The sequence below is a fragment of the Desulfonatronum thiodismutans genome, assembly GCF_000717475.1.
GTDB classification, from domain to species: domain Bacteria; phylum Desulfobacterota; class Desulfovibrionia; order Desulfovibrionales; family Desulfonatronaceae; genus Desulfonatronum; species Desulfonatronum thiodismutans.
In genome coordinates, this window is sequence record NZ_JPIK01000020.1 from 1 (window position 1) to 226087 (window position 226087).

Here is a 226087-nt window from a genome sequence, read left to right on the forward strand (position 1 = left end):
CCAAAGCCTGGGGCTGGCTGACCGTATGACCGGCGAAACCAAGTTGTTGGTAATGGACTGCGGTCTTGAGGATCAGGAAATGCTGGCCAATCTGCACGATCGCCCGAACACGGACTTCATCCTCAAGCACAACAGGCGCAGGGAATCCAGCACGAAGTGGTTGGAGTTGGCCAAGGAAAAAGGCGTGCTGATCCGGGAGGATGCCAAAAAAGGATTTCGGGTGTACCGCGGAAGCACTTGTCGTCGCCTCAAGGATCGGGAGGAAGAGATTCGTCTGGTCTTCGACGTCAAGGAGACCTACAAGGAAAAAGGCCAGCTGTTGTTCTTGCCAAAAGTCGAGATCTTCAGCGTCTGGACGAGCCTTAGAGACTTCAGCGACAAAGAGGTCCTGCATCTCTACAGGATGCGGGGCACCAGCGAACAGTTCCATGCCGAGTTCAAGACCGAGATGGACATGGAGCGGTTGCCTTCGGGCAAGTTCAAGGTGAACAAGGCCTTCTTGCGCATGGGCATGCTGGCGCACAACATGCTCAAGGTCATATCTCAAGACATGGTCATGGAAAGGGCTTTGGGGTTGAAAAAGGCGACACGGCGCAGGATCAAAACGGTGATGAACAGCGTGATCTTCATGTCCTGCCGTTTGATCAGTCATGCCCGGACTTTGGTGATGCAACTGGGATGTTCCAAGGAGTGGCATATTTGGTTTGGCAGGTTGTTTCAACGCCTCAAGCCAGCGTAGCACCTGTAAAAGCTGGGAGAAGAAAAAGATACAGGTGTATTGCGCCAAAAATCTGGTAAAAAGTGGTGATCTGAATGATTTCAAGCTGAGATAGCTCATTTTTAGTTTCCAGTATCTTGGCAGCCTAAATGGTACGCTGAAAAATCGTTCCCAAAATGTCACTGAGAGGTTCTAATCAAGCAAAGTCACGGATTCAGGTTCCAACCCCAAACAACGGAGGTAGTCATGGCCAGTGTTGGAGAAATCTACAAGTGCGAACTGTGCGGAAACGTGGTGGAAGTCAAGGAGGCCGGCGGAGGAGAGCTGTCTTGCTGTGACCAGCCGATGGTCAAGCAGTAACCTCGAATCTTCGGGATTTCTTATTCCGATACGTGAAAACAGCGGTGCGTGGAACCGGTTTTGCCTTTCACACCGCTGTTTTTGTTCCGGGATAACCTACCGAAATCTTCAACAGGCGAGTGCGATGCCGCGTAATGGTGGAGGCGGATTGGTCCTGAAAGACGACGAAACAGGGAGAAACTCATGATAGAAGTTGGCGGAATTTTCAGCTTGATTCTACTGATCGCCTGTGTTTGGGCCATTGTTCAGGTTTTTCAAAGCCGCGCGAGCACCGGGTCGAAGGTGTTCTGGGTCGTCCTGATTCTCATTCTGCCCTTGATCGGATTGATAATCTGGTTCCTGGCCGGACCACGCGGCTCCGGATATCGACTTCGCTGAAACACCTCTCTCGCGGGGCCATCCCATCACAGTTAAAGGAGGTCTCTACCCGGAACCATTCCTTGGCCATGGCGGGCAATGTCGGCGCGAAGGTCCTATGTTTGTTGGATATATTTCGGACCTTTGTCGACAGTGCTCAACTATCCCGTACACCGAAAGGAGGGTATCGTGGAAACCCAGGATGTGAAAAACTATTTGGCCGGGTTATGCTTGGCCGCTTTGCTTACCGGCGGTGCGCTTGCCGTACCCGGACCGGCATTTGGCAGCGGTTCGGGTTGCTCCACCAATGGGACGAAAGTTGAAACCAGTGGTGATGGGCCGGATGACGACGAAGCGGAACCGGACGAAGAGATTGAAGAAGAGCCGGAAGGCAACGGGGCCTGAGAAGGCCGAGGCAGCTGATAAGGCTGCTCTGGGAACAGGTTGTTCCCGTTCACTCATTCATCCATCAGCGCCGGTCGGTGGCCGGCGCTGGTGGAACAATAGCCATCAACAACCATGACCAACACCGCATCAGCAGTATCGAACATTTTTCCCGCCTGCCATGCCTTTATCGATCCACGAACGTGGTCTGAACTGCTCCGCGGAATGCCGCAAGATACAGATTTGGAGAGCTTTCCGGGCGTTGTCGCCTCCCTGGTCCAGGCGCTGGACCTGCCTGCATATCTGCCTGAATTGGCCCTGTTGGAGTATGCCGTGCACGAATGCGGCCTTGGAAGCAGCCGGATTCCGGGGCAGGTGGCGAAGAAGACACTCAATCCCAGTCTGCGAATTCTCGATCTGAACTGGTCCGGCTTGACGCGGGCCCTTGGCAAGGAATCCCAAAAGGAGGTCAAGATCATTCCGGGACGTCAGGCGGTCCTGGTCTGGTTTGATCCCCACACAAACAAAACCAGGGCGCAACCAGCCGACGACGGGATACTGGTCGGGTTGAAAATCGTCAGTGAAGAATCGGCCATCGGCATGGCAGCCTTGGAATACGGGGTCCCCGTGGCCCAGTTGCATCGTGCGGTGGACCAAGCCGTGCTCAAAGGCCTGGTGCTGGCTCCGAAGTCACTTTTACGCAGACATCCCGAACGGTTTTGCGCCAAGGAAAAGCATTCAGAGCGCTTCCTGGTTTCCAGGGTCTTTACCTTGCAATGGCATGTTACCCAAGCCTGCGATCTGCATTGCAGGCATTGCTACGACCGCACGGAACGAGTTCCGCTGTCACTGGATCGAGCCATGCTTGTCCTGGACGAACTGGAAGCATTTTGCCTGGAGCGCAACGTCAGGGCCAAGGTCACGTTTACCGGCGGCAATCCATTGCTCTATCCGGACTTTGACGCCTTGTACCTGGAAGCCGTGAAACGCGGTTTTCCGGTCAGCATCCTGGGCAACCCGGCCTCTCGTGAGCGTCTGGAGCGCCTGCTACGGATTCAATGCCCCACGCTCTACCAGATCAGCCTGGAAGGTCTGCGCGAGCACAATGACCACATTCGCCAACCGGGGTACTTCGACCGGGTGATGGCTTTTCTCCCCTTACTCCGGGAACTGGGCATCCCCTCCCAGGTCATGCTGACCCTGACCAGGGACAACATGGACCAGGTCCTGCCTCTGGCCGAGGAACTGCGGGGCAAGACCGACCTGTTCACGTTCAACCGGTTGTCCGCCGTAGGGCAGGGGGCGAGTTTGCGCATGCCTGATCCCCAGGCATACCAGGCTTTTTTACGCGACTATCTTGAATCTTGTCCGGAAACCCCCGTTCTGGGCCTCAAGGACAACCTGATCAACATCATCCGGGATGAAAACGAGCAGAAGCCCTTTGGCGGCTGCACGGGGTTCGGCTGCGGGGCCGCGTTCAATTTCCTGACCCTGCTTTCGGATGGAGAGGTTCATGCCTGCCGGAAGTTTCCGTCTCCGCTGGGCAACATTTTCGAGCAAGGCCTGTCAGGATGCTACGATTCCGAAGCGGGTCAAGGCTATCGCTCCGGGAGCGAGGGCTGCCGGGGATGCAAGCTCCTGCCGGTTTGCGGCGGGTGCCAAGCCGTGGTCTCCAGCCTTGGACTCGATCCTTCGAAAGATCGCGATCCGTATTGTTTTATGGATTTTTCCAATGATAGCAATATGGAAGGCACTTCTTTGAGATAAAAAGCCCTGGGTCAGAGAGCCAGGAGAAGGCCTCGGAGCCGAGGAGGGCGTCTCGAAGCGTTGGGTCGCTCTTTTTCGCTACGGGAAACCCAACAAGTCGTGACGGGCAAGCCGTTCGCGATCTTGAAATTCAGTGGGGTGGCTGCTTTTGAAAAGGTGGGCGAGAGCCACCTCGTCCACCGGAGGGGTGACTCCGGGCAGTTCATTGGAAATCAAGCCGATGATATCCTCGTCATGGCCGTCGGAGTTGTATAAGGGAATGAGGTTGTGCGCTTGTAAAGAGTGCTCGTAGAGGGCATGGTCCGCCGACAGAAACTTGGTGGGGGATGCGACGGCATGATTGCGGAGAATGTTGATGGACCGCATTTCCATTCCGTCGCACCAACCAAGAATGTGTTCCAGTTCCGGCGTTGGGTCCGGCTGGTACCGAAAGGCATGCGCGACGAAAAGAAACGTGTTGTCGCGCTCCGGGGCAACCAGTCGGTTAAGGTCGGAGAGGGAGAGGAGCGGCACGTGACGATCCAGAAACCGCGTCCCAAAGGCCACGATATGGTACCCCTCGGTCAGTGCGATCTCGATGCCGGAGTAGAGTTTCAATTTCGGGTAGTTGGATTGCAATGCGTCCAGGCGGTCCTGGTCCCAGTAGACGCCGTGTTCCGTGAAAAGCAGGGCGTCCAGACCCCTGGAGATGGCGATTTCACATGCTTTTTGCGGGCTGACGAAAGAGCAGCAGGAGTGCAGGCTGGTATGAAAGTGGCAGTCAATGCGCATAGAGAAGCAATACGTTCATTGGTTGGTGGAGTTGGCGGAGTCCTTGGGGAGGAGAAAATCCGGCAAAGTCGGCGACATGAAGCAATCACCCAAGGTGAACGCACTCAATGAAGCCGACCAGAGAATCCAGGGCAGGCTACGCCTATGTGCTTTTGGCCGCAACTCTCTGGGGGATGATCGGCCCTTTGGCCTTGCTGGCTTTTCAGCAAGGCTTGGAGCCGCTGGAGGTGGCCTTTTGGCGGGCGACGCTGGGAGCGCTGCTGTTCATGGTCCATGTCTCGATTTGCGGGCAATGGCGCATCCAGCGTCCTGACCTGCCGGCTTTTTTCTTTTTCGGCTTGGTCTGCGTGGGAGTGTTTTACGGTGCGTTTCAGAAGACGGTCGAACTGGGCGGCGCTTCCGTCGCCGCGGTCCTGCTTTATACCGCACCGGTCTGGGTGGCCTTGCTGGCCCGGATATTTCTCGGGGAGGCCCTGGGGCGTTTGAAACTGCTGGCCGTGGGCATGACCTTGCTGGGTGTTCTGGGGGTCAGCCTCGGTCCGGACGGCCTGACCGCTCTGCGTGACGGCCTCTGGAGTCCGGCGGCGGTGGGGTATGGGTTGCTTTCGGGACTGACCTACGCTCTCTACTATATTTTTGGAAAGCGATATCTGGGCAAGTATTCCGCGGCCTCGGTGATGGTCATCGCCTTGCCCGTCGGAGCCTTGGCCCTGTATCCGTTCGTGGATTTTCATGAAAAGACGCTCGTCGCCTGGATAGCCCTGGCCGCCTTGGCCCTTGTTTCCACCTACGGCGCCTTCCTGGCCTATTGTGCGGGGCTGCGTCGCCTGGAAGCCACCCGGGCCTCGGTGGTGGCCACGTTTGAACCCGTGGTGGCCGCGCTGGTCGCCTTTGTTTGGTGGGACGAGCGAATGGGCTACCTTGGCATTCTGGGAGCGACGCTGATCATCATCTCCGTCCTGCTCATGGTCCGGGCCGGGAACGAAAGCCGGCCCGGCTGTGTCTCTCGTTGATTCTCGAGCCCTGTGAAGCCAGGCGCTTTCGCCGCCCTTGACCAAGCCCAAGAACTTACAGTAATTATCCTCGCTTTGCGCCAGTAGCTCAGTTGGATAGAGCATCGGCCTTCTAAGCCGAGGGTCGGGGGTTCGATCCCTCCCTGGCGCGCCAAAAAATTAAGGGTTTACGATGAAAATCGTAAACCTTTTTTTTCTTGGTGCGCCCGGCAGGGCGTACTCACTTGGAGGTGTGCCAGTCCGTTGAAAAACTCCCAATTGCTGCGTCGCTAAAAAAAGTTCAAACTCTCACGTATGAATAAATACGCTTCGACCTTGAACTTTTTTTGCTCCTTGCACTTGGGGTTTTTGGACGGACTGTGGATAAGGACTTTTTCAACACTCAGGTAAGTCCTCTACGGACCAAAGGTTCACTGGCCGTGGCTCAAGGAAGAATCGCGGCGGGCAGGTGCTAACAGTCAAGGGTCAGCCAGTCCAGCAGTTCTTTTGGGGATCGCAGGACCGCGCGTGCGCCGGCGGCCAGAAGTTCTTCAGTGCCGCGGAAGCCCCAAGCCGCGCCAAGCGAGGTCATGCCTGCGGCGTTAGCGGTATGCATGTCCACGTCGGAGTCGCCGAGAAAGAGGATGGCTTCAGGGGGGAGTCCCAGGTGCATGCTCGTTTCCAGGGCAGTGGTCGGGTCGGGCTTGCGGGGCTTGTCCGGGCGTGCGCCCATGACCAGTTGAAACAGGTTCGTCGGGAAAAAGTGGTCGACCATGGCCGCGGTGGCGTCATGAGGCTTGTTGGACAGTATGGTCATCGGGACGCCACGCTCTCGCAAGGCATTCAAGAGAGGATCGATCCCCGGGTACGGTTTGGTTTTGTTGGCCCACCCGCGGGCATAAACCTCCCGCATTTCCGAAACGATTTCCGCGACCCGTCGTTCTTCACGGCGTTCATCCTCGGGCATGGCCCGTCGAATCAGCGTGGTCACGCCGTTGCCGACAAAACGCCGATAGGCGTCCAGCGGATGCGTGGGCCAGTGGTGGTTGGTCAGGACCGTGTTCACGGCGTCGGCCAAGTCCTCCAGCGTGTCAAGCAGGGTTCCGTCAAGATCGAAGATAATGCCTTGGAATGGAGCGGGGAACGTCATTGCATCTCCGGGGGATAGTTTAGGAGTTGTTAAGGGCGCTTTGCTGAGCACAACCATGGTGATGTCATGGCCCGTTATTCCTGCATCAGTTCAGGCAAAAATCTCAGATATGCTAAATAGTCGTTATACAAGACCTCAGCTCGTGAACCAGCCACTGGGTGGAGATAGTCCGGAATACTGAAGGCCACGATGTCGTCGCCGGCAAATTGTTTGGCTTGACGCAACTGCCCCGCGATTCTTTCCATGGACGCCGGGACAAAGCCGAGGCCGTCTTCCGCGGGAGCGAAGGTTTCCACGATGACGCGGAGGCGTGCGCCGGTCCGCGGTATGGATGTCGCCAAGGCCTCAAGGTAGGCCGCCGACTCGGTGGGGAGGAGACGTTCGGTGCCCAGGCCGTCCTGGTACAGCACCTCGGTGATGTTTCCGGAGCTGGCCAAAGCGGCCATGAGCGCGGCGAACCCGATCGGGTCGTTGCGGCCGGTGGCAAAGCACGAGACACTAATTTCCACTTCCGGGGAGAGTTCGCGCAACCCATCAGTGAGGCGGGCCAGATGATTCGTCAGCCGGTTCAGGCGTTGAGCGTCAATCCAGGTGGCGTCGTCGATTTCCTGCGGAATATAGAATCCAGCGAAAACCAAATCCTCGCCGTATCGTTCCACCAAAGTCCGGGCCAGGGAAAGTTGGTCCTGGAGCAGGCGATTCAGAAAAACCTCCACCAGTCCGGCTTCATTCTTTATTTTTTCCCACCATGCCGGGTCTTCGGTCAGGCCGAATCGGACTGATAGCCCATGCCGCCGGGCTGCTTCGACGATCAGGTCCACGACGGGAGCGGGGTCAACGAGGTCGTCAGGTACCTCCATGCGTCGATCCGGGGTCAGTCGCCAGAAAAAAGCCGGTTCGGTGATCAGCGACCATTGGAGGATGATTTCCTGAATACCCATTGCCTTCAGATCAGCGCAGAGAGTGTCCCATGTCTGCTCGGGCCAGTCGGCATGACGGTCCCATAGCTGGATGAACGTAGAGGAAAAAGCCGGGGGAGTCTCGGCCCGGACTGGAGATGCGCCCCAGGCCAGGGCCAAGCACGTCAGGAGCGCCCACCACGCGGCCCGAAGCCTAGAACCGGAAGAGCAGTGTCGCGAAAAAGGCGTCAATTTGGTCGTCCTTGATGTTGTCCGTATTGAATATTCGACCTACCTTGTAGGTCATGAGAAGTTCCACGCTTTTCCGGGGCAAGGAGTACTTGTCCTCGTCGTACAGGTAGCGGGTGGAAAGGCCGAGGCCGCCCTCGTAAAAGGAGACGTCGTCGGCCCGTGATTCGGACCACCACTTGGCGTCGGCCACCAGAAACGGCGTCAGGATCAGGTTGTCGCGCACCTTCCAGTTGAAGCCCTGACGACCCTCCACATAGGCCGCCAATCGGGACGGAGACTCCAGATAGGCGTCGACTTCTCCGAACAGAAAAGAGTAATTCCAAAACGTTTCGTTGGGACGGACCCGGTCCGAGTCATCGAACAGGGAAAGCATGGCCCGGGCGACCCAGTTGTCCTCCCCGTCTCCGGAAAGAGAAAACAGCCGCTCCAAGCCCAGATTCAGGTTGTAGGGTTTCAAGGGCTTGTAGCGAAGGCCCAGGGCCGCTTCCCAGGAGTTGTCCAGCACGCGGAAACTGTCCGGTTCCATGCTCCAGCCCAGTCGTCCGATGAGCTTGAAGATCCGATGGTCCTGGAAGCCCCATTCCGGCGGAATCCAGCCCAGTTCTATCCCCGACGACGTGCGCAACACGTCCCGGCCCGGCGCGGCCAATCCACCGAGGGTTCCGGTTTTGCCCGAGGTGTAGGTCAGCCAGAAGTCCAGATCCACGGCATTGCGCAGGGCCCGTATTTCGCCGCGCATCCTTCGGACATCCTCAGCGACGGCCTGGGCCTGTTCTTCATCTTCCGCGGGGCGAAGCGGGGCGTTGTCAATGGCATCCATGAAGTGCGCTACGGCTTCTTCGTTGTCGCCCTGCTGCATGGCGATGTAGCCCAAGTCCTGATGCACCGCGAGGAAGTCCGGTTCATGCAGGGCCGCTTCGCTCAAAGGAATTCGGGCATCGTCGATGCGCTCCAGTTTCAGGAATTCGTAGCCGGAGGCCATCAGCATCGCCGGTGTTCCATGCAGGCTCGTTGCTTGAGCGAAGGCTTCCGCCGCGGCCTCATGGTCTTCCTTGCGGCGATATATTCCGCCCAACTCAAACCAAAGCTCAGCGAGTCGCTCTTCTCCGTGCCCTTGGTTCTCAGCCTGAACCAGGGCGGCATGGTAAAGACACTCCGATTCGTCCAGGCGATCGAGAGCACCGGCGATTCGGGCCAACAAAACGACTCCCGGGGGCTGGTCGTGTTCCGGAAGGTCGGCTTGATCCACAACTTGGAGGATGTCGTCGGCGCGCAGCGCATCTCCGCTGGACAGCAATGCTCTTGCCAGACGAAAGCGTGTTTCCGGGGAGTCTTGCAGTGCCAATGCCTTTTCGTACCAGACGACGGCCAGATCATGGCGGGCAAGTTCCTCGTTCAGATAGCCCAGAAGCATCAACACGGGATACTGCTCATCCTGCGGCAGCAGGCTCGGCTTGGAGTCGAAAACCGTTTGACCACGCATGAACAGGGCTTGGTTGAGAGCGTGCAGGGCCAAACCGGGCTGGTCGAGGCGTTGGTAGGATCTGGCCAAGCCGACCCAGGCCATGTCTCCCGCGCCAAGCTCGGCCGCCCGGGCAAAAGCGTCTCGAGCGCGGTGGTGGAGGTCCATCGCGGCCAGGGCATAACCAAATTGGAGCATGCGACCGGGCTGTTCGCCTCCTCGAATCACGGCGCGTTCCATGGCTTGCAGCGCCCGGATACGGTCGCCTTGGCTGATGAGGATTTCCGCGGAAGATTCCGCGATTTGCGCGGCTTTTTCCGGTGGGAGACCGAGTTGATCCTCGGCTTGTTCAAGGAAGACCACGGTTCGTTCCTGCCAATCGGGCAGGGCACGTGTTTGTTCCAATCGGGCCAGGCGCAGCAGAACGTCGGCTCGATCCGGTCCCCTGGCCGTATCTTCCAGCAGAGTGACCAGAACGTCGCCTGCCTGTTCAGGGCTGTCGCCCTCCAAGAACAGCCTCTCCGCACGCCCCAGGAGGTCCGTTCGTTTTTCCGCGTCCACGGCAGGCAAGGCCGCGGCGCGGAGCAGGGTTCTTGCCGCGGCATCCGGGCTGCCAGCCTGCCGCTGCAGATGCGCCGCGGACTCCATTGCCCGAAGTCGGTCTTTCGGGGCGGCGTCGGTGTTGTCGGCCAATTTCAGGGAGGTGGCGATGGCTTGGTCGATCCGTCCGGTTTTGGTCCAGAACCCGACGATCATTTCCGCCATGGCGGCATCCTTCATTCCGCTGGCTTCCCATGCTTTTTCGTATTCCTGGGCAGCGATGTCAAAGCGTTCCTGTTTCACGGCCAGCGCACCCAGGGTGGTCCAGGATGCCGGAGAGAGGTCGTCTTGCGCGGCTTGTTCAAACGCCAGGCTTGCTCCTCGGAAATCGCCGCGTCGCTCTCGAATGACGCCGAGCATGACCAGGGCCCGCTTGCGCTTATCCGGGTCGGTGGTCTGCGCCAGGATTTCAGCATGATGCTCGGCTTCATGGAGTTGGCCGAGATCGAAAAGCAGCTGCGCGAGATGTCCGCGGGCCTGCTCGTTGCCTGCTTCCACGGCTCGGCGATAATGCTCCGCGGCTTCCGTGGAAAGACCGGCGCGTAGAGCCAGCTCGGCCAGTCGCGGCTCCAATTCGCGTGGCGTTTCCTGGGCCTGGGTGGTTTGCGTAAGCAATGCTCTTGCCTGGGCGTATTGCCCGAGCTGAATGGCTTCCTCGGTGGCGGCCGATAGGGCCTGGTTGCGAAATTCCCTGGATTTCGCCTGAAGAGCGGCTGTTTCAAACGCTTCCAGGGCCAGGGTATGTTCGCCGAGAGCGGAAAGGGCGAATCCACGGACTAGGTTCGGTGACCAGGAGAATTCTTCCTGGACGGATTCGTCGAGTAGCGTCAGAACCTGATGGAAGTCCTCCCGGGCCATGGCCCGGTTGACCAGGGTCAAAAGGATGTCGCTGTGTTGTTCCTTGGAGATATCCGGCAAATCCAGGACTCGCTGAAAATCGGCTTGGGCTTCGTCCCAGCGTTCCAGGCGATCCAGAGCCCAGGCGCGATAAAGACGCGGGAGCAGGGCGTTTGGTCGGTTTTCCAGGATTCGACTGGCGTGTTCGACGATTTCGGTATCCTCTCCAAGCTGCTCCAGCAGGATGATCAGTTGAAGCCGTACGTTGACCTCAATCGGGTCGATGGCCAGGAACGCCTGAAGCTCGTTGGCCGCGCCCCGGATGTCGTCCTTGGCCTGAAGGCGAAACGCCATGTCCTGGTGCGGATAAGTCCGGTTTCTGCGCAGCTCGCGGGCGATGACGCCTTCGTCTGTTCGATGGATTTCAAACGGCTGAGCAGCTGGCTCGGCAAGGATGTCTTCCGGGAAGGAAAAAAGGAAAAGGCCGAGAAGCAGGACGGCGCGTGCAAGGAAGAGGGTCATGCGTCGGGTCCGGAGATACGGGTTGAAACGGATTCCAGTGTCGCCTGATCGATCACGTCCATGTCGATTAAAATGGTTTCCAGCCGTCTGGTATTTCTGTTTTGCAATTGCAGGGCTTCATCCAGTTGGGCTTGGGTTATGACGCCTTGCTCCAGGAGACAGGTTCCCATCGGGGCGATATCCCGCCTGTTTTCGACGCAGGATTTGAGTTCAACGAGACTGGACCTGTCCAAATGTCCGAGAGCCGTGAAGACTTCTCCGAGGTTCCGATACCCCTTCCTTTGTCTCGTTCGGGCTTCATCGAGCTGCTCTGGAGTAATAAGTTTCTGAGTCAAAAGTTCCGCCGCAAGTTTCTCTTCAAGCGATTCTCGTGCCAATCTTTCATAGCCAAAGCGTATCGCGAAGGATAAATCGCCGCGGGTGGTCAGACGTAATACGATGGGACGACCGAGCTCACTTTCCAGTTGTCTGATTTCGTTTGTGTCGCTGATGGAGTCAACAGCTAGGATCAGGCCCCCTTCCGGAGTGAGGCCCACCGGAAAGAGACGCTGTCGCCGGGCCATGCCCGCGGGAACCATGGCGATCACTTCCTTGTCCACGGCGTACGGATCAACGACGGTGGTCTGGACTCCGAGCTGAACACCCAGCGTCTGTAAAAGCTTGTCCTCCTCAAGGACGCCCATGTCTTCCAGGATTGCGCCCAGGGGCTGCCCGGTGGCCCTTTGACGGTCCAAGGCCGTGTCCAGCTGTGCCACGGTCACGAATCGACGATCCAGCAGCAAATCGCCCAAGCGACGCCGGTAGCGGACCAGCTCTTCCTCGCTGGGGTAAGAGTGGTCGGTCTTGTCCCAGGCCACGGGGGTCCCGGTAAGCAGGTGCCGGGTATACAGCCTGATTGCCCGGATCGTGGCGAAAAAATTGATGACGTTGGCCCAGATCAACCGAAAGGGACTTAAGGCGGCTTGGCCGATGCCGTTGGTTCGGGCCACGTACCAGCCTCGGATGCCGAGCTGCCAGAGCAGCAGGCCCAGGTTGGCCAGCATCAAATAGAAGAGCGTCGTTCCGGCGGTGACCACGGGAGGATAGCGATAGGCGTCGGGAAAAACATACACGTAGCCCCAGACGGTCAGATAGACAGGTACGAGGATGTTGGCCAGCATGTTCACCTGGTTGGTGATCAATCCTACCCTGTCCCTGGCCAGCATGTACCTGGTCCAGAATCCGCCCACCCAGCCGATGGTTTCCCAGGCCTGCAAGGTGATGCCCAATATCCAGCGTGATTTTTGGCGGACCGCGGTGCCAAAGGTGCGGGGGAAATATTCCCGGACCCCGATATAATCCCGCTTGCGGACAGTCCTTTCCCGTCCGGTCAGGCGGCTTTTTTTGCGCACGGTGCGCTCAAAGGCCACCCGTGAGAATATCTGGCGTACTCCGGTGACTTGGGCCAGACGGATGCCGAAATCGTAGTCTTCAGTCACTGAACCGATGGTGAAAAGGCGATTCTGGTTTTCTTGTGCCAGGGTGAGCAGCAATTTTCTGGAAAAGGCCGTCCCGACACCGGCGGAAGGGAGGTTGCCGGTGAGCAGTTCCCGGACGACCATGTCTCGGGAGTGGTTCGTGGCGAACTCGTCCAGGTAGGTGCCCATGGTGAACTGCCACCATTTGGGTTCCATGGGCAGAACCGGAACCTGGACCATGTCCATGCGGGGTATGAGGTAATTGAAGAGCTTCAGAAGCATGGGGTGCAGGACGTCCTCGGAGTCCTCCATGACAATGATTTCGAATTCAGTGCCATGGCTTTTCTCGTAATGCCGGATGCCCTCGAATATCCAGTTCAGACAGTCGGCTTTGGATGTCGGGCCGTCCTTGGGGCAAACGATGCGTTCCACGTTTCCGTAGCGCTCCCGGACAAGGTCCACTTCCCGCTGCGTGGCTGGATCGTTGGGGTACGTGCCGACGAAAATGACGTAGTTGGAATAGTTGAGCACCTTGATGGAGTTTTCCAGCATGCGGCTGATGACCGCGGATTCATCCCAGCAGGGAATCATTACGGCGATGAACTGTTCGGGGCGGCCCGTCAGGTCTTCTTCGGCAAGGGGCTTGGCTCTTCGGAAACCGAAAACGAATACTCGCCGCCAGACTTCATTGCCGATGCGGACCAAGTCGATAAATAGGTCGCTGAGTCCGTTCAGAAAAAAGACCAGTCCGAAAATCCACAAACCGGCTTTCAGAAAGATGAGCAGAACGGGTAGGATATCCTGAACCATGTGCCTATCCCTCGGAGCAGGTTCCGAAGAAGGTCTCTTCCGGGAGCAACAAGGGGCGTTCCGCGCGGAGAAAGCGCCTGGAGGCCGAGACAATGCGTTGGGCTGCCCGTCCGTCGCCGAAGGGGTTGCCGTTTCGGCGCATGATCCGGGAAACCCCGGATCGCTTGGCGAGCACTTCGCCCGCGGCCTGGGTCACGGTTTGCGGGTCCGTGCCCACCAGCCGGGCAAAGCCGCAGTTCACGGCATCGGCGCGTTCGGTGACGTCGCGGGTAACCAGGACCGGTATGCCGAAAGAAGGGGCTTCTTCCTGAACGCCTCCGGAATCGGTCAGGATCAGTTCGGCCTGGTGCATCAAACGAACGAATTCCAGGTACGGAACGGACGGAAGCAGCACGATCCGGTCATGGTGCCCAAGGATTTGACGTGCGGTTTGCTGGACAAGCGGGTTGGCGTGAACCGGAAACACCGCGACCACGTCCGGATGGTCCTGGACAATGCGTTCCACGGCCCGGCAAATGTTTTCCAAGCCCTGGCCCCACGACTCCCGGCGGTGGGCCGTGACCAGGATCAAGCGCCGTCCCTGGAGGAGGTTTTGGACATCCGGAGCCAGGGGGCCGAGTTTGTCCTCGAAATGCAACAAGGCGTCCACTACGGTATTGCCCGTGACGGCGATGTTCTCCGGAGGGATGCCCTCGGCCCGCAATTCGTCGGCAGCCGCATCAGTTGGCGCGAAGTGCAGCCCGGTGACAATGGAGACCAGGCGGCGGTTGGCTTCCTCGGGGAAAGGATTTTGGAGGTCATGGCTCCGCAGGCCTGCCTCCACGTGTCCTACGGGCACATGGTGATAAAACGCCGCCAGGGCCGCGGCCAGGACCGTGGTGGTGTCACCCTGGACCAGGAGCAGATCAGGTCGGCGGCTTTTGATTTCCCGGTCCATGACGCGGATCACGTCCGCGGTCGTTTCGGCTAGAGAACTCCCCGGACGCATGACTTCAAGGTCGCGGTCGGGTCGTAGGTCAAAGGAATCCAGGATCTGCGTGAGCATCTCCTTGTGCTGCCCGGTGCTCAACACCCGGACCGAAAAATCTTCGGGAAATTCATGAAAAGCGGCGATGACCGGGGCCATTTTGACGGCTTCGGGCCGTGTGCCGAGGACGATGTCGATGGTATGGGGCATGGGTAGGTTTGGTTGAGGAGAAACGAATAGATGAAGCGCTTGCCGCGTCATCTATTCGTTTCGGATTTAAAACACCAGAGGGGGCGAGGATGAGGAAGGAGGCAAGTACCATTTTTTGAGTTATTTTTTTCTGAATTCTTTGTCGATGTCTATGGATTATTCATTGTTTTTGCTGTACGGCTTTTCTCTCAGCTCGCAGGTTGGTTCACATTCCCGTCATGTTTTCTTTTTTCGGGCCTGTTGGGATGTCCCGGTTTGGAGGTGCGGCCATGTCTCAAGCTTCCATGGAGAATTTGCGGAAATTTGTGGCCCCGGAGTTTGTTTTCGGGGTGGGGGCACGTCGGCTTGTCGGGCAGTTCGCCCGGAATTTCTCGGTGCGTCGGGTTTTGGTTGTGGTGGACGAGGTGGTCCGCGGGCTGCCGTGGGCCACGGACGTCCTCGGCAGTCTGGATCAGGCAAATCTGGAGTATCGGCTTTTTTCGGACCTTTCCCCCAACCCGCGGGCGGAGGAGGTCATGCGGGGGGCGAGATATTATCTTCAGGAGGATTGCCAGGCCATCGTCGCTCTGGGTGGCGGCAGCGTCCTGGACTGCGCCAAGGGGATCGGCATCGTCTGCGTCAACAACCGTCCGATCCTGGACTTCGAGGGCGTGGACAACGTTCCGGTGCCCGGCCCCCCCTTGATCTGCATTCCCACCACCGCGGGCAGTTCCGCCGACGTTTCGCAGTTCGCGATCATCACGGATCAGGCGCGCAAGGTGAAAATCGCCATCGTGAGCAAGGCCATGGTTCCGGATATCGCCTTGATCGATCCGGAAACCACCACCAGCATGTCGCCGCATCTTACGGCCTGTACCGGGTACGACGCTTTGACTCACGCGGTGGAGGCCTATGCGTCCAACGCCAGCTCCCCCATTACGGATCTGCATGCCCTGGAGGCCGTCCGTCTGACCGGCAGGCACCTGCCGCAAGCAGTGGAAGCCCCGCTGGACATGGAAGCCCGATCCGGAATGATGCTGGCCTCGTTGTATGCCGGGCTGGCTTTCTCCAACGCCAGCCTGGGCGCGACCCACGCCATGGCTCACAGTCTCGGCGGATTGCTGGACCTGCCTCATGGCGAGTGCAACGCCATTCTGCTCAGCCGGGTGGTGGATTTCAATTTCCACGCCATCCCTGATCGCTATCTGCGGGTGGCTGAAGCCTTGGGGGTGGGCTGTCGGGGACTGGAGGCCGACGGTCAGCGTCAGGCGCTGGTGGAGGGGCTTGTGGCGTTGCGCAGGCAGGTCGGGCTGACCAGGGACCTGGGAGATCTGGGCGTCAGTCCATCGGATATTCTGGAATTGTCCCGTCAGGCCGTGTGCGATCCTTGCATGGTCACCAATCCCGTCCACCCTGCTGTGGAGGACATCGAACGCATATATGCCTGAAACCATGAATAGGTCCATCCCACTCGAAGGCTTGGTTCCCGAAAACGACGCTGACGTCGACCTCCAGGGGGCGACGATCAACCGCGACGCCTTGCGTCGTCGGATCATCGGCCTGGGCGAAGATTCCATCCACAAAAGCTATTACCCGCAGTTGCAGCAGCGCTTGCGGGAGTTGCATCGCTTCAAGACCCTGCTGGACGGCAGCAATGAAGGGATTTTTCTGATTCGGTTGCCGGATTCACGCCAACCGGATTCCGACATGCCGGATGTCGCCATGGTGGACGTGAATGAATCAGCCTGCGTCCAGCTTGGCTACTCTTGTCAGGAAATTCTGGAGCTTTCCTTTTTCGATCTTTTCCCCACCAAGGATCATCGTCGGCTGGAGTCCTTTCTCTCCACTCTGGAGCAGTCCGAGCACGGGCGGTCCATTATCACGGAATTCATCCGTTCCAATGGGGAATGTTTTCCCGTGGAAGTCTCTTCGCGGTTGGTTCGGTTCGACCTAGCCCCTTACGCCGTGGTCGTGGTCCGGGACATATCCGAACGGTTGCGCATGGAGGAGGAACTGCAACGGACCGGAAACCTGGAGGCTCTTGGCGTACTGGCCGGTGGCATCGCGCACGATTTCAATAATTTTTTGACGGCGATCATGAACCAGATATCCTTGGCCAAGCTGCACCTGGATCAGACGGATCTTATTCTGGAAAAATTGACCTATGCTGAAAACGCCTGCCTGCAGGCCAAAGGATTGACTCAGCAACTGTTGACCTTTGCCAAGGGCGGGGAGCCGGTGCGCAGAGTCGCTTCCATGGCGGCTTTAGTCGGTGATGCCTTGCGGTTGGTTCTGGCCGGAACCAACGTCAAACCCATGCTGACCATTCCCGATGATTTATGGCTGGTGGACATTGATCCGGGACAGATTTCGCAGGTTTTGAACAACTTGTTGATCAACGCCGTTCAGGCCATGCCCGAGGGTGGGATGCTGCGCGTGTCCGTGCGCAACGTGATGATGCACGCCGAGGATGCTCTGGAATCGACGTTGGAAGAGCACTTGCCCCATGGCGACCATCTTTGCGTGACCATCCAGGATAGTGGCCCGGGAATCCCCGAAGAGATATTGCCCAAAATATTCGATCCTTATTTTACCACCAAAGCCCAGGGCAGCGGACTCGGATTAGCCACTTCCTACTCGATCGTCCGGAAGCACGGAGGAACGCTGACCGTAAAGTCCAAGCTGGGTCAGGGGGCTACGTTCACGTTTTGCCTGCCAGCCACGCGGTCCGAGACGGATACGGCTCAGAGGCAACCCAGTGAGCCTCTCCCTTCGACTGAGGTCGCCCATCGTATTCTCTTCATGGACGACGACGACATGATCCGTGAATCCATGGGAGAGATTCTGGAGGGCATCGGCTATACCGTAACCCTGGTCCGTGACGGACGAGAGGCCTTGGAGGCCCTGCACCGGGCGCGAGAGGACAACCAGGCTTTCGACGTGGCCATCATGGACTTGACCATTCCCGGCGGCATTGGCGGAGTGGAGGCGGTCGGGCGGCTGAAGGCCGTGGACCCGCTTCTCAAGGCCGTTGTTTCCAGCGGCTACAGCACGGCTCCGGCCATGGCCCACTATCGGGAGTACGGTTTCGACGCCGTGGTGGCCAAGCCTTATACGGTGAGCGAGTTGCGACATGTTTTGGATCGATTGATGAGTGGAGACGAGGAAGAAGGATGAATGCCAGAAAACTTTTTTTGAATAGATATGCGATTCAGGAGTCGGCGAATATACTCATGCAAACGAGTTTGTTGTTGAAATGGACCCAAAAGGCTGGGCGGTTGTTCGTGTTTTCGCTTCTGATTCTGTTTTTGGCGATTCCAGTTTCTGCCTCGGATAATGAGCCGGAGCCGATTCGGGTGGGCATGTCCGGAGCATTCAGCGGGCCGATCAAAGCTTTGGGCATTGAGGTCTATCGCGGGGCCATGGCGTATTTCGAGCATGTCAATCGCCAGGGAGGAATCAACGGTCGGCCTGTTACCTTTTTGGCTTATGACGATGCGTATGATCCGGTCTTGGCCCTGGAAAACGCGGTCCGGCTGTTGGAGCAGGATCGGGTGGACGCCTTGTTCAGCTTCGTGGGCACGCCCACCGTGACCCGTGTTCTGCCCCTGCTCAAAGTTTACGAAGACAGGGGCGTTTCGCTTTTTTTTCCGGTAACCGGCGCGGAACCTCAGCGCCAGCCGCCCTATGGCGGCTACGTCTTCAATCTGCGCGCTTCCTATGCTCAGGAAGTGGACGCCCTGGTCCGGGAGTTCATTCGCTTGGGAAAAAAGCGATTCGCGATTCTCTACCAGGCTGATTCCTACGGCCGCAGCGGCTGGGAAGGGCTGCGCAACGCCCTGCATCGTCACGATCTGTCAATTGTCGAGGAAGCCACCTATGCCCGCGGGTTTCAGTTCCAGCGAGACATGGGCAAGCAGGTGGACATTTTGCGCGAGGCGGCCCCGGACGTGGTCATCAGCATCGCCTCCTACGCAGCGGCCGCCGCCTTTATCCGCGACGCCCGCGATCAGGGCTGGGACGTGCCTATAGCCAACGTCTCCTTCGTGGCCAGCGAAAGCATGCTGGAATTGCTGCTGGAGCAGGAGCGGCTTACAGGGCGGAGCTACACCCGGAACTTGGTCAATTCCCAGGTGGTGCCCAGCTACCAGGACTATTCGCACTGGGGAGTGATGGAGTATCGCTGGCTCATGGACCAGTGCTCCTGCGAACTGCCGCCGCAACTCACGCCGCAGCCGTATGACCCTTTGCCGTACAGTTTCGCCAGCTTCGAGGGCATGCTCAACGCCAAGGTGTTCACGGAACTTGCGCGAAGAATCCCGTTGGATGAGTTGGCCGAGGAGACTGAGGACTCGGAGTCCGTTCCCCTGCTGATCAACCTGGGCATCGGCGAGCCTGTTTTTCTCGGGGCGGGACGTCGCCAGGGAATGGACGTCGTCTATTTCTCCACAGTCCGGGACGGTCGGTTCGTTCCGTTGCACTGTTGGGACGATTGGTCCAAGGAGGGGCAGCAATGAAGCCTTCCAAACTGTTTCGGAAGACTCTTCTGGCCATGGTTGTCATTTTCGGGGCCATGGCCACGGTTTCCTCCCTGTACTCCGGATGGACCCTGCATCGACAGTTGATGCTGGAAAACGAAAGCAAGGCCATGGCTATTGCCAGAAGCATCGCCAACTCCAGCACGGAGCTGCTTTTGAGTAGGGACGCGGCCACCGTGCAGGCGGTTATAGATCAGTATCTGGAAATCAAGAACGTGGCCTACGTCTACGTCCAGGACCGCGCCGGGGATGTGATCTCCCACACGTTTACGCCCAGGGTGCCCGAGGAGTTGCTGCGTCTTCGCTCGTCCTCGGCCACCGATCGAATGCCGTACCATGAAGTCAGTGTGCGGAAAATCAAGGTTCCGGCCCTGGGCATGGTGTTGGACATCGCGCACCCCATTCTCGGCGGGCTGGCCGGGACCGTGCATGTGGGCATGGATATGGACAGCATCAACTCCTTCATCTGGCGGGAGATTCTGTTCCAGCACGGGATGTTCATCTTCTTTTTCGTTGTGGGCATCGGCGTGGCCTTCATCCTGATGAACCGAATCTCCATGCCTTTGACCCAACTTTCGGACTATGCCAGGCGCGTGGCCGATCATGAATTTGACGCTCCGCTGAATGTCAGTTCCAAGGATGAGATCGGCGACCTGGCCGTGACCATGCAACGGATGGCCCGGCACCTGGATGAAATGATCTCCGGACTGCATGGACGGATTCAGGTCGCCACGCGAGAACTCCAGGACAACCTGATTTTTTTCAACGCCATCTACATGAACATGGCCAACGGCATGATGGTCTATGACTTGCGGGGCAATCTTCTGCAGTTCAATCCCGCGGCCCGGACCATGCTGGACTACTCTGAGCAGGAGTTCGCCACCAAAAGCATGGAGGATTTGTTCGGCAACGACGTTGCGCGGCGGGTGTTCGAGGAAATGCGGCAACTGGCCGAGCGATCCGAGGATTCTCCGGATATTGCGGCGGGCCCCGACGGCAAGCGACGCTATCAGGTGTTGGTTCCAAACAAGGGCGGCAAAAAGCTGGACATCGAAATCGTGGCCACGATTCTGCGTCTGGGTAACGAGGCTTTCGTGATTTTACTGGTGCGCAACGTCACCTCGACGAAGCGCGCGCAACGCGCCTTGAAGCATTCCCATTTGGTGCTTGACCGCCGGGTCAAGGAGCGGACCAGCGAATTGCACGCAGCGGTAGAGCAGCTCAGCCAGGAGATGATGGAACGGATGAAGGCCGAGGAGGAGCTGCGCCGGGCCAGGGACGCGGCGGAGGCGGCCAACCGGGCTAAGAGCGAATTCGTGGCCAACATGAGTCACGAAATCCGCACTCCGATGAACGGGGTCGTGGGCATGACCGAACTGCTGGCCCGTACCGACCTGAGCGACCAGCAGCGTCACTACACCATGACCGTCAAGAGATCCGCGGAGGCGCTACTGGGAATCATCAACGACATTCTGGACTTCTCCAAGCTGGAAGCCGGGAAGCTGAGCATTGAATCAATTCCGTTCAACCTGCGTGTCGTCGTTGAAGAAATGGCCCACTTGCTGGCGGCCCGGGCCGAGGAAAAAGGACTGGAACTGATCGTCCGTTATCCTCCGTCCTGTCCGGACCGCTACGTGGGCGATCCGGGACGGATTCGTCAGGTGCTGACCAACCTGCTGGGCAACGCCATAAAGTTCACGGAAAAGGGGCATGTCTATCTGGGTGTGGACTGCCTGGATCTGGGGCAGGAGAGACACGAGTTGCGGATCGCCGTAGAGGACACCGGAATAGGTATTTCCCAAGAGATGATTGAACGGGTTTTCGAGTCTTTCACCCAGGCCGATCAGTCCACTACCCGCGTCTATGGCGGCACTGGGCTGGGGTTGTCCATTTCCCGTCAGATCGTGGAATTGATGGGCGGCAAAATTCAAGTCCAAAGTCGGCTTGGACAAGGCTCGATTTTTACGATGGTCTTGGAGTTGCATCAGGCCGAGCAAGTCGAAGTGGACATTCATCAGACCGTGGACATGGAGTCGTTGCGGGTGCTGGCGGTGGACGACAATCCGGTCAACCTGGAAATTATGGAGGAACTGCTCCAAGGATGGAAGATTCAGGCCGGTTTGGCCGACTCAGGGGCACGGGCCTTGGAACTGCTGCGACAAGGAGTTTCCAAACGCGTGCCCTACCAAATCGCGATTCTGGATTTCCATATGCCGGGAATGGACGGGGAAGAACTAGCTCGCAGGATTAAGGCTGATCCGGATCTGAACGCTACGAAACTCGTTTTGCTCAGCTCCATGGGCAAGCGGGGCGACGCCAAGCGAATGGAGCAAGTAGGCTTTGCCGCATACCTCCTTAAGCCGGTGTTGCAGTCGCATCTGTACGACACCTTGACTCTGTTGGCCAGCCTGAAAGGGCGGGATCCGGACGGCCTGATTACCCGGCACCGCATTGTTGAGGCCCGGGCGGCCCAAGAGGGACGAGAATCCGGTGGGCGGGGGCTGGGAGGTAAAATCCTGCTGGTGGAGGATAATCTGGTCAATCAGGAAGTCGCCAAGGGGCTGCTCAAGGAGATGGGGGCCGCCGTGGACGTGGTCGGCAACGGACGCGAGGCCGTGGAGGCCGTGCGGACCGGGAAGTACGACTTGGTGTTCATGGACTGCCAGATGCCGATCATGGACGGGTTCGAAGCCACCAGACGCATTCGAGAAAGCGAGTCCGGCGGTCGGCGAACGCCTATCGTAGCCATGACCGCTCATGCCATGGAAAAGGACCGGGAGAGATGTCTGGCTGTTGGAATGGATGATTATCTTTCCAAGCCCGTGAAAACCGGCGACTTAGTCCGCATCCTTGAAAAATATTCACCAGGCCGATCCAATGCGCTCGGTGCCCGGGGGCCTTCGCTTGTCCGAAGTGCATCCGGACTGAAAGGCAGGGAAGAGCAGGGCTTCGGGCATGGCGAGATCATTAATAGAGCCGTGGCGCTGTTTATCAAGCATACTCCGGAAATACTGGCCCAGCTTCTCGCTGCGGAAGGGAAGCGGGATGTGGCCAATGCCCGGGTGTGCGCGCACACCCTGAAGGGCAGTGCGGCCAACCTGCGTCTGGAGGATATTCGCGAGGCGGCCGAAGACCTGGAGGCGGCCCTGGAGCATGAAGATTGGACGCAAGCCAGGCCGCTGATTGCCACGATCCAGGCACGGGTGGTGGCGATGATCGCGGCACGAGCGCCAAACGTTCAAGAAGGTGATTTGGAAAAAATCGAAGAGGGACAGGCCGTTCGGGCTTTTGTCCTGGCCGTTCGGGACGATCCGACCGTAGCGACTCACTGGAAGGATCTCCGCAAGACCTTGAAGTCCAGAAACATTCAGCGTATCGCGGCTCTTGGCGAAGAACTGACGACAATGCTTGAAGCCAGGGGACTTCCGGAGGCCGCGGTTTTGCCTCGCTCTCTCCACGGTCACGCCCGAAACATGGACATGGCCGCCTTGCGCGGCGCCTACGCGCAGTTGACTCGGATCGAGGAGTTGAAAGAACCATGAAGACGGTTTTGATTGCGGATGATTCACCGAGCAACCTGCATTTGTTGCACGATATTTTGACAAAATCCGGTTACGAAGTTTTAGTGGCGGAAAATGGGGAGGAAGTCCTGGATATCCTCGACGAGGAGGCCCCGGACATTTTTCTGCTGGACATCATGATGCCCGGCATGGACGGTCTGGAACTGTGTCGCAGGATCAAATCCATGAGCCGGTTCACGGCCACGCCCATCGTCTTCATCACGGCCAAGAATTCCTCGGAGGATATTGTCCAGGGGTTTTCCGCCGGAGCGGTGGACTATATCCCCAAGCCGTTCAACGAGGCGGAAATTCTGGCCCGGGTCCAGACCCACATTCGTCTGCATGACGTGTTGATGGAATTGGAGCGGTTGCGCCAACTAGCCCTGGACGCCAACCCCCTGACCCAGTTGCCCGGCAACAATTCCATCCTCAAGGCCATTGCCGAGGCCCTGAATGATGAACGGCCCTTGAGCGTGGTCTACGCGGACATCGATAACTTCAAGGCCTTCAACGACAAATATGGGTTCGCGGCCGGAGATCAGGTTCTGCGCTTCACGGCGAACCGGATCGTCGCGGCGGTGGAGGCGGCTTGCGGCAAGGGGCGGATGGTGGGCCATGTGGGCGGCGACGATTTCGTATTCATCGCTCCGACGGAATGTACCCGGATCGCCGTGGATCGGCTGATCCGGGACTTTGACGAGGGGATTCGCTCCTTCTACTCCGAAGAAGACCTGGAGAAAGGCGAAATACGGGTCAAGGACCGCAATGGAAAGTTACGGTCTTTTCCGTTGATGACCATCAGTCTGGGAGTGGTGGAAGTGGATGCAAAATCCTTCAGCCATCACTTGGAGGTCTCCGCCATGTGCGCGGAGGTGAAGAAAGTCGCCAAGAGCATTTCAGGGAGCTCTTTTTTTATCAATCGCCGGGGCGGATTCGGTGATTGAAAAGGGTGGCTTACTCCGGAACGTCAGAGCGAAATGCTTCCCAGGGCCGTCTCCAGGCCTTCCTTGCTCAACGGTTTGGTCAGATAGCAGGTGGCCATACCCTGAAAAAAGGCCTGGCAGACGTTTTTTTGGTCTTCAAGACAGGAGACCATGATCACTTTGACCTCGCCTCCAGGGGGGACGCCGCGGTCCTTTTCCAGCTTGCGAATGGCTTTCAACGCCTCTTGGCCGTCCATGACCGGCATCATGATGTCCATGAGAATCAAGGAGTATGGATTCTGTTCGTCCAGGGCCATGACGAACGCCTGGACGGCTTCCTCTCCATTGGCGGCCATGTTGATGTGGGACGCCTTTTCGCGCATGAACGACTGCATCACCACGCGATTCGCCAAGTCGTCATCGACGATAAGAACCTTCATAAGCTCGCTCCTTCGCAAATTGGGAAAACGATATGATCGGTCCAAGAGCCGGGTTTGCTTCGCCGAGGCCGTGAAGTCGCCATGTTACGCCTCAGTGTCGTTTTTGGGGAGATACTTGAGCAAAACCTTCTCCAATTGCTGGTATGTGGCGGGTTTGGCGAGATAGTCGTCCATGCCGGAGGTCAAAATTTTTTCCTTGTCTCCCGGCATGGCGTACGCGGTAAGGGCGATGATGGGGGTTTTAGGGTTGTACCGGGAGCCGTCATGGGCCCGGATGACCTCTGTGGCCTCCACTCCGTTCATGACCGGCAATTGGACGTCCATCAGAATGCAGTCCACGGTTTCCTGCTCCATCAATTCCAGAGCCCTCCGTCCGTCTTCTGCCTCATGAACGGTGTAGCCTCCTTTTTCCAAAAGCTTTTTGAGCGCGAATCTGTTGAGTTGTTCGTCCTCAACCACGAGAATTCGTGCGGACATGACACGCTACCTTGTTTGTGCTCACACTCCGACCAAGGCTTGGCCATGGGACTGAGGTGGACGAGTTATTTGGGTAGATCGCTTTGCTCCGGCCTCTGTTCAGGCTTTGAGGGGCCGTTGGACCGTTTCTTGCTTGATAAATTGCCAGATCAATGCTGGAGTCGCGAAAAGTTAAGTATAAAATGACTTCAAGATTTCATAAATGCAATCACCGTAAAACGCAAACCCGAGCAACGAGAATTCGCCTGGGAAATACCCTTGCCGTCGACCGATTGATCGTATCCGTCTTGCTATGAACGCATCTTCCGATGACAGAAACGAAGCGCATTCGCCCCTGATTGTTCGTGACCAGCGGCTTATCACCTCCTGCGCCATGGACATCATCGCCGCGGTGGAGCGAACTCGGGGAATCCCCTTGCAGCCTCGAGACCGGATGGCTTTGAAGCTGTTGACGCCCAAGAATTCGGCGCTGTTGGTTCGGGAAAAACAGCGGCATTTGGGCTGTCGGCAGATTAGTTTCGACATTAAGACCGACGACCTCGGCCTGGGCTCCCACCAGCTCGTTCCCTCCGGGGTTCATGTTTTGAATCGCGAGGGCGTTTGGTGGAGCGACATTTACGGAATCGGGCGATTTCTTTGGAATCTTTATTCTGGAGAGAACCCCCAGGCCGGAATGATGCGAGTCTTGGAACGGTTGTTCAAGTTCGAGATCTCCGGATTATTCGGTCCTCGGGCGAATTTTTCGGTCCGGGAAAAAACAGGAACCATCGAGGGCAATGTCCTCCCTGATTTGCGGCTGTACATCCACCGCCGCGAAGGAAGCGTGGAGACATCCTTGCGGAAACTGATCAAAGCCCGAGCCATTTTCCGTCCCAAAGACCTGGGGCTACAGTTCGACGGCAGCGAGAACGGGCGAATCGCCCTCCTGTTCGGCAAATCCAAGCGCTACGCCGTCAGCTTCACCATGCAGAAAATCTAGAACACACGGCGACCGAAAAACTGTCCGGGTCAAGAAACCGTCGCTTGTCATTATGTTTATATTAGCATATGGAAGTGCCCATGCAAAAAAATATGCCTCCGTCCATGCGCCTGCACCTTTGGCTGGAAAACGACCGAGGCGCGTTGATCGGCCTGGGACGGGCCATGCTCCTGGTCAGGATCAGGGAGTGTGGTTCATTGCGTCGGGCCGCGGATAAATTGGGTATTTCCTACCGGGCGGCCTGGGGCAAGATTCGCCAGGCCCAGGAGTATCTGGGAAAGGATCTGGTGCGCAAGGAGGGCAAGGGCTATGTGCTCACCGACTTTGGCGAGCATTTGGCCGACGGCTTTTTGAAATGGCACGACGAGGTGGAGCGTAATGCCCTGACCTTGGCCCAGGAGCATTTTCCCTGGCCGGTCCTGCCGTATCGTTCTTCGCCCGGCTTACCAGAAAAGTGTGCGTCCGATTCCGTTTCAACGACAAGAGATTTCGCTGACAAGGAGCATTTATGACCGCTGAAGAGATCGGAAAAGAGGCCCTTGAAGACCAGTCCGTGTACGTCGGTTCCCGGTCGTTCGAAGATTTTGTTTTGCTGGTTCGTGATTTTCACGGTTCCGCCGCGCCGGGGCTGGTGCTTGGGGGCTTCATGGTCGAGGAGGCTCGACGGTGCCTGCCCGAGGACACGCTTTTCGACGCCATCTCCGAAACCACTCACTGCCTGCCGGACGCCGTGCAGCTGCTTACTCCCTGCACCATCGGCAACGGTTGGCTGCGGGTGATCAATCTTGGCCGGTACGCCCTGACCTTGTTCGACAAATATTCCGGCAGCGGCGTGCGGATCTACCTGGACCCGGAAAAAGTCGCCGACTGGTCGGCCATTCGGACCTGGTACATGAAGCTTCTGCCCAAGAAAGAGCAGGACAGCGCGGCCCTGTTCGCGGAGATCAAGGCCGCCGGCGCGAGCGTGTGCAGCCTGGAGACGATCCAGGTGGCCCCGCACCTGCTGCAACGCAAAGGACGGGGCGGCATCGTGGTCTGTCCGGTCTGCAAGGAAGCCTATCCTCAGCTGGACGGCCGGATCTGCCGGGCCTGCCAGGGGGAAGCCCCTTATGTGGAGAGTATGGCCGCCTCGGTAGCACCCTTGCCCCGGGCCGTGCCCGTGGACCAGGCCGTGGGGCGTAAGGTTTTGCACGACATGACCCGGATCGAGCCCGGCAAGACCAAGGACGCGGTGTTCGTCAAGGGGCAGGAGATCAACGTGGGCGATATCTGCCGGTTGCAGCAGATGGGCCGGATGCGGGTCTATGTCCAGGAATCAGAGGCGGAATCCGGCGAAGGGGCGGATTGGGTGCACGAGAACGAGGCCGCCGAGGCTTTTGCCCGGGCCATGGCCGGGGAAGGAGTGGAACTGCGTCTGCCTCCCCGGGAAGGCAAAGTGGACTTGCTGGCCGTTCGGGACGGGCTGCTCAACGTGGAACGGGATCGGCTGGAAGCCTTCAACCTTGTTCCGGAGGTGATGTGCGCTTCAAGGCACGATGCCGTGTTGGTCAAGCAGGGCATGACCATTGCCGGAACCAGGGCCATTCCGCTGTATCTGTCCCGGCATCTGTTTTTGCGGGCCATGAGCGTCCTGGGGGCAGAGCCTCTTTTTTCCGTGTCGCCGCTCCGCAAGGCCAAAGTCGGCGTGTTGGTCACGGGCACGGAAGTGTTTCAGGGACTGGTGGAGGACAAATTCGTGCCCATTGTCGGTTCCAAGGTCCAGGCTTTGGGGAGTGAGGTTCTGGCCAGCCGGATCGTCCCGGACAGCCGGGAAGCCATTGTCGCGGCTGTCCGAGAGCTTCTGGATTTGGGCGCGGATATGCTGATCACCACTGCCGGATTGTCCGTGGACCCGGACGATGTGACCCGCCAAGCCCTGCAGGAAGCCGGAGCCGAGGATCTGCTCTACGGTGCGCCCATTCTGCCCGGAACCATGACCCTTTTCGGGCGCATCGGCTCGGTCCAGGTCCTGGGTATTCCCGCCTGCGCATTGTTTTTCAAGACCACCAGCCTGGATCTTTTCCTGCCCAGGCTCCTGGCGGGGCGAAGCGTCAGCCGGGGCGAGCTGGCCCGGATGGGGGCCGGCTCACTGTGTATGCAGTGCAGAACGTGTTCTTTCCCCAAATGTCCTTTCGGTAAATAGCCTTTGCTTTGGGGATAGAGTCGTTATGCTGGAACTGACCGTTTTTCTCTGTGGGGCCGTGGTGATGATCCTGGAGCTGACCGGCTCGCGGATTATGGCCCCGTTTCTGGGTACGTCCCTGGTGGTCTGGACCGGGCTGATCGGCGTGGTTTTGGCCGCCTTGAGCATCGGCTACTGGTGGGGCGGTCAGCTGGCGGACAAAGGGCCGACGAGGTCCGGTCTGGCATGGATCGTCTTCTGGGCCGGGGTGCTGATCGCCTTGACGGCGGTGCTTCAGGCCCCGGTTTTGCGGCTGATCCAGGGCCATGTTCCCGGGCTGCATCTTGGGGTGCTTCTGGCCACCGTGAGCCTGTTTGGTCCGGCCAGCATCCTTCTGGGGATGATCGCTCCCTATGCCGTGAAGATGAAGCTGGCCTCCCTGGAGCATTCCGGTGCCGTGGTCGGGCGGATGTACGCCCTGTCCACCATCGGCAGCATCGTGGGAACGTTTCTGGCCGGATTCGTACTCCTGTCCTTTTTCGGCAGTCTGCCTATTTTGCTGGTCTTGGGCGCGGTCATGGCCCTGTTGGCCATGGCCTTGTCCCCGCGCTCCGGCATGGTGGTGAAAAGCGCGTTTCTGGCTTCGTTAATCGTAGGCGGATTCCTGCACGTCCAGTATCGCCAAGCCTTGGCGGCCCAGGGCTACTTTGATCTGGACACGGCTTACAACCGGATCATCGTGGCTGAGGCTGAAGAGGAAAGCTCGGGCCGCCGAATGCGGATCATGTCCACCGGCCCGGGCTGGCTTCAGTCCGCCATGTACCTGGATGATCCCGTGGAGCTGGCCCTCCCGTACACGCGCTTTTTCCGGCTCGCCGAGCTGTATGTTCCTGATTATCGACGGGTGCTGATGGTCGGCGGGGGCGGGTACTCGTTTCCCAAGCATCTGATGCGGACCCGGGCGGACCTGGATCTGGACGTTGTGGAGATCGACCCGGTCTTCACGAGATTAGCCAGGAATCATTTCGGGTTTGATCCGAGCGGGACGACGGGGCAGCGGATTGAACTCCATCACCAGGACGCCCGTCGCTTTCTGAACCGGACCCATGCGCCCTACGACGTGATCATTTTGGACGCCTTCAGTTCCCATTACTCCGTCCCTTTCCAGCTGACCACCGTTGAGGCCATGGAACGCATTTCCGCCAACCTGACCGATCGCGGGGTGGTCGTGGCCAATCTGATCTCCGCCGTGTCCGGTCTGGAAGGGCGGATGTTGCGGGCCCTGCTGGCGACCATGGACGCCGTGTTCACCCAGGTGGAGACATTCTTGGTGGCCGATCCCGCCGACCCCGAGCGGGTCCAGAATATTGTTCTGATCGCGGGAAACAGCCCGTTGCGCGATGTGGGGTCAGGGCACGGACCTCCCGAGTTGATTGCCAAGCTCGACCATCGTTGGCCGCACTCTATTCCTCGCGATCTCCCCGTGCTCACCGACGCCCTGGCCCCGGTGGAGCGGTATTTGCCCTAATGGGCTCATTTGGTTGCGATAACTTTACCGTCAGTTGTCGCTTGGGAGAGAGCCGGAGTGGTGGGGCCGGAATCCCGGAAAACGCTTAAAACCGTTTCAACTCGAAGAGCTTTTTGGTCTGCGTGGAGACAATGTGGAAGTACCTGTCCTGAGGAATGAAGATGTAGGGGACGTCTTCCAGGCGACGATAGAGGAAGTACGAGAGGATCATGCGGTTCACGGCCTGATGGCCGATGATTACGATATGTTCAGCCCTGCCGCTGAGGTACAAGGCCTTTTTGATGCCGAGCTGGATTCTGGATTGCAGCGTAACATAGCCTTCTCCGCCGGGGTAAATGTAGTGGTATTTGTCCATGCTCCGGGCAACGTGGATTTCCGGATGGCGCTCTCGAATCTCATCATAGGTCAGTGAGTCGCAGATTCCGGAGCGGATTTCGTCGAATTCGCGCAAGGCAACGTGGGTGCATTCCGCCTGGGCGGCAATGATCGGCTGGGCCATCTGGATCGTTCTGCGCTTTTTGCTGGTAAAAATGAATGGAATCCGGGTCGTCCTAAAATGCTCACCCAGCAATCCAGCTTGGTCCACTCCCTTTTCGGTGAGTGGCGAGTCCCCTCCGATGCGTCGTTCCTGGTTGAAAAAAGTTTCCCCGTGGCGGATCAAGTAGAGATTCTGGATCATATCCGAGACCAGGATGTCTCGAATGCGGGGATAGTGCGGAATGTTGTCGGTCGTCTTTTCCCGAACCACCCTGTTTTGTAGCGAGTTGAGCACCACGTAGTTGCTTTCCCTGTCCAGGGGCTCATACCGGCTGGCGTAGAACTGGATGCGATCCTTGAAGTTCCTGATCGCCTCGGGCAACGACATGTGTCCGAACTCGGAAATTTTTGTCTTGTGGGTAATGCTGGTGGTCAGCAATTCTTCGTCGTCGTTGACGCACTCGATGAACAGTACGGGGACTTGCTCCATGTCCCGACGGATGGTGTCTCGTCGTTCCCGACTGATATTCGTGGCGTCAAGAATGGCGATACATCCTCCCTGGTCGAGGAATTGTCTGGCGGACTGCAAATTCTGGCGTGCGATCCATTCCCGCAAGCGGACGCCTTCCAGATTGTCCGGGCTGAAGAAATCGGCGGAGGCCGTGTTCTCGGGAAGTATCCTTCGGCGGACCTCTCCGTTGTTGAAGATTTCGACCTTGAAGTTTTCCGTTTCCAGACTCTCCCGGAGACGGCAGGCAATGGTGGACTTGCCGCGAGCCGGAAGGCCGACCATGACGATGCAGAGTTTTTTGTGATTCATGGGCTTGCGTTCCTTTTTGGGGAGAGGAGCTGTGATCGGCGACGGCCTGGAGAAGGGGATGGCAAGTCGTCTTGACAAGCAAGTTGGTGGGCGAGTGAGCAAACAAAAAGAGCGGGACGCTGGTCCCGCTCTTTTTGTTTGGATATCTTGATCTCCCGACTTCAGGCTGAAGTTGCTCAGTTATCTTGTAACAGCCGTAAAAACGGGCTGGAGGGCGTCAGGATGACCTGGGTGTTTGCACCTATGGTCTTTTTATAGGCTTCCAGGGTCCGAAGATACTCGTAGAAATCAGGAGCCTGATTCAGGGCTTCCCCGAAGATCTTGATGGCTTGCGCGTCGCCTTCACCGCGAAGATGTTGGGACGTACGGTTGGCCTGAGCAATAAGGATTACTCGCTCCCGGTCGGCCAGGGAGCGGATGTTGGCCGCGGTTTCCTCGCCCTCGGCGCGGTAGGTCTTGGCTTCACGCTCCCGTTCGGCGATCATCCGGTTGAACACCGCTCGTTGGGTTTCCGCCGGCAAGTCCGTGCGCTTGATCCGCACGTCGATGACTTCGATGCCGTATTCCTGGATCAGCTCGTTGCTCTTGAGGGTCAGCTCTTCCATGATCTGGGACCGTTTGGTGGTGACCACCTCGGTCAGGGTGTGCTGACCGAGCAGGACGCGCAGTTCGGCGTAGACGACGTCATCCAGCCGAGCCTGGCCCATGGGCAGAGTGCGCAGGGTGGTGTAGAAGCGCAAGGGGTCGATGATCCGCCATTTTGTATAATTGTCCACCATCATGTTCTTCTTGTCCCTGGTCAGAATTTCCGCCGGACGGGAATCATAATCCAGGATTCGGGAGTCGAAGAAAAGGACGTTTTGGACAAAGGGCAGCTTGAAGTGCAGACCAGGGGCTTTGGTTTCACCAACAGGTTTCCCAAGTTGAAGCACAATGGCGCGTTCAGTTTCATCCACGATGTACGCGCTTTGCGTGACCACCAGGAAGCCGATGAACAAGGCGACCAATATCATCGGGAGGGTCAGGGTAGGGGTTTTCATTGTGCTCGACCTCCTCGTACGGATGGCGCGGTACTGGCGGGGGCCGGCTGTCTGGCTTGCTGCGTGGCGGCCTCCGAAGCGTCAGGCCGCTGCGCCTTGGGGGTGATGGCGCCGAGGGGTAAATACGGGAGCACTTGGCTCAGCGCGTTGTCCGAGATGAAGGTCTTCATAAGTTCGGGATTGCTTAAAACCTCTTCCATGGTTTCGAGATAGAGTCGGGTCCTGGTGACGTCCGGGGCTTGGTTGTATTCCGCAAGCATGGACAGGAAGCGTTGGGCCTCACCCTCCGCCCGTCGAACTACGGCTTCCTTGTGAGCTTCGGCCTGGTTGATGATCACGGCGGCTTCACCTCGGGCACGAGGGACGATGTCGTTGCGGTAGGCTTCGGCCTGGTTCTGGATGCGGACCGCGTCCTCCCTGGCGCGGACAACGTCGCGGAAGGAATCGATGACCGGTTCCGGCGGTTGGACGTCCTGGAGCTGGACGGCCAATATCTGGATTCCGGACTCGTATCGGTCCATGATATTTTGCATCAAAGCCCGAGTTTCATCCTGAATGGCCGGTTTGCCGTCAGTCAGGGCAGCATCCAGTTTATTATAGCCGATGACCTCGCGCATGGCCGCCTCCGCGGCGCTTTTTACCGATGCGTCGGGCATCTGGATATTAAACAAAAATTTGACCGGGTCATTGAGTTGATATTGGACGATGAATTGAACGTCCACGATGTTTTCATCGCCGGTGAGCATGTGCGACTCTTCCGGTACGATCCGGTACTGAGGCTCCCCGCCCATTGCCGAAGGAGCCTGAATGGTGCGGTAGCCGATTTCAAAACGCCGAACCTGCGTCACCTTGGGAGTCTGCGCGGACTCAAAGGGGAAGGGGATGCGGAAGTGCGGCCCTGGGTCGGTTATGCGGTTATAGGCGCCGAATCGTTGGACGACACCCACTTCGTCGGGATTGACGATGTAGATCCCCGAGGCAAGCCACAGCAGAAGAAGCACTAAAACTACGATCTTGCCGCCGCCGGGCAGCTTGATGTTTTTCAGCTTGTTCAACTGCTCGTTGAGTTGCGCGAGATCCGGAGCCCCAGGGGGGCCGTTCCTTTTCCGTTTGTCTTGGAGTTTGTCCCAGTCCCAGTTCATGTTTGTCAAACTAAAGCAACCCTGATTTGAGGTCAAGGCGAGATGATTTTTGATTCCTTGCCGACCTGTGAATCAGGCATTCGGGCTTGGCTTGCGGCGCAAATCCGCTTAAAGGTTCTTCCTTCGACGTTTGGCTCTGAACCGTAAACACCAAAATCGGTGACTATTCCGAGGAGCTGGAAATATGCTGATCAAACCGGAAATATTTCGAGCCTACGATATCCGTGGGGTTGTGGATCGTGATTTCGACGAAGCATGGGTGGAAGTGCTTGGCAAGGCATGCGGAACGTTTTTTCTCAAGAGAGGCCAGCGCCAGGCTGTTGTTGGTCACGATTGCCGACACAGCTCTCCCGGTTATCAAACCGCGATGATCAAAGGACTCCTTGCCACGGGGGTGGACGTGCTGTTTATCAACATGGTCCCCACGCCGCTCTTTTATTATGCTGTAAAAAAGTTCAACCGCCAAGCCGGGGTGATGATCACGGCCAGCCATAATCCTCCGGAATTCAACGGGTTCAAAGTCTGGTCCGGAGCTGGCACGATTCATTCCGAGGATGTCCGGGAAGTCTACGAGATCATGGCCCGCGGCGAGTTCCGCGTTGGGCAGGGGATCGCTTCCGAGCATGATGTGGTCCCGGCGTACCTGGAGGAACTTTCCGCCCAGGTCCAGCTCCCTGCCCCGGTCCGGGTCGTCGTGGACGGAGGCAACGGGGCTGGTGGGAAGATTTGCGCCGAACTGTTGCGCCGGATCGGCGCGAACGTCGTGGAGCTGTACTGCGAGCCGAACGGGGATTTCCCAAATCATCATCCGGACCCGACCCGTGACGAGAACAACGATGATCTCAGAACCAAAGTCCTGGAGGTCGGGGCCCAGTTGGGCATCGGACTGGACGGCGACGCGGATCGTATCGGCGCTTTGGACGAACGGGGCCGGATGATCTATGGGGATCGCCTTTTGGCCGTCTTTGCCCGCCAAGTGCTTCAGGAGCAGCGAGGGGCTACCGTGATCGGCGAGGTGAAATGCTCGCATTTGATGTTTCAGGACATCACCGACCATGGCGGCAAGCCAATCATGGGCCAGACCGGCCATTCCCTGATCAAGGCCAAAATGCAGGAGACTGGAGCGGCTTTGGCCGGAGAAATGAGCGGGCATATGTTTTTCGCGGATCGGTATTATGGATTCGACGACGCATTGTACGCGGCGATGCGCCTGGTGGAGATCATCGGCCAAAATCCGGCCAAGCCGCTGAGCACCTATCTCGATGAATGGCCGCCTATCTTCTCCACTCCGGAAATCCGCTTGGACTGCCCCGAGGAAATTAAATTTAAAATCGTGGAGCGGGCTCAGGCCTTTTTTCGGGAACGGTTCGACGTGGTGGACGTTGACGGCGTGCGCATCGTTTTTCCCGACGGTTGGGGGCTGCTGCGCGCCTCCAATACCCAGCCTATATTGGTCTTGCGTTTTGAGGCCGAATCCGAGGCTCGCTTGAAGGAAATTCGTGCCTTGGTGGAAGAGCCTCTGGGGCGATGGATAGCCGAACTGGGCGGGTGAGGGGAGCGTGGGCGGCCTGGGTTCGCTCCTCCTTGAACTTCAAATTTCAGCCACGAGGTCTTAGATGCCGTTCGGAGTAAGACGAGATGCCGCTCCCTGGGAGGGGCTGTTGCGGGCTTTGGGCATGGTCTTCGTGTTCATGGGCGTGATCTGGCTGTTCTGGAAGCACAATCAGCGCACCATTGAAATGCTGGATTCGCATCAGGTTGTCGTGGATCGCGGCGGCATGCTGACTGATGCGCAGAAGCAATCCATCCGTGATTTGTCTCGGGCCTTGAAATCATCATTCGGGCTGGATTTGCGGCTGGTGGTGGCCGATGACGGGTTGGCACGGCCACTTGTGGATGCCAAGACCATCCACATTGGTATTGATCCCGAATCCAAGATGTTTCATGTGGTCTTGCCGCCCATCGTGGAACGGGCATTGGGGCAAGGTTTTACCAGATATTTACGCGAAGAGCATTTCACTCCGTATTGGGCGAGCGGGAATTGGCAACGGGGGCTGGGAGAAGCGTTGAGCTTGATTTGGAATGCCCTGAACAATCCGGAGGACGAATTTCGGGAATATCATCATGATGCGGACGATCGCCCTCCGGGGAGCGGCTCTTATCGGGGCATCGTGCGCGACGAAGGACCCTTCAATGAGTGAGGACAGAGTGACGAAAATCTATACCGACGGCGCGTGCTTGGGAAACCCCGGACCGGGAGGCTGGGGCGCGGTGGTGCTTGATGACCGGGAACGCCGGGAGTTGTCGGGCGGCTACGGATTGACCACCAACAACCGGATGGAGATGTTGGCCGTGGTCGAGGCCTTGAGCTTGCTGCCGGACCGTTCGGTGGTGGAGCTCTATACGGATTCTAAATACATTCATGACGCCGTTGAAAAAGGGTGGCTGGCCAAGTGGAAACGCAACGGCTGGCGGACCGCGGACAAGAAGGCGGTCAAGAACCAAGACCTTTGGCTGCGCATGGATGCCTTGCTTCAGACGCATGACGTAAGCTTCTACTGGGTTCGCGGCCATTCGGGAAACCCGGAAAACGAGTGTTGCGATAGGCTGGCCAGTGCCGCCGCTCAAGGAAATAATCTGTTGAAGGACGCCGGGTACGTACGGTAGCGTCTCGGTGTTGGGCAACAAAAAAGGCGTCCCGAAGCGGGACGCCTTTTTTTGCGTGACTCGGTTCGGAAAACTATTTCAATCCGAGCTGTTCCTTGATGTAGGGGATGTCCACGTTGTTACTGACCACCTGGGCGCCTTGCTGGATCTTGACCAAGTCGCGTAGTTTCAGGCGGGACATGATGGCGTCCATTTTTTTGGCCATGGTGAAGGTGTCGTCGCGGACGATGATGATCGGGATTTCCTTGACCTCGGCCCGGGTCAGGATGATGTCGTTGGGGTAGATATTGCCGGTCAGGATCAGGCAGGGGCATTCGCCTTCCAGGGCCACCAACTGAACGTCGGAGCGGTCGCCGCCCATGATGATGGCGGTATTTTTGTTCTTGCGGAAGTGGGTCATGAAGTTTTCGACCTGCATACTGCCGATCAGGAAATTTTCCACGACGCGGTCGGCCTTGTCCTTGGCCGTGACCACTCGTCCGCCGAGTCGTTGGGCCAGCTCGCCCACCTGGACCGCGCCGAGCAGCGGATCTCGGGGCAAAATGCCGAGGACCTTTACACCGCTACGCTCCAGGAAGGGGGCTAGTCGGTTTTTGACCTCGTCCATGTAGTCCGCGGGAATGTCGTTGAGAATCGTGCCGATAAATTGATCGCCCAGGGCGTCCTTGAGCACGACCAGGTAGTCGTAGTTCAGTTCTTTGGAGCAGCGGTCGATGACGATGGATTTGATGCCCAAGGTGCGTACGACTTCCACGGCGTCCACGTTGCAGTACTTGCCGGAATACATACTCCCGGAGCCGGCGACGATGGTTACGTCTCTGCCCTTGCTGAGGGTTTCGTAGCTGCGTTTGATGTCGCCCATCAGGTCATGGGTCAGGCCGCCGAAGGCCTTGGTTTTAAACTCCTCGGTGACCAGTACGGGAGTGACTAGTTCAGGATCTTCCTTCAGTCCCAGCACATCTTGAACAAAGAACGCGTCTTCGTCTCCCATTTTGCCGTCTTTTTCCACGGGTACGGCGCCCACTGGCTTGATGTAGCCGACGTTCAGGCCGTCTTTTTGGAATTTGAGACCAAGCCCCATGGCTACCAGGTTTTTTCCTGAATAGCCTGACGTCGAGCCCACATAAATACCGACCATAGGATGCCTCCTTGCGTACGTTCGTAATCGTGTAGGAAGATGATGCCTAGCGCGAAATGCCGAAAGATGTTTTTTAGTTGTCCGGCGAAGCAGGCGTACATTACGCCTGCCCACGAACAATCGCAATATTTTTCGAGAAAGTCTCCTTCAACCTAGATAAAAGGCGCGTTCTTCTCGATGAAAGGTTTTGAAGTGCTCAATGAGCGGGCTTGAGGTGAAAGGAGACGTCACGGCTCGAAGCTTGACCGGGCATTTTTTTCCTTGATAGCCAGGAGCCAGGAGCCAGGAGCCAGGAGGCGTGAGGCGTGAGGCGTGAGGCAGGCCTGGAGCTGAACGCTGGAAGCGGAGGGCAGAGGAGGTCGGCTCGGGTGCTTGATGAAGAGAAAAGATTGGGATTTGGAAATGTTTCATTCACGACTGAGAGGTGAAAATGGACGATATTGAGCAGGTGCAGGTGCGCATTCAATATGCTTTTGGTGATGTCAAATTATTGAATGAGGCCCTGACGCACAGTTCTTATGCAAACGAGTCGCCCGGAAGAGGCCAGAGCAACGAGCGCCTGGAGTTTCTGGGGGATGCGGTTCTGGAGTTGTGCATTACCGAGGAACTGTTTGTTCGCTATCCGGAAGCCAACGAGGGTCAGTTGACAACGTTTCGGGCCATGCTGGTGAATGAAGGAGTTTTAGCGGGGCTGAGCCGGAAGTTGAAGATCGACCACGTCCTTTTGCTGGGGCGTGGCGAAGAGAATCAGGGAGGGCGGCAGCGTCAATCGCTGCTCAGCGACGCTTTCGAGGCGCTTCTTGGAGCGATTTTTCTGGATGGGGGATACGCGGTGGCCAAGCAGTGGGTTCTGGAGCGGTTCGCCGGATTGTGGCCCAGGCAGATGGAACTGTCCGTGGAAAAGGACCACAAGACCAAACTCCAGGAGCTGACCCAACAACATTGCCGGGATCGTCCGGTGTATTATTTGGAGGGAAGTTCAGGACCGGAGCACGAGCGGACGTTTCATGTCCTGCTTAAATTACCCACTGGCGAGGAGTTTCGGGACTCGGGCAGCAGCGTCAAAAAGGCCGAGCAGAATGCCGCCCGTCAAGCCATGGTATTCCTCAAGCAAAGTTGACCCCCCGTCCAGGATCGTTTTCAGCCCCCGAGACGTGCGTCTCGGGGGCTGAAGTTTTTCAGGAGGTCAGCCGATGTCAAGGAGACTCCAATTCGTGCCGCTGATGCGGCTCAAGCGGTTGCTCGTGATTAGCCGCTGATGAGCTGCATGGCCATCCGAGGCAGGGAATTAGCCTGGGCCAGCATGGCCACCGCTGCCTGGGTGATAATCTGGTTGCGGACGAACTCGGTCATTTCCAAGGCCACGTCCGCGTCGGAAATTCGCGACTCCGCGGCCTGTAGGTTTTCGGCCTGGATGGACAGGTTGGTGATGGTGTTGGCCAAGCGATTCTGCAAGGCACCGAGGCTGGCGCGGATGTTGTCCTTGGAGAGAATGGCGTTTTCCAGAGCGTCGAGGGCGAGCTGAGCTCCCTCTTGGGTGGAGATGGAAAAACCTGCTCTTCCTTCAAGGTGAGAGGCGCTTCGATAGTCTCGGTTTGCCGCATTGCCGACCCCGAGAGCTGATGCCGTGGAGTTACCGATGGCAATGTAGTAGTAGTCCTCGGCGCTGTTGTTGGATGGCCCGAAGTGAATTTTCAAAGGACCACTGGAGATAAGGCCGGCGCCGTTATGATCTCCACCCCAATCCGCTGGGTTTCCAGAGCCTGTGGAAAGATTGCCGTTCAGCAGGTAAATTCCATTGAACTTCGTGGCATTGGCGATTCGGGTGATTTCCGAGGCCATGGCTTGATATTCCGAGTCAATGATCAAACGCTGATCGGAGTTGTAGGTGCCGGTGGCCGCCTGGGTGGCCAGTTCCTTCATCCTGATCAGCTTCTCGTCAATGACGGCCAGGGCGCCGTCCGCGGTCTGGATCATGGAAATGGCGTCGTTGGCGTTGCGAATGCCTTGTCGCATGGAGGAAATCTCCGCTCGCATCAGTTCGCGGATGGCTAACCCGGCGGCGTCGTCCGCGGCGCTGTTGATGCGTAATCCCGAAGAAAGCCGCTCCGTGGACGTCCCGAGTCTGCCATAGGCGGCGGACAGGTTTCGAGCGGCGTTCTGTGCCATTAAATTGTTGTTGATTGTCAGAGCCATAGCTGAACCTCCTAAAAGGGTGACATCGTGATGCCCAGCTTTAAGCAAGGAGGGTGCCAACAGTGTTTAGTTGTTTTTTTCCATGGTGTTACTTTTTTATGTGGTGCGCTAAGACCTGTTTTGGAGACGTATATGCGCTAACAAGGTGATTCTCTTGTCAGTACTCATTGGCGGAATGGTGGTGTCGAATTTTATTGTTTAATTCTAAATTTTTATGGTGTCATTGTGCTTTTGGCGATCATCACTTCCGGAGAGGCTTCCCGTGTCATTGTCATGACAATGGGCTGAAAATATTGCACGCCGGGAAGAAAATATTTGTTTTGAACGTTGCTTTTGAGGATTGTCGGGAGTCCCGCTAAAGATTTTCGGGCAATGGCCGATAAGAATGTTAAAGCGCAGATAGTGTTTTGGCGTCCCTGTTGGTTGGACAGCCCTTCCCCGACATTTGATGAAGTAGTGAGGATACAGCCATGCGTGTGGAAAATACTCTTGAGACCCGCTCATATGTGTCGGGCGACCTTGGGGTTGCTCATGTTTTGAACGTGCCCGAAGGCGACAAACTCGGCATCCTCAACCATGAAAAGGGTCGCGATGAACATAAGGGCGATGATCCTCGCCAGAGAGGAAAAAGCGCCTTGATGGAGGCTATGGACGTGGCTGAGGAGCACTTGAGGGGAACTGGATTGAATATTCGCCTGAAAGTCACGGACAAGAGCGAGCGGCTTCAAGTGGAGGTGTTTGATCCGAAAACCAAGGAAGTCCTGCGGCGTTTTCCCCCGGATGAAATCATCCGGCTGGCTGAGTCCATTGAGGAAATGGCGGGCTTGATCGTGGACAGATCGCTTTAGGGCGTCCATTTGAGACTTGGTGCCGGTGAAGGCTCGAGCGTCGGTGACTTTTCGTGCTGGAATGTTCTTCCTTGTAGGGACACCGGGAATAGGATAGGGAAGCATTCATGCCCGGAATAGACCTGCATACCCATTCAACGGCCTCGGACGGCACCCTGTCGCCCACGGAATTGATCCAGGCGGCGAAGAACGCTGAACTGGAAGCTATTGCGCTTACCGACCACGACACCACCAGCGGTCTCAAGGAGGCCGCCGCCGCGGCTGATGCCATGGGAGTGGATTTTATTCCCGGCTGCGAGTTGAGCGTGGTTTCCCAGAACGGCAACATGCATATTCTGGGTTACTGGATACCCACCGGCCCCAGCAAGCTGAGCGAGACGCTGCGCTTTTTGCGGGACCGTCGGCACGAGCGCAACCATCTGATCATGGCCAAGCTCAAGGCTCTGGGCATGGATATTTCTTACGACGACGTCCTGGCAGTATCCGGCGGGGATGCCGTGGGCCGTCCGCACATCGCCCAGGTGATGCATGCCAAGGGCTACGTTCGTGAGCTGAGTGAAGCATTCAAGGACTACCTCGGCTCTGAGGGCAAAGCCTATGTTCCCAAGGAAAAACTTGGACCCCGACAAGCCATCGAACTCCTGAAGTCCGTGGGCGCGACAGTGGTGTTGGCCCATCCGTTCCTGCTCGGGCTGATGGGGGGGGATTTACGCGGCGTGTTGAAGCAGCTCAAGGAATTTGGATTGGATGGCATTGAAGCCATCTATACGCTGCACCGGCCGGATCAGACACGACTTTATCTCGACATTGCACGGGAAATGGATTTTCTGGTCACCGGCGGTTCCGACTTCCACGGCGCGGTCAAGCCGAACGTTCGGCTGGGCTCGGGTTTCGGCGAGCTGTTCGTCCCCGCTTCCTTGCTGGCGACCATGAAAGAACACCGAGCCAAGCTCGGTCTGCCCGTTTAGCGGTCGTTCAGTCCCTGTCCATCGTCTGGTCGTCATCCAGCCTGCATTTGGGCACGGAAAGTTTTTCCGGTATATTTCTTTCGACTTTCTGACACCTCTTTCTCCTCGCCTTCATGTCGTCATCCCCGTTCCGTCCGGAACTGTTGGCCCCCGCTGGGAACCTTGTCAAACTGAAGGTCGCGCTGCGTTACGGCGCGGACGCCGTTTACCTTGGTGGATCGGCTCTGAATCTCAGGGCCGGGGCCGGAGGTTTTGATCGGGACGCCTTGCGTCACGCGGTGGCCCTGGCCCGGTCCGTGAACGTTCGCGTCTATTATTGTCTGAATGCCTTTCCCCTGGAAACCGACCTGGATGCTGTTCGCGAAGTCCTTACGATGCTTGGTGAATTTCCCCAGGACACGCGGGTCGATGGCCTGATCGCGGCCGACCCCGGGGTATTCTCCCTGGCTCGGAAGTTTTTGCCGGACATGCCTCTGCACGTCAGCACCCAGGCCAATACCGGCAACAGCGCGGCAGTGGAGTTCTGGCGGGACTTGGGGGCAAGGCGCGTCAACCTGGCCAGGGAATTGACCTTGAAGGATATTCGCGGCCTCCGACGGGCTGTGTCGGAGAGAGCACCGGGCATGGAACTGGAGATGTTCGTGCACGGGGCCATGTGTCTGGCCCTGTCCGGACGCTGTTCCCTGAGCGTCCACCTTAACGCCCGCTCGGCGAACAAGGGCGGCTGCACCCAGCCCTGTCGCTTCGCCTACAAGCCTCGGGCCCTGGCCCTGACCGTGGAGGAGCAGCTCCGCCCCGGAGACGTTTTGTGGGAGGTACTGGAAGGGGAGGACTTTACGGCTTTTTTCAGCCCTCGGGATCTGTGCCTGGTCAAGTATCTGCCCTGGCTCCAGCGCAACGGCGTCGACGCCTTGAAGATCGAGGGCCGGATGCGTTCCGCCGCGTATGTCGCGCTGACCTGCGACGTGTACCGTACGGCTTTGGACGAGTTGGGCCGAGGGAAATTCAGGCCGGACCGTTACCTGCGTGAACTCGGGACCGCATTGCACCGGCCCATGGATTCGGGTTTTTTCCTGCCCGGCGCTCCGGCCGTGAGGGCCAAGCGTTGGGAGTGCGGCGGCGACATGACCATGGTCGGGCATCTGTTGCGGCAGGATGGACCTGGTCGCTGGACGGCCCAGGTTCTGGATCGCTGGGAAGCGACCGGCTCCGTGGAACTGGTCCTGCCTGGCCTGCGTCGGCCGATGCTGCGGCCCGGAGAGTACGGCCTGGAAAACGAGCGGGGGGAAACGATGCGTTTGGTTCATCCCGGACAACGGGTGGTGCTGCGCTGCGAGCATCCGGAATGCTCGCCGGATATCTTCCTGCGCCAAACCCAGGACCTTTCCAGGAAACAGCCGCGATGACCACCCAGACCACCCTGACCCGTCTGTCGCCCTTGGCCACGATATCAGGGCATGTTCGCTTTCAGGCCATTGGCCGACGCATGCTGGAGCAAAAGGCCGTGGACGCGACTCGAAACCCCCGGCTGCGGGAAATGCACATCCTGCATGAAGGCGACCACGACCCCCTGCACCGGATGCTCAACGCGCTGCAACCCGGAACCTACGCCAGACCCCACCGTCATCTTGATCCGCCCAAGTCCGAAGGATTCGTGATCCTACGCGGCGCGGCGGGCATTGTGCTGTTCGAGGAACGCGGCGCGGAAATATTGGAAGAGTATATTTTGCTGAGTCAAGCGCGGGGCGAGCTGATAGCCGACGTCCGGCCCGGCGTCTGGCATACGATCCTGGCCCTGGAACCGGACACCGTACTGTACGAGGTCAAACCCGGTCCGTACTCTCCGGTGACGGACAAGGATTTCGCGCCTTGGACCCCGGATGCGGGCAGCGATGGGGCTGCAGACTATATCCGCGGCCTGGAACGTCGGTTTAGGATTGCTTGCGGATTGAATGGGGGAGCTGGTCGCTGATCATCCCGCGGCCATCTGCTCAAGGCTCGCCTTGTCCAGCAACCTGATGGTCCGCCCCTGAACCTCGATCACCTCATTGTCCGTCATTTTTTTCAGCGTCCGGGAGAGTGTTTCCGGCGTGGTGCCCAGCAGGGTGGCCAACTGGCCTTTGGTCACGTCCAACTCGATCCGGTCCGCGTGGGTCAGCTCTTCGCTGGCATGCAGCAGATAGGCGGCCAGTCTGGCCGGACTTTCCTTAAGGGACAGGCTTTCCACCAGCTTGGTCAACTGACGCAACCGCCTGGACAGATCGGCCAGCATGATCATGGCCAGGTTCGGGTCGTTGGCCAGGAGGCGGCGAATGGCCCGTCTGGGGAAAAAAAGCGTGCGGGTTTCCCGCAGGGCATCCGCGTTGGCCGGGTAGGCTCCGCCGGAATAGACCGGCACCTCGGCAAAAATTTCACCCGGACCGACAAAATGGAGCACCTGTTCCTTGCCCTCGAAGGACAGTTTGTAGATCTTCACCTGCCCTGAAATCACTAAAAAAAAGCCCGCCGCATCATCGCCTTCCGAAAAGATCAGATCCCCGGGGCGATAGGTTATGGGCTCGGCAATTCTGGCCAAAGCCTGAATCTGGCTTTCGGGCAGTCCCTGGAAAACCGGGCTTTGGTTGAGCAATGAAGCGGTCTCGTCATCCATGGAGTTTCCCTCCTTGATTGATCATCAAACCGACTGTTCCGCGCCGACGAAGCGGATGCCGTATTTTTTTAGAAAGCAGATCGGATTGTAGGAGAGCTTGGCTTTGCGCAGCCCCTCGTCGTCCAGGTCCTGCTCCCGGTTGACGTATTTGAATCCGCTTGCCGCGTCGGCCAGGAACAGGTTGTTGATGGCCTGGTAGACGCCCTTGACCCCGGTATTGCCTTTTTCGAAGTGGATGACCACGGTGTCGGCGGTCAGCGCTTCGGCTACGGTATAGGCGACGATTTCGCCTTCGACCTCCAAAGCCCCGCCCATCAATCCAGGGATGGAATCCCATTCTTGGAGCACGCGTTCGATGGCCGTGTTTTCAGCCTCCAAGGCGTGGGAGTCCGCGCATTCCTTCCAGGTGCACCAGTTGGACTGCATCTCCAGTACGCGTTCCACGCAATCCATGTCCAGGGCGTGGTACACGGCGCGGTAGTTGCGTTGAAACTGGCGGAGCAGGTTTTTCTTCTTGTGAAAACGGTTGCCCTTGAGTTCGATCAGCTCCGGGACTGAATAGATGTAGTCCCACTGCCCCGGGGCCTCGGTCCGGATCATTCGCTCCCCGAACGCTTCGTGCCATATTTCCGTCAGTTTCTCGGGAACGCGATGGAATGCGGCGTTGTACAGCCAGGGCCGAAATGCGGTCCAATCCACACCCTCCCAATCCCCCACGGGAGCCCAGAGCAACGGCTCCGGGCGCCGTTGCCGCAGCCAGACCAGATTCTCTTCAAAACACCACTCCAGGCCATATTCCACGGCCCAGCCGAAAATGTTGGCGAAGCTGTAGTCCGACGTAATTTGGGGGCAACGGGCCAGGAAGGTCAGGTAACGCTCCTGATCTTTCAATGTGATCTGCTGGAACTCAAGCGGCATGGTGGCGGATGTGGTTTTTTGTCTCATCATGGGCATGTTGACGGTCATGGTTTGGAGTGGTCGGTTGATAAAGCGGGATCACGTCGACGTCGGGCGCGTTGCGGTTATGTGCGTCAGGGAGTCCATTCCGTGGACCGGAGGTCCGTGCTTAAGTTGGCGATCAGAGCGGCGACCACCAAGCGATGGATTTTTCGGGCCGCTTCTGGGGTGATATTCTCCAACTCCATAAAAGCCTTCGGGGTAAGTAGAGCGATTTGTACAGCGGACTCAGCTTGGTAGCCGTGGGAGGAACGCCAGGGGCCGTAGGCCGCGGGTTCGCTGAAAAAAGTGCCTGGCCCCAAGGTCCGCAACGTGCTGCTGCCTCCCGAGGCATCGGTAACTCGTTCCAGAACCGCGCCTTGGCGTACGAACATCATTCCCGGACCAAGGTCGCCTTGGCCGAGGAGCGTTTGGCTCGGTGAGAAGCTTCGAGGCTCGAGATAGGGCCAGATTGTGTCCAGCAGGCTCTCGATTCGTTCCTGACGGTCCAATTCAGACAATAGATCGTCCGCCACGGTGTCGAAGAGTTTGTCCCGGTCGCGCTTGGCTTGATTCGATTGTTCGGTCATGGCGGCGTGAGCGAAGTGGATAATGTCGTCCTCGCACCATTCCAAGGCCGCGTTGACGTCAGGAAAGATTTTGCATGATCGGGCCAATTCCTCCCCGCCGATCTGCCTGAGCAGGTCCGTGAACAGGTCCGGCGGCCCGGCCAGAAGAAACGCGACGTTTCGGGAGGACATTCGCTGAGCCAGCCGGACGAAGTTGTTGACCGCGGAGACGTCGAATCCGGAAACATTCTGAAAATCGACGAGAATGTAGCGCGTGGAGTCGTCATGCAGCGCCTCCATGACGGACGTGGTCAAGGAGTTCACGGAACCGAAAAAGAGAAAGCCGTTGAGCTTGAAAAGACGCGCGCTGCGTCCATGGACGGTCAGCAAATGCTGGTGAGGAATCGGACGGGATTTGCGACTGCGGGTCCGGGAAATGTTGGAGACGGCCTCGATCGCGGGGATGCGGCTGATTTTGGCCGTGAACAGGGCCACCGTGGCCAAAAGGCCCAACAGGACGCCATGGGGATAGCCGAAGATACCGATGGTCGCGAAGACGGCGAGCACCACTGCGTAGTCCGGGCGGGGCATACGTTTTCGGGTATCCACGATCCAGTCGGAAATAAAGAACAACCCGATCAGGAGCAGGAAGCCGCCCAAAAGGGCCTTGGGAAAAATGGAAAGAACCTGTCCGCCGAAAAGGAGCGTCCCGGCCAGGACCAGCGCGGCGGTCAGTCCGACGATGCGCGTGTCCGCGCCGGTTTTGAAACCAAGCATGGACAGGCTCAACGCACTGTACCCGGCATGGGATCCGGTCAGGGCGGCCAGGGCGTTGCCCCCGCTGTTGACCAGCAGCTCCCGGTTCAGGTCCAGATCGCGACGGGCGGCCAGTTCGATGCCTCCGGTGTTCAACAACAGACCGAGCAAGGCGATGAACGGGATGACGGCCAAGGTGGGGACTTCTCGTGCAAGCGCGGCCCACTGGACGTGTTGCAGATCCATTGGAGTGAATGGAGGCCAGATGTTGGCCGAGGAGAAGGAGGAAAAAAACAGGCCGAGCTCCCGGGCTTGGGCCATGTCCAGGCCGAGAAGCGGAAGGGCCGCATGGTATAGAACCAAGGCTACGACCATGGAGCCGGGGAGGATCAGGAAATGGGACCAGCGGCGCAGGCCCAAAAAAAGCAGCCCCGCGTAAACGACTCCAGGCGTCCAGAACGGGAGGATTTCCCGGGACAACAAGGATGGCAGGGCGTCCCACGACAGGGACACCCCGGTCATCACCTCCAGGCTCCCCTTGGTCAGCAGCCATCCGGTCCCGGCCAGAAATCCGGCCACCACCGGATAGGGCATGAAACGGATGTAATCGGCTAACCTCTTTTTCGCGGCCAGGAAGAAAAAGGCGGCCGTGGCCAGGGTGGAAAGCATCAGGGCCGCCACCACGGTGATGAAGGCCTCTTCCGTGTGGCCCGTGCCCAAGGTGGCGGCGATTCCCGCCGCCGCTCCGGTAAAAATGGCCACCGGCGCATCTTGGGGCAGGTTGACGGTGGGACGAAAACCGCTGAACAGGGCCGTCACCGCGAGCAGCACCGCGCCTCCGGCCAAGGTCAACCCCATGCCGCGCTGGGCGTGGAATTCCAGTGGGCCGGAAAAGATCATCGCGGCGAAGGAAATTTGGATCACGATCGCCATTAGACTGACGACCAGCCCGATGCTGATGCCGGCCATGGCCTTGGGCGATCCCAGGTCTGTCAGGATATCACTTGGAAATAAGGAGGTTTTGGGCATTGGATACGAGGAGAGTGGTTTGGGCTGAAGAAAGCGGTCTCTGGCTTGATCAATTCGTTAAAACCGCATGGCGTGTAATTAGGCCCGAATCAGGGATTGCGCAAGGATGCCTCCCGTGGATCGGCATGGTTCGTTTGTGATTTCCTTACGCCCTCTTGCCAAACCCAGAACGATCATTATAGTAGAGTTTCCCTTTCGGGGGCGCCCTGGTTTCGACGGGGATGATGAAACCACGGCTGCAGGCCGAGGTGCTGCGAGGCCTCGTAAAACACGCAGCAGGCATTCAACTGCCAACGATCACGAATACGCCCTGGCTGCTTAAGACAGCCAGCGTTTCTCCGGCCCATCGCCTGGTAAGCCGATAGAAGCGACGACACTTCAGGCTGGCGTTGATTCCTTTGTTCGTCGGGAGTCAAAGCGAGACACAGACGAACTGGCCGCGGGGCCGCCCGGACAGGGGCACTCCCCAAGGCGAGAACTTAAACCTGTCCTAAGCCTGTAGACGTCGCTGGCGGACCGTTCTCGGACGGGGGTTCGATTCCCCCCGCCTCCACCACTTCACTAAAAGCCAACCCATCACTTCGCGTCATTCGCGGGGGGGTGGGTTTTCTTTTTTTCCTGGATTATCAGCCGATTTGTCTCAAATCGGCAAAGATTGTTCGCTTAGGATGTACCAAAGAACTACACCCCGATGGAGAGCTGCTACCAGCAGGGCAAGACGGCAGAGGGCGACCCGCTTTTCGACGCTAAAAAGGCCAGAAATTGCTGCGTCGCTACCCTAAAGCCCATGCGAGTCCGTCATGGCTTCGAGCTCAAGAAGACGTTTTGCCAGTATCACGGCCTCTTCCCTGGTCGTAATCTCTCCGGCATCCTGGGCTTCTTGCAGATGCCTGAGGGTCCGGCCCAGGAGCGGGCCGGGGGACAGGCCTTGGGCCAGGAGGTCGTGGCCGTTGATCAGGGGGGCGACATTGAAGGTCGTCCTGGTCTGCTCCAGGTATTCCCGGATCAGGGCGACGCCTCGTGCTTCCTGGGCTTGGTGCTCCTGAAGCGAGCTGCCCGGACCGAGGGTGGCGCGGACGTCGGCGAGGCAGAGCAGGATTGCCGGGATCAGGTCCGGGCCGAGGCGGCGCATCCAGCGCAACCGGGCCTTGAGCTTTGCTTCCGGTCGCAGCAGAACGCCTACGTGGAGGTGCTCGCGGATCAAGCCGATGACATATTTACTCTCCGCGGATGACAGCCGCAGCCGGGAGGCGATGGATTCGGCCATGGTCGCTCCCAGGGCGTCATGGCCGTAAAAGGTAATCCGCTCCGTGCTCTCTTTGGTGGACCGGCGTCCTTTTGTTCCGGGCTTGCCGATGTCGTGCAGCAACACGGCCAGTTTCAGCCAGGGCAGCCGCCAGCCATGCAATGCGGCGAGGATTGGCTCTTCAAGCTCGCCAAATACGGCGCTAAGCTCCGCGAGCAGGGCTTCACATTGACCCACCGCGGCCAGGGAGTGCTCGAACACGTCCAGATGGTGGAAGTGGTTCTGGCCGCATCCGCGCATCTCCCGCAACTCCGGAAACAGAACGCCCAGCACTCCGGCCCGGTCCATCTCCGCTAACAACCGCCCGCCCCCCGGACATTCCAGAATTAGTTGCAGCTCGGATCGAATCCGTTCTCCGGATATCCTGGCCAGGGCCTGGGCGTGTCGCGTCATGTCGTCCAGAGTGGCCGGTTCGATGGTCCAGCCCAGTTGCGCGCGCAGCCGGAATCCGCGCAGGATACGCAGCGGATCTTCGACCAGGCTTCGCGGCCCCGTGCGGCGGATCAGTCCTTGGAAAGCATCCAGTCGGCCCGAATGCGGATCAAGCAATTGCCGTTGCCAGGCGGTGCTTTCGGGAACCTCGCTCATCGGGGAAGCCAGAGCATTTGGAAGCAGGCCGAGGGGCAGGGCCATGGCGTTGACCGTGAAGTCCCGCCGCCCCAGGTCTTCCAGAATGTTCCGCCCGTGGATTTCCGTGACGTCCAGAAAGACCGAGCCGGGCTGGGTTCCGGTTTGGTCGGCATCTCGCGGGACCACTCGAAAACTCGGCGGATCGTGGTTTCGGCCCAGAGGCACGAAGCAGGCGTTCAGAGCCTTGGACAGCCCAAGTGCGACGGTTTGGGCGTCGCGGCATGCAAGGTCCAGATCCTTCAGGGAACGACCCAGCAGCAGGTCGCGGACCCCGCCGCCCACGAGAAATATATCGTCCGAGGGCAACGAGGCGTGTTGCAGGCCGCTCAGGAGGTTTTGGAGCGACGGATGGGGAGTAGGGGGAGAAGCTGTTCGGGACATGGCGGCGTTATCGCTACCACGTCCCGGAATGGGCGGTAAAGCTGAAACCCGGCTTTGCGCTGTTTAGAGCTTCTGACAACTGTGTTTGATGTTCTCGCCCTTGTCGATGAAAATGACGTTTTCCGAAATGTTCACGGCTAGGTCGGCCACGCGTTCGAAGCAGTGGGAGGCCAGCATGGCGTGCACCGAGCTTTCCGCGGAAGGAGTGTCGCTGATCATGTTGTCGATGAGTTTGCGCAGGATCAGCACGTCCAGTTCGTCCACTTCTTCATCCGAAACGCAGACATAGCGGGCCATTTTTTCATCATGGCCGCGAAAGGCCTTGATGGCGCTCTTGTACATGTCCAGGCTGACCTCGGCGATGCGGAGGAGCATTTCCGCGCTGGGCAGCGGCGGGCGGTTGGTCAGGAGAATGGCCCGCTCCGCGATGTTCACGGCCTGATCGCCGACCCGTTCGACGTTTCTGGCGATCCAGTTGCCGCCGATGATGAAGCGCAGGTCCCTGGCCACGGGCTGGGAAAGGGCGAGCATCTGGAGCGCCATCTCGTTGATTTGGCACTCCAGTTGGTTGATTTTCTTGTCCTCGTCGATCACTTCCTCGGCAATTTCAATATCACGCTCGGTGAGCGCTTTGATGGCCTTTTCCAGGCTTTCCTGGGTCGCGGCGGCCATGACCAGAATGTGGTCGTGCATTCGTTGCAATTCTTGATGGAAAGGGAGTCGGGTTTGCATATGTGTGGTCTCCGGGGATAGCTGGGATCGTCGCGATTCAGCGCTGGCAGCCGGCCTTGATGTTGACGCCCTGGGTGATGAAGATGACGGACTCGGCGATGTTCGTGGACAGGTCGGCGATGCGCTCCAGGGAACGGGCGATGAAGATGGAGTGGACGCAGCGTTCGATGGCCGGGGCTTCGTGGACCATGTAGTCGATCAGGGCCTTGATGGCTTTGACGCCGTCGGTGGAGGCCTTTTCGTTCATCCGGCAGATTTCCAGGGCCAGGTCGGGATTGTCGTTCAGATAGGCGGAAATGGCTCCGGAAAGCATCTCCATGGCCGTGCGTCCGAGGTTTTCCATGGCCGGAAAATAGGGCAGAGGAGGGCGACTGCTTAAAAAGAGCGAGCGCCTGGCAATGTTATAGGATTCGTCCCCGACCCGTTCCAGGTCGAGCCCGATGTTCAAGGTCCCGACGATGTACCGCAGGTCCTTGGCCATGGGGTGGTCCAGGGCCAGCAGTCTCAGGGCGCTCTGGTCCACTTCCAGTTCCAACATGTTGATCTGTTCGTCCCCGGCCATTATTTCCTTGGCCAGGGCGGTGTCGCGTTCGAAATACCCGCGCTGAGCCTTTTCCAGGGCCTTTTCGCAAAGGGCTGCCATGTTAGTGGCCGAAGTCTTGAGTTCATCAAGGCGCTTGAGAAAAAAACTGGTCATGAATGTCTCCGAAATACGGTTTATCGCTGAAAGCGGTAGCCAACGCCGCGAATGGTTTCTACCCACTCGGCATAGGGACCGAGTTTTTGCCGCAGTCGGCGAATGTGGGTGTCCACGGTTCTGGAATAGCCGCTGAACTGGTAGCCCCAGACATTGTTCAGGAGTTGATCGCGGTTGAGCACCTTGCCTTCGTTGTGGATCAGTTCCGCGAGCAATTTAAATTCCGTGGCCGTGAGATCCGTGTCCATGCCGTCCACGTACACGCGGTGTCCGTCTTCTTCGATGCGCAAGCCTTCGCGTTCCCAAAAGCTTTCATTCGGCGCGTCGTCGTGTCTGCCTCGCCGCAGTACGGCTTTGACCCGTAGGACGAGTTCCCTGGGGCTGAACGGTTTGGTGACGTAATCATCGGCCCCTAGTTCCAGCCCCACGACTTTATCCACTTCCTCTCCCTTGGCCGTGAGCATGATCACGGCCACCTCGCTGGTGGTCCGGTCCCGCTTCAGTTCCCGGCAGACCTCGAAGCCGTCCAGGCCTGGCAACATCAAGTCGAGCAAAACCAAGTCCGGCTGGTGGTGGCGGACCATTTGCAAGGCCTCCATGCCGCTGGTCGTGGAGAAAACCTCATACCCCGCGGATCGGAGATGGTATTCCAACAGGTTGAGGATATCCGCTTCATCTTCGACAATGAGGATTTTTTCCTGGCTCATGCGCTTGGTCCTTGACTTCGGGCGATGGTGAATTGAGAGATTCTAACGGGCCTCGGTGACGAGAGTGTTGAGGTTTTGTTACAATTGGGTGAAGTATGCAGTCATGCCGGACCCTTTTTTATTTCTGACGTGTTCGGAGAAAGGAGTCAACTTGCAACCTGCTATTTATGATTTGGTCACGGAAGGTGAAAGCATGAGAAATTGTTGCGAAATGCTTCGACGAGAGGTAGTGTTGCAATAGCAGGTTGTCTGGGGTTTCTATTTGCAATCAGTTGCTTCGGGGCTAAAGAAGGGATCGCTCGGGAATGTCGTCCGCGCAGTCCAATGGACTCATCCGCTATAACGCTGAATATGACTGGAGGGCAGGCTTCATGAAACGTCTTTGTGCTCTCATCTCCCTGGTGATGTTGCTCCTGGCGGCTGCCATGGTTGGCGCGACGGAAAGTCTTTCTCCGGAAGAGGAAGCGTATTTGCGCGGTTTCAGTCAGGACTACTTCAAGATCACCAGTTCGATATTCGTTTCTTTCACTTCGCAAACCGGCGTCACCCAGGGAGGGTTTGTTTTTGACGGCGAAGCCGGGGACGACTTCAAGATGGATGTGGTCAAGGTGCCGCTGAGGTACTACTTTGCTCCCCCGGAAAGCCGGACCCGACCATTTTTGAAATTCTCCTACGGCTACGCACGAACTTCCATTTCCTATCAATCTTCGGCTCTTTTTCCCGAAGACCGGGACGTCAAGGATCGAGATCGCAGCCGGACCCACAGCATCAGCCTGACTCCGGGCGTGAAATGGGAATACCTGCCCGGTTTTTTCATCGAACCCACTCTCGGTTTCGCGTACAGCCACATCCAATACAAATACGACTACAATACCCGCTTTATGCGGGAACTGGTGGCGCAATATCCCTCTCTGGACCGTGACCTTTTCAACACAACCGTTGATCTGTACTCCATCAGCCCCGGTCTCCGACACGAAATCGATTATCCGTTGGGGCCGGGGATTTTGGGTTTTGATCTTCAGTATGCCTATGTGTACGCCAAGCCCTGGCGCTCGAAAAGCAAGTATGCCGACTTTACCGTCCACAGCGGCTTTCTGGGAACCACTCTCGATTATGAGCTTCCCACCGGCCTGACCCTCTGGGACAAGGATTTGGCGATCAAGCCCTTTCTGACCCGGACGGATTTGTTCGCTGATTTCAGTGAAGGGATGGAGATGCACCACTTCTACGAATTCGGCCTGGGGTTCATTCTCAACGTGGGCGATTTCGGCAATCTGTTTTCCCGCATATCACTGGGCGGGTCGTACATCACCGGAGAAGGCATGCGCGGCTGGAAGTTTGGAATCAATTTTATCTGATCCAGCGGGTCTGCTGTCCCGGATGGCAGAGGCTAATCCTCGAAGAGCGCTCGGTTGCTCATCAAGTGGACTTTTGCTATTCTTATCAACTTTTAGTTTGTCTAATCTTACGGCACGCCAAGGAGATGATCATGGCCCGCAAACCCGCTGTTGAGCCGCAAGACGCCCGCCGGGAGGCGTTGCAGACCGCGCTGACGACGATCGAACGCAAATACGGCCAGGGCTCGGTGATGCGCCTGTCCGACGACGCGCATCAGGCCATTGAGGCCATTCCCTCGGGCTCCATCGGCCTGGATCTGGCCTTGGGCATCGGCGGGATTCCACGCGGTCGGGTGACTGAAATTTACGGACCGGAGTCTTCGGGTAAAACCACTCTGGCCCTGCACATGATCGCCGAAGCCCAGAAGCTGGGCGGGGTGTGCGCGTTCATCGACGCGGAGCACGCCCTGGACGTGACCTATGCCCGTCGTTTGGGCGTCAAGACCGACGAACTGCTGATCTCCCAGCCGGACTACGGCGAACAGGCCCTGGACATCGCGGACATGCTGGTCCGCTCCGGCGGAGTGGATTTGATCGTCATCGACTCCGTGGCGGCGTTGATTCCTCAGTCCGAATTGGAAGGCAACATGGGCGAGACCCAGGTCGGCTCCCAGGCTCGGCTGATGTCCCACGCCCTGCGCAAGCTCACCGCGACCATCCACAAGTCCAAGACCTCGGTTCTGTTCATCAACCAGATCCGGATGAAGATCGGGGTGGTGGGCTACGGCAGTCCGGAAACCACTCCCGGCGGCAACGCCTTGAAGTTTTACGCCTCGATCCGCCTGGATATCCGCCGCATCCAGACCATCAAGGACAAGGACGAGTCCGTCGGCATCAAGGCCCGGGTCAAGGTGGTCAAGAACAAGGTGGCTCCTCCGTTTCGGGAGGCCGTGTTCGACATCATGTACGGTACTGGCATTTCCCGGGAAGGGGAGATTCTGGAATTGGGCGTGGAGCACAAGATCGTTGACAAGAGCGGGTCCTGGTTCTCCTTCGGCTCCGAGCGCCTGGGACAGGGCTACGAGAACGTCCGGGCCTTCCTGCAAGAAAATCAGGATTTGCGCCAATCCATTGAAGACCAGCTTTTGCGTCATCTGGGCATGACCGAGGAGGCCGGCGCGCCGGATTCGCCGGCGGAGCAGAACGCCCCGGAAGCCCCATAAACATTCCATCCCCCGGCATCACCATCTCAGGAGCACCCAAACGTGATCACCGCTGAATCCATCCGTCAACGCTTTTTGGACTTTTTTTCCCGCAACGGCCATGAGATCGTGGCCAGTTCCTCCTTGGTGCCCCGGGAAGACCCTTCGCTGCTGTTCACCAACGCGGGCATGGTCCAGTTCAAGAAGGCCTTTCTGGGCCAGGAGAAGCGCGATTCCCTTCGGGCGGTCAGTTCCCAAAAATGCCTGCGCGTGGGCGGCAAGCATAACGACCTGGAAAACGTCGGGCGCACGGCTCGGCACCATACGTTTTTCGAAATGCTCGGCAATTTTTCCTTTGGCGACTACTTCAAGACCGAAGCCGTGGACTTTGCCTGGCGGTTTTTGACCGAGGAACTGGGACTGCCCAAGAAACGGCTGTACGTCACGGTGTTCCGAGAGGACGACGAGGCCGAGGAGATCTGGAAACGGGTGGCGAAGGTGCCCGGAGAGCGGATTTTCCGGCTGGATGAGAAGGACAACTTTTGGTCCATGGGCGACACCGGGCCGTGCGGTCCGTGTTCCGAAATTCTCATCGACCAGGGCGAGGCCATGTCCTGCGGACCGGACTGCGGCATCGGCAAATGCGACTGCGACCGGTATCTGGAGATCTGGAATCTGGTTTTCATGCAGTACGAGCGCGACGCCTCCGGGACCATGCACCCTTTGCCCAAGCCGAGCATCGACACCGGCATGGGCCTGGAGCGGATCAGCGCGGTCTGTCAGGGTGTGTACTCCAACTTCGATTCCGACCTGTTCACCCCGCTGATCGCCCAGATTTCCGAACTGTCCGGAAAGAACTACGGCGCAACGGAGGATGGGGACACGGCCATGCGCGTGATCGCGGACCATGGCCGGTCCGTGGCCTTCCTGGTGGCCGACGGGATCGTGCCTTCCAATGAAGGGCGCGGCTATGTCCTGCGCCGCCTGATTCGCCGGGCCTTCCGCTTCGGGCGGCTGCTGGGTCTGGAGGGACCGTTTCTGCACAAGGTCTGCGACCATGTCTGCGCCATGATGGGCGGAACCTTCCCCGAGCTTCTGGAAAACCGGACCTTCATGGGTCGGGTGGTAAGGCAGGAAGAGGAGCGGTTCGGGCAGACCCTGGACAAGGGGCTGAAGCTGCTGGCCGAGGAACTGGAAGCCCTGACGGGCCGGGGCGAGCGCCGGGTTTGCGGAGAGACCATCTTCAAGCTGTACGACACCTTCGGCTTTCCCCTGGACATTGTCCACGACGTTGCCGGGAAGCAAGGCTACGACGTGGACGAGGCTGGGTTCCGGGAGTGCATGGCCGAGCAGAAACAGCGGGCCAAAAAGGCCTGGAAAGGCAGCGGGGAGAACGACCCGACCGTGCTGTTCGGTCACCTGTTGGAAGCCGGCCTGACTACCCGGTTCGTGGGCTACGACGATGTCGCGGCCCGAAGTCGGATCACGGCCCTGACCGACATTGGCGGCGAGAGCGTGGAGAAGCTGACGGACGGTGCTGAGGGGTGGCTGGTGACCGCGGCGACGCCCTTTTACGCGGCTTCCGGCGGTCAGGTGGGGGATCATGGCCACGTGCGTTCGGCAAGCGGCATGGCCGAGGTCACGGACGTCGTCAAGCTCGGCCAGGATTTGGCCGTCCAGCGGATCGCCGTGCGCGAAGGCGAGCTTTATCTGGACCAGGAAGTTGACCTTTTGGTCACTGAAGCGACCCGCCTGGACACCGCCCGACACCACACCTGCACCCATTTGCTCCAGGCCGCTCTGCGCAAGGTCCTGGGCGAGCATGTCCGCCAGGCCGGTTCTTTCGTTTCCCCGGAAGTGCTGCGGTTCGACTTCACCCATACCATGGCCCTGACCCCCGAGGAATTGCGGGCCGTGGAGGACGAGGTGAACCGGGCCATCCTGGACGACATTCCTCTGGACGTGGTCGTGACCACGCCGGAGGAAGCCCAGCAGCGCGGGGCGTTGGCCTTTTTTGGTGAAAAGTACGGCAAGGAGGTCCGGGTGGTCAGCGTGCCCGGAATTTCCACGGAACTGTGCGGCGGAACCCATCTGCGCTCCACGGGCCAGGCCGGCAGCTTCGTGATCCTCTCCGAATCCGGGATCGCCGCCGGGGTGCGTCGAATTGAAGCCTTGGCCGGGACCAAGGCTCTGGAACACTGGCGCGGCCAGTCCGCATTGCTTCGGGAAGCCGCGGGGCTGCTCAAGGCCGTTCCGGCGGACTTGTCCGGAAAGATTCAGAACCTGTTGGCCCAACACCGGGATTTGGTCAAACAGAAGGAAGCCCTGGAAGGGCAACTACGTTCCGGCCAGGGCGCGGACCTGGCGGCCCAGGTCGAAGACGTGGCCGGGGTCGCGCTTTTGGCCACGGCCGTGGAAGTCAAGGACGTTAAGGCGATGCGGGAGATAATGGACGATTTGCGCTCCAAGATCGCTTCCGGGGTGATTGTCCTGACGGCCCAGGCCGACGGCAAGGCCATGCTCATCGTGGCGGTGAGCAAGGACCTGCACTCCCGGTTCACGGCCTCCAGTCTGGTCAAGGAATTGGCGCCCCTGGTGGGCGGCAGCGGTGGGGGGCGGCCGGACATGGCTCAGGCCGGCGGCAACGATCCTGGTGGCATTCCTCAAGTTTTAGAACGCGTCCGACACTTGATCGCCGGTTGATCTGGGCATCTCAATGAGCAACATCCTTTCTGTCCGCGTCACCTCCGGAAATCGCCTGCTTCAGTTCCGCTCCGAGCCCTATGTGGTCTCTCAGGGCGATCATGTCCTGGTCCAAGTGCAGGGCGAGCTGCATATGGGCAAGGTTGAACGGATTACGCCCCTGGTTGGGAGCGAAGACGGGCCGGAACGGCTCGCGCCGGAGGATGTCGAGGCCCGCGAGAATTTGAGCGACCAAAATGATGAAGTGGGCGGCGAGGTTGAAGCTGACGTGGAAAGTGCCTCGGAAGGGGTTTCGGACACTGCTGCCGACAGTATTTTGGGCGGTGCTTCAGATAAGGAAGCCGAATGCGACCGGGTTGCGGGTTCCACCGAAAACAGCGGCATGCCGTCCATTTTTCGTCCGGCCACGGAAGAGGATCTGATCCGGGATCGGGAAAACCGGGAATTGGCTCGCAATGCCTTTGCCTACTGCCGGGAGTGCATCGGGGAGCGCGGCCTGGACATGAAGCTGGTGGACGTGGAAGTGCTGTTCGACGGCAGCAAGATGGTCTTCTACTTCACAGCGCCCAACCGGATCGATTTTCGGGAACTGGTCAAAGACTTGGTCCGCTCCTATCGCACCCGGATCGAATTGCGCCAGATCGGGGCTCGCCATGAAACCCAGATGCTCGGCGGCCTGGGCAATTGCGGACAGTTGGTCTGCTGTCAGCGCTTTTTGCGGCAGTTCGCCCCCTCGACCATCAAAATGGCCAAGGAACAGAATTTGTTCCTGAATCCGGCCAAGATTTCCGGGGTTTGCAACCGCCTGTTGTGCTGTCTGAGCTACGAGCAGCCCAATTACGACGAATTTTTGAATCAATGTCCGAAGGTGGGCAAACGCTTCCCTACCTCCTTGGGAACGGCCAAGGTGATCCGGGCCAATTATTTCCGCCGTACCGTGTCTGTTTTCATGGAGCCCGGTGGAGAAAGGGAAGTGGATCTGGAGGAATGGAAACGTCTCATTTCCCCGCCCAGGGAGAGAGGGGAGCCGGAGCGCCGCGAGTCTGGGCCTCGGACCGAGAGGCCGGAAGGGGCCGGCGTTGAACCGCCGCGAGTGGTGTCCCGGCCCGTTGCGGCTTCTGAACCCGTAACGGCGGATGCCACCGCTCACCAGGTCGAAGCTCCCCAGGCGAGTCCGGAAGTGAACCGTCCATCCCCTGGGCCGTCCCGAAAAAAGAACAAACGCTCCGGGCGCAAGGGAAAGTCTCGACCGGATGCGTCGCGGCCTTCCGATTCAAAGCCCGCAAAAAAAGAGCCTGCCGTGGCTGATTCTCCCAAGGGCGAGACCATCCCCGCCACGCCGGGCAAGTCCAAACGCCGTTCACGCTCGTCGCGACGCAAGCCCAAGAAACAATCCGGTCCCCCCAAGGAGCAGAGCTGAGGCCGCCGCATCAACCGCGAGAAAGTTTCGCGTCCTTGGAGACGCTCCTGGCTTCTGATTCCTGGCTCCTGAATACTGACTCCTGACATCCGCCTTCGGAGGTATCCCCTTGCAACCCTTTTTTCTTTCAACGCCCATTTATTACGTCAACGCCAAGCCCCATCTGGGGCACGCCTATACCACGGCCGTGGCCGACTCCATGATCCGCTTCCAGAAATTAATGGGACGCAGGACGTTTTTTCTGACCGGCACGGACGAGCACGGGGATAAGATCGTCCGGGCCGCGGAGGCACGGGGTGTGTCCCCCCGGGAGTACGTGGACACGGTCAGTGCCCAGTTTCAAGGTCTGTGGGACGCTTTGGGCTACGGCTACGACGATTTCATCCGGACCACCCAGCCCCGGCATGTTGAGCGGGTGCAGCGTTTTTTGCAGCGCATTTACGACCAGGGAGACATTTATCACGGTGAATATGGCGGGCATTATTGCTTCGGCTGCGAACGATTCTATACGGAGAAGGAACTGCGTGATGGGCTTTGTCCGGATCACCTCACCGCGCCGGAATACATTCAGGAAAAGAATTATTTCTTTCGGATGTCCAAGTACCTCGGACCGCTACGCGAACATATCGAAGCCAATCCGGACTTCATCCGGCCGGAACGCTACCGCAACGAAGTCCTGGGGCTGCTTCGGGAGGATCTGGGCGACCTGTGCATCTCCCGGCCCAAGAGTCGCCTGTCCTGGGGCATCGAGCTGCCCTTTGACCCGGAATACGTGACCTACGTCTGGTTCGACGCCCTGCTGAACTACATTACGGCGCTGGAATGGCCGGACGGGGAGCGATTCGCCGCTTTTTGGCCCCAGGCCCAGCATTTGGTGGCCAAGGACATCCTCAAGCCCCATGCCGTGTTCTGGCCCTGCATGCTGCTGTCCGCGGGCCTGCCGCTGTATCGTCATTTGAACGTTCACGGCTACTGGCTGGTCCAGGACACCAAGATGAGCAAGAGCCTGGGCAACGTGGTGGAACCGTTGGATTTCGCGGAAAAGTACGGACGCGGTCCGTTTCGCTATTTCCTGCTCCGGGAGATGCAGTTCGGCCAGGACGCCAATGTTTCGGAAGATGCGTTGCGCACGCGCTTCAACGCGGACCTGGCCAACGACCTGGGCAATCTGTTCAGCCGGGTCCTGAGCATGACCCACAAATACTTTCAGGGCCGGATTCCCGCGCCCGGAAAGATCCGCCCGGAAGAGGAGGATCTGCACGTTTTGGCCTCGGAATGCCTGGAGAATTTCCAGGCCCAGTTTCACCGCTTCCAGTTTTCCACGGGGCTGGAGTCCCTGTGGGTCCTGGTCCGGGCGTTGAACAAGTACGTGGACGCCTCCCAGCCCTGGGCCCTGTTTAAGCAGGAGCAGACCGACCTGTTGGGCACGGTGATGTATACCCTGCTGGAAGGCATGCGCAAGGTTGCCGTGCATTTGTGGCCGGTGATGCCTGAGGAAAGCGAGGCCATGCTGGCCCAGCTCGGCCAGCATGTGGACGCGGAACGCTGGCCGCACCTGGCCGACGAGACCTTGCGGTGGGGCGGTCTGGAACCAGGAACCGAAGTGGCCGCGTCCTCCAGCCTTTTTCCCCGCCTGGAAACATCGAAGGCCGAGAAGTCTGAAGACAAGCAGGCCAAGCCCGCTCCACGGGGCCAAGCAGAAAAAATGGATCGCGGGAAGAAGGAAGCGAAAACAGATCAGCAGCAAGGCGACGCAGGTGAACTGCTGGAATTCGCCGATTTTCAGCGTCTGGATCTGCGGGTGGGCACGGTGGTCTCGGCCGAACCGGTGCAGGGGGCGGACAAGCTGCTCCATTTGTACGTGGATATCGGGGAAGACGAGCCGCGGAGCATCGTGGCCGGTATCGCCCAGCACTGGTCCCCGGACAACCTTGTCGGCCGTCAGGTCGTGGTGGTGGCCAACCTCAAACCCCGCAAACTGCGGGGTGCCCTGTCCCAGGGCATGGTCCTGGCCGTCCACGCCCCCGAGGGGCTGCGCCTGCTGGCCCCATCGGACGCCGTACCGCCGGGCAGCAAGGTTTCGTAGGCTGTTGGTTTCCGAGAACTGATCAGAAGAAAGACCGCAATTGCTCAATAAGCCCGAGCAGCTTCGTCTGGACCCCGGCCTGCGCCGGGGTGACTTTACGAGGAGGCTCTACCTGCATTCAGTCATTCCGGCGAAGGCCGGAATCCAGGTCTTTTTGGCTTTTCGATTGTCCAGGCACATTGTCCGATTACGAAAGACGTCATCACGCGAAGGGTATCCGGAATTCCGGATGCCCTGTTAACGCATTTTCGGCAGAAACCGCAGGCCGAAGCGTTTGCGGATGCGGTGGATGATTTCCGGGCAGGCCTGGTGAGGGTTTTCGGGGATTTCCGGGCGAGGCGGCGAGGCGGTGAAAAACGGGGTTTCCCGGAGCTTGGCCTCGTAGGCGTGGGCCAGCAGGACCGGCATGGAGAGCACGTCCGCCGCGTTATAGGCCAGCAGGGTTTCCAGTGCCCGTTCATCGCCGGTGGCTTGGTATTCGTCCCAAAGCAGCACGGCAAAGTATCCGTCCAGTCCCTCCAGATCGTTCCGATCCAAGCCCATCTGTTTTTCGCAGGATTTCAGCCCGCCTTTCATTCCCAGGGAGCGCAACACGAAACGCAGGTCTACGTGAGCCTCGGGCAGCGGAGTCCGGAGTTCGCGCTGGATGATCGGGGCGTCGAAGCAGCGGCCGTTGAAGGTCACCAGCAGGGAGTATTCCCGGATATCGTCGCAAAACGCTTCCAGGTTACGGCCGTGGACGTAGGTTAGCAGGCGTTTGCCGTCGAACAGGGCGATGGTGGTGATGTGCACCTGCCCCGGTCCGCTGGTGGTCTCGATGTCCACGAAGGCCGCGCGGTCTTTGAAATGCGAGCACAGCCGCCAGGTTTCATTCCGTGGCAGACGTTGGGCAAACCAGTCCGATTCCCCGTTGCCCAGCCGGTCCTCTGATTCCGCCAAGGTCTCCAACGCGACCTTGGAGAACAGTTTCGGATGTCGTCCGCCATTGGTCCGGGCTTCTTCCCAGGACGGGATGCCGGCATCCCATATTTTTCGTTCCGTGACATTGCCGATGCGGGGGAGGTGGCAGAAGGTGTTGGTAAGCATACGGGCCTTTGCGTTGCCGTGAGGGGGGAGGGGGAGAGCAAAGCAAGGCCGTCATTCCACGCGCGAATGACGGCCTTGCTTTTGAGTAGGTTTCTGCCAGGCTTTCGTGACAGGGTTTACTGGAAGCTCGATTTTTTCAGAGCGGCGATGCGATCATCCAGCGGCGGGTGGGTCATGAACAGCAGCTTCAAGCCGTGGCCTTCGGGCTTGCCGTTGATGCCGAAGGCGGACATCTGCTCAGGAAGCGGTTCCTGAGCACCCCGTTTCAGCTTTTCCAGGGCCGCGATCATTTTTTCCCGTCCGGCCAGCTTGGCCCCGCCTGCATCGGCCCGGTATTCCCGCTCACGGCTGAAATAGAGCACCACGACGCTGGCCAGGATGCCGAAAACAATCTGGGCCACGATGCTGGTAATGAAAAAGCCCAGCCCCAGGCCTTCCTCGTTCTTGAGGATCACCCGGTCCACGAAGTAGCCCACCACACGGGAGATGAAGATGACGAAGGTGTTCACCACGCCCTGAATCAGGGTCAGGGTGACCATGTCTCCGTTGGCCACGTGGCTGACTTCGTGGGCCAGAACCGCCTCCACCTCGTCCTGGGTCATGGAACGCATCAGGCCGGTGCTCACGGCCACCAGGGCGTTGTTCTTGCTCATGCCCGTGGCAAAGGCATTGGGGGCGTCGGAGTCGTAAACGGCCACTTCGGGCATGCCGATTCCGGCACGAGCCGCCTGATTTTTCACGGTTTCCACGAGCCAGGCCTCGGCCTGGTTGCGCGGCGAGGTGATGACCTTGGCCCCGGTCAGGCGTTTGGCCATCCATTTGGATATGGCCAGGGAGATGAACGAACCTCCGAAGCCGAAAACAGCGGCAAAGACCAGCAAGCTTCCATAGTCCAGACCCCTGCCCGTTTCATCAAGAATACCCGTGAAGCCGAGCAGGGAAAGGACGATGCTCAAGACCACGAGAATGGCGATGTTGGTGATTAAAAACAATGCAATCCGTTTCATTTTCCGATAAACCTCCTGTGTGAAGAAGATATGTGTTTCAAGCCGAGGCTGCCGTATGCCTTAATCAATATCTATAATCAATCTTGTCCCACGAGGCAAGATTGACCGGCATGCAATTGTCCGCTGAAATCTCCCGGATCGGTGGTTGAACAAGGATGAGCTGGCAATGGGGAAGGCTATGGAGATGGTTTCCGGTTTGATTGCGGACAGTGGCAAGGAATCGAATCGCGGCGTCCCGGCGTTTATTCATCGGCCGGACCTGGTTCGCAAGGTGGCCATCCTGGCCGAGTCGGCCCGCTACGACGTGTCCTGTTCCTCCAGTGGGTCCAAGGCTGTTCGCCAGGGTGCCACCTTGGGTGCTCCGGCCCATTCCGGAATCTGTCACAGTTGGGCCGCGGATGGGCGGTGCATTTCCCTGCTCAAGATTCTGTATACCAACGTCTGCGAGTACAATTGCGCGTACTGCGTCAATCGCGGGGACAACGACCTGCCCCGGACCACGTTCACGGTCGGCCAACTCGTGGACCTGACCCTGAACTTTTATCGGCGAAATTACATCGAGGGCTTGTTTTTGAGTTCAGCGGTCTGCCGTAATCCGGACTGGACCATGGAGCGGATGGTCCGGGTGGCCGAAGATCTGCGTCGCGTGCATGGCTTTGGCGGGTACATCCATCTGAAGGTCATCCCCGGCTCGGCGCCGGAACTGATCCAGCGGGCCGGTCTGGCCGCGGACAGGCTGAGCGTGAACATTGAGCTGCCCTCCGAAGCCTCCCTGCGCAGCCTGGCGCCTCAAAAGACCCGGGACGGAGTGCTGCTGCCCATGCTCCGGATCAGCGAAATGATCGGCGAAGCAACGCAAGACCGGCGCAGGCTTCCGGCCCGGACCGCGAACGGCCCGGTGTTCGCCCCGGCCGGGCAAACCACGCAGCTTATCGTGGGAGCCAGTCCGGAACCGGACCGGCAGATTTTGCGGCTTGCCGAGGCCCTGTACGGACGGTTCGGGCTGAAAAGGGTCTATTATAGCGGCTACGTTCCGGTCAGCCGGGACAACCGCCTGCCGGCTCTGAGCGGTCCGCCGTTGCTCCGCGAGCACCGTCTGTACCAGGCGGACTGGCTGCTGCGCTACTACGGTTTCCAGAGCGCGGAACTGTTCGACGACCAGCATGAATGGCTGGACGAGCAGCTCGACCCCAAGGCCGCCTGGGCCCTGCGCCATCCGGACCTGTTTCCCGTGGAGGTCAACCGGGCCCCCCTGGAGCAGCTCCTGCGCATCCCCGGCATCGGGGTCCGTTCGGCCCGCAGAATCATCGCGGCCCGCCGCTTCGGCCCCCTGCATCCCGAGGATCTGAAAAAGCTCGGCGTGGTCATGAAACGAGCCCGCTTCTTCGTCACGGCCGGCGGCAAATTCTGGCAAAGCGAAACCTGGAACCCGGCCCGGGCCGAAACCGTGCTCCGGGGCCTGGAAAAGCGCGGAGCGCCGAGGATGAAGCAGTTGTCGTTTTGGTAAGAAGGATCGTTTGTAATGCACCAAACTTCACGCATCTTCTCCTACGACAACAGCCTTGACGGGCTCTTGTGCGCCTTTGCCGCGGCGGATGGGGAAGGGCTGGAGCGGTGCGGTTTTCAGGTCGATGGTGGGGGGCGGCCTGGGTTGTGGCCGCCGACGTCGGTTTCGGCCCATCCCGAGACGGCCGCTCAATTCCTGGAGCGTTTGCGCCAGGCCGGTGGAGAGGGGACGGTTCAACACGTGATGTACGTGTTTTTGGCCGAGGTTCAGGGCGCCGAACAACCGTTGTACGAGTTTGCGCGCCTGACGCTGCAAGCCGGGAGAAACGTCCTGGGAATGCGGACCAACGCCGCCGTGCGCCGGGTGATGGACTGGAAGGCCAAGGTCGGCAAGGAGGCGCACCGCGTCACCGGCCTGCTGCGGTTCATGGAATTGCGGGACGGGACCCTGTACGCCCGCTTTGAGCCGGACCACAATGTTTTGCCCCTCGTGACGCCCCATTTCCAGCATCGCTTTCCCCGTGAGAACTGGGTGATCCACGACCTGCGCCGCGGGCTGGCCGCGGCCTGGGACGGTCAGGCCCTGCATCCGGTGGTCGGGGTTCCGGACAATATCGACGCTCTGCTCAGCCAACGGGAAGCCGCGTTCCAGGATCTCTGGCGGGAATACGTTCAGGCCCTGGCCGTGCCAGAACGCCGCAACCCGGCCTTGCAACGTCGCTTCATGCCTCGGCGGTATTGGAAGCATCTGGTGGAGCGGCCAGGTTGAATGCTTGATGTGTCGTGAGTGAATTGACCGATTGTATACTCCGCACGGGTAGGCTTTCAGAGACATCGTCAAGAGACATGAACCGCCAAGAATGGAGGTGAGGAATAGTGACCATGCTTTTTTACGCCCATTCGACGCTGAGTCCGGACAAGTCGGACTGGCAGTTTCTTGATGATCATCTGGAGAATGTGGCCCGACTTGCCGCGGAATTCGCCGCGGCTTTCAGCGCTTCCGACTGGGGGCGGACCGCCGGTTTGCTGCACGACGCGGGCAAGGCGACAGCGGAGTTCATCGCGAGATTGGAGGGGCGGCCAATCCGGGTCAACCACTCCATTTTCGGGTCCCGCCTGGGCGCTGAGCAATGCGGACGGCTTGGGCTTTTGCTGTCCTACGTCGTGGCCGGCCATCACGGCGGCTTGCCGGATGGCGGAATGCAGGAGGGCCAGCTTCACTTTCGTCTGAAGCAGGAGCGGATTCCGGATCACATTGAGGTGTCGCCCGTTGTCGCCTGTCCAGCCGACCTGAAGCCGCCGTTCACCTTGCCTCGCGACCAGGCGGGCTTCACCTTGTCCTTCTTTACCCGGATGCTCTTTTCCTGCCTCACGGACGCGGACTTCCTGGACACGGAAGCCTTTTGCTCGCCGGAAAAGGCCGGATTGCGCAATGCAGTGGCGAACTCGAATAATCAGGCTCAAGCCGATCAGCTTCCGGCCTTGCAAACCGACCTGGACAGGCATCTGGATGGCCTGCTGCGCAAGGCTGATCCCACCCCGGTGAACATCCTGCGTCGCGACATCCTGGAAGACTGCCGACGCATGTCCGCGTCGCCGCCGGGATTCTTCTCCCTGACCGTGCCCACGGGCGGCGGGAAGACTTTGTCTTCTTTGGCCTTTGCCCTGGATCACGCCGTGGCTCATGGGCTGCGTCGGATCATCTACGCCATTCCGTTCACGTCCATCATCGAACAGAACGCCAAGGTGTTCAGCGACATTCTCGGCCGGACCAAAGTGCTGGAGCATCATTGCAACTATCGGGACAAGGACGATCCGGAGGACCGGGAATACGACATCCGGCGCGGTCTGGCCGCGGAGAACTGGGACGCTCCGGTGGTGGTCACCACCAACGTGCAGTTCTTCGAGTCCTTGTTCAGCAACAAGCCTTCGCGCTGCCGCAAGCTGCACAACATCGCCCGGAGCGTGATCATTCTGGACGAGGCCCAGGCCATTCCCACGGAGTACCTGGAACCCTGTCTGGCGGCCTTGCGCGAACTGGTGGATCGTTACGGCTGCTCCGTGGTGCTGTGTACCGCCACCCAACCTGCCTTGGACGACCCCGACCTGCGCACCGCCTTGCGCGACGTGCGGGAAATCATATCCCGTCCGGACCGCCTCTACGCTAAACTCAAGCGCACCCATGTCCGGTTCGTCGGCAAGCTCTCCAATGCGGAACTGGCCGCGCGATTGGACGAACATGAGCAGGTGCTGTGCATCACGAGCACGAAGCCCCAGGCCAAGGCGGTCTTTGAACACCTGGCCAACCGGGATGGCGCGTTGCATCTCTCCACCAACATGACCCCGGTCCACCGTCGCCGCGTATTGGCCGTGATCCGCCGGCGTCTCAAGGAAAACCTCCCCTGCCGGGTGATTTCCACATCCCTCATTGAGGCCGGCGTGGACGTCGATTTTCCCGCGGTCTACCGGGCCATGGCCGGACTGGATTCCATTGCCCAGGCCGCCGGGCGGTGCAACCGGGAAGGCAGGCTGCCCGTTGGACGGGGGGGCGGCGGTCACGTCTTTGTCTATGAGCCGGAGCAGCCGCCCAGAATGCCCTGGCTGCAACGCTGCGCTTCCCGGGCCGCCGAGACCTTGCGCACCATGCCGGACGCCGACCCGTTGGGGCTGGAAGTCATGCGCCGGTATTTCGAGCTGCTCTATGATGTTCAGGATCTGGACGGCAAACAGATCCTGAAACGCCTGAACGCTCCCCTCGGCAAGGAGCTGATCCTCCCGTTCAAGGAGGTGGCCCGGGATTTCCGCATCATTGAGGACGAAGGCACGGCCCTGATCATTCCTTTGGAGCCGGATGGGAATGGTCCGGAACTCGTGGAATCCCTGGAGGCCCAACGGCTGATCCGGGAGCTGCGGCATACCGACTTCCCTCGCTCCACGCTGCGCAAGCTGCAACAATATTCCGTGACCGTCCGCTCCAGGGATTTGGCTCGACTGCAAGCTTCCGGGGCCGTGGAAATGATCCATGATCAGTATCCTGTACTTTGCAACGAGGCGGCCTACGACAGGGACGTTGGTTTGCGCGTGGATGAGGGGGATGTCTGGGATCCGTCGTCATTGATCGTTTAACCATTCAATTTCAAGAAATGTTATTCTTGCCAAGAAATCCATCCTCAAGATATGGGGCTGAGAAAATTGAAGGAGGTTAGCCAGCCGTCGACCATCATTTGGTCCGTGGATTGAAACGAAGTTAAACGTTTGTGTTCGTAAGCATTTTGGCCGCGAGGACCATGCCTCGCGGCCAAAACACAGGAGGACGCCATGTCATTCGGCATCAAGCTGCGGGTCTGGGGCGACTATGCCTGCTGGACCAGACCAGAGATGAAGGTGGAACGCGTTTCCTACGACGTGATGACCCCCTCCGCTGCCCGGGGCATCCTGGAGGCCATTCACTGGAAACCGGCCATCCGCTGGGTGGTGGACAGAATTCACGTGCTCAAGCCCATCATTTTCGACAATGTCCGCCGCAACGAAGTCAGTTCCAAGATCCCCAAACCCAATCCGGTCACGGCCATGCGGGACAAAAAACCGCTGTATTTTCTCGTGGACGAGGGCAACAACCGCCAGCAACGCGCCGCCACGCTCCTGCGGCATGTGGACTACGTCATCGAAGCCCATTTCGTGCTCACGGACAAGGCCGGACCGGAAGACAACGAGGGCAAGCACCTGGACATTTTCAACCGCCGGGCCAAGTCCGGCCGGTTCTTCCACCAACCATGCCTGGGCTGCCGGGAGTTCCCGGCCTCTTTTGAGCTGGTCGAAGGCGAGGTGCCGGTGTCTTTCTATGACGGCCAGATCAAGGAGCTGGGCTACATGCTCCTGGACATCGACTTTTCCCAGGGCATGACGCCGCTGTTTTTCAAAGCCGAAATGAAGGACGGCGTCATCGAGCCGCCCCCGCCCTGGTCAGCGGAGGTGCGAGCATGATTCTGCAAGCATTGCATGGCTACTACGAAAGGATGATCGCCGATCCCGACTCGGGCATGCCACCGTACGGCACAAGCATGGAGAACATCTCCTTTGCTCTGGTCCTGGATGAGGAGGGCAACCTTCGAGGGGTAGAGGATCTCCGGGTTGAGGACGGCAAAAAACGCTTTCCCCGCAAAATGGCCGTCCCGGCGGCAGTGACCAGAACCTCCGGAGTCAAGGCGAACTTTCTCTGGGACAAGGCCGCCTACGTACTGGGCGCGGACAAAAGCGGAACCAAGGGACACGCTCCAAAGCTCGCCGCTTTCAAGGAACTGCTTGCCGAGGTCGGCGCGGACGTGGACGATCCGGGCCTTGTCGCGGTTCGGCGCTTCGTGGACAACTGGGAGCCGGGGGACGCCGAGACGATCATCAGTGCCCACCACCCCTGGGAGGAAGTAGCTGGCACCAATCTCGTCTTTCGCCTTGAGGGCAGCAAAGGCTTCATTCATGCCCGACCTTCGGTTCAGCGGGGATGGAGCGCCTTCCAGACCTTGTCTGATGACGCCCCCAAGGTCCAGTGCCTGATCACCGGTGAAGACAACATGCCCCTGGCCCGAGTGCATACGCCCATCAAAGGCGTCGTAGGTGGGCAGACTTCCGGCGGGTACATCGTTTCCTTCAATGCTTCGGCCTTCGTCTCCTACGGGCGGGACAAGGCCGACGTGGGCGAAACATCCGCTTTTGCCTACACCACGGCCCTCAATGCCCTGCTGGCCAGAGGCAGTCGCCAGAAAGTCACCATCGGCGACATGACCATCGTGTTCTGGGCCGAACGCTCCAATCCGGCGGAGGATTTTCTGGCGGATCTGTTTGACCCCGCCCCGGTGGAGTCATCGCCCCAATCCCAAATTGATCATCAGACCACGGTTAAGATTCATGATCTGCTCCAGGCCATCCGGTCCGGAGGGCGGGCCGTGGACATCGTACCGGACCTGGACGAATCCGTGCGGTTCTATCTGTTGGCTCTGGCGCCCAATGCATCCCGGTTGTCCATTCGATTTTGGGCGAGCAACACCGTGGGGGACTTGTTGCGCAAGGTGGGCAGGCATTTTCAGCAACTGGAAATCGTCCGGCAGTTCGACTCCGATCCGGAGTTTCCACCGCTCTGGCGATTGCTTCGCCAGACCGCGCCGCTGGGTAAAAGCGAAAACATCTCGCCGGTCCTGGCAGGCGGCATGGCCAAGGCCATGCTCACCGGCTCGCCCTATCCGCAAAGCCTGCTGCCCACCGTGCTCGGCCGCATCCGGGCCGAGCATCAGGTCACGTATTTTCGGGCCGCCTTGATCAAGGCGTTTTTGATCCGCAACAAGCAAAGGGAGGTACCCGTGTCACTCGATTCCGCTCGAACCGATCGTCCGTATTTGCTGGGCAGGCTGTTCGCCGTGCTGGAAAAGGCCCAGGAAGATGCGGTCCCTGGGGCCAACGCCACCCTCAAGGACCGCTACCTCGGCTCGTCCTCGGCTAATCCCGGACAGGTCTTTCACATCCTGCTCAAAAACACGGCCAACCACACAGCCAAGCTGCGCAAGGATCCGGAGAAAAAAGGCCTGGCTTTCAACCATGAAAAAATGATCCAGGAGATCATGGACGCTTTCGACGATTTTCCGGCCACCATGACGTCCGAGGAACAGGGGCTGTTCATGATCGGCTACTACCATCAGCGCAAAGATCTTTTCACCAAGAAAACCAAGGAGGCTTAGTCATGACCGCCATCGCCAACCGCCATGAATTCGTCCTGCTCTTCGACGTGATCAATGGAAATCCCAACGGCGATCCGGACGCCGGAAACATGCCCCGCATCGACCCGGAAACCGGACACGGGCTGGTCACGGACGTCTGCCTGAAGCGCAAGATCCGCAACCATGTGGCCCTGGCCAAAGAGGGGGGAGAGGGCTTCAAGATCTACATTCAGGAAAAGGCCGTGCTGAACAGGACCCACGAGCAGGCCTACGTTGCTCACGATCTCAAGTACGAAGCCAAGAAGCTGCCCAAAAAGATCGAGGACGCTCTGAAGGTCACGGGCTGGATGTGCGCCAACTTCTACGACATTCGAACCTTTGGCGCGGTTATGACCACGGATATCAACTGCGGCCAAGTTCGGGGGCCGGTGCAACTGGCCTTTGCCAAGAGCGTGGAGCCCATCGTTCCCCAGGAAATCAGCATCACCCGGATGGCCGTAACCAATGAAAAAGACCTGGAAAAAGAGCGGACCATGGGCCGCAAGCACATCGTGCCCTACGGATTGTATGTGGCCCACGGCTTCGTCTCCGCCCCTCTGGCCGAAAAGACCGGCTTTTCCGATGCGGACCTGGACCTGCTTTGGGATGCCCTGATCAACATGTTCGAGCACGACCGTTCGGCCGCGCGCGGCCTGATGAGCAGCCGCAAGCTCTTTGTCTTCAAGCACCAGAACAAGCTCGGCAACGCGCCGGCTCACAAACTCTTTGACCTGATCCAAGTGAAGCGCCAGGATGACTCCACCGGTCCGGCCCGGTCTTTCACGAACTTTTCAGTTTCCGTAGGCCAGCCTCCGGCGGGGGTGGAGATGATGGAACTGCTCTGATGGACAAAAAGCTCGAACAGCAATTCCGGCAACGGGCGGTGGATCTCGGCAATTCCGGTGATCCGGCCGCCTTGCCGGAACTTGCGAATCTGGCTCGTTCGCCCGTGGCCAATGTGCGCCGCCTAGCCGCGTCGGCCATGGGCAAGCTGGCCGGGTTGGCCGATGCGGATGAGGCCGTTGCCGCGCTGCATCCCTTGCTGTCCGACACGCATCCCCAGGTCCGCCAGTATGCCGTCCGGGCGCTCAAGCTGTACGGCGTCGCAGCCAGGCCGGCCTTGCCGGACCTTCGCGACATGGCCGCGAGCCCGGTGGAAAAAGATTACAACCAGCGCGACGCGGCCCTGGCCGTGGAGTACATCACCGAGGCCGTGCGTATCGCCGAGGAACAGGTTGTTCATCTGTGCAAGCGGTGTGGCGTGCGCTTGGCTCCGGATGAGTACGTGCGCAGCCGCAAGGCCTTCCAGCGCCCGTTTTGCGACCATTGCTTCGACGAGGTTTTTCTGGAGCGCCGCAACTACGAGATCAAGGTGGAGCTGCAAAAGAACATCAGGGCCAAGGACGGCACCTGGGTGCAGTCCGACGGCGAGCGACTCATCTGCGAGGCCCTGAAGGCGGAAGGCATCCGCTATCGTTACGACGAGCGGTTCCGCATCCTGGACGGGTACGCCATCCGCCCGGATTTCTATCTGCCGGAATTCGACGTGTACATCGAATACTGGGGTATGGAGACGGCGGACTACAAAATCGGCATGCTCAAGAAACAGCAACTCTACCAACAGCAGGGAAAGCGCCTCATTTCCCTGTATCCAGCAGACAAGCAGGTCATGCGCACTCGTCTGCTGGAAAAATTGCGCCAGTATCGCTGACTTGCTCTTCTGACGAGTCGCGACGTCGCACAGCGTAAGCGAAGTCAGTCACATGTACACAGAAGCCGACCTCCTCCCCCTTTCCGCATTGCAGCATCTGGTATTTTGCCCCAGGCAGTGCGCGTTGATCCGCATTGAGCAGGTCTGGACGGAAAACCGCTTCACGACCGAAGGGCGGATCATGCATGAGCGGGTGGATTCCCGGCAGCGGGAAACACGGGGCGGGGTGCGGATCGAGACGGGCGTGCCGTTGCGGTCTTTGGCCTTGGGTCTTTCAGGCAGGGCCGACGTGGTGGAATATCACCTCAAGGAAAATGAGTGGGCGCCGTTTCCCGTGGAATACAAGCGGGGCCGCCCCAAGAAGGACAACTGCGACGAGGTGCAGCTTTGCGCCCAGGCCTGTGTCTGGAAGAAATGCTCGGCCGCGACGTGCTCGGGGGGGCCTTGTTTTACGGCCAAAACCGCAGACGCAAGGACGTGGCTTTTGATGCGAAACTGCGCCGGGAAACCACGGAGACGGCGATGAGGCTGCATGCGTTGATCCGCTCCGGATCAACCCCGTCGGCTCGGTATGCGAAAAAATGCGACAGCTGCTCTTTGTTGGAAATCTGCCTGCCCAAGACGGTCGGCGTGAACAAGAACGTCAGCCGCTATCTCAAGCGCATCCTTACGGAACCAGAATGAAAAAACTCTTGAACACCCTCTATGTGACGACCCAGGGCGCGTATCTGTCTCGTGAGGGCGAGACCGTGTTGGTGCGCGTGGAAAAGGAGACACGGCTTCAGGTACCCATCCATACCTTGGCCGGCATCGTCTGTTTCGGGCAGGTTTCGTGCAGTCCGTTTCTGTTGGGGCTGTGCGCGGAGCGGGGCGTAGGGGTCAGCTTTCTGACCGAATATGGGCGCTTTTTGGCCCGGGTCCAGGGACCGGTTTCCGGCAATGTCCTGCTGCGCCGGGAACAGTATCGCTGGGCGGACGACCCGGACCGATCCGCCGGCATGGCTCGCTCAATTCTGGCTGGCAAAATTGCCAACAGCCGCACGGTCCTGCGCAGGGCGCTTCGTGATCACGGGAACAAGCCCGAAAATAAGCCCGGAACCGAGGCCTTGGAAAACGCGGCAAAGCGATTGCGATACTCGCTGGATCAGCTTCAGGTTCCCGCTTCACTGGACGTCTTGCGCGGCATTGAAGGCGATGCGGCGGGAACGTACTTCAGCGTATTCGATCACCTGATCACCGCGCGGAAAGATGCTTTTCAATTCCGGGACCGCAGCCGCCGTCCGCCCCTGGACAATGTCAACTGCCTGCTTTCCTTCGCGTACACCCTGCTGATGCACGACGTGCGCAGCGCCCTGGAATCCGTCGGCCTGGACCCGGCGGTGGGCTTTCTGCATCGGGACCGTCCGGGCCGGGCCGGACTCGCTCTGGACATCATGGAGGAGTTTCGACCGGTCATCGCGGATCGGCTGGTGCTCTCCCAGATCAACCTTGGGGCCGTCAAGGAATCCGGATTTATCCGGGCTGAAACAGGCGGCGTGTTGATGAAGGACGACGCCCGCAAGGAGTTCCTCGTGGCCTATCAAAAACGCAAGCAGGAGGTGATCAACCATCCGTTCCTGAACGAAAAAGTGGAAATCGGTCTCCTGCCGTTCACCCAGGCCTTGCTTCTGGCCCGGCATATTCGCGGTGACCTGGACGGCTACCCGCCGCTTATCTGGAGGTGATGCAATCCCATGTTCGTCCTTGTCAGCTACGACGTCTCCACGTCCGACCCCGGCGGTCCGGGACGCTTGCGACGAGTGGCCAAGATTTGCAAGAATTTCGGGCAGCGTGTTCAATTCTCGGTGTTCGAGTGCATTGTCGATCCGGCCCAATGGACCAAGCTGAAACAACAACTGCTCGACGAAATCGACCCGGAAAAGGATAGCCTGAGATTTTATTTTTTGGGTTCAAACTGGCGGAGGCGGGTGGAACATGCCGGAGCAAAAGAACCCATTGATCAGGAGGGCCCGTTGGTCATTTGACCGAGTCGCGAACCAGGAGCGTCCGTAGAAAATACGGTAGGTTCGCGCTAACCTTAACAGCTTGTTTTTATTGTTGTTTTTGCGAAAAGCGTTTCTTGGTGTCCTTGGGACTCCTCCCAAATCAAGAGTTCGCGAAAAATCGGCTCCGCGAGCTTCGTGTATCAAGCCTCGTAAGCCGACAGTCGCCCCCCGCGCGGGGGGCGTGGATTGAAACTCGTCAAGACTTACGACGGGCTGAACAAGCTGATGTCGCCCCCCGCGCGGGGGGCGTGGATTGAAACAGTGAATACGCCGCGAAGTTGAAGGCGATACAACGTCGCCCCCCGCGCGGGGGGCGTGGATTGAAACGGCGTAACCGCTGATATTTCCAATCCAGTCGGCGCGGTCGCCCCCCGCGCGGGGGGCGTGGATTGAAACCCGCACCTTTTGCGCCGCCCGCTTGTACGGGTAGGGTCGCCCCCCGCGCGGGGGGCGTGGATTGAAACTGCATAACGGCGAAGGTGGTCAGGACGGGGACGCGTCGCCCCCCGCGCGGGGGGCGTGGATTGAAACTTGTAACCTTCTCCACGAAGAGCACCTGTCTGTAGTCGCCCCCCGCGCGGGGGGCGTGGATTGAAACTTGCCAGATACGCGGTTTCAATCCAGACATAAATGTCGCCCCCCGCGCGGGGGGCGTGGATTGAAACCAGGAGTTCTTTGACGCAATGATCAAGCATGCGTCGTCGCCCCCCGCGCGGGGGGCGTGGATTGAAACCTCGTCCTTCAGCCAGTCGATTTCAGCGGCGCGTTGTCGCCCCCCGCGTGGGGGGCGTGGATTGAAACTGGATCGTGTTGCTACTGCTATCGGGGTGCGCGAGTCGCCCCCCCGCGTGGGGGGCGTGGATTGAAACACGCTGGGCAAGTCCGGCTCCATGCAGACCCTGGTCGCCCCCCGCGTGGGGGGCGTGGATTGAAACGCTCCGCCATCGATCCTGATCCCGGCCACGGCCTGTCGCCCCCCGCGTGGGGGGCGTGGATTGAAACACCTACCTACGAGCGAGGCCCACAATGGCAGACCGTCGCCCCCCGCGCGGGGGGCGTGGATTGAAACACGTAAAATTGAGGAGCGAGTAGGAGGATAACGTACCTGATGAAGCAACTAGGAGGGGCTTGCTGTATTGCGAAGGGTTGCAACGTCGCTTCATGCCCCGGCGGTATTGGAAGTATTTGGTGGAGCGGCCGATCTGAACATTCGGATTGAGCGGCTGAATAAAGCGGTTGAACCGACCGATTCAGCACGTGAAGCTTTTGATTTCTCTCACCCGGTCGGCTAATGATGCCGAAGACGCTGCGTTGCTTCGCCGACGGACGTCGATTCTTCGCTCCCCATTATTTTCGCTATTTTAAGACGGAGGACATCGTGTCAAAGTGCATCCCATCCTGCGGTCTCGCTTCCAGCCGACCAATTTGCGAAGAGCGCGACGCCTGCGCGATTATCGCCTTCGTGGACAAGCGCGGCCGCGTGACCCATGCCAATATCGTCCGGACCATCGAGGCCCTGAAGAAAATGGCCCATCGTTCCGGGGACATCAACGACGAGGGCGACGGGTGCGGGATTATGACCGACGTGCCGCGGGAACTGTGGAGCCGTCGGTTGCGGGAAGCCGGTTTGTCGCCCCATCTGGCGGAGTCCAGCGGTTTTTTCGTGGGTCATCTGCTTCTGCCTCGCCGGATCCGCGAACGGGCCGACGATATTCTGGACACGGTCCGCAAGACCTTTGCCCTGCGCGGGCTGGACATCCTCCTGGAGTTGCAAGGCCGGACCAACGACGACGAACTGGGCCCCATGGCCCGGGCCGAGACACCGCTGTTCTGGCAGGTGGCCGGGCTGGTCCGCCGGGACGTGCGCATTGATTCCGGTCGGCTGCTGTTCAAGGTCCTGGTGGAGCTGGAGGACCTGGAGCCGGATCTCCATGTGGCCTCCCTGTCTCAGGACAGCGTGGTCTACAAGGTCCGGGGCGGGCCGGAACTTTTACAGCGGGTTTATCCGGAGCTGCGCGATCCGGCCACCCGGTCCAAGATCTGCCTGGGCCACAGTCGCTATTCCACCAACACTTTGCCCACGGTGGAGCGCACCCAACCCTTCTCCATCCTGGCCCACAACGGCGAAATCAACACCATCGAGCGGCTGCGCGGCGCGGCACGCAATCTGGGCATCGAACCGGTGCCCGGGGGCAGCGATTCCCAGGATCTGAACCGGGCCGTCGAGGGTTTGATCCACCGCTACGGCCTGGAACTCACCGAGGCCTTTGCCATGGTCTTCCCTGCCGTGCACAGCGAGGTGGAGCATTATCCCGAGGATTTGCGCGAGGTTTATCAAACCTACCGCTGGTTCTTTCCGCCCTCGGCCCAGGGGCCGGCCGCGGTCATCGCCCGGCACGGCGACGTGTGCATCGGCAGCGTGGACGCCCTGGGGCTGCGTCCGTTGTGGTTCGGCGAGAGCGACTACAATTACTATCTGTCCTCGGAAAAAGGCGTGGTGGACCTCGAGGACACGGCCTCGGACCCCGTGCCTCTGGCCCCTGGGGAAAAAATGGCCATTTTTACCCTGACCGGTCGGCGGGCCGTGGTGTTCAACTACCGGGCCTATCAACGCCAACTGGTCCGGCTGATGCGGGGCCGGGACGGGCTGCGTGAGCGGATTGGGACCTTGTATCAAGCTGTTCCGGATAAGCCGGAGAATGCTTTTGGCCTGGAAAACCTGCTTGACGACGGCCGGTCGCGGATGTCGCCGGGCGAGATGGTTCGGGAGAACGTGCTGGCCGCTCTGGGCTGGCACAAGTACGACGTGGAGATGCGCAAGAAAACGGCCACCGTCGGCGGGGCGGTGATCGGCTCCATGGGCTATCAGGGCCCCCTGGCCTGTCTGACCCCGGAAGGGCTGGCCAACATCTCCGAGTTTTTCAAGGAAAATGTTGCCGTGGTCACCAATCCGGCCATCGACCGGGAGCGGGAGCCCGACCATTTCACCACACGCTGCATTCTCGGCGACCGGCCGGAGATCGACAACCGGGAGCGGGCCGGGGCCGTGGGGCTGGAGTTGCGCACTCCGTTGCTCCTGGGCGGCTGCCTGGACGGTCGGGTCTGCGGAGCGGCCCTGTCCCAATTGGCCGCGGAGTTCGGCACCCAGACCATGGACTCCGTGCTTTCTTTTTTTACCGGACAGGGGCGGGATCCGGCCCGGGTTGCTGTTCTGGATGCGGTTTTCGAAGCGAAAACCGACGATCCAGACAGCGGGCCTGGCAACGGCCAAGGCTGCCTGGAGCGGCGTCTTGCCGATTTGTGTCTGGAGGCCGGGGCCGCCATCGACGCCGGGGCCGTGCTGCTGGTTCTGGACGACTCGCGCACCTTCTCCGACGGGCGGGTGTATGTCGATCCGGGCCTGGCCCTGGCCGTGATCGGCAATTTCCTGGAGGAGCACCGTTTGCGGCGGCGCTGTTCCCTGGTGGTGCGCAGCGCCGCGGTGCGCAACCTGCACGACGTAATGTTCCTGCTCGGGCTGGGCGCGGATGCCATCAATCCGTACATGATCTGGCGCATGGCCCGGGAGCACGCCACGGAGAGCCGACCGGCCGAGACCGTGATCCGGACCACCATGGACGTGCTCCAGAAGGGCATGGAAAAGGTCATGTCCACCATGGGCATCCATGAGTTGTGCGGTTATGGCCGGATTTTCTCCTCCATCGGCCTGGCCGAGGATCTGGCGAGGATCTTCAAATGCGCCAACTTTTGTCAGTCGCCGGATATCGGTCTGTCCCTGGCCCGGCTGGAGGAGATTGCCCGCGTCCGTCTGGGCAGGGCCGTTCGGGAGACGTCGGCCCAGCTCTGGAGTACCCCGGCGCGGAACACCAAGGTCGGCCGGGTGCTGCGCCGGGCCGCCACCGGAGTGGCCGGGTTCCGGGAAATGGCCCAGGAGTTGGCCGCCCTGGAGCGGGAAAATCCGGTGGCCCTGCGCCATGTTCTCGGCTTCTCCCGGCCCAGCCAAGCCGCGCCCCTGGCCATGAGTGAGGTGGACATCACCATCGGCGGCCATGCCATGCCTCTGATCATTCCGGCCATGAGCTTCGGTTCCCAGGGGGAGAACTCCTTTCGGAGCTATGCCGAGGCCGCCCGGCTTTTGAACATCGTGTGCATGAACGGGGAGGGCGGGGAGATTCCGGACATGCTCGGCAAGTACCGCCACAACCGGGGCCAGCAGATCGCCTCGGGCCGCTTCGGCGTGCACATGGCCTTTCTCAATTCCGTGGACTTTCTGGAAATCAAGATCGGCCAGGGGGCCAAGCCCGGGGAGGGCGGTCATCTGCCGGGCCAGAAGGTCACGCCCATGGTGGCCCAGGCCCGGCATTGCATGCCGGGCATCGCCCTGATCTCCCCCTCCAATCATCACGACATCTATTCCATCGAGGATTTGGCCCAGATCATCACCGAGCTGAAGACCGCCAATCCCATGGCCCGGGTTTCGGTGAAGATTCCCGTGACCAGCGGGGTGGGAACCATTGCCGTGGGCGTGGCCAAAGCCGGGGCGGATATCGTCACGGTTTCCGGGTTTGACGGCGGCACGGGCGCGGCCCGGGAGCACAGCAAAAAATATGTCGGCCTGCCCGCGGAGATCGGGGTCAGCCAGGCCCACCGGGCCCTGGTGGAGTCCGGTCTGCGGGATCAGGTGGAGCTGTGGGCCGACGGCGGGCTGCGCAGCGGCGCGGACGCCCTGAAGATGATCTTTCTCGGCGCGGACCGGGTGGGCATGGGCACCGCGGCCCTGATGGGCGTGGGCTGCATCAGTTGCCAACGTTGCCACCTGGACACCTGTCCCCGGGGCATCTCCACTCAGCTGCGGACCAAGGCCGAGGCGGAGCTGCGCGGCGTCAAGGGCTTCACCCCGCTGCAAGCGGCCGCGGAAACCGGCAATCTGGTGCGGTTGTTCACCTGTATCGGCGAGGAAATGCGGGCCATTCTGGCGGACCTGGGCGTCAGCCGGGTCCGGGACGTGGTCGGACGCACGGAGTTTCTGGCCCAGATATCCCATCAAGACGTGGTGGCCCTGACGGACATCCTGGCCCGTCCGGCCATGGACGGCTCCGCCGGACCGGCCGGGGCCCTGCGCATGGTCCGCAAGCCGTTGAACGTCCTGACCAAGCTGGTGGCGGACATCTCCCTGGCCGAGTTCGCCGACGAACAGACTCGGGAAGTTCGGTACACGGATCAGTACGTGCGCAGCGTGGACCGGGCCATGGGCACCTACCTGGCCGGGGCCGTGGTCCGCCAATTCGGGGATTCCGGGGAGCGCCGGGCCAAGTTGCGCCTGGACTCCTCGGTGCCCGGCAACGGTCTGTGCGCCTTCAATATCCCGGGCATCGACGTGATGGTGGACGGCGGGGCCCAGGACGGCACGGCCAAGAGCAGCCTCGGCGGGGCCTGCGGCGTGTTCAAGGGCGCGAATCTGATGGGCCGCAGGGTGGACGGGTCCACGGGCAAGAGCTTCGCCTACGGCGCCATCGGGGGGACGCTCATGGTCCAGAACTACGCGGACTCCCGGGCCTGCATCCGGATGTCCGGCGCGGACGCGGTGTTCGGGGCCCGGATCACGTCCCGGGTCCGGGACGAGGAAAGCAACCTGGCCGTGCGCGCCCACCTCAAGGGCTTTGCCTTCGAGTACATGACCGGGGGGCGGGCCGTGGTTCTGGGCGATCCCGGCCCCTGGATTTGCTCCGGGATGACCGGCGGAGTGGTCTACCTGTGCCAGTACCCGGAATATGGGTTCGACAAGGCCGCCATCCGCCGCCGTCTGGCCAGCGGCGCGGACGTGGCCGTCCGGGACGTGACCGAGCAAGGCCTCGCGGATATCCGCGAGCTGCTCACCCGCTACGTGGCCGAGCTGCGGGCCTCCTTCCAGGGGGAAGAGGCCTTGGCCGTGGAACAACTGATGGCCGAAGCTGAAACCCGCTTCGTAATGATCGTCCCGGCGGACAAGAATCCGCCCAAGGCGGAGTGAAAGGGAGGATTCAGGAGTCAGAATTCAGGACTCAAGAATCGGATAACAGGGGGCAGAGGGATCTTTCGAGCTCTATGATTCTGTTATGCGGTGATCGAAATGGCAATTGAAGCTGTAATCCAGCGCCGTAAGGTCTTCGTTGAAAATCAATTCGACCGTCATCACAACAAACCATGCCATCCAAGGAGGAAGACAATGATCAAGCATATCGTGATGTGGACGTTGAAGGAGCAGGCAGAGGGAGCCGGGGCCGGGGAGAACGGGAAGAAGATGAAGCAGATGCTGGAGGCGCTGAACGGCAAGATTCCGGGCTTGCTGCATCTGGAGGTCGGGTTGGATGTCTTTCAGGCTTCTCCGGCCTGGCAGGTTGTTCTGTACTCTGAACTGGAATCTCGTGACGCCCTTCAAGTTTATCAACAGCATCCGGAGCATCAGCGCTGCGTGGAATTCGTGAAGAAGGTGGTCGTTGATCGGGGCGTGGTGGATTACGAGATATAGGAGGACGCCGTGTTCGGGTTTTTGAGTCCCGCTCTGCTGATCGTGGACATGCAGAACGATTTCGTTTTGCCCGACGCCCCGGCCGCCGTGGCCGGGGCCAGGGAGACCATTCCAGTCATCGCCACGCTGGCGGAGCATGCCCGGAAGCGATCCTGGCCGGTGATCCACGTGGTCCGGGAACACCGGCCCGACGGCAGCGACGTGGAATATACCCGGCAAGAGCTGTTTCAGAACGGCGCGGGCATCTGCGTGGCCGGGACGCCCGGGGCGCGGATCGTGGCGGAGCTGATGCCGCGCTCCGGCGATTACGTGTTGACCAAACAGCGCTTCAGCGCGTTTTTGGGCACGGAGCTGGATTTGCTGTTGCGTCGCCTGCGAGCGGAGACGCTGATCGTAGCCGGAACCCAGTATCCCAATTGCATCCGGGCCACGGCCGTGGACGCCCTGGGTCGGGACTACCGGGTGATCGTGGTCACGGACGCCTGTTCCGCCCAGACCGAACGGATCGCGGCGAACAATATCGAGGACATGCGCAATATGGGCATGCTGTGCATTCCATTTCAGGAAATGATCAATCTTTCAGAGGAGAAACCACTGTGACCAAGTTTTGGGCCGCTTTGGCGGCGTGCATCGTGCTGATTCTTCCCGGATGGGCCGGGGCCGCGGGGTTCGAGGCGGCGGTTGGCGTTTGGCATCAGTCCCCCTCCGGGGACGTGACCTACAAGGGCCAGACGGGCGATGACCGGCTTGATCTGGAAAGCAGCCTGGGACTGGACGACGAGACCGGCCTGCTCTTCCGCGCTCGGCTGGAAACCCCGCTGATCCTCCCCAATATCGGATTCATGGCCACGCCGGTGACCTTTTCGGGCAAGGGGACGGCCAAGGGGAGCTTCACCTTTGGAAACCAGACTTTTTCAGCGGATGCGCCCATCGACGGCAAGCTGCGGCTGAATCAGTACGACGTGAGCCTGTTCTACGGAATTCCGGGGCTGAAGGCGGCGACCCTGGGCATGTTCAACGTGGATTTGGGGCTGAATCTGCGGCTGATGGACGTGGATATCGAGGTCCGCCAGGAGCAGGCCGGGCTTTCCGAGTCCGAGAGCCTGTTTTTGCCCGTACCCACGCTCTATGCCGGAGCCAGCTTTCGCCCCCTGGACTTCTTCGCCCTGGAAGCCGAGGCCCGCGGAGTGACCTACGCCGGAAACCACTTCTACAGCCTCATCGGCCGGGTACGCTTCGATCCGCTGGACCACCTCTTTCTTGCCGGCGGGTACCGCTACGACTCCGTCTCCATCGACGAAAAAGGTCTCAAGGCCGACGTGGACATCAGCGGCCCGTTCGCGGAGATCGGGATCAGCTTTTGAGCCCGTTGCGCCTTCAGCAGTTATCGAGGGAAGAGGGCTTGACAGATCTTCTTCAGATCGAACATGTGGTCATTTCCTCCATGGGAATTTTGTCCGCGAGTTGCCGTCCATCGAAGTGAAATGGAGCTTGGCGGGGATTGGTATCTGGTGTCGTCCGGTAAGAGTTTTTGGAGTTGACACGTTTGGGCAAAAGCAATATCAGTTTCTCCAGCGCCGAGTTGATCTCAGCTTGCGGGGCGCTTAACAAATACCAGCTAAAGCGAGATACCCCTATCCCGCCTTGGCTTTAAGCTGAGCGGGCTTTTTTTTGTCCGTGGTTCGATCGTCGCCGATTTAATCTACAACTTGCAGGGCGACTCAGAAATACTGCTAAAGCGTTGGCCCGCCGATTTCGCTCCCAGTGGCCGCCAAACGCGCAGCCCATTCACCAAGGAGCGAAGGAGGTGCGCCCTCATGCCATCCGTTTCTTCCACACGTTCCCACCTGTTCACGTCCGAATCCGTATCCGAAGGACACCCTGACAAGCTCGCCGATCGGATTTCCGATCGTATCCTGGACGAATTCCTGTCCCGTGACCCTCATGCCAGGGTTGCTTGCGAGACGTTACTGGCCGACCAGTGCGTTGTCGTTGCTGGTGAATTCAAAGCCACTTCCGAAGTATTTCAGCAAGTCCAGGCCATGACTGAATCACTGGTGCGCCAGGTTGTCCGGGATACGGGGTATCGCGACTCAAATACCGGCATTGATCCCGAAGCCTGCGAAATCCAGGTCCGCTTTAACGGTCAGTCCCGAGACATCAACCAGGGGGTCGACCGAGAGGACGGAGTGCTCGGAGCCGGAGACCAGGGCATGATGTTCGGCTATGCCTGCGACGAGACGCCTGAATTGATGCCTGCTCCAATAATCTTTGCGCATCGATTGGTCCAACGGCAGGCCGAACTCCGAAAAAGCGGCACCATTGCCTGGCTGGGACCAGACGCAAAGTCGCAGGTTTCCTTTCGCTACGTCGACGGCAAGCCCGTTCATGTCGAGACCGTGGTCCTGTCGACCCAGCATGATGACAACATCAGCATGGATGAGCTTCGGGCATCCGTTCTGGAACGGATCATCAAGCCCGTCATCCCCGAGAGCCACCGCTCACCGGATTTTAAGTGCCTTATCAATCCTACCGGGCGGTTCGTGACCGGTGGCCCCAAGGGCGATACCGGATTAACTGGTCGTAAGATCATTGTGGACACCTACGGAGGTGCGGCACCGCATGGCGGCGGTGCATTCTCCGGGAAAGATCCTAGCAAGGTGGATCGTTCCGCTGCGTATATGGCCCGCTTTCTGTCCAAGACCGTCGTATCCAGGGGCTGGGCCAAAAAATGCCTGACCCAGATTTCCTATGCCATTGGTGTGGCCAAACCAGTTAGCTGCCTGGTCAAAACCTCCGGCGCCGGGGAGCTGCCGGATCAAGAAATTGAGCGAATGCTTCAGGAAGAATTCGATTTGACGCCTGCCGGAATCATCGACAAGCTCAAATTGTTGCGTCCCCTCTATTATCCAACGGCGGCCTATGGACATTTTGGACGTGACGACCTGGACCTGCCGTGGGAAAAGGTGAGCTGATCGAGCCGATCCTTGTGAAAGTCGCCATGAAAGCAAAAGATCGGACGTTCATTTACTGAGGCAAGTGGACGAAAAACACTCATGCAGCATGATCAAATGATTCCGAAGGACTGAAGGGTATGCCTGTTTACCGTTATGTAATTTTCCCTGTATTGCTTTCATTCCTGCTTCTTTTTCCAGAAAAACATGGTATGATCGTTTTGGCCCAGACGCAGATGGAAAAGAATGGCAACCCGTTTTGAACCATCCTGAAAGAAAGGAAAACCTTGTCATGCAGCTTTTTGACGTGGTCTCACTGGCCTTTCCTTCGAATACCAAACTGATCCCGGTTGTCGGGGCCGCGGTCCGGGAGTATGCCCTGCAGTCCGGGTTTTCCGCAACGGACTCCCAGCGCATCTGTCTGGCCTTTGAAGAGGCCTCAACCTACTCCATTTCCCTCGGCTTCGGCAGAGAGGACGACCTGCTGCGGGTCCGATTGTCCCGCACCACGCTTGGCCTGCATATCGTCCTTCGCTCCAGGGGCCTGCCCCTGGAGGACGAGGCGCTCCCGGCCTTTGATGCGCAACGGTTCGCGTCCGCGGAGGACGTCACCGGGCTGCAAACCTTTCTTGCCCGACACATGGTTGACGAAGTGACGTTTTCCTTGCTGGAGGGTGGAGAGCGGGTGATCTGCCTCGTCAAACATGGGCCCGGCAACCAAGGAGAACAGGACAAGGAACAGGAAAAGAGGGCGGCCCCGCGGAAGTCTTCCGCTGGTTCCTCCAAGCCCCGGATAATGACCAGCCATGCCGTTCGCCTGGGACAACCCGATGATGCCGAAGGCATCGCCAGGTTGGCATTGCGGGCGCATGGCGCGGTGTTCTTCAATGAATCGATCTACTATCCAGCCAGGGTTCGCGAGATGCTTGAACAGGGAGAGATGGTCTCGGTGGTGGCTGAAACGGCAAGTGGAGAACTCATGGGCCATTGCGCCCTGGTGGCCGACACCCCGGGAGCGCGCGTGAGGGAACTGACCTATTTCATCCTGGATACCCGCTTCAAAAGCCCCGGCGTGCACGAGGACGTGTACGCCTTGCTCAGCGAGAGCGCCCGAACGCTTGGTCTCCGCGCGATGAGCGCCCTGGCGGTCACGAATCATATCCATTCCCAGCGCAACCTTCTGCTGCAAGGATTCAAGGAATGCGCAATGCTTTTGGCGGCAGGCCCGGCCTCCCGGATCTGGCGGGAAAAGGACGGGCAGGATCCGGGGCGCATCGCCAGCGTCGTGTTCCTCAACTATCTGCATGGAGACGACGGGACGCTGCTCCACGTTCCGGACAGGCACCGCCCGATGGTCAGCCGAATATTCCAGCATCTGGGGAGAAACTATCGATTTTCAGATGTTTCGGGGCGCGGTCTGCCTGAGGGCCTCGCGCGGATTTATTCGGAATCCGACTTGAAGGAAGGGTGGACGTGGATCAGCGTCGCTCAGTACGGGCACGACATCCTGAAACACGTGGGCGACCAACTGGCATTGTCCTGCGGGCAGGGAATCCCCGTGGCGCACCTCGCGCTGCCCTTGGCGGACCCGGCTACCGGCGTGGTGGCCGATCTTGTTGAAAAGATGGGGTTCTTCTTTGCCGGAGTCGGCCTGGACGACGATGGCGCGGAGGTTCTCCTGGTCCAGTACATACATGGCGTGGACCCAGGATACGACTCCATCCACCTCGCATCGCCCTTTGGCCGCGGGCTTTTGGAGTATGCGCGAGCCGCGGATCCCGGCACATGGTCTGATCCGCGGCCCTGATCAGACTTGGACACCAAAAAACAGGGGAAGTTGTCAGGCGCCGAAATGTGTCAACGGTATCAACGTATTGGTTCCGTTGAAAGCGATACGCTCACGAAACTGTTTTCGATCTTTCCTTCCAATGACTCCCGCATGGACCGGATGACCTGCTGGACTTCGCCCACGCGCTGGTCAGGGTCAAATTCCAGAAAGATTTCAATGAGCACCCGTCCTCCGGTTCTCCGCGAGCGGACACCGTGAAAATGGGCATACTCATGATAATGGTTCGCCAGTTCACGGGTGATGATGAGTTGGTATTTTTCCTCGAGGGTTCTGTCCAGGAGGTCGAAGAGAGAACTTTTAATCAGCCCGTAGAAGGAATAGATGATGACCCCGCCTAATGCCAGGGATATGACGGGGTCGATATGGAGCGACCATGCGTATTCCCGCAGAAGAATCATGGCCAGCAGGCTGAACAGTATCCCTCCGGCGATGACCGTGTCGGACATGGGCACCCGCCATTGAATGTCCGTGACCGGAGAAGGGATCCTTTTGTGAATCCGATAGTTGCGAACCCAGAGATAGCCGCTTGACATCATGGATGCCAACATGATCACGGCTCCCATGGCCAGGTGGCCGGGATCAAGGGCAACGGGCGAAACAAGCCGCCCGATGGACGTGTAAATGATGTACCCAACGGATAGCACGACGAACCAGGCGCCGACCACGCCAATGAGGTTTTCGATTTTCCCCGCTCCGTAGTCAAAATTCGCGCCCATCCCCTTTCTCATTTTGTGGAGAATGAACAAGAGCATGGCATTGGCGAAAAAAACATTGAAATCGCCGAGCAGATCCGCGTAGAGCGTCATGGAATTCGCGAGAACGGCAATAACGAAGGTCGGGCCGATAAAGGCCAGATCGATGATGACTGAAATAAGAGCCGTACGTTCCTTCGTCGCGTCGGCGCTGGTGCTGGCTGGCGTGTTCATGTGTGGTTTCAGGAAACAAGAGAAAATGCGATGAATGGCAAAGAGTGCTTATGTCACGGTTGACGGGAACGCAAACCATTGCCGCGCCTCTCGATGATCGCTACGATCATCCCCATGTCTCACGAAAATGCTGACACGTTGCGACAGGTTCCTCTGTCCAAGGACTTGGCCCTGATTTCCGGCGTTGCCAAAGGTCTGAATGTCGAACTGCCGCTGTATTTGTCGCCTGTGACGGCGGGCTTTCCGTCTCCAGCCGATGATTTCCTGGAAAAGCGGCTGGACCTGAATGAGACTACCTGGTGAAGAACCCGGCGGCCACGTATCTGGTCCGGGCCACCGGCGATTCCATGCAAGGCGTGGGCATCCATGACGGGGACGTGCTGGTCGTGGACAAGTCCGCCGAAGTCACGGACGGGAAGGTGGTCATCGCCATTGTCTACGGTGAATTCACGGTCAAGACGTTGAAGCGGCGGAACGGGCACGCCTTTCTGGTCCCCGCCAATGCCGAATATCCCGAGATCGAACTCACGCCCGAGATGGACTGCGAGGTCTGGGGCGTCGTGACGAGCGTGATCCGCAAGATGCCCTGAATACGAGCCATGAAACAACTCAAGGTCATGCCGGCCTCGAGCATCTTCGCCCTGCTGGACTGCAACAACTTCTACGCATCCTGCGAGCGGGCATTCAATCCCAAGCTGCGAGGCAAGCCCATCGTTGTGCTGTCCAACAACGACGGCTGCGTGATTGCCCGCTCCAACGAGGCCAAGGCCCTGGACATTCCCATGGGCGCACCGGCGTTCAAGTTTCAGCCTCTGTTTCGAAAGCACGGGGTCCACGTCTTTTCCTCCAATTTCGCCCTCTACGGTGACATGTCCCGCCGAGTGATGGACACGGTTTCCCGGTTCACCCCGGACATGGAAATCTACTCCATCGACGAGGCGTTCCTGCGCTTGGACCGGATGCACGACCACCCCCTGGACTTATGTTTCTACTTATTGAAATTGTCCCTCCCGTGTCGTGGCATCTATCTTAGTAGACTGTCCATTTTTTTGTGGCCACTTCATATCGGCCTATGTAATAGGATGCAATCCTGTCCATGACATTCAGTTCAAGGTTGAAAAAGAAGAAACTATAATCATAGTTGTGATACCAGCCCGGCAGCAAATTGTACGGCGCATTGAGATTTTGGTAATTTCCTGGTTTCGGCAGGGCGGTCGGGTCAATTACTAACGCGCCCTGATTGTTTTGTGCGCCTGTGAAGTTAGCGATCACTACGGCATCAACATCGACGCCCCCGATTAAATATTTTTTCCAGGTAGGCCAAACCTGGCCTTCTGCAAGTCGTCCGCCCGGAGGAGGTCCCAGTTGGGGATTAACGGGCGGCTGAAATTTATAGAAGAGAGCTCCGAGATTTTCTGTTGCGGGAACGGCAGTGGTCTCCATTTCATTCGGACCGCTTGCAGCCCAGGTTAGCGGATTAACGCTGTAAGCATTCGCTTGCACGATTCCGGTCGGCGAAGGACCGGTTTGTGAAAAATCACCTGGATTTTGCTGCGTGTTGTAAGTGATGATGCATCCTGTCTGTACCCTGCTGCTGCAGATGCCGAGTTGCGACAGAGCGGGGTAGTTTGATATATCATCGGCCGTGATAGACCAGCCGATTACGTAAGCGGCAACGAGTCTTTCGCGAAGTGTGGCATCTGAGAACCGCCTCTGTAAAAGCATAAGCAACAGGTTCGAACCTTGGCTGTGGCCTGCGAGAATAAATGGGCGAGGGTTATTATTATTATCGTCTTTGCTGTAATGCGACAGGAAATAGTCGAATGCGTTTTCAACATCTTTGTATGCGATTTCCAATGCCAGGTTCGCAGCCGCTCTGTTTGCTTCATTTGTTTTCCACAGCAGCGCCTCCAGAACGTATAAACCTGCCGCTTGCTGAAAATAAGGAACATAAAGATTTGTGCCTGCTTTGTTGAAAACGCTTGATTTGGAAGCGACTTGAGTGCTAATGCTCGGATCGGCTTGGGCCTGCCTGATGGTCTGGTTCCAAATCGGAGAATATGCAGAACTATTGCTTTTTATATCCGGGAAGTAGGTTGTTGGATACAGGAAGAAGACGTCCACAGCATGTGACGCATTTGCCGGTAGAGTCTGCCAGTTTGTCGAAATAGAATACTTATTGACGCCTGTTTCATTCGAAGATGCGTTCAAGGCAATAAGTGGATTCAGCACTACCAGCATAATAATCGTTTTAATCCAAATCTTCATGATTTTCATTGTTGTTTCTCCCCTGGGTTAACTACCTGAAGCTCAAGGATGAGGACAAGAGTCTCCTGCCCCTGGTGGCCATCTACTTTTACGCACCTCCGGTTTGATTTGAGGCTTTTGCCCATGCCTGATTTCGCCGTGATCTTTCACGGCCATGGTCCCGCGTGGTTGTCGTCTGGATAGAGTGCCTTCCATTCAGAATGATTGTTCCGCAGATTCCAGCCGATACAACCCTCGATGTGCTTGCGCAGCTTGGCGTCCACCTCGGTTTCGGCAAAGAATGCCGATTGACATCTTGCCGAAAGAACACTTTACACCGCACGGCCTCACTCACGAATGCAGCCCCAGCCGGAAACGGGGTCGTATACCTTTCCTGTTTTTACCAAGGTCTCGAAAGGCTGGTCGCCGATATAACCGCGCAGCCCTATCGGGTCTTTCGGGTCAATGAGCATATACATCTTGTGTAGAAAAACGAAATGATGCATGCAACGATGATTTCCAATTTCATGGTTAGGTCCGATGCAAACGCATTTTGCTACATCATTAGCATGTGACGGAGTACTGAACGAAACCAGTACGAGAGCGGCAAGGAAAAGCATTTTTATCATGATGTCTCCTTATGTGATGTTGTCGCGGTTGGAAATGTGGTGAGTGGTATTGGTTGATTTTTTTCAGTCTCAAACCCCTCAAGCCTTGGCACTTCTTGGGAGAGTGGGCAATCCACTATTGAGTAACCATAGGGGTTGTCAATGCCTAAACCGGAGATTGATCGTGGAAGCCCTGTCATATTTGTTATCGTTCAAGCAAAAACATCAAGATCGTACCAGTACGTGGCATAGCCGTTGACGACCCACCGGATGCGCCAGGTTCAGATTTTTTTTTTGCAAATTCCTCTTTCGTCATCCCGGCCTTCTTCCAGGGTCTGGCCGCGGCGTAATGCTTGAGGGTGATCCCGAAGATGACCCGGGGTTTTTCGTGGGGGGATTCGGGATTGGGCATGGGTTTTGGTAGTGGGCTTGCCGTCCCTGCGATTATCTCGCTGCGGTTATGCCATTTTATTGGAGATCGCCCGCTCCAGCACCTTCGCCAAGTCCTTCATTTTCACCGGCTTGGCTAGGTAGTCGTCCATTCCGGCAGCCAGAAACTTCTCCCGGTCCCCGAGCATGGCGTAGGCGGTCAGGGCGATGATCGGCGTTCGACGATGGGAGGGCTGAGGGATGAGACCTGAAACCTGAGGGCCAGACGTCCGATCTCCGACGCCCGATTTCTGACCACTGACTTCTGACTCCTGACTCCTGATCCTTTTCGTCGCCTCCACCCCGTTCAGCACCGGCATCTGCACGTCCATCAGGATCACGTCGAAGTCCTGTGCCGCGAGCAAGTCCAGAACCTGTTGCCCGTCCTCGGCCAGGGTCACAGTGTGTCCGGCCCTTTCCAGGAGTTTTGTCGTGGGAAAAGAGCTTGACTCTTCATCCTCGGCCAGGAGGATGCGCAGGCTTTGTTTGGCTTCGGTCCGCCGCCTTGGTCCTTGCTCGGTGGGAATGCTCACTCCCTCGGGAAGTTTGAAGGGCAGGAGCACCTGCACCGTGGTCCCTTTACCGAGAGTGCTGGCCAGGGAAATACTCCCACCCATCAGGTCCACCAGTCGCTTGACAATCGCCAGCCCCAGCCCGGCGCCCTGATAGGATCGGGTGTAGGAGCCGTCCACCTGGACAAACGGCTTGAACAAGTCATCCTGCTTGTCCTCGGGAATCCCGATGCCGGTATCGGACACCGTCAGCTGGATGCGGCATTCGCTCGGCCTTTCGGAGGACATGGAGGTCATTTCTACCTTGACGCTGCCCTTGTTCGTGAATTTCAAGGCATTGCCCGTCAGGTTGAAGAGAATCTGCCGGACCCGCGCCTCGTCGCCGATAAGTCGGGAGGGGATGTCCGGATCAATGAAACATTCGAGATGGATGCCCTTGTCCCTGGTCGCAACCTGGAACAGGTCGGATACGGAATCAGCCAGTTCCTGGACCACGAACTCGGCCTCATGGATCGTCATCTGGCCCGCCTCGACCCGAGAAAGGTCCAAAATGTCGGTGAGCAGTCTGGTCAATCGGTTGGCCGAACTCGTGGCCATCCGCACATACTTCCGTTGATTCCCGTCCAGAGATGTCGTCTCCAAAAGCTGCATCATGCCCATGATCCCGTTAATGGGCGTACGGATTTCATGGCTCATGTTGGCCAGAAACTCGGACTTGGCTTTGTTGGCGGCCTCGGCCTGTTCCTTGGCCAGAAGCAGCGCTTGTTCAGCATGGTATCGCGAGGTGATATCCTGGTTGACGACAATGGCTGCTTCAACGTTGCCGTCTTCGTCCATCACCGGGGCGGTATAATTCAGGATAATCTTTTTTTTGCCGTTAAATGCTTCGATTTCCAGGAGTTCGTCGACTACGGTCTCCCCCTTGTTCACGGTATGCGCCAGTGCCCAATCATCCGGCGCGATTTCCTCTCCAGAGGGCAAACGTTTGGCCTTGAACACCCCGTACTCTTTCTGATCGACATTAGGCTCTCCCCCCCAAATTGCCACTCCTGCCGGATTGCCCTGCATGAGCTTTCCGTTCTTGTCCGCGATCCACAAGCCGATGGGCAGGATTTCAAATACCCTCCTGATCATGTTTTCGCTTCTGCGCAAGGCCTCTTCGGTCTGCTTGCGGTACGTGACATCCCAGACAGTCGACACCATCAGATTGCTCTCGGGCAAGGGGATGTTCTGTGCTGTAATATAAAAAAGCTCCTGGCCTGGTCGAAACACCGGAACATCTTTCCAGCACATCCTGGCAGGGTCACCGCTGGCACAATCCTCAAGAACTCTGGATTTTATCTGTTCCCTGAATTCAGGCTCCTGATAGACAACTTCCCAGAAATCGTTCGGCGCGGCCAACGCCTCTCGTGTCGTCCGGTAGAATTTGGCGAAATTGTCGTTCATGTAAGAGAACTGCACCCTTGGATCGACCGAGTTCACGGCAACCCCCACCGGAAGATTGTCCAAGGTCGTCTGGATAAAGGCTTCCCGTTCCCGCAACGCCTCAACGGCCCGTGTCCGCTCCGTGATGTCCTCGAACGTCGCATACGCCTGAAAGGGTTTTGCTTCTCCTGGCTGGAACAAGGGAATGGCCGTAATAGATAACCAGACATGCGCGTTCTTTTCAGGATGAAACACCCCCCGGACAACAGGCCCGACAGTCTCTCCGGTGCGCAAGGAGATCATGGCTGGATGGCCCTTTCCTGGAACCGCTGTCCCGTCTTCCTCGATCATTTTCCAACGAGGGTCCATGGACGTCTTGCCCTGCATCTGGCCGAAGGTAAGGCCAAGAATCCTCTCCGCTGCTGGATTCGCTGAAATGATGGTGCCGTCAGCTGCTTGATAAATCACTCCCTGGGCCATGGTCTCGAAGAGGCGGCGGTGCTTTTCCTCACTTTCCCGCAGCGCCTTTTCTGCCTGCTTTTGCGCGGAGATGTCGCGAATCAACTCCACCGTATATTCGACCTCTCCATCTTCATTGAAGATCGGATTGGCCCGGCAACTCAGGTGCATATCTAGTTCAGGAGCGAATTTTTCCAACTCCACTTGCTTTTTTGATCTTGTCGCTTCAAGGGTTGCGCAGGGTTGGCAAGGCGTATTCCGGCCAATGAGTTCATAGCACTTTTTGCCCTCAGTGTGCCCCTGCTGAAACTTGTTCAGAAATGCGTATCCAGCCTTGTTGTATCGCACTACGCTCAGGTCAGGGCGCTTGACGCTCATGATGTCCGGGGTGTTGTCTAGAACGGCTTCAAGCAGTGCTGTCTTTTCCTTGAGCTCATGTTCGGCCCTTTTTCGCTGCGTGATATCGCTGGCAATGGTGGCAAATTGGTTTTTCTTTGGAGATACCGTGCTTATCTCGAAGTATTTCTCCATGGGTTCGAAATAGGTTGTGAAGCTGCAAGGTTCGTCACCCAACACCACTTTTTCATACTCGCTGAGGTAGGGCGCTGTTTCCGTTTCGTATACATCGGTTGCCAGTTTCCCAACGGCATCTTCACGCCTGATGCCGGTTACCTCAGTAAACGCGAGATTGCAGTCGATTATTTTGTAGTTCGTAGCCTTCCCATATTCATCAAAAACAATTTCGTGAAGCACAACCATTTCCGACATGGAATGGAATAGAGAATGGTATTTGTCTTCACTTTCCCGCAGGGCTTCCTCGGCCAGTGCAGCTCTGGTAACGTCTCGGCTGATGGAAAGGACGGATTGAATGCCCTGATTGCTTTTTTCAGGAATGAGGCGCCAATTGAAGATAATCCTACGGTCATCAACGTGGTGCTCAAATTCAGTTTCTAATTCTTCTCCATGCTCAAACACGTTACCGATCATTTCTTCCCAGTAAGAGCACATATGTTCGGCAAAACCGAGCTCTCTATGCGTCTTCCCGATAAACTCCATTGAAGGTATGCCTGTCACAGACTCCACATTCGGAGAAGCAAACAAGTGCCGACCCATACGGTCAAAACGTAAAATGATATCCGGCAGCCCCTTGATGAGCGTGCGAAAATTCTGCTCGCTTTCCTGCAGAGCCTCCTCGAAGCGTTTCTTCTCGGTAACATCCTGGAAGATACAATGCGTTCTTTGAAACCGGCCCTGGTCGTCGCGTTGGATTTTGCCGTTGAAGAAAACAAGAATTGTTGACCCGTCCTTCTTGACCATCTCGAATTCAACGCCCAGAATTTCGCCCACCGCCTTAAATTTGGGGAAATTCTCCTTGAAATGATCCTTCCAGTCCGGATGCAGAATGTCGCCAAAATTTTTGCCGATAAGTTCCTCTCGGCTGTAGCCGAGCACATCCAGAAATGTCTGGTTGATGTCCAAGAAATTGCCCTGTTCATCCAGGGATTGATAGGGCATTGGGGCGTTAGTGAACATCAATCGAAAACGATCTTCGCTCTCCTTCTTGGCCTGCTCAGCGGTTCTCCTCGCGGAAATGTCCGTGACAAATCCATGAAGGCGCGTGATGTTTCCTTTTTTATCTCGAACCAAGTGGATTGATTCCGAGGTCCAGAACGTTGAGCCGTCCTTGCGCAGATGAAGGGCTTCAAAATCCTTCGCCGTCTCACTGGCATCGAAGTATTCGAACAGCCGACGTCGATCCTCCGGGTCGGCGTATATCTTCGTAGTGACATCCGTGACAGACTCGATCATTTCCTGCGCTGACCCGTACCCGTACATATCCACCATGGCTTGATTGACTGAAAGAAATCTGCCTTCCGGCGTGGACGTAAAGATGCCGATAGGCGCGTCCATCAGGATGTCGTGGGGGGACTCAAAGATTGCTTGGATGGGTCCTGTTTTCGAGTGTTGCTTCTCGGCCATGCGGGCTCCTGGGGCAGTGCGGCGGGGCGAAGAGGTGGTGTTTTTCAAGCAGGAAAGGTCAAGTTGGCGCACTAACGCATATTAACGACTGAGCGTGCGGACATTGTTCATTCTACGACAAATCTTTTTCTTTCTTCCTTATCCTTGGCAACAAGGTCAAGCCTGAATTTCGTACAAGACTAAACCCGAAGAAGCCTTCAAGACGCCGATGAGGTCAACGAGTGAAGCTCCGATGTCGGTCCGTAGGGAGGACTTGGGCTGTTTAAAAATTTGGACGATGCTTCCCATGGGCTTAGGAGCGAGGGGTTGATCGTCGACGTTCCCGTAGGCTGGTTCGCCAAGTGGCTTCGCCTCGTGTTCCCGAAACGTACATAGTGGTGACATGGAGAAATCCAAAACAAAAAGGGCTTACAGTTTTCACTGTAAGCCCTAGATTTTCGTGGTGCCGGGGGTCGGAATCGAACCGACACGGAGTTGCCCCCGCTGGATTTTGAGTCCAGTGCGTCTACCAGTTTCACCACCCCGGCGTAAAGGGAGGCATCTAGCTTGGGAGGGGTATGCCTGTCAAGCTTGAAGTCGTTCGTTTCCCCATTGGCTCTCGTTTGGCGGCTATGCGTATTTCGCTTGAATGATTGAGACGAGGTGTTCCGGGGTGAAGCCGTATTTTTTGGCCAGGGCGCTTGCTGGGGCGGAGTCGCCGAAGTGGTCCAGGCCCAGGACGATTCCGTTGAGGCCGACGTATTTGTACCAGGGATCGGAGCGGCCGGCTTCGACGGCGACGCGTTTTTGAATCCGGGGCGGCAGGATTTCGTCCTTGTAGGCCTGGGGTTGTTCCTCGAACAGTTCCAGACAGGGGGCGCTGACCACCCGGATTTTCTGGTCCGGAAGCATCTTGGCCGCTTCCAGGGCGAGGTGCACTTCGGAGCCGGTGGCAATGATCAGCATTTCCGGGGAGCCGTCGGCGGGGTCGTGCAGGACGTAGGCTCCGCGGCGAGCGCCTTCGGCTGTTTGGGGGAATGCCTCCGGAGCCAGGACCGGGAGATCCTGGCGGGTGAAGAGCAGGGCGGAAGGGCGCTTGTCCTGGGTCAGGGCGACTTCCATCATGATCCGGCTTTCCACGACGTCCGCGGGGCGCATCACCAGGAGATTGGGAATCAGGCGCAGGGACCAGGCGTGCTCCACGGGTTGGTGCGTCGGGCCGTCTTCCCCGACGTAAAAGGAGTCGTGGGTGTAGACGTGCAGGACCGGGAGGTTCTGGATGGCGGACATGCGCACGGCATTGCGCTGGTAGTCGGAAAAGACCAGGAAGGTCGCGCCGAAACCCACCAGGCCGCCATGCAGGGCGATGCCGTTGAGGATGGCGCCCATGGGGAATTCCCGCACGCCGAAGCTGAGGTTGCGCCCGGTGGGGTTGTCCGAACCGAAGATGCCGGTGGTGTCCCGGAACTTGGTCGTCTGGTTGGAGGGGTCCAGGTCCGCCGAGCCGCCCACCAGATTCGGCAACTGGGCGATCAGTTCGTTCAGGCATTGGCCAAAGGCTTTGCGCGTTGATACCTTTTTCGTGACGTCCAATTCCGGCCATGTGAAGGAACGATGGGAGGGCGGGGCGACGTGTTGATCCCAGGTCCGGGCAAAAGCGGCGTCCGTGGTCTTCTTTTCCTGGACATGCCGTTTCCAGGCGTCGACTTCCTTGGCCAGTTCCGGAAAGCGGGCCCGGAAGTGGTCCAGGGCGTCCTGGGGAAGGTGAAAGGTTTCCTCCTCCGGTAGACCGAGCTTGCGCTTGGTGGCCTTGATTTCGTCCGGGCTGAGCGGCGCGCCGTGGGTTTCGAAGTCCCCTTCCATGGAGGCCGTGCCCTTGGCGATGACCGTGTGGCCGATGATCAGTGTGGGGCGGGCGGTTTCGGCCTTGGCCCGGCGGATGGCTTCGCGGATCTGGTCGTGATCGTGGCCATCCACTTCCTGAACGTCCCAGCAAAACGCCTCAAAGAGCTTGCGGTAGTCCGTGCAGTCGGATCGGTTGGTGGGTCCGGAGAGCTGAATCTGGTTGCTGTCGTAGAACACGATCAGTTTGCCCAGCCCCCAGTGTCCGGCCAGACTGGCCGCGCCCAGGGCCACCGGTTCCTGCATGTCGCCGTCCGAAGCCAGAACATAGGTGGAGTGGTCCACCACGTCCGTGCCGAGACGGGCGGCCAGCATCCGCTCCGCTACGGCCATGCCCACGCCCATGGCCAGGCCCTGGCCCAGGGGGCCGGTGGTGGCTTCCACACCGGGGGTCATGTGTTCTTCGGGGTGGCCCGGAGTTCGGCTGCCCAGCTGGCGGAAATCTTGAAGATCCTGGATGTTCAGGTGCCCGACCAGGGCCAGCAGGCCGTAGAGCAGCATGGACTCGTGCCCGGCGGAAAGCACGAAGCGATCCCGATTGAACCAGGCCGGGTCCCGGGGATCGTGGCGCAGGAACTCATGGAACAGGACATAGGCCATGTCCGCGGACGACATGGGCCCCCCGGGATGGCCGGAATTGGCCTTGCGGGTGGCGTCCATAACCAGTCCCTTGATGACGTTGACGGCGCGTTGATTCGGTTCGCTGGTGTTCATGGTGGTGATCCTTTCTTATGAATTGGCGTTCAGGGTTTCGATCTGCTCGATGCGGCGCTGATGGCGCTCGCCTTCAAAATTCGCGGCCAAAAACACGTTGACGATGCTTTTGGCCAACTCGTCGCCCAGAACCCGCGAGCCCAGGCAGAGAACATTGGCGTTGTTGTGCGCCCGGGTCATCCGGGCGAGGTATTCATTGGTGCACAGGGCCGCGCGGATGCCGGGAAAGCGGTTGGCGGCCATGCTCATGCCCATGCCCGTGCCGCAGATCAGGATGCCGAGATGTCCCGAGGACAGGACTTCCCGGCAGACGTCGCCGGCCACGAGAGGGTAGTCGCAGGACTCCTTGGAGCGTGCTCCCAGGTCCTTGATCTCGAAGCCCGCTTCTTGCAGATGGCGTGTGACGGCGGTTTTGAGATCAAATCCGGCATGGTCGGAACCGATGACGACCGTAGATGACGACATATGCTTCTCCTTGCTCAGTTGAGGTCATGAAGTGGTTGATGAGTCGGCGGGCAGTTTCCATTTTTGGACGCGGCGTTGGACGTATTCGATTCGCTCTTCCTTCAACCGTGCCTTCAGAAATTCGATCTCATCCAGTAGAAACGCGACCTGTTTGATGGCCAGTTCCTTTTCGTCGAAGATGTTCAACTCCTGGTCGTTCTTGGCCACCTCCAGACCGGCTCCGGCGGCTTCGATCATGCCCAGGGCATGGTATTCCTGGCGCAACCGTTTGCGCAGTTGCGCGATTTCCCAGTTACGCAGGGTAAGCAGGAACAGCCAGGTCAGTTCGCTGCCAAGAACTTTCAGGCCCAGCCAGAACGAACGGTGCAAGGGAATGTTCGTGGCGTCGGGGGAGGTCGTGGTCGTCATGGTGCTCTCCATTGTGAGCGGTTTCGGTCTGCTTTTGTATTCCTCGCGGGTCATGAGGCGAACGAAGGTCGCGGTTTGGCTCAATCCGTTGAGCTCAATCGGGGACGGTCCATACGGTGGAACCGGGGGGCACGTCCAGTCGCAGGTCTTCGGCCCGCCACGGCTCGACGTTGGTTTCCAGACGCTGGACGCGGATCACCGCGGACTGATCTCCCTGGATCAGGCTGATGCGGCGGGGCCTGGAAGGGGGGTCGCTTTCCCACTGATCCACGGACACGGTCCAACCGCCGTGTTCCGGACCGCGTACGGACACTGGCCGTCCGTCAAAGGCCAGGGTCAGGGTCAGGGGCATGGAATGCCCGGCCACATCAAATTCCAGCGTATCGTCAGCCAGGCGGACGGCCTCGTATTCCAAAGGGATCAGAGCTTGCCAACATCCGAGCAAGAGCTGAGCCAGGGCAGCCAGGCGCACCGGCATGAACAGCCCCGTGGTCCTCGCGCCTTCCAGGACCGTTTCCGCGACGTAAGCCTCCCCGGATGAGGGAAGATACCCAAGCCATTCGCCGTGATCCTCCCGCCAGTGTGCCAGCATGGCGCCCACGCCGGCCTGAACGTCCAAGCGGATAGGAAAGTCCGTCCGACCCCACATGGAAACAATGAGTCGGGAGTGCCGGTCCGGAGCGGAGAAGTTGACGCTGGCCCGTAGGGAGAAATCTTCGGGGTGGCAGCTCTGAACGAATGAAGCCTGGAACAACGACCAGACGATCGAGACACGATCCGGATCGTCATATCCGGGGAGAGGCGGCTTTGGTCCGCAAGCGCTCAGCAGGGCAAAAGCGGTCAAAGTCAGAAGTAGTCGATGCCTAATTCCTGAAACGACGCGGAAGACACAAATCATGAGGGGCGGCCCTCTTGGCGCGGATCGACTTTCAAAGCGCGTTCAACTTTTGTTGTATCGCGTCAGGGTTTTCGGGTTGAAAGCGCAGGGCGTTGCGGTAGCCCTTGCGGGCTTCGGCGGCTTTCCCAAGGGTCGCGGCGATGTCGCCGTAGTGTTCCCAGATGACCGGATCGTCGCCCATGATTTCCACCGCGGACTGGATGTGCCGCCAGGCCAGGTCCAGGTTGCCCAGCTTGAAATGCACCCAGGCCAGGGAGTCGATGATATGGCCGCTACCGGGCTTGAGTTGCAGGGAGCGTTCGATAAGCACCAGGGCACGTTCCAGGTCGCGCCCTTCCTCGGCCAGGGTGTAGCCGATGAAGTTCAGGGCTTCGGCATGGTCCGGATCCAGGACGATGATTTCTTCCATGGTTCCCAGGGCGTCTTCGCGTCGGTCCATTTGTTCCTGAAGAAACCCCAGGCGGTAGAGCACGTCGGTGTCTCCGGGCCACTTTTGGCGGGCGATTTCCAACAGACTCGAGGCCTGGGAAGTCTCGTCCTCGCCCAGCAGAATTTCAGCCTCCAGCAGCAGAAAGTCACTCATGTTCGGAAACAGGTTTTGGCCTTCCCGGGCCAGCTGACGAGCGTCCTCGTGGCGATCCAGCTGCAGCAGCAGATAGCCCTGAAAACTCAGGGCTCGGGCGTAGTGCGGATGGTCCACCGGAATCCTGCCCAGGTAAAACAGGGCTTGTTCCGGATCATTATCCCCGTCGTAGGCGACCAAGGCGCGGTAAAAGTCGGCCTCCGGCAAGCCGTCCTCATCGGGCAGGGTGTCGAGCACGGCGTCGGCTTCCTGAAACAGGTTTTCGCGGATGAAGAGCAATGCGACTTCCAGGATGAAGCTTTCGCGCCCCTCCTGCCCCAGGGCGAAGGAAAGCGCCTTGTCCGGTTGGTTCAGCTTGATGTTGACCTGAACCATGCGCAGCAGGATTTCGTCCGCATCCGGGCGGAGATCGAGAATGTGGCGGTACGTCTCCTCGGCTTGAACCAGATCGCCTTCGCTTTCATACAAAAAAGCCAGTTCGGCCATGGCCTCCAGGAAATTCGGGTCTTGTTCCAGTGCTTGCTTGAGAAACTCTTCCGTCTGGCGGACCAACCCGAGGCCTGAGTTGCTTCTGGCCAGCAGCAGCAATACCTCGGCCGTCCGTTCTGATTCAGGGATGACCTGAAGCACGTCCGCGGCTTGAGAAAAACGGGAATACTGCAAAAGCAAGGCGGCCATGCTCCGGCGCATGGCCCAATCCCGAGGGTGGCTTCGCAGGTAGTCGTCCATGGTCGCGATGGCCTCCTCCACCATGTCGTCGGCAAGGTAGGTGTTGACCAGAGCGGAGGGCAGGGTTTGATTCTCGGGGAACGACTCCATGGAGCGGCGTAAAACCGTCCTGGCTTCAGCGTTCCGGCCTTCCCGCCAGTAGGAGTTGGCCAGTTCCATTGCCAAAAAGGGCGAAGGGTCCAGGTCCAGGGCCAGGGCCAGGGCTTCTCGGGCGCTTTGCTGGTCGTCCGTGCGGGCCAGGTCTTGGGCTTTCAGGTAGGCCAGCACGGCCTGAGCCGAGGGGGTCAGTTCCTCTTCCGGGTCGGCGATGGTCGCGGCCGGAAACGGTTCCGGAATGAATGCAACCTTCGGGGCGCATGCGGTCATGGAAAAGGCGAAGGCCAGGCCGAACAGCAAAAAAAGACACTTCAGCGGCGAATGGTCGGTCACGGAGATAAATCCTTAGTTACGGAGCAAATTGACGAAGCGGATCGGAATGCGATGGGTCATGAAGGGCGCACTTGATCCGAATGGGCGCGCTGATCAGTTCGTCGCGGACATGGCTTGGTCCTGGGATGGGCATTGCCGTTGTAAAAGCGTGTACAGTCGATTGCCGAGATGGAGGCCCATTTCGATGAATTCCGGGCCGAACGTCTTTCCAACTTCAGTGCGGAAGGTGTTCGCTATGGACCGGATGCGTTCGACGCCCTCCGGAAATTTTGCCAGGATCTCCCGCAGACACCATTCCTCGTAGTCGCAGATCTCCCAGAGCGTGGTGCCGAAGTTGTCCGGTCCCCACCGAAATTTGTCCGCGTCGTACAAGCAGGACGCCAGTAGTTCTTCCAGATGATCGAAAGAGGTTTCCATGGGGCGGAAGGCCTCATGGTTGCGGATGGCGAAGGCGATCATGGCCTTGTCCCTGTCCGTCAAGGGGAAATCGGCCAGAATTTGAAAGGAGAGTTCGGCTCCCCGGAGCGCGTGTTCCGGTTCCAGGCGGCAGATGTCGTGCTGCAGTCCGCTCAACTGCGCCAAAAGACACAGATGCCTGGCCTGATCCATGCCCCAGGCCCGGGCCTCGGCCAAGACAATGGCCCCGGACTCCACGGCGACCTTTTTGGCATGATCGATTCCGTGGCCGTAGTCGTCGGCGAGAAACGGCAGAACGTCTTCGCAACATCGGATAACCAAGGGGTGATCAAAAAACAATTCCTTGGAAAAGGCCAACTCCGGCGCGAAGCGGTCGTAAAAACGCGGCGGAGGTTGAACGCCGGCCAGACTTTTGGCCTCTTGCTTCACCAACTCAAGTTCTTTCAACATGGTCTTCCGTTCCTTTATTGGTCGCGGTTGCCAGGTTCCGTGAGAAATTTTCCCTGATTTTTTCGATCAAACGGGCCTCGATCTGCCGGACCCGTTCCCTGGTGATATTGTATTTTTCTCCGATCTCTCGAAGTGTCACGGGCTCCTCGTTCATCAAGCGCTGTTCCAGGACGTCCCGCTCCTTGTCGTTGAGTTCGGGCATCATTTTCTTGATTTGCTTTTTGAGCAGGACGACCATTTGCTCTTCGGCCAGGAGGTCCTCCACGGGCGTGCTCAGCGCGGGCAGCATGTCCATGCGGGTCATGCTGGTGTCTTCGGAAAACGGAGCGTCCAGGGACATGTCCGAACTGCCCAGCCGCTGGTCCATCTCCGTGATGTCCTGTTCGCTGACGTTGAGGCTTTTGGACAGGGAAGCCGTGCTGGCGTCAAAGCCCTGATTGAGCAGGCGTTGTCGTTCCTTGCCGAGGTTGTAGAAGAGCTTGCGCTGGGTCTGGGTCGTGCCGACCTTGACCATGCGCCAATTGTCCATGATGAACTTGAGAATGTAGGCTTTGATCCAGAATGAAGCGTAGTAGGAAAACTTGATGCCCCGTTCCGGGTCGAACTTCTGCACGGCCTTCATCAGGCCGACGTTGCCTTCCTGGATCAGGTCCAGGATATTTTGCATCCAGCTGCGTTGAAAGTCCATGGCGATGCGGACCACGAGACGCAGGTGGGAAGAGATCAGCCGAAACGCGGCTTTAGTGTCTTTTTGCTCCCGGTATTGGCGGATCAGGGTGAACTCTTCATCCGGCTTGAGCATTGGAAAACGGTTCACTTCCCGCAGGTAAAGCTGCATTGAGTCCCGGATCGCCGGGGAGGAGGGCGTCAGGGAAAGGTCGATGGGCCCGGGAGCCCCAGTGATCTCGGGATCGTCGTCAAGAGCGGCATCGGAGTCGTTTTCCGACTTTGCCTTAGGGGTTGGCTCGGGTCGAATTTCGGATTCAATATCCAGTTCGACTTCGGGGTCAACCGCGTCGTGCGACACGTCTTCAGACGCGTTGGTCGCCAAGTCGTCCGCCACGTCATCCGATAGTTCGGCGTGGTGAAAACCCTGCTTCCGTTGGGCTGAGCCCCTGGAAGCAGTCGCGGTCGTGGTGACTCGAGTCTTTTGCTTCATGCGGGAAGTGTCCGGTTGCTCGGTCCGTTCTGGTGGGAGCGCATCGGGTGCGGTTGGTCCGCGGCGGGTGAAACGAAGGGTTCCGGTGGCTTGGGTCCCACGGTCATGATCTGTAATCCTATATTTTTTATTTGTCCTTTTCAATGTTTTTCAGTAAGCGTTCCTTTTTCGGGGTAACGTCTCGATAATGCGAGGCTTCGCCGGCTCTGGGGATAACCTCCGCAGCCTCGACATCGCGCTTATCTTTTATAGAGTTATTGAAATCGGAGCAAAACCATAATGAGTCAAAAGGTCAGGGAGCTGATTCAATCCGGAAAAATACTTCTGTTCGACGGGGCCATGGGAACGCAACTTCAGGCCCGTGGGCTGCAACCCGGGCAATCGCCGGAAGAGTTCGGGGACCGTAATCCGGAGGTGATCGCTCGGATTCATGAGGATTATCTGAACGCCGGGGCGATGTTTTTGACCACGAATACCTTCGGCGGGACCCGGTTCAAGCTGCCTCCTGATCTCGACCCGCGCTCCTTCAACCGCAAGATGGCCGAAACGGCCCGGAGTTCCGCCAAAGACAAGGGCTTCGTGGCCGGCAGCGTCGGTCCCACCGGAGAGCTGCTGGCGCCGTTGGGCAAGGTCGGTTTTTCGGAGCTGGTGGACGCCTTCGCGGAACAGATCGCCGGGCTGGCCCAAGGCGGCGCGGACCTGATCCAGATCGAGACCCAGTTCGACCTGGGCGAGATCCGGGCGGCCGTGGTGGCGGCCCGCCAGGTTTGCGACCTTCCCGTGGCCGTTTCCATGACCTTTGAGTCCGGTTCCAGCTTGACCGGCACCTCGCCGCTGACCTTTCTGGACACCATGCAGAATCTTGGGGTGGACCTGATCGGAACCAATTGCAGCCTCGGTCCTGAAGGCCTGGAGGAAATCATCCGAGCCATGCTGCCCCGGGCGACCACGCCGCTTTTGGTTCAGCCCAACGCCGGGCTGCCGATCCTGGAGAACGGAAAGACGGTGTTTCCGCTGCAACCCCACCCCTTTGCCGAGCGAATGCTCCGTTTTCCGGCTTTGGGCGTTCAGGGCGTCGGAGGCTGTTGCGGCACCAGTCCGGACCATATTCGAGCCATGGCTCTGGCTTTGCGAGACGTGGACGTCGCTTCGCTCAAGGCCCGTGATGTGACCGAGGGACCGGATCTTATCCTGACCTCCAGGGCCGTTTCGGTTTGCATCGGGCCGAGAGAGCCGTTGGTGATCATCGGCGAGCGGATCAATCCCACGGGCAAAAAGCAGTTGACGGCCCAGTTTCAGGCCGGGGAACACGGTCTGGCCCTGGACATGGCCGGTCAGCAGATCGCCCAGGGGGCCGGGGTGCTGGACGTCAACGTCGGTGCGCCCATGGTGGACGAGACCGTCCTGCTGCCGGACCTCGTCTCCACCCTGACCGCCCGTTTCCCCACGCCCTTGAGCATCGATTCCAGCAAGCCGGAAGCCATCGAAGCGGCCTTGCGCCGGTATCCGGGGTCGCCCCTGGTAAATTCCATCAGCGGAGAGAGCGGCCGGATGGAAGCATTGGGGCCGCTTTGCCGGACCTATGGCGCGCCGTTCATCCTCTTGCCCCTGGCCGGCAGCGATCTGCCTGAAACCGCGTCCCAACGGCTGAAGATCATCGAGAATCTACTGCAACGGGCCGAGGACCTCGGGATTCCCCGGCGTCTGATCATGGTGGACGCCCTGGCCCTGACCGTCTCCTCCAAGCCGGAGTCCGCCAGGCACTGTCTGCGGACCATTCGGGCTTGTCGGGAAAAGTGGAACCTGCCCACGGTGATCGGCCTGTCCAATATTTCCTTCGGCCTACCGGCCCGGGAGCTGCTGAACAGCACGTTTTTGACCATGGCCATGGCCCATGGCCTCTGCGCGGTCATTGCCCATCCAGGGGCGCGGCGTGTACAAGAAGCTTTGGCCGCCGGGGAAGTGCTGCTGGCCCGGGACGCTCAGGCCAAGACCTTTGTCGGAGGCTACGCCGACTGGAGCGCCGGGGGAGGGGCGGCCGCGGGTTCCGGGGCCGCGGTAAAAGGCGGCCTTGCGGCAAAGCCCGCTTTGACCCTTGGGGAAGCGGTGATCCAGGGCGACAAGGACCGGATTCTGGACCTCCTGGAAGCGGCCTTGCAGGACGGAGCCCGGCCTGGAACATTGTTGGACGAGGAGTTGATCCCGGCGATCATGGAAGTGGGGCGGCGGTATGAAACCCGCGAATTTTTTCTGCCCCAATTGATCCTTTCCGCGGAGACCATGCAACGGGCCTTTGATCGGCTGACGCCCTTGCTCCAGGAGGACGCGGGCGACGCGCAACGGGCTCGGATCGTCATGGCCACGGTGGAAGGGGATATTCACGACATCGGCAAGAACATCGTCTGTCTGATGCTGCGCAACATGGGATTCGAGGTACACGATCTGGGCAAGGACGTACCTGCCGAGACCATCGTCCGGGCCGCCCAGGACAAACAGGCCGGTCTGATCGGCTTGTCCGCGCTGATGACCACGACCATGGTCCGCATGGAAGATACGGTCCGGATGGTCAAGGAACTCGGCCTCTCCACCAAGGTCATGGTGGGCGGGGCCGTGGTCACGGAGCACTTCGCGCAATCCATCGGCGCGGACGGGTACGCCCCGGACGCCGTGGCCGCGGTTCGTCTGGCCGCCAAATTGCTTGGAGAGCACGGTCGGAACCGGGCCGAGGTTTCTTGATCGCCGCTGTTCGTTGTTCCGGCATAAGGGATAAGGGAAATGGACATGAAAACACTGCTTCTTCCCACGCTCCTGTTGTTGGCTTTGGTTGCCCTGATTCCGTATCGGGTCTGCTGGGCCAGTGGGAGCACTGATATGCCGGTGATGGACGTTCAGGGGTTTGGCGACTTTTTGCTTGAGCAGAGAGGCAAGGTGGTGGTCGTGGATTTCTGGGCCACCTGGTGCGGACCATGCCGCAAAAAATTACCGGCGCTGATGGCATGCCGGGACAGGTTTTCCGAGGAAGAGGTGGCCATGCTCGGTATTTCCCTGGACTTTAACCCGGAAACGTTGCGCAGTTTTCTGAAGGTCAATCAGTTGAACTACCCAATTTCCCTTGCCGAGGACGGTTTTGGCGCCGAGTTGGGCGTACAGGCCATTCCTTTGCTGCATGTCTACGACGCGGCCGGAGAACTGGTTATCGTCGAGGAAGGCCTGACATCACCCGAAACACTGTGCCAGGAAGTTGGCCGTTTGATCGCCCCATGACCGAACTTTCCGCGATTTACATCCGCAAGGCCCGGATTCAGGATGTCCGCACCATCCATGGATTGCTGATGGACTGTTCCAAGCAGGGCCTGCTGTTGCCGCGCTCCTATAATCAACTTTACAGCCATCTGCGGGACTTTTTCGTCCTGGCCCCGAGCCAGGGCGGGGCGATTCTCGGGTGCTGCGCCTTGAGCATCGCCTGGGAGGATTTGGCCGAGGTCCGTTCCCTGGCCGTGGTCTCGGAGTGCCGAGGCCAGGGTTGGGGGAGACGATTGGTGGAAGCGTGTCTGAGCGACGCCATCACCCTGGGCATTTACCGGGTTTTCACCTTGACCTATCAGGCGACGTTCTTCGAGCGGATCGGATTTCAGGTGGTCAGCAAGGACAACCTGCCCCAGAAGGTCTGGGCCGATTGTCTGCACTGCCCCAAGTTCCCGGACTGCGACGAAATCGCCATGGCCATTGACATGTAGTTTTCGTAACTGCTCAACTCATCGGAGGAAAAGCAGACTGGATACCGGCATGCGCCGGTATGGCTGAATCGGAAACGACTTGGAACGAGACGTCATTCCGGCGAAGGCCGGAATCCAGTGCTGGAGAAAGACAATATATCCTATGTGCTAATGTAGGTCCTAGTTTTCAACGTTTTCAAAAGAAAATTTTTTCCGAGCACTCCATGACCACATCCATGCAACTGATCATTGACGCCGAGGCCATTGCCAAGCGAGTCCGGGAACTTGGAGCAAACATTTCCGAACATTACGGCGAGGAGCCGCTGGTCATGGTCTGCGTGCTCAAGGGAGCGTTCATCTTTTTCGCCGACCTGGTGCGGGCCATGCCCATCGAACCGGAAGTGGATTTTGTCCGCTTGGCCAGTTACGGTGCGCAGACTTCACGCAAGGAGCGGATTCTGTTCACCAAGGACATGGAGCTCCCCGTGCAGGACAAGCATGTCCTGGTGGTGGACGACATCGTGGATACCGGCCATTCCGCCTTGTATCTGCTGAACGTGTTGCGGATGCGCGGCGCGAAAAGTCTGCGCGTCTGCGCATTGATCGACAAACGGGAGCGGCGGGAAGTCGACGTGACCGTGGATTTTCCGGGCTTCGTGCTTTCCGAGGGCTTTGTGATCGGCTATGGACTGGACTACGCGGAACGCTACCGTCATCTCCCGGCGGTCTATACCTTGAATGCGGACGTTTGTTAGGGGGCACACTCCCACTGGTCCCTATTGTGCATGTGAACCGACGCGTGAAAAACTCGGGATGATCAGAGGAATACGAGGGGAAAAACGATGTTGATCCAATGTCCTAACTGCGACACCAAATACAACCTGAACGAATCCGTTATTGGTCCGGATGGGTCGAAGGTTCGGTGCATCCGCTGTGACCATGTCTTTTTCGTCGCCCAGCCGGGTGCGGAGTTCGACGTCACGTCCGAACAGACCCAGGGACAGGCCCAGGAGCATGACCTGGATCAGGCTCAGAAGGACGACTTCGACTGGTTGGACGAGGTAGAGCCCGAGGAGGACGGCAAGGGGCGGAGCAAGGGCGGCGAGGACGGCTATTCCGTGGAGATTCAGCCCTCGGAAGAGCCGAAGAACAAGACTGTGACCTATGTCGTGGCCGGTCTTGTTGTCGCGATCATCGCCTTGGCGGCGTTTCTGTATTCCCAGGGGGCCGTGGATACTTTTTCGTCCTGGTTCGGTTCCTCCGAACCCGAGCAGGTCGAGGAGCCGAAAACGCTCGGCCCGGAAGACGTGCACTTGGTTTCATTGCAGAACGTGCGCCAGTATTTTGTCACCAACGAGAAAATCGGCCAGTTGTTCGTCATCGAAGGCAAGGCCCGCAACGATTTTCCGACTCCCATGGAACTGTTCCGCATTGAGGCCAGTTTGTTCGATGCCGCCGGACAGGTCGTGGAACGCCGGGAGTTTTTAGCCGGCAACACCGTCTCCCTGTTTCAGCTCCAGATCCTTTCGGAGCAGGAATTGGATGCGGCCTTGAACGCACGGGTCGGCATCCTGACCAACAATACCAACGTTCGTCCCGGAATGGACGTTCAGTTCATGGTTGTTTTTCCCAATCCTCCGGATTCCGTTCAGGAATACGGATTGAAAGTCATCGGCGCCCAGCACCCGCCGAGGTAGATCTTCGTTTTGTTTTTTTACGGATAATGCTCCCCGTAGGGGCACGGCGCGCCGTGCCCCTACGTAACCCGCCTCCCCCTTCCCGATGAAAACTCCCCCCGGCCTCCACATCTGCACCGACTGCGGGGCCCGGTCCCCCAGATGGCAGGGCCAGTGTCCACAGTGTAAGGCGTGGAACACGCTCCAGGAAGCTCCGAAAGCCTCCCCCGCCCGCCGTGACATCCGCCCCGTTTCCTCTCCCGTCAGTCTGACCGACGGCGGCGACGCTCCGGTTGCGGCGTGGACAACCGGGCTTTCCGGGCTGGACGAGGTTTTGGGCGGCGGATTGATGCCCGGGGCATCCATGCTGGTGGGGGGGGAGCCGGGGATCGGCAAGTCTACGCTGCTCCTACAGTTGGCCGCCCAGGCGGCTGGGGGCGGCAGACGGGTGGTCTATGTCTCCGGCGAGGAATCGTTGGGCCAGATCAAGGCCCGGGCACAGCGATTGGAAGCCCTGGTCCCCGGTCTGGACGCCCTGAGCACCAACCGGCTTGAAGACGTGCTGGCCATGCTCGGTGCAGGGAAGCCGCCGGCTCTCATGATCGTGGATTCGATCCAGACCGTGTCCTCGGAAGAATCCGACGGCCTGCCCGGCAGCGTCAGCCAGGTCCGCACCGTGGCCACCCGTTTGGTAGAAAGCTGCAAGCAGCTGAACTGCTGTCTGATTCTGGTTGGGCACGTGACCAAGGACGGGGCCATCGCCGGCCCCAAGCTTCTGGAGCACATGGTGGACACGGTGCTCTCTCTGGAGGGTGATCGTCAGCATATGTTCCGGCTGCTGCGGGTGCAGAAGAACCGCTTCGGCCCCAGCAACGAACTGCTGGTGTTTCAGATGGAGCAGCGCGGCCTGACCGTGGTTCCGGACCCTTCCACATATTTTCTGGGCGACCGGGACCCGAGCTTGAGCGGCACGGCCCTGGTCATGGCCCTGGACGGCTACCGGCCCTTTGCCGTGGAGGTCCAGGCCCTGGCCACTAAGAGTTTTCTGGCCATGCCCCGCCGGACCGTCCTGGGCTTTGACGCCAACCGCCTGCACCTGCTTCTCGCCGTGCTGGAAAAGCGCCTGCGCCTGCCCCTGGGCCAGTTCGACATTTACACCAAGATCGGCGGCGGCCTGCGCCTCCAGGATCCCGGCCTGGACCTGGGCGTGGTGGCCGCCGTGTTGTCGTCCTTCCTGGACAAGCCCTTGCCCGAACGGGCCGTGCTCTGGGGCGAGGTGGACCTCAACGGTCAGATCCGTCCGGTCCTGGGTCAGGACGTCCGCGACCGCCAGGCCAAACGCCTGGGCTACACCCCCATCCTCACTCCCCGGAGCGCAGACGCCCCCCAGGGCGTGGCCAATGTCGGCGAACTGGCCAAGCTCCTGTTCGGAAACGCCGGTCCTGCCAATCACAAGCCCGAAGCTCGTCAGGACCGGGCGAATACGGTTTTCTGAGGCTGCGCTTCAAAGGTATGGCCTTCCCAACTTCCTGAACGTTTCCAAAAAGCTGGTCGAACATGTCCATATTTGTCTATCAAGCCATTCCCCTCTTGATCTTCTTCGCCTCGCTTGTAGTTCTCCTCGGGTTTTTAATTGCCCACCGAAAACTTACGGAGGCAAGGCGTAAACGGTCCCCGTTTACCAAGGACTTTTTACGCGGACCAGGTTTTTCTGAGTTCAAACGAATCGAACTGATCAATGATGATTTAACGCAATGGCTGTTCATTCTTCTATTTTTACCGGTTTTTTACTATTCAATGCTCTACGTGCATATTCACCATCCGGATCGATTGTTCCAGGACAATCTCATCTTCTACATTCCGTTTGCCCTTTTGTACGGATTTGGGTTGTACAGGATGAATTTTCATCTCAATCAGCGACGCAACGCTCGGCTTGGTTTTGAAGGCGAAATGGCCGTGGGGCAGGAACTGAACCAGCTTTTAGCCAACGGGTACCACGTCTTTCACGATTATCCCGCCGGAAAATTCAACATTGACCACGTACTCATCGGCCCTGCCGGAGTCTTTGCCGTGGAGACCAAGGCCAGGTCCAAGCCCACAACAGGGGACGCGAAGGCTGACGCCAAAGTGTTGTATGACGGCAAACAGCTCAAATTTCCGGGCTGGACCGAGACCGAACCCATTCAACAGGCCAAGCGTCAGGCAGCGGATCTTTCCGTCGAGCTAAGCAAGGCGGTTGGCGAACCGGTTCTGGCTCAACCCGTTCTGGCCATACCCGGCTGGTACGTCGAGCGCACTACCAAACCGGATGTCTTCATTATCAACGGCAAAGGAGCGCACGGTCTCTTTTGCAAACTGCCCGCCGTACTGGACGCAAGCATGATCCAGCGCATCGCCTACCAGGTGGAGCAGAAATGTCGGGATGTGAAGCCGAGGGCGTATCGGGAATGGGAGGGGTGACGCCAGCTTCACGCATGGCGGCTTTTCCCCGTCGCTGTGAAAGCACAAATTACAAGAGATTTTGAGAAAAACTCAAAATGGGCAGAAGTTGTTGATCCTTTTGATCCATTCCAATGATTTCTGTGTTTGGTTAAAGACAATTCTCTCTTTTATGTTTTCTTTTACATCATCGGATAGATTTACAAAAACACCTTCCAATATTGATAAGAACAAATCATCACCATCAGTATCTTTTTGATGCAATCTTTTAAAGATTGCTTCTCGAAGTAAGTGTATTCTATTATCATTGTCAATAAACTTGCCTATGGTATATGGATTCATTCGTTTTATATCCATAAGAACAAAACGATTTCCAATACATAGTTGGCCAAATAGGTACGCTAAAACTGCATCTCTATCTCTATTTTCTAAAAGATTCAAATGTTTTATGTAAAAAGTTAAATATGAAAATATATCTTCCATACTTTTGTGCTTTAAGTATTCATTCAGTTTTTCGGTTTCTTTTTTAATTACATTTTGAGGTATTGTTTCAGCTATAACTCCATGAAGTTTTACGAAATTAATGAAATCATCCTCTAGTTCAACATTTTCACAAATTATGGGTATTGAACAAAATAGCTTCAATTTTTCAGATGGAATCATCTGTGATACCATATGCTTGAAAATTGTGCTACAAGTCGGATCTATCTTGACTTTTGCAATTACTGCGTCGGCTCTATAGCCGTATTTTTCTGAAAACACATCGCGAAGCTCAGCGATCATGATGTCAACAAGGTTTGTAGCAACAACAGCTGATGGCTTATCAACCTTTTCTTTAAGTCTAAATTCTATCCCTGGATGTATCAAGTTTCTATAGTTTCTAACAACTGTTGCGATATCCTTAGTCCTATCGGAAACAAGACTATTTTCTGCAGCGATATCGATTAGTTTACTTAATGGAGATTTAAGTATCGCGCTTGACGAATGTTTATCATTTAAAAATACAAGAAAAAAATCTACCAAAATAGCTTCAATGATACTGCCTGATAAAATCAATACAGATTTAAAATTACCAGCTTCGAGGCAAGATGCCATTTCACGCTTGTCTCTTTCAAGCATATTACGAAACGTATCGTTGCTGATAAAATCAAATTCACTCATGAATTTTCCCTTGTCATATAACAATTTATTGATCAGTTTCTTGATAACTCCACCCCTGACCTGTTTGAAGTGGTCGGAGTGCGCACCATTAAACTGCCTGCCCTAACTTGATAACGCCACGATTCCGGAGTTATCGAGAAAAGCTGATAACTCCGCCTTGTTTGAATTGATGAGTTTTCATCGAATATCCCAGCCTCCCCGCACAACGCGATCGGCCTAGCCAGGACGACGCCAACGGTGAAGTGGTTGTTCTGTCAGTCCACGGTCTGGATAAAGTTGTCGAATATCCAGGGTCAGGGCCGCGCCGGTTTGATGAACTCTTCAAAATTTTTGAAAACATGCATCCACTTTCTATTTTGTCGGATTGTTGTGGATATTTCGCAAATGCGGTTGAATTTTGATTCATTGCTGACAAAATGTTTCTACTTTTTGTAACGTGTCGGCGCAAAATATGCGTCTGAAGCTATCGAACTGCCGCGTATTTTGACTTGAGTCTGACGACCTTGGGCAGGTAGTTGCGGGTTTCCTGGTAGGGCAGATTCCGGACAAGGCGTTCGTAGACCTCTTGCGGCGAGGCGGCGTTGATTCTGGCGACGGCTTGATTGCGGTCGCGGTGGAAGGCCTTCAGCACGTTGCCGCTTCCGGTATTGTACCCGGCGATCACGCAGTATTCGCGGCTTCTCGGGTTTTGCACCATTTTGAGGTATCGGGTGTCGAGGATGTGCAGGTAGGCTGTTCCCATGCGGATGTTGTTTTCCGGGACGAACAGGTATTCCCTGGTCGGGGTGCCCGGGCGACCATAGAGGAGCTGATGGCAGTCCCGGCCCGCGGTGGTGGGGACGATTTGCATCAGGCCGTAGGCTGGAACGTGGCTTACGGCGTAGGGGTTGAAGCTGCTTTCCGCCTCCATGATCGCGTAGACCAGGTCCGGGGACTGGTTGAATCTTCTGGCGTTTCGGATCACGGAATCCTGAAACTTGAACTGCTGCCGGCCCTGGTATTCCAGGACCATTTCGAAGGTAACGAAATGGATCCGCGAGCGACCGGACCCGCTTGTCTCGTAGCGTGTCCGGAGCAGGTGGTCCGCGTAACGCTCGGCTCGCCAGGCCCAGCGGATGTTCTGGTTTTCATGGTCCACGACCAGGCCGTAGAGAAAGGGCTGCCCGCCGATCTTGACTTCCTTGTCGCTGAGCAGATCCACGGTGGTCGGGTCCTCCGGGGTGAGCAGGGTCGCGATCGTGGCCTGCTGGAGCGCGGCTCGCGGGTCGTCTTGCCTTCTGGTTTCCACGCGGATGCGACCGGTTTCGAAATTCACCACGGCGCGGCTTTGGTAGCCGTCGGTGTATTTGACGTACTCGGTTTCCGTGGGAACCTTTTTGTCTTTCCAGTATCGCTGAATTTTGTCGATCAGGGTGGAAACCTGGCGTCGGACCAGTTGATCGACCTCCGGAACGCCGGATGTCGGTATGTACGCATTCACGGCCCCGGCCACATCCCCGGAAAGGGCGCGATGGGTCGACCTGATGCCTCTTTCCACTTCCCGATGCGTACACCCGGAAAAGAGCGCCGCGGGAATCAAGGCGAGGAAGAGCCGTCTGTTCAATGTCGGACTCCCTGCTTTTGGGGCGGGTTGGTCGCCGGTCGTCGGGATGAGGTGCGTCGCGGAAGCCGCTGCTCAGGCCGTGTCCGACCTTCTTGAGCGGTCACGTCTGCTCGCACTGCATTCGGGGCAGGGTGAAGGTGAAGATCGTTCCTTGCCCTGGTTTGCTTTCCACCCATATCCGTCCTCCGTGCTTTTCGACGAACTCCTTACATAAAAGCAGGCCCAGGCCGGAACCTCGTTCGCCTTCGGTCCCGCGCAGGCAGATTCTGCGGTCCAGGGCGAAGAGGCCGCACAGAACGGCCTCGTCCATGCCCACGCCGGTATCCCGGATGGAGATCCGGACCGATTCCTCGTCCTGCTCCGCGGTGATCGTGACTTCCCCCTCGCGTTGGGTGAATTTGACCGCGTTGAAGAGCAGGTTGCGGACCACGGTGCTGAGCATGGGGTGGTCGGCCAGGATGGAAATGTGTTCCGGGATCGAGCAGCGGAGGGCGATGGCTTTCTGACGGGCGCTGGGTTCGATGAGTTCCAGGGTGCCCCGGATCAAGGTCGAAAGGGGCTGGGGCCGGGGTTCGAAGGGGGTGAGGCCGCGCTGCATTCGGGCCCAGTCCAGGAGGTTGTTCAGCAGGTTGTAGAGGTTCTCCGCGCTGCCCTTCATGTCTTCGGCCAGCTTGCGGATGTCCTCCTGGCTCATGCTCTCGATGTGTCCGACCATCAAGCGGATGAAGGACAAAAAGCCGATGAACGGCGAGCGCAGGTCATGGGCGATGATGGCGAAGAACTTGTCCTTGTCCGCCAGGGTCTGCTCCAGCCGAGCATTGACCCGACGCAGTTCGTCCTTGACCCGGGCCTGTTCGGCCATGGCCCGGGCCAGTTTGATCTGGCCGAAACTGAGGGTGGCCACCAGGTCCGCCAGGCGGGCGTAGAAGTCCATGGCCTGATGGACCGTGTTGCGGTCGTACCGCGGCACCCGGTCCAGCGCGGCCAGGTACCGTTGTTCATCAAAACCGTACCTTTGGGCCTGTTCCCGAAACAGGGTCAGGTCCGGAAGGTCGTCGTCGAACAGAAACTGCCCCAGAAACATGTTCCCCAGGTGGCGGCCGCCGATGATGATCGGCGTGGCCATGTCCCAGAGGTTGTTTTTGCATTTGTAGAGCTTGAAGGTTCCGGGAGCGCCCTCGCTGGAGAGCAGGGTGTCGCTTTCGATGCAGTTGCGCAGGGCGTCGGGGTGGGCCCGGTGGAATTTGACGCAGACGTCCTGCCATCCGGTGGCCACCAGCACTTTGCCGTGCAGGTCCACGATGGCGCTGCCGATGTTGGTCAGGCGGTGGAAATCCTCCATCAGCAATTGGATGGCCCGGGTGTCGATGATGTCTTCCAGGGCCAGCGCGCCCACGTCTCCGTCCGGTGAGAGCAGGGCGTGGAGCTTGGTCCGGACCCCGGCTTCGCTTTCGCGCAGGGCCTGGTCCATGTTCTTGCGCTCGGTGATGTCCTTGATCAGGCCGTCGTAGGCCGTCAATTCCCCCCGTGAATTCAGCCTGACGACGATGGTGTTGCTCACCCAACGCCGTTGACCGTCCTTGCGAATGATCCGGTGTTCCACGGGATCGGCACGACCCTCCACGAGCACTTTGCGGGCCTGTTCCCGGACCATCTCCTGGTCCTCGGGCAGGACCATGTTGATCCAAAGGTAGGGATCAGCGGCGAATTCCTCGGCCGTGAATCCGGTCACGGCGACGCAGGCCGGGCTATGCACGGTTTGAGCGGCTCGGCCGTCCTCAACCCTGACGGTGTACAGATAATCGGTCAGACATTCCGTAATCCGCCGGTAGCGTTCCTCGCTTTCCTGCAAAGTCTCCTCGGCTCGTTTGCGCTCGGCGATGTCCCAGGCCAGATCGGCCAGGGAGGTCAGGACGTCCAGATCCTCGCTTTCGTAATCCGTGGGCTTGTTGCCCACGCCGAGAATAGCCACGATCCGTCCGTCCCGTTGCACCGGCACCACTATTTCCCGGAGAATCGGGGCATGCCCTTCGGGCAGCCCCCGGCGGTGGGGCAGGGCGGCATAATCGTTGTGGATTACCGGGGCGCGGGTGCGGACGCAGTCGGCCCAGACCCCGGCCTGGCTCACCGGATAGTGGGTGCCGGCGGAGGGGTCGGCGGTGCAGCTTCCCTTGACAGTCCTGGCGGACCAGGTTTGAAGGACAATGGTGGATTGATCATCCTCAAAAAAGTGAAAGAAACCGATCCGGCTGGCGGTGAGTTGTTCGGCCTCGCCCAGAGTGGCCCGGAGCAGTTCAGCCAGGCTTCCGGATCGGGCCAGATGGAGGAGCCGGTCTCGGGCGGCCATGATCGACTCGGTGCGCTTGCGTTGCGAAATGTCGGAAAGAAAGCCCTGGTGGAGCAATACCCGTCCGGCGGCGTCCCGGACAACCCGCACCGTGGCCGAGGCCCAGAACGGCTTGCCGTCGCGGCGGACCATCCGGCACTCGTAATCCACAAGCTCGTCGTTCTGGTCCAGAAGACGGACCAATGTCTTTCGGTCCTCCGGATCGGCGAACACCTGGGCCGCTATGTCCGTCACCGAAGTCACCAGCTGCTCTTCGGAGTCGTACCCCAGCAAGCGGACCATGGCCGGATTGGCGCTGAGAAACCGGCCCTCCGGAGTGGTCGTGAACACGCCCATGGGCGTGTTGGCCACGAGGGCTTCAAAGTCATGGACGGCTGCGGCGTGGGCGGTGGGATCGATCCGGAACGGCGAGTCGTCATGAGAAGCGTTGGGGGGCGTGAGGGGCATGTAATCTCCACGTTCGAGTCAATTACAACTCAGAAAAACGGGATGGTTCGGAAGTTCGGAAGTGATCGGCAACCGTAGGGGCACGGCGCGCCGTGCCCCTACGGTGTGGACGGCGCCAATCCAGTGAGGATTTGGTTCATCCCCTCGTAACACGTCACAATTCATACATATTCAAAATCACGGCCGCCCTGGTGATCTCTCCGACCAGGCGGCCGTCCTCGACCACGGGCAGAAACCCCAGGTCGGAATGCGTCATCAGATGCAGGGCCTCACGCAGACTCTGGTCCGGATGCACGGTGGGGGCGTTTTGACGGAGCATGGAGGTCACGGATTTCTCCCATTGCCGGTCTTGTTTGATTTTACGGAATTGGGCCTTGTGCAGGACGCCAAGAAGTCTGCCCTGTTCATCCACCACCGGCAAGGCCTGGCGTTCCGTCCTGGAGGTATTCGGGACCTTCGGTCCTTTCATGATGGCCGCGGCTTCCCGGAGGCTGTGCGCGGGTGCCAGCCGGGCCGAGATCGGGGTGGCCAGATCGCGGACATTGGTCCGCCTGGTTCCGGTTTGGCGGATCAACTCGACGACCTGACTTCGTGTCGTATCCAACGGAGCCTGGACAACGGCGGAACCGGCGCCGGGATGGCCGCCTCCGCCCAGACGGCGGACCACGGCGCCTACGTCGAACAGCTTGGGGTTGCCGCGTCCGATGACCGCGGTCTTGTGGGAGCCCATGGGAAAGATCCCAAACGCGGCGTCGAGGCCTTGAATCTCCATGAATTTTGAGACCACTGTGGGCAGCATGTTCAGTTCCTTGCGGGCATCCTGAACGCAGACCCCAAGGCGCAGGTCATTGAGGCGGATGATTTCCGGTTCGGCCAGCATCCGGGAGAACAGGTCCAGGTGACGCTCGTCCAGAGAGCTGTCCAGGTACGCGGAGACCACGTTCAGGTCCGCTCCGTTTTCAAGCAAAAAGGCGGCCATGCGCGCATCCCTGGCCGTGGTGTTGGGGAAGGACAGGGAGCCGGTGTCGTCGTAAATGCCCAGCAGAAAGAGTGTGGCATGGATCGGGGAAAAGGCCGTATCTTGAGCCTGAAAGCGTTCCAAAAGCAGGGTGACCGTCGCTCCGACTTCTTCGCGATGTTCCTCGGCAGCGGCGATAGATCCACCGGCCATGTGGTGGTCCCAGACGGTTACCGGAAGATCGGCGTGGGAAGTCAGTTCCTTAATGTTGTCCAGACGTTCCCAACTGGATGTGTCCGTGATCACCAGCTTATCCACCTCGGCCAGGTCCACGGTGTCCCGGTGGTTGAGGCGGAGCAGGTCCCAATGTACGGCCAGGAAGTCGCGCACCGCGGGCTGGACGTGGGATGGAATGAGACGCGTCGCGCCGGGATGCAGGAAGGCGGCCGCGACCATGGACGCCAGGGCGTCGAAGTCGGTGTTGACGTGGGTGGTCACGAGAATCATTCGCGTATCTCCTGTCCGGGGCTCGTCGTCAAAGACCAAGTTTCCTCAGAAAGCCTCGATTGCTTTTCCTGTAGCTGATTCCGGGCGTGTCTACAATCATGATTTGTTTGCAACAAACCCTGATCTTCGCTAGGGTTCCGAGCACGTTCGCGAGTTGTCGCGGGACGACGTGATCGTCATGACAGTGGAGCAGTTAAAACAAAAAGTAACTATTTAGCACATTCGGTTCGTGGTTATTCACCCGCACTGGATACCGGCTTTCGCCGGAATGACGAATCGAAACAAGTCTTTTTCACGTTAGTCATACCGGCGAAGGCCGGTATCCAGGCCTTCTTCGATTTAGCTGAGTAGTTGCACAAACCAAGGACAATTCCATGGCCAAAAAAAATAAGGGCAAAGCAGAAGTGGTGGCCTCCCCGGACCGAAAAAGTCGCCTTGTTCAGTGGGACGGCGATTTGCACGGCGACGACACCGTGGAGGGGCTCAAGCGCGACATTGTGCGGCATGTAGTGACCAGCCTGGGTAACGACTATGCCCGACCCAACGATTTCACCTATTATAACGGCTTGGCTCTGGCCATCCGCGACCGGATGATCGCGCAATGGATCAAAACCCAGCGTTCATATTACAATGAACAGGCCAAGCGGGTGTATTACCTGTCCATGGAATATCTGCACGGCAAGTCGCTGTTGAACAGCCTGCATTGTCTGGGGCTACACGATTTGGCCAAGGAGGCCCTGTCCGAATTCGGCTTGGACCTGGAAAACGTGGCCGAAGTGGAATGGGACGCCGGACTGGGGAACGGCGGTCTGGGACGTTTGGCCTCCTGCTATCTGGACTCCATGGCCACCCAGTGTATTTCCGGTTACGGCTACGGCATCCGCTACGATTACGGCATGTTTCACCAGACCATCGAAAACGGGGCCCAGGTGGAGCAGCCGGACAATTGGACCAAGCACGGCACCCCTTGGGAGTTCGACCGGGCCCGGTTCATGAAGGCGGTCAATTTCTTCGGCAAGGTCCGGACCTGGGTGGACGACCAGGGCCGATTGCGTCACGACTGGGTGGACACGGAAAAGGTTCTGGCCATGGCTTGCGACCTGCTCGTTCCGGGGTATCGCAACGGTCGGGCCATCAACATGCGGCTGTGGGCCGCCAAGTCGGACACGGAATTCAACCTGGAGTTCTTCAATACCGGAGACTATATCGGCGCGCTGGAGGCCAAGATCCGGGACGAGACCATCTCCAAGGTGCTCTATCCCAGCGACGACAAGCTCCATGGCCGGGTGCTCCGGCTCTGCCAGCAGTACTTTTTCGTGGCCGCGTCCCTGGAAGACATTCTGCGTCGATACAAAAAGAAGTTCAGCACGTTCGATAAACTCCCGGAAATGGTGGTCATCCAGCTCAACGACACCCATCCGACCATCGCCATTCCCGAACTTATGCGCATCCTGGTGGACGAGGAACTCTTAGACTGGGACACGGCATGGGATTTGTGCACCCGTGTCTTCGCCTACACCAACCACACCATCCTGCCCGAAGCTCTGGAAAGCTGGCCCTGTTCGTTGATCCAGCGGGTTCTGCCCCGGCACATGGAGATCATCTACGAGATCAACCATCGCTTCATGCAGTGGCTGGACGGGCTCGACGACGGCCATCCCGACCCGAGCGCCCGCAAGTCCCGGCTGTCCATCATTCAGGAACACCCGGAAAAAGCCGTGCGCATGGCCAATCTGGCCATCGTGGGCAGCTTTTCGGTCAACGGTGTGGCGGCCATGCATACGGAGATCATCAAGGCTGAAGTGTTTCCGGAGTTCCACGCCGTGTTTCCGGGCCGATTCCGCAACGTAACCAACGGCGTCACCCCGAGGCGCTGGCTGAACCAGTGCAATCCCGGCCTCGCGGAGTTGATCTCGGAAAAAGTTTCCGGCAATTGGCTCTATAATCTGGACCGGTTGCGAGATCTGGTCCCTCATGCCGAAGACCCGGCCTTTCGGGCCAAATGGCGCGACGTCAAACGGACCAACAAGGAGCGCTTGGCGGCCTATGTGACCCGCAAACTGGGCTTTGAATGCAATCTGGACGCCATGTTCGACGTTCAGGTCAAGCGCATCCACGAATACAAGCGCCAACTGCTCAACGTGCTGCACGTGATCACACTCTACAACCGGATCAAGGCCGATCCTCGGGGGAACTTCGTTCCCCGGACCGTGTTTTTCGGAGGCAAGGCCGCGCCGGCCTATTTCATGGCCAAGCTGATCATCCGGCTGATCAACGGCGTGGCCGACGTGGTCAACCCCGATCCGGACGTGGCCGGTCGGCTGCAAGTGGTTTTTCTGCCAAACTATTGCGTATCCCAGGCCGAGCGGATTATCCCGGCCACGGAATTGTCCGAGCAGATTTCCACGGCCGGCTACGAAGCCTCGGGGACCGGAAACATGAAGTTCGCCATCAACGGGGCCCTGACCATCGGTACCCTGGACGGGGCCAACGTGGAAATGCTGGAGGAGATCGGGGCGGAGAACATGTTCATCTTCGGCCGCACAGCCGATGAGATCAAGGCCCTGCGTCGCGGCGGATACAATCCCTGGCAGTTCTGCGAAAACGATCCGGAACTGAAGCAGGTGCTGTCCATGATTTCCGGCAATGTCTTCTCCGCTCACAACCACGGCCTTTTTGCGCCGATCATCGACAACTTGCTGCATCATGGCGACTACTTCTGCGTCCTGGCGGACTACCGGGCCTATGTGGAGTGCCAGGAACAGGTCAGCGCACTCTACCGAGACCAGGACGAATGGACCCGACGCTCTATCCTGAACACCGCCAACATGGGCAAGTTCTCCAGCGACCGTTCGGTCATGGACTACGCCCGGAACATCTGGGGCGTGGACCCGCAAGCCTGTCTGCTTTGATCCCGGAACCTTGTTATTCCCCGGTCATCAATGCATTCGACGCTGTTTTCCGTTTGGCGAAAGCATTGCCCTGAACGAATGAAGTCGATACTAGCTCTGGAACGTGAAGTTATGGGACTTCCCTTTCGGGAAGTCCTCTTCCTTTCAGAGCGGTCGCGCAATACGCGGCCATCGAATCCAGCCATTACGAGGTGACAATGATCGACGTTCCGAGCCCCTGGCGAAAATTCTATGACCCCGAAGTCCCCACCCCGTTTGAACCGGAAGCCATGGCCATCCATGAACTGCTGGCCCGGTCGGCCCGGAATAGTCCTCAACGCAAGGCCATTGTCTTTCAGAACTGGTCCATAACCTACGCTGAGTTCGATCGTTTGACCGGCGTCATGGCCGCGAATCTGCGGCGACTGGGGCTGACCGCGGGGACTCGGGTGGCTGTGCTTCTGCCGAACCTGCCCCAGACCTTGATCACCTACTTCGCCATCCTCAAGGCCGGAGGCGTGGTGGTGATGATGAATCCTCTGTACATGGAAAACGAGCTGCAAGACCAGATTTCTGACAGCTCCGCGGAGTTTCTGGTCACTCTGGATCTGCTCTGGTCCAAGGTCTCGGGGTTGCGGCGGCGCGTGCATCTGAAAAAGATCATCGTCGCCAGCATTGCCGACGCCCTGGGTTTCCCCCTGCGCCAAGTCTACAAGCTCAAGGCCTGGAAGCAGGGCCTGGGCAAGGACGTCCCTTACGACGACAACGCGATACTTCCGTGGAAAGAGATCGTCAAAGGGCGGGAGGTTTACAGCCAGGTCGTCGACGATCCGCGCAACCATCTGGCCATGCTTCAGTACACCGGCGGGACAACCGGCGTGCCCAAGGGAGTGATGCTGTCCCATGCCAACCTGACCGCCAATGTCCAGCAGTGCCTGGCCATGCTGCCCAAACTCACGAAGTCCCGGCACACTCTGCTGGCCGTGCTGCCGTTTTTTCATATTTTCGGCCTGACGGTCTGCATGAACTTCGCCGTGGCCCTGGGCGCGACCATCATCCCCTTTCCGAGGCTGGTGGTGGCCGATCTGCTCAAGGCCATTCAGAAGTACAAGCCCACGATATTCCCGGCCGTCCCGGCCATTTTCGTGGCCATGGTCCAGCACAAGAATCTCGCCAAGTTCAAGCTGTCTTCCATTAACTACTGTATTTCCGGCTCCGCGCCGCTGCCCGTGGAAGTCATGCAGAAATTTCAGAAATTGACCGGGGCTGAGATCATCGAAGGCTACGGCCTGACCGAGGCCTCGCCGGTGACCCATCTCAACCCCCTGGACGGCAAGCACAAGCCCGGCTCCATCGGCATTCCCCTGCCCGGCACCGAAGCGGCCATCGTGGACATGGAAGGCGGGGCCGTACCCGTGCCCACGGGCAAGCTGGGCGAACTGGTGATCCGGGGCCATCAGGTCATGCAAGGCTACTGGAACCGGGCCGACGAGACCGCCTCCACCATCCGCAATACCTGGCTGTACACCGGGGACATCGCCTACATGGACGAGGACGGGTTCTGTTTCATCGTGGATCGGAAAAAGGATCTGATCATCACCGGAGGCTACAACGTCTATCCCCGGGACGTGGACGAGGTACTCTTCGAGCACCCCAAGGTCAAGGAGGCCGTGGCCGTGGGCATCCCCCATCCCACACGGGGGGAAATCGTCAAGGCCTTCATCGTGCCCAAAGACGGCGAAGTGATCGAGCAATCGGAAATCATCGAGTTCTGTTCCAAAAAACTGGCCAAATACAAAGTCCCCCGCCGGGTGGAGTTCCGCACCGAACTGCCCAAGACCCTGGTGGGCAAGGTGTTGCGGCGGGCCTTGCGCCAGGAGGAAGAGGAAAAGGTGAAAGAGCGAAGAAAGAGACGGATGGGGGACTGAGGCGGCAACGCCTTTTTTTCCACGAAGAAAGGGGGCCGAGGACATGCATGTCCTCGGCCCCCTTTCTTCGTATATTGTCTCTGCCGTAGGGGCACGGCGCGCCGTGCCCCTACAACATGTCGCGCTCCGGCCATGCCAGGGAAAACATCCTATTTTTCCGTGGTGATCTGCTCCAGTTTGCGCTGGTCGTCCTTGAACAGCTTGTAGTTCATGGAATCTTCCAGGGCCTGCCAGCTGGCTTCAATGATGTTGTGGGATACGCCCACGGTGATCCAGCTGGAGTGGGCGTCGCCGGACTCGATGAGCACGCGGACATGGGAGGCCGTTCCGGAGCGCCCGGAGAGCACCCGGACCTTGAAGTCCACGAGGCGCATTTCCTTGAGGTTGGGGTAGAAGCGCTCCAGGGCCTTGCGCAGGGCATGGTCCAGGGCGTTGACCGGGCCTTGCCCGGCCGCGGCGGTGTGTTCCACCACTCCGCCGACCTTGAGCATCACCGTGGCTTCGGCCCAGGGCTGGGCCTGGTCTTCGTGGCGGGCGTCGATGACCCGGAAGCTGAGCAGGCTGAAATAGCGGCGCATCCGGCCCAGGGTCTGGTTCAGGAGCAGCTCAAAGGAGGCCTCGGCCGCGGCGTATTCGTAGCCGGTGCTTTCCCGCTGCTTGATCTCGGCCAGCAGCTCGGAGACAAAGGGGTCGTCCTTTTCCAGGTGAAAGCCGAACTGTTTGGCCTTGAACAGGATGTTGCTGCGCCCGGCCAGGTCCGAGAGCAAAATGCGCTGTTTGTTGCCCACCAGTTCCGGCTGGATGTGCTCGTAGGTCATGGGGTTGCGCGTCACCGCGCTGACATGGATGCCGCCCTTGTGGGCAAAGGCGGAGTTGCCCACAAAGGGCTGGCGCAAAAAAGGCTTCAGGTTGGCCACTTCGGAGACGAAATGGGCCGTGGCCGTAATCAGGGGCAAGTGGCCCTCGGGCAGGCAGGTGCAGCCCATTTTCAGTTCCAAGTTGGGAATCACGGAACAGAGGTTGGCGTTGCCGCAGCGTTCCCCGTAGCCGTTGATGGTTCCCTGGACCTGGACCGCGCCGTTGGCCACGGCGATGAGCGAGCTGGCCACCGCGGTTTCGGAATCGTTGTGGGTGTGGATGCCCAGCTTGGCTCCGGGCAGGGCCTCCTGGACCCGGGTTACGATTTCCCCGATTTCCTGGGGCAGGCAGCCGCCGTTGGTGTCGCAGAGCACCAGGACGTCCGCCCCGGCCTCCCAGGCCTTGCGCAGGCAATGCAGCGCGTACTCGGGCTGGGCCTTGAAGCCGTCGAAGAAGTGCTCGGCGTCAAAAAACAGCTCCTTGACCTCCGGGCGGACATGGGCCAGCGAGCCGGCGATAATCTCCAGGTTGTGCTCCAGGGTTGTGCGCAGGGCCTCCTGGACGTGGATGTCCCAGGTCTTGCCGAACAGGGTGACCACCTCGGTCCGCGCCTGGAGCACGGCCTTCAGGTTGGGGTCGTTGTCCGGCGAACCCTTGGGGTTGTGGGTGCTGCCGAAACAGGCCACCCGGGCGGTTTTCAGGTCGTAGTTCTTGATGTCCTTGAAAAAATGCAGGTCCGTGGGGTTGGATACGGGCCAGCCGCCCTCGATGTAGGCAATGCCCAACTCGTCCAGTTTTCGAGCGATGCGGATTTTGTCTTCAGTGGAGAGATGCAGGTCCTCGGACTGGGCCCCGTCGCGCAGGGTGGTGTCGTAGATGCTGATGGCGGTCATGTCTGCTCACAGTGCGTCGGAGTTGCCGGCTTGTCCAAGCCAAAGGCCTCGTGCAGGGTGCGCACGGCCAGTTCGGTGTACTTTTCGTCAAGAAGAATGGAAATCTTGATCTCCGAGGTGCTGATCATCAAAATATTGATGCCCTCGTTCTTCAAGGCCGTGAAAGCCATGGCCGCCACGCCGGAGTGGTTGCGCATGCCCACGCCGATGATGGAGACCTTGCTGACATGGGCGTCGGAGACCACGGCCGGGGCCCCGATCTCGGTCTTCATGCGCTCCAGGATGCGGATGGTCCCGTCCAGGTCGCCCCGGGGCACGGTGAAGGTCATGTCCGTGAGGCCCTCCCGGCTGGGGTTCTGGACGATCATGTCCACGACGATGTCCGCGTCGGAAATGGGCGCGAAGATCGTCGCGGCCACGCCCGGTTCGTCGTACACGTCCATCAGGGTGACCCTGGCCTGATCCTTGTCGTAGGCGATGCTGGACACCAGCGCTTCTTCCATGCCTTCCTCCTCCTTGGTGACAATGGTTCCCGGTTCGTCGGAAAACGTGGAGCGGACATGCACCGGGACCGAATATTTTTTTGCGAACTGAACAGACCGGATCTGGAGCACCTTGGCCCCCATGCTGGCCATCTCCAGCATCTCGTCATAGGTGATCCGGTTGATCTTGCGGGCCTTGGGACAGATGTTCGGGTCCGTGGTGTACACGCCGTCCACGTCCGTGAAGATTTCACACAGATCAGCATGCAGCGCGGCGGCCATGGCCACGGCCGAGGTGTCCGAGCCTCCCCGGCCCAGGGTGGTGATGCGTTGACGGATGTCGCAGCCCTGGAAGCCCGCGACCACCAGAACGTCGTGCTTTTCCAGCAGTTCCATGAGTCGCTCGGTGTTGATCCCCAGAATCCTGGCCCGTCCGGCGGAGCAGTCGGTCAGGATTTCAGCCTGATGGCCGAGCACGGAACGGGCCCGGATGCCGTGGTCCTTGAGCAGCATGGCGAAAAGAGCCACGGAAACCTGCTCCCCGGTGGCCACCAGGGCGTCCAGTTCCCAGGGATCGGGGCGGGTGCTCCATTGCTTGGCCATGCCCAGGAGCCGATTGGTTTCCCCGGCCATGGCCGAAAGGACCACCACCAGCTTGGCTCCCTGGTCCAGAACTTTCTTGTTTTTGGCCATGACCTGGCGCATGCACTCCAGGTTGGCCACGGACGTGCCGCCGAACTTCTGAACTACGATCCGCATTTCGGATCTCCTCCTTGCAGGGCGTCGTGAAACGGAAAATGAGTGGAAAGGCTGTCGCGCAGGCGACAGAGCACCCGTTCGGCGGTTGCGCCTCGGGCTCGGATGGTCGCCTCACGAGCATCCGGTCGCGCGGTGAACAATACGGCCAAGTGATCTCCGGGCAGGTCGCCGGACCGACAGTAAGAGGCCCATTCCGCGATGACCAGTCGGGCCGGTTCGTGCAGGGCGCAGAACAATTCGTCGTCCAATCCCCGGTCTTGCAGCCGGTAAAAATCAAAATGATACGTTTCCGGCTCAGTGGGGTAGACGTTCAGGTAATTGAAGCTGGGGCTGGCCACCTCGGCCTCGTCCCCGCCGGGCAGAGCCTGAACCGCGCCCCGGGTAAACGTGGTCTTCCCCGCCCCCAACTCGCCGTCCAGTAACAGCGCCGGATACACGCCCAAGGCTCGCATGGCCTCGACAAAGCAGACGCCCAAGGCAATGGTGGCTTCGTGATCCTTGAGGTGGAGATGAAGCGGTGACGGCGGTGAAGGCATTGGTGGAGAGGGCCTCAAAGCGAGGCGGGTGGTTCGGTTGGCGTGGTTTTCGCTGATTTATTCCTCGGAACTGGCCAGAAGGCGAAGAATGTCCTTCTTGCCCACCACGCCGACCAGCTTTCCCTCTTCCAGCACCGGGATGGTGTGATATTTCTTTTCGGCCATCAGGTCGGCCAGCTTGTTGACCGGCGTATCCGGTGAGACGCTGACCGGGTCCGGGGTCATGGCCTGGCTGACCTTGGTGGCGGCCATCTTGTCCACGGCGCGTTGGAGCTGGCTCAGGGAGGTCAGGGCCACGAAGCCGCCCAGCAGGGTGAAAAACGAGGGCAGGGGGAATTCGCGTTGCTGGACCACGAGATCGCTTTGGCAGAGAACGCCCACCAGCTTGCCGTGATCATCCAGCACGGGCAGGCCGTTGAAGTCCCTTTCCAAAAGAATCTTGGCCGCCGCGTTGACGTCCGTATCCGGTGTCACGGTGACCACGTCCCGGGTCATGATGTCCTTGGCTGTCCGCATCCTGTGCGCCTCCTCTCTGCTCCGTATTGTTCAGGCCACTACATGTGGCAGCATATCCGCGATCTCCCGAGCCAGATTGCCTCGCCGGGGAAAGCGTTTCCTCAATTCCATACCCGCCAGGCCGTGCCAGTACACGCCCGCGTTGGCGGCGGACAGCGGGTCGAGGCCCGTGGCCAGCAGGGCACCCAGGACGCCGCAAAGTACGTCGCCGGAACCTCCCACCGCCAAGTTTGGGCAGGCAAATGGGGATACATACACGGCCCCTTCGCCGGAGGCAATGACCGTTCCGGCCCCCTTAAGCACCAGGATGACGTTCCATTTCCGGGCGTATTCCCGGGCCGTTTCAATTCGGTTTGCCTGGACCTGCTCAATGGACAGCCCGCTGAGCATCGCCATTTCGCCAGGGTGGGGGGTGAGGATGGAGTTCAGCGGAAGTTGGGTAAAAAGGTCCTGGTTTTGGGCCAAAGCGTACAGGAAGTCCGCGTCGCCAACCAGGGGAGGCAGGTCGAGGGCTAAAAGGGCTTGGCAAAAGGCAGCCGCCTCCGGAGAGCGACCGAGTCCCGGGCCGAGAATCAGCGAGTTGAAGCGGGCGAGAGCTTCGGACAGGTCGTCGACACAGTCCCGGCTCCAGGAGGTCCCGCGGCCCAGGGGCAGGAGCATCACCTCGGGACACCCGGCCTTGATTTCACTGGCAAGCTCAGCCGGACAGGCCACGGAGGATAGTCCGGCTCCGCAGCGTAGGGCGGCCAGGGCCGAGAGCAGAGGGGCCCCGGTCAACCCCGGAGAACCTCCGACCACCAGTACATGCCCGGCCGTGCCCTTGTGCAGCAGGTCTTCGGAAGGAGGAAGCAGGTTCAGAACGTCACGCTCCAGCAGGAATTGTCCAGGCGGCTGGGCCTGTTTAACCCGAAACGGAATCCCGATGGGGCGGGCACGTTCCCGGCCCACGTACGGGGCGGCTTCCGGCAGGGCCGGGCCGAGCTTGGTCGCCTCGAAGCTGACCGTGGCCGAAGCCTTGACGGCAATGGGCGAAGGGCGTCCGGTCAGCCCGTTCAAACCCGTGGGGATGTCCAGGGACAGGACGAAGACTTCCTTGGGCAGGCGGTTGATGTATTCGATCCATTGCCGGTACTCCGTCCTTAACTCCCCCTGGAAGCCGGTGCCCAGCAAGCCGTCCACCAGAATGTCCGGTCGGCGCAGATGGTCGATGTGGGCGTCGGGCAACGGGACCAAAGGCAGGCGCAGCTTGTTCAGCAGGTCCAGGTGGTAGGCGGCCGCGCCGGTATAGGCCTCGGGCGGCTTGACGTGAAACGTGCTGACCCTGGCGCCGTGGTCGGCCAGGTACCGGGCCAGGGCAAAGGCGTCCCCGCCGTTGTTGCCCGGACCGGCCAAAAGCACGACCTGTTTTCCCTCAACCGGTCCGAATTCCCGAAGCAGAACGCCCAAAGCCTCCCTGGCGGCGTTTTCCATGAGCAGTTCCTGCAGCAGACCATAGTCGCGCTGGGCCGTGGAGTCCCAACGGGCCATTTCTTCCGGTGTGGGTAACGGGCGGTACATGGTAATTCCTCCTGGCTTTGAAAAAGTCTCGAAAGATCGGGTGCTGGGGCGCAAGTGTCAGCATCTGAGCCAATGCGCTTTTTCGCTACCTTGCCGAAGATCGGCGTGACGAACAAGTCTGGCGGTCGATCCAGACTCCTCATGGCCTGTCGAAACATGTTCTAAATCCACGGCAGTGACGGCTATGGCCGACGGAAAGAGAAGGCCAAGGCAATTTGTACCAAATTTTCGATACTAAATTATTTCTTGACCTACATTTTTGTTTCATGCTTAATCTAGGGAAAAGTGAGTTCGTACCAACTGGAATGCGAATCTCTCACCCGTCATCCTTGGAGGTGGATCATGGTACAACCCCCCGGTAGAGGAAAGGTTGCCGTACTCGTGCTACTGCTCGTCGGTGCCGGGCTGTATGCCGGAATGGCCTTTTCCATGAAGGTCACGGATCAGCCGGAGTTTTGCGGCAGTTGCCACGTGATGTACGAGGCCGTTCGGACGCATCAAGTGTCCCCCCACGCCAACCTGGCCTGCAACGAATGCCATGCCCCGGAGACGGGGGTTCCCAAGATTATATTCAAGGCCAGGGCGGGGACCAAGGATTTCTATCAAAACACGTTGGGTGATGTTTTCGACGTCATTCACACGACGGACAAAACCAAGGACGTGGTCAATGAGAGTTGCATTCGATGTCACTCCATGACGATCCTGAACGTTTCCGAAAAGATGATCGAAGCCAAACCATACTGCACGGACTGTCACCGTTCCGTGCCGCACATGTCCAAATTACCGATTTCCGAAAGGAGGGTGTCGGATGAATAGAATGCTTGTCATGGTCTGTTGCGCGGCCGCGGCCCTTGGGGCCATGGCCCTGGTGAGCTGTACTGAGGTGCCTGAGCCGGTCACGCCGTCTTACACGACCACGCTGTCGGCCACGGAAATCAAGAACAGCGCGTTTGAAGAGTTTTTTCCCGTTCACTACCGCACGTTCCTGGAAAACAACGACGACAGCCAGATGACCGAGTATTCCGGCTCGATCCCTCATGAAAAACACTTGTGCGAGGATCCGCCCAAAGGCTGGAAATACTGTCAGCCCTATCTGAAGAACCTCTGGATGGGGTATCCCTTCAGCTACGAATACAACCGGGCCCGCGGGCATACTTACGCCCTGCACGACGTTTTGGATATCGACCGGATCAATCGCTACAGTGAGCAGGCTGGTCTCCCCTCCACTTGCTACAACTGCAAGACCACCAAGATGGTGGAGTGGATTCCCGAGTACGGCGATGAATTCTGGGCCATGGAGTTCCACCAGTTTCGCGAGGAAGTGGACATGGACGACCACACCATCGGTTGCGCCACCTGCCATGATCCGCAAACCATGGACCTGCGGATCACCAGCGTTCCGCTGGATGCGGCCTTGAAGCGTCAGGGCAAGGATTGGCGCGAAGCCTCACGCAACGAGATGCGCTCCCTGGTTTGCGCCCAGTGCCACGTGGAATACTATTTCCAGGACAAGAAGTTCGGCGCCGCGGCTAAGCCGGTCTTTCCCTGGGATCTGGGCATGGATCCCGAGAATGTCTATGAATATTATAAGGATCACGGCTCCACCACTCGCGAGGGGTTTGAAGGGCATTTCATCGACTGGACCCACGCGGTTTCCGACACGCCGATGATCAAAATCCAACACCCCGAGTATGAAACCTGGTATGACGGCCCGCACGGAGCTGCCGGCGTGGCCTGCGCGGACTGCCACATGAACTACCGTCGGCTGGACGGCAAGAAGAAAATTTCTTCGCATCGCTGGACCTCCCCGCTGAAATCTCCGGAAATGATCAAGAGCGCCTGCGGGCAGTGCCATGCGGACAAGTCTCCGGAGTACCTGAAGGAACGGGTGATCTACACCCAGAAGCGGACCTGGGATCAGTTGCTGGCCGCTCAGGAGCTATCGGTGAAAGCTCACGAGGCCGTGCGCTTGGCCAGTGAATACGCCGGGTATAAGCGTCCGGACTTTGATCAACTGATGATCCAGGCTCGCGAGCGAGTCCGCAAGGGCGGCATGTTCTGGGACTGGGTCTCCGCGGAAAACAGCGCCGGCTTCCACAACCCGGCCAAGGCCCTGGAAACACTGGCCCGCTCGCAGCAGGCCAGTCAAGAGGCCGTGAACTACGCCATGCAGGCTACCAACTACGGCATAGCCCGGAACCTGGAAGGCGACATCAAGGACATCGTCCCGCCGATCACGGAGCACAGCCGCAAGCTGCAACAAAGCCAGGAGCACCTGGATTCCCACAAGTGGTTGGGGTATCTCCCGCTGCTTCCGGAAGCGGATCTGGTCTGGGACTTGAATCGCCGCGCACAATAAACACCGTGCCCGGTAATCGGGATTCATGAATCAGCGGCCTTGGCACGGTTTCGTGTCGAGGCCGCTTTGTTCTGGCGTGTCCGAGGCGGGCCGCCCCTTGTCATTTCCCGGCTTTTCATTCATTGATTTCCCTTCTTCAACCATCAAAATCCTGCCCTTTTTTTCCATGCCTCATCTGCTTTTGCTGGACATCGGCAACACGAACACCAAGATCGGCGTGGTGCGCGACGATACGATTCTTGGGACGTACAGTCTGCCTACCAGTCGGGATTCCACTTCTGATGCCTGGGGACTGCGGATCGTGCAGATTCTCGGTCTGCACGGACTACGTCCGGGGGATATGTCCGGGTGGCTGGTCTGTTCCGTGGTGCCGCCGGTGGGCGAACTGGCCCGGGCCGCGGGGGAGCGGTTCTGCGGCTGTCCGGTCTATTTCGTGCCCGAAGACCTGCCTTTGCCTTTGGAGAACCGTTATGCCCGGCCTCACGAGGTGGGCGCGGACCGGTTGGTAGCCGGGTACGCGGCACGGTCACTTTTTCCCAGTCGTTCGTTGATCGTTGTGGATTTCGGAACAGCCACGACCTTTGACTGTATTCAGGATAGCGCCTATTTAGGCGGATTGATCTGTCCCGGCTTGTATTCCTCTGCCGCGGCCCTGGCTTCGAAAACCGCCAAGCTGCCGACCATCGCCCTGGACGGAGTTGAGCCCGGTCCCCGTATTGGCCGGAGCACGGCGGATAGTCTCCGTCACGGGATGGTCTTCGGGTTCGCCGCCATGGTGGAGGGGCTGTGCGTCCGTTTGAAGACCCAGTTGGCCCCGCCCGTGGAGGTGGTGGTCACCGGCGGGCCGGCAAAGACGCTGGTGGAGGTTTGTACCGGGATTGATCACCATCAACCGGACTTGTTGATGCGAGGACTGATGAAGACCTCTTTGGATAATGCACACATGTTACGAAAAGGAGTACGAGTATGAGCAGCACCATTGTCGGCGTTTGGGCCAGAGAAATTCTTGATTCCCGCGGAAACCCCACGGTGGAGGTGGAAGTCGCCCTGGAGTCCGGTGCCACCGGGCGTTCGGCCGTGCCTTCCGGAGCATCCACCGGTACCAGGGAAGCCTTGGAGATGCGCGACAACGACCCGCGCCGCTACGGCGGCAAGGGCGTGATGACCGCGGTGGAGCATGTCCGCGAGGAGATCGCGGACGCGGTGATCGGGCTGGATGCCTTGAGCCAGCTCAAGGTGGACCAGGCTCTGTTGGATCTGGACGGCACGGAGAATAAATCCAGGCTGGGGGCCAACGCTCTGCTGGGCGTGTCCATGGCCACGGCACGGGCATCCGCCAATTACCTTGGTTTGCCGTTATTCCAGTACCTGGGCGGGGTGAACGCCAAAATTCTGCCGGTGCCGATGATGAACATCATGAACGGCGGAGCCCACGCGCCCAACAACCTGGACATCCAGGAATTCATGATCCTGCCCCTGGGAGCCGAGTCCTTTTCCGAAGCCCTGCGCATGGGCGCGGAAACGTTCCATGCCTTGAAAAGCATTCTGACCAAGGACAAACACATCACCTCGGTGGGCGACGAGGGAGGCTTTGCGCCGAATCTCAAGAGCCACAAGGAAGCCTTCCAGTACATCATGCGGGCCATCGATGCCGCCGGGTACCAGCCGGGCGTGGAGATCGCTTTGGCCATCGACTCCGCTGCCTCGGAGTTCTACAAGGACGGCAAGTACGTGCTCAGCGGCGAGAATCTGCGATTGTCCCCGGAAGAATTGATCGACTACTACAGTCAGTTTACTCAGGAATTTCCTTTGATCTCCATTGAAGACGGCCATGCCGAGGGTGACTGGGACGGCTGGCGGAAGATGACCCTGGCTTTTGAGGATCGAATCCAGATCGTGGGCGACGACATCTTCGTGACCAATCCGGACATCCTGGCCGAGGGCATCCAGGAAGGCATCGCCAACGCCATTCTGATCAAGCTGAACCAGATCGGTACGGTCACTGAAACCCTGGACACCATTGAACTGGCCAAGTCCGCTTCCTACGGCACGGTTATTTCCCACCGCTCCGGGGAAACCGAGGACGCCTTCATCGCCGACTTGGCCGTGGGCCTGAACTCCGGTCAGATCAAGACCGGTTCCTTGTGCCGCTCCGACCGGCTGGCCAAATACAATCAATTGCTGCGCATCGAAGAGGTGCTGGAAGAGCAGGGCGCGTATTTCGGCCCGAGCATGATCGCCCAGTGGCTGGACGTTGAAACGGAAGAGGACGACGCGTGAGCGCGGTGCTGCTGGACGGCAAGCGGACGGCGGCGACCATTCGCGAGGAACTGAGACGGGAAGCGGCCAAGTTGGCCGCTTCCCGCGATTTGCCTCCGGGGTTGGCCGTGATCCTGGTGGGCGAGGACCCGGCCTCCCAGGTTTATGTACGCAATAAGGAACGGGCCTGCGCCGAGGTGGGCATTGCGTCCCGAAGTCTGCGTCTTCCCGTGGACGTGTCCCAGGATCACCTGGAAGGCCTGATTCGCGATCTGAACGCGGACCGGTCCATCCATGGCATTTTGCTGCAACTGCCGTTGCCGAGAGGGTTGGAAGCTCAGCGCTGTCTGGAGCTGATCGACCCGAAGAAGGACGTGGATGGCTTTCACCCCGAGAACATGGGCCGGCTGACCCTGGGCCTGCCTGGGCTGCGGCCCTGCACGCCCGCCGGGGTTCTGGAGCTGCTGGCCCGGTACGACCTGAGCGTAGCCGGGAAAAAGGCCGTGGTCGTGGGCCGCAGCAACATCGTGGGCAAGCCGCTGGCCCTGTTGCTGGCGCAGCCTGGTGCCCAGGGCAACGCCACGGTGACCTTGTGTCACTCCCGGACACCGGATTTGGCGGGCGAAATGCGCAGGGCGGATTTCTTGTTCCTGGCTGTGGGCCGACCGCGATTCGCCACAGCGGATATGGTCGCCCCCGGGGCCGTGGTGGTGGACGTGGGCATCAACCGCACGGATCAAGGGCTGGTGGGCGACGCGGATTTCGACGCGCTACGCGACCGGGTCGCGGCAATCACCCCGGTTCCCGGCGGAATCGGCCCGATGACCATCGCCCAACTGCTGCGCAACACGGTTCAGGCGTACGCCGCCGACTGAGTTCCCACAAATTGACTTTTCGAGGGCGTGCTTGTACACGCCCTTTTTTTCGGAGACCGCTTGTTCGGTTCCCATCTTTTTCAACCGCAACCAGGAGCATCATTGCAATGGACGAAGGCCCTCCCAGGCGCATTCAGCGCTACGGATCACCAATGATCTACCACCCATTCAACCGGACGCGCTCCGCGTGGACGGCGACCTCCTGAGTAGTTTCACGCCTTTTTTTCGCTAGGGCCTGAATGACTCGCGTCCCCGTCCGCCGGACGGGCTCCGCCAAGGAGACGAGTCATGAACAAGGCCACGATTTTCACCACAATCTCGAAGTACCTCGCCGAGAACCGGGACCAGGAAACCAGGGAGTTCTGCGATTCCCTGCACCCGATGGACTTGGCGGCCTACCTGCCCAGCTTTCCCCGCAAGGAACAGCTCCGCATCCTCGAAATCATCGGCAGCGAGATCGCCGCGGACATCGTCTGCCGTCTGGACCACGACGAACAGTCCCAACTTTCCAAGGCCATGCCGGATCGACAACTGGCCGAGATCATGAACCACATGCCCTCGGACGACCGGGTCGACCTGTTCAAACGATTACCCGAAGACCGTGGAGAGACGGTTCTCGGCCTGATGGCCAAAGTGGAACGGGAGGACATCCGCAAACTCGGTTCCTACGCCGAAGGGACGGCCGGGGCGATCATGACCTCGGAATACGTCACCTTGACCCCGGATATGACCGTCCAGCAGGCCCTGGAAAAGGTTCGCCTGGAGGCTCCGGACAAGGAGACGATCTATACCATCTATGTCATTGATGCCCAGCGTCGACTTCTGGGCGCCGTGTCCCTGCGCAATTTGATCACGGCGAAACCAGCAATGCATGTGCATGAAATCATGCAGGAAAAGCCGGTCCATGTGCATGCCGGGGAAGATCAGGAAGAAGTGGCTCGGAAGCTGAACAAGTATGATCTGCTGGCCATTCCGGTGATCAACGGCAACGAGGCCCTGGCCGGGATCGTCACTTTTGACGACGTTCATGACGTGATGGTTGAGGAAACCACCGAGGACTTTCACAAGATGGGTGGTTTGGGCCATAAGGCTCCGCCTGGGCTGGCCTCCATCAACATGCGTGACGCGAGCTTCTGGATGATGTTCTCCAAGCGCATTCCCTGGCTGCTGATCTTGGTGTTCATGAACATCTTTTCCGGTGCGGGCATTGCCTATTTTGAGGACACCATCGAGGCGGTGATCGCCTTGGTTTTCTTTTTGCCCTTGCTGATCGACTCCGGCGGAAACGCCGGCAGTCAGGCGGCGACGCTGATGGTTCGAGCCTTGGCCACGGGGAAGGCGAAACTCTCCGACTGGTTTCACCTTCTTGGTCGCGAGGTCCTCGTTTCCGCAGCATTGGGGCTGTCCATGGGGCTGGCGGTGTCCATGATCGGCATCTTCCGGGCTGGACCGGAAGTGGCGGTGGTCGTGGCCATGACCATGGTCTGCACGGTTTTGTTCGGCAGCGTCGTGGGCATGTCGTTGCCGTTTATTCTCAGCAAGTTGCGCATGGATCCGGCCACGGCCAGCGCCCCGCTGATCACCTCCATCGCTGATATCGGCGGTGTCCTGATTTACTTCTCCATCGCCACGTTCGTCCTTCGAGACATGATCGCCGCGGCAGGCTGATTTTTAGGACTCTCTTTTCCAAGGTAGGGGGGGCTCCATTTCTGGAGGCAGCCCCCTCCTGCCGCGACCCCGTGAAATCCGCAGTTTGGCATAATGTGATCACCCTTCGTGACGGAGGGTGATCACTCTCTTTCGCTGTCACGGGGTTCGACGGAAACGCATCCAATGATCGAAAAGGGTAAAATATTGACTTGATCGGTTGGAAGTGCTTTCGTCAGTACTATTTCAAGTGCTATCAATAGCGCTGGAGGGATCAGGCCATGCCCACACTTACCGCCAATGAACTGAAAACCAAGGGCGCATCCGCCATTGAGGCGGCCCTGTCAGCCCGGCAGGAGGCTGTTATCTCGGTTCGGGGTAAAGAGCGTTTCGTGGTGATGAGAATGGATTATTACCATTACCTGCGGGAGTGCGAACTGGAGGCCGCCCTGGCCGAAACCAGAGATGATCTGGCCGCCGGCCGCTTCGTCAAGGAGAGCGCCGCGGAACATCTGGAGCGCATCAAGGCGGCAAAATGAGCTGGACACTGGTTTTTAGCAACCAGTATGAAAAGCGGGCCCGACGCTTTCTGAAGCGGCATCCGGAGCTTGAAGGTCAGTATCTAAAAAACCTGCAATTGCTCGAAGCCAATCCCCGGCATCCCTCACTGCGCCTGCATTCCCTCGGCGGTCGCCACTCCGGGTTGCATTCGGTCTCGATTTACCTTTCTTGCCGCATCACCCTGGAACTGCTTATCCGTGAGCAGGAGATAATCCCGATCAACGTCGGCGACCACGACACCGTCTATTGACTTCCTCGGCACTGGAAAGATCATAAAACCCAAGAGGCAGGTTTGAGATGGGCTGCTCAGGTTGCTTCGTCATGGAGGCCCGGTTCGTGTCGGCTTTCACCCCTTGATCTGCATAAATCTGGCCTCCGACGCAGCTGTGGGCATGCTGTTGCGGTACCCGGAGTATCCCTGGCTTTGGCGGCGGGTACGGAGCAGATCGTCCTTGAGCAGCTTGTGCAGTCGCCTGGCCTCGGCGCTGACTTGACTGTGTACGGACTGCAACTGTTCCATCTTGTTCAGGAAGATGTCCTGGGAGATGCGTCCCCGACCGTGCCAGGCCATGTCCAGGAGGCGGCCCCGGTCATTGGCCAGGGCCTCGGCCTGTTCGATATTGCCCTCGGTGAGCATGTGCAGTTCGAGTCGTCCGAGATCCAGGGCCTCGTCCAGATAGGATTCGACTTCGGCGGTGTGCATTCATCCCTCCCGAATGGACTTGCGGACGTCTTCCCGGAGTTGGGCCACGATGCTTTTCCAGCGTTCCACCAGCGGATGAAATTCGTACTCCAGAAGGTCGGAAAGCAGAATCCAGTCTTCGTTCTCCTGAACTTCCAGCATTTCCGTGAACAGCTCGGAAAGGTCGTTTATCGCGTCCTCGAATTGCGGATTGGCCGAAAGGGCGAATTCGTCGCGCAACGCGCCGATCATGGCCAGGAAGTCCCGTGTCACGTCCAGCAGATCCTGATACATTTCAAGGGCCTCGGCATCGTCGGCTCGACGGAAGAGATCGGCGACCTGCTTGGAGCCTTCGCTCATCAGGCGGATGACCTTGTACAGTTCGCGAGCGATGTTCACGCCCATCTCCGGAACGCCCATGGTCTTGATCTCGACCTTTTGAATGTCTCGGCAATCCACGTCTTCAGCCTGATGGGGATAGATCTCCGAGAACGCCTCGTCGTTGACGAGCACGTCGGTCACGATCCGATTGTCCAGGTGCTTCATGCTCATCAGACCGATGAGCAGTTCATCCAGGTTGGTAAAATTGGTGATGTTGAAATCAGATTTTTGACCGTCGATAATAATCATCGCAGGAACCTCCTTGAAGGTGGGTAGGGATTTCCCACTCCAATTCAAGATTCGTGCCGAGAATTAGCGACGGTCAAAGGCGTCCTTCCAGGCCAAAGTAAGGGTCAGGTAGCGGCGTGTGAGCCGGAGAACTCCGGCGATGTCCCGGCCTTGATCCTGGGATTCCGTCAGCCACAGCCGGCCCAGGACCGCAAAGAACGGGTCCGCTTGCCAATGGGCCTGGAGACGTTCCCAATAAGCCAGGAATTTTTGCTTGATCTTGGGCAAGGGGGCCGTGGCCAGCACCTGGGCCTGGCTTTCCAGAATACGTAGCATGGCCACGGCCTGTTCCAGGGAGGCCAGGATTTGGTCTCGGGCTTCTGAGGGCAGGGAAAGAAGGTGGTCGGAGGAGCGAATGTCGGACTGTAGGTCAAGAAATTGACGATAATAGTGTCGCTGGATGCGGATCCATTGGGTGCGCGGGTCCGGTTCCTGGCCGGTGAGTGCCGTTAAATCCAAAAAATCGTGTGCGTCCCGACAGGTTTTCCAGGCTCGGACGGATTTCGGATGAGCCGTGGATGGTTGGTCCCCATCTGATTGGGGCAGGAGATGGGCTCGGATCAGCTCAAAGGCTTGTTCCGGAGTGATGGCGCGGCGGCATTCTTCCTGGCGGCCGCAGGCCGTACCGAAGGCGCAGGGGTGGCAGTCCAGGTTCGGTTCCAGACAAAGGCTGTTTTCCTGGTACGGCCCGGTGTCCCAAGGTTGGGCCGTGGCCAGGAAAATGGCGGCCACGGGGCGGCCAAGACCGGCGGCCAAATGCATGGTGCCGGTGTCGTTGGTCACCAGCAGATCGGCGTGACACAGGGCCGCGGCCAGTTCGGGCAGGCTGGTCCGTCCGGTTAGGTCGATGAACGGGGCGGACGTCTTGGCCGCGTAACCGTCCACAAGATGACGCTCCGCCGACGTGCCCAGGAGCACCGGGCAGAGTCCAAACCGCTCCCAGAGCAAACCGCCGAGCTGGGCAAAATATTCCTCCGGCCACTGCCTGCGCGGCTCGCTGGCCCCGAGTTGCAGGGCCACGTAGCCCCGGCGGGAGGAAGCAGCGGCGGTCGGAGCAGTCATTTCTAGAAGAGTTCGAACATGTTCCAGCACATCCGGGCCGGGGTGGACCAACTCCAGGTCGCGGCCTGATATTGGCAAATCCGCCCCGCGCAGCATCAGGTCCACCAGGTTGAACGGACTGCATCCCCGGTTCATGGTGGAAGTTTGCAAAAAGGCGGCCCAGGCGTTGCCGTAGTATCCGAAGCCTTGGTCATCCATGCCGAAGCCGGAGATCGGACCGGAGGTCAGAACCCGGGCCAGCAGGCGGGCGCTTTGGATCGGGGTCAGGTTCAGCAGCGGCGGGGCGGAATGATCTTTGGTAATCGTGCGTTTCCAGGCGGTGAGCCGTTCCAGGGCCGTGGGCCAGCCGCGGTCAAGGTCCGCCAGCAGTCCGGCCCCAGGCAGGGCGAAGACTTCTTCCGCGTCCGGCAAAAAACTGGTCGCCCCGGCAAAGTTGTCCAGACAGATCAGGGCCGCGGAACGCCCCTGGTCCCGCAACCCGGCAATGACCGGCTGCGTCTGCAACAGGTCGCCGAAGCGGGTCAGGTTCATGACCAGGGTGCGCATGGCTGGATTGAGAGTCCGGCGCGGACCTCTTTTTTGACGTCCATGGGCGACCCTCCGAATTATGAAAGGTTAGTCGGGCAGGTTCGGCTTGGCGTAGAGTTCGCCGCCAAAGGCGTCGTTGACCACCAGCAAAGGAAAGTCCCGGACCACTAGTTCGCGGACAGCCTCTGGGCCGAGGTCGTCGAAGGCGATGATCTTGGAGGATTCGATGCGTTGGGAGAGCAGGGCCCCGGCTCCGCCGGTGGCCCCGAAGTAGACGGCGTTGTGGCGGACCAGGGCGTCTTTGACATCCTGGCTGCGCTTGCCCTTGCCGATGGTGGCCTTGACTCCGAGGCTGTGCAGCCGGGGGGTGTAGCTGTCCATGCGGTAGCTGGTGGTGGGACCGGCGGAGCCGATGGGCCGGCCTTCCGGGGCCGGGGATGGGCCGACGTAGTAGATGACCGCGCCCTTGAGGGGAAAGGGCAATTCCGATCCGCTTTCCAGGGCCTGAATGATCTTTTTGTGCGCCGCGTCCCGGGCCGTGTAGATGATGCCGGAGAGCAGCACCCGGTCTCCGACCTTGAGCTGGATCACATCCTCGTCGCGCAGAGGGGCCTGTAATCGGTATTCCTTGCTCACAGTTCCACCTCCTCGTGGCGTGCGGAATGGCATTGAACGTTCACGGCCAGGGGCAGGCTGGCAATATGGCAGGGGGCCATGTTGATGCGCACTCCCAGGCAGGTGGTGTCTCCGCCCAGGCCCATGGGGCCGATGCCCAGGGAGTTGATCTCGTCCAGCAGTTCCTGCTCCATTCGGGCGATTTCCTGGTCCGGATGGGGTTGATCCAGGGGGCGGAGCAGAGCCTGTTTGGCCAGCTTGGGGGCCAGCTCGAAGGAGCCGCCGATGCCGATGCCCAGCATGGTCGGCGGGCAGGGGTTGGGACCGGCCTCGGCCACCCGGTTGATGACGAATTCCTTGATGCCTTTCCAGCCCTGGGCCGGGGAGAGCATGGTCACCCGGGACATGTTTTCGCTGCCCCCGCCCTTGGCCATGAAGGAAATTTTCAGGCCGTCCCCCTCCACGAGGTCCACATGTATCACGGCGGGGGTATTGTCGCCGGTGTTCTTGCGGGTCAGGGGGTGGCACATGGATTTGCGCAGCAGGCCGTCCTGGTAGCCGCGGACCATGCCTTGGGTAATGGCCTCGCGCAGGCTCGCGCCCTCCACCCGGCACTGTTCGCCCAGTTCCACGAAAAAGACGGCCATGCCCGTGTCCTGGCAAAGCGGCAGGCCGCTTTCCCTGGCCAGGGCCGCGTTTTCCTCAAGCTGTCCGAGGATTTCCTTGCCCGACGGAGAGCTTTCATTGCCCTTGGCACGGCTGATGGCGGTCAGGACGTCCGGAGGCAGGAAGCGGTTGGCCCGGACAACCATTTCCGCGACCCGGTCCGCGATGTCGGATGATGTGACGGTACGCACGGCGGTCTCCTTATTTCCTTTTCCACGGCAACAGATTCATGATCCCGGCCCAGCCCATTTTCCAGCGCAGCATGCCCAACTGGTCCTGCAAGGGCAGGTGCTTGGGGCAGACGTCCTCGCAGGCCAGCAGGCCCATGCAACCGAAGATGCCCTGGTCGTTGCCCACGATGTCGAAATAGTCCTGTTCCGTGCGCTTGTCCCGCGGGTCGAGAACAAAGCGGGCCAGACGGTTCAGCCCGGCCGCGCCCAGAAAGTCGGGGCGCATGATCGCTGTGCCGCAGGCGGCCACGCAGCAGCCGCACTCGATGCAGCGTTCCAGTTCGTAGATTTCCTCGGCCACGGCGTTGTCCATGCGCTCTTCCAGGGCCTTGGGGTCGAATTCCTTGTCCGTATGCACCCAGGAGCGGACCCGCTGGGCCATGTTCCGAAACCAGGTTCCCGTGTCCACGGACAGATCGCCCACCAGGGTGAAGAAGGGCAGAGGCATCAAGGTGATGGCATCCGGGAGATCCTTGGTCTTGGTATGACAGGCCAAACCTGGGCGACCATTGACGACCATGGCGCAGGCCCCGCAGATCCCGGCCCGGCAACAGAAATCAAACTGCAGGCCGGGGTCTTGTTCCTCGCGGATTCTGTTCAGGGCGATGAACAGGGTCATGTGGTTGGTCTCGTCCAGGACAAAGGTGTCCGTATGCGGTACGGAGACCGGGTCCTGGGGATTGTAGCGGAAAATGGAGAAAGTCAGGTTCCTGGCCATGCGGGTCCTCGTTTTACGTGATGAAAGTATGGATGCGGCCTTGAGCGTTGTCGAAAAGCGATTTTCAGCCTAGCTGAGTGTTGAAAAAGTCCTTATCCATCAGCCCGTTCAAAAACCCCAAGAGCAAGGAGCGAAAAAAGTTCAAGGTCGAAGCGTATTTATTCATACGTGAGAGTTTGAACTTTTTGCAGCGACGCAGCAATTGGGAGTTTTTCAACGGACTGCTATTCCTTGGGCTCCGCAGGGATGATCTTGCCGCCGCCGTAGCCGCGTTCGCCCGGGGGGATGGACCAGACTTGGGAGACCGGTTCATAGTTCAGGGTCGGCAGGGGCGCGCCGGGTTGCCAGGTGGCCAGGGTGCGCACCAGCCAGTCGCGGTCGTTGCGTTCCGGGTGGTCTTCCCGGGCATGGCTGCCCCGGCTTTCCGTGCGTTGCAGGGCGCCCTGGGCCACGCACAGGGCCAGGCGGACCATGCCCGGCAGGCGCAGGGCCAGAGCCAGTTCCGGGTTCGCACCCCGACCGTTGGAGCGCAGTCCGATCTTGTTGGCCCGCTCATGGACCTCCTGGAGTGTTTGGACGCAGGCTTCCAGGTCCTTGCCGTTGCGGAAGATGCCAGCGCCGTGCATCAGGGCGTCGTACATGGAGTTGCGCACGGTGAAGACGTTTTCCTTGCCGTCGGCCTTGGAGATCAGCCGCTTGATCCGGTCCTGCTGCTGGGCGGCGGAGTCCCGGACCAGGCCGGTGGGATAGGAAACCTGGTGGTCCCGGAGGTAGTCCACGACTTTAGCGCCGACGATCATCCCGGCGACCACGGTTTCGGCCAGGGAGTTGCCGCCCAGGCGGTTGAAGCCGTGCATGTCCCAGCAGGCCGCCTCTCCGGCTGAGAACAGGCCTTTGAGGCCGTAGGCCAGGCCGTTCTTGTCCGTGCGCACTCCGCCCATGCTGTAGTGCTGGGTGGGGCGGACAGGGATCAGGTTCTTGGCGGGATCGATACCCAGGAAATTTTTGCAGATTTCATCCACTTCCCGCAGCTTGGTAGCCAGGTGATGGCAGCCAAGATGGCGGATGTCCAGCCAGAGGTGGTCGCCGTAGGGGCTGGGTACGCCCAGGCCTTGGCGCATGTGGTGGGTCATCCAGCGGGAGACCACGTCCCGGGAGGCCAGCTCGGCCTTGTCCGGCTCGTAGTCGGGCATGAAGCGGTGCTCGTTCTTGTCCAGCAGGGTCCCGCCGTCGCCGCGGCAGCCTTCGGTGACCAGGATGTCCGTGGGCACGATGCCCGTGGGATGGAACTGGACCGCCTCCATGTTGCCCAGGGGGACGACTCCGGTGTCCAGGGCGATGATCAGGCCGCCGCCGTCGTTGATCACGGCGTTGGTGGATTCCCGGTAGATCCGGCCGAATCCGCCGGTGGCGATGAGCGTGACCCGGGCCAGATAGACGCGCAGCTCGCCGGTCTTCAGGCAGCGGACCACCGCGCCCAGGCAGTTCTCTCCGTCGTGGATCAGGCTGAGGGCCTCGACCTTGTCGTGGACCGCCACGCCCAGCTGCACGGCCCGGTTGTCCATGGTGTAGAGCACGGTATGGCCCGTGCCGTCGGATGTATAGCAGGTCCGCCATTTGGCCGTACCGCCGAAGGCCCGGGCCGTGATCAGCCCTTCCTTCTCCTGCTTTTCTTCCTTCTCGAACAGCTTGCCGCCCTTGAAATAGGTGGACTTGCCCGGCACGACCCGGTTCCAGGGCACGCCCCAGGCCGCCAACTGGCGCATGGCAATGGGCGCGTTGTCGCAGAACAGCCGGGCCACTTCCTGATCGCAGCCCCAGTCCGACCCTTTGACCGTGTCCTCGAAATGCACGTCCGGAGAATCCCCTTCGCCCATGGCGCAGTTGCCCAGGGCCGCCTGCATGCCCCCCTGGGCCGCGGAGGAGTGGGAGCGGCGGGCCGGGACAAGGCTCAGACAGGTGACATCGAACCCGGCGGCGGCGGCTTCGATGGCCACGCGTTCTCCGGCAAGCCCGGCGCCGATGCATAAAAGGTCGGTATGAAAGGTCTGCATGTGGTCTATCCTTCTCTTATTGCTTGAAATAAACACTTTCAGGCGGTGGCCAAGCCCCGACTCACCGTATGTCCATGACGGCTGGCCGCGGATCAACCGTGAACCGTGAACCCGCATCCCCGTTATATCGCGAGAAAATAAAACCGGAGCAGGGCCATCAGGCCGATGAAGATGAACCCGCCGGTGACGATGTACTCGATGCGCTGCATTTTGGGGCGATCAGCCCTGCCCACGAAGCCCCACTTTACGGCGATCCGGTACAGGCCCACGCCGACGTGCAGCTCCACCAGGGGCAGCAGAACGAGATAGAATCCCATCCAGAAACCGTCCTGAATCCGGGCCGCGCTCTTCTCCGCGGTGATGGGCAGGTCCGTGAGCACCACCCACATGTGAATCGCACCCATGACCAGGATAATCATGGCCGTGACCACCTGAACGAGCCAGAGCCAGGTGTCTTTGTGGGCCAGCATTCGGGAGTGCTTCCAGATCTTGGACTGCTGCTCGGCCCGGAAAGGAATTTTGCGGGCCGCCAATACGAAGTGCAGGAGAAAAACCAGACCGATCAGCGGACCGCCCACCTGTGCCATGTAGGTGGCCTCGAAAAAATGGGCGATGGCGTTCATCACCCCTGGCCCGATGATCACGCTGGCCACCAGAATCATGTGCGCCCACATGAACAGGATCAGGCCGGCGCCGGTGAGCATCTGCAGCCAGTCGAGACAGGCCGAGGCGCGGGAGGGGCTGGGGACGAAGACGGTGGTATCGATGGAAGTGGACATGGAACGTCGTCCTTTGGCGAAAATGGGTGTACGGAGGCGGGCCGTGACAAAACTTTGGTTGATAGAGAGCATTGAGGACAATTGTCAACGCATGGGGAAAAATATCAGCTCTTTTGTTTGCGTTGGGCGAAATCCCGCATTTTTTTGGCCTGTTCCAGTTCGGGGTTGAGGGCCATGGCCTTGGAAGCGGCCTGCTCGGCCTTATCCCATTGGGCCCGGTCGACGTAGACGCGTCCAAGGTTGAAATAGAGCCGTTCATCGTCCGTGGACAGCTTCAGGGCCTGCAGGAAGCATTGTTCCGCCTCCTCGAACTTGCCCAGCTTGCGCAGGCCCATGCCGATGCGGTTCAGCAGGTGGACGGATTCCGGGTTGTTTCGCAAGGATTCGAGCAGATAGGTGAAAGCCTGGTCGAACTGGCCTGCCTCGAGGAACAGTTCGCCGATGTCCACCCGCAGTTCCTGATCGCCGTGAAAATACTTGAGCATCTTGTCGAAGAATTGGCTCGCGGGATCGTACTGGCCTTCCAGGATTAACTGCCGGCCCTTGGCCAGGCCCTCCTGTTTGCGACGTTCCTGTTCAGCCAGGAGCTTTTTTGCGTCATGGACCGCGTTCTCCTGCAGCTCGCCCAGCAGTTCCCGGAGCGCGGCCTGAAGCGCGGCTTCCTCGCCGGGGGTGTATTGGAGCAGGATCGGGTAGATTTTTCGCAGATTGGCGTCGCCGTTGAGCTGATAGACGGCTTTCTCCAGGGAGCGCTCAAAGTCCGAGCGTTCGCTTTTCATCAACGGCGTGCGGATGATCAGGCCCAAGGCGTCGTGCAACGCCAGGACGGCGGGCAGGACCTTTTGCTGCTTGAGCAGGGTGTTGATGCCCGCCAGCGCGGAGCGGGCCTTGATCAATTCCGTGGACATGGGAGCTCTCCTATCGTTTGCCGACTACGTCGTCCAACATGGAGATGAAGCGATCGAAGAACGAGCGGCAGTCGTGGGGGCCGGGGCCGGCTTCGGGATGGTGCTGGACGGCCATCAGCGGCTTGGTCTTGTGGCGGAAGCCTTCCAGGGTGTTGTCGTTGAGATTGACGTGGGTGGGTTCGTAAAAATCGGCCTGGCCGAAGTCCACGCAAAAACCGTGGTTCTGGGAGGAAATCTCCACCCGGCCCGTGGCCAGTTCCTTGACTGGATGGTTCAGGCCGTGGTGGCCGAACTTCAGCTTGAAGGTGGTCCCGCCCAGGGCCAGGCCCATGATCTGCTGGCCCAGGCAGATTCCGGCCATGGGCAGCTTGTCCGTAAGCGCCGCGACGGTTCGCACCGCCTCGGTCACCGCCGCGGGGTCGCCGGGGCCGTTGCCCAGGAACACCGCGTCCGGCTTCAGGGCCATGACCTGCTCCGCCGTAAAGGTGGACGGGACCATCAGCAGGTCCAGGCCCTTTTCCCGGAGAATGCGCAGAATGCTCCACTTGATGCCGAAATCAAAGACCACAACCCGGTAGCCCCGGCCATCTCCACGTCCATCTCCACGTTCGGACCAGGAAAAGCCCTGGTCGATGTTCACGGGTTTCGGCCTTTGTCCGTCCCAGACGTACGGGCCGGGAACCTTGACCCGCTGGACCAGATTCGCGCCCTCCATGGAGGGCAGGGCCTTGGCCTGTTCCACAAGTTCCTGGACCGGGACGTTTCGGGTGGAGATCACGCCGCGCTTGGCCCCGTGGATGCGCAGATGCCGGGTCAGGGCCCGGGTGTCGATGCCTTCCAGGCCGACCACCCCGGCGTCGCGCAGATAGTCCGGCAGGGACTGGGTGGCCCGCCAGTTGGAGGGCTGCTTGCAGCACTCCTTGACGATCATCGCCTCCACCTGGACCCGGTCGGATTCCACGTCCTCGGGGTTGACCCCGTAGTTGCCCATCAGCGGATAGGTCATGCAGACCATCTGACCAATGTACGAGGGGTCGGTGAGCACTTCCTGATATCCGGTCATGCCGGTGTTGAAAATCACCTCGCCGCCGGCTTCGCCTTCGCCGGTAAAGGAGCGTCCGGCGAACCAGGTGCCGTCTTCAAGGGCCAATATTGCGCGCATGTCGTGCCTCATGGGGGTTGTCGTGTAGTTCGCGGCCGAAAGTCAGGCCAGTCCTTGTTCCCGAAGGAGTATGCAAACCCTGGGGATGTCCTCGGGCCGGTCCACGCCGTGGGTGCAATGCTCCGTGCGCAAGACACGGATGGGAATGCCGGCTTCCAGAAGCCGGAGCTGTTCCAGTTTTTCAATCTGTTCCAGCTTGCCGGGGCCGAGGCCGACGAAGGCGCGCAAGGTGCGCATCCGGAAGGCGTACAGTCCGATATGCCCCAGAAAGTCGCCGGCGCCTTCCCTGGGGTAAGGGATCAGCGCACGGGAAAAGTAAAGGGCCAGGCCTTGGGCGTCGGTGACGACCTTGACCACGTCGGGACTCTGGGCCTCCTCGGCGGAAAGCGGTCTGGCCAGCGTGCTCACCTGGACGGCCGGGTCGTCGAAGGGGCTGAGCAGCTCGGTCAGCAGTTCCGGGCGCAAGGCCGGCTCGTCGCCCTGGATGTTGACCACCACGTCGTCCGCGTCGACTCCCAGTCGTTCAGCGGCCTCCAGGACCCGGTCAGTGCCGCAGGGGTGGTCGTCGCGGGTCATGGTCGCCGGGATGTCCAGCTTTCGGGCCGCTTCCAGAATTCGTTGGTCGTCCGTGGCCAGGGTCACGCCGCACAGATCCGGACAGGCCCTGGCCCGCTGGTACACGTGCCAGATCATGGGCTTGCCCAGGATGTCGGCCAGGGGCTTGCCCGGAAAGCGGGTGGAAGCGAAGCGGGCCGGGATGATTCCGTGGCACCTCGGTCGATCGCGGCAAACAGCGCTCATGCCGGGGAGGGGAGGATCCTGTGATGCACCGTGGGGGCGGTGATGAAGCTTTGCCCGTCAATTTCCCCGACGGCCGCCTGGACGTCCTGAGCCAGGGCTTTGTGGGTCACGATGACCACCGGCACGCAGCTCCCGGTCGGTGACCCCTTCTGGACCACCTGAGCGATGCTGATGTTGCGTTGCCCCAGCATTCCGGCAATGCTGGCCAGCACTCCGGGGCGGTCCTGGACGGAAAAGCGGAAATAATGCCGGGAACGGACCAGTGCGGGGGGCAGTATGCGGGCCGGGGGCAGGGTGGCGTTCTGGAAGCCCGTATTGTCCGGGGCTCGTCCGTTGCGAACCAGGCTCATGATGTCCGCGAGCACGGCGCTGCCCGTGGGCAGGTCTCCGGCGCCCTGGCCGTAGAGCATGATCGGCCCCACCGCGTCGCCGTCCAGGAGGATGGCGTTGAACGGGCCGTCCACCTTGCCCAGGATGGCTTCCCGCCGGACCAGGGCCGTGAACACCCCGGCGTCCAGCAGGCCGTCGGTCTCCCGGACCTGGGCGATGAGCTTGATCCGGTAGCCGAACTCCTCGGCAAAGGCGATGTCCTGAGGGTCCACGTGGGTGATGCCCGTGACCGGCAGGCTGGACAGGGGATAGTCCTGACCGTGGGCCAGCCGGATCAGCAGAATCAGTTTGTGGGCCGCGTCCAGGCCCTCGATGTCCAGAGTGGGATCGGCCTCGGCGTAGCCCTTGACCTGGGCCTGGCGCAGGGCGGTCTGGAAGTCCAGCCCCCGTGAGGTCATTTCCGAAAGGATGAAATTGGCCGTGCCGTTGAGGATGCCGGTGAGCACCTTGATCCGGTTGCAGGCCAGCCCCTCCTTGAGCGTCTGGACGATGGGAATGCCCCCGGCGATGCTGGCCTCAAAGCCCAGGCCCACGCCCTTTTCCGCGGCCAGGGCGAAAAGCTCGTTGCCCCGTTCGGCCAGCAGGGCCTTGTTGGCCGTGACCACGTGGCGGCCCGAGCGCAAGGATTTGGTAATCAGCTCGTAGGCCGTGTCCTTGCCGCCCATCAGCTCCACGATGACGTCCAGTTCCGGGTCTTCGAGCAAATCCTGGATGTCGGCGGTCAGCCGGATGGGCATGTCCTCAGGAACGTCCCGGGCCTTGGAGGGGTCGCGGACCAGGGCGGTCTTGATCGTCACGCGTCGGCCCAGCCGCCGCTCGATCCAATCCGCGTTGGAAACAAGGATCTTGGCCAGTCCCGTGCCCACGGTGCCAAGTCCGGCCAGTCCCAGACGGATCAGCTCTCCGGACATGATTCCCCCGAAATGACCTTGCGCAACCCGCGGATTGCCTGGTTAATGCGGTGGCGGTTCTCCACCAGGGCGAAGCGGACGTGGTCGTCGCCGTAGTTGCCGAAGCCGAGGCCCGGGGACACGGCCACCTTGCCTTCCCGCAGGAGCAGCTTGGAAAACTCCACCGAACCCATGCTTCGAAATTCTTCGGGAATCTGGGCCCAGACGAACATCGTGCCCTTGGGCGAGGGAACGTCCCAGCCGACGCGGTGCAGGCCCTCGATCAACGCGTCCCGGCGGTCCTTGTAGACGTCCACGATTTCCTGGACGCAGTCCTGGGGGCCGTTCAGGGCGATGATCGCCGCGATCTGAACGGGCTGGAACATGCCGTAGTCCAGATAGCTCTTGATCCGGGTCAGGGCCTGGACCATGTCCCGGTTGCCCACGCAGAACCCAACCCGCCAACCGGCCATGGAATAGCTCTTGGAAAGGGAGAAGAACTCCACGCCCACGTCCTTGGCGCCTTTGGCCTGCAAAAAGCTGGGGGCCTGATAGCCGTCGAAGGTCAGGTCCGCGTAGGCCAGGTCGTGGATCACGTACATCTTGTGTTCCTTGGCAAAGTCCACGATCTTCTCGAAAAAGGCCAGGTCCACGCACTGGGTGGTGGGGTTGTGCGGGTAGGAGATGATCAGCACCTTGGGCTGGGGCCAGGTCTGGCGGGTGGCCACCATCAGGTCCTCGAAAAAGTCCCGATCCCGACCGATGGGGATGCGCCGGACGTCAGCGCCGGCGATGATCGCCGAGTAGGGATGGATGGGATAGGTCGGGTCCTGGGCAAAGACCACGTCGCCGGGGCTGAGCATGACCATGGCCAAATGGGCCAGGCCTTCCTTGGCACCCAGAGTGACCACGGACTCCTGGTCCGGGTTCAGCTCCACCCCGAACCGCCGCCAGTACCAGTCGCAGATGGCCAGGCGCAGCTTGGGAATGCCCTTGGAGGCGGAGTAGCGATGGTTCGTGGCCTTGTGCGCGGCCTCGCAGAGCTTGTCCACGATGTGCTTGGGCGTGGCCAGATCCGGATTGCCCATGCCGAGATCAATGATGTCCTCCCCTTGATGACGCATCCGGGCCTTGAGTTCGTTGACCACGGCGAAAACATAGGGGGGCAGTCTGTGTACGCGAGGAAATTGTTCCATGAAGGGCCTGCCGTTGAGGTAAGATGTCCAGAAAAAACCGGTCGTGGAATGTATCCGGGGGGCATCATTCTGTCAAAGGCGGGCGATTCTTTCGACCTCTCGGGCCGAACATGCGGGTTCGCCGCTACTTGACCCGAACCGAAGATTTGGATAAGTATTTCTCCCTTTGGGGAGAGGTGGCCGAGGCGGACGAAGGCGCTCGCCTGCTAAGCGAGTATAGGGGCTAAAACTTCTATCGAGGGTTCGAATCCCTCCCTCTCCGCCAACGCATTGTTCGGCATAGTTCAGTAAAAGCCGTTTAAGCTGGCAAAAACTGGCTTGAACGGCTTTTTTTGTTCGTTTTCGACCGTTGCCTTTCGCACCGTCAGGTTTCAAGGCTGGTGCAACACAATTAAATGCCCGCCGCGCTGAATCACTTCATTCAGAATAAACATTATCGCATTCTTTTCCCAAGTTTTTCTTCCTCGTTTTTCCGCCGCAACTGACGAGATTCTTCTTCGATTCCGGACGGCTTTGCCGCTCCAAGCTCACGACTTCGCGAACCGCACCCTGAAGAACGCGGCGTAGAGCACCGGGCAGAGGACCAGGGTGAACAGGGAGGAGAAGGCCAGGCCGAAGATCAGGACGTTGGCCATGGGCCGCCACATGTCGCCTCCGAGCACGGCCAGGGGAACAAGGCCCATGATCGTGGTGGCCGCGGTCAGGAAGATGGCCCGCAGCCGTTCCAGGACGGCATCCACCACAAGTTCTTGCGGCTGTTTGCCTTCTGCCTGTTCGATCTCCATCCGGTCCAGGATCAGGATGGCGTTGTTCACGATGATCCCCACCAGACTGATCATGCCCAGCATGGCCATGAACCCGAAGGGCTCCCGGGTCAGCAGCAGTCCGGCGCTGATCCCGACCATCATCGGCGGGATGGTCAGCATGATGATCAGGAAGCGGCGGATGGAATTGAACTGCACGATGAGCACCAGGGCCAGCAGGCCCATGGCCAGGGGCACCCCGGCCATAACCGATGCGTTGGCCTCGGTGCTTTCCTCCACCTCTCCCCCGTACTCCACGAAATAGTGATCCGGCCATTCGGGCCCCTGGGCGATCCGGTCCACCTCGGCCTGGACCTCGGTCAGGACGTCCGCGGCGTAGCGCCCGGAGATTTCCACCTTTACGGTCATGGTCCGGGTCTGATCCCGGCGGCGAATGTCGCTGGGCTGCCAGACCAGCCGGGTGTCGGCCAACTGGAGCAGGGGCACGCCGCGGATCTGGGCATTGTCGGCGCTAAAACCATAGACGTTGAGCCCTTCGATGTTGCCCAGATCTTCCCGAAAGCTTTCCTGAGCCCGGAGCACTATCGGCACCAAGTTGTCGCCTTCCCTGTACTGGGTGGCCGTGAGGCCGGAAATCTGGGTTTGCAGGGACAGGGCGATGTCCCGGGTACTTAGTCCGGTGCGCTTGGCCTGTTCCTGGTTCACGTCCACGACCAGTTTCTTGGTCCATTCGCCCCAGTCGTCGTAGATGGAGGTGATGCCCTCAATGGGGGCGATGGCCAGGACGATATTGTCCCGCAGCCGGTACAGGGCGTCGATTTCCGGGCCGGAGACGCGGATCTGGATCGGCGCGCCCACGGGCGGGCCGAGTTCCAGGCGGCTCACCGTATGCCGGGCGTCAGGGAAGTGGTCGTCCAGATAGCCCCGGGTGGACCGGATCAGCGGGGCGACGTCCTCCAGGCTTTTGGTGTTCACGATGACGAAGGCGTAGTTGGGATTGGTCTGCTCCGGATTCAGGGAGAGGTACCAGCGCGGTCCGCCGGAACCGATGAACGCGCCCAGGGAATCCACGCCGGGTTGATCGAGCAGGTGGGCTTCCAGTTCGGCCAGCCGATCCGCGGTGGAGCGGATATCCGTGCCAAAGGGCTGCCAGAAGTCGAGGGTGAACATTTCCCGGTCATTGGGCGGGAAGAAGATGGTCGGCACCTGGCGGAAGGCCGCGGTCCCGCCGATGGTCAGCAGCAGAGCGAAGGCCAGAAAAAGCGTGCGGCGGCGCAGGCAGAACAGCAGCAGAGCCCGAAATCCTCGGTACCAGAAGCCGGAAAAGGGTTCGCGTCCGTTTTGCCCTTCCCTTCTACGCGGCTTCTGGAAGTAGTAACTGAGCAGGGGAACCATGGTCAGGGAGTAGATCCAGGACAAGAGCAGGGTCAGGCTGACCACGATGAACAGGGACATGGTGTATTCCCCGGTCTCGGACTTGGCCATGGGAATGGGCATGAAGGCGAAGATCGTGGTCAGGGAGGAGGTCAGCAGGGGAAACCAGAGCTCGCGCACCGAGCGCACGGCCGCATCCCGGCGGTCCTCGCCCCGGTTCAGGCGGACCAGAATGTTCTCGCTGACCACCACGCCATTGGCCACCAGCAGGCCCAGGGCGATGATGAACGAGGCAATGGAGACCCGCTGCAGGTCCACGCCGAACAGGGGCATCAGGGCGATGCAGGTCAAAATGGACATGGGGATGATCAGCCCGGCCACGATGCCGGTGCGCAAGCCCGTGAACACGAACATGGCCGCGACCACGAAGACGAAGGCCAGAAACAGGTTGACCATGAAGTCGTCGATGGCCGTGCGCACGAAGTCCGGCTGGAAAAGCAGGATGTCCAGTTCCAGGCCCATGGGCAGGTTGGCCCGCAGTTCGGTCAGCCGTTCCTGGACCCGGTCGCCCAGGTCCGTGATCTTGCCGCCCTGGGCCATGCTTACGGCCAGGATCAGGGTGCGCTGCCCGTTGAACCGGGCCATGGGGTCGGGCGGGTCCACGTAGTCACGGGATATGGCGGCGAAGTCCCGCAGGGCGATGGCGTCGGTCCGGCCCGGCAGGCGGAAGGTGGCATTGGCCAGATCGTCCAGGGAAGTGAATTCGCCGGAGGGCTCGATGACGATCCGCTCGGCGCCGGCAAGGGCCACGCCGCTGGGCTGGATGGTGTTCTGGGTCTGAAGCAGGTGGACCACATGGGCCGGGCTGAATCCGAACTCGGCCAGTCGGGCATTGGAAAAATCCACATAAATGCGTTCTTCCTGGACGCCATGCAGGGACACCTTGCCCACGTCCTCCAAGCGCAGGAGCTGGTCCCGGACCTGGTCCGCGGTATCCTTCATCTCCCGGTAGGTGTAGCCGTCTCCGGTCAGGGCGATGAGAATGCCGAACACGTCGCCGAACTCGTCGTCAACCATGGAGGGCAGGACGCCGTCGGGCAGGTCCGGGGCCGCGTCGGCCACCTTGTTGCGCAGGTTCTGCCAGATCGGACCCAGATCCTTGAACCGCTGCTGGATGTTCACCTCAATGATGGACAGGCCGGACATGGACTGGGAGGTAATGTAGTCCACCTCCGCGATTTCCCGGATGCGTTCCTCCAGCTTGTCCGTGACCAATTCCTCCACGCGCTGGGGGGAAGCGCCGGGAAAGGGGGTGATCACCAGGGCGACGCGCACGGTGAATTCGGGGTCTTCCAGGCGGGGGATGTTCAGATAGGTGGAGAACCCGAGAAAAGCCAACAGGAGGAAGACGACGAGGGAAGTCCGGTTGTTCTGGATGCACCAGGAGGCGATGTTCATGAGGAGGTCAAGGGACAGAGGTCAGAATTCAGGATGCGTCTTGGGGGAGGCGGACTTTTTGGCCTTGTTCCAGGCGGTGGACGCCGCGGATGACGACGGTTTCGCCGCCAAGCAGGCCGTCCAGGATTTGCAATCCGCCCGGGAGCAGGCGGCCCGCGATGACGTGTTGGCGGTGGACGGTGCCGGAATTGGTGCCGGTTTCGGTATTCACCAGCCAGACGGCCTGTTCCCCGGAAGGCAGGCCGAAGACCGCTTCCACGGGAACCACGGTGAAAGGCCGGGAGTTTGCGTGGGAAAAGGTGAACCGGGCCATGCCGATCATGCCGGGACGAACTTGCGACGCGGGCTCGGCCAGGCGCAGCTTGACCGGAAAGGTGCTCACCGGCCCGGGGGTGATTCCGACCTCGCTGACCGTGGCGGCGAAGGGCCGGTCTGGAAGCACGTCAAAGATCACCTGGGCCGGGTCGCCCAGTTGAACCTGGTGGATAAGCTGATCCGGCAGGCCGACCTCGAATTCCAGATCGTCGTCGGTACTGAGTATGACGACGGGCTGTCCGGTTTGGACGGTCTGATAATTCTCCACCGGCACTTCGGAGATGGTCCCGGCCATGGGCGCGGTCAGTCTGGTGTAGGAGAGCTGCTGGCGGACCAGTTCCAGGCTTTTGCCCACCGCGGCCAGTTGGGCCTGGGACGTCTCGAATCCGGCCCGGGCCTGGTCCAGCTCGCTCTTGCTGACGCTGTCCGCGTCATACAACGCCTGGAACCGCTCGTAATCCGCCTTGGCCCTGGTGAAGGTCGCCCTGGCATGCTCAGCCTGGGCCTCCAGTTCCATGACCTGCAGCTCAAAATCCGTGGGATCCAATCGGGCGATCAGCTCCCCAGGGCGGACCCGCTGGCCCATCTGGACGGGGAGTTCCTGAAGCACGCCGGAGACCCGAAAGCTAAGCGCCATGTCCCGGGAGGCGCGGGCAATGCCGGAAAAGCTTCGCACGACTTGGCTCTGGGGGGGCTCCACGACCATGGTCTTCACCGGCCGCGGTCCCGGCGCGTACACCGGCTCGGTCTCGGCGCACCCGGTGAAGAGGAGCAGGGCGCAAATCAAGAGTGTCGGGCGTATGGCATGCAAGGTTGTTTCTCCTGCGGGTGGTCGAAAAGGGTTCTATAGTTGCGGACGATTGCGTAACCGTTTAGCGACATCATAGGCCAGCCACAAGGCCAAGACAACCAGGATGATTTTGCCAGTAACTTGGAATCGGGTGACTTCAAGCACGACGTAGGCTTCCATGAGCAGGGCCGGGATTTTACCCAGTGTGGAGGCCGTGGTGAAGAGAGGCAGGGAGGCTTTGCCCACGGCCGCGCCCAGGGTTGAGACAAAGGCCGGGGCAAAGGGCAGCAGGCGGAGCAGGAAGATCAGTTGAAAGGCTTCCCGGCCCTGGGCGTTGATCAGGGCCTTGGCCCTGGGGTAGCGATTCAGGGCCGATTGGGCTGAAGACCGAAACCCGGCCCGGTAAAGCAGGAAGGCCGTTACCGCGCCCAGGGATTCGCCCAGAAAGGAGATGAAGGCGCCCGTCCAGAAGCCGAACAGGGCGATGTTCGCCGCGGTGATGAAGAACGTGGGAAAGACGCCGCTGATGGTGGCCAGGACGTTCAGGCCGATGCTGACCAGCGCGGCGTACATGCCGTAGTGGCGCAGCAGCTCGACGAGGGATTCGGTCATGACGCGGATTCGGCCTCAGGGAGCGACTGGTTCCGGTCCGTCGCGACGGCGAGGTATTTTTTGCGCACCAGTCGCCAGACCACCACGAAAAAGGCTGTCAGCGGGATGGCCAGGATCATGCCCAGGATGCCGCCAAGAGCCTTGCCCCAGAAAAAGATGGCGATGATGATCACCAGCGGGTGTAACCCGGTGCCTCGAGACATGATCCGCGGGGTGAGCAGGTAGCTTTCCAAGAGCTGGACCGCGACGAAGACCGCCAGGACCAGGGCCAGGAGGAAAAAACCGCCGTCCTGTTGCAGGTAGGCCAAAGGCAGGACCGTGATCAGCCCCAGGAGGCTGCCCAGGTACGGAATGATGTTCAGCAGGCCGATGACGATGCCCAGCAGAGTCCCGAATTTCAGGCCGGCCAGGGTAAAACCAATGGCCATGAGCACGCCCATGATCAGCCCGATCAGGATTTGGCCCCGAAAAAAGGCGACCATGATCCGGGCGAACTCGCCGGTCAGAAACGTGATGTCCTCCCGCAGCCAGGGTGAGATGAAGGACAGTTGTTCATCCAGAGCGCGCAACGGATCCTTGTCCGTGAGCAGGAAGAAGAACAGATAGACCGGGATGATCGCCGTTCCGGCCACCAGGGTGAAGGTGCGGCCCAGGAATTCTCCCATGGTGTTCAGGGCGGGCAGGGAGGTCTGGATGATTTTTTGCAGGTGCTCTGTCCAGGATTGCAGGTGTTCGCGGAGGACTTCCGGATTCAGGGACTCCTCGGCCCAGGTCGCGGCGTCCGGGAACAGGCGGGCGATCAACCGGGAGAGCTGTTCGGCGAGGACCGGGAGGTGTTCGATCAATGAACGGACCTGGGAGAGAATTTCCGGCAGGATCAAGGCCCCCAGCAGAGCCAGGGTCAGCAGGACGATGCCGTAGAGCAGGATTATTGTCGTGACCCGTCCGATATGCAGGATCCGCTGGAACCAGTGGACCAGTGGTTTGAGCAGCAGGGCCAGGATGCCGGCCACGGCCAGGGGCCAGAGTACGTTGGAAAAGTAGACCACCAGGCCTTGGAGCAGGAGGAAGACGCCGAAGAAAAACGCGCCGATCAGGTTCAGCGCCAGGAGCACCAGGGCCACGCTGATCAGTCGACGTTGCAGGGGCGTCAAATAGTCGGAGATATCGGGGCGAGACATGTTCGAACCAACAAAAAAGGCCGCTGAGCAAAGCGGCCTTTTTTGCTATATGTTGCGTGAATTTAGTCGAGTTCCTGGACGTTCGAGGCTTGCAGGCCCTTGTCGCCGTCGACGATCTCGAAGGAAACCCTGGCTCCCTCCCGCAGCGTCTTGAACCCGCCGCCTTCAATGGCCGAGAAATGAACGAAGACGTCCTTGCCGTCTTCCTGACCATCCGGAGTGATGAAACCGTAGCCTTTCTGCTTGCTGAACCACTTTACAACACCTTCCATAAAAAAAAGACCTCCTTAAAGAAATACAGAGAGTTGGCCTTAGGACTGGCCTGAGCGGCGCGATGCACGCTCTTTCTTTGGTTGGCGGATACTCTCGTTTGTCCGACGGGTCAAGTGAAAGATGGAACGTATTGCTCAAATTGCGGAAAAAACAAGTATCACGAACTGTGCCATCAAAATCAGTCCTGCGCAAACTCCCATTCCGGCGAGCAGGGTTAGTCGAAACAGTTCGTTCAGCTTTATATCCGTCCAGATTTGATCTTCCGGCCCGAGCCAGGGCTTGGTCTTGATCCGGCCGAAGTAGCGGGTCGGCCCGCCCATTCCGGCCCGCAGGGCCAGGGCCGCGGCGGCCATGGGCCAGCCCGCGTTGGGGCTTTCTGTCAGGCTGGCCGTGCGGCGCAGATCGGACAGGCGGACACCCGGTTTGCCCAGCAGGCGGGCCGTTGTCGTCAAGGCCAGGGCAGTCAGCCGGGCCGGGACAAAGGCCAGCAGGTCGTCGGCCCGGGCCGCTGCCCAGCCCAACTCCCGCCAGTGCGGCGTCTTGTACCCCCACATGGAATCCATGGTGCTCACGGTCTTGTAAGCCCAAAGCCCGGCGGGACCGAGAAAGGCCAGGTAGAAAAAAGGAGCCGTGAAGGCGTCATTGAGGTTTTCGCTGACGGTTTCGGCCAGGGCCCGGCGAATGCCGTTTTCGTCCAGGTGTTCCACGTCCCGGCTGACCAGCCCGGCAAGGGCCGTCCTGGCGGCTTCGACATCCTGCTCGCGGAGCAACCAGGCGACCCGGCGTCCTTCCTGAAGCAATCCGCCCAGGGCCAAACCGGCGAAGCTTAAATACAGAGCCAGAAACCAGCCGACCATGGGCAGGGAGACGATCAGCCGGACCGCGAATCCCACGCCCAGGGTCAGACCCAAAACGCAAAGCAGGCCCGCCAGTCGCGGAGGAAGCGGGGAAGATCGGGCGAGACGCTCCAGACGGTCCAGCAGCCACCCGATGAGCCGGACCGGATGCGGCCAGTTCGGCGGATCCTTGAGCCAGAGGTCCAGGGCTACGGCCAGAAGGGGAATCGTCAGGGTCAGCCAGAGCATGTTTGCTCCCTACGTGATCCGCATCCAAATCGAAATCGCAATCGAAATCGCAATCGAACGTCATGCCCAGGAAGATGGTCTGCCACGGGACGGTACACGGTGTTTTTCGATTTCGATCCCGATTTCGATTTCGACTTCGATTCGGGATCAGCCACGGGGATCATGAAATGAACGCGGAAAGAAGCGTCAATCCTGAAACAGGCTGAGCTGCACCTCCCGCGGCTTCAGAGAGGCGTTGGCCGTCTCGGAAGCCGCGGGGGGGGGCGTAGCCTTGCGTTTGCGACGGGGAAAGGGATTCGTGCCGGTGCGAAAAGGATGCAGGGCGCAGGAAAAGTCCGGGCAGAGCCGGACTTCCTTGGGGCTGCCGCCGCAGCATTCCAGGCACTTGGCCCGAATGGCCTTGAGCGGATTGCGAAGGGTGCGCTTTTTGGCCATGGCCGAAAGAATCAGCCGCGGGTGAACTTGCGGTACTTGATCCGCTTGGGAACGTCGGCGTCCTTTCCCAGACGTCGGCGGCGGTCCTCCTCGTACTCGGTGAAGTTCCCGTCGAAAAAGACCACTTGGCTGTCGCCCTCAAAGGCCATGATGTGGGTGGCGATACGGTCCAGGAACCAGCGGTCGTGGCTGATTACCAGGACCGTTCCGGCGAAGTTCAGCAGGGCGTCTTCCAGGGCGCGCATGGTGTTCACGTCCAGGTCGTTGGTGGGCTCGTCCAGCAGCAGGACGTTGGCCCCTTCCTTGAGCATCCGGGCCAGATGGACCCGGTTGCGCTCCCCGCCGGAGAGCATGCCGACCTTTTTTTGCTGGTCCGCGCCGGTGATGTTGAAACGCCCCAGATAGGCACGGGCGTTGACCTCGCGGTTGCCCAGGCGGATCAGGTCGTGGCCGTCGCTGATCATCTCGAACACGGTCTTGTCCGCTTCCAGGTCGTCCCGCTTCTGGTCCACGTAGGCCAGCTTCACGGTCTCGCCCACGTCGATCCGGCCCGAGTCCGGCTGCTCCTGACCGGATATCATCCGGAACAGGGTGGTCTTGCCGGCCCCGTTGGGGCCGATGATGCCCACGATGGCTCCGGGAGGAATCAAAAATTCGGCGTTGGCCAGCAGCATCCGGTCCCCGTAGGCCTTGCACAGATCCTGGGCCTCAATCACCTTCTGGCCCAGCCGGGGTCCGGGCGGAATATAGATTTCCAGCTCCTTGCCCTGCTTTTCGGATTCCTGGGACAAAAGTTGCTCATAGGCCCCGATCCGGGCCTTGCTCTTTGCGTGCCTGGCCCGCGGCGACATCCTGATCCACTCCAGTTCCCGCTGCAGGGTCTTTTGGCGGTCGCTTTCGGCCTTTTCCTCCTGGCGCAGACGTTCCTTTTTCTGGTCCAGCCAGGAAGAATAGTTGCCCTTCCAGGGAATGCCCTTGCCCCGGTCCAGTTCCAGAATCCAACCGGCCACGTTGTCCAAAAAGTAGCGGTCGTGGGTCACGGCGATGATGGTTCCCGGGTACTGGTGGAGGTGGTGTTCCAGCCAGGCCACGGATTCGGCGTCCAGATGGTTGGTGGGCTCGTCCAGAAGCAGGATGTCCGGCTGCTGGAGCAACAAGCGGCACAGGGCCACCCGCCGCCGTTCCCCGCCGGAGACGATGTTCAGCGGCATGTCCGGGGGCGGGCAGCGCAGGGCGTCCATGGCCATTTCCAGACGACTTTCCAGTTCCCAGGCGTTCAGGGCGTCCAGCTTCTCCTGGACCGAGGCCTGTCGGGTCAGCAGGGCGTCCATGGCCTCGTCGCTCATGGGTTCCGCGAACTGGGCGTTGATTTCCTCAAACTCCTTGAGCAGGCGGACGGACTCTCCGGCGCCTTCCTCGACAACTTCAAGAACCGTGCGCGTTTCATTGGCCAGCGGCTCCTGTTCCAGGTAGCCGATGGTGTGCCCCGGAGCCAGGGAGGTGGAACCTTGGAAGTCCTGGTCCACTCCGGCCAGGATTTTCAGCAGGGTGCTCTTTCCGGAGCCGTTCATTCCCAGGACGCCGATTTTCGCCCCGTAAAAACAGGAAAGGGAAATGTCCTTCAAGATCGGCTTTTTATCGTAGTACTTGCTGACCCTGTGCATGGAATAGATGATTTTTTTATCGTCAGTGCTCATGGTTCGTCCGAAGTGTCCGTAACGGGTTCAAGGTTGGTTCGATGGAGTGAATGTGAAAAAAAACCGGACATCCTCCCAAAGAGGCTGTCCGGTTTGAAGGAAAATTTAAGGACAGGCTAGTGGCCGTGCCCGTGTCCGTCGTCGCTGAGGGTATCCTTGATGGACTTCATCACGACATAGCCGACGCCTGAACCAATGAGGATCAGGGCCAGGTAAAAGGCACCCATGAAAATGGCGTGGTCAGGCATCCACCAGGGGATGTCCTGAGGCAAAAAACTTTGAATGGTTTCTCCGGGAAGCATCGTTCACTCCTGTGCAAAAGTTAGTTGACGGCGTCTTTAAGCAGCTTGCCGGGGCGAAATTTGACGACCTTGCTGGCCGGAATCTTGATTTCCTGACCGGTCCGGGGATTGCGACCGGTGCGCTCCTGGCGCTGCTGAACCTCGAAGGTGCCGAAGCCGGTCAAGGTCAATTTCCCGTTGGCGGAAAGAATTTCCTCAACGGAATCAATAAAAGCATTGAGGGCGCTCTCCGCGCTCGCCTTGGTCATTCCCGCCTTGCCGGCGACTTTCGATACCAGATCCGCCTTTGTCATAACGCTCTCTCCTTTTGCACATATGGGTGATGGTGAAAAAAAAATATCTGTCAGATTGACAGCCCTATCAACGACCTTCCTTGGACGGCCTCTAGCCCAAAGCCGCCGCCATTGCAAGAAACCAAGGAAAAAAATGGTGGAAACCGCGCGTCCGGCGTGGACGATTCGGTTTGCCATATATAATCCTTTTCAAGATGTCCATGTTTTTTTCCGCATACGAACAACTTGTCACCGAATAAACGATTGCGCTACGACCACGCAAACGAACGGGATTGAAAGACGTAATCGACATACCCTCAACAGATGCCAAGGAGCAGGAACATGCCGCGAAGGTCGCCTTTGGAAGCGCAATTGTATTCCCACCTCGGGCCATCGCGTTTTTCGGCCCTGGGCTTTCTCGGCCAGGATGCCCGGGACTTCGAGGACATTCTGGCCGACGACGCACGAACCCTGGATCGTCTGGGAGTGTCGAGGGAACGGCTGGTTCAAGGGCTGCGGGAGGTTTACGAACGGGCCTTGCAAGCCGGTGGAGATCCGGTGCGGGCGGGCACGGGGAGTTTCGCGGAGTGCCTGGAGTGCCGGGGACGGGTTCCCTCGCCGTTTCCAGGCGAGGGAACATTCGCCAAGCATCAAGTTCGGGTGTTTCGCGATGATGGAACCGAAACTCTCGTCATCACCTCTTTGGCCCTGCACCTGATCGAACGGCACGGTTTTTTCCAAGGGATTGGTTCACCCTTTCGGATCGACCCAGCTCAAGCTGCCTCGGTGCTGGGGCTGGGTGCCGGGCGACAAAATGGTTGACCTCATTTCCGGGTTCAGTACTTGCGCTCCAGATTGTCGAAGGCCGCGATCCGGTCCCAAGCCTCATCGGCGGTTTCCACGAATTCAAACAAATCCAGGTCGTGAGGCGAGACGGTCCCGGCTTCCACCAGGGCTTCGAAGTTGATGACCTTTTTCCAGAATTGAGAGCCGAAGAGCAATACCGGCATGGGGGCGATCTTTCCGGTCTGGATCAGGGTCAGGGCGTCGAACAGTTCGTCCAGGGTGCCGAACCCGCCGGGAAAAACCACCAGAGCCCGGGCCCGGATCAGAAAGTGCATCTTGCGGATGGCGAAATAGTGGAACTGGAAGCTGAGTTCCGGCGTAATATAGGGGTTGGGGGCCTGCTCATGGGGCAGGACGATGTTCAGGCCGATACTCTTGGCCTGGACTTCCGCCGCACCGCGGTTTGCCGCCTCCATGATTCCCGGGCCGCCGCCGGTGATCACCACATGGGTTTTTTTCTCCTCGCACTGGCAGTTTTCCGATATGATCCTGGAAAGCTTGCGGGCTTCCTCGTAATAGCGGCTGTGCTCCAGCGCGCTTTTGGCGGCCTGGAGTCGGGCCTTAGCGCCTTTGTCTTCGGGACCGTCAGGCTGATTCCCGACGGCGGCCAAGGCCTCGTCCAGCCGGGCTTGGGCGGTTTCGGCATCCAACAGCCTGGCGCTGCCGAAAACCACCACCGTGGACTCGATCCGACTATCCCGCATCAGCATTTCGGGCTTGAGCAGTTCCAGTTGGAGGCGAACCGGGCGCAGTTCATCCTGGAGAATGAAATCTTTGTCCAGAAAGGCCAGGCGATAGGCCGCGGATTCGGTCTGTGGCGTGGAGGGCTGCTGTTGGGCCCTTGCGACGTCGTTTTGCGCCGAAGGGAAAAGGGTTTCCGGGTGGCTGGCGGCCATAGGCGTTCTCCTTGCTGATTGGTGGGTTGGGGGAAAGGGGACTTGTTGGCCTGTTTTTTGGGGATCGTCAATCTTGTCGCTCGAGCCTCCAGGGCGTCGCTTGCAAAATCGGCGATGACGCCCTATCCATTTCCGATTGTTACGGTTCATGAACGAAAAACAAGGAGATCATCGCAGAATGTTGACGGAAAAACACCTGGACGCCTATGCCCAGGTCATGATCTGGGCTCTGGACACAGCCAGAGGGCGCAAGCTGCGCAAGGGCAATATCGTCCTGCTGCAATCCGATCCCGCGGCTTCGGCCCTGGCCGAGAAAATATACGCGCTGCTGCTGGGTCGCTCGCTGCAACCCGTGGTACGCTGGAATCCCACGGTGCGCATGGAGCACGACTTCTACGCCCTGGGCGAGGACAAGCAACTCACGTTTCATCCTCCGGGGACCAAGGAATTGCTGGGGGCCGTGCACGGAGCGATTCATCTGCGTGCACCGGAGTCTTTGACTCATCTGCGCGATATCCGTCCTGAACGGATCAGTCTGGCCACCCTGGCCCGCAGGCCGTTGCGAGACATCCTGGACGCACGAGAACAGCGGGGACTTTTCGGCTGGACCCTGGCCATGCTGCCCACCCTGGAGATGGCCCAGGCCGCGGGCATGGATCTGGACGCCTACTCCCGACAGATCGTGAACGCGTGTTACCTGAACGCCGACGATGCCGTGGCCGGTTGGCGGGAAGTCTTCGACGCGGTCGGCCGGATTAAGCGCTGGCTGAACAAAATGAACCCGAAGACGCTCCGGGTGGAATCCGAAGGCATGGATCTGGAAGTCTCCCTCGGCGAGCAGCGCAAATGGGTGGGACTGTCCGGACACAACATCCCCAGCTTCGAAATCTTCCTTTCTCCGGACTGGCGTGGCGTGCGAGGTGTGTACGTCGCTGATCAACCATCATATCGCAACGGCAATCTGGTTTCCGGAGTGCGTTTGGAATTTGCTGATGGAAAGGTGATTTCGGCTCAGGCGGAACAAGGCGAGGCATTCCTACGTTCCCAGGTGGCCATGGACGAAGGAGCGGCCCAGGTCGGCGAGTTCTCCCTGACCGACAAGCGCTTCTCCCGCATCAATGCCTTCATGGCCAACACCCTGTTCGACGAGAACTACGGCGGCGAACACGGCAATTGCCATTTGGCTCTGGGGTCGTCCTATGTGGAGTCTTTCTCCGGAAAAGTCGCGGACTTGGACAAGCGCCGCAAGCGTGGCCTCGGGTTCAACGAGTCCGCCCTGCACTGGGATCTGGTCAATACCAATCCCAAGGTCGTCACGGCCCGGCTGCGATCGGGAAAAAGCCGGGTGATTTATGAAAATGGAGAATTTTGCTGTTAGCTTGTTTCCGTCCTGAAACTCTTTTGGGTCCGGATGCTGAAACCTCCGGTTTTCAAGGATAGCGGGGAATGCGTTGACTCGGGAAGATCAAGGATGGCAAACCTTGGCTCTCCCATCACACTCTTTATTCAGGAGGTCGGTATGAGTCAGACGATCATCTACGGCAAACAGGGCTGACCCTACACCACCAACGCCCGTGAGGCGCATCCGGGTCATGTTTATCACGACGTGAAGACGGATCCCGGCCGGATGGAGGAAATGCTCACTCACAGCCAGGGCCAACGCAAAGTCCCGGTGATCGTGATCAATGGCAAGGCCACCGTGGGTTTTGGAGGCACCTGAGGCGTCTAACGCTTCGGCGGTCGCCGAAGCTCATCTGCCCGGCATCAAGAGCGCCCGTCGCCGTGATGCCGGGTTTTTCGTTCTTTCCGCATGCGGCATTTTGGATGGTCGATGCATGCCGTGACGCGAGGAGACGTCCCAGGCCCTTTGGCCGCCACGGCTCTGTCGTATAACTACCCCATGCTATCCAAGGTGAAGGAGTCCTCGCATGGATTGGATTGCCATAAACCAGGCAGCGGCGCGATGGGGCGTCGATCCCCGGGTGGTACAGCGGTATTGCGCGTCCGGGAGAATATCGGGCGCGAAAAAATACGGCCGCGCATGGATGATCCCCGCGGAGGCTGAAAAGCCTCTCGACAACCGCGCCAACGCGGACAAAGCGCAACACGGGCCCGTCTACCCCGGCCTGTTTCTTCTGGAAAGTCTGCGCTTTGACGGGCGAAGCCCACAGCAGATCGCCGCGGACCTGCCTGACGACGAGTACCGGCGCGAATTCTTCGCCGAACTGGCCTTCCTCCAGGGGGAAACCCAAAAGAGCATGGAGCTGTTCGCGCAAATACCGGAGAACAGCCCGTTCCGCCTGACCGGCATCTATGTGCGAAACATCGCCGCCATCCGCAAGGCCGACTACATTGCCCTGCGCCGGGGCATGGATACGTTGAAGGCTCGGCGCCAAGAACACGCGGGCTGTCCGTCCGCGCAAAACTGCATCGACCTCGCCGAAGCCGTGGTTTACGCCAGCGTGTATGCGGCGAACCATTGCCCAAAGTGGTTGAAAAACGGCGATGTGATCCGATTTCCAACGGGAGCCAGACCATTCGCGCTCTACCTCTACGCCCTTTACCTGAACAGCACCCGCCAGCAGTCACGCATGCTCGGAGTGACGGAAACCGTGCTGGCTATGGCGCCAAAGCACGGCTTCACCGTCGCGGAACTCTATCTGCGAATCATGCGCGTCAACGCGTACGTCATTATGGACAACAGGCACCGCGCCCGGGAGCTGATCGAACAGGCGCTTGAACTCGCGCTCCCGTACGGTCTGCTCGCGCCCTTTTCCGAGCATCTGGGCACGATGCGGGGAGTGCTCGAAGAGGTGTCCCGCGAGCGTTTCCCGCGGGCTCACAAGCAGATTCTCAAGGGATGGAAGGAGGTCTTCAACGGATGGACCGAGATACACAACCGCATCCTCAGAAGCGACATGACCACGCTGCTGACCTCCAGGGAATACGCGATTTCCCAGTACCTCATGGATGGCAAGAGCTGCAAGGAGATCGCCAAGCTGATGAACACCACCCTTGCCGGCGTCAACTATTCCCTGCGGATCATCCGGGAAAAGCTGGGCGTCAAACGCAGCCGCGATATCCCCAAATACGTCAACTGGTGCGCTGAGAACGGTCCGACAACCTGAAATGGCCAAGCCTGTGAGCGGCCGACCAGTCCCACAATCCCAGTATTCCAGTATTCCAGTATTCCAGCATTATCTTACACTTTTCCACCATCTTTTCATCCCAGCATCCCAGCATCCCAGTATTTCCTTCCCCCTTTCTGTCGCTTATCCGACACCCCTTTTGTCGTCGCATCAGGTCCATTGCGCTTGCGCCTGTCTCTCACAATCGTCCGATATCAAACATTTTTTCAGATATTTCAGACCTCAAGCAGAGTCGGAAATATTCAAAATCCGATCTCTCGGACGCTGAAAAAATGCTCAAAAACCTCTGAAAATACCCCTTAAAAACTCAGTGTTTTTTCTACGGGATGCGGTATGCTGGCTCTCAAAACACTCAATTTTTGGGCGGAGTCGTAAGCACTGATTCATCCATTATACTATCCGGACAACAGCATTATCCGAGGCCGAGGAGTCCGCATATGGATTGGATTTCCGTAACCGAAGCAGCCACGCGATGGGGCGTCGATCCCCGCGTGGTGCAGCGGTATTGCGCGTCAGGGAAAATTGCGGGCGCGAAAAAATACGGGCGCGCATGGATGATCCCCGCGAATGCCCAAAAGCCGCTCGACAACCGCGCAAAGGCGGAGACGACACAGCCCGAGCCGCTCTACCCCGGCCTGTTTCTTCTGGACAACCTGCGCTTTAACGGTCAAAGCGTGGAGATAATCGCCGCGAGCCTGCCTGACATTGAGCACCGGCGCGAGTTTTACTCGGAACTGGCCTTCCTTCGGGGGGAAATCCAAAAGAGCCTGGAACTGCTCGCTCAAATGCCGGAAACCAGCCCGTTCCGCCTGACCGGCATCCACATGGGCAATATCGCCGCCATCCGCAAGGGAGACGAAAACGCCCTGCGCCGGGGCATGGATGCCCTGAAGGCCCGGCGCCAAGAGTACGCGGGCTGCCCGTCCGCGCAAAACTGCATCGACCTTGCCGAAGCCGTGGTTTACGCCGGTGTGTATGCGCCGGAGCACTTCCCGGAATGGTTGAAAGACGGTGATGTGCTGCGCTTTTCCGAGGACGTCAGGCCGTTCGCGCTCTACCTGTACGCCCTGTACCTGAACAACACCCGCCAGCAGGAACGCATGCTCGGAGTGACGGAAACCGTGCTGGCATTGGTCCCGGAGCAGGGCTTCACCATCGCGGGGCTCTATCTGCGGATCATGCGCGTCAGCGCCTGCGTGGCAATGGGCGACAGGCAACGCGCCCGGGAACTGATCGCGCAGGCGCTTGACCACGCGCTCCCCTACGGCCTTGTCGCGCCCTTTTCCGAGCATCTGGGTACGATGCGGGGAGTGTTCGAGGAGGTTGCCCGTGAACGTTTCCCATGGGTTCGCACGGAAATCATCAAGGGATGGAAGGAAGCCTTCACCGGGTGGACCGACTTACGCAACCGGATGCTCAAAAGCCGCATGACCACGCTGCTGACCTCCAGGGAATACGCGATCTCCCAATACCTTGTGGACGGCAAGACCTCCAAGGAAATCGCCGAGCTGATGCATACCACCGTTTCCGGCATCACCTACTCCCTGCAGATCATCCGGGAGAAGCTGGGCGTCCGACGCAGCCGGGACATCGTGAAATTCGTCAACTAGTGCGCCAAAAACAGGTCGGGGGTCTAACTGAATGTTGACAAAGTCCTTATCCACAGTCCGTTCAAAAACCCCAAGTGCAAGGAGCAAAAAAAGTTCAAGGTCGAAGCGTATTTATTCATACGTGAGAGTTTGAGCTTTTTACTGCGACGCAGCAATTGGGAGTTTTTCAACGGACTGCTAAGGGCAAGCATGGAGGGAGCATGCTCTCTCGGATTCTCATCAGCACACGGTGTGCGCTCTTTATCCGGCAGTTGATAACGGCATCAACAGCACAAGGAGGAAACCCGAATGGAAATGAACAAGGACTACTTTCGCGGCAAAACCGTCATTGTCACCGGCGCGGCCGCGGGCATCGGGCTGGCCCTGATCGAGGAACTGCTTGATTACGGCGCAAAAAAGGTTGTTCTCGCGGATTTCAATGCTGACAACCTGAATACGCATACGGAACGGCTCTCGGCAAAACACCCGGGCAAGGTGAAGGGCGTGTTGTGCAACGTGACCATTGAGCAGGAAGTCGCGGACATGATCGCCGAGGCCGCGGAGTTCTTCAACAGCCGCGTCGACCTGCTCATCAACAACGCCGGGGCCGGGTTATCAGGGTATTTTACGGAACCCTGCGCCCCGGGCTCCATGACAGGGGAACAATTACGTGTTCCGGTACAGACCAACGAGGACTGGGAAAAGGGCTTCGCCATCAATTTCTACGGCGCGCTGTACGGCTGCCGCGCGGTCATCCCCATCATGCAAAAACAAGGCGGAGGCCAGGTCATTAATGTCATTTCCGGCATCGCCTTCGCGCCAATGGCCTTCCAGAGCATGTACTCCGCGACAAAAGCCGCGCTCAACGGCCTGACGCTTTCACTGCGCACGGAATACTGGGACGACGACATTAAATTCTCCTCCGCCACGCCCGGAACAACGGCCACGAACATCTGGGGCGACATGCCGCCCCCTGACGACGCGCAGACACCGCAACAGTCCGCACGGCGCATCCTAGCGGGGGCTGCCCGCAACCAGCGCATCATCTTCGGTGACGACCCCGATCTGGAAGGGGCAAAACACTGCTTCCATGCCGATTATGAGAAATACGTGGACGAGTACCTGCTCAACGTGGCGCGTGAGCGGAGAAAAGGACGTTGGACCGTTTAGAAGTCGGGGGAACACGTCCGGAAATGTCTTCCCTGACTCGACGGAATGTTGCGATAAATTTCTTTTATACAGCTTGAGGTCGATTATTTTAATTTGCTGGTGCGCCAACGGGAGTATTATGTTTATTTTGGCCAGAGTTGCAGCCATTTAGGCCGCCCTTTCAGGGCTACTATTTTTTTGGGGCGTTTACCCAGGGCGTTGCCCTGGGCTGTAATATTTCGCCCTTACAGGGCTTGTCTGAAGCCCCAAGGGGGCGGCTATATCGTAGCCCAGGGCAACGCCCTGGGGATGATGGTAAAACAAGAATAGCCCTGAAAGGGCGGCCTAAAGGCATCATAGTAAAAATTTAATCGTTTCAGCCTAAAACAGTACAATCAACTTTCAACCATCAACTTTCAACAACTTTGTTGCATAATAACTTTTGCAACAAAGCCCCGAACCCATGCAAGGACGACGCACCATGAAAAAACCCGGATTACTCTCTGAAGCAGCTCTTGCGTTTGAAGTGGTTATTCTGATCACGGCGGGATTGATCGCATTGCTTGCGGGCATCCTGCTTTTCCCCGTCCAGCAAGGGCTGCTGCCATACTACGAGAACGGTCTGTACGGCCTATTTCTGGTTCTTTACGCCTTGCAGATCATTGCCTTGGGAAGAACCCCCTTCGGTGATGCACGGCGGTCAAAGCCGTTGCTTGCAATCGGGCTGCTCATCGCGGCCCTGGGGATTGTCTCCTGTTTTATTCCAGGGATTTTGGGCCAAGTACCCCGGATTCTGCTTTTCATCTGTTTCGGTCTGGGCGGTTTTTCCCTGCTTGTGCAGCTCTTTGTTTCCAAGGACAAATACCGGGCCTGGAAACAGCATGGGGGTATTTTTCATCATCTGATCCTGGGATGCGCTGCGGTGTATGCCTTGTCCATCGTGATCGGCCTGGTTGTCCTGCTCCCCGGGGCCCTTGCCCCGCACATGACCGCCGTTGTCGTCATTTTGTACGGATTATCACTCATCTATCTTTCCTGCGCCCTGGAAAAAGTCTGTCGCATGTATCCGGAAGCCCAGGCATCCGGCGGGGGAGAGGGAGAACTCTCAACTGACAAGGCCATGATCCTCCTGTTCTGCCTTTTCATGGTGCTTCTTGGCCTGCTGCTGATTCCCGTGAGTCTGGGCCTGCTTCCTTTTGCGCCTGGTGCGCAGTTGGGACTTCTACTGCTGCTCTTCGCCCTCCAGATGATGGCCCTGGGCAGCACGCCCATCGGCCCTTTTCCGCGGACCTGGCTGTTGTTTATCCTGGGTCTGGTGGTTGCGTCACTCGGGACGGTGTCCTGCATCATTCCGGGGTTCCTGCTTTTCCAGCTCACGCTGCTCGTGGGCGTGCTGAATATCTGTGGAGGCGCCGCGACAATCGCAAGAGTATGCATCGCGTTGTTCAAAAAACCGGACAAGCCGCGAGAGCCCGTGCCGCCCATCCTGGTCAGGCTTTTTGCGACGCAACTGACGTTGGGCGTGTTGGCGATGCTTTTCGGTACATCCATGCTTGTCTCGAATATGATTCCCGCCCTGATCGTGGGCATTATTCTCGCTTCCAACGGTTTTGTCCTTTTGTATCTGCTGCGGATTATGGTTCAGATCGACAGGATCAAGGCCGAGGCGCTGGAATAGCCGAAAATGTCGCATCAGGCCTTGTTCTCGAACCGCGAAGGCAGAAACGGCCCTATATGCGCTTTGGGCAGGCAGGTGTCAGGCAAGCCAAAAAAAATGTCTATAGCCAGGATTGTTGGCAGTGCCAACAAGGTGGGCGCAAGCTTCCAGTGAGATGTGGTTGGCGTTTTTTCAATATACTGAAATTGTGTCATTTTTATCATGGCATGGATCGTGCTAAACCAGATGCAAGACCATAACGGTTCAACCTCAACAGGAGAAATGATCATGAAGAAGCTTATCGCGGTTGCAGCTATGGCGGTTACTCTTTGTCTGGCCGGGCTGGTTATGTCCGGAACGGCTTTCGCCCAGCAGTGCGTGGACAACGGAAACGGGACAGTGACGGAGGTCTACGGCGGATACGACCTGATGTGGCAGAAGGCCACGGCAGGTAAAATGGTCTGGGATGTCGCCATGAGGTATGCCTCCAGCCTTTCTTTAGGCGGGCATTCCGACTGGCGGTTGCCGAAATTGCATGAATTACGGCTACTGTACCATTCTCCCTGTAAATCTATGATGGAAGTAGTGGAGACCGGTTACTGGTCGTCTATTACCGACGCCCACGATGCGGGCCGCGCGTGGCGCGTCGACTTCGACGACGGCAACGTGTTCAGCCTCCATAAGTCGAGTGACCGCTACGTTCGTGCCGTGCGTGCCGGACAGTGATGGATGATTTGATTCGTCGGTGATTTAGCCCTTTGGCTGGATAGGATTGTCGCTGTGGTATGACACCTTGTCCAGATGCGGTGCTTACAGCATCTCCGGAATTGGCGGCTGGAAGCTGCCGAGCAAGGATGAGCTTCAGGCTTTACACCGTGCAATGCGGGGCGGACATCCATTCGCCGGGGACCATTCGCGCCTCTACTGGTCCAGCGAGGCCGCCTCGGACTACCGCGCGTGGAGCGTGCATATGAGTGACGGCAGCATGGGCGAGTACCTCAGGTTCTACAACTTCCTCGCCTGGCCGGTCCGCAACGTACAGTGAGGTGCTTGGGAGCTGTGGTTGTTCTGAATACTGGGCTCTTTGGCGGGATGAGGCTGTCCAAGGCGCAGCCTCATCCCGAAGCCCATATTTGCGATTTAGCCCCATGCCCTGGCGGTTGGCAGAGGTAAGAGATTGGATGCGACGAAAAAGAATCGGCAACAGAATGTATTCGGCTTCCTGTCACTCAACGAAAATGGAGGTAGAGATGAGAAACAACGCATTGATTTTTTTAATGATAATACTTTTCCTGGGCGCTTCCCATGCATCAGCATTTGAGGCAACGATCAGCAATCCGACGGATCATCTCGTATTTGTTGATGGTTATGGCGTGGCGCCCGGCACGGACCACAGTGAACTGGCCATGACCATTGGTTTGAACCCCAAAGAAACCTTATCCCTGGATTTCATGCACTATGTTCCTTCCGGTCTGACTGGGAGAATATATGTGAGCAATAGTCATCAAAGTGAATGGCTGCAAATCAGGCCGGTTACGATCCAGGGAGGTGACACGGACGGAATTTCCAATTTCACTCCTTTGTCTGGAAATACATCATGGGATATTTGCTGGAAAGCAGGGACAGTTGCACTTCCCATCAAGGACAATCAATACGGCTTCTGCAAAAAGTGAGAGGAAAAGATGAAAAAAATCGCACTGGTAGTTATCCTCGTTGGTTTTGGCGCAGGAATCTTGATGACGAATTTTTATCATGACTCGGCAACTGCATACAGATTCCAGAATTCTGCTTTGCAGGCATTTTTCGACGTGTTCCAGCCGCGTGAATCCCATGCCCAGGCAGCACCGCCTCCGTGCGAATACTCATTATCGGACGCCTATCAGATGTGCCGGACCGGATGCGATGGATGGTACGACTTCGGCATGGAGCGGCAATCATGCAAGTCCGGATGCATGTGGATGTGGCAGAATGTCAGAAACGGCAACCATCCATCCAATTGCCACTATCGAGACTGATTCCCGGCCATTGCCTCATGCGGAGTGGTATACGTCAGACAGCCGCCTTCCGTGAAACCAGCGATGGACGGTTCGGTGGTATTCACCATCAATCCCAGACCAGGGGGCGCATGGACATGGGATACTCGTTCCGGCCTAGAATGCATCGCGACGTCTGAGCAACGCGGCGAAAATTATCCGACTCAACTCGTGACAACCCAGGTCGTGGATTGGCCACCAACTCAGCTTTCCGGATTTTGACCGGACGGCCTCGGCCTGGAACTGCAATCCGGCGCGCAAGGCGTCCTGGCCCTGTCGCAAAGTGACAAGCTGAAAGGCCAGCAATACGTCGGAGCTGTTTCGCTTGCCGGAAGTACGGCGAAAATGAAGGACGCCGGATGGAGAGCGGCCAGAGGCGTGCACCGCCATGACCGTTTCCCGCAAGCTGATCAAGCTGACCGCGAGACACGCGCCCCCGGCTGAAATGTCTTCCAGCCAGGTTGACGAGGATATCCCGGTATAAAGGGCTACGGGCTCCCCGGATTCGGTCAGAGTTTCCATATTTTCCGGCAGCCCTGCAAGCCCGAGGTGGATGTGAGCGGACTGCATCGGCAAAAGGTCCGCGGCCACGCGAGGATGTTTCCGATCCAGGGGGAAAACGTCCTGGATGGGCTCCACGACCAAAGCGGTGGTGCTTTTCGATACCGGCTTGACGTGCCTGAGGCTGCATGTACAGGCATAGAAACGCTGGTCCTGGTGCTTATGTGGAATAGAGAAACGAAAAACCAGCGTTTCGCGAGTGGCCTCCTCACATCGGGCTTGCTCTGAAGGGGGTACGGTGAGTAGCAGATAGCTGTCTTTCAGCCCTCCCATGCGGCAGACAATCCCCGGCGTCGAGGGGCCTGACTCTGAAACGAACTCCAGAGACACCTTGGCGTTGAGTGGAATTTTTTCAAGAACCAGGCGGCTGTGGTACGTTTGCGGCTGGCAGCCTGCTTGGTTGTCATCCGCAAGCAGCTTGGTCCGAAGTCGATTTCGAGTGTTTCGTTCTCTCTGAGCCAGATGATCTCGCAGCTTGTTCCGCCAGTAGATCATGGCCAATGATTTCACGAAACCGGGTTGCATCAGTGTTTCGTGCCTAAAGTGGCTGGCCGGGCATGTTACTGCGTTCCCCTTGATGAAAGTGGCCCGAAAGTATTCGATCAGTTCCTGAACGGAATTGTTATCCAGACAGGGAAAGCCATCCTGCCAGGCCGACTTTCGCGGGTCATGAAAAAAGTCGTGCAAGGAAAAAAAGAGCGTGGTATCACCGGAAACCACCACGACATGGGTCTTGAGTGAGTCGGTACATGCTTCCTCGTGAAGGCGCAGAAAGGCATCCGGTATTTTGCTGGTTTTCTTGTTGCTTTGGAGCAACTCAAAACAAGCCTCGCGATGGGCGTTGGTCCCGAAATTTTCCAGAAAAAATGTCCCGGCCATGGCCAGCCGGTGACGCAGCGGCATGGTGATGAAGTCGGAACGTCTTTGAAAAATCGGGTTCTCTTCCCTGAAGACGTACTCTTTCCCGGCGAGAAATCTGAAAAACGAATTTTCATTCAATACTGAACGCCGTTGGTCGAAAACCTCCCAGATTTCGTCGGAGGGGGCTGCTTGAAGATGGTCGTAGTCCAGCCACAAGGCCATGCTGTCCAGGATGTCGTGCCAGACTTCGGAGTGGTCAAGAAAGGATTTTAGGGGTTCCTTGTCGCCGTCGCTTCGGAAGGTATTCACCAGCCAGTCGGGCAGGGGCCTGAGGCCGACGTGCCGGTCCGCTGGACAGCCGGAAAGGATTTGTGCCAGCAGACGTTCAAGGCATTGAACGAAGTCGAACCCGTCGGCGTTTATCGGGAGTCGCCATCCTCGTTTTTCGAGTTGTTTGAGAAGATTGCCCACGAATTGTTCATGAGGGATCGTGCTGGAGATCGTGGTGGAGATCATTGGTAGAGTGGTTGTGGCAATTGGATTTGGATTGGGACTGCCGTGGTGGATGCTTCGCGAAACTTCGTAGTCGTATTCATCGTTTCCCGTTGTTCAGCTTTTTCGACATTATTGCAGGTTTTACTGTAATTGAAAACACTAATGGCACGAAGGAGGCGAGTCCTCGTTTCGACCTCCTCTTCTCATTTCTTGATATGTTTTGTAAAAACATGCTTTAGTGTTGAGATGTAAACATAAACCATTAATTTATGATGGAACAAGAGAGTCATGAAACTGTCGCGAATAGAATTACTGGTGGCGGAGGAGGATGAGGATCGGTTTGCCGGGTTTCTGGCACAGCGAGTGTCCTGGGGGTGGGAGGTGGACCTTTCCGAGTCGGGGCGGGTTCGGTTTGTGATCCATTTTGAACCCGCGGGGCAAGCAGGGACTTTGGCTCATGATCCAGATCAAGAATTCACGGGAAATCTGGCCGATGAACTGCTGCGGGAGGTCCAGCGGGAATGGCCGGACGTGATCTGGTCCGAGTCCACATATGAAGACAAGGATTGGAGTGAATCCTGGAAAGAGTTCTTCAGTCCCGTGCGCGTTGACGAGACTTTCCTGGTGCTGCCGCCTTGGCTGAAGTCGGAGGGCGAGACTTCCGGGCTGATTCCGCTGATCATAGAACCGAAAATGGCCTTTGGCACCGGGCATCACGCCACCACTGCCCTGTGTCTGAAGGCCGTGGCCATGTTGTGGAGGGAAGGGGCCGTTTCCGGTGATACCGGTTTTCTGGACCTTGGAACCGGCTCCGGCATTCTGGCTTTGTCCTGCGCCAAGCTCGGGATGTCCGGCCTGGCCCTGGACATCGACCCCGTTGCCGTGGCCAACGCCTTGGAAAACATGGCTTTGAATGAAATTTTTCAAGGTGTGACCATCCGCAAGGGCGGCCTGGAAATACTCGATCCGGACCGGCGTTTCGGGCTGATTCTGGCCAATATTCTGGCCGGTCCGTTGGTGCATATGGCGCCGACCCTGGCTCGGCGACTGGAATCCGGGGCGAGCATGGTCCTGTCCGGAATTTTGGGGGAGCAGGCCGAGCGAGTGGAGACCGCGTACCGCGACCAGGGTCTGCCTGCGCCACGAAGGCTGACGGACGGGGAATGGGTCGCGCTGATCTGGACATAAACGGCAAGGGCCTCACGTCGTCTCCGACGTGAGGCCCTTTTGGCGTGGGACTTTTCGCGCCCCATCGTATTTCTTCCGCTGATCCGTTACCCAGCGCTCTTCAGTTCCTCCACCAAGCCGCTCAGTTCGTGCAGGCCCGCGTTCAGATCCTCGATGGCCTTGGACGAGGCATGCATGGCTTCGGCGTTTTCCGTGGAAATGCGGTCGATTTCCTCCACCGAGCGGGTGATCTGCTCGCTGGCCGCGGATTGCTGTTCCGCCGCGGTGGCAATGGAGCGGACCTGGTCCGAAGTGGATTCGGCCAGATTGACGATCTCCCGCAGTTCCTTGCCGGACTTGGCGGCCAATTGGGTGGCTCCCTTGACCGACTCCACGGTCTGGTCCACGCTGGCCGCATTGTCCCGGACCTCCACCTGGATGGCGGAGATGTAGTCGCCGACCTCCTTGGTGGCGGTCATGGTCTTCTCAGCCAGTTTGCGGACTTCATCGGCCACCACGGCGAAGCCGCGTCCGGCGTCTCCGGCCCGGGCCGCCTCGATGGCCGCGTTCAGGGCCAACAAGTTGGTCTGGTCCGCGATGTCGTCGATGACGGTCATGATCCGACCGATGCCCTCGGCCTTTTCTCCCAAGCTGGCGATCTTCTTTTTCAGATCCAGAGCGTTGCGTTGCACGTCGGCAATGGCCTTGACCGCATTTTGGACGATGTCCGCGCCGGATTGCGCCTTGACTTTGGCCTGATCCGAACCTTCGGCCGCATGGGAGGCGTTTTTGGCCACTTCCAGTACCGTGGCGTTCATCTGCTCCGTGGACGTGGCCGTTTCTCCGGTACGCATCTTCTGCTGCTCGGAGCCCTGCCTCGCGGTGTCCACCTGCCTGGACATCTCCTGGGCTGAAGTGGCGATCCGGGCCACTACCTGGTCGATGCGTTCCGCGGCCTGAAGCATGCCGTCCCGGCGAGCCCGTTCAGCTTCCTTACGGGCTTCCTCGGCGTCCTGGGTACAGATGTTGGCCCTTTCCACGGCTTCGGCCGCTTCCTTGGTTTTTTGCTCGGACTCGATGATTTTGTCCCCAAGGTTGCCGACCATGGTATTCATGGCAATGCCCAGCTCTTCCATTTCGTCACGGGAAACGAGGTTGACACGAGTTTCCAGATCGCCGGCCCCTACCTTCTGGGCAAAGCCGAGCAACTGCTTCATGGGCTTAAGAATCGCGGCCCAGACCGTGGCCTGCCCCACCACGGCGAAGACCAGCAGAATGACTCCAATCAGTCCGATCAGCAACCAGGTGATGTGACGAATTAGTTCTTGCTCTTTGGAAATGTCCAAAACATAGACCATCACGCCGATTTGTCGTCCGCCATAGTCCTGGATCGGGAAGGCGGTCAGGGAGTAGTTGTCAAGGATGGCCACGGAGAGTTCCGATTTGGCCTGGGAGAGCAGGGCGGGTGTGATCAGGTTGTTGACCGCCGGGTCGTCAGCCCCGGAAACTCTTACGAATTGATCGCCGATCAACGGATGCTTCGAGGCGTCTTGCAGGCGCTGGGCGATGCGCAAGAGGTCCGAATTCATGAAAAGAAGCAGGTGCTGTCCTTCCCTGGCGGCCGCGGTCCGCAGGATTGGTTCGAACTCCACCAGCATCTCCACGCTGCCCAGGTGTTCGCCCCGACTGGAGGTCAGCGGCAGGACGCTGCGGATGTCGAAGCCTCCAACACCGACTTCGAGACCCTGCACCAGACGTCGTTCCCGGTTGGCTTCCATCACGGTTTGGCGGAAGCCGGAGATATCGTCGGAAATGTCGATCAACTGGCCGTCGCGACGAAAGTTTCTGTCCATCCAGAGCCGGACCAGGCTGCGTCCGTTGGGCAGGTGAAAGTGCAGTTTCAGCCGGTCATCCATCACAGCCTCGTAGCCTTGCAGGGTGTGGAGCAACTCGTTGCGCAACATTTGGCGGGCCTGCTGGAGCATGGGGTCGGCCTCGTCGTCAATGTTTCCGGAAAGGGCGATCTGATAGGCTCGTTGGACCGACTGCAATCTGGTGAAGAGCGCCGTCAGTTCCTGGGCCTTCATGCTCGCCATATCCATGGCCGCCTCAATCTCAGCCACCTTGCCCAGACCGATCTGGGTGACGAACTCGCTGCTTAGACGTTTCAGATTGGAGTTCGTCACGAAGTACATCACCGCGCCCAGCATGAGCAGGGCGATGAACAAGGGGATGAAAACTTTTTCTCGAAGCTTGATGCGCACGAAAAAACCTCCTTTTGTGGCGGGCATTGCGGGAATGATAAAAGTTCAGACGGCGATGACCGCCGTCTGATAAGTCACGTTTTATTGAAAAGCGAAATACGACTAAAATAGAACGATTTCGCTGGATATGCAAAAAAAATAAGATTTATGATTCATAAGCTTGCTTTTTAGCTAATACTGCTTGAGCCTTTGCCAAGAAATCAAAAAGAGGTCAAGCAAGCGACAGTCTTGTCCCGAATTTCACGAGGATCGCGCGGCTCAGAACCTCGTTTTGAAGCTCGTATGGATGAGCAGGGTCGTAAATTTTTTCGAAAAAAAAGGTCACCACCTCTTTTATTTTCTTGGAACTTCGTCTAAGTCCTCCTTCATCCCATGGTAGTGGGTCCGTTAACCATTTATTTCAGGAGGCGAGCGATGTCTTTGCGGCGAGTAAGTATTCTTTTTTCGGTTATGATTCTTGGATGTTTTTTTGCTTTGGGAGGGCAGGGCGAGTACTCCCCGGCCGATGCGTCCGATACCATCACCCTCGGGTTCGTCATTCCGCTGACCGGGGACATCCCCAAGGTCGGTGAATCCTCCCGCTATGCAGCGGAAATGCTGCGCGAGGAAATCATGGCCCAGGGCGGTCTGGAAGTCGGCGGCGTCAAGCATGAATTGCGCTTCATCTACGAGGACAACGAGTCCAAACCGGAATCCGCGGTCATGACCATGCTCAAGCTGATCGACCGGGACCGCGTTCTGGCCATTGTCGGCCCGCAGTCCAGCAAGCAGGCCGTGCCGGCAGGGCAGGTTGCCAACGACAACCGCACTCCGATGATTTCTCCCTGGTCCACCAACCCTGATGCGACATTGAATCGTCCCTGGGTCTTCCGGGCTGCGTTCCTGGATCCGTTCCAGGCTCCCGTGGCCGTGGATTTTGCCATGAAGCAGTTTAATGCCGACAAGGCAGCCGTACTTTTTGCTCTGGCGAATGATTACAGCAAAGGGCTGGCCGAATTCTTTCGGGATGATTTTGAATCGAAAAATGGAAAAGGTTCCGTTGTGGCCTTTGAATCCTACGGCGACCGGGATCAGGATTTCAGTGCCCAGTTGACGAAAATTCTCTCGGCCCAGCCGGACTTCATCTTCCTGCCCAACAACTACAACGAGGTGGCCTTGATCGTTCGGCAGGCCAGCGACCTGGGCTGGACCGGCCCGTTCATGGGCGCCGACGCCTGGGGCTCCGCCGAACTGATGACCCTGTGCGGCGACCTGTGCAAAGGTCATTACTTCTCCACCCACTACGCCGCTGCCGGGGCCACCGGGGCCACCAAGGATTTCATCGAAAAGTACCAGGCCAAGTACGGCTACACGCCGGACGACGTGGCCGCCCTGACCTGGGATGCGACACGTTTGGTCCTTGAAGCCATCCAATCCACCGGTGGTTTGTCCGGCAACCTGCGCAACGACCGGGCCGCCATCCGCGATGCCATGGCCGCTATCGAAGAGTTCGACGGCATTACCGGCTCCATGCGTTTTGACGACGAAGGCGACCCCATCAAGTGCGCCGTGGTGGTCAAAATCAACGACGCCGGCGAATTCGAGTTCACCGAGTCTGTTTGCCCGTAACCTAGCCTATTAATTTCTGATCCGGGACGGATGTTCAGCGTTCGTCCCGGATCAGCTCCAACCTTTTCTTCCCGAGGATTTGTCGTGGAATCTCTGTTTCAGAACATCATGAACGCCTTGCAGTGGGGCAGCTTCTATTCCCTGATCGCTCTGGGCTATTGCCTGGTCTACGGGGTGCTGCGCCTGATCAACTTCGCCCATGGCGACATTTTCATGGTCGGCGCGTTTATCGCCTACTTCGCGGCCACTTTTTTGATGGGCACGTACACGGACTTTTCCTTCGGCCTTTCCAATCCCATGGTGCTGCTCCTGACCATTCCCATCACCATGATTCTTACGGCCGGGGTGGGCGTGACCATTGAGCGGGTGGCCTATCGTCCGCTGCGCAACAAGGGGGCTCACCGACTGTACGTGGTGATCACGGCCTTGATGTGCGGCCTGATTCTCCAGCACGCCAACCTGGCCGTGCTGGGCGCCAGCCGACGCAGCTTTCCGGACCTGGTGGAGCGCAGCGTGTACACCATCGGCGGGGTCACGTTCACCAATCTGCGCGTGGCCACCATTTTGGCCGCGTTTTTGGTCTTCGCCATGCTCTACACCATCATCTCCAAAACGCGGATCGGCATGGCCATGCGGGCCATTTCCTATGATCGCTTCGCCATTCCGCTGATGGGCATTCCCGTGGCCACCATCGTGGTGATCACCTTTGTTCTCGGCTCGTCCCTGGCCGGGCTGGCCGGACTGCTCTATTCCATGTCCTATCCGGTCCTGGAACCGTACATGGGCGCGATGATCGGCTGGAAGGCCTTTATCGCCGCGGTTGTCGGCGGGATCGGGGACATCCGGGGGGCCTTCGTGGGCGGCTTTCTGCTCGGCTTTTTGGAAATCATGGTCGTGGCTTTTTTTCCGTCCACCTTCCGGGATCTGATCGCCTTCAGCATCCTGCTGCTGATCCTGTCCATCAAGCCCACGGGCATCTTCGGCATGGCCCAGACGACGAAGATTTAGGGAGGTGTCATCATGACCCAGCTGGCCATCGATGTACCGGAAAACATTTTTTCCACCTTGCGCCTACCGCCAGCCGAGTTTGCTCGGGAAATGCGCATAGCGGCGGCTGTTCAGTGGTATGCCGAGCAACGTGTTTCCCAGGAAAAAGCCGCTGAGATCGCCGGGCAAAGCCGAATCGAGTTCATTGATGAATTGCGTCGTCGTCGAATTCCCGCTATTCAACTCGATTTGGACGAACTTGAAGCGGAATTGAACGATGGCTGAGCATCTTTGGGTGGTCAACGCATCTCCTCTGATATTACTTGGTAAAATCAGGAAGCTTGACCTGCTTCATCGACTTGCTCCCCGAGTCGTCGTGCCGGCAGCGGTAGTCGAGGAGATTTCCGTCGGCAGGATTGAGACAGCCACTCGGCAAACTCTCGACTGGGTCAAGCCTTATATTTGGCCGGATATGCCGGTTCCTGTTTCAGTGATACGTTGGGACATCGGCGCGGGAGAGGGGCAAGTATTGGCTCAATGCCTTGATGGGACAGGCAGGGCAATTCTTGATGACAATAAAGCTCGTGCCGCGGCCAAAGCGCACGGAATTCCGTTGCTCGGCAGTTTGGGCATTGTTCTGCGCGCCAAGAAAGCCGGACTCATCCCGGCCGCACGACCTTTAATAGAGCACTTGGTCGCCAGCGGTTCATATCTTTCACCAATCTTGATCCGTGAAGCACTGTCCAGGGTTGGCGAGCAACCCTGATCAACAACAACCTTATCCATTATCACTCCATCCATTATCACTCCCGAGAGGCGGACCGAATCCATGCAGCGTTTTACCGTCCCCATTTTGCTGGCCGCGCTATTCGCCGGACTGATCGGCATGAGCCAGGGCGGCATGATCGACCTTTACATCCAGTCCGTGATCATGTTCATGGGCATCAACATCATCCTTTCCTCCAGCCTGAACATCGTCAACGGCTACATGGGCGAATTCTCCTGCGGGCATGCCGGGTTCATGGCCGTGGGGGCGTATGTTTCCTCTCTGCTTTCGGTCTGGCTGCTGACCGACGATCGAGTTTTCGGACCGGCGGTCCTGTCCCCGGAACTGGCCCTGGTTATCTTTCCCCTGTGCCTGCTGGGCGGGGCCGTGGCCGCGGCCCTGGCCGGACTGCTGGTGGCCATTCCTTCTTTCAAGACCCGGGACGACTATCTGGCCATCATCACCATCGCCTCCCTGTACATCGTCAAGAGCACCATCGAGAACATCAGCGCCATCGGCGGTCCCCGCGGGTTCATGGGCATGCGCTCCGTGGTGGTGTTCATGGAGGACGTGATCGAACTGCCTTGGATGATGATCTGGATATTCATCTGCACCGTCTTCACCATCTGGATTATCCGGCGTTTCGTTTCCTCCACCTACGGCAAGGGAATCATCGCCATCCGTCAGGACGAGGTGGCCGCGGAGATCATGAGCGTGAACACCAACAAGATGAAGGTGGTGGCGTTCATGCTTTCCTCCGGCCTGGCCGGTCTGGCCGGGGGCTTATTCGCCCACGTCCTGGGCTACGTGAATCCCGGGGCCTTCGGCATCCTGAAGACCACGGAAATCATGGTCATGGTCTACCTGGGCGGCATGGGCTCCCTGACAGGATCGGTGCTTTCCGCGGTATTGTTCACTTTGCTGATGGAAGCCATGCGGCCCTTGCAGATCATCAAATGGGTGATCGTGCCCCTGATGTTGATTATTTTGATGCACTTCCGGCCCGAAGGGATCATGGGCAACCGGGAGCTGTCCGATATTTTTCCGCGCCTGCGCCGCTGGATTCAGTTCAAGTAGGGTGGGAGGAGAACGATAAATGGCCTTGCTGGAAATTCAATCAGTGACCCAGATTTTTGGCGGTTTGTGCGCCTTGTCCGACTTCAACCTGCGCTTTGACGGCGGCGAACTGAACGGCCTGATCGGGCCCAACGGCGCGGGCAAGACCACGGTCTTCAATCTGGTCAGCGGCTTTTACAAGCCCAGCCAGGGAAACATTCTGTTCAAGGGCACGGACACCCGACGGCTCAAGCCGCACAAGATCACGGCTTTGGGCGTGGCCCGGACCTTTCAGAACATCCGGCTCTGGCACGACATGACCGTGCTGGACAACATCCGTCTGGCCCGGCACCAGACCCTGGGCTACAATCTGGTGGACGCCCTGGTCCGGACCCGTCGCTATCAGCGGGCCGAGGCGGATATTGAGCACAGCGCCCATGAAATTCTTGAAGCCCTGAAACTGGATCGCTACGCCCAAGAGCGCCCCAGAAACCTGCCTTATGGATTGCAGCGACGGGTGGAGATCGCCCGGGCCCTGGCGGGCAAGCCGTCCCTGCTGCTTTTGGACGAACCGGCGGCGGGGTTGAACTCCACGGACATCGAAGGTCTGATTGAACTGATCCGCTGGATTCACAAGGAGTTCAAGCTGACCATCTGGATGATCGAGCACCAGATGGACGTGGTCATGAGCCTGTGCACATGGATCAAAGTGATCGACTTCGGCGCGACCATCGCCGAAGGCACGCCCGACCAGATTCAGAACAACCCCGACGTGATCAAAGCCTATCTGGGAGATGGAGCGCTGTGATGCTTTCAGTGGATAACCTCAAGGTCAAATACGGTAATATTCAGGCCCTGCACGGAATCAGCTTTCATGTGGATCAGGGCGAGGTGGTCACCCTGATCGGGGCCAACGGCGCGGGCAAATCCACCACCCTGATGTCCATCGCCCGCCTGACCCCGCCGGAGGCCCCCCGGGTCACGGAAGGAGATATCAGTTTTCAAGGACAAAGCCTGTTGAAAACCCAGGCCCACGACGTGGTGGCCAACCTGAAGATCGCCTTATGCCCGGAAGGGCGGCACATTTTCGGCAACCTGACGGTCATGGAGAACCTGCAACTGGCCACGTATTCCCGGAAGCCCGGCGAGAATCTGGAACAGGAATACCAACAGATTTTCGACCTGTTTCCCCGGTTGCATGAACGCCGCCACCAGCGCAGCGAATCCCTGAGCGGCGGCGAACAACAGATGCTGGCCGTGAGTCGGGCCCTGATGACCGGCTGCAAGTTTCTGATGCTGGACGAGCCGTCCATGGGTCTGGCCCCGCTGTTGATGTACGACATGTTTCGCGCCTTGAAGCGCCTGAACCAGAACGGCATGACCATCCTCCTGGTGGAGCAGAACGCCCGCCTGGCCCTCCAGTTCGCCCACCGGGCCTACGTCCTGGACACCGGCCAAATCCGCATCTCGGGGTCGTGCTCCGAACTCATGGACCACCCGGAGATCAAGAAAGCCTATCTCGGCGGGTAGTCCATGGGCTGATTTGTCTTCGATCCTCCAGTCTTGTCCGATCTGGCAGGCATCGAAATCGATCTTCAACGACAATGCCTCACAATGCGTCACCAACAGTTCTTCTGATGCCGATTTCGATTTCGATAGCGATTTCGACCTCGATTCTGGCCTGACTCTCAGCTTGCCCATGCCCGCGCCGTATCCCGACCTCCGCCAAACCTCCCCCGGCCTCGCCCCGCGGACCGTGCCCTGCCTTAGCCTGATCGGCATGGCCGGGGCCGGGAAGAGCACCTTGGGTCGGGCCCTGGCCCAGGACCTGGGTTGGGCCTTGGTGGATACGGATCGACTGATGGAAGCGCATTGGGGCGCGCCATTGCAGGCATTGTTGGACCAATTCGGTTTGGAGGACTTTCTGCGGGCCGAAGAGGACGTCGTGGCGAAGCTCTGGTTGTGGCGGACCGTGGTGGCCACCGGGGGGAGCGTGGTCTATGGGCCAAGAGCTGTAGGGCGCTTGCGGGAACTGGGACCGGTGGTTTATCTGCGGGTCGGTGTGGGCACGATCTGTGATCGGGTCCGGGACGCCCGAGGCCGAGGGTTGGCCAGACGGCCGGAACAAACTTTGGAGCAGCTTTATGCCGAGCGCGAACCTCTCTACCGGTCCGCCGCGGACCTGACCCTGGACATGGACGACTGTTCCATCGACACTGCGCTGGAACGACTTCGTCCGGGGCTATTGGACCAACTGAAAAACTTTTTGGGGCGAACATGAAGCAAAAACGAGGAACAATTATCTTGGGCGCGCCGGATCGCGGAAGCGTGATCATTTCTTGGCTGCCTGTGATGTTGTCCGTGATCGCGGCCCTGGCCCTGAGTCTGGAATACTGGCTGATGGAGACCGGGCGAGGTGGACTGTGTCCTACGGCGGGGTGCGCCGTGGTTGGAACCTTCGTCAAATTCGGCGAAAAGGTATTTATCGGGCTGGGAGTGATCTTTTTCTGGCTCCTGGCCGGAGCATTTTTTCTGGCCCGGCAATGGGACAAGAACTGGCTTTGGCTGCTCATCGCCATCATCCTGACCGCCGGCTTGGCGTTTGACGGTGGAATCCTGGGCTTCCAGCGCTTCGGGATTCAGGAAACCTGCGTGCTCTGTTACGCCGTCGGCGTGACCTTGTTGCTGATCCTGCTGGCTTTCGGCGCGGCCCGGAAGTCCCTGGCCGCGGTGGTCATGGGGTTGGCCGTCTGGACCGCGGCCTTTGCTTCTCAGGCCATGTTTCTGTTCCCCGAGCGAACCCCGGACCTGCGGGAAACCGTCCTGGTCACCCACCGCGCGGATACGTCCACCTACCCTCAACTCTACTACTTTTTCAGCCTGCATTGCCCGTTTTGCACCCATGTCCTGGCCAGTCTGGCCACGCATCCCCCGGTCAGCGGCGAATGGAACCTCGTGCCCCTGGACACTCAGCCCGAGGACCAGCGCAAACTTACGGCTCTCCTCGACCTGCCGGAAACCGCCGACAATCCGTTTCAAGCCATTCTCCTGGTGGAGCGAGCGGCCGCTCCGGACATTGCCATTCAGCCAAAGGTCTCCGAGGCCGCGCGCAAGGGCGGCACGTTCCTGCGCAACAGCGGCTTCCGCGGCGTCCCCCTGCTCATCGTCCAGGAAACCCCCACCAAACGCGTCGTCCTCCAGGGCCGCGATCCCATCCTGAACTATCTGCTGGAAAAACGGATCATTCCATTTCGACTGTTTTTCTGACCGCCACGCTTTAACACGCGAGTAGCAGCCACTGCCACCCGCCTCGGCAGCCGCATCTCCCGACCACGACGGCCAAGGTTACAGTGAGGTATGGACGTACTTGACGTTGCAGTTCGGAAGATTATGTGAAGCCAACGGTAATGAACACGATCTGATCGATACGAAACAGAGAGGAGGAATATGCATAATCGATATTCCGGCTTTGCACGACGAATTGGGGCCCGGGCCATGACCAGACGGGATTTTATTTGGTTGGCCACGGTGGGAACAGCTGGGGCGGCCACGGGCTGCGCCGTCAATCCAGTCACCGGACAGCAGCAGTTGATGTTTCTGTCCGAGGCCAATGAAATCGCTTTGGACAAGGAACATTCGCCGCATCAGTTTTCCTCGGATTACGGAGCGGTCCAGGACGTTCGGCTGAATCAGTACATCACTACGGTGGGGGAGAGCATGACGGGGTTCACCCATCGCCCGCACATGCCGTACTCATATCGGTGCGTGAACGCGACCTACGTCAATGCCTACACCTTCCCCGGAGGCAGCATGGCCACCACCAGAGGGATCATGCTGGAAATGCAGGACGAAGCGGAGCTGGCCGGGCTGCTGGGCCACGAGATGGGCCATGTCAACGCCCGGCATACGGCGGCGCGGATGTCGACGGGCATCCTGACCAGCGTGGTCCTCCTGGGCGCTTCGGCGGCCCTGGCGTCCCAAGGCGAGACCTGGGGAGCCGTTGCCGCTGGTTTGGGCGGGGTGGCCGCCGGGGCGCTGTTGGCTCACTATAGCCGCAACGACGAGCGGCAGGCGGACAGTCTGGGCATGGAGTATATGACCAAGTCCGGATACAGCCCCGAGGGCATGGTCGGCCTGATGGACGTGTTGCGCAAGATGCAGAAGAACAATCCCTCGGCCATTGAGATGATGTTCTCCACCCACCCCATGAGCGAGGAGCGCTACCAGACCGCGGTCCGGGAGGCCGGGAGCACGCATGCCCACGCCCGAACCCAGCCTCTGTATCGCGAACGCTACATGGACCACACCGCCGGCCTGCGCCAGATCAAGGGGGCCATCGAGAAGATGCAGGAAGGGGAAAAGCTGATGCGCCAGGAACGATTTTCTCCGGCTGAAACCGCCCTGGACGACGCCTTGCGTCAGGCCCCGGAGGATTACGCCGGGTTGGTGCTGATGGCCAAGTGCCAACTGGCCATGGATCGGCCCCAGCGGGCCGAGTTCTTCGCGGACAAGGCCCGGAACATCTATCCCGCCGAAGCTCAGGCCCATCATGTCAGCGGCGTGGCCAAACTGAATCTGAAACAGTTCGATGCAGCTTACGATCAGTTTGACCGTTATGAAAAATTGCTTCCCGGAAATCCGAACACGGTCTTTCTCAAGGGCATTTCCCTGGAAGCCATGGGTCGCCGCAGTCAGTCCGCCCAGGAATACCAGCGTTTTCTCGGCAGCGTCCGCCAGGGTGGACAAGCCGAGCACGCCTACGGCCGCCTGGTGGAATGGGGCTATATCTCGCCTTGAGCACTTGCTCCGATCGTCGTCGGAAAGGTGAATCACGGCCTCCATTTTGCATTTCCCTGGCAGGCTGAATTTTTTGACCACCTCAACCGTCGACAAGGAAGGAGCAATACTATGAGAATCGATGGCGCTGACAGTGTTTTTGCCGGCCATGACTATCTGAAGACCCTCCAGGATAAAATTCAGGACCTCAAGCGAGGTGTCGAACCTCGAATGGCCGGGGATAAGACGAGTATTCATCCGCGCCACTCCTTTACGAGTACGAGCGGAGAGGTCTCATCCGGCGATGTCCGGCAAAGTCTCGAACAGATCAAACATTCCGGGCAAGGCGCTCAGTTGGGGAACCTGCATGCCAATTTGAACATGGACCGGGTCCGGGAACTGTTAAGTCCTTTGGGATGAGTGTTTGGCTTGGGCGTTTTTTCGATTCCGATTTTGACTTTTGAGGTTCACGAACTCAATTCCGCTTCATATCCATCTCTCTCGGGTTGACGCCGTCGCATAAAATATTATCTGTAGGCACTTTTTGCTGTGTGGCGCATTATAAAACATCCCGAGTAAGGAAAAGGAGAACGGATATGAACGTGGAAGCATCGCAAGGCACTGGTGAAACCAGGGAGTTTCAGGCCGAGGTCAAGAAGATCCTCGATATCGTGATCAACTCGCTGTACACGGAGCGGGAAATTTTCCTTCGGGAGCTGATTTCCAACTCCGCGGACGCGTTGGAGCGGTATCGGCATCAGAGTTTGACCGACCCGGGGGCGGACCCGGACCTGCCCCTGGAAATCCGGATCACGGTGGACAAGGACGCCAAGACCCTATCTATCACGGATACCGGCATCGGAATGGATCGCGGCGAGTTGGAAGCCAACCTGGGGACCATCGCCCACTCCGGAACCAAGACCTTCCTGTCCCAACTGGCCGAGGGGACCAAGGACGTCAACCTGATCGGCCAGTTCGGCGTCGGATTCTACGCCGCCTTCATGGTCGCGGGCACGGTCCGGGTGACCTCCCGCTCTTATCGCCAGGACGACACGGGCCATGTCTGGGAGTCCGACGGCGGAGGAGCCTACACCATCACAGCGGCATCCGAATTGCCGAGAGGCACGTCCATTGTCCTGAAGCTCAAGGACGACGCGGCTGAATTCGCGGACCCGGAGCGGATCAAACGGATCATCAAGCAGTACTCCAGCTTCGTGCCCTTTCCGATCCTCCTGGACGGCGAGGCAGTGAACACGGTCCAGGCTCTGTGGACCAAGAGCAAAAGCGAGATAACGGACGAGGAGTACTCGGAATTCTATAAGTTCGTGGGCAACGCTTTTGACGAGCCGCTGCTCCGGCTGCATTTCGACACAGACGCCCCATTGGCCATCAAGGCTCTGCTCTTCGTGCCCAAAGACAATTTCGAGAAGTACGGCCTGGGCCGCACCGAGCCCGGGGTCAACCTGTATTGTCAGCGTGTACTCATCGAGCAGCATTCCAAAACCATCCTTCCGGAATGGTTGCGCTTCCTGAAAGGCGTGATCGACTCCGAGGACCTGCCGCTGAATATCTCCCGCCAAGCCCTGCAGGACAGCTCCCTGGTGCGCAAGATCAATTCCGTGGTCACCAAACGTTTCCTGAAGCACCTGGAAGAGACAGCCAAGAACCAGCCCGAGACTTACGAGACCTTTTGGCGTGATTTCGGCTACTTCCTGAAAGAAGGCGTGGTTAGCGACTTCGGCCATCGGGAAGCGCTGGGCAAGCTGCTGCGCTTCGAGTCCTCCACCACGGAGCCCGGCAAGCAGACGTCCCTGGCCGACTATCTGGGTCGGATGAAGATCGCCCAGAAGGAAATCTTTTACATCCACGGCTCCAACCGCGAAGCCATCGAGGCCGGTCCGTACATCGAGGCCTTCCGCAAGCGCGACCTGGAAGTGATCTACACCATGGACCCCATCGACGACTTCGTGATGGGCCACTTGGCGGAATTCGAGGGTAAGAAGCTGGTTTCCGCGGATCGGGGAGATATCGAGCTGCCGGAGCTGGACGCGGACCAGAAGGATCAGAAAGACCAGCCGGAAGCCGAGAAAGAGATGGACAAGGCCCAGGCCACGGACCTGGCCGCCTGGATGAAAGGCGTGCTCGGCGACCGGGTCAAGGAGGTCAAGGAGTCCAAACGCCTGGAAGGCAGCCCGGCCATGATCGTCAACCCGGACGCGCATATGACCAGTTCCATGGAACGGATCATGCGCGCCGCGGGCCGCCAGGGCGACCTGCCCATCTCGGCCAAGGATCTGGAAATCAACGCCCGCCATCCCCTGATCAAGGGCTTGGCCGCGCTGCGCCAAACCGACGAGCCATTTGCCCGCACCGTGGCCGAACAAATCCTGGACAACGCCATGGTCCAGGCCGGCCTGCTCATCGAACCCAGAAACATGGTGGACCGGACGTATCGGATTCTGGAGCGGGCGGTTGGCGGAGCAGGGGAGTCATCGGGAAAGGTTGAGACGGGTTCCTGATTATCATCTGTTTTCCTGGATCGCACGAAATCTATGAGGATAGTGACCTTTGCATGGAGATCGTCGTGACGTAGGGGCGGACCTATGTGTCCGCCCTTGCGGGTGAACGATACCCTGCCGATTTCATTGTGTCCCAGTCCGTAATGGGCCCCAAACAGTAATGGGCGCACACACAGGTGCGCCCCTACGTGACAAATCAGATAACGATGGACCCCCTGGAGGATATCCTCCAGGGGCTTTTTTCGGTCTTCTCGATTTCCACTTTGCCTCGGATCGCCTCACCAAAACAAACAGGCCGGAAGCATCTCGCTCCCGGCCTGTTCAGCCTGCCGTTTCGGCAACCCGCTATCTCTTCATCCGAATCACTTCATCTAGCATCGTGTCGACGGTGGTGATGGTCTTGCTGTTGGCCTGGAAGCCTTTCTGGGTGCTGATCATCTTCACGAATTCCGTGGCCAGGTCCACGTTGGAGAGTTCCAGGGTATTGGAGGAAACAGTCCCCAAGTTTCCGGTACCGGCAATTCCCGTTAATGGAGGCCCCGATGAGCCCGTTTCCGCGAACAGGTTACCGCCTTCGCGGTTCAACCCCCAGACGTTATTGAAGTTGTTAATGGTGAGTGCATACAGATCAATGACTTGCCCATTGGAGTAACGTCCGGTCAGAACTCCTTCCCGGTTGATGGAAATGTTCTGCAAAAAACCAGCGGTGTAGCCGTTTTGTGTTTGATATAATGTTGTTGATGCGTTGTTGTAAGCTGTCGTGGAGAGAGCACTTCTTTCCCAATCAGCAATATCTCCCGCAAAAGCCCCTGGAGCGTAAGCCGCGATATCTCCAACGAATCTTGTTCCAAGTGTGAATTCAATATTTTGAGGTTCTCCAAGAAAATTTACAGCAAATGTTGGATAGCCATTTCGTGAAATAAAATATGGATCGCCATTTCCATCTTCTGTCTGGAGAGTTGGGTTTGCTCGCATATCGATAATCTCTCCAGCAGGATTAAACAGAAGATCTCCTGTCATTAATAATCCAGTGCCATTTTCTTGATCTTCTTCAGGTGGAATCGTTACAATAAACTGCCATATCGTATTTGGCTCGTTATCGATGACATCCGGATCATCATTCGGCCTTTTATCAAAGTATACCGTCACAGTATGAGCGCCGCCATTTGCATCGTAAATTTTCATTGTTGCTGGATACTCATACTGGTTATTCCCCAAGTTACCTGGGTCAGCGAGCCATGCCGCTTCGAGATCGTCGACACTGGATCTGGCGGCGGAGTCGAGGTTGACCACGGCGTTGATAGTGGATGTCGGTGATGGAGGAGATTGAAAGTTGTCTAACTGAATGTCTCTGGGGACGCCCTGAATATTGACGCGTCGAGCACCAATACCATCACCATCAACGGCATCGACCAATGGATCGACTGTATCTCTGGCGACTTGCCAGCCTTGAACCCTATACCCATGAGGATCGACGAGAAATCCGTTCTGGTCAAAGCGGAAGTTTCCGGCTCGGGTGTAGTAATTTATGTCGTCCCCAGGAGGACTGACGGTAAAGAAACCATTGCCGGTGATGGCCACGTCGGTGGATTCATTGGTGGTTTCAAGGGAGCCCTGGCTGAAGTCCCCCAGGACGGCGCCGACCGCGACCCCTCGCCCAACCTGCCCCACACCGTTGGCCACGCTGACATACTGGCTCATGAAGTCTTCAAAGTGCATGCGAGAACCTTTGAACCCGACGGTACTCACATTGGCGATGTTGTTGCCGATCACCCCCATTTTACTGCCATGCCCCTTGAGGCCGCTGACTCCCGTCCACATTGACGCGGTGAGACTCATGATTGTGCTCCTTTGTATAGCCCGCTCGCGCCCTTAAGAGGCGAGGGGGGGAAATGAATTACTGGGTCAGACTGTTCAAAAGGTCTTCGGTGGAGGAAGATCCGCCGAACAGTCCGTTAAGGTTCGCCAGATTTCCTGTAATATTCTGGAGTTCTGATGCCAGCGCGTTGCTTTGCGTCGCCCCTGTCCCGACGACTTCCTTAACGTCCATGATGTTGACTCTTCGTCCGTCCTGAAGGCGCAGGAAGGTTTGGCCATCCTCGCTGACCACCGCTGACACCACCCCGCTTGTTTTGGTGGAGATCATCAATGGCTCACCATTTTTGCCTTCAGCGGCCATGTAAATGCTGTACACCCCGTCGGGCAGCGGATTGCCGGAGTGATCCCGGCCATCCCAGACAAACTCGTGCTCGCCGGGCATTCGTTCAGGCAGGGTGATGGTTCGGACGATGTTTCCGAAGGAGTCGAAGATGTTCATGTGCAGTTTTTCAGCAATGTCCGGCAGGGAATAGGTGAAGGAGCTGACGGAGTCTCCGTCCTTGCTGATGCTTCTCCCTTCCGCTTGGATTTTCTTGCCGATGAAATTGACCGCGTTCAGCGTTTCCTGGCGGGCAAACGAATCCTTGAAGCTCTCAATGGACTCGGAGATGTTGCTGAGCTGTTCCAAGCTGGAGAATTGAGCCAATTGAGCGACGAATTCCTTGTCATCCAGAGGATTGAGAGGGTCTTGGTGAGCAAGCTGCGTGGTCAACAGGCGCAAAAAGGCGTCTCTGTCCAGTCCGCTTTTATCGCCTGTCCTCGGGTCCGGTGGAGCGAAGTCTCGCTCTGCTCGGCCGACCAGATTACTGGTGTGCGGGGTGACGTAAGGGCTTGTCGACATGATCTTTCTCCCGGAAAGAGGAAAATTTTGCTAGGCGATCAGGTTGATGCCGCCTTCTCGAGATGGATTTTGCAAAACTGATGCCTGTTCCGAGGCGTCCTGGCCTCCGGCGCCGTTGTTTTTCAGCAGGCCTCGTCCCAGAGCAGCCCATTGGGTATTGGCGCCCTGTTCCTGAAATTTTTGGCCATCAGAACCTTGCCAAAGCTGGGTGAACTGGTTCTGGTCCTGCAACTGGGTCGAGACTTCCAGGCGCGAGACCCGCAGGCCCTGGGATTCCAGAGACTGGCGGAGCAGGGGGATGTTCTCGGCGATGATCTGGCGGGCTTCCTGGTTTTCCGCGCGGAGCACGGCCTGGACTTCCTTGCCCACCACTCTCAGGTTCACGGTCAGACTGCCCAGGTCCGCCGGGTGCAGCTGCAAGGTCAGTTGTTGGCGGCCCTGGCCCATGTTCTGGAGCAGACCGGAGTGGACCTGATTCAAAACGGCCCGGTGCGGAGCCGGGGCGTTGGCCAGGACTTTGCGGGCCGCGGCCTCGGTATTGTTGGCCGCGGTGGTCTGGCCCATGATAGATCGGGAGTCGGGCCCGGCGTCCTTGAGCAGGCTTCCGGATGCCTCGCCGCTGCCCTGGACGCTGACCTTGTTCCAGAAGGATTCCCAGCCCTGGGCGGACTGGTTGGCACTATTTGGGGCATTGGGATTTTGCCAAGGTTTTCCCTGGTTGGCGTTGTTTTTGCCGTCGCCTTCCGAGGCCGCGGTCCTGAGTGCGTTCAAGGCTTCGGACATGGACATCCGCTGGGCGTTGGGGCCGTTGTCCGCGGCCTGCATTCGGAGATCCCGATTTTCAGATGAGGCCAGAAGCCTTTGGATTTCCGCCAGCAATCGGGTTTTGTTCTGATCCGTTCCCTCCGCGGCCTCCTTGATCATGCTGAGGATTTTTTTCAGTTCTTCCGGAGTCAGCTCTTTATCCGTGGCTTGCTGGATAATTTGATCAATATTCGGAGACGATCCGCCACCGTTCTGTTTCAGGGCGTTTTGGAACGCGGCCAGGGTTTCCGGGGTCAGCTTCAGTTCACCCTTGCCCGCGGCATCCGCGACACGTTGCAGCACATCGGCGTTTTCCCGGAGGGCCTTGTGCACCACGGAGCGCAGTTCCGGGGTCATTTCCATACCGGCTTTTTTCATGGCCTCGGCAATGGCCCGCATGGTGTCCACGGATTTCGGGTCCACGTTCTTGAAGCTCTCCTCACTCAATCCAAAGAATTTTCCCAGGGATGAATCAGCGGTTCCGGAGGCGTTGTTGCCACCTCGAAGACCCAGGGCTTGCAGCAAGGCCTGGATTTCCGACGGCGTAAAGGCGAATCTCTCTTCGCCCGTCAGATTGGAAAGCAATTCCGCGACGCGTTTGAAGACCGCATCCAGTTTGTTGTCCTGAATATCCTGAGCCAGACTCAGGGCATCGTCCGGAGTGAAGCCGATTTTTTCCAGTAGACTTATCAGATTCTTTTCCTGCTCCGGGGTGAGCTTGAGTGGTTCACGCAAAACTTCGAGGACTTGTCGCCAAGTGACAGCCTCATCGGAATCGAAAAGGTCCTCGAGTCGATCCAAGCTCTCCTCGTCCACGCCCATCTTTTCAAGCTTGCGGCGCAACGCGGCAAAATCTTCCCTGTTTACGGGTTGGTCCATTTCGCGGGAAGAAAGCGGAGGATCTTTGTGAACGGACATGGGGGGCTCAGGATCGTCTCGCCAATCGTCGTTTCGAAAATATTCCGAATGTGTTGAATTCGGCAAAGGAGGATGGAAGGGAGCATCGTTTCGCCTATCGCGAAGAAAGGCCCCGAACACGTCATTGAAATTTTCGTTTCCAAGGTTGAACAGCGGTGCGTCCAGGGCAAATCCCGAGTCGGTCGAGGTATTGGATTGGGCTGAGAAAGAGGGAAAAATCTGCATGGTCTTTTCTCCTTGCCCGCGTATGTTTCAAGAGTCGTTCCAATTTCTTCGTTTTCGGAGGTGTTCAGGCTCGTCAAGTCGCCCTTGTCCGCGACGGCCTGTTGCGATAGGAGACAAGGCCATGTCCACGGCACGGGCGACTTCTCGGCGGAAGCCCCCTCAAAAAGTAATTCAGGCGAACTGTCAGGCACTTCCGCGGTATTCGAGCCGCATGTATCTGCAGCTCGCCCCGGACGGCATCTCCTTGCTGAAGTTTCTTCTGGAGGCCGAGGACAATCTGGCCTATCAGAGTACGGTGAGCCCGCATACGGCGGTGGTCAAGCTGGTCTTCGCCCCGGGCCGGGAGCGGGAAGTTCGGGAGTTTCTGGAGACGGCGCACCATCAATTAACGTTTCGAGAGGTGGTTACGTTCCGGGGTGAGTGAGGAAGGGCGGAAGGAATCACGAAAGGGTACGGAGGAACAGGATGGATAATGAACGACGTCGTCATGCAGTGACCCCATGGATGGTCGTGCTGCTCGTCGCGGCTTGGTTGAATCTGGGGATGGGCGGACTCGGCGACTCGGATGTGGTCACCAAGATTCCCAAGCCGGAACGCTCTTTTCTGGTGGAACTGGTGGACGCCGCCGACGTCTCCTTCGCCTTGCGCGATTTTTCCATGAGCGGCCTGACCATGCTTCCGGTTACAGCGGGGAAGGCGGACATCAGTCTGGATTTCGCGGAAATTCTGGAAGCCCGGATGTATCTCCAGGACGACCGTGTCCTGGCCAGGGTTTTGTTTCGGAATCAAACCACCAGAGAATTCATGATTGAGCCGGACTTGGCGTTCTATGGATTGACGGATTGGGGTAAATTGAAGATCAAGGCTGAGAATATCCGACGGATCACGTTTTTGGGCCGGGCGGACAAGCCCCTGCCCGCTGGAATGAGGACGGACTGATCCCCGGTCTCATTCGTGCAGGGTAACTATTCAGCACATCCTGAGTTGCGCCCATTTCCGACTCTGGATTCCCGCCTGCGCGGGAATGACTTGGTTTGTCATGCCGCCTCCCAACCAGTCATACCCGCGAAGGCGGGTATCCAGTCGATTTATTGGACGAACTGAGCAGTTGCCTTCAGATTGAAAAACGCTCTGGCCGTTTCCCCGCAGGCCTTCCAGACATCCTGAATCGGCTGGCCGCGCAGTTCGGCGACGGCCTGGGCCGTATAGCAGAGATAGGCCGGTTCGTTGCGTTTCCCCCGAAAGGGGTGCGGGGTCAGGAACGGGCAGTCCGTTTCCAGGACCATCCGGGATAGTGGAATGTGGGGGATTACTTGGCGCAGGGTCGTGCTTTTGGGAAAGGTGACCGGTCCGGGGATGGAGATGTGCCAGCCATGAGCCAGGACGTCTTCCGCCAGTTCCCGGCCCTGGCCGAAACAATGCCAGAGCAGGGGACGGTCTTTGAAGCCCATGTCCAACAGGATGGCCAGGGTTTCCGGCTCAGCCTCTCGGCTGTGGACGATTACGGGCAAGTCCAGCTCCCTGGCCAGGCTCAACTGGTCCTGGAACGCCCGGACCTGGACATCCCTGGGGCTGCGGTCCCAATAAAAGTCGAGTCCGATTTCGCCCAGAGCGCGGAGTCCCTTGTCCTTACCCTGATTTTGGGCGAACAGCGCGGCCATGTCCGCCAGAACGTCCGGCGTGACCGTGGTTGCCTCGTGCGGGTGGATGCCCAGGGTAAAGAACATCCCGGCAATGGCGGACAATCGCGGCTGATGGGTCCGGTACGCTTCAGGTGACAGAAAGATGTTGCCGAACCAGGCCACTCCCGCCGCCCTGGCCCGGTCCATGACATTGTCCAGATCCTCGGCGAAGTCCGGAAAGTCCAGGTGAGCATGAGTTTCCACGCCCACGGGGGGCAGGCCGAACGTCTCCGGCAAGGGGATGTTTTTTTTTGACGACATATGGTGCTTCTCCTCCGGGCGGAGAACCTACGGCAGGCGGCGTTGGTTTGTCACGCGCCGCCAACCCTTAACCACCATCAGCCAGCATAGCGATGACCCTACGCTCCTGCATTACCCCTGAAGGCCGATTCCATTTCGGCGTCCACCGACCTTCCTACACAGTGGCCAACTTGCGGGCCGAGGACCATCTTGAGGCCCTGGGTCGGACGGAAACCGGGAAGGAGATGGATAACCAGCGCAATTTTCCCGCCGGAGACGTCCAGGTGGACCGAGCCTCCGAAATCTACGAAATCCCCAACGCCTTTCCATTCCGGGGCACGACCTACGTCGATTCCTCCTGGGCCGACGCCAAGGCCCTCGATCCGCTTTCCATCACACTTCCCGCGCCGGAGAGCACGTCCATGCACCGTGCGCTGGATACCATCTTCGGTGCCACGGAATACACGACTCCATCAGCGGACAAAGCCGCGCTCTTCGCCGTCCTGCCCGAATCCGTGCTCCTGGCCGTGGCCGTCGCGTCCACGGACCCTGACGATCTGCGAATCATCGCGGCCCTGTCCTGCGATCTGCTATTTGACGATGCGGATGACCCTTCAGGAGCCGTGCCCACGGGGTTGCGCTACACAAAGGACGCGGATGGTCGTATCCGCCCCGTGATTCATCGCCACGATCTGTTCGAAGCCGTGGTGAATAATCCTCGACTGCCGGACGCCTACAAGGTGGCCATGGTTCTGCGGCCCGGTGTTCAGGGGGGCAGCGAGGTGGTGGGGGACTTTCGCTTCGGCCCGGACGGGCGCACGCACGTATTCGAGTATCTGCGCCGTAACAGCTACATTCCCTGGGGCCACTTCGCCGCGAACATGGCCCACGATGCCGTGCGGTACGGAATTCGTGAACTCGACGTGGAGGACATACTTGGCCTGCGTCACCTGTATTATCAGCGAACCTACATCCGGCTGGCGGAACTGTGCGGCCTGGCCACGCCCCGGCGTCGGCGGTTGGCCGCTGAAGAGCTGGAGGAACTGCGTATCACGACCCTGGACCACATTCGCCGGGCCGCTGCTTGCGGCGAGGAGCCGGCTTATACCGCCACGCTTTGGGGCTGGAACTTCGGGTTCGACTTCGCGCCCAGCGGCTACCGACTCCATGCGTCCCACCAGCAGGTGCATCAGCAATACGCCCTGATTCCAGGAGCGTTGCCGACCTGTTGGTCGTCAGCGAAGAGCGCGTTTCGGCCCTTTGCCTGCGGCGATCTCGTGGCCGACGCCGTGGAGCGCTATCGGGCCGACACCGGTCAGGGGCTGTTCACGGACTACCTGCGGGCCATCCGCGCCAATCGACGCACCGACGGTCGCCCGGGAGAGGCGGATCTGGTGGTCCATGAAGACGATCAGGTGCTGCTCTTCGTTCCCAAGGCCCAGGCTTCCGGGTTTGAGCTGCAATTGATGCCGCTTGGCACGGTGGGCAACGTGCTGGAAGCGGACGCGGCCTGTCGCGCGGCTCTGGACCGGGCCATGCTCACGGCCCAGCGGGCCCTGGAAGGTCTGGGCGCGCGGATGGTCACCAGCATCGAGTATTCCCGGCGTCTGGACTCCGGCGACCCGGACCAGCGGCTGTTGTACGCCTTTCTGCCCAAACTTCCCTATGCCCCCGGCGGATTCAGCGAGGCCCAGGCCCGGTGCATCGTCGGCCACTATCCCGAGGACTTTGCTTTGGCCTGTCGCAAGGTTCTGGCCAAGGACATGTGAGCGTCCGCTGTTTATGTCCCCCATTTCCTCGTCACAACCGATTACATTCACGCTTTCCGGGGTCCGGCGCGGTTTTCAAAACTGTCTGCCCCTGGGCCTCAGCGTGTTCGCCTATGGCTTGGTCTTCGGCATCCTGGCCGTGCAGACCGGGATGAGCACGGCGCAGGCCGGGGCCATGAGCCTGTCGACCTTTGCCGGGGCGTCCCAGCTTATGGTGCTGGAGTTCTGGGGGCCGACCCTGCCGTTTTTGGGGATCGTGCTGACCACGTTCATCGTCAATCTGCGCCACGTGCTCATGGGCGCGGCCCTCAGGGATTGGCTGATCGCTCTTCCCCCGTGGAAGGCCTATGGTACGTTGTTCTTCATGACCGACGAGTCCTGGGCCCTGTCCATGCGGGAAATGGGTTCCGGCGGACGGGACGCGGCGTTTCTGCTCGGTGCGGGGCTGTGCATCTACGTGTTCTGGTTCTCGGCCACGATTCTGGGCGCATCCAGCGGATTTTTCCTCGGAACGGCCATGAGCGACCCGGCCCGTTGGGGCCTGGACTTCGCCTTCACCGCCGTGTTCATCAGCCTGCTGATTTTTTTCTGGAAAGGACGCCAGGACCTGCCGGTCTGGCTGGTGGCCGCCGCCGCGGCTTGGCTGGGCTGGGCCATGCTCCCGGGTAAATGGTACATCCTTTGCGGCGGTCTGGCCGGGGGTCTGTACGGAGCATGGCGACATGGACGCTGATCTCACCCTCGCGGCTTTGACGGGCGTTTCCGGGCCGATGGCGATGGAGGGGATGTTCGGAGGCGTGTTCTGGGTTCTGCTGGGCATGGCCGCGGCGACCTACCTCACCCGGGCGGCTGGACTGTTCCTGATCAGCCGGGTCTCGCCCACGCCGCGAGTGGAGGCTTTTCTCCGGCATGTCCCGGCCTCGATCCTGGTGGCCATCGTCGTGCCCAACCTGGTTCAAGGCGGCCCGGCGGAACGGGCCGCCGCGGGAATCACGGCCCTGGTGGCCATCCTGACCCGCAACCTGATCGCCGCCCTGTTCGCCGGGGTCCTGGCCGTGATCGTGTTGCGGGGAGTTATATAATGACCACCATCCCCACCCTGACCGCGACCTGGCATGACGCCATTGCCGACATTGATCCCGATGGCTGGAACAGGCTGTGCTCCGGTCGGGATGTGCCGTTTTTGCGCTGGGAATGGCTGCATCTGCTGGAAGCCTCCGGCAGCGTCGGCTCCGGGAGCGGCTGGCAGCCGTGTCACCTGACGATTCATGATCAGGGACGGATGGTCGGGGCCGCGCCGCTGTACCTCAAGGCCCACAGCGACGGGGAGTTCGTCTTTGATCATGCCTGGGCCCATCTGGCGGCAAGCATGCGGGTGCGCTACTACCCCAAACTGGTGGGCATGAGTCCGTTCAGTCCGGTCACGGCCTACCGATTTCTGGTGGCCGAGCACGTGAATCAGGCTAAATTGAGCGCGGCCATGATTCTGGAAATCGAGAACTTTTGTCGACGACGCGGGGTGTCCGGGTGCGGGTTTCATTTCGTAACCACCCACTGGGGACGGATTCCCGAAAGCCTGGACTACAAGGTCTGGGTGCATCAGGGTTTCGTCTGGCTGAATCCTGGGTTCACCTCCTTTGACGAGTATCTGGGCGGGCTGAAGGCCAACCAGCGGCGCAACGTCCGTCGGGAGCGCGAACGTCTGGCTCGGCGCGGAATCACCACTCGATGCCTGTTGGGTCGGGAAATTCCGGAGTCGTATTTCGCTCTGATGTACGAGCTGTACGCCCGGCACAACGAGCGGTTCGGGCAGTGGAGCTGCAAGTTTCTGACCCCGACCTTTTTTCAGGGACTCAGGAACACCTTTCGCGACAACCTGCTGCTCATCGCGGCCTTTGAACCGGATGAATCGATCCCTATGGCTATGTCGCTGCTCATCACGGACGGAGACCGGCTCTACGGGCGGTATTGGGGCACGTGGCGGGAAGAGGAGTTTCTACATTTCGAGCTGTGCTACTACAAGCCCATGGAATGGATGATCCGGCACGGACTCCGGCTCTTTGATCCGGGCATGGGCGGAGTGCACAAGGCGCTGCGCGGATTCGTCTCCGCGCCGAATTACAGCCTGCACAAGTTTTTCGATCCCCGGCTGCACGGAGTGATGGAGTCCACCATTTCGGAGTACAACCAAATGGAAATGCGGGACATAGCCGCTCTGAACAGCATCCTGCCCTACAAGCGGCGGGGGTGATGGGGGGCATTGTAATCCAGTGGCCGCGTTTACATTTTGATCATAACAGATTAGGAGAAGGCGCTGCATGTTGTCCATCATTCCGTTCTATCTTTTCTTTGTTCCGCTGACCATTTTCTTCGCGATCGTCGTCATTATCGCTTCTTTTTTCGACCGTAGCGGAAACCTTTCAAACCGGATCAGCATTTTCTGGGGCGGGCTGGTTTGCCGACTGGCCGGGGTCAGGGTGCAAGTGGATCACGGAGATTTTGATCCGGACGGAAAGTACATCCTGATGGTCAATCACCAGAGCTGGTTCGACATTCCGGTGTTGCTGGTGGCCCTGAGAGGGCATCAGTTCCGGTTCGTGGCCAAGCAAAGCCTTTTCCGCATCCCCTTTTTCGGCCAGGCCATGTCCCGGATCGGGTATATCGGCATCGACCGGGAGAATCCCCGCCGCGGAATCAAGAGCATTCAGGAAGCCATCGCCAAATCCGAGCACGCCTCCATCCTTATTTTTCCCGAAGGATCCCGCTTCAAGCAACTCGGGGACTTCAAAATCGGCCCCATGATCCTGGCCATCAAAAGCGGACGCCCGGTGGTGCCGGTGTTGATCTCCGGAACCTACGCCGTGCTCCCCAAAGACTCATGGCGCATCCGGCCGGGTTCCGTCGCGGTTCGGATATTTCCCGCTCATGACATAAAAGGCGCCTACACGCTCAAGGAGCGTGATCGACTCAAAGAGGATATATGGAAAATCATGCACGAGCACTCCAAGGAGACTGACGAATGGTTGGACAAGAAACGTCCGTGACCCTGACCCCGCTGGGAGGGTTGGGTGAGATAGGGATGAACTGCATGCTGCTGGAGTCCGCCGACGGCATGATCATCATCGATTGCGGACTGATGTTTCCCAGTGACTTTCATTACGGCGTGGACGTTCTAATCCCTCGCTTCGAAACAATCCTGGCCCGGAAGGACAAGCTGCGGGGCATCGTCCTGACCCACGGCCACGAGGACCATATCGGAGCCTTGCCCTGGCTGTTGCCCTACGTCGACGCTCCGGTGTTCAGTTCCGAGTTCACTCTGGCCTTGCTGGAGAACAAGCTGCGTGAGCACAACCTGAACAGATACGTGGATTTTCGCCGGGTGAACACCAACGACTCCGTGGAGTTGGGGCCGTTCACCGTGCATTTCTTCCAGGTCTGTCACTCCATCATCAATGGTTATGGCCTGGGCATTGAAAGCCCCGTGGGGCGGATCGTACACAGCGGCGACTTCAAGATTGATCCCACGCCCATGGACGATCAGTTCACCGACCTGGAGGCCTTTGCCAAATTTTCCGAACCCGGTGTGCATCTGCTGCTTTCCGACTCCACGAACATCGAGCGGGAGGGGGTGACCCTGACCGAACTGGAGATCAAGGGCGCACTGGAACGGGTTTTCCGACAGGCCGAGGGCCGGGTCGTCATCACCCTGTTTTCCAGCCATATCCAGCGTATGCAGGAGGTTTTCGACCTGGCGGCCCTGACCGGAAGGAAGGTCGCGGTCAGCGGCCGTAGCCTGCTGAACAATATTGCCCTGGCCAAGGACCTTGGATATCTGCGCTTGGCTTCTGACGCCATTTGTTCTCTGGACGATATTGATGATTTTCGCGACGACCAACTGGTTCTGCTGGTCACCGGCTCCCAGGGCGAACCCCTGTCCGTGCTCAGCCGAATCGCCCAGGGAGAACACCGCCAGATCAGCATCCGCCAGGGGGACTTGGTCCTGATGTCCTCACGGATCATTCCGGGCAACACCAAGGCCATTTCACGGTTGATAAACAATCTGTACCGTCTGGGTGCGGAAGTTCTTTACGAAAAGGTCCAGGGCATCCACGCCTCGGGCCATGCTCACCGGGTTGAATTGGCCACCATGTTGAACACGGTCAAGCCAAAATTCTTCGTGCCCGTTCACGGGGAATACCGCCATTTGGTCAAGCACTGTCAACTCGCCAGGGAGTGCGGAGTTGCTCCGGAGCGAGCCATTGTCTTGGACAACGGACAGCCGTTGACGTTTTTCGAGCGCGGTATCCGTTTTGAGGATCGCATTCGGGCGGATTCAACCCTGGTGGACGGCAAGGGCGTCGGCGACGTGGGCGTCAGCGTGCTCAAGGAGCGCAAACTGCTGGCCGAGGAAGGCCTGGTGGTGGTGCACGTGGTTATTGACCAGGAGACGGGACATATTCTGGTCGGGCCGGAACTGATCACCAAGGGGTTTGTCTTCGAGCAGCAGTTCGAGCACGTCCTGGACGATTCCAAGTGCCTGATCCTGGATGTGTTCGAGTCCAATCCCAAGGCTTCACCCAAAAAAAACGCGGAACGCATTCGCGTGGTCCTGCGCAACTTTTTCCGCAAGGTCCTGCACCGCGACCCCGTGGTTTTGCCGGTGGTGGTGGGAGTGTGAGGGACGAACCCAAAAACGGGAGTTTTTTATGCGTGTCGTGCGAGTGCAGTATGCGGGAAAGACGTTTTACGCCACCCTGGAGCCGGACCATGTGCTGTGCCTGAACAAGGACATGGGCTTGAACGATCCCATCCCCCTGGACCAGGTGGCCTTGCTGCCTCCGGTCGCGCCCAGCAAGATCATCTGCGCGGCCTTGAACTACCATGCCCATGCCGAGGAAATGGGAAAAACCGTGCCCGAGGAACCGGTGTTGTTCTTCAAGCCGCCGTCCTCGATCATCGGGGCGTGGCAGTCCATCGTGCTGCCGTTGCAATCCTCACGGGTGGACTATGAAGGCGAGTTGGCCGTGGTCATCGGCAAGCCGTGCCGTCGAGTCGGCGTGGCCGAGGCCTCGGAGTATATTTTCGGCTACACTTGCGCCAACGACGTCACGGCCCGGGATCTGCAAACCAAGGACGGACTGTACGGCCGGGCCAAGGGTTTCGACACATTTGGGCCCATCGGGCCCTGGATCGAGACCGAGGTGCCGGATCCGGCCGCGTTGACCCTGATCACCCGGGTCAACGGCGAGGTTCGCCAGGAAGGAAGTACCGGCGACATGATCTTCAGCGCCTGGGAGCTGCTCAGCTTCGCCTCCAGCGTGATGACCCTGCTGCCGGGAGACGTGATCCTGACCGGAACGCCGCCTGGGATCGGACCGATGCGTCCGGGCGATGAAGTTCAGGTGGAAATCTCCGAGGTGGCCTTGCTGACCAACACCGTGACGGCGGAACAGTCCCAGGATTCGGAATTTACGGTCCTTCAATAATTTTGATCGGGTAGGGGAGTTGAACAGTGGGGTTTCTTTCCGCGAGCACGGGACTGACCAGATATCGTCTGCCGGACGAGGTAGGAGACGAGGTGCTTTCCAATGTCCAACTCAGGCTGAAACGCTTTGCCTTCGTGGACATTGACCAGAGCATGGAGGAACGGTCCTTCGGTTGGGTCTGCTTCGACGACCTGTTGGACGCGGAGTGGGTCACGGCCGGTCCGGAAAAAGGGCCATACCTGGCCTTTTCCCTGCGCCTGGATACCCGGCGCGTCCCTCCGGCGGTGTTCAAAAAACACTTTATGATTGCGCTGCGGGAGCGGATGGCCCAGTTGGCTGGTGAAGGCAAGAAGTTCCTGAGCAAGGACCAGAAAACCGAACTGCGTGATCAGGTCCGGCAACGCCTCCTGATGCGCAGCCTGCCCATCCCGGCGGTGTTCGACGTGGTCTGGAGCGTGCGGGACAACCGGGTGTATTTGGCCACCACCAACACCAAGGTCCGTACGCTGTTCGAGGAACTGTTCGCCAAAACCTTCGAGGTCGAACTGGAAGCGCTGACCCCGGTCGTCCTGGGGCTGGAGCTTCTGGGCGAGGCGGCGGAAGGGCGTCTGACCGGCTTTGAGGGGTCGATGTTCGTGCCGGTTCGCAAGGCCGTCGCGGATACCGACCGAGAGGTTTTTGATCCGGCCGCCTTGAGCCATGCAAATGATCGCGAAGGCGACGTATCCAATGGAGTTGCGGGAGGTGCGTCGTGAGCCTGGAAACCATCAAAGCCAAGGATCTGGCTCTGGGGCAGGAATTTTTGACCTGGATCTGGTTTCGCAGCGAACGCAGCAACGGTCAATGGCAAACCATGGACGGCATCCCCTTCGGCCTGACCTTCGAGGGCCGGGTCATGGTTCAAAGCGGGGAAGGCGAATATCTGGAAACCGCCGTCAGCAGCGGCCCCGGCGCTGAGCTGCTTGAGGCGAAAAACGGTCTGTTGCGCGGTAAAAAAGTGCACCAGGCCAAGCTGCGCGTGGAAGAGGACGGCCATGGCTGGCAGGTAACGGTGAAGGCCGAGGATTTTTCCACGGCCGGTTTCAAGACGCCCAAGGTGGAGTTTCGCCTTGAGGAAGGCCAGGACCCGGACGGTCCGTTCCTGGAAAAGATGTACCTGTTGGAGCGGGCCTTGCTCTTTTTTGACCAGATGTTTTTACAATTTTTAAAATTGCGGTTTTCCTCCGAATGGAACGACGAATTGAACGCCATTCGCCGGTGGGTCGACGCGACCACCGACTCCACCCTGTAACCCCCAACCAGCCGTTGCCCAAACGACCTTGCACAGGAGCACACCGTATGTCCGATTCCCAGATGGAACAGAGCTTTGCCGAGATGTTCGAGGCCTCTGAAATGGAAATGAAGCCCGATTTGCGCGTGGGCGACCGGATCAAGGGGCGGATCATCGCCGTCAGCGAGGAGATGGTCTACGTTGACACCGGAACCAAAAGCGACGGGGTGATCGAGAAACAGGAACTCCTGGACAAGGACGGTACGTTCGCGTTGCGGGAAGGCGATGAGGTCGAACTGTTCGTGGTAGCCGTCCAAGGAGGCCAGATCCGTTTGGCCAAGGCCCTGAGTGGGGAAGGGGGCCTGGAGCAGCTGCGGCAGGCCATGGAAGAAGGCATTCCGGTGGAAGGCAAAATCAAGGATACCTGCAAAGGCGGTTTCCGGGTCCGGATTCTGGACAAGACGGCCTTTTGTCCGCTCAGTCAGGTGGATCGCCGTCCGGTGGACGATCCGGAAGCCCTGGTGGGCGAAACCATGCAGTTTCTGATCACCAAGGTCGAGGAGCGCGGCCGGAATATCGTGGTGTCCCGTCGGGCGCTTCTGGATCAGGAACTGGCCGCGACCTTGGCTGAATTTCTGGAAAAAGCCTCGGTCGGGGATCTGCTCCAGGGCACGGTGTCCCGGTTGGCTCCTTTTGGGGCGTTCGTGGAACTGGCCCCGGGCCTGGAAGGGCTGGTGCACGTCTCCGAACTGGGCTGGTCCCGCAACGTTTCCCCGGAAGACGTGGTGGCCCTGGGTGACCAAGTCACGGTCAAACTGCTCAAGGTCGAAGACCAGGGCAAGGGAATCCGCCTGGAATTGTCCATGAAACAGGCCATGGAAGACCCATGGAGCCGGTTGGCCGACGAGATCCAGGTGGGGGGCAAGCTGAGCGGACGGGTGACCAACTTGGCGCCGTTCGGGGCGTTCATGGAAATCGCTCCCGGAATCGAAGGCCTCGTGCATGTCAGCGAAATGAGTTACCTGAAGCGGGTGCACAAGCCCGGAGACATGGTTTCCGTTGGCGACAGCGTCCCCGTGATGGTCAAGTCCATTGATCCGCAAAGCCGACGTATCGCCCTGTCCATGCGTGACGCCGAGGGCGACCCCTGGGAGGCAGTGGCCGAACGGTTCAAGAAGGGCCAGGTGGTTCAGGGAACAATGGAGAAACGAGAAAAGTTCGGCATGTTTGTTCGTCTGGAGCCCGGAGTCGTAGGTCTGTTACCTCTTTCTCGCTTGGAACGCGCCGAGGACGAGACCTACGCCAAGGCCAAGCCCGGAGACGTGCTGCCGGTTGTCGTCGACGTCGTGGACGGCGATAAGCGTCGCATCTCCCTGGCCCTGCCCGGCACTGAGCAAAACGAAGACTGGCGCGGACACGCAGCCCAGGAATCGGCTCCCATGGGGTCTTTGGGCGAGCAGTTGAAAAAGGCGATGGAGAAAAAGGAAGAGTGACGCGGAGCAGGGAGGGCGCTGGGGGCGGTTCGCGAACCGCCCTTGTGCGAGCGCTTCTTTCAGAAAAAACACCCTATACCGGGAGGACGACCTCAAAGACGCACCCACGCGGGGTATTGGGACGAACTCTGATCGTGCCCTGGTGCTCCCCGACGATGGACTTGGCGATGGTCAGGCCCAGACCCGTGCCGCCTTTCTTGCGGGAAAAGTAGGGCTCGAAGATGTTTTGCATGTCGTCGACCTGGCTGAGGCCCTGTCCATTGTCCTGGAATTCGATGCGCACCGATTGATTTTCCGGGTCGTGGCTAAGCCAGGTTCGTACTTCCGGTTGGTCCTGGTCCTCCAGGGCCTCTACGGCGTTGGTCAGCAGGTTGATCCAGACCCGGCGCAAGGCTTCGGGGTCGAAGCGTACCAGAGGAATCGGGCCGTCCACGTCCAGGGTCCACTTGATGCGCACATGACTGTTGCGGAACATGTCCACGATTTCCTCCAGGTGTGGCTCCAGGGCGTTCTCAAAGGGCCGGACTTCCGGCAGCTTGGCGAAGGAGGAAAACTCCTGAACCATTCGCTGAAGGTGCTCCACTTGGCGAATAATGATTTTTGTGCATTGATCAAAGACGGTCCGATCGTCCACCTGGGCGGCGAACTTGCGTTCCAATCGCTGGGCTGAAAGCTTGATGGGCGTCAACGGGTTCTTGATTTCATGGGCGATGCGGCGAGCTACGTCCTTCCAGGCGGCCAAACGCTGCATTTTCTCCAGTTCCGTTACGTCCTCGAACACCGCGATAACCCCGCCCTGATCCTGCAGGTGGACGATGTTCACCAGCAGTTTGATTTCCCTGGACCCCATGCGCAAATCCAATTGCCGCTGCCACTTGGCTCGGGGGTGGACGTGCAGGTGCTTGATCACCCCTTGGAGCATTCCAAAATAATCCTGATGCAGGAACTCGTTGGGCGTCTTTCCCAGAATTTCTCGGGAATCAAAATTCAGGATCGCCTCCGCGGCCTTGTTCACCGTGGTCACTCGACCGTCCGGGCCGATGGAGACCACTCCGGAAGTGATGTTGTCCAGCACCGCCTCCATGTACTGGCCCCTGGTTTCCAGCTCCCGGTTTTGATCTTCCAGGCGGACGTTGGCCCTGGTCAGTTTCGCCCGGCTGGACTCCAGATCCCGGACCATGTGGTTGAAGGATTGGACCAACATGCCCAGTTCGTCTTTGGAGTCGTCCTGGAGGCGAAAAGCCAAGTCCCCCTCGGCGATGCGCTGGGTGCCCAGAGCCAGGGCCTGGACCGGGGCGGAAAGTTCTTTGGCCAGACGAAAGCCAAACCATGTCGCGGCCAAAATGATCAGCAGAGTGGTCAACCCTAAGACCAGATAGAGCGTAACCTTCAAGGGATACTTCAGGGTTTGCAGTTTCTTGTACTCATCCACGCCTCGGACGATTTGGCGCAACTTGAACAGCAGCCCCTCGCCCAGACTGTCGCCCAGGACCAGATAGCCGGTCCGGCCGCCGTCAACGGGCAACACCCCGACAACCAGATCAGAGTTGGGTCCGGAATGAATAGCCGAAAGAATTCGTGGGGAATCCAGCAGGGATTCCAGGTTTATCTCCGTGCGGACGCTGGGCCAGGCTCCGGCCCAATCCTCATTAGCGTGCCAGTTTTGCTCGGTCAGCCCCGGAGACAGGACGCCTGTCAGCCCCAGTCCATATTCCAGGCGCTTTTCGTCCAGAAAGGCGTGCATGGGCCGTCCGCCCCAGGAAAACTGACGTTCCCGGATATGGTTGACTAAAAATTCACCACGTTGCTCCAGACGTTCCTGGGCCGAGGAGTAGAAGGATTGGCCGACGGTCAGGGCTTGTTCCAGGGATTTTTCCATCTGGCCTTCGAACCAGAAGTCCACGGATGTGCGTACGAAGATCAGGGAAATCAGGAAAAGCAAAACCGTGGGGACCAGGGAGAGGGACACGAACGCTAGAACCAGCCTGGTGCGCAGCCGGACCCCGATGACCTTGCGTCGCCGCTCCAGAATCAACTTGACCACGTTTCTGGCCACTAGAAAAAGGACGACCAGCAACAGGATGAAATTCAGGTTGTACAGGGCGAAAAAGACGTAGGAGTCCACCCGCAGGAAATTTAGCTGCACCGAGACCAGAACGACCACGGCGATAAAGCCGAACAGCGCCAGGTACAACTCACGTTGTCGGCGCTTGCGTTGAACACTGTCCGGAACGCTGATCTTGATCGGGTCGGGGGAAGGCGAAGGTTCAGGCATGGCGGTGAGTGCGCGGGCACCCTTTGATGATGAATTCGGGGTCACCCTTTGAGCGCCGTCGGTCAACCATGACCGACGGCGCTCAAGGGACGGAGAATTCCAGTTCGTAGCGGATCGGGGTCATTACTTCCCAGGACCAAAAGAAGAGCACGCGGCGCATCCATACGGGGATGTCCCGGCGATCCAGGGTGACTTCCAACTCCATATGATAGGTCTGGCCCGGAATCAGCAAGGACCATTCGCCCATTTCCAGGCTGAACTCCCGCCAATGTTCCCCGAGCAAGTCCTTGAGTTCCTTGGCCTTGACCAGATGTTCCTTCTGAGGCAACGTCAACTCGTATTCTTGAGTCAATGGGTTCCACTCCAGGACATGTTCGAAGGTCTGTTCGTGAAGGATGCTGTTTGGCAAAAACAGACGCTTGGAGATCAGACGGGCGGTCCCTTCCAACCAGAGGTCGACCCCTTCGTGCAGGACGGCGGCGACGGGTTCGGGTTGCTCCAGACGCAGCCCGAAGCGGAGATGGATTTTTTCGGCTTGGCTGTCCACCACCAGATTGTCCAGAGCCAGCAACGATGCCCCCATGCCGGGGACTGGGATTGCGACCGCGGTCAGGACCAGCAGACAGCTCAGGATACAATGGCGGATATGGCGCATCAAGTGGGGGATGGATGATATTTGAGAAGAAGTCCTGCGCATCGAGAGGATATCTCTACCCTCATTGGCATGTCTTTGACAACTGGAAAGGCTTTGTTTAGCGGAGCACATATGCAACTGAACGAACATGACGGCAAGACTCTCTTCGAGGAATCGGGTGTTCCCACCCCCAAAGGCCTTTTGCTTTCTCCGGACGATTTGACCGAAGGGCGACGTTTGGAGCTGACGTCCCGATTGGTTGGGATACCTTCGCCCTGGATGCTTAAAGTGCAGGTGCTCTCCGGCGGACGCGGCAAGCAAGGAGGGATCGTCTCCGTGAACTCCCTTGAAGAATTGTTCGCAAACGCCGAGACCTTGTTTCAAATGATCGTCAGCGACCGAAAAGTCCCGTTGCTGCGTATTGAACAACGGGCGGACATTGCCCGGGAGTTCTATCTCAGCCTGACCCTGCATCGGGAGTGGGGCTGCCCGGTGCTGACCATCGGGCGCCGAGGCGGTGTGGACGTGGAAGCCATAGGCGCCGAGGATCCGGAAAATCTTTTAATTCAGAAGATCAATCCTTTGGCGGGGTTGATGGACCATCACATTCGCACGGCTTTTTTTCATTTGGGGCTGGACCGAGACGCTGCCAAAGCCTTTTGGCCGGGTTTTCAAACCTTGGTGCGCAACCTCTGGAATTGCTTTCTGCGCAACGGGTTGCTGCTGGCGGAAGTCAACCCCTTGGTGCTGACCGGGGACGACCGTTGGCTGGCCTTGGACGGCAAGGTGGAGGTGGACGACAACCTGGCGGATCAGCGACCGGAGTTGCGGCGCTATGAACGGGACGTCTATTTCAGCGATGAGGAGTGCAGGGCCAGACAGGCGGGCTTGAGCTATCATCGCTTCGGCGGCCGGGTGGGCCTGATGGTCAACGGGGCCGGGCTGGCCATGGCCACTATGGATCTGCTCACTTTTTCCGGTCTGGAGCCGGCCAACTTTCTCGATTTGGGCGGAGGCGCCGGTCAAAAAGCCATGGACGCGGCCATGGCCATCCTGCTCGACGACCCGCAGGTCGAAGCCGTACTGATCAACCTGTTCGGCGGAATCCTTTCCTGTGAAAAGGTGGCCGCGGCCTTGAAGAACGCCCTGGGCGGCCGCCCGCCGTCCAAACCGGTGGTGGTGCGGCTTTCCGGACATGGGGCTGAGGCCGGTTGCGCCTTGCTGGCGGACGTGCCCGGGAACACTTTGCATGTGACCGACGATTTGAGCCAAGCTCTGGCCATGTTGAAGACGCTTGTCCCGAGCCGGGCGTTAGTCGCGGAGGGAACCGGTGTGCGAACTTCAAGTTCTTCCTTTAGTTCCTCCTTCAGCTTCTCAGGGTGGACGCCCGTTGCCGCCACCAAAGGTTTGCGCCGTAATCGGCCCTTCGGCCTGAATGGTTCCTCCCGGATTCTGGTCCAAGGGCTGACTGGAAGGGAAGGACAGCGCCATGCCGCCCTGATGCAGGAATACGGAGCGAAAGATTATGGCGCACGGGTCGTGGCCGGGGTGACGCCCTTCAAAGGCGGGGAGAGCGTGCTTGGACTGCCGATTTACTCCAGCGTGGCCGCGGCGGTGTCCAAACACCAGATCGACGTCTCCATTATTTTCGTTCCCGCCGCGGTGGCCGCGGACGCCATCATGGAGGCGGCCCAGGCCGGAGTGCCGTGGATCGTCTGCATTACCGAGGGCATTCCTCAAATGGACATGCTCCGGGTACTCAAGCAGCTCGACGGCTCGCCCAGCAGGCTGATTGGTCCCAATACTCCCGGCCTGATCGTTCCCAGCGAGATCAAGGTCGGAATCATGCCCGGACATATCTTCACCCCTGGGCCGGTGGCCGTGCTCTCCCGCAGCGGGACCCTGACCTATGAAACCGTACACCGACTCTCCGCGTCCGGTATCGGCCAGTCCGTGTGCATCGGCGTGGGCGGAGATCCTTACGTCGGTTCAGGGTTGACGCCCTGCGCCGAGTTGGTGGTCGCTGATCCCCGGACCGAAGCCGTGTTGATCCTGGGTGAGATCGGCGGACGGGCCGAAGAGGAAACCGTCGAGCATCTGCGGGCCATGGGCTGGGACGGACCGATCTTGTCCTTCATCGCCGGAAGGACTGCCCCCGAGGGCAAGCGCCTCGGCCATGCCGGAGCCATTCTGGAGAAAGGCGGCGGCGGAATCCAGGTAAAACTCGATCGCCTTCAGGCCGCGGGAGTGACCCTCTGCGCCGACCTGGACGACATTGCTCGGCTGACCAATGATGCGTTAGGGAGATGAGGATCAGTAAAATGGTTACCGGAAGGGATCTGGTCGAGTTTAAATTTGATTTTCTGAAATGGATTGTCGGTTCGGCGTTTGCCCAGGTCATTATAATGATTTGGATTCTCATAAAAGTGATGTGACGGCTGGATGAAAGCCATAGCTTGCCTGGCGGTGGGGCGATTGAAGACGCCCCACTGGGTGCGGGCCGCTGAGCACTACGCGACATTGATCGGACGCTTTGTCCGGTTTGAACGTGTGGAGGTCAAGGACGCTCCGGGTCATTTGTCTCTGGAGCGCCGGGTCGACATGGAGGGAAAGGCGTTGTTGGCCAAGCTTGGCCCCAAGGATCGCGTCCTGGGCTTGGACGCGGGAGGGCGGGGGTATTCATCGGAAGCCTTTGCCGCGACCCTGGGAACATGGTGGGAAGACCCGGTGCGCAGACCTTGTTTCGTGCTGGGCGGAGCCTTTGGCTTTTCCGGAGAAATTCGGGAGCGTTGCGATCAATTGATCAGTCTGAGTCCCATGACCTTGCCCCATGAGCTGGCCCGTGTGGTGCTTTTAGAGCAGGTTTACCGAGCCCTAAACATCCAGCGGGGGACCGGGTATCATCATTGAGCGGTCTGGAAGGAGAGAGTCTATGTGTCGGTTTTGGATGGCCTTGATCATTGGGACGGTATTTCTTGCCGGATGCGCCTCCCCGTCGTTGCAGCAAGGCCGCATCGGCAATCTGGAGTATGCCCTGGTGGAAGTCCGCGACCGCCAGGACCGACTGGCGGATGAATTCCGGGAACGCCTGGATTCCATGGAACTGTCGCTGTTGCAGCAGGAGCGTTTTCTCCAAAATGCCTTGGCAGCGCAAGATCCGACCAAATCGGTCGTCGAGGACACTTCCCGGCGCACTCCGGAGTCCGCGGATGCGGTGACACCATCCTCCGTGACCGCGCCTTTCGAGGCGGACCGGACAGAGGCGATTCCGGCAGTAGGGACGCCTTCCGGCCCCGCATCCGTTCCTGGACCTCGCCAGACTCCGGAACCCGAGGTCCGACCCTCACCGACTCCCAAGCCTCAGCCGTCCGTTTCAGACGATTCACGGGAACAAAGCGAGGCCAAGAAACTGTACGATCAAGCCTTGGCAAAATATTACCGAGATGACTACGCCCAGGCCCGTGCGGACTTTTTCTCCTTTCAAGAACGTTTTCCGAATCACCCCCTGATGCCCAATGCGCTGTATTGGCAAGCGGAAACCCACTATGCACAGAAGCAGTTCGCGCAATCCATTCTGGTCTTCAAGGAACTCAGCCGACGGTTTCCCAAAAGCGCCAAGGCTCCCGACGCCTTGCTCAAAGCCGGGTTCGCTTATGAACAGTTGGGGGACTATCCCAACGCCCGCTTTCATCTTCAGATCGTCATCAACGATTACCCCAATTCTCCGGCCTCTCGACTGGCCCGTGAGCGTCTCCCCCAACTGCCGACCACCGCTTCGTGAGCTAAATGGACCCGGATCGCCACGACGAGTATCTGGCCAGTTTGGCGCTGCGCAACAGTAGCGGCCTGGGCCCGCGGACCTGGAAACGCCTTTTGGAGCATTTCGGAAGGGCCGCCGTGGCTGTCGAACATGCCGGGCAATGGCATGGCCTCGGGCTGGCGCGAAACAATCAGGTCCAGGAGTTTCTGGCCGGTTCCTGGCGAGCAGCCACGGAGCAGGAGGCCCTGGACGCCCGGAGCAAGGGCATGGAGGTTTTGCTCTGGTCGGACAAGGACTATCCGGCATTATTGCGCCGTATCCCCAATCCGCCGGCCTTGCTCTACCTGGCCGGAGATCGCGGCCTGCTTGCTTCCCCGGCCCTGGCCATGGTCGGCTCCCGGAAGTGTTCCCGCTACGGAATGGAAGCCGTGCGCTCGATCAGTCGAGAAGTGTCTCGAGCCGGGATCTGCGTTATTTCCGGATTCGCCGCGGGGATCGACCGTCAGGCCCATGTTTCGGCCCTGGAGGAGATCGGTTCCAGCATCGCTGTTCTGGGTACGGGCTTGGATTTGCTGTACCCCGCCGCGAACAAGGATCTCTGGCTGCGCCTGCTCCGCCAAGGACTGATCGTAACGGAGTTTGCGCCGGGTACTCGGCCGGACGCTGTCAATTTTCCGCATCGCAACCGGATCATCAGCGGCTTGTCCCTCGGAGTCCTGGTGGTCGAAGCCGCCGTACGCAGCGGCAGCCTGATCACGGCCTCCATTGCCCTGGAGCAAGGACGCGAGGTCTTCGCCTTGCCCGGTCCGGTGAACATGGAAAGCTATGACGGCTGTCACCACCTGATTCGTCAAGGCGCGACACTGGTCCGGACCGTGGAGGATATTCTGACAGAACTGCGGCCTCAGCTTATCGGCATCAAGAGCTCGGACGCCCCGAAGCCCTTGGCATCCGATTCTCAAGATATTGTCTCGGACAAACCCAAGGATTTGACTCGCCTCTTCTCTAAAGAAATATCCGGCGACACTCCCATGGCCTCAACCTCGACCTCCAAGGCGGGCAACCAGTTTGCCTCGACGAATAAAGCCCCCGGGGAGACACTGAATCCGGAAGAAGAACGATTGATCAGGTTTCTGGAAAACCGGGACAGGGTGCATATCGACGACATCTGCAACGAACTTGATGATGAACCCTCGCGGGTCAGCACGCTCTTGCTGCTTCTGGAAATGCGTTCCCTTGTCATGCGTTATCCGGGGATGTACTATTCGGTGTGCGGACGATAAACGTTTTTTCCGGTCTGTGTTGTTCACTGATCCGGGTCTCGTTACCCTGATGATAAGGCACGACTCTACCTATGCAAAAAATTCCATTGAACCTGGCCAAACCGGGCATGAGCCTGGCCAAGCCTATCCTTAGGGAAAACGGACTGGTGTTGGTCGCCGAAAACACCGAACTTTCCGAGTCGTTGTTGGAACGACTGGAACGCATGGACGTGACCATGGTCACGGTTCAGGGCAATCCGGTGGACCTGGGAGGAGGGGGGCAGAATCCGTATACAAATCGGGTCGAACGGCTGGACCACTTGTTTCGCAAGCACGGCGACGATCCCTGGATGGTCAAGCTCCAGACTCATTTGAAAGATTATTTTCTCCTCAAGGCCGCCAGTGCCACGGCGGTCGCCGAATCACCCGAGCAGGTCGAATCCACTGGGCAAGTGGAACAAGGAGGCGCGGCATGAGCGAAGATCTGCGCACCGAACGCAAGGGACAGTTGCTTGCGGTCAAGGATCTGCCAACGCTGCCCGTGGTCCTGGAGGAAGTTTCCAAGCTTTTGGAAGACCCCAACTCCTCGACGCAGCAGATCGCCAAATTGATCTCCCGGGACCAGGTTCTCTCAGCCAAGGTTCTGAAGATGGTCAACTCCCCGATCTACGGGTTTCCGGGGCGGATCAGCACCATTCAGCACGCCTTGGTCCTGCTGGGGTTCAACGTCATCAAGGGGTTGATCATCAGTACTTCCGTGTTCGAGTTGATGACCACCTCCATGGTCGGCCTGTGGGAGCACAGCGTGGGGTGCGCCATGGCTTGCAACGCAATTGCCCGGGAGGCCGGGTTCAAGGAGCCCGAGGAATATGCCGTGGCCGGCCTGCTGCACGACCTGGGCAAGGTCATCGTGGCTTTGCAATTGCCGACGGCCAAGGAGGAAATCGACGCCGTGGTCCGCCAGGAAGACGTGCTTTATCTGGACGCGGAAAAAAAGGTGCTCGGCTTCGGTCATGATCGGATCAACGCCTGGGTCGCGGATCACTGGAATCTGCCCGTAAACCTGAAGATCGGCATTTCCGGTCACCACCGTCCAGTTACCGCGCAGCATTATCCCAAAATGGCCTGCGTGGTGCATGTGGGCGACGTTCTGATCCGGACCCTGGAAGTCGGCTCCGGCGGCGACGACTTGGTGCCCCGCCTCGATCCCGAGGCCCTGGCCTTGTTGCAGCTGGACATGAGCCAATTGGACAAGGTCTTGGATGTCATGCTCGAGGAGATCGAAGGCGACGGGCTGTCCATGGGGTTGGGGTAACCGTGCTGTTCGGGCGCAAGCTTCGGTTTTTCCTGGTATGCGCGGACCGGGACCGGGTGGCGTTTTTCCAAGGTCTCTGGCCGCCGGACCAAGTGGAGTGGACGGTGTTCCAGCGCGGCCCCATGGCTCTGGAACAAGTCTTCAACGCCCCGCCGGATCTGCTCCTGGTGGACGACGATCTGCCCCAACTCTCCGGGCCAACCCTGGTGAACATGGTCAAGAGCGAGAATGTCTATCGTCAGTTGCCCGTGGTTCTTTGCCTGATAGAGGAAAATCCACTGGAAGACATGGATTTTCATGCTGTGGAAATGGATGATTTTCTCGTCTATCCTCTCTCGCCCCTGGAAGCCCGGTCCCGGCTCAGCCTGACCCTGCATCGCGCTTCGCGCGAATTGGACGCCAACCCACTGACCAAGCTGCCCGGCAACACCTCCATCATTCAGCGCATCCAGGATTTGATCGACCGCAAGGAGCCTTTCGCCCTTGCTTACGTAGACCTGGATCACTTCAAGTCCTTCAACGACAAATACGGTTTTTCCCGAGGCGACGAAGTCCTGATGATGGCCGCCCGGGTCATCGTGAACACCATCCGCTCCTTTGCCGGGAAACTCACCTTCGTAGGGCACGTAGGCGGAGACGATTTCGTCTTCATCCTGCCCCCGGACACGGTGGAGTCCGCCTGTCAACGGATCGTGGAGAGCTTCGACGGCATCGTCCCCCATTTTTACGACCAGGACGACCAGGAACGCGGCTACATCCTCTCCACGGATCGCAAGGGCGCCATGCAGCGATTTTCCATGATGTCCGTGTCCATCGCCGTGGTTTTTAACACTGACGGTCGACTCAAGCACTTCGGGGAGGCCTCGCAGATTGCCATGAACCTGAAAAAGAAGGCCAAGTCCATCCCCGGCAGCTCCTATGTCCTGGATCGCCGACAAGAATGACCTGTCCTCTTACGGGCGGATGTTCATGGCCCATCTGGGCGTGGAAAAGGGCTATGCCGAAGCCACTCTCGCGGCATACGGGGTGGATCTGCACCAGTTCGAACAGTTCGTCCGGGTGAAAGGCTTGGCCCCCGAGGCCCCCGAGAGCATTACCCGGGACACGGTGCGCGGCTACTTGGCAGACCTGCACCGCCGAGGCGTCAAGCGCAGCTCCGTGGCCCGCAAGCTGGCCGCTCTACGTTCCTACTTTCGCTTCTTAATCCGTCAGGACATTCTCCGCGTCAGCCCCTGCGCCGCCATCACCAACCCTCGGCAGGACGTCCGTCACCCGACCACCCTTAACGTGGATCAGGCCCTGCGCCTGGTTGAGGCCTCCCGAAAGCCGGATCCCCGTTCGCTGCGGGATATGGCTTTGCTGGAGTTGCTGTATGGATCGGGACTGCGGATCAGCGAGGCCCTGGGGCTGGACCTTTACGACGTGGACATGAACCAGGGCATGGTTCGTGTTCTGGGCAAAGGGGCCAAGGAACGCTTGGCGCCCATGACTGAGCCCGGAGTGGAGCGGATGCGCGTCTACCTGGAGCACAGGGGGGCGTTTGGCCCTGAACCGGAGGAACGGGCCGTTTTTCTGGGGATGCGCGGCGGTCGACTGAACCGACGCGAAGCCGCTAAAATCGTGGACAAGCTCTCGGCCGAGGCCGGGTTGGAGCGCCGGATCAGCCCCCATGTCCTACGCCACAGTTTCGCCTCTCACTTGCTGGAATCCGGAGCGGATTTGCGCAGCGTCCAGGAGCTCCTGGGCCATGCCCGGCTCAGCACCACTCAACGCTACACCCATCTGGACCTGGCCCGAATTGTCCAGGTCTACGATCAGGCCCATCCTTTGGCCGGAAACAGCGGAGGGGAGGGGGATTCAGAGGTCAGGAGTCAGGAGGCTGAGGGCTGAGGATGTGGGCGAAGGCCTCATCGTACTCGTGCTCAGCGTAGTGGTGCTGGTGTACGTAATCGAGATCAATCCGAAAAGTTTGGGAAGGCTCTCGATCCGAGTACGAGCACGACAAAACTCAGCGAAAAAAAGCGAAGAAAGGCTCAAGGGACGTAACTATTCAGCTCATCCGAGGAAATACGGCCTGGATACCCGCCTTCGCGGGTATGACTGACTGGGAGGCGGCATGAAAAACACGTCATTCCCGCGAAAGCGGGAATCCAGCGTCGGAAGTGAGCTCAACTCAGGATTTACTGAGTAGTTACCAAGGAACTACCTTCCAGGGCGGGAAGTGGCCAAAAGATAGACTTCGTGGGGGTCAAGGATCAGGACTACGCTGCCGTCGCCCATGATCGTGGCCCCGGAAATGCCGTCGATGTCTCCCAGGTACGTGCCCAACGGTTTGATGACCACTTCCTGGCGTTCCAGTAAGCGATCCACCACCAAGCCCAGACGGCGATCGTTGTCCGTGATCACGACCACCGGGAGGATCTCCCGTTGGTTGGTATTCTTGGGCAGGCCGAGCAGGTCCGTCAATTCAACGATGCCCAAGACTTCGTCCCGCAAGGTAACCGCCTTGCGTCCGCTGACGTCGGTGAGGGTCTCGGCCTCGATCTTGGTCGTCTCGGATACCGCGTCCAGAGGGATGGCGTATGTGGCCCCGGCAACGGTGACCATCAGGGCGTCGATAATGGCCAGGGTCAGGGGCAGGACCAGGGTCATCTTCGACCCCTTGCCCAGCTCCGAGGTCACGTTGACCGTGCCCTTGAGATTCTTGATATTGGTCCGGACAACGTCCATGCCCACGCCTCGACCGGAAATATCCGTAATCTTCTCGGCTGATGAAAACCCTGGGGCAAAGATCAGGTCCACCGCCTCACGGTCGTCGAGTCTGGCGGCTTCCTCCTCGGACATCAACCCTTTTTTCACTGCCACCTTCCGCATTTTTTCCGGATCAATGCCTCGACCATCGTCTTCCACCTCGATGGCCACGGAATTCCCCTTGTGGTAGGCGCGTAACCAAACCCGTCCGGTGGGGGGCTTGCCCGCGGCGACGCGTTCTTCCCGGCCCTCCAGACCGTGGTCCATGGAGTTGCGGATCAAGTGGACAAGGGGGTCGCCAATGACTTCCACGATACTCTTGTCCAGCTCGGTTTCCTCACCTTCGGTAATCAGTTCCACGTCCTTGCCGCTTTTGCGGCTCAGGTCCCGAACCAGCCGGGGAAACCTGGAGAACACCGCACTCACGGCAACCATGCGCACCTGCATAATGGTATCTTGAAGGTCGTCGGAAATCCTGGCCATGGCATAGGTGGATTCGGTCAACTGCTGGGCTACCTGTTCCACTTGGTCCGGATTTTCTTCCAACGACTTGGAAAGCATGGCGAAGCGGTTACGGTTGATGATCAACTCACCGATCAGGTTCATCAAATGATCCAGCCGTTCGTGGTCGACCCGTATGGTGGTGGACGTCTTGGGCTTGGGGGGAGCGGCGGAGTCTTGGCGGGGTGGCGACTGCTCGGCGGAGATTTCAGGAGAAGCGGTCGCCGTTCGGTCGACGCCGGTGTTTGAAGCAGGCTCGGCGTCGGATTTCTTGGGCTCCGGTGTTGTCATGTCCCCGGAGGAGGCGCTCGTGTCGGGTTCATCTTGAGATGATTTGGGGGCTTGAAGGGCGGATTCTTTATCTTTACCGCCGGATTCCTCAAGTCGTGCTTCAGGAGGCGGCTCGGAGGAAGAAGCGTCGCCAAGCGTATGCTTGTTCAATACCGCCTCGACCATGTCCGCGATAATCTCCTTTTCCTGGTTGAGCAGGTCCAGGAACAACTCAAATCCCATGTCCGCGCCACGGGCCTGGTCTACGAGCTTGGCCGTGCGCTCCGCGTACACGTTCAAGTCGTCGAAGCCCATGTAGTTGGATGAGTTTTGCAAAGTCAGCAATGAGCGGTACAGGCCGTCAATGGAGTCCCGATGTTCGGGGTTCTCGGCCAACAGGCCCAACGCCAGGCGCATATTATCCACCTGTTGGCGGGCGGTTTCCCGAAAAATCGCAAAATCTTCCGGATCCATTCCGATCGGAACCACCACCGGAGGCAGGGCGGAGTCGGAGGCAGAGGGAGCCTGGGGTGGCGAATCCTGGGAAGGGGGAATTGTGTTTTGGATGTCGTTGGATATGGCTGGTTGTTCCTCCAAGGAAGAGTGCCCCATCCGAGCCTGGTACAGCTTGACGATCATCGGCTGAACATCCGTCGCGACGACGGTCATGGACTCGGCGTCTACTTTGGCCACCAGACCGTCGACTTGGTCCGTGGCGGCCAGGAGCAGATCGATCAGATCCCGCTCCAGGTCGATCTCTCCTTTGCGGACTTGTCCCAACAAGCTTTCCGCTTCATGGGCCAGGGCGTTGAGTTCGGTAAAACCCAACAGGCCGCTGTTTCCCTTGAGGTTGTGCATGTAGCGGAAAATATCGTTGATCAACTCGTCTTTTCCTTCCGGGGTTCGTTCCAACTCCAGAAGGGACTGGTTCAGGTTGGTGACGATTTCCTGGGCTTCTTCCAGAAAGTCCGCCAAGTGTTCCGCGCTGACCGCGTTCAAGGCATAGGTCCCCGAAGATGCCGCATGTGCGGCTGAAGAGCCGCTTTCCGTGTCCATCGGGGCTTGAGGTGTCTCCGCTGGGGGAGGCGGAGACGATGCCACGGGCGGTGAGTTTTTCGGAGTCGCGGTTTCCTGAGAGACCGGTGCGGATGTGACGCCGCCGCCCTCCAAAACACCGTTAATGCGAGAGATGATATCCCGTGTGTCCACGTCGCCTTCCATGCCGCTGATCTCCAGGTTGTCGATCATCGTGCGCAAGGCGTCGGTGGTTGCCAGGATGATGTCCATGATGTCCGGAGTGACCTGAAATTTGCCCTTGCGCAGTTCGTCCAGGATGTTCTCGGCCTTGTGGGCCAAATTATTGACTTGAGGCAGGCCCAGAAAGCCTGAAGCCCCTTTCAGGGAGTGCATCGGCCGGAAAATGGCGTCCAAAAGCCCGACATCCCGCGGCTGTTTTTCCAGCAGCAGCAGGTTGGGCTCGATGGTTTCCAGGTGTTCCTTGGCCTCAATGATGAAATCGGTAAATATTTCCGGATCCGAGAACTCTTGGTTCATGCACGCACCTCTTGGTGGGGGAAGGGGAGAGGTTGGGCTATCCTAGGAGCATCTTCACATTGCGGACCAGTTTGTCCGGCTGCGCGGGCTTGACCATGTACAGGTTCGCACCCAGGCCGATCCCTTTCTGGATGTCTTCTTCCTGACCTTCGGTGGACAGGACGATGATCGGGATATCTCGAAAGATATCCTGCTCGCGGATGTTTTTGATAAAGGTGAAGCCGTCCATCCGCGGCATGTTGATGTCGCTGATGATCAGGTCCAGTTGACCGGCGGAAAAGAGCTTTTCCAGGCCGTCCATGCCGTCCTCGGCCATGGTCACCCGGAAGCCTTCCCGTTTCATGATGAAGGCGACAAGGTTGCGAACCGTTTTGGAGTCATCGACGATGAGAATATGCTTCACGAAAAACACCTCATGATTTCACCAGGGATTGAACAAGATGGTCCAGGGAAAGAATGCTGATCAGGCGCTGATTCTCGGAACGAATCAGGCCGCAGATCATCTCGTTTTGCACGCCCAACAAGGACTCCACCGCCCAATCAATGCGTTCCTGCTTGACTCGGTGCATGGTGGAGACGGCCTGGATTTGCAAGCCGACCTGCAAGCCCCCGTGGCGACAGACGATGATGAACAGATCTTCCCCGGGAGGCAGCCGGAGCAGGTTGCGCAGGGAAACCAGAGGCGTGACCCGACCTCGCAGATTGACTACGCCGGAAAGAAACGTCGGGGCGGAGGGTAGTTTGGTTGGCTCCACGGCTCGGATGACTTCCTGGATCACTTCTATGGGGAGGGCGTAATCCTGGTCAGCCAAGCGAAAACCGATCAACTGCAGTTCGGGCTGTTCGCGTAGTGTTTTTTGCAACTCCGCCGGATCCGGGTCTATAGACGAACCGTGAGGGTCCGTCGCGCCTTTGGTTCCATGGACAACGCCGGTTGGAGAAGTCGGCCCCGGCATGACCTGTTCCGGGGTGACGGCTTGAATCGTCGGCCCCTGGTCTCCGGAGGGACTCTCAAAACCGAGATACTTGCGTAAAAAAGCCTGTTCCGCGCTGGTCAAATCCTTGCCGTTGCGAGGAACCGTTATGTCGTCGGGCAGCAACGGCTGATCCTTGAAATACTGTTCAAGCGTTTTCATTGGCGGTCAACTCCCTGGCCAGTTGTCGGTAGGCCTGCGCCCCCTTGGAGGACGGGGCAACGCCCAGGATGGTTTTTCCCATTCCACTGGCTTCCCGGAATTTGGTGTCCATGGGGATGATGGTCTCGAACACCTTGGAGGCCGCCTTTTGGCGCAACAGGTGCAGTACCCGCTGGCAGGCGCCGGCGCGGCGGTCGAACATAGTGGGCAAAATTCGAAAATCAATGGGTCTGGGCAAGGCTTTGTTCAAGGTTTTCATGGTCGCGAAGATCAGGCGGACGCCATGCAGGGCTAGAAAATCGGTCTGCATGGGAATGATCACCAGGTCGCAGGCCACCAAGGCGTTGACCAGCAATATGCCGACATGAGGCGGACAGTCCAGGATCACGTAGTCATATCGATTTTCCAGGTGGTCCATGCATTGCTTCAGGATAGCGCCTTTGCCCGCCCGATCCCGGAGGTCCATCTCCAGTTCGGAGAGTCGGATGTGGCTGGGAGCAGCGTCGAATCCGACATCGACGGCGGGGGAAATCATTGAGTCCAGAATGGTTGTGCGCTTACCGGGGTTCTCCTCACGAAACAGATCGTAGAGGGTAGTGCGTTCCTCTTCGGGATAAAAGCCCAGGTGGATGCTGGCACAGGCGTGGGGGTCCAGATCCATGACCAGAACGCGACGTCCCATTTCGCCCAGCGCGGCGCCGAGGCTCAGAGCTGTGGTGGTCTTGCCCACACCGCCTTTCTGGTTGGCCACCGCCAGGATCTTCGGTTTCACGCGGCATCCTGTTTTTTTCGAAGTTCCTTGAGGATCAACGTGCGTAGCGCTTGCCAATCGTCCTCATAGATGTCCAAAAATTTCAAACCCAAGCCATAATCTCGTAGCGGGATAACCTCCTGAACCCTGACCACCTCGGCTACCGCGGTCAAGGATTGGTCCACATCGCTTTCGAATACCTTGAAAAAGCCAGGGTGGTGCTTGTTCAGGCTGGGGATGAAAATGGTCACTTGCAGCTTGTCCCCGACGGTGAATCTCTTGGCGCAGTGAACAAGCAGCCCGCCTTCGCTGATGTCCACGGAGTGGACTTCGGAAGTGGGCTGGCGTTGCAAGGGAAAGGCGAAGGGCCTGATTTTCACCTCAAACGGCTTGGTCAGCCGAACATGGGCTCGTTTTTCTTCTTCAGTAAGCATGCGGGACTCCCTTTCGCATTGATCGTGAATCAATTTATCGCGACGTCTCGTGGGCCAAGTCATGTTTCTTTGTAGTAGACGATGCTTCCGGGGTGGTGTTTGGGGTTCAGGGTTCTGGAAACATGGTGCAGGGATTCGGAGTGACCGATGAACAGCACGCCGTCCGGCAACAGATTGTCGTAAAAAGCACTGATTACCCGTTTTTTCATCGCGTCGTCAAAGTAGATGATGACGTTTCGGCAAAAAACGATCTCCGAGCGCGGAACCAGTTTCACTTGGCCGCGATCGTTCAGGTTGAGCTGACCGAAGGTGATCATGTTTTTCAAGTCCTGGCGTACCCTGAACCGTCCGGCTTCTTCGGTGAAGTACCGCTTGACGACATCCTTGGGCGTGGTGCGCAGGGCATAATCGGAATAGACGCCTTGACGCGCCGTCCGGAGTACGGCCTCGGATAAATCATTGGCCGTGATGCGGATGCTCCAGGAAGCGATTTCAGACTTGAGCACCTCGTGGATAATAATGGCCAGGGTGTACGGCTCCTCGCCGGTGGAACAGCCCGCGGACCAGATGTGCAGATTGTGTTTCCCTTCCTTGCGGAGTCGCTCCAGAATCCGAGGTAGAACAATGTTCTGAAAGACGTTGAGTTGCGGCGGGTTGCGATAAAAGCTGGTTTCATTGGTGGTAATGACCTCAAACAGCCTGGGCAGTTCCTGGCGGCGTCCGCCGTCGTATTTCAAAAAATGGAGATACTCTCCGTAATCCTTCAGGTTCAGAATTTTGACGCGGTTGGAAAGCCTGTTTTCCAGAAGGTATTTCCGGTTGTCCGGGATATAAATTCCACTTTGCGCGTAAATAAAATCTCGAAGTTGTTGAAACTCGGCATCCTTGATGTCCACCGTTCCCGCGGCGCTCATTGTTTCGCCTACCCTTCCTCACGTTCTTGGAGTACGGCGATGGCGTCCTCCACTGCGTTGATTAGTTCAGGGTCGTCGCTGTTGAGCATCCCGAGCAGTACCTGGAAGGCGGCCTGGTCGCCGATCATCCCCAACGCCTCGATCACCTTGATGGATACGAGTGGATTATTCATTTGCAAGAGAGGAGCCAAGTCCTTTACCGCGTCGGGAACCCGCAATCGGCCCAACGCCTCGATGGCTCGGATCCGTATCCAGTCGTCGGCATCGCCCAGGGCGGATTTCAGGATCGGCGCAACATTGACCAAGCTGCACGCGCAGTCTCCAAGCAGGGCGACAAGGGTCAGCCGAACGTCCCGGTCTTCATCCTGCAAGCGCTGGGAAATCATTTCAAAGACTTCCTCGGTCAGGCCGCACAATTTGATGCTGGCTTCCAGGGCCGCCTTACGCACGGCTGTGGACTCGTCTCCCAGGGCTGAACGGATCACGTCCAGATGCGTGTCGCACCCCAGATTGCCGAGACCGAGGATGGCCATGGCTCGCTTGTCCGCGGCCGGAGAAGCGAACATCTGATGAAACTTGTCCACCAGGGATTTTTCACCCAGGCTGATGCAGGCTTCCAGGGCCACGCCGCGGACATCGGGGTAGGGGTGATCAAGAAAAGTGAACAGCTTCTCGGCCAGCTCCGGTTTGCCTTTCTCCCGGACGGTCTTGCGGCTGAGAAACCGCATCGCCTGTTTGAGCACATGCCCGTCATTGTGACGATCAAGCAAATCGACGAAAAATGCCTCGGCCTCATCCCCGGACACGATGCACAAGGCATCCACCAATTCCCGTTGCACGTCCCGATCGTGCTTCCAAAACGCCTCCATCAGCAGAAGGCTTGAATCCGCTCCGGGTAAGCGTTGCAGGGTCTTCACCGTCAAGGCAATGGCCGCGGAGTCGGTTTCCTGGAGAATTTGGCGCAAAGGTTCGATTGAACCGATTTGGGCCAAGACGTCGGCGATAGTTTCGAGACGGTCTTGATGGATCTCAAAGTCCGGATCCAGCTTGGCGGACATCTTTATGATCGGGACGGCGGCTTCGGATACTCGTAGAGAGGCTAAGCCGGACATGGCCGCATCCTGGATTTCCTCGTCTTCATCTTCCAGAGCGGACAGCAGATAGTCCTTAAAATTGGCTTGCTCCAGGGCCGACAGCAAATTCAGGGTGCGTCCTCCCATGATTTGGACCACGGCCTTGACGATTTTGTTGCGCAATGCGCGCGGTGATTCATCAAGTCGCTTGAGCAGCAAAGGTATGGATTTCAGGTTGCCCATCTCGCCTAAAGCGTCCACGATCATGGAGGCTACCAAGTCCGAGGACTGAGGCATGGCCTGGATCAAAGCATTAATGGAGGATTCGTCCCTGATTTTCAACAGGGCTTCAATGACGGAAAACTGGACCCATTCTTCATCGGAAAGGGCTTGGTTCAGACATTGAACGGCTTCGGCAAATCCCAAGCTTCCCAGACTGACGGCGGCCTGATATCGAACGTTGACCTCCGAATCATGGAGCAAGGCTTGGCACAAATGCGGAACCGCGAGGATGTTCCGGGTGGAACCAAGAATGTCCGAAGCAAAAATTCTGATGTCCACATCGTCGTCGCTGAGTAGGGCGACGATCGTATTGATGTCCTGATTTCCCACCTCCCTCAGGATGTCCATGGCCAGATTTCGGACTTGGGCGTCCTCTGTCCGAAGCAAGGGACAAAGCCCACTCACCGCCTGGACGCCCCCCAGCTGCCGTAGCGCCAAATCCGCGGCCTCCTGGACCCCCAAATTCGGGTTTTGCAACAGCGTGATCAATCCGGAGATTGCTTCCTCACAACCGTAATCTCCGGCATCCTGCGCCGCTTCACGCAAGATTTCCGGATCTTTGACCTGGAATCGTTCAATAATTTCTGGACAATCTGTCATTGTTGAATCCGAGTTGTCGTTTCCGACGGATATGTTTGTTTGAAGTTGAACAGTTACGCTTACCCTTCGAAAAGTCTTAAAGCATCATGCAAGCTTTCTCGTCAAGGTTTGAAAAAGTATTTTAACTGTCCATATGCTCGCCATCTGAAAAAAACAGAAAACAGACTTGGAGCGCTTGACAAAAACCTTGAGCTTTGAGTAAAGAATGTCGCTTTGCGCGCCCGTAGCTCAGCTGGATAGAGTACCGGACTACGAATCCGTTGGTCGCACGTTCGAATCGTGCCGGGCGCACCAAAAACAAACGCAAGGGGTTACGACAATTGTCGTAACCCCTTTTTTTATTTCGAGCTTCGGCGTACGACCAATGTCGCAATGATCGCGAAAAGTAAGAAGGCAAGCGTAACGTCTTGGTTTGCGCCCACGACACACCCCCCGCCCCCCTCACCTGAAGAGGGCCGATAAGAGGTGAACGCTTTCAGAGCGACATTCGTGTTAGGGGCGACGCCTGCCACATCCTCCCATAGATTCCCATCCTTGCTGGCGAAGCTCTGCCCTGGAAGGGCCGTAGCCTTTTCGCTGTAGCCTTCTATGGGACCTTCCAGTGGGATAGGGAAGAGGAAGCCGGGGGTCCTGAGCCGTACAACAACGGCGAAGCTCTCTCCGGGAAGGAGTTCCACATGTGATGGCAGCCGTACTGTATGGTATCCCGCGGCACTAAGAATACCCTCTGAATCCGCGGCAAAAAAACCGCTTCTCGGATTGTCGGGTTCTACATCTTTCCAGACTTCGACACGGAACAAAGAGTTGGGGGCCCCGGTATAAAATGAAACGGCTTGAAGGTATTCAGGGGAAAAGCTCTCTGATGATTCCGATGCGGTAAAGATGTTGGCGAACCAAGCGGTATCGCTTTGATATCCGTAGTTGTCGGTCCAGCCCAACGGATCATATTGATAAACCGTATCAAATTCATTTATGTCCATGCCTAGAAACAAAGCCGGAGACCCCAAGGTGGGGTCAGTGTAGGAAAGCCAGAAATAACCGTTTTCTCCCCATCCGGTTCCCCAGCTGTTCCTGACCAGCCATGCGCCGTCATGCTCTGGAGAGACGGCGAAATTCCGGGCCGGATAGGTATCGTCCCAGCCGACGATGGCAACGCGATGGCCTCCTCCTTCGCTGTCTCGGTTATAGAACGAATGAGTCTGGTCGTTATATGCGATATCGTCCCACACGACTCTGACGTCTACTGCTCCAAAAATCATGAGCGTATTTTTCACCACAATTTCATTGAATTCAGCGCCAAGGTGATAGACATGCTTCAACCGCTTGAGCGGAGGGTCCGAAGGAAGCGGTTTCGATATAGGCGGCCATGGTGAAGCAAACTGGTATGGGCGAACGTTCTCGCTGACCGGACCGGTCCATCGCGCAAGGATTGCCGCGGCCTGCCAGGGGCTCCCCCCTTGGTCAAAAACAGGATCCGCACCAAAGCCCGGCATGGATTGTCTTGAGAAACCGGGCTTTCTATCGTTCTCATCAACATAGGCAAAATAGGCCAAATGCCACTCTGAAAAGTCAAGAGATTGGTTTCTCAGTTTGAGAAATGTCGATTCCAGGGAAGCAAGACTGGCAAAGGCCCAGCAAGTACCGTAGTTTCCTTGATCCCTGACGGGAGGGAGGCTTCCGGGACGAAGATCAAAAGCAACCGGGAGTTCATGCGCTGCTTTGATGCGCGGGAAAATACCTTCCGGTGGAGCAACATGCGCGAGGTTCAGTGGAGAAGGGCGATAACCCAATGGACGAGCTTGATTTGCTTTTCCTTGTCCCAAGTCCTTTTTTTGATGGAGAATGAAGTCCGGGTTTCTGGGCGCCATGGAGCCCCAAGCCGCAAAAACCATCGCTGGACAGAAAAGTAAAATCGTAAAAACAACCACGCAACCAATATGCGGAGTCCTGTCTTTCATTGTCCTCGTTCCTTTTGCTGATGATTTACGGATTACTAGGCCGTACGGTCATGCATTCGGTGAAGTGAGGCCAAGTCTCCCAGCGGACGAAAAAGACTTAAAAAAAAGGGTTCAAGCGATTGTCGCCTGAACCCTTTGAAATGGTGCTGGTGCGAAGGGGGGACTCGAAATGTCATTTTTTACGGCAACTTGAATGAGATTTCAGAAAAATACCACCAAAAATACCATACCAGTCCAGCCTTTTCAGCCTGTTCTATGAACAGCACCTTGTGCCCGGTCAAGCATCATCCAGGAGTTACCTCCACGAACCGCCTCTTTGAATAGAAGAATCCGTGATTGTATCAAAGACAATGCTGTTCCGCAAGATTGGGTGAGTGGTGTTGCATTGCGAGATCGCGTGAAGTTGGCAGGGCGAACCTTGCCAGCGATTCTAGGCTATGATCCTACCTGGAAGGTTAGGCTTGCCGAGGGACGCGTGGATGCTGCGGCTCGCCTAATGCCTCTGGTTTGTCACTGTGGCCCGGTCACGGTCTTTTCCCGGCGTTTAGCTTGGCTGTGCATGGGAAGCCGAGCTTGATCACTAAAAAAAGGCCGCCTCCACCAGGATGAAGACGTCCTGATAGTGGTCCCCGCCAAGGGGCTAGGCACCCTGAACATAGTTGAGCGATACCGCCCTGAGGTCATCTACATTTCGCCGGTATGTGTGGTCACTTTCAATCGGAATCAGTGGTCACTTTCGACCGGAATCCGTGGTCACTTTGGTCCGGAATACGCAAAAAGCCGCAAACACCATCAGAAGAGAAACGATTTCGAGAAGGCGGAAGGCTCATCGAAGCCTTTGAACGCGAAACCGAATTTGATTGGCGCGACGACCCGATGCAGGTTCCCATATGGCTTGAAAAGAAAAAAACAAGCCTTTCAACGAGCACGTTGCGAATTTACGTCAAGATTGGCCGCTTTCATGCGTTACTACCCAGGCCCGGATTATGCCGCTGAAGCGATAAAAAAAATAAGTTGCGTGGGATGCAAGGAAAAGCAAAAAAAATACGAATCGGGAACCGATGAAAAAATTCAAACAATCATCCTGAATTTGAAAATCCATGCGGATCGATACGCATATTCAAAATTCCTTGCTCAATGGCTTTGGCTCAACTTGCATTTCGATATGAATTTCAAAGAATGGGCATCGTCGCGAATTGAAGACGACTGTCTTGTCTTCAGCAAATCAATTTCCTCGGGTGAAAAAAAAGAAAGACGCGTGAATATCAGCAAGCTTCAGCCTCGAAGTCGTATTGTTCTCGAAAGCTTCCTCGAAAGCTTGTTCGAGTTCGAGAAAAAGGGGGAGACGCAAAAAGTTTACAATTCATGCCACAAGCTTTTGAGAAAGAAAATTCGAGAGCTTTTCCCTGACGAAAATATTGCGATATCTTTACGGCCTATCAGAAGGAAAAAAGCCAAATGAACAAGAAGAAAAAAGCCCCGGGGCAAAGCATAACGGAAGAAACGAAAATCAAATATCTTGCACGGGGGAAACAACTCGTAGAACGGTTCGAGCGTGAAACGGGAAAAGCCTGGACGCAGCATCCGGAAGAACTGGCTTGGTGGCTCGAGGACGTCAAGTCGACGCTCATGAAAAACAGCTTCGTGCAATACAAATCAGCGTTATATTATTTTCTGATGGAAAATGGGGAAATGAACGCAGCCGCATCCATCAAGAATTTGACCAGAACCGGTTGTACGAAAAGGTCTGGAAAAACATCTTCGAGCAAAAGAAAACTGGCTCCAAGAGAAGACGTCGTTTTGATTATTGAAGAACTCAAAAAAAGCAAGAGCACGCATGCCAAAACCCTTGCTCAATGGCTCTGGCTGAATTTGGATTTAGGAATGCGTCCATGCGAGAGGGCAACGGCTCATGAAGAAGGCGACATTTTGCATGTAAAAAACGCCAAGACGACGAACATGCGGGGCTACGGTCAAACCAGATCGATTGACATAAGCATGATGACCGCAAAAACCGACGAATTTTGAAAAACTTTTTCGGAAAGATGCACGCGGCTTTCGCCGATGGCAATTTCGTAAAAAC

191 protein-coding genes, 4 tRNA genes, 1 other RNA gene, 2 pseudogenes and 1 CRISPR repeat array are annotated in these 226087 nt (G+C 58.7%); of the genes and pseudogenes, 114 read left to right on the forward strand and 84 right to left on the reverse strand.

Annotated features, from left to right (window positions below):
* From GY33_RS0114450 to sbtM, 5 genes are all read left to right on the forward strand, one after another.
* A partial coding sequence (locus tag GY33_RS0114450; RefSeq protein WP_152555209.1) for a transposase occupies positions 1–739 on the forward strand: 739 nt, incomplete at its 5' end.
* A gap of 225 nt (positions 740–964) precedes the next feature.
* Positions 965–1078: a desulfoferrodoxin FeS4 iron-binding domain-containing protein gene (locus GY33_RS0114455; protein ID WP_031388015.1), complete on the forward strand. Its 114-nt coding sequence runs from the start codon at positions 965–967 to the stop codon at positions 1076–1078.
* 183 nt (positions 1079–1261) lie between these two features.
* A complete protein-coding gene (locus tag GY33_RS0114460; RefSeq protein WP_031388016.1) occupies positions 1262–1456 on the forward strand; it encodes a PLDc N-terminal domain-containing protein in 195 nt (64 codons plus the stop codon).
* A gap of 168 nt (positions 1457–1624) precedes the next feature.
* Positions 1625–1840 carry an SbtA family thio(seleno)oxazole RiPP natural product precursor gene (sbtA, locus tag GY33_RS0114465; RefSeq protein WP_031388017.1) on the forward strand — a complete coding sequence of 72 codons (216 nt, stop codon included), beginning with the start codon at positions 1625–1627 and terminating at the stop codon, positions 1838–1840.
* Between the two features lie 204 nt (positions 1841–2044).
* Complete coding sequence (sbtM, locus tag GY33_RS0114470) at positions 2045–3586, forward strand: thio(seleno)oxazole modification radical SAM maturase SbtM (RefSeq protein ID WP_235185535.1); 1542 nt, start codon at positions 2045–2047, stop codon at positions 3584–3586.
* 78 nt (positions 3587–3664) lie between these two features.
* On the opposite strand, the gene GY33_RS0114475 is transcribed toward sbtM, so the two are convergent.
* Complete coding sequence (locus GY33_RS0114475; RefSeq protein ID WP_031388019.1) at positions 3665–4357, reverse strand: PHP domain-containing protein; 693 nt, start codon at positions 4355–4357, stop codon at positions 3665–3667.
* A 107-nt stretch (positions 4358–4464) separates the two neighbouring features.
* On the opposite strand from GY33_RS0114475, the gene GY33_RS0114480 reads away from it, so the two are divergent.
* Together GY33_RS0114480 and GY33_RS0114485 are read left to right on the forward strand one after the other, a co-directional pair.
* Entirely contained in the window at positions 4465–5370 is a 906-nt protein-coding gene (locus GY33_RS0114480) for a DMT family transporter (protein ID WP_031388020.1), read from the forward strand.
* Positions 5371–5447: 77 nt separating this feature from the next.
* Positions 5448–5524: transfer RNA gene (locus tag GY33_RS0114485), tRNA-Arg, on the forward strand.
* Positions 5525–5821: 297 nt separating this feature from the next.
* Here the strand turns inward: GY33_RS0114485 and GY33_RS0114490 are convergent.
* The 5 genes from GY33_RS0114490 to wecB form a co-directional block, all read right to left on the reverse strand.
* The gene (locus tag GY33_RS0114490) at positions 5822–6499 is read right to left on the reverse strand and encodes an HAD family hydrolase (RefSeq protein WP_031388021.1); all 678 of its coding nucleotides are present in this window, start codon (positions 6497–6499) and stop codon (positions 5822–5824) included.
* A gap of 74 nt (positions 6500–6573) precedes the next feature.
* The gene (locus GY33_RS0114495; RefSeq protein ID WP_161788481.1) at positions 6574–7650 is read right to left on the reverse strand and encodes a DUF4434 domain-containing protein; all 1077 of its coding nucleotides are present in this window, start codon (positions 7648–7650) and stop codon (positions 6574–6576) included.
* A complete protein-coding gene (locus GY33_RS0114500) occupies positions 7613–11071 on the reverse strand; it encodes an NfrA family protein (RefSeq protein WP_031388023.1) in 3459 nt (1152 codons plus the stop codon). Before GY33_RS0114500 ends, GY33_RS0114495 begins: the two co-directional genes overlap by 38 nt.
* On the reverse strand, positions 11068–13338 hold the full coding sequence (locus GY33_RS0114505) for a glycosyl transferase family protein (protein ID WP_035272376.1): 2271 nt from the start codon (positions 13336–13338) through the stop codon (positions 11068–11070). The genes GY33_RS0114500 and GY33_RS0114505 overlap by 4 nt, the downstream gene beginning before the upstream one ends.
* 4 nt (positions 13339–13342) lie before the next feature.
* Positions 13343–14515, reverse strand: a complete 1173-nt coding sequence (gene wecB / locus GY33_RS0114510; protein WP_035272378.1) for a non-hydrolyzing UDP-N-acetylglucosamine 2-epimerase — start codon at positions 14513–14515, stop codon at positions 13343–13345.
* A gap of 269 nt (positions 14516–14784) precedes the next feature.
* Between wecB and ercA the strand changes: the two genes are divergently transcribed.
* The 5 genes from ercA to GY33_RS0114535 are packed head-to-tail and all read left to right on the forward strand — an operon-like array spanning position 14785 to position 23536.
* Positions 14785–15942, forward strand: a complete 1158-nt coding sequence (gene ercA, locus GY33_RS0114515) for an alcohol dehydrogenase-like regulatory protein ErcA (RefSeq protein WP_031388026.1) — start codon at positions 14785–14787, stop codon at positions 15940–15942.
* A complete protein-coding gene (locus tag GY33_RS0114520; protein WP_051822679.1) occupies positions 15935–17671 on the forward strand; it encodes an ATP-binding protein in 1737 nt (578 codons plus the stop codon). The genes ercA and GY33_RS0114520 overlap by 8 nt, the downstream gene beginning before the upstream one ends.
* Before the next feature lie 56 nt (positions 17672–17727).
* Positions 17728–19011 carry an ABC transporter substrate-binding protein gene (locus GY33_RS0114525; protein ID WP_035272380.1) on the forward strand — a complete coding sequence of 428 codons (1284 nt, stop codon included), beginning with the start codon at positions 17728–17730 and terminating at the stop codon, positions 19009–19011.
* Positions 19008–22574 carry a response regulator gene (locus GY33_RS19965; protein ID WP_051822680.1) on the forward strand — a complete coding sequence of 1189 codons (3567 nt, stop codon included), beginning with the start codon at positions 19008–19010 and terminating at the stop codon, positions 22572–22574. The genes GY33_RS0114525 and GY33_RS19965 overlap by 4 nt, the downstream gene beginning before the upstream one ends.
* Positions 22571–23536, forward strand: a complete 966-nt coding sequence (locus GY33_RS0114535; RefSeq protein WP_031388030.1) for a response regulator — start codon at positions 22571–22573, stop codon at positions 23534–23536. The genes GY33_RS19965 and GY33_RS0114535 overlap by 4 nt, the downstream gene beginning before the upstream one ends.
* Positions 23537–23559: 23 nt before the next feature.
* Here GY33_RS0114535 and GY33_RS0114540 read toward each other — a convergent pair whose 3' ends face one another.
* Complete coding sequence (locus GY33_RS0114540) at positions 23560–23955, reverse strand: response regulator (RefSeq protein WP_031388031.1); 396 nt, start codon at positions 23953–23955, stop codon at positions 23560–23562.
* Between the two features lie 84 nt (positions 23956–24039).
* Positions 24040–24432 carry a response regulator gene (locus GY33_RS0114545; protein ID WP_031388032.1) on the reverse strand — a complete coding sequence of 131 codons (393 nt, stop codon included), beginning with the start codon at positions 24430–24432 and terminating at the stop codon, positions 24040–24042.
* Between the two features lie 292 nt (positions 24433–24724).
* Between GY33_RS0114545 and GY33_RS0114550 the strand changes: the two genes are divergently transcribed.
* From GY33_RS0114550 to GY33_RS0114565, 4 genes are all read left to right on the forward strand, one after another.
* Positions 24725–25411, forward strand: a complete 687-nt coding sequence (locus GY33_RS0114550; protein WP_035272382.1) for a hypothetical protein — start codon at positions 24725–24727, stop codon at positions 25409–25411.
* A gap of 80 nt (positions 25412–25491) precedes the next feature.
* Complete coding sequence (locus GY33_RS0114555) at positions 25492–25923, forward strand: winged helix-turn-helix domain-containing protein (RefSeq protein WP_051822681.1); 432 nt, start codon at positions 25492–25494, stop codon at positions 25921–25923.
* Positions 25920–27593 carry an FmdE family protein gene (locus GY33_RS0114560; protein WP_235185536.1) on the forward strand — a complete coding sequence of 558 codons (1674 nt, stop codon included), beginning with the start codon at positions 25920–25922 and terminating at the stop codon, positions 27591–27593. The genes GY33_RS0114555 and GY33_RS0114560 overlap by 4 nt, the downstream gene beginning before the upstream one ends.
* Before the next feature lie 25 nt (positions 27594–27618).
* On the forward strand, positions 27619–29100 hold the full coding sequence (locus tag GY33_RS0114565) for a fused MFS/spermidine synthase (protein WP_031388036.1): 1482 nt from the start codon (positions 27619–27621) through the stop codon (positions 29098–29100).
* Between the two features lie 85 nt (positions 29101–29185).
* Here GY33_RS0114565 and GY33_RS0114570 read toward each other — a convergent pair whose 3' ends face one another.
* The 3 genes from GY33_RS0114570 to hflK all read right to left on the reverse strand — a co-directional run bounded on the left by GY33_RS0114570 (position 29186) and on the right by hflK (position 32579).
* Positions 29186–30397: a bifunctional nucleoside/nucleotide kinase/histidine phosphatase family protein gene (locus tag GY33_RS0114570; protein WP_031388037.1), complete on the reverse strand. Its 1212-nt coding sequence runs from the start codon at positions 30395–30397 to the stop codon at positions 29186–29188.
* 176 nt (positions 30398–30573) lie between these two features.
* Positions 30574–31437, reverse strand: coding sequence for a protease modulator HflC (hflC, locus tag GY33_RS0114575; RefSeq protein ID WP_031388038.1), 864 nt, complete (start codon positions 31435–31437; stop codon positions 30574–30576).
* Entirely contained in the window at positions 31434–32579 is a 1146-nt protein-coding gene (gene hflK, locus GY33_RS0114580) for an FtsH protease activity modulator HflK (RefSeq protein ID WP_035272384.1), read from the reverse strand. Before hflK ends, hflC begins: the two co-directional genes overlap by 4 nt.
* Before the next feature lie 184 nt (positions 32580–32763).
* Between hflK and GY33_RS0114585 the strand changes: the two genes are divergently transcribed.
* The 3 genes from GY33_RS0114585 to rnhA all read left to right on the forward strand — a co-directional run bounded on the left by GY33_RS0114585 (position 32764) and on the right by rnhA (position 35246).
* Complete coding sequence (locus GY33_RS0114585; protein ID WP_031388040.1) at positions 32764–34131, forward strand: phosphomannomutase/phosphoglucomutase; 1368 nt, start codon at positions 32764–32766, stop codon at positions 34129–34131.
* A gap of 64 nt (positions 34132–34195) precedes the next feature.
* A complete protein-coding gene (locus tag GY33_RS0114590) occupies positions 34196–34780 on the forward strand; it encodes a hypothetical protein (RefSeq protein WP_051822682.1) in 585 nt (194 codons plus the stop codon).
* On the forward strand, positions 34773–35246 hold the full coding sequence (gene rnhA, locus GY33_RS0114595; RefSeq protein WP_031388042.1) for a ribonuclease HI: 474 nt from the start codon (positions 34773–34775) through the stop codon (positions 35244–35246). The genes GY33_RS0114590 and rnhA overlap by 8 nt, the downstream gene beginning before the upstream one ends.
* A gap of 73 nt (positions 35247–35319) precedes the next feature.
* On the opposite strand, the gene GY33_RS0114600 is transcribed toward rnhA, so the two are convergent.
* Positions 35320–36384 carry a phosphotransacetylase family protein gene (locus GY33_RS0114600; RefSeq protein ID WP_031388043.1) on the reverse strand — a complete coding sequence of 355 codons (1065 nt, stop codon included), beginning with the start codon at positions 36382–36384 and terminating at the stop codon, positions 35320–35322.
* 430 nt (positions 36385–36814) lie between these two features.
* On the opposite strand from GY33_RS0114600, the gene rnc reads away from it, so the two are divergent.
* Entirely contained in the window at positions 36815–37504 is a 690-nt protein-coding gene (gene rnc, locus GY33_RS0114605; protein WP_031388044.1) for a ribonuclease III, read from the forward strand.
* 128 nt (positions 37505–37632) lie between these two features.
* Here rnc and GY33_RS0114610 read toward each other — a convergent pair whose 3' ends face one another.
* Positions 37633–38580: a flagellin N-terminal helical domain-containing protein gene (locus tag GY33_RS0114610; RefSeq protein WP_031388045.1), complete on the reverse strand. Its 948-nt coding sequence runs from the start codon at positions 38578–38580 to the stop codon at positions 37633–37635.
* A 470-nt stretch (positions 38581–39050) separates the two neighbouring features.
* On the opposite strand from GY33_RS0114610, the gene GY33_RS0114615 reads away from it, so the two are divergent.
* The 4 genes from GY33_RS0114615 (at position 39051) to GY33_RS0114635 (ending at position 42368) form a co-directional block, all read left to right on the forward strand.
* Positions 39051–39428, forward strand: a complete 378-nt coding sequence (locus tag GY33_RS0114615) for a flagellar protein FlaG (protein ID WP_031388046.1) — start codon at positions 39051–39053, stop codon at positions 39426–39428.
* Between the two features lie 107 nt (positions 39429–39535).
* The gene (locus tag GY33_RS0114620) at positions 39536–40396 is read left to right on the forward strand and encodes a PHP domain-containing protein (RefSeq protein ID WP_031388047.1); all 861 of its coding nucleotides are present in this window, start codon (positions 39536–39538) and stop codon (positions 40394–40396) included.
* Positions 40397–40509: 113 nt separating this feature from the next.
* Entirely contained in the window at positions 40510–41802 is a 1293-nt protein-coding gene (locus GY33_RS0114630; protein ID WP_031388048.1) for a peptidase U32 family protein, read from the forward strand.
* Positions 41799–42368 (forward strand): WbuC family cupin fold metalloprotein, encoded by a 570-nt coding sequence (locus tag GY33_RS0114635; RefSeq protein ID WP_031388049.1) that lies wholly within the window; start codon positions 41799–41801, stop codon positions 42366–42368. The genes GY33_RS0114630 and GY33_RS0114635 overlap by 4 nt, the downstream gene beginning before the upstream one ends.
* On the opposite strand, the gene GY33_RS0114640 is transcribed toward GY33_RS0114635, so the two are convergent.
* The 3 genes from GY33_RS0114640 to GY33_RS0114650 form a co-directional block, all read right to left on the reverse strand.
* Positions 42369–43046, reverse strand: coding sequence for a Crp/Fnr family transcriptional regulator (locus GY33_RS0114640; RefSeq protein ID WP_031388050.1), 678 nt, complete (start codon positions 43044–43046; stop codon positions 42369–42371).
* Positions 43047–43070: 24 nt separating this feature from the next.
* A complete protein-coding gene (locus GY33_RS0114645; RefSeq protein WP_326923850.1) occupies positions 43071–44000 on the reverse strand; it encodes a DUF2156 domain-containing protein in 930 nt (309 codons plus the stop codon).
* Between the two features lie 77 nt (positions 44001–44077).
* Complete coding sequence (locus GY33_RS0114650; protein ID WP_161788482.1) at positions 44078–46276, reverse strand: SLC26A/SulP transporter family protein; 2199 nt, start codon at positions 46274–46276, stop codon at positions 44078–44080.
* Between the two features lie 257 nt (positions 46277–46533).
* On the opposite strand from GY33_RS0114650, the gene ssrA reads away from it, so the two are divergent.
* Positions 46534–46892, forward strand: a transfer-messenger RNA (tmRNA) gene (ssrA, locus tag GY33_RS20635).
* Between the two features lie 222 nt (positions 46893–47114).
* Here ssrA and GY33_RS0114655 read toward each other — a convergent pair.
* From GY33_RS0114655 to GY33_RS0114670, 4 genes are all read right to left on the reverse strand, one after another.
* Complete coding sequence (locus tag GY33_RS0114655; protein WP_084185199.1) at positions 47115–48653, reverse strand: CCA tRNA nucleotidyltransferase; 1539 nt, start codon at positions 48651–48653, stop codon at positions 47115–47117.
* Between the two features lie 63 nt (positions 48654–48716).
* Positions 48717–49385 (reverse strand): phosphate signaling complex protein PhoU, encoded by a 669-nt coding sequence (phoU, locus tag GY33_RS0114660; protein WP_031388054.1) that lies wholly within the window; start codon positions 49383–49385, stop codon positions 48717–48719.
* A gap of 37 nt (positions 49386–49422) precedes the next feature.
* Positions 49423–50082: a phosphate signaling complex protein PhoU gene (gene phoU, locus GY33_RS0114665; protein ID WP_031388055.1), complete on the reverse strand. Its 660-nt coding sequence runs from the start codon at positions 50080–50082 to the stop codon at positions 49423–49425.
* A 20-nt stretch (positions 50083–50102) separates the two neighbouring features.
* The gene (locus tag GY33_RS0114670; protein WP_031388056.1) at positions 50103–50789 is read right to left on the reverse strand and encodes a response regulator; all 687 of its coding nucleotides are present in this window, start codon (positions 50787–50789) and stop codon (positions 50103–50105) included.
* 371 nt (positions 50790–51160) lie between these two features.
* On the opposite strand from GY33_RS0114670, the gene GY33_RS0114675 reads away from it, so the two are divergent.
* From GY33_RS0114675 to metG, 5 genes are all read left to right on the forward strand, one after another.
* A complete protein-coding gene (locus tag GY33_RS0114675; RefSeq protein WP_031388057.1) occupies positions 51161–52147 on the forward strand; it encodes a Solitary outer membrane autotransporter beta-barrel domain in 987 nt (328 codons plus the stop codon).
* A 131-nt stretch (positions 52148–52278) separates the two neighbouring features.
* On the forward strand, positions 52279–53349 hold the full coding sequence (gene recA, locus GY33_RS0114680; protein WP_031388058.1) for a recombinase RecA: 1071 nt from the start codon (positions 52279–52281) through the stop codon (positions 53347–53349).
* 42 nt (positions 53350–53391) lie between these two features.
* A complete protein-coding gene (gene alaS / locus GY33_RS0114685; RefSeq protein WP_031388059.1) occupies positions 53392–56031 on the forward strand; it encodes an alanine--tRNA ligase in 2640 nt (879 codons plus the stop codon).
* Positions 56032–56044: 13 nt separating this feature from the next.
* Entirely contained in the window at positions 56045–57451 is a 1407-nt protein-coding gene (gene ricT, locus GY33_RS19325) for a regulatory iron-sulfur-containing complex subunit RicT (protein WP_035272389.1), read from the forward strand.
* 109 nt (positions 57452–57560) lie between these two features.
* Positions 57561–59537 carry a methionine--tRNA ligase gene (gene metG / locus GY33_RS0114695; protein WP_031388061.1) on the forward strand — a complete coding sequence of 659 codons (1977 nt, stop codon included), beginning with the start codon at positions 57561–57563 and terminating at the stop codon, positions 59535–59537.
* 237 nt (positions 59538–59774) lie between these two features.
* Here metG and GY33_RS0114705 read toward each other — a convergent pair whose 3' ends face one another.
* Both GY33_RS0114705 and htpX read right to left on the reverse strand, forming a co-directional pair.
* Positions 59775–60623: a ribonuclease H-like domain-containing protein gene (locus tag GY33_RS0114705; protein ID WP_031388062.1), complete on the reverse strand. Its 849-nt coding sequence runs from the start codon at positions 60621–60623 to the stop codon at positions 59775–59777.
* Between the two features lie 116 nt (positions 60624–60739).
* Positions 60740–61630, reverse strand: coding sequence for a protease HtpX (gene htpX / locus GY33_RS0114710; protein ID WP_031388063.1), 891 nt, complete (start codon positions 61628–61630; stop codon positions 60740–60742).
* A 166-nt stretch (positions 61631–61796) separates the two neighbouring features.
* Here htpX and GY33_RS0114715 point away from each other — a divergent pair, with 166 nt between their 5' ends.
* From GY33_RS0114715 to GY33_RS0114795, 16 genes and pseudogenes are all read left to right on the forward strand, one after another.
* On the forward strand, positions 61797–63137 hold the full coding sequence (locus GY33_RS0114715; RefSeq protein ID WP_200874880.1) for a putative DNA modification/repair radical SAM protein: 1341 nt from the start codon (positions 61797–61799) through the stop codon (positions 63135–63137).
* 15 nt (positions 63138–63152) lie between these two features.
* Positions 63153–63905, forward strand: a complete 753-nt coding sequence (locus tag GY33_RS0114720; RefSeq protein ID WP_051822683.1) for a TIGR03915 family putative DNA repair protein — start codon at positions 63153–63155, stop codon at positions 63903–63905.
* 113 nt (positions 63906–64018) lie between these two features.
* Entirely contained in the window at positions 64019–66262 is a 2244-nt protein-coding gene (locus GY33_RS0114725) for a CRISPR-associated endonuclease Cas3'' (protein WP_031388066.1), read from the forward strand.
* A 192-nt stretch (positions 66263–66454) separates the two neighbouring features.
* Positions 66455–67120, forward strand: a complete 666-nt coding sequence (gene cas5c / locus GY33_RS0114730) for a type I-C CRISPR-associated protein Cas5c (protein ID WP_031388067.1) — start codon at positions 66455–66457, stop codon at positions 67118–67120.
* Entirely contained in the window at positions 67117–68862 is a 1746-nt protein-coding gene (gene cas8c / locus GY33_RS0114735; protein ID WP_031388068.1) for a type I-C CRISPR-associated protein Cas8c/Csd1, read from the forward strand. Before cas5c ends, cas8c begins: the two co-directional genes overlap by 4 nt.
* A 2-nt stretch (positions 68863–68864) precedes the next feature.
* Complete coding sequence (cas7c, locus tag GY33_RS0114740) at positions 68865–69725, forward strand: type I-C CRISPR-associated protein Cas7/Csd2 (protein WP_031388069.1); 861 nt, start codon at positions 68865–68867, stop codon at positions 69723–69725.
* Complete coding sequence (locus tag GY33_RS0114745; RefSeq protein WP_031388070.1) at positions 69725–70591, forward strand: HEAT repeat domain-containing protein; 867 nt, start codon at positions 69725–69727, stop codon at positions 70589–70591. Before cas7c ends, GY33_RS0114745 begins: the two co-directional genes overlap by 1 nt.
* Positions 70592–70643: 52 nt before the next feature.
* Positions 70644–71275 (forward strand): annotated as a pseudogene (cas4, locus tag GY33_RS19330) (CRISPR-associated protein Cas4).
* A complete protein-coding gene (cas1c, locus tag GY33_RS0114755; protein WP_031388071.1) occupies positions 71272–72315 on the forward strand; it encodes a type I-C CRISPR-associated endonuclease Cas1c in 1044 nt (347 codons plus the stop codon). The pseudogene cas4 and the gene cas1c overlap by 4 nt, the downstream one beginning before the upstream one ends.
* A 9-nt stretch (positions 72316–72324) precedes the next feature.
* Positions 72325–72615: a CRISPR-associated endonuclease Cas2 gene (gene cas2 / locus GY33_RS0114760; RefSeq protein WP_031388072.1), complete on the forward strand. Its 291-nt coding sequence runs from the start codon at positions 72325–72327 to the stop codon at positions 72613–72615.
* A 181-nt stretch (positions 72616–72796) separates the two neighbouring features.
* A CRISPR array of direct repeats spans positions 72797–73705; the repeat unit is 33 nt; unit sequence GTCGCCCCCCGCGCGGGGGGCGTGGATTGAAAC.
* A 309-nt stretch (positions 73706–74014) separates the two neighbouring features.
* Positions 74015–78646 (forward strand): glutamate synthase-related protein, encoded by a 4632-nt coding sequence (locus tag GY33_RS0114765; protein ID WP_235185537.1) that lies wholly within the window; start codon positions 74015–74017, stop codon positions 78644–78646.
* A gap of 195 nt (positions 78647–78841) precedes the next feature.
* On the forward strand, positions 78842–79144 hold the full coding sequence (locus tag GY33_RS0114770) for a Dabb family protein (protein WP_031388074.1): 303 nt from the start codon (positions 78842–78844) through the stop codon (positions 79142–79144).
* A gap of 9 nt (positions 79145–79153) precedes the next feature.
* A complete protein-coding gene (locus GY33_RS0114775; RefSeq protein WP_268746651.1) occupies positions 79154–79744 on the forward strand; it encodes a cysteine hydrolase family protein in 591 nt (196 codons plus the stop codon).
* Positions 79741–80508 carry a TIGR04219 family outer membrane beta-barrel protein gene (locus GY33_RS0114780; RefSeq protein WP_200874881.1) on the forward strand — a complete coding sequence of 256 codons (768 nt, stop codon included), beginning with the start codon at positions 79741–79743 and terminating at the stop codon, positions 80506–80508. Before GY33_RS0114775 ends, GY33_RS0114780 begins: the two co-directional genes overlap by 4 nt.
* A 453-nt stretch (positions 80509–80961) precedes the next feature.
* Positions 80962–82119 carry a methionine adenosyltransferase gene (gene metK / locus GY33_RS0114785; protein ID WP_031388077.1) on the forward strand — a complete coding sequence of 386 codons (1158 nt, stop codon included), beginning with the start codon at positions 80962–80964 and terminating at the stop codon, positions 82117–82119.
* Between the two features lie 271 nt (positions 82120–82390).
* Entirely contained in the window at positions 82391–83905 is a 1515-nt protein-coding gene (locus GY33_RS0114795; protein ID WP_031388078.1) for an ATP-binding protein, read from the forward strand.
* A gap of 59 nt (positions 83906–83964) precedes the next feature.
* On the opposite strand, the gene GY33_RS0114800 is transcribed toward GY33_RS0114795, so the two are convergent.
* Positions 83965–84873, reverse strand: coding sequence for a cation diffusion facilitator family transporter (locus GY33_RS0114800; RefSeq protein ID WP_031388079.1), 909 nt, complete (start codon positions 84871–84873; stop codon positions 83965–83967).
* Positions 84874–84987: 114 nt separating this feature from the next.
* On the opposite strand from GY33_RS0114800, the gene GY33_RS21840 reads away from it, so the two are divergent.
* The 3 genes and pseudogenes from GY33_RS21840 to GY33_RS0114810 form a co-directional block, all read left to right on the forward strand.
* The gene (locus GY33_RS21840) at positions 84988–85176 is read left to right on the forward strand and encodes a S24/S26 family peptidase (RefSeq protein ID WP_326923851.1); all 189 of its coding nucleotides are present in this window, start codon (positions 84988–84990) and stop codon (positions 85174–85176) included.
* Positions 85173–85463 (forward strand): LexA family protein, encoded by a 291-nt coding sequence (locus tag GY33_RS19335; protein WP_326923852.1) that lies wholly within the window; start codon positions 85173–85175, stop codon positions 85461–85463. Before GY33_RS21840 ends, GY33_RS19335 begins: the two co-directional genes overlap by 4 nt.
* A 27-nt stretch (positions 85464–85490) precedes the next feature.
* Positions 85491–85826, forward strand: a pseudogene (locus tag GY33_RS0114810) (Y-family DNA polymerase); the annotation flags it as partial.
* A gap of 76 nt (positions 85827–85902) precedes the next feature.
* On the opposite strand, the gene GY33_RS20640 reads toward GY33_RS0114810, so the two are convergent.
* The 11 genes from GY33_RS20640 to GY33_RS0114870 form a co-directional block, all read right to left on the reverse strand.
* Positions 85903–87150 (reverse strand): DUF3089 domain-containing protein, encoded by a 1248-nt coding sequence (locus tag GY33_RS20640; protein ID WP_084185201.1) that lies wholly within the window; start codon positions 87148–87150, stop codon positions 85903–85905.
* A 317-nt stretch (positions 87151–87467) separates the two neighbouring features.
* The gene (locus tag GY33_RS0114820; protein WP_031388081.1) at positions 87468–87749 is read right to left on the reverse strand and encodes a hypothetical protein; all 282 of its coding nucleotides are present in this window, start codon (positions 87747–87749) and stop codon (positions 87468–87470) included.
* Between the two features lie 437 nt (positions 87750–88186).
* The gene (locus tag GY33_RS19970; protein WP_051822684.1) at positions 88187–92533 is read right to left on the reverse strand and encodes a PAS domain S-box protein; all 4347 of its coding nucleotides are present in this window, start codon (positions 92531–92533) and stop codon (positions 88187–88189) included.
* A 440-nt stretch (positions 92534–92973) separates the two neighbouring features.
* Positions 92974–93060 (reverse strand) — tRNA-Leu (locus GY33_RS0114835).
* A gap of 82 nt (positions 93061–93142) precedes the next feature.
* Positions 93143–95128 carry a transketolase gene (gene tkt, locus GY33_RS0114840; protein WP_031388084.1) on the reverse strand — a complete coding sequence of 662 codons (1986 nt, stop codon included), beginning with the start codon at positions 95126–95128 and terminating at the stop codon, positions 93143–93145.
* Between the two features lie 15 nt (positions 95129–95143).
* On the reverse strand, positions 95144–95593 hold the full coding sequence (gene rpiB / locus GY33_RS0114845) for a ribose 5-phosphate isomerase B (protein ID WP_031388085.1): 450 nt from the start codon (positions 95591–95593) through the stop codon (positions 95144–95146).
* A gap of 24 nt (positions 95594–95617) precedes the next feature.
* Complete coding sequence (locus GY33_RS0114850) at positions 95618–96001, reverse strand: hypothetical protein (RefSeq protein ID WP_051822685.1); 384 nt, start codon at positions 95999–96001, stop codon at positions 95618–95620.
* Between the two features lie 94 nt (positions 96002–96095).
* Positions 96096–96845, reverse strand: coding sequence for a hypothetical protein (locus GY33_RS0114855; protein ID WP_031388087.1), 750 nt, complete (start codon positions 96843–96845; stop codon positions 96096–96098).
* 85 nt (positions 96846–96930) lie between these two features.
* Positions 96931–98640: a tetratricopeptide repeat protein gene (locus tag GY33_RS0114860; RefSeq protein ID WP_051822686.1), complete on the reverse strand. Its 1710-nt coding sequence runs from the start codon at positions 98638–98640 to the stop codon at positions 96931–96933.
* Between the two features lie 93 nt (positions 98641–98733).
* Positions 98734–99507 (reverse strand): HD domain-containing protein, encoded by a 774-nt coding sequence (locus tag GY33_RS0114865; protein WP_031388089.1) that lies wholly within the window; start codon positions 99505–99507, stop codon positions 98734–98736.
* The gene (locus tag GY33_RS0114870; RefSeq protein WP_084185202.1) at positions 99491–100666 is read right to left on the reverse strand and encodes a sigma-70 family RNA polymerase sigma factor; all 1176 of its coding nucleotides are present in this window, start codon (positions 100664–100666) and stop codon (positions 99491–99493) included. The genes GY33_RS0114865 and GY33_RS0114870 overlap by 17 nt, the downstream gene beginning before the upstream one ends.
* 279 nt (positions 100667–100945) lie before the next feature.
* Between GY33_RS0114870 and GY33_RS0114875 the strand changes: the two genes are divergently transcribed.
* The 7 genes from GY33_RS0114875 to GY33_RS19340 all read left to right on the forward strand — a co-directional run bounded on the left by GY33_RS0114875 (position 100946) and on the right by GY33_RS19340 (position 108518).
* Positions 100946–103402: a homocysteine S-methyltransferase family protein gene (locus GY33_RS0114875; RefSeq protein ID WP_031388091.1), complete on the forward strand. Its 2457-nt coding sequence runs from the start codon at positions 100946–100948 to the stop codon at positions 103400–103402.
* Positions 103403–103447: 45 nt separating this feature from the next.
* A complete protein-coding gene (locus GY33_RS19975) occupies positions 103448–103930 on the forward strand; it encodes a TlpA family protein disulfide reductase (protein WP_161788483.1) in 483 nt (160 codons plus the stop codon).
* Entirely contained in the window at positions 103927–104403 is a 477-nt protein-coding gene (locus GY33_RS0114885) for an N-acetyltransferase (protein WP_031388093.1), read from the forward strand. Before GY33_RS19975 ends, GY33_RS0114885 begins: the two co-directional genes overlap by 4 nt.
* Before the next feature lie 203 nt (positions 104404–104606).
* On the forward strand, positions 104607–105137 hold the full coding sequence (gene hpt / locus GY33_RS0114890; protein ID WP_031388094.1) for a hypoxanthine phosphoribosyltransferase: 531 nt from the start codon (positions 104607–104609) through the stop codon (positions 105135–105137).
* A gap of 87 nt (positions 105138–105224) precedes the next feature.
* Positions 105225–106079: a DUF3426 domain-containing protein gene (locus GY33_RS0114895; protein WP_031388095.1), complete on the forward strand. Its 855-nt coding sequence runs from the start codon at positions 105225–105227 to the stop codon at positions 106077–106079.
* A gap of 85 nt (positions 106080–106164) precedes the next feature.
* Positions 106165–107553, forward strand: a complete 1389-nt coding sequence (radA, locus tag GY33_RS0114900) for a DNA repair protein RadA (protein WP_051822688.1) — start codon at positions 106165–106167, stop codon at positions 107551–107553.
* 302 nt (positions 107554–107855) lie between these two features.
* Positions 107856–108518, forward strand: a complete 663-nt coding sequence (locus GY33_RS19340) for a nuclease-related domain-containing protein (protein WP_161788484.1) — start codon at positions 107856–107858, stop codon at positions 108516–108518.
* A 72-nt stretch (positions 108519–108590) separates the two neighbouring features.
* On the opposite strand, the gene GY33_RS0114910 is transcribed toward GY33_RS19340, so the two are convergent.
* From GY33_RS0114910 to GY33_RS0114925, 4 genes are all read right to left on the reverse strand, one after another.
* A complete protein-coding gene (locus GY33_RS0114910) occupies positions 108591–109658 on the reverse strand; it encodes a hypothetical protein (RefSeq protein WP_031388098.1) in 1068 nt (355 codons plus the stop codon).
* A gap of 463 nt (positions 109659–110121) precedes the next feature.
* Entirely contained in the window at positions 110122–111261 is a 1140-nt protein-coding gene (locus tag GY33_RS0114915; protein ID WP_031388099.1) for a murein transglycosylase domain-containing protein, read from the reverse strand.
* 100 nt (positions 111262–111361) lie between these two features.
* Positions 111362–114055, reverse strand: coding sequence for a PocR ligand-binding domain-containing protein (locus GY33_RS19980; protein WP_031388100.1), 2694 nt, complete (start codon positions 114053–114055; stop codon positions 111362–111364).
* 154 nt (positions 114056–114209) lie between these two features.
* Positions 114210–115520 (reverse strand): CBS domain-containing protein, encoded by a 1311-nt coding sequence (locus tag GY33_RS0114925; RefSeq protein ID WP_031388101.1) that lies wholly within the window; start codon positions 115518–115520, stop codon positions 114210–114212.
* A 374-nt stretch (positions 115521–115894) separates the two neighbouring features.
* Between GY33_RS0114925 and GY33_RS0114930 the strand changes: the two genes are divergently transcribed.
* The gene (locus tag GY33_RS0114930; RefSeq protein WP_084185203.1) at positions 115895–118432 is read left to right on the forward strand and encodes a glycogen/starch/alpha-glucan phosphorylase; all 2538 of its coding nucleotides are present in this window, start codon (positions 115895–115897) and stop codon (positions 118430–118432) included.
* 197 nt (positions 118433–118629) lie between these two features.
* Positions 118630–120339 carry a long-chain-fatty-acid--CoA ligase gene (locus GY33_RS0114935; protein WP_031388103.1) on the forward strand — a complete coding sequence of 570 codons (1710 nt, stop codon included), beginning with the start codon at positions 118630–118632 and terminating at the stop codon, positions 120337–120339.
* 149 nt (positions 120340–120488) lie between these two features.
* On the opposite strand, the gene cimA is transcribed toward GY33_RS0114935, so the two are convergent.
* From cimA to GY33_RS0114960, 5 genes are read right to left on the reverse strand one after another with little or no spacing between them, the layout of a single operon-like run.
* Positions 120489–122090 (reverse strand): citramalate synthase, encoded by a 1602-nt coding sequence (gene cimA, locus GY33_RS0114940; protein WP_031388104.1) that lies wholly within the window; start codon positions 122088–122090, stop codon positions 120489–120491.
* Positions 122087–123331 (reverse strand): aspartate kinase, encoded by a 1245-nt coding sequence (locus tag GY33_RS0114945; protein WP_031388105.1) that lies wholly within the window; start codon positions 123329–123331, stop codon positions 122087–122089. The genes cimA and GY33_RS0114945 overlap by 4 nt, the downstream gene beginning before the upstream one ends.
* Complete coding sequence (gene tsaE / locus GY33_RS0114950) at positions 123319–123867, reverse strand: tRNA (adenosine(37)-N6)-threonylcarbamoyltransferase complex ATPase subunit type 1 TsaE (RefSeq protein ID WP_051822689.1); 549 nt, start codon at positions 123865–123867, stop codon at positions 123319–123321. The genes GY33_RS0114945 and tsaE overlap by 13 nt, the downstream gene beginning before the upstream one ends.
* Before the next feature lie 57 nt (positions 123868–123924).
* Positions 123925–124383, reverse strand: a complete 459-nt coding sequence (locus tag GY33_RS0114955; protein WP_031388107.1) for a CBS domain-containing protein — start codon at positions 124381–124383, stop codon at positions 123925–123927.
* A gap of 30 nt (positions 124384–124413) precedes the next feature.
* The gene (locus GY33_RS0114960) at positions 124414–125940 is read right to left on the reverse strand and encodes a bifunctional ADP-dependent NAD(P)H-hydrate dehydratase/NAD(P)H-hydrate epimerase (RefSeq protein WP_031388108.1); all 1527 of its coding nucleotides are present in this window, start codon (positions 125938–125940) and stop codon (positions 124414–124416) included.
* Between the two features lie 342 nt (positions 125941–126282).
* Here GY33_RS0114960 and GY33_RS0114965 point away from each other — a divergent pair, with 342 nt between their 5' ends.
* Both GY33_RS0114965 and GY33_RS0114970 read left to right on the forward strand, forming a co-directional pair.
* Entirely contained in the window at positions 126283–126756 is a 474-nt protein-coding gene (locus tag GY33_RS0114965; RefSeq protein WP_031388109.1) for a cytochrome c3 family protein, read from the forward strand.
* Positions 126749–128299 (forward strand): ammonia-forming cytochrome c nitrite reductase subunit c552, encoded by a 1551-nt coding sequence (locus GY33_RS0114970; protein WP_031388110.1) that lies wholly within the window; start codon positions 126749–126751, stop codon positions 128297–128299. Before GY33_RS0114965 ends, GY33_RS0114970 begins: the two co-directional genes overlap by 8 nt.
* Positions 128300–128329: 30 nt before the next feature.
* On the opposite strand, the gene GY33_RS21275 is transcribed toward GY33_RS0114970, so the two are convergent.
* Positions 128330–128467 carry a hypothetical protein gene (locus GY33_RS21275; RefSeq protein WP_153304590.1) on the reverse strand — a complete coding sequence of 46 codons (138 nt, stop codon included), beginning with the start codon at positions 128465–128467 and terminating at the stop codon, positions 128330–128332.
* Here GY33_RS21275 and GY33_RS0114975 point away from each other — a divergent pair.
* The 6 genes from GY33_RS0114975 (at position 128466) to GY33_RS0115000 (ending at position 133891) form a co-directional block, all read left to right on the forward strand.
* Positions 128466–129269: a type III pantothenate kinase gene (locus GY33_RS0114975; protein ID WP_031388111.1), complete on the forward strand. Its 804-nt coding sequence runs from the start codon at positions 128466–128468 to the stop codon at positions 129267–129269. The two genes, GY33_RS21275 and GY33_RS0114975, sit on opposite strands and share 2 nt — an antisense overlap.
* Entirely contained in the window at positions 129266–130579 is a 1314-nt protein-coding gene (gene eno, locus GY33_RS0114980) for a phosphopyruvate hydratase (protein ID WP_031388112.1), read from the forward strand. Before GY33_RS0114975 ends, eno begins: the two co-directional genes overlap by 4 nt.
* A gap of 5 nt (positions 130580–130584) precedes the next feature.
* On the forward strand, positions 130585–131433 hold the full coding sequence (folD, locus tag GY33_RS0114985) for a bifunctional methylenetetrahydrofolate dehydrogenase/methenyltetrahydrofolate cyclohydrolase FolD (RefSeq protein ID WP_031388113.1): 849 nt from the start codon (positions 130585–130587) through the stop codon (positions 131431–131433).
* A gap of 288 nt (positions 131434–131721) precedes the next feature.
* Positions 131722–133101, forward strand: a complete 1380-nt coding sequence (gene mgtE, locus GY33_RS0114990) for a magnesium transporter (RefSeq protein ID WP_031388114.1) — start codon at positions 131722–131724, stop codon at positions 133099–133101.
* A gap of 260 nt (positions 133102–133361) precedes the next feature.
* Positions 133362–133619, forward strand: coding sequence for a prevent-host-death protein (locus GY33_RS0114995; protein WP_031388115.1), 258 nt, complete (start codon positions 133362–133364; stop codon positions 133617–133619).
* Positions 133616–133891, forward strand: coding sequence for a type II toxin-antitoxin system RelE/ParE family toxin (locus tag GY33_RS0115000; RefSeq protein ID WP_031388116.1), 276 nt, complete (start codon positions 133616–133618; stop codon positions 133889–133891). The genes GY33_RS0114995 and GY33_RS0115000 overlap by 4 nt, the downstream gene beginning before the upstream one ends.
* Positions 133892–133987: 96 nt before the next feature.
* Here the strand turns inward: GY33_RS0115000 and GY33_RS0115005 are convergent, their stop codons facing one another.
* The 13 genes from GY33_RS0115005 to GY33_RS0115070 all read right to left on the reverse strand — a co-directional run bounded on the left by GY33_RS0115005 (position 133988) and on the right by GY33_RS0115070 (position 146991).
* The gene (locus GY33_RS0115005) at positions 133988–134344 is read right to left on the reverse strand and encodes a hypothetical protein (RefSeq protein WP_031388117.1); all 357 of its coding nucleotides are present in this window, start codon (positions 134342–134344) and stop codon (positions 133988–133990) included.
* Complete coding sequence (locus GY33_RS0115010; RefSeq protein ID WP_031388118.1) at positions 134345–134953, reverse strand: hypothetical protein; 609 nt, start codon at positions 134951–134953, stop codon at positions 134345–134347.
* Positions 134954–135016: 63 nt separating this feature from the next.
* On the reverse strand, positions 135017–136600 hold the full coding sequence (locus GY33_RS0115015; protein ID WP_035272398.1) for a glycosyltransferase family 9 protein: 1584 nt from the start codon (positions 136598–136600) through the stop codon (positions 135017–135019).
* A 69-nt stretch (positions 136601–136669) separates the two neighbouring features.
* Complete coding sequence (locus tag GY33_RS0115020; RefSeq protein WP_051822690.1) at positions 136670–137251, reverse strand: Fe-S-containing hydro-lyase; 582 nt, start codon at positions 137249–137251, stop codon at positions 136670–136672.
* Entirely contained in the window at positions 137215–138054 is an 840-nt protein-coding gene (locus tag GY33_RS0115025) for a fumarate hydratase (protein WP_031388121.1), read from the reverse strand. Before GY33_RS0115025 ends, GY33_RS0115020 begins: the two co-directional genes overlap by 37 nt.
* Positions 138055–138064: 10 nt before the next feature.
* The gene (locus GY33_RS0115030) at positions 138065–138811 is read right to left on the reverse strand and encodes a fumarate reductase iron-sulfur subunit (protein WP_031388122.1); all 747 of its coding nucleotides are present in this window, start codon (positions 138809–138811) and stop codon (positions 138065–138067) included.
* 224 nt (positions 138812–139035) lie between these two features.
* Entirely contained in the window at positions 139036–140865 is a 1830-nt protein-coding gene (locus tag GY33_RS0115040; protein WP_031388123.1) for a fumarate reductase flavoprotein subunit, read from the reverse strand.
* Positions 140866–140987: 122 nt separating this feature from the next.
* Positions 140988–141644, reverse strand: coding sequence for a fumarate reductase (locus tag GY33_RS0115045; RefSeq protein ID WP_031388124.1), 657 nt, complete (start codon positions 141642–141644; stop codon positions 140988–140990).
* 104 nt (positions 141645–141748) lie between these two features.
* Complete coding sequence (locus GY33_RS0115050) at positions 141749–142552, reverse strand: tetratricopeptide repeat protein (RefSeq protein WP_031388125.1); 804 nt, start codon at positions 142550–142552, stop codon at positions 141749–141751.
* Positions 142553–142562: 10 nt separating this feature from the next.
* Complete coding sequence (carA, locus tag GY33_RS0115055) at positions 142563–143714, reverse strand: glutamine-hydrolyzing carbamoyl-phosphate synthase small subunit (protein WP_031388126.1); 1152 nt, start codon at positions 143712–143714, stop codon at positions 142563–142565.
* 42 nt (positions 143715–143756) lie between these two features.
* Positions 143757–144515 (reverse strand): 3-deoxy-manno-octulosonate cytidylyltransferase, encoded by a 759-nt coding sequence (gene kdsB, locus GY33_RS0115060; protein WP_031388127.1) that lies wholly within the window; start codon positions 144513–144515, stop codon positions 143757–143759.
* Positions 144512–145816 carry a homoserine dehydrogenase gene (locus tag GY33_RS0115065; protein WP_031388128.1) on the reverse strand — a complete coding sequence of 435 codons (1305 nt, stop codon included), beginning with the start codon at positions 145814–145816 and terminating at the stop codon, positions 144512–144514. The genes kdsB and GY33_RS0115065 overlap by 4 nt, the downstream gene beginning before the upstream one ends.
* Positions 145801–146991 (reverse strand): aminotransferase class I/II-fold pyridoxal phosphate-dependent enzyme, encoded by a 1191-nt coding sequence (locus GY33_RS0115070; RefSeq protein ID WP_031388129.1) that lies wholly within the window; start codon positions 146989–146991, stop codon positions 145801–145803. Before GY33_RS0115070 ends, GY33_RS0115065 begins: the two co-directional genes overlap by 16 nt.
* 170 nt (positions 146992–147161) lie before the next feature.
* On the opposite strand from GY33_RS0115070, the gene GY33_RS0115075 reads away from it, so the two are divergent.
* Positions 147162–147256: transfer RNA gene (locus tag GY33_RS0115075), tRNA-Ser, on the forward strand.
* A gap of 262 nt (positions 147257–147518) precedes the next feature.
* Here the strand turns inward: GY33_RS0115075 and GY33_RS0115080 are convergent.
* The 10 genes from GY33_RS0115080 to GY33_RS0115125 all read right to left on the reverse strand — a co-directional run bounded on the left by GY33_RS0115080 (position 147519) and on the right by GY33_RS0115125 (position 157570).
* Positions 147519–150587, reverse strand: coding sequence for an efflux RND transporter permease subunit (locus GY33_RS0115080; RefSeq protein ID WP_031388130.1), 3069 nt, complete (start codon positions 150585–150587; stop codon positions 147519–147521).
* 28 nt (positions 150588–150615) lie between these two features.
* Positions 150616–151713, reverse strand: a complete 1098-nt coding sequence (locus tag GY33_RS0115085; protein ID WP_152555210.1) for an efflux RND transporter periplasmic adaptor subunit — start codon at positions 151711–151713, stop codon at positions 150616–150618.
* A 33-nt stretch (positions 151714–151746) separates the two neighbouring features.
* Positions 151747–152304, reverse strand: coding sequence for a TVP38/TMEM64 family protein (locus GY33_RS0115090; protein WP_031388132.1), 558 nt, complete (start codon positions 152302–152304; stop codon positions 151747–151749).
* Positions 152301–153485 (reverse strand): AI-2E family transporter, encoded by a 1185-nt coding sequence (locus tag GY33_RS0115095; RefSeq protein WP_051822692.1) that lies wholly within the window; start codon positions 153483–153485, stop codon positions 152301–152303. The genes GY33_RS0115090 and GY33_RS0115095 overlap by 4 nt, the downstream gene beginning before the upstream one ends.
* Before the next feature lie 62 nt (positions 153486–153547).
* Positions 153548–153757, reverse strand: coding sequence for a cold-shock protein (locus GY33_RS0115100; RefSeq protein ID WP_028571366.1), 210 nt, complete (start codon positions 153755–153757; stop codon positions 153548–153550).
* Between the two features lie 135 nt (positions 153758–153892).
* Positions 153893–154843, reverse strand: a complete 951-nt coding sequence (gene cbiB, locus GY33_RS0115105; protein WP_031388134.1) for an adenosylcobinamide-phosphate synthase CbiB — start codon at positions 154841–154843, stop codon at positions 153893–153895.
* A gap of 186 nt (positions 154844–155029) precedes the next feature.
* A complete protein-coding gene (locus tag GY33_RS0115110) occupies positions 155030–155278 on the reverse strand; it encodes a hypothetical protein (protein WP_031388135.1) in 249 nt (82 codons plus the stop codon).
* Positions 155279–155289: 11 nt separating this feature from the next.
* Positions 155290–156975, reverse strand: a complete 1686-nt coding sequence (ettA, locus tag GY33_RS0115115; protein WP_031388136.1) for an energy-dependent translational throttle protein EttA — start codon at positions 156973–156975, stop codon at positions 155290–155292.
* 116 nt (positions 156976–157091) lie between these two features.
* Entirely contained in the window at positions 157092–157277 is a 186-nt protein-coding gene (locus GY33_RS0115120; protein WP_031388137.1) for a hypothetical protein, read from the reverse strand.
* Positions 157278–157297: 20 nt separating this feature from the next.
* Positions 157298–157570 (reverse strand): HU family DNA-binding protein, encoded by a 273-nt coding sequence (locus tag GY33_RS0115125; protein WP_031388138.1) that lies wholly within the window; start codon positions 157568–157570, stop codon positions 157298–157300.
* Positions 157571–157891: 321 nt separating this feature from the next.
* On the opposite strand from GY33_RS0115125, the gene GY33_RS19985 reads away from it, so the two are divergent.
* Positions 157892–158371, forward strand: a complete 480-nt coding sequence (locus GY33_RS19985) for a hypothetical protein (RefSeq protein WP_051822693.1) — start codon at positions 157892–157894, stop codon at positions 158369–158371.
* Positions 158372–158385: 14 nt separating this feature from the next.
* Here GY33_RS19985 and GY33_RS0115135 read toward each other — a convergent pair whose 3' ends face one another.
* Positions 158386–159291 carry an LOG family protein gene (locus GY33_RS0115135; protein ID WP_031388140.1) on the reverse strand — a complete coding sequence of 302 codons (906 nt, stop codon included), beginning with the start codon at positions 159289–159291 and terminating at the stop codon, positions 158386–158388.
* 178 nt (positions 159292–159469) lie between these two features.
* Here GY33_RS0115135 and GY33_RS0115140 point away from each other — a divergent pair, with 178 nt between their 5' ends.
* From GY33_RS0115140 to GY33_RS21105, 10 genes are all read left to right on the forward strand, one after another.
* Positions 159470–160669, forward strand: coding sequence for an aminopeptidase (locus GY33_RS0115140; protein WP_031388141.1), 1200 nt, complete (start codon positions 159470–159472; stop codon positions 160667–160669).
* Between the two features lie 141 nt (positions 160670–160810).
* On the forward strand, positions 160811–161011 hold the full coding sequence (gene uxx1 / locus GY33_RS21795) for a UXX-star selenoprotein family 1 (protein WP_084185204.1): 201 nt from the start codon (positions 160811–160813) through the stop codon (positions 161009–161011).
* Positions 161012–161219: 208 nt separating this feature from the next.
* Complete coding sequence (locus GY33_RS21355; RefSeq protein ID WP_161788485.1) at positions 161220–162419, forward strand: LuxR C-terminal-related transcriptional regulator; 1200 nt, start codon at positions 161220–161222, stop codon at positions 162417–162419.
* Positions 162420–162877: 458 nt separating this feature from the next.
* The gene (locus GY33_RS21360; protein ID WP_035272402.1) at positions 162878–164050 is read left to right on the forward strand and encodes a helix-turn-helix domain-containing protein; all 1173 of its coding nucleotides are present in this window, start codon (positions 162878–162880) and stop codon (positions 164048–164050) included.
* Between the two features lie 288 nt (positions 164051–164338).
* The gene (locus tag GY33_RS0115160) at positions 164339–165199 is read left to right on the forward strand and encodes an SDR family NAD(P)-dependent oxidoreductase (protein WP_031388143.1); all 861 of its coding nucleotides are present in this window, start codon (positions 164339–164341) and stop codon (positions 165197–165199) included.
* A 460-nt stretch (positions 165200–165659) separates the two neighbouring features.
* Positions 165660–166856, forward strand: a complete 1197-nt coding sequence (locus GY33_RS0115165) for a hypothetical protein (RefSeq protein WP_031388144.1) — start codon at positions 165660–165662, stop codon at positions 166854–166856.
* A 267-nt stretch (positions 166857–167123) separates the two neighbouring features.
* Positions 167124–167561 (forward strand): Lcl C-terminal domain-containing protein, encoded by a 438-nt coding sequence (locus tag GY33_RS0115175; protein WP_161788486.1) that lies wholly within the window; start codon positions 167124–167126, stop codon positions 167559–167561.
* 67 nt (positions 167562–167628) lie between these two features.
* Complete coding sequence (locus tag GY33_RS0115180; RefSeq protein ID WP_161788487.1) at positions 167629–167880, forward strand: Lcl C-terminal domain-containing protein; 252 nt, start codon at positions 167629–167631, stop codon at positions 167878–167880.
* 205 nt (positions 167881–168085) lie between these two features.
* A complete protein-coding gene (locus tag GY33_RS0115185; RefSeq protein WP_031388148.1) occupies positions 168086–168508 on the forward strand; it encodes a hypothetical protein in 423 nt (140 codons plus the stop codon).
* A 9-nt stretch (positions 168509–168517) separates the two neighbouring features.
* A complete protein-coding gene (locus tag GY33_RS21105) occupies positions 168518–168850 on the forward strand; it encodes a hypothetical protein (protein WP_152555212.1) in 333 nt (110 codons plus the stop codon).
* A gap of 135 nt (positions 168851–168985) precedes the next feature.
* On the opposite strand, the gene GY33_RS0115190 is transcribed toward GY33_RS21105, so the two are convergent.
* Entirely contained in the window at positions 168986–170806 is a 1821-nt protein-coding gene (locus tag GY33_RS0115190) for a hypothetical protein (protein ID WP_031388149.1), read from the reverse strand.
* A 267-nt stretch (positions 170807–171073) separates the two neighbouring features.
* On the opposite strand from GY33_RS0115190, the gene GY33_RS0115195 reads away from it, so the two are divergent.
* Complete coding sequence (locus GY33_RS0115195) at positions 171074–171973, forward strand: 50S ribosomal protein L11 methyltransferase (protein ID WP_031388150.1); 900 nt, start codon at positions 171074–171076, stop codon at positions 171971–171973.
* An 86-nt stretch (positions 171974–172059) separates the two neighbouring features.
* On the opposite strand, the gene GY33_RS19990 is transcribed toward GY33_RS0115195, so the two are convergent.
* A complete protein-coding gene (locus GY33_RS19990) occupies positions 172060–174216 on the reverse strand; it encodes a methyl-accepting chemotaxis protein (RefSeq protein WP_051822694.1) in 2157 nt (718 codons plus the stop codon).
* Positions 174217–174666: 450 nt separating this feature from the next.
* Between GY33_RS19990 and GY33_RS0115210 the strand changes: the two genes are divergently transcribed.
* The 12 genes from GY33_RS0115210 to htpG all read left to right on the forward strand — a co-directional run bounded on the left by GY33_RS0115210 (position 174667) and on the right by htpG (position 185928).
* Complete coding sequence (locus tag GY33_RS0115210; protein ID WP_051822703.1) at positions 174667–175824, forward strand: ABC transporter substrate-binding protein; 1158 nt, start codon at positions 174667–174669, stop codon at positions 175822–175824.
* Between the two features lie 84 nt (positions 175825–175908).
* On the forward strand, positions 175909–176832 hold the full coding sequence (locus GY33_RS0115215) for a branched-chain amino acid ABC transporter permease (RefSeq protein WP_031388153.1): 924 nt from the start codon (positions 175909–175911) through the stop codon (positions 176830–176832).
* Positions 176833–176844: 12 nt separating this feature from the next.
* Complete coding sequence (locus GY33_RS0115220; RefSeq protein ID WP_031388154.1) at positions 176845–177096, forward strand: UPF0175 family protein; 252 nt, start codon at positions 176845–176847, stop codon at positions 177094–177096.
* Positions 177089–177577, forward strand: coding sequence for a DUF3368 domain-containing protein (locus GY33_RS0115225; protein WP_031388155.1), 489 nt, complete (start codon positions 177089–177091; stop codon positions 177575–177577). The genes GY33_RS0115220 and GY33_RS0115225 overlap by 8 nt, the downstream gene beginning before the upstream one ends.
* Before the next feature lie 63 nt (positions 177578–177640).
* Positions 177641–178654: a branched-chain amino acid ABC transporter permease gene (locus GY33_RS0115230; RefSeq protein ID WP_031388156.1), complete on the forward strand. Its 1014-nt coding sequence runs from the start codon at positions 177641–177643 to the stop codon at positions 178652–178654.
* A 19-nt stretch (positions 178655–178673) separates the two neighbouring features.
* Complete coding sequence (locus GY33_RS0115235; RefSeq protein WP_031388157.1) at positions 178674–179441, forward strand: ABC transporter ATP-binding protein; 768 nt, start codon at positions 178674–178676, stop codon at positions 179439–179441.
* On the forward strand, positions 179438–180163 hold the full coding sequence (locus tag GY33_RS0115240; protein ID WP_031388158.1) for an ABC transporter ATP-binding protein: 726 nt from the start codon (positions 179438–179440) through the stop codon (positions 180161–180163). The genes GY33_RS0115235 and GY33_RS0115240 overlap by 4 nt, the downstream gene beginning before the upstream one ends.
* 169 nt (positions 180164–180332) lie before the next feature.
* Positions 180333–180914 (forward strand): homoserine kinase, encoded by a 582-nt coding sequence (gene thrB, locus GY33_RS0115245; protein ID WP_051822704.1) that lies wholly within the window; start codon positions 180333–180335, stop codon positions 180912–180914.
* Positions 180911–181900: a hypothetical protein gene (locus GY33_RS0115250; protein ID WP_152555213.1), complete on the forward strand. Its 990-nt coding sequence runs from the start codon at positions 180911–180913 to the stop codon at positions 181898–181900. Before thrB ends, GY33_RS0115250 begins: the two co-directional genes overlap by 4 nt.
* Positions 181901–182080: 180 nt before the next feature.
* Positions 182081–183430 carry a M48 family metalloprotease gene (locus tag GY33_RS0115255; RefSeq protein WP_031388161.1) on the forward strand — a complete coding sequence of 450 codons (1350 nt, stop codon included), beginning with the start codon at positions 182081–182083 and terminating at the stop codon, positions 183428–183430.
* A 111-nt stretch (positions 183431–183541) separates the two neighbouring features.
* A complete protein-coding gene (locus tag GY33_RS0115260; protein WP_031388162.1) occupies positions 183542–183829 on the forward strand; it encodes a hypothetical protein in 288 nt (95 codons plus the stop codon).
* 176 nt (positions 183830–184005) lie between these two features.
* Positions 184006–185928 (forward strand): molecular chaperone HtpG, encoded by a 1923-nt coding sequence (gene htpG, locus GY33_RS0115265; protein WP_051822695.1) that lies wholly within the window; start codon positions 184006–184008, stop codon positions 185926–185928.
* Positions 185929–186273: 345 nt separating this feature from the next.
* On the opposite strand, the gene GY33_RS0115270 is transcribed toward htpG, so the two are convergent.
* Genes GY33_RS0115270 through GY33_RS0115280 form a run of 3 tightly spaced genes read right to left on the reverse strand, consistent with a single transcriptional unit; the run spans position 186274 to position 190369 of the window.
* Entirely contained in the window at positions 186274–187767 is a 1494-nt protein-coding gene (locus tag GY33_RS0115270; protein WP_031388164.1) for a flagellar hook protein FlgE, read from the reverse strand.
* Between the two features lie 58 nt (positions 187768–187825).
* Entirely contained in the window at positions 187826–188647 is an 822-nt protein-coding gene (locus tag GY33_RS0115275) for a flagellar hook assembly protein FlgD (RefSeq protein ID WP_084185210.1), read from the reverse strand.
* A 30-nt stretch (positions 188648–188677) separates the two neighbouring features.
* Positions 188678–190369, reverse strand: a complete 1692-nt coding sequence (locus GY33_RS0115280) for a flagellar hook-length control protein FliK (RefSeq protein WP_161788488.1) — start codon at positions 190367–190369, stop codon at positions 188678–188680.
* 436 nt (positions 190370–190805) lie between these two features.
* Here GY33_RS0115280 and GY33_RS21365 point away from each other — a divergent pair, with 436 nt between their 5' ends.
* Positions 190806–191018: a DUF4911 domain-containing protein gene (locus GY33_RS21365; protein ID WP_051822696.1), complete on the forward strand. Its 213-nt coding sequence runs from the start codon at positions 190806–190808 to the stop codon at positions 191016–191018.
* Between the two features lie 41 nt (positions 191019–191059).
* On the forward strand, positions 191060–191533 hold the full coding sequence (locus GY33_RS0115290; protein WP_152555214.1) for a hypothetical protein: 474 nt from the start codon (positions 191060–191062) through the stop codon (positions 191531–191533).
* A gap of 149 nt (positions 191534–191682) precedes the next feature.
* On the opposite strand, the gene GY33_RS0115295 is transcribed toward GY33_RS0115290, so the two are convergent.
* On the reverse strand, positions 191683–192537 hold the full coding sequence (locus GY33_RS0115295) for a TatD family hydrolase (protein WP_031388169.1): 855 nt from the start codon (positions 192535–192537) through the stop codon (positions 191683–191685).
* Positions 192538–192629: 92 nt separating this feature from the next.
* Between GY33_RS0115295 and GY33_RS0115300 the strand changes: the two genes are divergently transcribed.
* The 10 genes from GY33_RS0115300 to GY33_RS0115345 all read left to right on the forward strand — a co-directional run bounded on the left by GY33_RS0115300 (position 192630) and on the right by GY33_RS0115345 (position 202534).
* A complete protein-coding gene (locus GY33_RS0115300; RefSeq protein WP_031388170.1) occupies positions 192630–194285 on the forward strand; it encodes a hypothetical protein in 1656 nt (551 codons plus the stop codon).
* Positions 194286–194298: 13 nt separating this feature from the next.
* Positions 194299–195018: an AzlC family ABC transporter permease gene (locus GY33_RS0115305; protein ID WP_031388171.1), complete on the forward strand. Its 720-nt coding sequence runs from the start codon at positions 194299–194301 to the stop codon at positions 195016–195018.
* Positions 195008–195367, forward strand: coding sequence for an AzlD family protein (locus GY33_RS0115310; protein ID WP_235185538.1), 360 nt, complete (start codon positions 195008–195010; stop codon positions 195365–195367). Before GY33_RS0115305 ends, GY33_RS0115310 begins: the two co-directional genes overlap by 11 nt.
* Positions 195367–196536, forward strand: a complete 1170-nt coding sequence (locus tag GY33_RS0115315; protein ID WP_031388173.1) for a GNAT family N-acetyltransferase — start codon at positions 195367–195369, stop codon at positions 196534–196536. Before GY33_RS0115310 ends, GY33_RS0115315 begins: the two co-directional genes overlap by 1 nt.
* 67 nt (positions 196537–196603) lie before the next feature.
* The gene (locus GY33_RS0115320) at positions 196604–197329 is read left to right on the forward strand and encodes a lysophospholipid acyltransferase family protein (protein WP_035272408.1); all 726 of its coding nucleotides are present in this window, start codon (positions 196604–196606) and stop codon (positions 197327–197329) included.
* Entirely contained in the window at positions 197305–198963 is a 1659-nt protein-coding gene (locus GY33_RS0115325) for a ribonuclease J (protein WP_031388175.1), read from the forward strand. The genes GY33_RS0115320 and GY33_RS0115325 overlap by 25 nt, the downstream gene beginning before the upstream one ends.
* Before the next feature lie 28 nt (positions 198964–198991).
* Positions 198992–199771, forward strand: a complete 780-nt coding sequence (locus tag GY33_RS0115330; protein WP_031388176.1) for a fumarylacetoacetate hydrolase family protein — start codon at positions 198992–198994, stop codon at positions 199769–199771.
* Between the two features lie 26 nt (positions 199772–199797).
* Positions 199798–200526: a recombination-associated protein RdgC gene (gene rdgC / locus GY33_RS0115335; RefSeq protein WP_084185211.1), complete on the forward strand. Its 729-nt coding sequence runs from the start codon at positions 199798–199800 to the stop codon at positions 200524–200526.
* Positions 200523–201062, forward strand: a complete 540-nt coding sequence (locus tag GY33_RS0115340; protein WP_031388178.1) for a hypothetical protein — start codon at positions 200523–200525, stop codon at positions 201060–201062. The genes rdgC and GY33_RS0115340 overlap by 4 nt, the downstream gene beginning before the upstream one ends.
* A gap of 47 nt (positions 201063–201109) precedes the next feature.
* Positions 201110–202534 (forward strand): 30S ribosomal protein S1, encoded by a 1425-nt coding sequence (locus GY33_RS0115345; RefSeq protein ID WP_031388179.1) that lies wholly within the window; start codon positions 201110–201112, stop codon positions 202532–202534.
* Between the two features lie 73 nt (positions 202535–202607).
* Here GY33_RS0115345 and GY33_RS0115350 read toward each other — a convergent pair whose 3' ends face one another.
* Both GY33_RS0115350 and GY33_RS0115355 read right to left on the reverse strand, forming a co-directional pair.
* Positions 202608–204809, reverse strand: a complete 2202-nt coding sequence (locus GY33_RS0115350) for a sensor histidine kinase NtrY-like (RefSeq protein ID WP_031388180.1) — start codon at positions 204807–204809, stop codon at positions 202608–202610.
* An 82-nt stretch (positions 204810–204891) separates the two neighbouring features.
* Positions 204892–205506, reverse strand: a complete 615-nt coding sequence (locus GY33_RS0115355) for a DUF4390 domain-containing protein (protein ID WP_161788489.1) — start codon at positions 205504–205506, stop codon at positions 204892–204894.
* A 69-nt stretch (positions 205507–205575) separates the two neighbouring features.
* Here GY33_RS0115355 and GY33_RS0115360 point away from each other — a divergent pair, with 69 nt between their 5' ends.
* From GY33_RS0115360 to GY33_RS0115400, 8 genes are all read left to right on the forward strand, one after another.
* Positions 205576–207753: an ATP-grasp domain-containing protein gene (locus GY33_RS0115360; protein ID WP_031388182.1), complete on the forward strand. Its 2178-nt coding sequence runs from the start codon at positions 205576–205578 to the stop codon at positions 207751–207753.
* 132 nt (positions 207754–207885) lie between these two features.
* A complete protein-coding gene (locus GY33_RS0115370) occupies positions 207886–208353 on the forward strand; it encodes a 23S rRNA (pseudouridine(1915)-N(3))-methyltransferase RlmH (protein ID WP_031388183.1) in 468 nt (155 codons plus the stop codon).
* A gap of 22 nt (positions 208354–208375) precedes the next feature.
* Complete coding sequence (gene ybgF / locus GY33_RS19995; protein WP_051822697.1) at positions 208376–209224, forward strand: tol-pal system protein YbgF; 849 nt, start codon at positions 208376–208378, stop codon at positions 209222–209224.
* 5 nt (positions 209225–209229) lie between these two features.
* The gene (gene dprA / locus GY33_RS0115380; RefSeq protein WP_031388185.1) at positions 209230–210486 is read left to right on the forward strand and encodes a DNA-processing protein DprA; all 1257 of its coding nucleotides are present in this window, start codon (positions 209230–209232) and stop codon (positions 210484–210486) included.
* A gap of 71 nt (positions 210487–210557) precedes the next feature.
* Entirely contained in the window at positions 210558–210941 is a 384-nt protein-coding gene (locus tag GY33_RS0115385; RefSeq protein ID WP_035272411.1) for a hypothetical protein, read from the forward strand.
* Positions 210938–211780 carry an HDOD domain-containing protein gene (locus GY33_RS0115390; RefSeq protein WP_031388187.1) on the forward strand — a complete coding sequence of 281 codons (843 nt, stop codon included), beginning with the start codon at positions 210938–210940 and terminating at the stop codon, positions 211778–211780. The genes GY33_RS0115385 and GY33_RS0115390 overlap by 4 nt, the downstream gene beginning before the upstream one ends.
* 2 nt (positions 211781–211782) lie before the next feature.
* Positions 211783–212724, forward strand: a complete 942-nt coding sequence (locus GY33_RS0115395) for a GGDEF domain-containing protein (RefSeq protein WP_031388188.1) — start codon at positions 211783–211785, stop codon at positions 212722–212724.
* On the forward strand, positions 212699–213670 hold the full coding sequence (locus tag GY33_RS0115400) for a tyrosine recombinase XerC (RefSeq protein WP_051822698.1): 972 nt from the start codon (positions 212699–212701) through the stop codon (positions 213668–213670). The genes GY33_RS0115395 and GY33_RS0115400 overlap by 26 nt, the downstream gene beginning before the upstream one ends.
* A gap of 312 nt (positions 213671–213982) precedes the next feature.
* On the opposite strand, the gene GY33_RS0115405 is transcribed toward GY33_RS0115400, so the two are convergent.
* Genes GY33_RS0115405 through GY33_RS0115435 form a run of 7 tightly spaced genes read right to left on the reverse strand, consistent with a single transcriptional unit; the run spans position 213983 to position 222046 of the window.
* Positions 213983–216856 carry a chemotaxis protein CheA gene (locus GY33_RS0115405; protein ID WP_031388190.1) on the reverse strand — a complete coding sequence of 958 codons (2874 nt, stop codon included), beginning with the start codon at positions 216854–216856 and terminating at the stop codon, positions 213983–213985.
* Between the two features lie 37 nt (positions 216857–216893).
* On the reverse strand, positions 216894–217259 hold the full coding sequence (locus GY33_RS0115410; protein ID WP_031388191.1) for a response regulator: 366 nt from the start codon (positions 217257–217259) through the stop codon (positions 216894–216896).
* Between the two features lie 10 nt (positions 217260–217269).
* Positions 217270–217992 (reverse strand): chemotaxis protein CheW, encoded by a 723-nt coding sequence (locus tag GY33_RS0115415; protein ID WP_031388192.1) that lies wholly within the window; start codon positions 217990–217992, stop codon positions 217270–217272.
* Positions 217979–218764 (reverse strand): ParA family protein, encoded by a 786-nt coding sequence (locus GY33_RS0115420; RefSeq protein ID WP_031388193.1) that lies wholly within the window; start codon positions 218762–218764, stop codon positions 217979–217981. The genes GY33_RS0115415 and GY33_RS0115420 overlap by 14 nt, the downstream gene beginning before the upstream one ends.
* Complete coding sequence (locus GY33_RS0115425; protein ID WP_031388194.1) at positions 218761–219177, reverse strand: PilZ domain-containing protein; 417 nt, start codon at positions 219175–219177, stop codon at positions 218761–218763. Before GY33_RS0115425 ends, GY33_RS0115420 begins: the two co-directional genes overlap by 4 nt.
* 59 nt (positions 219178–219236) lie before the next feature.
* Complete coding sequence (locus GY33_RS0115430) at positions 219237–220091, reverse strand: CheR family methyltransferase (RefSeq protein WP_031388195.1); 855 nt, start codon at positions 220089–220091, stop codon at positions 219237–219239.
* 8 nt (positions 220092–220099) lie between these two features.
* Positions 220100–222046, reverse strand: coding sequence for a HEAT repeat domain-containing protein (locus tag GY33_RS0115435; protein WP_031388196.1), 1947 nt, complete (start codon positions 222044–222046; stop codon positions 220100–220102).
* A 217-nt stretch (positions 222047–222263) separates the two neighbouring features.
* Between GY33_RS0115435 and GY33_RS0115445 the strand changes: the two genes are divergently transcribed.
* A tRNA-Arg gene (locus GY33_RS0115445) sits at positions 222264–222340 on the forward strand.
* Between the two features lie 44 nt (positions 222341–222384).
* Here GY33_RS0115445 and GY33_RS0115450 read toward each other — a convergent pair.
* Positions 222385–224004: a lectin like domain-containing protein gene (locus GY33_RS0115450; protein WP_031388197.1), complete on the reverse strand. Its 1620-nt coding sequence runs from the start codon at positions 224002–224004 to the stop codon at positions 222385–222387.
* Positions 224005–224626: 622 nt separating this feature from the next.
* Between GY33_RS0115450 and GY33_RS0115455 the strand changes: the two genes are divergently transcribed.
* Positions 224627–225466, forward strand: coding sequence for a hypothetical protein (locus GY33_RS0115455; RefSeq protein WP_031388198.1), 840 nt, complete (start codon positions 224627–224629; stop codon positions 225464–225466).
* Positions 225463–226032, forward strand: coding sequence for a hypothetical protein (locus GY33_RS0115460; RefSeq protein WP_031388199.1), 570 nt, complete (start codon positions 225463–225465; stop codon positions 226030–226032). Before GY33_RS0115455 ends, GY33_RS0115460 begins: the two co-directional genes overlap by 4 nt.
* The last annotated feature ends 55 nt before the right edge of the window (positions 226033–226087 follow it).

Excerpts from the sequence above, each read along its gene's own strand:
- ercA (WP_031388026.1), top strand. The coding sequence starts at position 14,785 with ATGTCTCAAGCTTCCATGGAGAATTTGCGGAAATTTGTGGCCCCGGAG.
- GY33_RS0114725 (WP_031388066.1), top strand. The coding sequence starts at position 64,019 with ATGCTTTTTTACGCCCATTCGACGCTGAGTCCGGACAAGTCGGACTGG.
- GY33_RS0115460 (WP_031388199.1), top strand. The coding sequence starts at position 225,463 with ATGAACAAGAAGAAAAAAGCCCCGGGGCAAAGCATAACGGAAGAAACG.
- GY33_RS0114965 (WP_031388109.1), top strand. The coding sequence starts at position 126,283 with ATGGTACAACCCCCCGGTAGAGGAAAGGTTGCCGTACTCGTGCTACTG.
- GY33_RS0115045 (WP_031388124.1), bottom strand. The coding sequence starts at position 141,644 with ATGTCCACTTCCATCGATACCACCGTCTTCGTCCCCAGCCCCTCCCGC.
- GY33_RS21105 (WP_152555212.1), top strand. The coding sequence starts at position 168,518 with ATGAAAAAAATCGCACTGGTAGTTATCCTCGTTGGTTTTGGCGCAGGA.
- recA (WP_031388058.1), top strand. The coding sequence starts at position 52,279 with ATGGCCCGCAAACCCGCTGTTGAGCCGCAAGACGCCCGCCGGGAGGCG.
- GY33_RS0114635 (WP_031388049.1), top strand. The coding sequence starts at position 41,799 with ATGACCACCCAGACCACCCTGACCCGTCTGTCGCCCTTGGCCACGATA.
- mgtE (WP_031388114.1), top strand. The coding sequence starts at position 131,722 with ATGAACAAGGCCACGATTTTCACCACAATCTCGAAGTACCTCGCCGAG.
- cas1c (WP_031388071.1), top strand. The coding sequence starts at position 71,272 with ATGAAAAAACTCTTGAACACCCTCTATGTGACGACCCAGGGCGCGTAT.
- tsaE (WP_051822689.1), bottom strand. The coding sequence starts at position 123,867 with ATGCCTTCACCGCCGTCACCGCTTCATCTCCACCTCAAGGATCACGAA.
- thrB (WP_051822704.1), top strand. The coding sequence starts at position 180,333 with ATGCCCGCGCCGTATCCCGACCTCCGCCAAACCTCCCCCGGCCTCGCC.
- GY33_RS0115280 (WP_161788488.1), bottom strand. The coding sequence starts at position 190,369 with ATGTCCGTTCACAAAGATCCTCCGCTTTCTTCCCGCGAAATGGACCAA.
- GY33_RS0115220 (WP_031388154.1), top strand. The coding sequence starts at position 176,845 with ATGACCCAGCTGGCCATCGATGTACCGGAAAACATTTTTTCCACCTTG.
- GY33_RS19980 (WP_031388100.1), bottom strand. The coding sequence starts at position 114,055 with ATGCCCCTCACGCCCCCCAACGCTTCTCATGACGACTCGCCGTTCCGG.
- GY33_RS0115300 (WP_031388170.1), top strand. The coding sequence starts at position 192,630 with ATGACCCTACGCTCCTGCATTACCCCTGAAGGCCGATTCCATTTCGGC.
- GY33_RS0114945 (WP_031388105.1), bottom strand. The coding sequence starts at position 123,331 with ATGCGGATCGTAGTTCAGAAGTTCGGCGGCACGTCCGTGGCCAACCTG.
- cbiB (WP_031388134.1), bottom strand. The coding sequence starts at position 154,843 with ATGCTCTGGCTGACCCTGACGATTCCCCTTCTGGCCGTAGCCCTGGAC.
- GY33_RS0114615 (WP_031388046.1), top strand. The coding sequence starts at position 39,051 with ATGCGTGTGGAAAATACTCTTGAGACCCGCTCATATGTGTCGGGCGAC.
- GY33_RS0115415 (WP_031388192.1), bottom strand. The coding sequence starts at position 217,992 with ATGAAAACGCTTGAACAGTATTTCAAGGATCAGCCGTTGCTGCCCGAC.
- GY33_RS0114820 (WP_031388081.1), bottom strand. The coding sequence starts at position 87,749 with ATGATAAAAATGCTTTTCCTTGCCGCTCTCGTACTGGTTTCGTTCAGT.
- kdsB (WP_031388127.1), bottom strand. The coding sequence starts at position 144,515 with ATGAGCGCTGTTTGCCGCGATCGACCGAGGTGCCACGGAATCATCCCG.
- GY33_RS0115400 (WP_051822698.1), top strand. The coding sequence starts at position 212,699 with ATGTCCTGGATCGCCGACAAGAATGACCTGTCCTCTTACGGGCGGATG.
- GY33_RS0115405 (WP_031388190.1), bottom strand. The coding sequence starts at position 216,856 with ATGAACCAAGAGTTCTCGGATCCGGAAATATTTACCGATTTCATCATT.
- cas5c (WP_031388067.1), top strand. The coding sequence starts at position 66,455 with ATGTCATTCGGCATCAAGCTGCGGGTCTGGGGCGACTATGCCTGCTGG.
- GY33_RS0115390 (WP_031388187.1), top strand. The coding sequence starts at position 210,938 with ATGAGCGAAGATCTGCGCACCGAACGCAAGGGACAGTTGCTTGCGGTC.
- GY33_RS0115110 (WP_031388135.1), bottom strand. The coding sequence starts at position 155,278 with ATGGCCAAAAAGCGCACCCTTCGCAATCCGCTCAAGGCCATTCGGGCC.
- GY33_RS0114535 (WP_031388030.1), top strand. The coding sequence starts at position 22,571 with ATGAAGACGGTTTTGATTGCGGATGATTCACCGAGCAACCTGCATTTG.
- dprA (WP_031388185.1), top strand. The coding sequence starts at position 209,230 with ATGGACCCGGATCGCCACGACGAGTATCTGGCCAGTTTGGCGCTGCGC.
- GY33_RS0114705 (WP_031388062.1), bottom strand. The coding sequence starts at position 60,623 with ATGCTTACCAACACCTTCTGCCACCTCCCCCGCATCGGCAATGTCACG.
- hpt (WP_031388094.1), top strand. The coding sequence starts at position 104,607 with ATGACCACATCCATGCAACTGATCATTGACGCCGAGGCCATTGCCAAG.
- GY33_RS0114480 (WP_031388020.1), top strand. The coding sequence starts at position 4,465 with ATGAAGCCGACCAGAGAATCCAGGGCAGGCTACGCCTATGTGCTTTTG.
- GY33_RS0115210 (WP_051822703.1), top strand. The coding sequence starts at position 174,667 with ATGATTCTTGGATGTTTTTTTGCTTTGGGAGGGCAGGGCGAGTACTCC.
- GY33_RS0114600 (WP_031388043.1), bottom strand. The coding sequence starts at position 36,384 with ATGGTCGGTATTTATGTGGGCTCGACGTCAGGCTATTCAGGAAAAAAC.
- GY33_RS0115275 (WP_084185210.1), bottom strand. The coding sequence starts at position 188,647 with ATGTCGACAAGCCCTTACGTCACCCCGCACACCAGTAATCTGGTCGGC.
- GY33_RS0114795 (WP_031388078.1), top strand. The coding sequence starts at position 82,391 with ATGCAGCTTTTTGACGTGGTCTCACTGGCCTTTCCTTCGAATACCAAA.
- rnhA (WP_031388042.1), top strand. The coding sequence starts at position 34,773 with ATGAGTGAGGACAGAGTGACGAAAATCTATACCGACGGCGCGTGCTTG.
- GY33_RS0114865 (WP_031388089.1), bottom strand. The coding sequence starts at position 99,507 with ATGTTGAAAGAACTTGAGTTGGTGAAGCAAGAGGCCAAAAGTCTGGCC.
- GY33_RS0114520 (WP_051822679.1), top strand. The coding sequence starts at position 15,935 with ATGCCTGAAACCATGAATAGGTCCATCCCACTCGAAGGCTTGGTTCCC.
- cimA (WP_031388104.1), bottom strand. The coding sequence starts at position 122,090 with ATGACCGCCATCAGCATCTACGACACCACCCTGCGCGACGGGGCCCAG.
- GY33_RS0115350 (WP_031388180.1), bottom strand. The coding sequence starts at position 204,809 with ATGCCTGAACCTTCGCCTTCCCCCGACCCGATCAAGATCAGCGTTCCG.
- GY33_RS0115095 (WP_051822692.1), bottom strand. The coding sequence starts at position 153,485 with ATGTCTCGCCCCGATATCTCCGACTATTTGACGCCCCTGCAACGTCGA.
- GY33_RS0115135 (WP_031388140.1), bottom strand. The coding sequence starts at position 159,291 with ATGGCCGCCAGCCACCCGGAAACCCTTTTCCCTTCGGCGCAAAACGAC.
- GY33_RS19985 (WP_051822693.1), top strand. The coding sequence starts at position 157,892 with ATGCCGCGAAGGTCGCCTTTGGAAGCGCAATTGTATTCCCACCTCGGG.
- GY33_RS21275 (WP_153304590.1), bottom strand. The coding sequence starts at position 128,467 with ATGGAAAAAAAGGGCAGGATTTTGATGGTTGAAGAAGGGAAATCAATG.
- GY33_RS0115005 (WP_031388117.1), bottom strand. The coding sequence starts at position 134,344 with ATGCACACCGCCGAAGTCGAATCCTATCTGGACGAGGCCCTGGATCTC.
- GY33_RS21360 (WP_035272402.1), top strand. The coding sequence starts at position 162,878 with ATGGATTGGATTTCCGTAACCGAAGCAGCCACGCGATGGGGCGTCGAT.
- GY33_RS0114935 (WP_031388103.1), top strand. The coding sequence starts at position 118,630 with ATGATCGACGTTCCGAGCCCCTGGCGAAAATTCTATGACCCCGAAGTC.
- GY33_RS0114555 (WP_051822681.1), top strand. The coding sequence starts at position 25,492 with ATGCAAAAAAATATGCCTCCGTCCATGCGCCTGCACCTTTGGCTGGAA.
- GY33_RS0115160 (WP_031388143.1), top strand. The coding sequence starts at position 164,339 with ATGGAAATGAACAAGGACTACTTTCGCGGCAAAACCGTCATTGTCACC.
- GY33_RS0114715 (WP_200874880.1), top strand. The coding sequence starts at position 61,797 with ATGGGGAAGGCTATGGAGATGGTTTCCGGTTTGATTGCGGACAGTGGC.
- GY33_RS0114655 (WP_084185199.1), bottom strand. The coding sequence starts at position 48,653 with ATGTCCCGAACAGCTTCTCCCCCTACTCCCCATCCGTCGCTCCAAAAC.
- GY33_RS0114585 (WP_031388040.1), top strand. The coding sequence starts at position 32,764 with ATGCTGATCAAACCGGAAATATTTCGAGCCTACGATATCCGTGGGGTT.
- GY33_RS20640 (WP_084185201.1), bottom strand. The coding sequence starts at position 87,150 with ATGAAAATCATGAAGATTTGGATTAAAACGATTATTATGCTGGTAGTG.
- GY33_RS0115430 (WP_031388195.1), bottom strand. The coding sequence starts at position 220,091 with ATGAGCGCCGCGGGAACGGTGGACATCAAGGATGCCGAGTTTCAACAA.
- GY33_RS0114875 (WP_031388091.1), top strand. The coding sequence starts at position 100,946 with ATGAGTCAAAAGGTCAGGGAGCTGATTCAATCCGGAAAAATACTTCTG.
- wecB (WP_035272378.1), bottom strand. The coding sequence starts at position 14,515 with ATGCCCCATACCATCGACATCGTCCTCGGCACACGGCCCGAAGCCGTC.
- GY33_RS0114650 (WP_161788482.1), bottom strand. The coding sequence starts at position 46,276 with ATGGCCGGCATCAGCATCGGGCTGGTCGTCAGTCTAATGGCGATCGTG.
- GY33_RS0115070 (WP_031388129.1), bottom strand. The coding sequence starts at position 146,991 with ATGGAACAATTTCCTCGCGTACACAGACTGCCCCCCTATGTTTTCGCC.
- GY33_RS0114720 (WP_051822683.1), top strand. The coding sequence starts at position 63,153 with ATGCACCAAACTTCACGCATCTTCTCCTACGACAACAGCCTTGACGGG.
- GY33_RS0115140 (WP_031388141.1), top strand. The coding sequence starts at position 159,470 with ATGTTGACGGAAAAACACCTGGACGCCTATGCCCAGGTCATGATCTGG.
- GY33_RS0114565 (WP_031388036.1), top strand. The coding sequence starts at position 27,619 with ATGCTGGAACTGACCGTTTTTCTCTGTGGGGCCGTGGTGATGATCCTG.
- GY33_RS0115125 (WP_031388138.1), bottom strand. The coding sequence starts at position 157,570 with ATGACAAAGGCGGATCTGGTATCGAAAGTCGCCGGCAAGGCGGGAATG.
- GY33_RS0114850 (WP_051822685.1), bottom strand. The coding sequence starts at position 96,001 with ATGACGACCACGACCTCCCCCGACGCCACGAACATTCCCTTGCACCGT.
- GY33_RS0114525 (WP_035272380.1), top strand. The coding sequence starts at position 17,728 with ATGCAAACGAGTTTGTTGTTGAAATGGACCCAAAAGGCTGGGCGGTTG.
- GY33_RS0115360 (WP_031388182.1), top strand. The coding sequence starts at position 205,576 with ATGCAACTGAACGAACATGACGGCAAGACTCTCTTCGAGGAATCGGGT.
- GY33_RS0115100 (WP_028571366.1), bottom strand. The coding sequence starts at position 153,757 with ATGGAAGGTGTTGTAAAGTGGTTCAGCAAGCAGAAAGGCTACGGTTTC.
- GY33_RS0114975 (WP_031388111.1), top strand. The coding sequence starts at position 128,466 with ATGCCTCATCTGCTTTTGCTGGACATCGGCAACACGAACACCAAGATC.
- GY33_RS0115175 (WP_161788486.1), top strand. The coding sequence starts at position 167,124 with ATGAAGAAGCTTATCGCGGTTGCAGCTATGGCGGTTACTCTTTGTCTG.
- GY33_RS0114970 (WP_031388110.1), top strand. The coding sequence starts at position 126,749 with ATGAATAGAATGCTTGTCATGGTCTGTTGCGCGGCCGCGGCCCTTGGG.
- GY33_RS0115225 (WP_031388155.1), top strand. The coding sequence starts at position 177,089 with ATGGCTGAGCATCTTTGGGTGGTCAACGCATCTCCTCTGATATTACTT.
- radA (WP_051822688.1), top strand. The coding sequence starts at position 106,165 with ATGAAAACTCCCCCCGGCCTCCACATCTGCACCGACTGCGGGGCCCGG.
- GY33_RS0114925 (WP_031388101.1), bottom strand. The coding sequence starts at position 115,520 with ATGATTCTCGTGACCACCCACGTCAACACCGACTTCGACGCCCTGGCG.
- GY33_RS19340 (WP_161788484.1), top strand. The coding sequence starts at position 107,856 with ATGCTCTACGTGCATATTCACCATCCGGATCGATTGTTCCAGGACAAT.
- GY33_RS0114960 (WP_031388108.1), bottom strand. The coding sequence starts at position 125,940 with ATGTACCGCCCGTTACCCACACCGGAAGAAATGGCCCGTTGGGACTCC.
- GY33_RS0115250 (WP_152555213.1), top strand. The coding sequence starts at position 180,911 with ATGAAGCAAAAACGAGGAACAATTATCTTGGGCGCGCCGGATCGCGGA.
- phoU (WP_031388055.1), bottom strand. The coding sequence starts at position 50,082 with ATGACCAGTTTTTTTCTCAAGCGCCTTGATGAACTCAAGACTTCGGCC.
- GY33_RS19970 (WP_051822684.1), bottom strand. The coding sequence starts at position 92,533 with ATGGCCGAGAAGCAACACTCGAAAACAGGACCCATCCAAGCAATCTTT.
- GY33_RS0114505 (WP_035272376.1), bottom strand. The coding sequence starts at position 13,338 with ATGGTTCAGGATATCCTACCCGTTCTGCTCATCTTTCTGAAAGCCGGT.
- carA (WP_031388126.1), bottom strand. The coding sequence starts at position 143,714 with ATGCGCGCAATATTGGCCCTTGAAGACGGCACCTGGTTCGCCGGACGC.
- GY33_RS21355 (WP_161788485.1), top strand. The coding sequence starts at position 161,220 with ATGGATTGGATTGCCATAAACCAGGCAGCGGCGCGATGGGGCGTCGAT.
- rnc (WP_031388044.1), top strand. The coding sequence starts at position 36,815 with ATGGACGATATTGAGCAGGTGCAGGTGCGCATTCAATATGCTTTTGGT.
- GY33_RS0114955 (WP_031388107.1), bottom strand. The coding sequence starts at position 124,383 with ATGCGGACAGCCAAGGACATCATGACCCGGGACGTGGTCACCGTGACA.
- GY33_RS0114995 (WP_031388115.1), top strand. The coding sequence starts at position 133,362 with ATGCCCACACTTACCGCCAATGAACTGAAAACCAAGGGCGCATCCGCC.
- GY33_RS0115120 (WP_031388137.1), bottom strand. The coding sequence starts at position 157,277 with ATGCTTCCCGGAGAAACCATTCAAAGTTTTTTGCCTCAGGACATCCCC.
- GY33_RS0115330 (WP_031388176.1), top strand. The coding sequence starts at position 198,992 with ATGCGTGTCGTGCGAGTGCAGTATGCGGGAAAGACGTTTTACGCCACC.
- eno (WP_031388112.1), top strand. The coding sequence starts at position 129,266 with ATGAGCAGCACCATTGTCGGCGTTTGGGCCAGAGAAATTCTTGATTCC.
- GY33_RS0115260 (WP_031388162.1), top strand. The coding sequence starts at position 183,542 with ATGAGAATCGATGGCGCTGACAGTGTTTTTGCCGGCCATGACTATCTG.
- GY33_RS0114675 (WP_031388057.1), top strand. The coding sequence starts at position 51,161 with ATGAAACGTCTTTGTGCTCTCATCTCCCTGGTGATGTTGCTCCTGGCG.
- ybgF (WP_051822697.1), top strand. The coding sequence starts at position 208,376 with ATGTGTCGGTTTTGGATGGCCTTGATCATTGGGACGGTATTTCTTGCC.
- htpG (WP_051822695.1), top strand. The coding sequence starts at position 184,006 with ATGAACGTGGAAGCATCGCAAGGCACTGGTGAAACCAGGGAGTTTCAG.
- GY33_RS0115235 (WP_031388157.1), top strand. The coding sequence starts at position 178,674 with ATGGCCTTGCTGGAAATTCAATCAGTGACCCAGATTTTTGGCGGTTTG.
- GY33_RS0115425 (WP_031388194.1), bottom strand. The coding sequence starts at position 219,177 with ATGCTTACTGAAGAAGAAAAACGAGCCCATGTTCGGCTGACCAAGCCG.
- GY33_RS0114610 (WP_031388045.1), bottom strand. The coding sequence starts at position 38,580 with ATGGCTCTGACAATCAACAACAATTTAATGGCACAGAACGCCGCTCGA.
- tkt (WP_031388084.1), bottom strand. The coding sequence starts at position 95,128 with ATGAACACCAGCGAACCGAATCAACGCGCCGTCAACGTCATCAAGGGA.
- GY33_RS0115000 (WP_031388116.1), top strand. The coding sequence starts at position 133,616 with ATGAGCTGGACACTGGTTTTTAGCAACCAGTATGAAAAGCGGGCCCGA.
- GY33_RS0114630 (WP_031388048.1), top strand. The coding sequence starts at position 40,510 with ATGTCGTCATCCCCGTTCCGTCCGGAACTGTTGGCCCCCGCTGGGAAC.
- GY33_RS0115080 (WP_031388130.1), bottom strand. The coding sequence starts at position 150,587 with ATGAACATCGCCTCCTGGTGCATCCAGAACAACCGGACTTCCCTCGTC.
- GY33_RS0115190 (WP_031388149.1), bottom strand. The coding sequence starts at position 170,806 with ATGATCTCCACCACGATCTCCAGCACGATCCCTCATGAACAATTCGTG.
- phoU (WP_031388054.1), bottom strand. The coding sequence starts at position 49,385 with ATGCAAACCCGACTCCCTTTCCATCAAGAATTGCAACGAATGCACGAC.
- GY33_RS0115195 (WP_031388150.1), top strand. The coding sequence starts at position 171,074 with ATGAAACTGTCGCGAATAGAATTACTGGTGGCGGAGGAGGATGAGGAT.
- cas2 (WP_031388072.1), top strand. The coding sequence starts at position 72,325 with ATGTTCGTCCTTGTCAGCTACGACGTCTCCACGTCCGACCCCGGCGGT.
- GY33_RS0115020 (WP_051822690.1), bottom strand. The coding sequence starts at position 137,251 with ATGCCATTCCGCACGCCACGAGGAGGTGGAACTGTGAGCAAGGAATAC.
- GY33_RS0114870 (WP_084185202.1), bottom strand. The coding sequence starts at position 100,666 with ATGAAGCAAAAGACTCGAGTCACCACGACCGCGACTGCTTCCAGGGGC.
- GY33_RS0115165 (WP_031388144.1), top strand. The coding sequence starts at position 165,660 with ATGAAAAAACCCGGATTACTCTCTGAAGCAGCTCTTGCGTTTGAAGTG.
- GY33_RS0115030 (WP_031388122.1), bottom strand. The coding sequence starts at position 138,811 with ATGGCCAGGAACCTGACTTTCTCCATTTTCCGCTACAATCCCCAGGAC.
- GY33_RS0115255 (WP_031388161.1), top strand. The coding sequence starts at position 182,081 with ATGCATAATCGATATTCCGGCTTTGCACGACGAATTGGGGCCCGGGCC.
- cas8c (WP_031388068.1), top strand. The coding sequence starts at position 67,117 with ATGATTCTGCAAGCATTGCATGGCTACTACGAAAGGATGATCGCCGAT.
- GY33_RS0115370 (WP_031388183.1), top strand. The coding sequence starts at position 207,886 with ATGAAAGCCATAGCTTGCCTGGCGGTGGGGCGATTGAAGACGCCCCAC.
- hflK (WP_035272384.1), bottom strand. The coding sequence starts at position 32,579 with ATGAACTGGGACTGGGACAAACTCCAAGACAAACGGAAAAGGAACGGC.
- GY33_RS21365 (WP_051822696.1), top strand. The coding sequence starts at position 190,806 with ATGTATCTGCAGCTCGCCCCGGACGGCATCTCCTTGCTGAAGTTTCTT.
- rpiB (WP_031388085.1), bottom strand. The coding sequence starts at position 95,593 with ATGTCGTCATCTACGGTCGTCATCGGTTCCGACCATGCCGGATTTGAT.
- GY33_RS0114455 (WP_031388015.1), top strand. The coding sequence starts at position 965 with ATGGCCAGTGTTGGAGAAATCTACAAGTGCGAACTGTGCGGAAACGTG.
- sbtM (WP_235185535.1), top strand. The coding sequence starts at position 2,045 with ATGCCGCAAGATACAGATTTGGAGAGCTTTCCGGGCGTTGTCGCCTCC.
- GY33_RS0115305 (WP_031388171.1), top strand. The coding sequence starts at position 194,299 with ATGTCCCCCATTTCCTCGTCACAACCGATTACATTCACGCTTTCCGGG.
- GY33_RS0115290 (WP_152555214.1), top strand. The coding sequence starts at position 191,060 with ATGGATAATGAACGACGTCGTCATGCAGTGACCCCATGGATGGTCGTG.
- GY33_RS0114500 (WP_031388023.1), bottom strand. The coding sequence starts at position 11,071 with ATGACCCTCTTCCTTGCACGCGCCGTCCTGCTTCTCGGCCTTTTCCTT.
- GY33_RS0115040 (WP_031388123.1), bottom strand. The coding sequence starts at position 140,865 with ATGCAGACCTTTCATACCGACCTTTTATGCATCGGCGCCGGGCTTGCC.
- GY33_RS0115050 (WP_031388125.1), bottom strand. The coding sequence starts at position 142,552 with ATGTCCACGGAATTGATCAAGGCCCGCTCCGCGCTGGCGGGCATCAAC.
- GY33_RS0114645 (WP_326923850.1), bottom strand. The coding sequence starts at position 44,000 with ATGCCCATGATGAGACAAAAAACCACATCCGCCACCATGCCGCTTGAG.
- GY33_RS0115065 (WP_031388128.1), bottom strand. The coding sequence starts at position 145,816 with ATGTCCGGAGAGCTGATCCGTCTGGGACTGGCCGGACTTGGCACCGTG.
- GY33_RS0115090 (WP_031388132.1), bottom strand. The coding sequence starts at position 152,304 with ATGACCGAATCCCTCGTCGAGCTGCTGCGCCACTACGGCATGTACGCC.
- GY33_RS0114570 (WP_031388037.1), bottom strand. The coding sequence starts at position 30,397 with ATGAATCACAAAAAACTCTGCATCGTCATGGTCGGCCTTCCGGCTCGC.
- GY33_RS19975 (WP_161788483.1), top strand. The coding sequence starts at position 103,448 with ATGAAAACACTGCTTCTTCCCACGCTCCTGTTGTTGGCTTTGGTTGCC.
- GY33_RS0114620 (WP_031388047.1), top strand. The coding sequence starts at position 39,536 with ATGCCCGGAATAGACCTGCATACCCATTCAACGGCCTCGGACGGCACC.
- GY33_RS0114590 (WP_051822682.1), top strand. The coding sequence starts at position 34,196 with ATGCCGTTCGGAGTAAGACGAGATGCCGCTCCCTGGGAGGGGCTGTTG.
- GY33_RS0114910 (WP_031388098.1), bottom strand. The coding sequence starts at position 109,658 with ATGAGTGAATTTGATTTTATCAGCAACGATACGTTTCGTAATATGCTT.
- GY33_RS0115450 (WP_031388197.1), bottom strand. The coding sequence starts at position 224,004 with ATGAAAGACAGGACTCCGCATATTGGTTGCGTGGTTGTTTTTACGATT.
- GY33_RS0115230 (WP_031388156.1), top strand. The coding sequence starts at position 177,641 with ATGCAGCGTTTTACCGTCCCCATTTTGCTGGCCGCGCTATTCGCCGGA.
- GY33_RS0115320 (WP_035272408.1), top strand. The coding sequence starts at position 196,604 with ATGTTGTCCATCATTCCGTTCTATCTTTTCTTTGTTCCGCTGACCATT.
- GY33_RS0114475 (WP_031388019.1), bottom strand. The coding sequence starts at position 4,357 with ATGCGCATTGACTGCCACTTTCATACCAGCCTGCACTCCTGCTGCTCT.
- GY33_RS0115345 (WP_031388179.1), top strand. The coding sequence starts at position 201,110 with ATGTCCGATTCCCAGATGGAACAGAGCTTTGCCGAGATGTTCGAGGCC.
- cas7c (WP_031388069.1), top strand. The coding sequence starts at position 68,865 with ATGACCGCCATCGCCAACCGCCATGAATTCGTCCTGCTCTTCGACGTG.
- GY33_RS0115185 (WP_031388148.1), top strand. The coding sequence starts at position 168,086 with ATGAGAAACAACGCATTGATTTTTTTAATGATAATACTTTTCCTGGGC.
- GY33_RS0115385 (WP_035272411.1), top strand. The coding sequence starts at position 210,558 with ATGCAAAAAATTCCATTGAACCTGGCCAAACCGGGCATGAGCCTGGCC.
- GY33_RS0114745 (WP_031388070.1), top strand. The coding sequence starts at position 69,725 with ATGGACAAAAAGCTCGAACAGCAATTCCGGCAACGGGCGGTGGATCTC.
- GY33_RS0114545 (WP_031388032.1), bottom strand. The coding sequence starts at position 24,432 with ATGTCCGCACGAATTCTCGTGGTTGAGGACGAACAACTCAACAGATTC.
- GY33_RS0114770 (WP_031388074.1), top strand. The coding sequence starts at position 78,842 with ATGATCAAGCATATCGTGATGTGGACGTTGAAGGAGCAGGCAGAGGGA.
- GY33_RS0114560 (WP_235185536.1), top strand. The coding sequence starts at position 25,920 with ATGACCGCTGAAGAGATCGGAAAAGAGGCCCTTGAAGACCAGTCCGTG.
- GY33_RS0115015 (WP_035272398.1), bottom strand. The coding sequence starts at position 136,600 with ATGCGCACCCTGGTCATGAACCTGACCCGCTTCGGCGACCTGTTGCAG.
- GY33_RS0114885 (WP_031388093.1), top strand. The coding sequence starts at position 103,927 with ATGACCGAACTTTCCGCGATTTACATCCGCAAGGCCCGGATTCAGGAT.
- hflC (WP_031388038.1), bottom strand. The coding sequence starts at position 31,437 with ATGAAAACCCCTACCCTGACCCTCCCGATGATATTGGTCGCCTTGTTC.
- ricT (WP_035272389.1), top strand. The coding sequence starts at position 56,045 with ATGAGCAACATCCTTTCTGTCCGCGTCACCTCCGGAAATCGCCTGCTT.
- GY33_RS0114930 (WP_084185203.1), top strand. The coding sequence starts at position 115,895 with ATGGCCAAAAAAAATAAGGGCAAAGCAGAAGTGGTGGCCTCCCCGGAC.
- GY33_RS21840 (WP_326923851.1), top strand. The coding sequence starts at position 84,988 with ATGTCTCACGAAAATGCTGACACGTTGCGACAGGTTCCTCTGTCCAAG.
- GY33_RS0115325 (WP_031388175.1), top strand. The coding sequence starts at position 197,305 with ATGGTTGGACAAGAAACGTCCGTGACCCTGACCCCGCTGGGAGGGTTG.
- GY33_RS0115270 (WP_031388164.1), bottom strand. The coding sequence starts at position 187,767 with ATGAGTCTCACCGCGTCAATGTGGACGGGAGTCAGCGGCCTCAAGGGG.
- GY33_RS0114640 (WP_031388050.1), bottom strand. The coding sequence starts at position 43,046 with ATGGATGACGAGACCGCTTCATTGCTCAACCAAAGCCCGGTTTTCCAG.
- htpX (WP_031388063.1), bottom strand. The coding sequence starts at position 61,630 with ATGAAACGGATTGCATTGTTTTTAATCACCAACATCGCCATTCTCGTG.
- GY33_RS19965 (WP_051822680.1), top strand. The coding sequence starts at position 19,008 with ATGAAGCCTTCCAAACTGTTTCGGAAGACTCTTCTGGCCATGGTTGTC.
- ettA (WP_031388136.1), bottom strand. The coding sequence starts at position 156,975 with ATGAGCACTGACGATAAAAAAATCATCTATTCCATGCACAGGGTCAGC.
- GY33_RS0115010 (WP_031388118.1), bottom strand. The coding sequence starts at position 134,953 with ATGATTATTATCGACGGTCAAAAATCTGATTTCAACATCACCAATTTT.
- GY33_RS0115295 (WP_031388169.1), bottom strand. The coding sequence starts at position 192,537 with ATGTCGTCAAAAAAAAACATCCCCTTGCCGGAGACGTTCGGCCTGCCC.
- GY33_RS0114670 (WP_031388056.1), bottom strand. The coding sequence starts at position 50,789 with ATGAGCCAGGAAAAAATCCTCATTGTCGAAGATGAAGCGGATATCCTC.
- metK (WP_031388077.1), top strand. The coding sequence starts at position 80,962 with ATGCCATCCGTTTCTTCCACACGTTCCCACCTGTTCACGTCCGAATCC.
- GY33_RS0114800 (WP_031388079.1), bottom strand. The coding sequence starts at position 84,873 with ATGAACACGCCAGCCAGCACCAGCGCCGACGCGACGAAGGAACGTACG.
- GY33_RS0115435 (WP_031388196.1), bottom strand. The coding sequence starts at position 222,046 with ATGACAGATTGTCCAGAAATTATTGAACGATTCCAGGTCAAAGATCCG.
- GY33_RS0114460 (WP_031388016.1), top strand. The coding sequence starts at position 1,262 with ATGATAGAAGTTGGCGGAATTTTCAGCTTGATTCTACTGATCGCCTGT.
- GY33_RS0114540 (WP_031388031.1), bottom strand. The coding sequence starts at position 23,955 with ATGAAGGTTCTTATCGTCGATGACGACTTGGCGAATCGCGTGGTGATG.
- GY33_RS0114895 (WP_031388095.1), top strand. The coding sequence starts at position 105,225 with ATGTTGATCCAATGTCCTAACTGCGACACCAAATACAACCTGAACGAA.
- GY33_RS0114550 (WP_035272382.1), top strand. The coding sequence starts at position 24,725 with ATGAACGCATCTTCCGATGACAGAAACGAAGCGCATTCGCCCCTGATT.
- GY33_RS0114490 (WP_031388021.1), bottom strand. The coding sequence starts at position 6,499 with ATGACGTTCCCCGCTCCATTCCAAGGCATTATCTTCGATCTTGACGGA.
- GY33_RS0115355 (WP_161788489.1), bottom strand. The coding sequence starts at position 205,506 with ATGCGCAGGACTTCTTCTCAAATATCATCCATCCCCCACTTGATGCGC.
- GY33_RS0115310 (WP_235185538.1), top strand. The coding sequence starts at position 195,008 with ATGGACGCTGATCTCACCCTCGCGGCTTTGACGGGCGTTTCCGGGCCG.
- GY33_RS0115315 (WP_031388173.1), top strand. The coding sequence starts at position 195,367 with ATGACCACCATCCCCACCCTGACCGCGACCTGGCATGACGCCATTGCC.